Source organism: Nocardia sp. 852002-20019_SCH5090214 (assembly GCF_001665865.1).
Classification (GTDB): Bacteria; Actinomycetota; Actinomycetes; order Mycobacteriales; family Mycobacteriaceae; genus Nocardia; species Nocardia nova.
This window is the reverse complement of record NZ_LZMK01000368.1, coordinates 114,381-343,587: the sequence shown is the minus strand read 5'-3', so window position 1 is coordinate 343,587 and position 229,207 is coordinate 114,381. Positions and strand designations below refer to the sequence as shown.

Here is a 229,207-nt window from a genome sequence, read left to right as displayed (position 1 = left end):
GGGGCGGGGACGACGACACGGATCGGCCGGCGGTGCGCCGCGTACCTCCTTGCGGCGTGCGGCGGCCCTGCTGTCGATCGCCGTGCTGGCCGCCGCGTGCGGCGGTGGCGCCTCACCGCAGGACCCGTATCTCTGGCTCGAAGAACTCGACAGTCCGCGCGTGCAGGCGTGGGTCGGCGAACAGAACCGCCGGACCCTCGACGTGCTCGAACACGATCCGCGCTACGCCGACAATCTCGCGCAGGCGACGGCGCTGGCGAAGACGTCCGACCGGATCCCGATGCCGCGCTTCGAGGACGGCACCGTCGAGAACTTCTGGCAGGACGGTGACCACAAACGCGGCATCTGGCGCGAGACGACAACCGCCGATTACGAAGCGCCGCAACCGGCCTGGACCACCCTGCTCGACCTCGACGAGCTGTCACGAGCCGAAGGGAAGAACTGGGTCTGGCGAGGCGCCGACTGCGATCCGGTCACCCATCGCCGGTGCCTGATCAGTTTGTCCGACGGCGGCGAGGACGCCGTGTCGGTCCGCGAATTCGACCGGGGCACACGGCAGTTCGTGCCGGGCGGATTCGTGGTGCCGCGAGGCAAGGTGGACCTCACGTTCAGCGACGAGAATACGGTGCTCATCGCGCGGGAATGGCAGCCTGGCGAGACGACGGCCTCCGGATACCCGTATGTCGTCCGGCAGTGGCGCCGCGGCCAACCCCTGGACGCCGCGACCGAACTCGCGCGGGGCGAGCGGACCGATCAGCTGTCGACCACGCCGGTAGTGCTGGACAACGGCGCCGGCCGCCGGCTCGATCTCGTCGTACGCGGGCGCACCTTCTTCGAACACGACGTCGAACTGCTCACCGCGACCGGCCCCGCGCCGACCGCGCTCCCGGCGAAGTCGGACCTCGCGGGTTTCGTCGGCAATCACATCCTGGTGTCGCTCCAGCAGGACTGGGCGGTCGGCGCGACGACCTATCCGTCGGGTGCGCTGGTGTCGGTGGATGCCGACCGGCTGATCGCCGATCCGGCCCGGCCGCAGGTGACACCGGTCTATGTCCCCGGTCCGTCGGAGAGTCTGAGTGGTGTGCAGACCACGCGCGACCACGCGGTGGTCACCTCGCTGAACGACGTGCGCGGTCGCGCCACGGTCTACACCCCGCGTCCGGACGGGAGCTGGTCGCCGACTCCGGTGCCGTTGCCCGACAACGCGACCGTCGACACCGTCACCGCCGATCCGACGGGCGATCGCGCCTATCTCTCGGTGACCTCGTTCCTCGTGCCGACCACACTGTGGAGTGTGGACACCGCCGCCGGCACGGCCCGGCAGGTGAAAAGCACACCGCCGCAGTTCGATTCGTCGCGTTACGTGGTCGAGCAGCGCAAAGCCACCTCGGCCGACGGCACCGCCGTGCCGTATTTCGTGGTCCACGCCGCCGCTATGGCGTTCGACGGCTCGAACCCCACCCTGATGTACGCCTACGGTGGTTTCGGCGTGTCGCAGACTCCGTCCTATCAGGGACTGCTCGGCCGGCTCTGGCTCGATCACGGCGGCGTCTTCGTCCTGGCGAACATCCGCGGCGGCGGTGAGTTCGGGCCTGCCTGGCACGAGGCCGCGCGCACGACCGGCCGGCAGCGGGCGTTCGACGATTTCGCGGCCGTCGGCAAGGATCTGGTAGCCCGCGGCGTGACCAGCGCGCGGCGGCTCGGCATCCAGGGCGGCTCGAACGGCGGCCTGCTCATGGGTGTCGAATTCGTCCAGCATCCGGAGATGTGGAACGCCGTCGACATCCAGGTGCCGCTGCTGGACATGATGCGCTACGAGAAGATCGCCGCGGGCGCCTCTTGGGTCGACGAGTACGGCAGCGTCGACGATCCCACTCAGCGGGCGTTTCTCGAATCCATCTCGCCGTACGGGCAATTGCGACGCGGCACGCACTATCCGGAACCGTTCGTCTGGACCACGACCAAGGATGACCGGGTGGGCCCGCAGCACGCCCGCAAATTCGCCGCGCGGCTGGCCGAATTCGGCGATCCGTATCTGTTCTACGAGGCGGGCGAGGGCGGCCACGGTGCGGGCGCCGATCGCGAGGAGCAGGCCCACACCAGCGCGCTCGAGTACACGTATCTGATGCGGCGACTCATGTAGCCGCCGCCCGGACGGTGACCGATCCCACGCTCGATCCGGAAATACCGGGAACACGGCACCCGTTCGCCCCGGATATGACCTTCTCTGTGCCCGTCACCGTCCGCGGTTACGAACTCGACGTCAACGGCCATCTCAACCAGGCCGTGTACCACCAGTACGCCGAGCACGCCCGCTGGGAGGTGCTGCGCGCGGCCGGTCTGGTCCCGGACAAGATGCGGCTGTCCGGACTCGGTCCGGTGGTTCTGGAATCCACCGTCAAGTATCGGCGGGAGCTGCATCTGGGCGACGAGATCACCGTGACCTGCGAATGCCGCTGGGGAGAGGGCAAAGCGTTCTGGATGGACCAGCAGATCCGCAAGTTGGACGGGACCGTCTCCGCGGAATTCTCCGTCGTGCTCGGGCTGATGGATCTGGACGCGCGCAAACTCGTGTCGAACCCGGGTAAACGCTTCCTCGAGCTTGCCGAATCCCCCGACGTGCTCGGCCTGTGACCCGTTGACAGCTCAACCGAATAGCTTTCGGCGATAGTGTTTTCCGCGCCCGGGCCAGGGCACCGAGTTTGCACCGGAAATCTTTCGTTGCGAACCGGCCCGGCACCGCGGCGGGCTATGATCCAGATCACGCTCGACTTCCGGGGCAAATTGCGAGCAGATCGGAGTCCAGCCCATGAACGATGCCCGCCGCCAGGTACCCGAACGCACCCGGCCGCGCCCGCTACCCCGTCACCCGGCGCCACCGCTGTCCGGTCGCCTGGTCGCCGAATCTCGCGACACCATCAGCGTCCGCGTCGCCGAGGGAATCTGGACTCTCCACCGCGACGACGTCCTCCAGCTGCGCGACGGATCCCCGGACGCCGGCACCGGCGCCGCGGAACGCCCCGTGCTCGTGTGGATACGGCCCGGCGCCACAGCCGATTTCACGCAGCAGCGCCGCATTCAGCTCACCGAACGCCCGCTGACGCTACCGCCTCGTCCCAGCCCCGCCGTCGGTGACGATCTGCTGGCCCGGCTGACCGACCAGTGGGCCCGGCGGCTCGACGTCACGCCCGCCCCGGGCGCCGCCGGTGCGACGGTGAGCTACAGCCAGACTCGCAGCGGCGGTGGCAGCGACGACGGCACCGCCTGCGACAGCCTGGACTGAGGGGCCGTTCGATGAGTGCCCGCTCGCCGGGTGCCGTGCTGATCGTCGCGGAGACCGGCGATCTACACGCCGACGCGATGGCCTCGATGCTGCGGAATATGTACCGGCTCATACCGATTCGCCTGGATATGCGCGATTTTCCGCGCGAATGCGGCAGTTTCCGGCTCGACCGGGCCGGCGCCGCTCGCTCGATGTCGCATATCGCCGGTCTCGACGACGTGACTGCCGTCTGGTGGCGTCGCCCCCGTCCGTGCCAGGTGCCCGGTGGTTTCCTGGACGGCGACGACGATTTCCGCCAGGCCGAATGCGACGGGTTCCTGCAGGGCCTGCTCTGGTCGATACCGGCGGTCTGGGTCAACGATCCCGGCGCCGACCGCACCGCCACCCGCAAGATCGTGCAACTCGACACCGCCCGGCGCAGCGGTTTCGCGATCCCGGAAACGCTGATCACCAACGATCCCGACGAGGCCCGCAGTTTCGTCGATTCCCGCGGCGGGTCGGTGATCTACAAGCGGACCGGAACCGGCCGCTCCGAATTCTCCGAAACCCGCATCGTGAGCAGCGAGGATCTCGGCCGGTTCGACACCATCCGCTCGGCGCCGACCACCTTCCAGGACTATGTCGAAGCCGAATGCGATCTGCGGGTGGTGTGGATCGACGGCGTCGAATGGGCAGTGCGGATCGACTCGCAATCCGGTGTGGGATGGGTGGATTCGCGCCTGGACACCTCGGTGGCCTTCACGCCCGAGCGGCTGCCGGCCTCGGTGAGCAAGTCGCTGACCACGCTGATGGGTGCGCTCGGACTGGTCTTCGGCGTGCTCGACATCAGACTCGGACTCGACGGCGAGTACTACTTCCTCGAGGTGAATCCGCAGGGGCAGTTCGCGTATCTGGAGATCAAGACGGGGCTGCCGATCTTCGCCAGTCTCGCCCAGTTCCTCGTCCACGGTGAGGCGATGGTCTCCGGCTGAGCCGATGTCATGGCCGGTCCAGCTCGGCCAGCAGCAGCCGCGCGATCCGGTCCAGTTCGGCGCGGTCGCGCACCGACAACCCGGACAGCAGGCGGGTCTCGTTTTCGGTGTGCGCCGTCACGACCTCGTCGACGCGGGCGCGGCCGGCCTCGGTCAGCGCGACCCGGACCGCGCGGCGGTCGGCGGGATCGGCGATACGACGCACCAGTCCGGCCGATTCCAGGCGGTCCAGGCGGCCCGTCATACCGGCGCGCGACAACATCAGGGTGTCGGCCAGGACCGACGGGGTGAGTTCGAACGGTGCACCCGAACGGCGAAGTGCCGCAAGCACATCGAACTCACCGCGTTGCAGCCCGTGCGCGGTGAACACCGCGTCGATCGCGCGCTCGGCGAGGACGTACAGGCGGCCGAGGCGGCCGAGCACCGCCATCGCTGCGAGATCCAGGTCGGGGCGTTCCCGCTCCCACTGCGCCACGATCGCATCCACCGCATCGGTCTGTCGTCCAGCCATGGACACATACTATTCGACGGGATATAGTTCGGTAGCGAACTATCCGATAGCGAACTACTTGGGAGATCCGATGACCACCGCACCCCGCATTCCCGCCGCCGTCGTCCAGCCCGCCGAGGCCGAGGTGCGCGCGACCGACGCCGTGACCATGCGGCTGCTGCTGGATTCCGACCGCACCGGCGGCAGCGTCAGCACGCTCGAGGTCACGATGGCCCCCGGCGCCGACGGGGCGACTCCGCACTACCACACGCTGTCCGACGAGCTGTTCTACGTCGCCGAGGGCGAATTGCAGGTGCTCGCGGGCGAGCAGATCACGACGGTCGCCGCGGGTGGCGCGATCACGGTGCCGCGGTTCATGCCGCACGCCTTCGGCGCCGCCCCGGGTTCACCGGCGCGGATCCTCATCGCGCTGACCCCGGCCGTGCAGCGCTTCGGCTACTTCCGGCTGCTCGAGCGGGTGGCCTCCGGCGAGGCCACCCTCGCCGAACTCGCCGCCACCCAGGACGAATACGACAACCACTTCGTCGACGCGCCGCAGTGGTGGTCCGAACGCAACGCCCACCGCGCGTGAACTCCGGCGGAGCGGCAGAAGACGCCGACGACCGCGGAAGCCGATCGGCCGCTTCGGGCGAGTGGGCGGGTCAGGCCTTGCTGACCGCTTTGCGCCGGTTGGCACCACCACGGCTGCGGAGTTGCACATGCGACTCCACGAGCACGTTGTGTATGAATCCGTACGAGCGGCCGGTCTCCCGCGCCAGCGAACGAATGCTGGCGCCCGCCTCGTATTGCTTCTTGAGCTGGGTCTGCAGCCGGTCGCGCGACTTGCCCGTGACGCGCGTGCCCTTACCCAACATCGACTTCCCCTGTGCGGGCCTGTCACTCATGGCTTCCTCCGGTCGCCGTGCAGCCTCACTCCAGGCTAGACACTCGATCCGCAGTGATCAACGCCTCACTGTGATGAAACTCACCGATTGCGAGGATCTTTCGGCGTGTCTCGGCGCGTCGCAGGAAGCATTCGCCACGCTCAGGCCAGCTGAATCAGCTCCAGGTAGTCCTGCGACCAGTGGTCCTCGGTGCCGTCGGGCAGCATGATCACCCGTTCCGGGTTCAGGGCCTCGGCCGCACCCGGGTCGTGGGTGACCAGAACGACGGCGCCCGCGTAGCTGCGCAGCGCGTCGAGGACCTGTTCGCGCGAGACCGGATCGAGGTTGTTGGTGGGCTCGTCGAGCAGCAGCACGTTGGCCGCCGAGGACACCAGGCCGGCCAGCGCGAGCCGGGTCTTCTCACCGCCGGACAGGGTGCCGGCGGGCTGGTCCAGCTGCGGACCGGTGAACATGAACGCGCCCAGCAGCCCGCGCAGGTCCTGCTCCCCCGCATCCGGTGCGGCGTGGCGAATGTTCTCCCAGACGGTGGCGTTGTCGTCGAGGGTGTCGTGCTCCTGCGCGAAATAGCCGATGCGCAGGCCGCGTCCCGGATCGATCTGCCCGGCGGTCAGCGGCTCGACCCCGGCGAGCAGACGCAGCATGGTCGTTTTGCCCGCGCCGTTGAGGCCGAGGATCACGACCCGGCTGCCCTTGTCGATGGCCAGGTTCACGCCGGTGAAGATCTCCAGCGACCCGTAGAGCTTGGTGAGGTTGGTGGCCATCAGCGGCGTCTTGCCGCAGGGAGCGGGTTCGGGGAACTTGATGCGGGCCACCTTGTCGGCCACGCGCACGTCGTCGAGTTCGGACAGCATGCGCTCGGCGCGCTTGACCATCTGGTGTGCCGCAGCGGCTTTCGTCGCTTTGGCACCGAGTTTGGCCGCCTGCTGCTTGAGCGCGGAGGCCTTCTTCTCCGCGTTGGCGCGCTCGCGGACGCGGCGCTGTTCGTCGGTGGCGCGGGCGTCGAGATACTTCTTCCAGCCCATGTTGTAGATGTCGGCCTCACCACGCACGGCGTCGAGGAACCACACCTTGTTCACCACGTCGGCGAGCAGGTCGACGTCGTGGGAGATGACGATCAGGCCACCGTCGTGGTTCTGCAGGAAGCCCCGCAGCCAGGTGATGGAGTCGGCGTCGAGGTGGTTGGTGGGCTCGTCGAGCAGCAGCGTCGTATCGGATTTGCCGCCGGAGCCGTCGGAGGCGGAGAACAGGATGCGCGCCAGCTCGATGCGACGGCGCTGACCGCCCGACAGCGTGCGCAGGGCCTGGCCCAGCACCCGATCCGGCAGACCGAGGCTGTGGCAGATCCGGGCGGCCTCGCTCTCGGCGACGTAGCCGCCCAGCGCCGAGAATCGTTCCTCGAGCCGGCCGTACTTGCGCACCGCCTTCTCGCGTTCGGCGTCGTCGACAACCTCGGCCATCAGTGCCTGCTGCTTCTCCATATCGCGGATCAGCTTGTCGAGTCCCCGCGCCGAGAGCACGCGGTCGCGCGCCAGCACATCGAGATTTCCCTCACGCGGATCCTGCGGCAGATAGCCGATTTCGCCCGAGCGAATCACCTTGCCGGCGTAGGGTTCTCCCTCACCGGCCAGGATGCGCAGGGTGGTGGTCTTGCCCGCGCCGTTGCGGCCGACGAGACCGATCCGATCACCGGCCTGCACCCGCAGCGCCGACCCCGGCGCGGTGAGCAGGGTGCGGATTCCGGCCCGGACCTCCAGGTCGGTCGCGGTGATCACAACAGTCTCCTAGCACGGTAAGGGGGCAAACGGTTCGATTGTGCATCCCTCGGACACACCAGAACCACCCATTTTACCGGCCCTCGACGGTCACTCGGCCACCACCCGCAGCGTGCGCAAGCTCGGATCGGCCGGATCCGGCACATTCATCCCGTTTTCCACTCCGGACCCCAGCTAGTCCACGACCGCGGCGTCGACCAGTTCCCCGGGCACGATCACCGGGATACCCGATAGCCGCCGCGCGAGAGCCGGTCGTCGAGACCGGGCGCGGCGAGGATGTCGGCCGCCAGCACGCCGCCGAGGACCTCGCGCACGCGCGGATCGGCGCCCGCGCCCTGCCGATGGCCGGGCGGAGTGAAGCCGTAGCGGCCGAGTTGGCGGTATTCGGCCCAAGCGTCCGGCACGGGGGCCCGTGAGTGATCCATCCGATTCGCCTCTCCTCGGTGCCGATAGTGATTGCGTCTCGCTCAGCGCAGGGCCGGGAGTACTTCCTTCTCGTATGCGGTGAAGAAGCCCTCCAGATCCGGCCCGATCTGGCCGACGTAGATCTCGTCCGCGCCCGCGTCCACACAGGTGCGCAACTGGTCGATGTGGCGTTGCGGGTCCGGCCCGGCGGCGAAGTGCTGCCGCGACGCCTCGCGGTCGAGCAACGACATCGCGTCCTCGAAATCGGCGGGGCGCGGCAGGGTCTGGCCCAGCTGACCGGGCAGCAGTTCGTTGGCCCACAGCCGGTGGGCGGCGTCGACGCCGGCCTCCTCGTCGGCCGCCCAGCTCACCTTGGTGCCCATCTGCACCGGTTTGGCGCCACCTCCGCTGTCGCGGAACAGGTCGACCAGCTCGGCGTCGGGCATGCTCGTGCAGTAGCCGTCGCCGATGCGCGCCGCCAATTCCGTTGCCTGCGGGCCGAATCCGGATACATAGATCGGCACGGGCTGTTCGGGCAACGTGTAGATCCGCGCCTCCTGCACCGTGTAGCGCTCGCCGCGATAGGTCACCACGTCACCGCGGTGCAGGCGGCGGATCAGGTCCACGGCTTCGGCCAGCATCCGCAGCCGCTCCCCCGGCGGCGGCCACGGATCGCCGAAGATGTGTTCGTTGAGCGCTTCGCCGCTGCCGACGCCGAGCACGAAACGGCCGTCGAGCTGCACGGCCGCAGTGGCCGCTGCCTGGGCGATGATCGCGGGATGGATGCGCACCGTCGGACAGGTCACGGCCGTGGTGATCGGGAGCGATGTGGCCTGCGACAGCGCGCCGATGGTGCCCCAGACGAACGGGCTGTGGCCCTGGGCGTCGTTCCACGGATGGAAGTGATCGGAAATCCACAGCCGCTCGAAACCCGCCTGTTCCGCGCGCTGGGCCTGCTCGACGAGTTCTTTCGGTCCGAACTGTTCGCTGGCGAGAAAATATCCGATGGCTGCCATGTCCGGCGGTTACCCAGCAGCCGCGCCGGTATTCGGCCGCCCGGACGCACCCCGTCACCGCCGGCCGGCGCCGTCGACCGAAAATTTTCCGGCCGAGTCCGCGAGCCGCATACCGTGCCCGGCGCCCCGGCCGGTCGCGAGTACACCGTCGCGGACCTCGGGCACGCCGTCGGCAAGCAGTGGCTCCAGCCGGGCGTGGTCGATGAACCATTCCACGTGACGCAGATGGGCGAACGAGGACACGATCGGGGCGTGCAGCGAGGGCGCGCAGTGGGCGGAGATGTCCAGGCCGTGCGCGGCGGCGAGAGCGGCGCATTCCAGGAAGCCGCTGTAGCCGCCGCAGCGGGTCACATCGAGTTGCAGGCAGTCCACCGAGCCGATCAGCGCGGCCGCGTCGTAGTGGCGGTAGACGTATTCGCCGGCGGTCACATCGCAGCGCAGCGCCGCCCGCAGCAACGCCAGCCCGGGCGGATCGTCGCTGGTGACGGGCTCTTCGAACCAGATCACGCCGTGCCGGTCGAGGTCGGCGCCGACCCGGCGGGCCAGAGCGGCGGAGTAGGCGCCGTTCGCGTCGACCATCAGGCGGGCGCGGTCGCCGAGGAGACCGTTCGCGAAAGACACCCGCTCGAGGTCCCGCTCGGTCCGCTCGCCACGATCCTCCCCGATCTTGATCTTGACGCACCGGCAACCCGCCGACAGCCAGCCGTCGATCTGCTCGCCCAGCTCGTCGTCGGTGAGGGTGGTGAATCCGCCCGAGCCGTAGACCGGTGTCGCCGGGCGCACCGCGCCGAACAGCCGGCTCAGCGGCACGTCGAGCAGGCGCGCCTTCAGGTCCCACAGAGCGATGTCGACGGCGCTGAGCGCATGTGCGACGACGGCAGCGGTGCCCAGATTGCGGCAGGCGCGCTGCATCCGGATCCGGCAGTCGCCGATATCGAGCGGCGAACGCCCGGCCAGGACCGGGGCGAGCACCTCGCGCACGATCGCCGCGGTGGCGCCGCCGCTGTAGGTCCACCCCAGCCCGGTCTGGCCGCCCGCGTCGATCTCGACGGTCACCGCGGTGGTCGCCTCCCATTCGAGGGTGCCGTCGGCTTCCGGCTCCGGCGTCGGAAACCGGTAGACCCCGACCCGGACCGACTCGTCGATGGTCGCCGCACTCATCCCTGGCCCTTCGCCGCCAGCGCCGCCGCCAGCAGTTCGACCGCGTGGCGCGGATCGGCGTCCGGTTGCAGCTGCCGGATCTGGGTCCGGCAGCTGAATCCGTCGGCGAGCACCACGGTGCCCGGATCACGCTCGCGCACCGCCGGCATCAGCTTGTCCTCGGCGCAGGCCACCGAGACGTCGTAGTGGCCGCGTTCGAAGCCGAAATTGCCTGCCAGACCGCAACATCCGGCATCGAGGACCTGCACGTCGGCGCCGGTCGAGGAGAGCAGTTCGCGATCGGTGTCGTAGTGCATGATCGCGTGGTGGTGGCAGTGCGGCTGCACCATGGCCGCGGTGTCGACGTGCGGCGGGTTCCAGTCCGGCGCCCGCTCGGCCAGCAGTTCGGCGAGCGTGTAGGTCTGTTTCGACAGCCGCTCGGCGTCCTGGTCGCCGTAGAGCAGTTCGGGCAGATCGGCCCGGAACACGGCCGCGCAGCTGGGTTCGAGGACGACGATCGGCGTGCTGTCGCGCAACTGCGGCGCCAGCACCCGCAACGTGCGGCGCAGTACGCGTTTGGCGGTGGGCAGCTGGCCGGTGGAAATCCAGGTCAGACCGCAGCAGACGGTGCGCTCGGGCACGATCACGGAGAAGCCCGCGGCCTCCAGCACAGTCACCGCGGCTTCGGCGATTCCGGGTTCGAAATTATTGGTGAAGGTATCTGGCCACAGCAGCACCGTGCCGCGCTCGCCGGTGGTGGAGCTCGTGTGGTTGCGGAAGGTGCGAGTGAACCGGCTGCGCGCGAAGCGGGGCATTTCCCGTTCCTGCGCGATGCCGCCCGCGGCCGAGACCAGGCGCCGCAGACCCGGGGTGTGGGTCACGGCGTTGGCGAGCGGAGCCATCGAGGTGCCGAGCCGGGCCCACAGCGGAATCCAGCCCATCGAATAGTGGGCCATCGGCCGGACCCGGTGTTCGTAGTGGTGGGACAGGAATTCGGCCTTGTAGGTGGCCATATCGACATCGACCGGGCAATCGCTGCGACACCCCTTGCACGCCAGGCACAGATCGAGCGCGTCGCGGACCTCGGTGGATCGCCAGCCGTCGGTGATCGCCTCGCCCTGCAGCATTTCGAACAGCAGCCGGGCCCGCCCGCGAGTGGAATGCTCCTCCTCCCGCGTCGCGCGGTAGCTGGGGCACATGACCCCGCTGCTCTCGCCGCGGCATTTGCCGACACCCACGCAGCGTCCGGCCGCCTCGCTGAAGCGGTGATCGTCGTCGGGAAAGGCGAAGTGCGTCACCGGTTCCCACGGCCGGTAGTCGCTACCCTGGCGCAGATCCGAATCCAGTCGATGCGGCTGGACGATCTTGCCGGGGTTCATCCGGTTGCGCGGATCGAACAGCGCCTTCACCTCACCGAAGGCGCGAACCACCTTGTCGCCGAACATGATCGGCAACAGTTCGGCGCGCGACTGGCCGTCGCCGTGCTCGCCGGACAGCGACCCGCCGTAGCTGCTCACCAGGCGTGCGGCCCGTTCGACGAAGCGCCGGTAGTGCGCGATCCCGTCGGCGGTGCGCAGGTCGAACGGGATGCGGGTGTGCACACAGCCGTGACCGAAATGCCCGTAGAGCGAACTGGATTCGTAGTCGAATTCCTCGAGCAGCGCGTCGAAGTCGCGCAGATAGTCGCCGAGCCGCTCGGGCGGGACCGCGGCGTCCTCCCATCCCTCGTGCGTTTCCGGGCCGTCGGGCGGATAGGCGGTGGCGCCGAGTCCGGCCTCGCGGGCGGCCCACACCTCGGCCTCGCGGTCGGGATCGTCCAGGATGGTGGAGCTCGCGCCGGTGGCGCGTTCGAGATCGGCGATCATCTTCTTCGCCCGCGCGTCGGCCTGCTTCTGGTCGTCGCCGTCGAATTGCACCATCAGCCAAGCCTTCCCGTCGGGCAACTGGGAGATGGCCTTCGCCGCCAGATGTTGGCTGTGCTCCAGTTGGACCAGGCGATGGTCGAGGCCCTCGAGGGCGGCGGGGTCGTGCGGCAGGATGCGGAAGACCGCGTCGGCGGCGTGATAGACGTCGGGGAAGCCGAGCACGACCATCGCCTTGGCGGCCGGCACCCGGACCAGCTCGATCTCCGCGCGCAGCACGGTCACCAGTGTGCTTTCGCTGCCGACGAGGAACTTCGCGATATCGAATCCTCGCTCCGGCAGCAGCGCGTCCAGGTTGTATCCGGAGACCCTGCGGGGAATGTCCGGATACGCGGCGCGGATGTCGTCGGCGTAGCGGTCCCGGATCTCCCGCAGCCGGCGGACCAGCTCGTCGGCCTCCGGATTCGCGCCCGGGATCGGGTCCTCGGCACCCACCCAGGCCCGCAATCCGTCGTAGGTGAGGATCTCGAGCCGGCGCACGGAGTCGACCATTTTTCCGTAGGCCTGTGCCGTGGCACCGCACGAGTTGTTGCCGATCATTCCGCCGATCGTGCAACTGACGTGAGTCGACGGCTTGGGGCCGACCATCAGCCCGGACGACTTCAACTGCTGATTGAGCGGATCGAGCGCGATCCCCGGTTCCACCACGGCGGTGCGCGTTTCAGGGTCGACGCCGAGCAGCCGATGGCAGTATTTGGTCCAGTCGATCACGACCGCGGTATTGCAGCTCTGCCCGGCGAGGCTCGTGCCACCGCCACGGGAGAGCAAGGGGACGTCGTGGTCGCGACAGATTCCGACCGCGATCGCGGCGGCCTCCGGTGTGTGCGGAACAACCACGCCCAGTGGCAGAGCGCGATAGTTCGAGGCGTCGGTGGAATAGGTGGCGCGACTACCCGAATCGAAACGGACCTCCCCGTCGACCGCCTCCTTCAGGGCGGTTTCGAGTGCCTGCAGCGGCCATCGGTCTCGATTCGAGCCGCGGTGCGGGCGGGCCGCGCGATCCGAAATCGTCATTCGTGCACCCCTGTCATGGTCGGCCGGATGTGGTGCGGCCGCACCTCGCCGCGGGCGGCCGGACATCGCGCGGGTACCCGGTCGACCGCAGGTCACACCCGCCGAATCGGACACGATGGCAGGCGATCCCGGCCCGAATAACGGCGCACGGCGCGGGTACGCCGCAGATGCGACGCCCCTGCAGCAGCCTTCGGCGGGGCGCCGGACAACCGCGCGAGGAGAGGAGACCGAGTGAGCGCGCAGTCACCCGTCGTAGTCGTCACCGGAGCCAGTGCCGGAATCGGGCGCGCCGCCGCGCGGCGCTTCGCCGCCGACGGTGCCCGCGTGGCGCTGCTGGCCCGCGGGCGCGCCGGACTGGACGCCGCGGCGAAGGACGTGGAACGAGCCGGTGGTACGGCATTGCCGATCCCTACCGACGTCGCCGACTACGACGCCGTCGAGGCGGCCGCCGACCGCGTAGAAGAGCAGTGGGGTCCGATCGACGTGTGGGTGAATTCGGCGTTCACCTCGGTCTTCGCCCCCTTCACCGAGATCGAGCCGAAGGAGTATCGCCGCGTCACCGAGGTCACCTATCTCGGCTCGGTGCACGGGGTGATGGTGGCGCTGGCCCGGATGCGCCCGCGTAATCGCGGCACCATCGTGCAGGTCGGGTCGGCTCTCGGCGAGCGGGCGATCCCGCTGCAATCGGCCTATTGCGGCGCCAAGCACGCGGTCAACGGATTTCTCGAGGCGGTGCGGGTGGAGCTGATGCACGAGCACAGCGGCGTACACGTGACGATCGTGCAGGCGCCGGCGGTCAACACACCCCAATTCTCCTGGGTGCGTTCGCGTTTGCCGAAGAAGCCGCAGCCGGTGCCGCCGATCTACCAGCCCGAGGTGGTGGCCGACACCATCGCCTTCGCGGCCGAGCATCCGGAACGCAAACAATATTGGGTGGGCGCGAGCACGGTCGGCACAGTCGTCGCGCAGCGGCTCGCGCCGGCGGTGCTGGACCGTTATCTGGCGCGCACCGGCTACGACTCGCAGCAGACCGACGCCGACGAGACCGACCGGCCGGACAATCTGTGGCGCCCGCTCGACGACGAACACGGCCACGACTTCGGCGCACACGGTGACTTCGACGGCCGGGCCCACCGGCACAGCCCGCAGGCGTGGATGTCGCGCTGTGTCGAATCGGTGGCCGGTTCCGTCGCCCGGATGACCCGGCACTGACCGCGATCGGGCCGGTCGGCCGCGGTTGAGTTCGACTACCGCGGGTACCCGCCCGGCGACCAGGGCACGCAGGGCAATTCCCGTGGGATCGACCCGGACAGGACAGGAGAGGATATGGCGCAACAGGTTGGTGACTATGTCGTGGCCCGGCTCAACGAGTGGGGCGTGAAACAAGTTTTCGCCTATCCCGGTGACGGCATCAACGGCTTGGTCGCCGCCTTCGGCCGCACCGAGGACCGGCCGACGTTCGTGCAGGCCCGGCACGAGGAGATGGCGGCGTTCCAGGCCACCGGATACGCCAAGTTCAGCGGGCACGTCGGTGTCTGCATGGCCACGTCCGGTCCGGGCGCGGTCCATCTGCTCAACGGCCTCTACGACGCGAAGCTGGACCATGTGCCGGTGGTGGCGATCATCGGGCAGACCGCGCGCAGCGCGATGGGCGGCAGCTACCAGCAGGAGATCGACCTGCAGAGCCTGTACAAGGACGTGGCCTCCGAATATCTGGTCGAGGTGAACGTCGCCGAACAGCTGCCCAACGCGCTCGACCGCGCGTTCCGCACGGCGTGGACCCGGCGCGCGCCCACCGCGGTGATCATTCCGGCAGATCTGCAGGAGGAAAGCTACGAACCGCCGCAGCACGAATTCAAGCAGGTGCCGTCGAGCCCGCCCGCCGAGATGCATTCGGTGGTCGTGCCCGCGCGCGCGGAGATCGAGCGCGCCGCGGAGGTGATCAGCGCCGGTTCCAAGGTGGCGATCCTGGTCGGCCAGGGTGCCCGCTCGGCCGCGCGCGAGGTGACCGAACTCGCCGAGATCACCGGCGCCGGGGTCGCCAAGGCGCTGCTCGGCAAGGATGTGCTGCCCGACGACCTGCCCTTCGTCACCGGTCCGATCGGGTTGCTCGGCACCCGCCCCAGCTACGAGCTGATGCGCGACTGCGACACCCTGGTGATCGTCGGTTCCAACTTCCCCTACAGCCAGTTCCTGCCCCCGCTGGATCAGGCCCGGGCGGTGCAGATCGATATCGACGGCACCATGATCGGCATGCGGTATCCGACGGAGGTCAATCTGGTCGGTGACGCGAAAGCCACTCTGGCCGAGCTGATTCCGCTGCTGAAGCCGGTCGGTGACCGGTCCTGGCGCGAGACCGTGGAGTCGAATGTGGCGCGGTGGTGGGAAACCGTCGAACGGCAGTCGACGCTGGCCGCGAAACCGGTCAACCCGATGCGAGTGGTCTGGGAACTGTCGCAACAGATTCCGGACAACACCATCGTCACGGCCGATTCCGGATCGTCGACCAACTGGTACGCGCGGTGCCTGAAGTTCCGCGGCAGCATGCGGGGGTCGCTGTCGGGAACGCTGGCCACCATGGGCCCCGGCGTGCCGTACGCGATCGGCGCCAAATTCGCCCATCCGGACCGGCCGGTGATCGCACTCGTCGGTGACGGCGCGATGCAGATGAACGGGCTGGCCGAGCTGATCACCATCGCGCGCTACGCCGAACGCTGGGACGACAAGCGACTGGTGGTGTGCGTCTTCCACAACAACGACCTCAACCAGGTGACCTGGGAACTGCGGTCCATGGGCGGTTCACCGAAATTCGAGGATTCCCAATCGCTTCCGGACATTTCGTACGCCGACGCGGCGCGCTGTTTCGGACTCGCGGCGATCGAGGTCGACGATCCGGAGCAGCTGGCCGGGGCCTGGGAACGCGCCCTGTCCGCCGACCGGCCGACGCTGCTGGACGTGCGCTGTGATCCCGAGGTGCCGCCGATCCCGCCGCACGCCACCTGGGATCAGATGAAGGCGACTGCCGAAGCGGTGCTGCGTGGCGATCCGAACGCCTGGCATCTGGTCGCGCAGGGCATGAAGACGAAGGCACAGGAGTTCCTGCCGGGCGGTCGCTCGGACGACGACCGATGAGTTCGGCCGCGCGCGGGCCTACTCGCGCGCGGCATCCCAATCGGTCAGCGAATGCCTGGCTTGCCGTAGCGCGCACCGGAACCGCTCGCGGTCGGCGCCCGGTGCCACGCTGTCGAACAGGCCGGCCGCCACCGCCGCCACGACCGCGATGATCAGCAGAGTTGTCATAGTGGTCAGTCTGCGACGACCGGCCACGAAGCGACAGAGCCAATACCACATCACTGGCCCGGAAGCCGGGCGTCGGCCACGTAGCCGATGCCCGGCTTCCGCTGCGCAACCGGCACGCCGGTAGGTATCATCGGCCCCCGTACCTCAGATTATGGTTCGGCCCAACGCTTTTGGCTTCACGACGGTGGCGGCTGCCGCCGTCGTCGTCCACCACGACCGTTTGGAGTTGTCTTCTGTGACCACGCCGCATTCGCTGGAATCGTCGTCGAACAGGTGCCCCGTGGCACACAATTCACCGATCGCCCCGGACGGACCGCGTGTTCCCATCTACACCGAGGAATTCGCCGCCGACCCGCGCGGCGGATACGACCGCATGCGCGGCCACCACCGCTCCTTCGCTCCGATCGAGCTCGCCCCCGGCGTGCCGGCGACACTGGTGATCGGCTATCAGGCCGCCCTCGGCATTCTCAACGATCCCGAGCATTTCCCGGCCGACCCGCGTACCTGGCAGCGCACCGTACCGGCCGACAGCCCGATTCTGCCGATGCTCGAGTGGCGCCCGAATGCGTTGCGCAACACGGGTCCCGAGCATGCGCGTTTTCGCGCCGCCAACGTCGCGGCCATCGATGGGGTGGATCTGCACACGGTGCACACGGTCGTCGAGCAGATCGCGATGCCGCTGATCAATTCCTTCAGCGCCGAGGGCCACGCCGATCTGCTGACCCAGTACATCCATCCGCTGGTGTCGGCCAACCTGAACACGATGCTGGGCATCGAACCGGATATCGCCGAGCGGGTCGCGGCCGGGATGGCCGCCATCTTCGACGCGACCGGCGACGCGGCCGCGGGCAACCGGATGCTGGCCGCCGCACTGCAGGAACATACCGATCGCAAGCGCGCCTACCCGGGCGACGACATCACCTCGCGGCTGATCGCGCACGACAGCGGTCTCGACGACGAGGAGGTCATCAACCAGCTGGTCAGCCTGTTCGGCGCCGGGATCGAACCGCAGGTGCATCTGGTCGCCAACGCCCTGCTGCTGATGATGACCGACGAACGGTTCTCCGGAAGCCTGCTCGGTGGCGCCCTGACCACCCGCGACGCGCTGGACTGGGTGTTGTTCAACAATCCCCCGCTGGTGAACTACTGCGCGAGCTATCCGCGGCAGCCGATGCTCGTCGAGGACGTGTGGCTGCCCGCGCATCAGCCGGTGCTGATCGGCATCGCGGCCTGCAACAACGATCCGCAGGTGCGCGAGGGCGACCGCAACGGGAACCGCTCCCATCTGTCGTGGGGCGCCGGGCCGCACGCCTGCCCGGCCCGGCAGATCGGCTATCTGGTCGCCCAGGACGCCGTCGACCAGCTCCTGGACGCGCTGCCGGATATCGAGCTGGCCGTGCCGGTGAACGAACTCCGCTGGCGCCCAGGGCCTTTCCACCGCGCCCTGACCGCCCTCCCGGTCACCTTCCCGCCCTCGCCGCCATTGCGCGGCGCGCTCGGCTAGCGGTGCCACGACGGCGGACCGCCGATCCGCTGCCGGGCGCACAAGCCGCGCGCGAGCTACCGTCGTGGCATGCACACCCTCGTGATGACCGGCGCGACACGTGGAATCGGCCGGATCGCCGCCCGGGAGATCCTGCGCCTCGCACCCGATACCCGCCTGCTGGTGCTGGCGCGCGGCGCGTCCGGCCCACAGGTGTGCGCGGAATTGTCCGGTGCGGGATACGCGGCCTCGCATGTGGAGGCCGACCTCGCGTCGCTGGCCGGGATCCGTTCGGCGGCGCGGCGAATCCACGACATGCTCGATCGCGGCGAGGTGCCGCCGCTGGCCGGATTCGTCGGCAATGCCGGCATCCAGTACACCGACGCGACCATCGCGACCGAGGACGGACTCGAGGCCACCTTCGCCGTCAACGTCGTGGCCAACCACCTGCTGCTGCGCCTGCTCGGCGACCGCTTCGTCGTGCCGTCGCGGATCGTGATCACCGTCAGCGACACCCATTTCGGCGATCTGCGGCACAACTTGGGCATGGTGCCCGGCCCGGTGTGGCACTCCCCCGATGTGCTGGCCCACCCCGGCGCCTTCGCCGATCCGTCGAGTACGGCAGCGGGCCGCACCGCGTACTCGACGAGCAAACTCGCCATGATCTATCTGGTGCACGAGTACGCACGCCGACTTCCTGCCGGAGTCGAGATCCTTTCCTACAACCCGGGTTTCGTCCCCGGCACGGAATTGACCCGCAACGCCGGCCGCCTGGAGCGCTTCGCCGCCCGCCGCCTCGCCCGCGCGCTCACCTGGACCCCGCTGGCGAGCACGCCGAAGACCGCCGGCCGGCGCCTCGCCGCGGTGGTCACCGGATCCGTCCCGGCCGAGTCCGGCAGTTACATCGATCGCCACCGGGTCACGGAGTCCTCACCCGAGTCCTACGATCCGGCTCGCGAACGCGAGGTGTGGGAGTGCGCCGAACGTCTCACCGCTGCGCATCCGGACTGAGCCGCGTCCCCTTCCGCTAGCGTGATGCCACCGAACGGAAGGATCGCCGGTGAAAGTGCATCTGCAGGTGGAGGGTTCGCCACTGCGCGCCCGCGAGAGCGCCCGGGCGATCGCCGCGCTCGGCGCCGACGGCATCTTCTCCTTCGAGGGCCCGCACGACGTCTTCGTGCCGCTGGTTCTCGCCGCCACGGAGACCGATCTGCGGCTGATGACCAATGTCGCCATCGCCGGCCCGCGCAGTCCGCTGCACCTGGCGCACACCGCCTACGATCTGCAGGCGCTCAGCGGCGGGCGGTTCCGGCTGGGCCTGGGGTCGCAGATCCGGGTGCACATCGAGAAGCGCTACGGCAGCCGGTGGGAACGCCCGGCCCGGCGAACGGGTGAATCGGTGGCGGCGGTGAAGGCCATCCTCGCGGCGTGGGAAGGTCACGCGCCCTTGGATTTCCGGGGCGAGTTCTTCACCCACACGCTGATGCCGCCGACGTTCGATCCCGGCCCCAATCCGTTCGGCCCGCCGCCGGTGCTGATGGGCGCGCTGGGACCGGTGATGACCCGCACCGCCGCCGAGGCGGCCGACGGGCTGCTGGTCATGCCGTTCAACAGTGCCACTCATTTCACCCGGCGCACGGTACCGGCGCTGCGGCGCGGGCTGGCCGAATCCGGGCGCACGCTCGACGACTTCGAGGTGGTCGCCCAGGCCATGGTCGCGCTCGGCCGCACCGCGCCCGAACTGGCCGCCGCCGTCGACGCGGTCGCGCGGCTCATCGCCTTCTACGCGTCCACTCCGGCCTACCGCCCGGTCCTCGACGCCGAGGGCTGGGGTGAGCTGCAACCCGAACTCAACGCCCTGTCCAAACAGGGCCGCTACGCCGAGATGCGGGCACTGATCACCGAGCCCATGGTCCGGACCCTCGCGCTGGTCGGCTCTCCCGCCGACTGTGCGGCCCAGGCTCACGCCCGCTTCGGCGAGTACGCCCGCGACATCTGCTGTTACTTCCCGGGTTACGACCCCGCGACCGACGACGTGGCCGAATTCGTGGGCCGGTTGCAGTCCGCGGGATAACGGTCAGAAATCTACTTCTCATTTAGTGGAAACTAGATTCTCACATGTCTATTATGTGATTCACCGCACTCAGGCCGCAGCGAGCCGACGCACGGGTGGCGGTGAAGGAGAAGAACTACCCATGGCAACCGCGACCACCAGCGTCGAAAGCCCCGATGACAACGACACCGGACGCCTGGAAAACGCCTCCACGCTCCGTGTCGTCCTCATCATCGTGGCGATCGTCGCGAGCACCGAGATCGTCCCGTTCCATTTCACGTTCATCAGTCTCAGCGCCCGCTTCATCGGTGAATCCTTCCCGGAGCAGAACGCCGGCCAGCTCACCTGGCTGACCACGCTGTACTCACTGATCGGCGGCGTAGCGGTACCGGTCTTCGGCAAATTGTCCGATCTGGTCGGCAAGAAGAAGATCATCCTGTTCTGCCTGTTGCTGTCGATCATCGGCTGCCTCATCGACGCCCTGACCTCGAACTGGGTGCTGATGCTGCTCGGCCGCGGACTGCAGGGACTGGCCTTCCCGGCGATCTTCGTGTCCTACGGTCTGATCCGCGATCTCGCGCCGCGCCGCCACCTGAACATGGCGATCGCGCTCGCGGGCGGCGGCACCGGCGTGGGCGCGATCCTGGGCCCGCTGATCGGCGGCATCCTCACCGACCACTACAGCTGGCGTTCACTGTTCTGGTTCTGCGTGATCTGGACCGTGGTGACGATCCTGCCGCTGGCACTGTTCGTGCCCGAGACCAAGCTGCGCGCCAAGGTCAAGATCGACCTGCTCGGCGCGGTGCTGCTCGGCGCCGGCATCGCCGGTGTGCTCATCTATCTCAGCAACGGCGCCACCTGGGGCTGGGGCGAGCTGTCGGCGCTGGCCTGGCTCTTCGGCGGCGTGGTCCTGCTGGTGGCCTTCTACGTCTGGGAGCTGATCACCCCGGAACCGATCATGGATCCGAAGTTGTTGCGCGCCCCGCGGTTCGCCGGCATCCTCGCCGCGGCGTTCTTGTCCGTGGGTGTCATGCAGGGCCTGTCGTATGCGATGGGCTATCTCGCGGAGACACCCGGCGGAGCCGACGGTGAGGCGATCAAGAAGCAGATCGTCGACGGCGCGGCCGCCGAGGCCGCCAAGCAGGCCTCCGAACAGATGCATATCAACGTTCCCACATCGGCTGTCACGCAATACTTCTCGGTGGAGGGCACGCTTCCCGGTTTCGGTCTGACGCTGTTGCAGTTCACCGTGCAGGCCATGCTGGGCCTGGCGCTGGTGTACGTGCTCGTCGCCCCGCTGTGCGGCTGGATGTCGACCCGGATCGGATTGCTCAAGCCCTATCTCGCCTCGACCATCGCGTTCGTGATCGGATGTCTGCTGTTCGCCCGCTTCCACGACAGCGTGTGGCAGATGGCGCTGATCGCGCTGATCATCGGTGTCGGTGCGGGAGCATATCTGGGCACCCTGCCCAATATGGTGGTGGAGGCGGTGCCACAGGAACAGCAGGGCATCAGCGCCGGAATGTACGGAGCCTTCAACAGTTTCGGCACTGCGGCCGCCACCGCCGCCGTCGCGGCGGTCATGTCGGCCAACCCGCTGATTCTGCACATCAACGCCCCCGGACACGTCGAGGAACGTAAACTGAACACCGGTCCGCTGGCGCAGCTTCCGGACGGTGCCGCCTATACGAACATCTTCTACGTGTTCGCCGCCGCGTCCGCCGTGGCCTTCGTCCTGGCACTGGTGTTGCTGCGCTACTACAACCGGCCGAGTACCGGAGGTACCGCCCACTGAATCGACACCCGTTCTCGCCGCAGCCATTCCGCATCGGGCCACAGGAGGGCACGTGACCGGCAGACTCACCGACCGGGTCGCATTCATCACCGGGGCCGCCCGTGGGCAGGGCCGCGCGCACGCGGTGCGGATGGCGCGCGAGGGCGCCGACATCATCGCCGTCGACATCGCGGGACCGCTACCGCCCTGCGTCCCTTACGATTCCGCGACCGGCGCGGATCTGGCCGAGACGGTCCGCCTCGTGGAGGCGACCGGCCGGCGGATCCGTGCCGCGGCGGTCGACACCCGCGACCTCGACGGTATGCGCAAGGCCGTCGACGAGGGGGTGAGTGAATTCGGCCGGCTCGACGTGGTGGTGGCCAACGCCGGGATCGCGGTCCCGGAACCGTGGGATGCGATCACCCCGCAGTCCTTCCGCGACGTCATCGACATCAATGTGACGGGCACGTGGAATACCGTGGCCGTCGCGGCGCCGCACATCGTCGAGGGTGGGCGCGGCGGGTCGATCGTGTTGATCAGTTCGGCGGCGGGGATCAAGATGCAGCCGTTCATGGTGCACTACACCGCCGGCAAACACGCGGTCACCGGGATGGCCCGCGCGCTGGCGGCCGAACTCGGCCCGCACGCCATCCGCGTGAACAGCGTGCATCCGGGGCCGGTGAATTCGGCGATGGGCACCGGCGAGATGGTGACCCGGCTGGGCGCCGCCATGGAAACCAATCCGCAACTGGCCCACATGATGACGCCCTTTCTGCCGACATGGGTACTCGAACCCGAGGACGTCGCCGATACCGTCTGCTGGCTGGCCTCCGACGAATCCCGGTATCTCACCGCGGCGGCGATCCCGGTGGACCAGGGCAGCACGCAGTACTGAAGTGGTTGGGAGAGAACAGATGAGCGACTTCGACAGCACCGTACCGACCCCGCGGCTCGCCGCGGCGCTGTGCACCGCGGCGCACCTGCTCGGCGACGAGGTGCGCGCCGTCCTGCTGCACAGCCCGCGCCCGGTCTTCCTGTTCTATCTGGCCCAGACGTTCGACCAGTTGGCGGACGATCTGTCCTCGGGCCGCCCGCCCGGTCCGGCGACCCCGGCCCAGCAGCTGTGCCTGCATCTGATGCTGGCCCACGCCGAAGCGCAGGTGCCGGCCCACGATCTGGCCCGGGCCCGGCATCGGCTGTTGCGCCACGACACCGGCGACATCCTGGCCGAGGTGCGCGCGGTCGCCGGAAAGTCCGGTGGCAGCTACGATTTCATCGCGCTGGGCGACGTCCTGGCCGCCGGCGGGATGGGTGCCTTCTTCGCACCGTTCGAATCGTCCGACCTGGCCGCCTGACAACCGGCGTCCCCGATGTCCGCCGATCGACCGGGCGCGTCCCGGCGCAGCTTCCACGAGCTCGATATCTCCGATTCCACGTTCTGGCGCAACAACTTCCGCACCCGTGACCGGACCTTCGCGACGTTGCGATCGGAACCGGGCCTGAGCTGGCATCCGCCCGTCCAGTCGATCTTCCCGCACGAGGAGCGCGGCTACTGGGCCGTCACCCGCCATGCCGATATCCAGCAGATCAGCCGCCATCCGGAGATCTTCTGTTCCCGGATGGGCATCAGCATGGATCCGATGCCGGCCGAGATGCAACGCGCCATCTCGTTCTTCCTGACGATGGATCCACCCGAACACACGCGATACCGCAAACTGATCAGCTCGGCGTTCACCCCGAAACAGGTGCGCCGCATCGAATCTCAGATCCGCGCCAACGCGGCCGTCGTGGTCGACGAACTCCTCGCCGACCTGCGGGCCGACGGCACCGTCGACTTCGCCGCAACCTACGCCAAGAGGCTGCCGATGCGCACCATCTCCGACATGATCGGACTGGACCCGGCAGACCGGGAACCGGTGGCCTTCGCCGTCGAAAGCCTGTTCAGCACGACCGACGAGGAATACGCGAGCCTGGCCGAACGCGCCCCGCACCTGATGAGGCAGCTGGCGGTGCTCACCGGGGCGGGCATCGATCTCGCGCGGCGCCGGCGCGAGCGGCCGCGGGAGGATCTGATGTCCGGGATCGTCGCCGCCGAGGTCGACGGGCACCGCCTCAGCGACGAGGAGATCGGCGCGTTCACGGTGCTGCTCGGCTCTGCCGGGAACGACACCACCAAACAGGCGAGTTCGCATGCCCTCGCCGCGCTGGCCGCACATCCCACGCAGCGGGCCTGGTTACTGGCGGATTTCGATGAGCGCATCGACGGCGCGATCGAGGAATTCGTGCGCTGGGCGACGCCGGTGATGCATTTCGCGCGCCACGCGACCGTCGATACCGAGGTTGCCGGGACACCGGTCGCGGCAGGTGAGAAGCTGGTGTTGTTCTACTGTTCCGCCAATCGCGATGCCGCCGTTTTCGACCACCCGCACGCATTCGACCTCTCCCGCTCCCCCAATCCGCATGTGGGGTTCGGCGGTCCCGGCCCGCACTTCTGCCTGGGCAGGCAACTCGCGAAAATGGAACTGCGGCATCTGTTCCGGGAACTGCTGACCCGGCTGCCGGATTTCGACGTCGGCGAACCGGACTACGTGCACAGCGATTTCGTGCACGGCATCAAGCGCCTGCCGCTCAGCCTGCGCTGACCAGACGCACCTCAGTCGCCGGATTCGCGGCTGAGCCCGCGCATCAGCAGGCGCCAAGCGTGCCGCGCGGTGGCCCGGCGCGCCGGAAGTTCGGTTTTGATCAGCACGGCCGCCAGCATGGCCAGAGCCGTCACGACGTCTTCGGCGGTGAGTTCCGGTCGTAGCGAACCGCGCGAATCGGCATCGGCCAATTTGGCGCCGATCAGGTCGACGAGCCGGCGCGACACCTCGAACAGCCGGGGATCGTCGAAGCCGGTGGGGTCGATGGTGGCGATGAAGCCGGCCGAGACCGCGATCTGGTCGACGATGAAATCCAGCAGATCCACCGCCGTGGTCCCCGGCCGATCGGCCACCTCCTCGATCTCGACGATGTTGTCGTCGAACACCGCCAGGATCATCGATTCGCGGGTCGGGAAATGCCGGTACAGCACGCCCGGGCCCACTCCCGCTGCGCGGGCGATCGAGTTCATCGGAGCGTCGAAACCGTTCTCGGCGAACACCTCCCGCGCCGCGCGAACCAATGCCCGTCGGTTCGCCGCAGCTGCCTTCGGCCCTCGATTGGCCCGGGGTGACGCGGTCATCTGTCCGACGTTACCGCACGCGTGCCGCGACCCGGCATCGCGGACCGACGCCGACGCCGGAGCCCGGTGTCGTTCGGCGCGTACGGATTTCGCGATCGCGGAGTCTCGCGACCTCAACTGAAACAAGTTGCAGTTGACGAGACCGGCCGGGTCGTACAGACTGCGCTAGCAACCGGAGACAATTGTCCGGTTGGATTCGGTCGCACCGGTCCGGCACGCACCCCGCTTTCGCGTCCGGAGCGAACCTCGCGACCGATATTACGTACCTGTAGGTCTTGATGGAGAGTGCATGCCCCCGATGAAGCGACGCTCCTTTCTGCTCGGCGCCACCACCGCCGGTCTGACTCTGGCCACCGCGGCCACCGCGAGCGCCCAGCCCTGGATGACCACCGGGAGACGGCGCACGTCCGTCCCACTGACCAGGGAAGATCATCGCGTCGTCATCATCGGTTCCGGATTCGGCGGCGGCGTCAGCGCGCTGCGGCTGGCCGAGGCCGGCGTCGACGTCCTGGTCCTCGAACGCGGGATGCGCTGGCGCACCGGCCCCGATGCCGACACCTTCCCGCATCCGTCGCGCCCGGACAAGCGCATGCTCTGGTACCGGTCCGCGCCGCAGGTGCTGGGCGTGCCGGTGGCGGTCGAGCCGTACACCGGCCTGCTGGAGGCCGTCGTCGGGGAGAACATGACCGCGGTCTGCGCCGCGGGCGTCGGCGGCGGCTCCCTGGTGTACCAGGGCATGACTTTGCAGCCCACCGAGGCGACCTTCGCCGCGGTCTTCCCCGCCGAACTCGACTACGCGCTGATGGCGCGTGAGCACTATCCGCGGGTGGCGCGGATGCTGGGCGCCGATGTCGCGCCCGACGAATTGATCGACAGCCCCACCTATCTGCCCTCCCGGGCGTTCGCGCGCAACGTCGGCGCAGCCGGCTACGAGCTGTCGAAGATCCCCATGCCGATCGATTGGAGCTTCGCGCTGCGCGAGGTGCGCGGCGAGATGAAACCGTCCTACATCAACGGCGACTGCGCGCTCGGGGTGAACAACGGCGGCAAACACTCCGTCGATGTCACCTATCTGGCGCGCGCCGAGGCCACGGGCCGCGCCACCGTGCGAACCCAGCACGAGGTCACCGATGTGGCGAGAACGCCCGGCGGCCGCTGGCAGATCAGCGTCGACCGGATCGATACCACCGGACGGGTCGTCGAACAACTCGTCCTCACTGCGCAGGCGCTGATCATGGCCGCGGGCAGTATCAACACCACCAAGCTGCTGCTGCGGGCCGCCGCGAAGGGACAGATCCCGGATCTGCCCGACGGCCTCGGGGGCCAGTGGGGCAACAACGGCGACCGGATCTTCACCTGGACCAGCGCGACCGACGATTTCGGCACCGCCCAGGGCGGGCCGGTGGTCTACGGCAGCAAGGAGTGGGACGACCCGGCCGTCGCCAACACCGTGATCCAGGCGTCGATTCCGCCGACCGGCGTCGACGCGCATTCGACCATGCTGGTCGGATTCGGAATCACCGACGGCCGTGGACATCTCGCCTACGACGCGGCCACCGACGACGCGAAACTGTACTGGCCCGCCGATGCCGACGCCGCACTGCAGCAGCGCATCGCCGCTCGAGTCCATGCCATCGCCGGACCCGGCAGTACGGTGCTCGACACCAATGCCGCGGCCCCGAGCACCTGGCATCCGCTGGGCGGCGCGCCGATGGGCACAGTGTGCGATCTGGAGGGCCGGGTCCACGGCACGCGCGGTCTCTACGTCCTCGACGGCGCATTGATTCCCGGCAGTACCGCGGCCTGCAATCCGTCGATGACCATCGCCGCGGTCGCCGAACGCGCCCTCGACCGGATCGTCGCCACCGATATCGGCACCGTCATCTGAGGCGCGGCACGCGCGCCTCGCCGCTGCGCCGCGCGGCCTCGGCTTCGATCCAGTCGCCGATCATGTGCGCCGTCATATCGATGGCCTCGCGGCGTTGCCGCTCGTCGAATTCGATGGCCGAGGCCCGCAGCACCGCGGAGAAGCCGGTATTGATGATGACGAAGGTCATCACGTCGTATTCGTGATCGTCCCCGGGGCCGAGTACCTGGATCAGCAGCACCTTGATCAGCAGCCGCAGCCGCGGCTCGAACTCCGGGATGCCGCTGCTGTAGAACTGCACCCCGGCGACGAGTGCCCGGACCAGGAGCGCATTGGCCACCAGTTCCTCGGCGATCGAGTTCAGCAGGCGGGCGGTCAGCTCGTGCATGGTGGCGTCCGAGCGGTCGAAAATGCTGTCGGTGGCGCGCTTTTCGATGTTCTCGAGCAGCCGCGCGAGCAGTTCCTCGACGATGACGGTGCGGTCGGAGAAGTAGCGGTACACCGTGCCGATACTCATCCCCGCCTCGGCGGCGATCCGGTTGGTCGAGGTGTTGGCGATCCCACGCTCACCGAACAGCCGGGCGGCGGTGTCGAGGATCTGCTCCCGGGTCGCCTTGGCGCGCTCCTGGGTGGGCCAGCGACGCTGCCCGGCGGCCTTCGACGCCATCACACACTCCTACCTGGTCTTCGCCCGAGGACCGATCGTCGATCCTAGCCCGGCGGACGGTCCCGCCGAGACCCGGGAAAGTTCCCAAATTATTTTCTCCGGCCGGGAAAAAGCGGCTACGCTCGATATCGCGGCGCGATCGCCCAGCGTTGTGCGACGCGTCGTGCCGACCGTCGCTTCCCGAGGAACAGCGAGACCCCATGGCAGAGACCGATGATGCCGTGGCCGCCCCCGCCCGTGCTCGCGGACGCCCGCCCCGGCTGAACCGTCATCTCATCCTCGCCGCCGCGCGCGATCTGGAGCCGGAGAATCTGACCATGCAGGCGGTGGCCGACACCCTGGGCGTGCATCGCAAATCGCTCAACTATCACGTCAGCGACCGCCAGGGCCTGCTCGAACTGGTCGCGTTCGACGCGTTCGACACCGGTTTCCGCCGGGTCGACCTGCCCGAGCGAGCGGACTGGCGTGAGCTGCTGCGATCGTTCGGCTACGCGGTGGTCGATGCTCTGGTGCAGGTGGGGGCGCTCATCGCCTACGTCCGGTTCGACGGGAAGGCGGGGCTGTCGGCACTGCAACTGGTCGAACGGATCATGGCCGCGTTGGTCGGCGCCGGACTCGATGCGAACGAAGCCGGGCGTACGCTGAAACTTGTTGCCGCGATGGCCTATTCGGCCGCACGCGAGGCGCTCGACGCCACCGGCGGGCCGGCCGATCCGCAAGCGGCCGCGGTGCGGCGCACGCTGGGAAGCGAGTCCGGATTCCCGCTCCTGCGCGCCGTCGCGACCGCGCGCGAGAGCGACGGCCGCGCCGGTGAGCAGTTCGAATTCGTTCTCGCGCTGATCATCGAGGGACTGGAACGGCGGCTGGAGCTTCGGCACGGCGCCGCTGCGGTGGCGCCGACGGGTGGTCCCGGCCGGTGACTTCACGCCGCCGTGGCTCAGTGTTCCTTGGCGCGCCGGTCCACGGCCTCGGCGAGATAGTCGCCCAGCTCCTCGCGCAGCACACGATCCAGCGACCGTGCCAGGGTGTTGTTCACCGCGGTGACGGCGAGACCGCGTAAATGGTTGAGCATCTTCGCGGTTTCGGCGATTTCGTCGTCGGTGTCGGGCAGCCAGCCGGGGCCGTGGGCATCGACGATCTGTTGCTTGGCGACCGACATCATGTCGTGGGCGATCTCGTCGAGGCGGCCGCTGACGGCTGCCTGCAGATCGGCCAGCCGACCCAGCCGGAACCCGTAGCCGTGCAGTTCGGCGAAATTCTCCAGCAGCTGCGGATCGGTGAATTCGATTGTCTCCGTGCCGATCCGGGCCAGCCCGAGTTCGGCGAGACGTTCCAGGATCTCCGGATCGGCCGCCTCCTCGCCGAGGAAGGTGTCGATCAATTCGCGTGGTACCCGCAGCGTCTCGTCCTGCTGCCCCCACGCGGCGGTGACCGCGTGCTGCAGCCCCAGGATCTCGGTGAGGTCCTTACCCGTTTCCCAGCCGGTGATGAAATCGGCGATATGGGCGGTGGTGAACCCCCGCTGCAACAGCACGTCGATGATCTTCAGCCGCTCCAGGTGGGAGTCGTCGTAGATCAGCGCGCGCCCGATCCGGCGCACCGGCGGCGGCAGCAGGCCGCGTTCCTGGTAGGCGCGCACATTGCGGCTGGTTGTGCCTGCGGCGCGGGCGAGTTCATCGATGCGGTACTCCGCCATCCCGTTCTCGCCCACCCTTTCCTCGTGCCGGACGCCGACCCGCGTCGCACCCGCCTCCGGCCCGTGTGAGCAGCTCGGGCGCGACGCATCGTGTCGACATTAGCCCAACGAGGTCACCGCCCGATCGGCGACAGGCGCGCGGGCGCCGCCCCGCCCGGGGATCAGCACATAGTCGTGCGGATCGAGGGTGGCGAGCTGACCGGTGAACTGGCTGCCGAAGCCCGGGAACATGGTCGCGTTGAAGCCGTCCTCGGTCAGATACCAGCTGCGGCACCCGGAATTCCAGGTGGTCGCCCGCAGCCGGCGCTGCAGCCGATAGTTGTAGCGGTCCTGGCGGTCGCGGCGCACCTCGAGCGAATGCAGATTCCGCTCGAGCAGCATGCCGATCGCCGCGGCGAGATAGTCGATCTGCGCCTCCATATACACCAGCGCCGAATTGTGCCCGGGGCCGGAATTGGGCCCGAAGGTGAAGAACAGGTTCGGGTAACCCGCGACGGTCACACTCTTGTACGCGTATGCGCCCCTGCGCCATTCGTCGTCCAGGACCCGCCCGCCGCGGCCGGTGATCGGGATCGGCGCGCCCGCCTTCGACACCTCGAAACCGGTGGCGAACACGATGCAGTCGAACCGGTGCTCGATCCCCTCGGCGGTGCGGATGCCCGCCGGCGACATCCTCGCGATCGGCCAGGTGACCAGGGTGCAGTTGTCGCGCTGCAGCGCCGGGTAGTAGTCGCTGCTCATCAGCAGCCGCTTGCATCCGGCCCGGAAATCGGGAGTCAGTTGCCGCCGCAACCACGGATCGCGGACCTGACTGTGCAGATGGGCCAGTGCCACCGATTCCACGATCCTGGTCAGCGGGGTATTCCACACCACGCCCAGCGCCACCGATTCGTGCCCCCAGAACCAGGCCTGCCGGGCGAGCTGCTGGGTGAGTGGCAGGTGCCGGTACAGCTGCCGGGTCAGGCCGGTGGTGTGCCGGTTGATCCGCGGCAGAACCCAGCCGGGCGTGCGCTGGAAGACCTTCACCGACCCGGCCCGCTCGACCAGTTCCGGGACGATCTGCACCGCGCTGGCGCCGGTGCCGACCACGGCCACCTTCTTACCGGTGAAGTCGTAGTCGTGATCCCAGCGGGCGGAGTGGATCATATGGCCCTCGTAGCTGTCGCGACCCGGGATGTCCGGCAGGCTCGCATTGGCCAGCGGCCCGGACGCGAGCACCACCGAACGGGCCCGCACCGGTGTGCGACCGACGTCGAAGGCGATCTCCCATTCTCCCGCCGCCTCGTCGTATGACAATCCGGATACGTTGTGCCCGAAGCGAATCGATGCGCCGAGCGCGAACTTCTCGACCATCGCATCGATGTAGCCGAGGATTTCCGCACTACCGGAATAGGTCTGCGACCACTCCGGATTCGGCGCGAAACTGTAGGAGTACAGCCGCGACGGAATATCGCAGGCCGCCCCCGGATAGGTGTTGTCGCGCCAGGTACCGCCGACCCGCCGGTCCCGTTCGAAGATCGCGATATTCGTGATTCCGCGCTGCCGCAACCGGATCGCCGCCCCGATCCCGGCGAATCCGGCTCCGACGATCGCGACGTCCAGCACGGTGTTCCCGCTCATCACGCGACCGGCTCGTAGGTCAGTTCCTTCGACCAGGTCGGCTGCGCGGGCAGCACCCGGTCGGGGATGCGGGCGGTCACCTTCACCAGTGTGTCGGCCAGCAGGTGGTAGGGGTGGTCGCGGTTGATCACCCAGTCGCTGTGCATCTTGACGATCCGGTACATCGGCACCCGGTTCACCACGGGTGTACGCTCCCCGACTGCCTTGAACCGGCGCATCGCGGTATACAGCTTGTCCTCGTCGACGCCCATCGCGACGATGTTGTCGCGCATCTTGTTCAGCAGCGGCACATAGCTGAGCACGCCGATCATCAGCGACGGCTTCACCCAGCCTCCGACCAGATCGATCGCGAGCTTGCGGGCGGTGGAGTGCCCGAGCAGTTCCATCACCGCGTAATCGGTGGCCAGATGCCGGGATTCGTCGGAGTTGATCTTGCGGAACACCTCCTGGGCGATCGGATCGGCGATCTCGTCGGTGACGAATTTGATCAGCGCGCCGTCGAGTGCCACCTCCAGCATCGGAATCACCGTGCCCAGAAACGACAGCGACATGCCGTCGGCGTATCTGTCGAGGAAGTCGATGACCAGCTTGACGTTGATATTCGGTTCGGGGATCTCGTCGCCGTCGAGCATCCCCCAGCGGCGCATCAGGGCCAGTTCGGCATTGGCGTGGCGCTGTTCCTCGGCGTGGAAGTACCGGTAGATCTCCCGCAGTGTCTGCGTCGGGGCCTTCTTCGCCATCGCCGCGAATCCGCGCGCGCCGACGTTCTCGATCCACATCAGATCCGCCATGAACGGCGTCAGTTTCGCGTGCAGTTCGGGATCGATCAGTTCCGCGCCCGGTGCGTCCCACTCGATATCGGCCAGCGCCCACTGCCGGGACTTGATCTTGGCCAGCATATCGTCGAAGTCGAAGGACATGTCAGACTCCTGTCTTCTCGCTGTCGGCCGATGCCGGGGCCGAATCCGCTTGCGGCAGATATCGGTTCAGCACGCCGAGGGCCCGGGTGTAGGTGGCCGGGAATTGTCGTTTGAGATGCCAGACGACCACCGCGTCCAGCTGCGGCAGCACATGCAGGCGGCCGCGCTCGTGGGCATCGAGGGTGATGCGCGCGACGTGGTCGGGCGAGAAGCCGGTCCAGCGCATCAGTTCGGTGGCCAGGCGGGCCGATCCGGCGGTGATGCGCCCGTCGCGGGCGACGTTGGTGCGCACGAAGGTCGGGCACAGTACCGTCACGGTGACGCCGGTGCCCGACAGTTCGGCGGCGAGGGTTTCCGACAGCGACACCACGCCCGCCTTGGAGACGTTGTACGGGGCCATCGCGGGTGCGGCGGCGAATCCGGCCGCCGAGGCCACATTGATGATGCCGCCGTGGCCGGCCCGGCGCAGCCGCGGTACGAACAGTTCGCATCCGTGCACCACACCCCACAGGTTGATGCCCAGCGCCCACTGCCAGTCCTCGAATCCGATGTTGCCCACCGGCTTTCCGCCGATACCGACACCGGCGTTGTTGATCACCAGGGTCGGCGGGCCGTGGAAGATCGCGTCGCTGTGCTGCGCCAGCGATTCCATCTCCGCGCGCTGGGCCACGTCACAGCGATACGCGTGCGCGCGGCGGCCGTGGATCCGGTCGATGAGCGCGACCGTCTCCTCCGCCCGGCCGAGGTCGATATCGGCACAGATCACCTCTCCCCCGCGCCGGGCCAGCTCGAGGGCGAAGGCGCGCCCGATCCCGCTGCCGGCTCCGGTGACGACGGCCTTCGCGTCGTAGGTGCTACGGTCGCCGCCGATCACCGACCGCAGCGCCGCATTCGCCCCCGCCATCGCATCCACGATCCACATCACTATCCCGCCTCTCGGGCACTCGATACCGGTTGCGCCGCACGGGATCGCGCGAGAACCCCGGTGATGAAGGCGGCCGCGCGGCGCAATGCCGCCGCGGCCTCCGGTACGGCCAGCGGCAGCGCCTGGAAGACGTGGATCTGGCCCGGCCACACCTCCAGTTCGCACGGCACGCCGGCGGCATGGGCGAGGTCGCGGAGGTGGTGCGCGTCGTCGGCGAGCATCTCCGCGCCGCTCACCTGAACGAACAACGGGGGCAACGCGATTCCCGCGGGGATGCGCAGCCGCAGCCGCGGCGAATCCTCGGGTTCGTCGCCGGTGTACAACCGCACCGCGTTGCGACCGGTGCGCGCGGAGGCCATGGCCTCGGCGGCCCGGAGTTCGCAGCCGCGGGCCAGTTCGAAGGACAGATCGATCAGCGGTGAGAACAGCACCGCGCCGGCCGGCTGCGCCACTCCGGTGCGGGCATTGTCGAGCAGCAGGTCCACGCACAGATGCCCGCCGGCCGAGTCACCGCCGATCACGAGGTCCCCGGCCCGGTAGCCGTGGGCCAGCAGCCAGCGGTAGCCCTCGGCCACATCGTCGGCCGCGGCCGGGAAGGGGTGCTCGGGCGCGAGCCGGTACTCGACGACGAAGACCGGGAGTCCGGTGGCGCGGGACAGTCGCGACGCCAGACCGCGATGGGTGCGCGCCGAGCAGATGACATAGCCGCTGCCGTGCACGTAGTACAGGGCGCGATCGCCGTGACCGACTCCGGCCGCGCACACCCACTCCCCGCGCAGCGAACCCGAACGCACCTGTGTCACACGGGTTCCCGGCAGCACCGGCCCGCAGATCGCCATGATCGACGCGACCAGCCCACGGGCCGCGGCGATGCCGAGCGGATTCGCCGGTAGCAGGCAGTTGATCGGCCGTACCCCGTACCGTCCCGCGGTCAGCGCCAGCCGCGAACGCAGCGACGGTGACGACGGAACCGGTGCGGTGGCCGACGGTGAGGTCTCCGTCGACCTTCTCGTCTCCATATACCGAGCATCAGCTACCTATGTGCCATTTGTCAATGGCAGATAGCAATGTCGGTCACGCCCGGGCTGGGCCACCTCCGTGACCAGGGCGCCGAGCATGTCCCGCACGAGTTCGGCATGTTCGCGTAGATCCGGAGAGGCCTCGTTCGCGGCGAGTTCGACGATGGTGTTCAGTTCACCGAAGGCCACCACCAGGCGGCGCAACGCGGCGCGCTGCTGGGCGGCCGAGAGGCCGTTGATACTCACATCCGAGGGATCGCCACGCCGAATGTTTCGTTACGGCGCCGAACGATCGAGCAGTGCGCCGGCCGGACCGAGGCTCAGCATGCCGGTGCCCGCTCCGAGCAGTTCGCCGCGCGCCGGGGACAGGGCGCGATGCACCTGACGCGCGGTACTCCGGTCCGCACATCGGTCGGCGGCGATTCCCAGTAGCGCCCAACGCAATTCGGCCAAGTGGTCCGGCGGCGGCGCCGGCGCCGCGCGCAGCAGCTCGTGGGCGCGCTCGGGTTCGAGCAGCGCGGCGGCGTAGGGAGTGTTCGGCCCGAAGTCGGCCGCGGCGAACTCGGCCGGGTCCCGGCCTGCCCGCAGCGCGAGGCACAGGCCGGTCAGCGGCGCGAGACCCGCTGCGACACCGGGCATGCCGCAGCCCGGCAGGGTGGCGAGCGCGCGTTCGTAGGCGTCTGCCACTTCCGGTTCCGGCCGATCGGTCAGGACGGTGCGCAGCGCGCGGTACCAGGTGGTGAACACCCCGACGAGGTCGCGCTCGTAGCGCACCGCCAGCCGGTCGGCCGCGGCGGCATGCTCGTCGGCGACGGCCACCTCGCCCAGCGCGCACGCGGCCTGCATCGCAACGAGATGACCCAGGATCAGGTAGGTCGACAGGTCGTGCCGGCGCGACACCGTGATCAGCTCCTGAGCGAGCCGCGCACGCATCGGCCACCGGCCCGGCGTGTGGAAGGACTGCAGGAATCGGGCGTCGAGAGCGAGCACGAGCACGGCCGGATCCCTTAGGTCGCGGGCGATACGTTCGGCCGCTCGCGCGGCGTCGGCGCCGGACGTGCCACGGCGGCCGCGGGTTTCGATCGCGAACAGCGCGAGCAGCCGGGCGCGCAGCGCGGGCGCGGCGTCGTCGTCGTCCAAGCGTTCGAGGGTGGTGCGGGCGGCCTCGGCCACGCGCGCCGACCGGGCCGGATCGTCGAGCACCGACCAGACCCCCGGTACCTCCATGCGGGTCAGCGCGGTGGCCGTGAGTTCGGGATCGTCACTCGCGAACAGGTCGTCGATCGCGTGCGCCCGGCGATCCTGGGCGGTCATCAGACCGGTCGCGTCGGTCAGGGCCAGGCCGCGCAGCAGATCGGCGGAGGAGATGATGCGGCTGCGCGGACCGGTGGCGCGGTAGGCGGCGACAGTGTCACGCCACAATCGGTGCTCACCGAATTCCGGTTCTCCGGTGAGGATTTCGCGTTCGAGGGCGATCAGTTCGGCGCTGGGATCCAATCCGGCTTCCGTGCCCAGCCGGGTTCGGGCCCGCCGCAGCGCCGCCAACGCGTCGGCCCGCCGCCCGGCCTGCCACAGTCCTCGCGCCTGCAGCAGCCAGGCCCGCTCCCGCACGGGATGCTCGTGCAGATAGGTTTCGAGTTCGGCGACGGCCTGTTCCGGCCGTCCCTGGCGGATTCGCGCCTCCGCGAGCATTTCCACTGCCGCAGAACGTAATTCATCGAGCTTCGCGATGTCTCCGGCCGCCCACCGGTAGTCGCCGTAGGCGTCTCCGCGCCAGAGCGCCAGCGCCGTCTCCAGCGTCTCGATCCGCTGCGGCCCAGCCTGATTCGCGGCCGCGCGGACCAGATCGTCGAAATACCAGGCGTCGACGTGATCGCGAGGCAGCGCCACGCGGTATCCGGCGCCCTCGGTGACGATCACGCGGGAAGGGGTGCGCGGCGCGCGGCCGGGTTCCAGGGCACGGCGCAGGGCGGCGACGAAGGTGCGCACGGCGGCGACCGCGCCCGGCGGCGGGTCCTCCCACAGGTCTGCCACCAAGGCCGGCACCGGCACCACCCGACCGCCGGCGGCGATCAGGCGGGCCAGCACCTCGGCATGCCGGGGGCCGTGCAGCGGCAGCGGCGTCCCGTCGGCGGCGGCGACCCGCACCGGGCCCAGGACACCGGCCGTCGGTGCCGCGTCGGAGCCGGTGAGCTGCGCACTCATCGGTTGCTCATTGCCGCCGCCGAGCATGGACATCGCACCGAACAAGCCTAGAGAAGGGATCGTCACCGCATGTCCGCACCCACCGTCCCCGGTTTCGACTACGACCGCGTTCCGGTCGCCGAGGATGTCGCGTTGTCCATCGCGCACGCCGGCTCCGGTACTCCGATCGTGCTGTTGCACGGCTTCCCGCAGACGCATCTGATGTGGCGTCACGTCGCACCGGCGCTGGCCCGCGACCACACCGTGCTGTGCCCGGACCTGCGCGGCTACGGCGACAGCGATAAACCGATCGCCGCCGATTCCGGCACTTATGCCAAACGCACGATGGCCTCCGATGTGATCGCGCTGGCCGACCACTTCGGATTCGATCGGTTCGCGCTGGCCGGACACGACCGCGGCGCCCTGGTGGCGATTCGCGCCGGACTCGACCGTCCCGATCGGATCTCCCATCTCGCGGTGCTGGATGTGCTGCCGACATCGGATATGTGGGAGGTCCTGCACGGCCACACCGCCGCGGTCGCCTTCCACCTCTATCTGATGGCCCAGCCGCCCGGGCTGCCCGAGCGCATGATCCGCGCGAGCGCCGACGACTTCTTCGGCCATTTCCTCGACGCCTGGTGCCTGCGCCCCGACGCGATTCCCGACGACGTCCGCCGGGAGTACCTACGCGCGTGCGCTGGCGCGGTGGATTCGATCGTCGCCGACTACCGCGCCTCGGCCACAGTCGATCTCGACCACGACCGGGCCGACCGCGCCGCCGGACACCGACTCACCATGCCGGTCACCGTGATTCAGCAGGATTGGGGCGCCGAACTCGGCTACGACGCGGCCGCGGTATGGCGCGAATGGGCCACCGACCTCGACCACCGCACCCTCGCGCTGGGACATTTCATGGCCGAGGAGGCGCCGGACGAGGTGGTCGATGTGATCACCGATCTCCTGCGGCGCTGAGCGACACGCCGGGCATATCCCGGCCGAGGAAGGCCGGCAGTTGCCGACGACGGAACCGCCGGCCTTTCTCGGCGCGGGCGAGCTGCCGTCGCCGAGAACTGAAACCCCTGCACCACAGCGGGTTTCACCGCCACCTGACCTGTTCCCCCGCGTAGCGATGCGCACGTGCCATAGAGGGCACGTACAGTGCGCGGTATCGGACGAGCGCAGGCGAGGGGGCCGTAGAGGTGAGCAGCGACAGCCGGGCCGACGAGATACGCAGCGGCGGTGAACCGAACGCGCACAGCGGCGCGACCGCGATTGCGCCCACCGACGCCGATGTCGATACCGCTCTGGATTTCGAGACGCACACCGGTGCGGTGACGATGGCCGACGAACGCATCGGCGTCAACGACGCGGTCGCGGCCATCCTCACCCGCTGGATCGGATCGATGCCCGCGCTGTATCTGGTGCTCATCGGGTTCAGCGCCTGGATGGCGCTGGCGACCTGGGGGCCGCTGCGCCCGGTGGACCCGTATCCGTTCCCGTTCCTGCTGTTCGTCGACAATGTCGCACAGCTGATCCTGTGCCTGGTGATCCTGGTGGGCCAGCGGGTGCTCAGCGCCGCCGCCGACCGCCGGTCGGTGCAGACCTACGAGAACACCGAGGCGATCTTCGCCCAGGTCGCGGATCTGCAGGCACATCTGGACCACCACGACCGCGCGCTCAGCCGGGGCCTGAGCCTGCTCGAGTCGACACCGCATCCGTGGATCGAACGGCATCGGGTGCAGCCGCCGCCGCAGGCCGCCGACCAGGCGGTCAGCACCAACGACCGGATCGCGGTGTGGCTGACCGAGCGACTGGGCAGCGTGTGGGGCTTCTATCTCGCGCTCGGCTCGCAGATTCTGTGGGTTGTGCTGGCGCAGGCGGGAATTCAGCGGGTGGACCCGTACCCGTTCGCCTTCATGGCGTTTCTGTCCACGCTCGCGCAACTGGTGTTCATGATCGTGATCATGGTGGGCCAGGACGTGCTCGGGCGCACCGGTGACCGCCGTTCCGAGCAGACTTTCCTCGACGCGCAGGCGGTCCTGCACGAATGCCGGCGGATGAAGGCCCGGCTCACCGCACAGGACCGTGTCATCGACAGTCTCACCGGATACGTCACCGACCGGGTCAGCGAACAACTCGGGCGGGCGCTGCACGAAACCAGCGAACGGGTCGACCACCAGGCCCGCGCCCACACCGTCATGACCACCGGTGAGGCGCCGGCCGACGCCGCCGCCCTGCGCCACTGGAACGAACTCAGCGACCAGGACCGCCGCACCTACCGGCTGCAGGCCCGCGGTATCGGCGAAGATCTGGCCGCGATCGGCTGCTTCATGGTGCCCGCCTTCGATCCGGCCTTCGCGGTCACCTTCGACGACGACGAGATCGGGCTGCTCGCGCGGCTGGACTACGAACGCCGGATCGCGGATCGGCGCGCTCTGCTCGGCGGAGCCGCCCATCCCGATCCCGACGACGCCGAACCGCTGCCGTGGCCGGAGCTGCCCCGGTCCGCGCGGATCCGCTACCTGCAGGCGGCCCGGCGCATCCCGGTCATGGTCTCGGGTGCCGGCTTCCAGGTGTTGCGCAGCACCCCGCCCCGGGTCCGCGACGCCGCCCGCGCCCACCTGACGTAAGGTCGCGATCCATGAGCGAGGATCTGTTGGGTAAGGGTGCGCTGGTCAGCGGCGCGAGCCGCGGTATCGGGTACGCGGTGGCGGCGGAGCTGCTGCGGCGTGGGGCGAACGTGCTGATCACCGCCCGCAAACCGGAACCGCTGGCCGAGGCGGCCGACCGGCTGCGCGCGCTCGGCCATCCGGGAAAAGTCGTTGCGCTGGCGGGCAATTCGGGTGACGAGGCGGCGCGCGCCGAGCAGGTGGACACCGCCGTCGCCGAATTCGGATCCCTGGACATCCTGATCAACAACACCGGCATCAACCCCGTCTACGGGTCGTTGATGGAGGCCGATCTCGGCGCGGTGCGCAAGATCTTCGACGTCAATGTGGTCGCGGCGCTGGGCTATGTGCAGCAGGCCTATCGGGCCTGGATGGGCGAGCACGGCGGCGCGGTGGTGAACCTCGCGAGTGTGGCCGGCATCCGCTCGACGGGTGTGATCGCCGCCTACGGCGCGTCCAAGGCGGCCCTCATCCGGCTCACCGAGGAACTGGCCTGGCAGCTGGGTCCGTCGATCCGGGTGAACGCCGTCGCGCCGGGCGTGGTCAAGACGAAATTCGCCGATGCCCTCGTCACCGACAACGAGGAGGCGGTGGCCGCGACCTATCCGCTGCGGCGCCTGGGCACGCCCGAGGATGTGGCCGCGCTGGTCGGATTCCTCGTCTCCGATCAGGCGGCATGGATCACCGGCGAGGTGGTGCGGGTCGACGGCGGCCTGCTCGCGACCGGCGGCATCTGAACCGGGCGACCGCACACCCCGTCAGCGGAAGGCGAGGGCGCCGAGGATGTCGTCGTGCCGGTACTTCAGGTACTTCTTCACGGTGCCCTCGTCCACCGAGCTGGTCGCGGTGGCGAAGGTGACGACGAGGAACTGCTTCTCGGCGTCGTCCTTCCACTTGCCGGTCGTGAAGTTCGAGATGTAGGTGCCGGGCCGCAGTTTCAGGTCGTCGTCGGTATACGCGCCGGGTGCGGCCGCGGCGGTGTCACTGCTCGACATCCCCATGATGAACTGGGTCAGCATCAGCGAACCGCCCTCGGCCTTGTACACCATCTCCGCGGCGTACCGGCAGCCCAGCGACGTGAGCTTGCCCCCGACCTCGATATCGGCGCAGCTGGGATGGTCGCGGCCCTCGACCCAGTCGGCGTGCAGTTCCACATCGCCGGCCTTGAAGTTCCAGTCGTGCCCGTATTCCTGATAGCTCAGGTGGCCGGACGTGTCGGGACTCGCACTGGTGGTAGGGGCCGCGGTGGTCGTCCGGGCGTCGGTGGTGGCGGGGACGAGCGCGGGCGTGCTGGTTCCGCCGGCCCGGTCGTCGCCGCCGGAGTCGCGAGTCGCGACCACCACGATGCCGCCGGCGATCACCAGCAGCGCGATCACGCCGAAGACGATGCCGACGACGAGCCCGTTGTTGTTCTTCGGCGGTGGCGGAGTCGGATAGCCGCCGGGAGCGGGCTGCCCCCAATGAGGCGCGGGCATCTGCTGATCCCACGCCGGCGTCTCCCACCCGCTCGGTGCCGCGTCCCAGCCCGAGCCGGGCTGGTTCGGGTCGCGCCCCCACCCCGAGTCGTGGGGTTGTTGCGGGCCGTAGCCGTACGGCCCGGATCCGGGGGGATACGTCATCTGCTGCCACCTTCCGCGTCCCGGGGCAGCGCCCTCCGCGGTTGTGGTCCCCCCGGGCATCGTGGGTCGACCCTACCGGACCCGACACACCCGCTGTGATGCGACGGCCGGTCACACCGCGTCCGTCCGATCTGCTGCAATGGCGGCATGAGTGCCGATCTCATCGTCTGCGGGCTCGGCCCGTCCGGGCGGGCGCTGGCGCATCGCGCGGCCGTCCGCGGACTCGCCGTGACCGCGATCGATCCGCATCCGTGGCGCCGGTGGCCCGCGACCTACGGCACGTGGGCCGACGAATTGCCGGACTGGCTACCGGCCCGGGTCGTGGCCGCGACGATCGAGCGGCCGCTCGCCCGGGGTATCCGCGAGGTCGAAATCGCCCGTACCTATCAGGTTTTCGATACCGCGGCGCTGCAGGACGCGCTGGACCTCTCCGGCGTGCGCGTGATCGCCGACCGGGTCCTGGACATCGAGCGGCCCGACCGCGTGCGGCTGGCCTCGGGCCGGACACCGACCGCGCAGCGCGTGGTCGACGCCCGCGGCCTGGCCCGCGACGTGCGACGAGCCGAGCAGACCGCCTACGGCGTTGTGCTGCACCGTGATCGCGAACCGGCCGTCTTCATGGACTGGTCCCGGGACAACGGCACCGAGGCCGATGAACCGGCGTCGTTCCTGTACACGATCCCGCTGGGCGGCGGCCGGATGCTGTTCGAGGAGACCTGCCTGGCCGGACGGCCGGCGATCGGCCAAGGCGAGCTGCGGCGCCGTCTGGAACACCGATTGCGCTGCCGAGGAATCGAATTCGGCGCGGACGCACCGATCGAACGGGTGCGCTTCCCGGTCGAGGGCGGCCGGGCCCGCGACGGCGTCTTCGGGGCGGCGGGTGGACTGCTGCATCCTGCGACCGGATACAGCGTCGGCGCCGCACTCGCCGCCGCCGACACCGTGGCCGCCGGGCAGAGCCTGTGGCCGGTCCCGGCACGCCTGGTGTACGCCCTGCGCCGGGCCGGCCTGCGGGCGCTGCTCGCGCTGCCGCCCGAGGAACTCCCGGTCTTCTTCGACGCCTTCTTCGCCTTGCCCCCGGACCTGCAACGCGCCTACCTGTCCGGGCGCACCGATCTGCGCGGCACCGCCGCCGCCATGACCGCGCTGTTCCGGGAACTTCCGTGGCCGCTGCGCCGGATCCTGGCCGCGGCCGCCGCGCCGGGTGCCGGTCGCGGCCGCGCGGGCGGGCCCGCTGTTCAGCCGTGATCGAAGACCAGCGCGGTGGTGTTGTCGGTGGCACCCGCCGTGATCGCCGCCTCGACCAGGGCGTCCGCGGCGGTCGACGCGGAATCGGCGTCGGCGAGGATCTGCTTGATCTCGGTCATCGGCAAGGTCTTGTGCACCCCGTCCGTGCTCAGCAGCCAGCGCCCGGCGCCGGTGCCGGTGATGCCGTGGCCCACCGCCTCCGGCTGCACGGTCCGCGCCGAGGTCGTCACCATATGGTGCATCCGGGGCGCGACGGTGATGCCGCGCGCGTTCATCATCTCGGCAACGGTGTGATCGCTGGTGATCTGATGCAGCACCCGCCCGTTCCAGTGATAGGCCCGGCAGTCGCCGACCCAGGCGATATCACAGGGGCCGTCGATACGGTCCGGTGTCGGGCACACGGCCACGACCACCACGCTGTCGGCGGAGGGCTCGGGGAATTCGCGCAGCAATTGTTGTCGGGCGGCAAGGATTCCGGCGGCCGCACTGCCACCGACAGCCACCCGCGCCGCGACCTGCGCCACGGTGCGCGCCGCCCGCGCGGCCAGCAGATGATCGCCGATGCCGTCGGCGACGGCGAAGGCGCTGCGCCCGACCGCGGAGTCGATATAACCCGACACCGCGTCGGCATTCAGCGACCGGCCGCCACGCCGGCTGACCGAATGCGCTGTGATTCCCGTGAGCCGCATCAACTCACGCCGTGTGATTGCCGTCGTCACCGCTGTGTGCACGGCCGACCTCCTCGACTGCCCCTGCCGACTGCGGTTCCGCTCGTTCGCGCCGACGATCGCCTGGACCGCGACCGGCTCCGAAACTGCCCTGAACAGAACTCGCCTGCTCAGACTATGTCAGCTGGGACCGTGCTCAACCTGTGAAAAGGGGCACGAGTTCATTACAGGCCGCCGTCCAGCGCGCATTCTGGGCGTCCATCGGCCACGTTCGGCACCCGAAATGCCCGGACCGCCCGTTCTCGGACGCTCGGACGTGCGTGTCCGTGACCGGTGCGACGCCGCCCCTTCGCCCGGCCGTGACCTGCGGTGTGCGGTGGGTCGCGGTCATCTCGGCTCGGCCGGGCCCGCCACCGTCGCGGTCAGCGCGCGGATCTCGCGCACCAGGTGATCCAGCGGGGTGCCGGTCGGAAACACCGCCGCCGCGCCCGCCTCGAGGAGTTTCGGCACATCGGCCTGCGGGATGGTGCCGCCGACCACGACCGCGATATCCGCGGCGTCGGCGGCGCGCAATCCCTCCACCACCTTGGTGGTGAGTCCGAGGTGCGCGCCCGAGAGAATGCTCAGCCCCACCACCGCCACATCCTCGGCCACCGCGATGGACACGATCTCCTCGACGCGGCGGCGGATGCCGGTGTAGACGACCTCGAAACCGGCGTCGCGCAGTGTGCGCGCGACGATCTTCGCACCACGATCGTGGCCGTCGAGGCCCGGTTTGGCGACCAGTACGCGCGCGGGCATCAGAACACCACCGGCTGCCGGAATTCGCCCCACACCGATTTCAGCGCGGCGGTCATCTCCCCCACCGTGCAGTAGGCGTTGGCGCAGTCGATGAGCCGATGCATCAGATTCTCGTCTCCCTCGGCGGCGCGCGACAGCGCCGACAGCGTGGTGGCGACCGCGCCGGAATCCCGGTCCGCCTTGACCTTGGCCAGTCGCTTCAATTGCAGATCCCTTCCCGCGGCATCCAATTCGTAGGTGCCGATCTCGGGTGCGGGTTCGTCGGAGGTGAATCGGTTGACCCCGACGATCGGGCGCGCGCCGGATTCGATGTCCTGGTGGGCGCGGTAGGCCTCGTCGGCGATCAGGCCCTGCAGATAGCCGTCCTCGATGCAGCGGACCATGCCGCCGTGCGTGTCGAGATCGGCCATGATCTCGACGATCCGCTCCTCGGTCGCATCGGTGAGCGCCTCGACGAAATAGGACCCGCCCAGTGGATCGGCCACCCGCGTGACACCGGTCTCGTAGGCCAGGATCTGCTGGGTGCGCAGCGCCAGTGTCGCCGACTCCTCGCTGGGCAGCGCGAACGGTTCGTCCCAGGCGGCGGTGAACATCGACTGCACCCCGCCCAGGACCGAGGCCATCGCCTCGTAGGCCACGCGCACCAGATTGTTCTGCGCCTGGGGCGCGTAGAGCGAGGCGCCGCCGGAGACGCAGCCGAACCGGAACATCGACGCGCGATCGGTCGTCGCGCCGTAGCGCTCCCGCACCAGCGTGGCCCACCGCCGCCGTCCGGCACGGTATTTCGCGATCTCCTCGAAGAAGTCGCCGTGGGTGTAGAAGAAGAACGAGATCTGCGGCGCGAAGTCGTCGATACTCATGCGGCCGCGTTCGACGACGGTATCGCAATAGGTGACTCCGTCGGCGAGGGTGAACGCCATCTCCTGCACCGCGGTCGCGCCCGCGTCGCGAAAGTGCGCGCCCGCCACCGAGATCGCGTTGAACCGCGGCACCTCGGCGGCACAGAATTCGATCGTGTCGGCGATCAACCGCAGGGAGGGCTGCGCCGGCCAGATCCAGGTGCCCCGCGACGCGTACTCCTTGAGGATGTCGTTCTGGATGGTGCCGGTGAGTTTTTCGCGGGCGACGCCCTGGCGTTCGGCGGCGGCAACGTAGAACGCCAGCAGGATCGCGGCGGTGCCGTTGATGGTGAAGCTCGTGCTGATCTTGTCCAGCGGAATCGAGTCGAACAGGATCTCGGCGTCGGCGAGGGTGTCCACCGCCACGCCGACCCGGCCGATCTCCTCGCTCACCTCGGGATCGTCGGAGTCGTAACCACATTGGGTCGGCAGGTCCAGCGCGACCGAGAGTCCGGTGCCGCCCTGATCGAGCAGATAGCGGTAGCGGCGATTGGATTCCTCGGCGGTGCCGAACCCCGAGTACTGCCGGAAGGTCCACAGCCGCCCGCGGTAGCCGGTGCCGAAATTGCCTCGGGTGAAGGGATATTCGCCCGGCGGGGGGGGTTCGGCGACACGATCGCCCGGGCCGTAGACCGGGGCGAGCGGGATGCCGGAGGAGGTCTGGACGTCGTCGTTCATCCTTGAATACGTTACTTGCAAAAAAAGAGAATGCCAATACCATCAAAGGCGAACGACTGACTTCGAGGAGCGTCATGCCCGCATATCCGTTGGCCGGCCGCACCATGGTCGTCTCCGGCGCAAGCCGCGGGATCGGCCTCGCCATCGCCGTCGCCGCGGCCGCCCGGGGCGCGAATATCGTGCTGCTGGCCAAGACCGCGCAACCGCATCCGAAACTGCCGGGCACCGTGCACACCGCCGTGGCCGAGATCGAGGCCGCGGGCGGGAAGGCCGTCGCGGTGGTGGGCGATGTGCGGCGCGAGGAGGATGTGCGGCGCGCGGCGCAGACCGCGGTCGACCGCTTCGGCGGCATCGATATCTGCGTCAACAACGCCAGTGCGATCGCGGTGGAGCCGACCGACTCACTTCCGGCCAAACGCTTCGACCTGATGCAGGAGATCAACGTGCGCGGCACCTTCCTGCTCACCCAGGCCTGCCTGCCGGCGCTGCGCGAGGCGCCCGAGGCCCATGTGCTGACCATCTCGCCGCCACTGAACCTCAGCCCTCGCTGGCTGGGCGCGCATCCCGCCTACACCCAGTCCAAATACGCGATGACGCTGTTGTCGCTCGGCTGGGCCACCGAATTCGCCGAGGCGGCGATCGGGGTGAACTGCCTGTGGCCGCAGACCTACATCGCGACCTCGGCGGTGGCGAATATGGCCGACGGGTCCGACCTGCTCGCCTCGGCGCGCGATCCGCGCATCATGGGCGATGCCGCCGCCGAAATCCTTTCCCGGCCCGCGAAATACACCACCGGCAACTGCTACATCGACGCCGAGGTGCTCATCGAATCCGGAGTCCGCGACCTGTCGGGCTACGGCGGCGGCGAGCGGCCGATCCCGGACCTGTTCCTGGACTGACCGCACGACATACGCGAATCCCTTGCCGCACAACTCAACCCGTGACCCGGAGGTACTGATGCAGCCGCCCGTCGATATCGCGGTCCGCCAGATACTGGACTACTTCGGCACCTGCCCGCGCTGTGGCTACGCCGCGGAGGCGGTGCGCACCGTTCGCACCTTCGCCGACCATCGCCGCGAGATCGAGATCACCGCCAGCTGCGGCCTGCCCTGCGGCTGGTACGGCGCGGCGCCGCTGACCACCATGACCGGTGCGCACGCGGGGGCCCGGTCGTGACCGGCACGATCGAACCGACCGCCGCCACGGACGTCGCGCACATCGGCCACTGGATCGACGGCGGCCTCCGGCCCGGCGTCGCCGCGCGCACCGCCCCGGTGACCGATCCCGCCACCGGACGGGTCACGGGCGCGGTCGCCGTGGCCGGGCCCGAGGAGGTTCGCGCCGCCGTCGAGTCCGCGGCGGCCGCCTTCCCGGGCTGGCGCGACACCTCGCTGACCCGGCGCACCTCGATCGTGTTCCGCTTCCGCGAACTGCTCAACGCCCGCAAATCCGAACTGGCCGGACTGATCACCGCCGAACACGGCAAGGTGTTCTCCGATGCCCTCGGTGAGGTCTCGCGCGGTCAGGAAGTGGTCGAATTCGCCTGCGGAATACCGCATCTGGTGGAGGGCGGGTTCACGCAGAACGTCTCCACCGGCGTGGACGCGTACTCGGTGCGAGCCCCGCTCGGTCCGGTCGCGATCATCTCGCCGTTCAACTTCCCGGCCATGGTGCCGATGTGGTTCTTCCCGCTGGCGGTCGCCACCGGCAATACCGTCGTGCTCAAACCCAGTGAGAAGGATCCGTCCGCAGCGCTGTGGCTGGCGAAGCTGTGGGAGGAGGCGGGACTGCCGCCCGGCGTCTTCAACGTCGTGCAGGGCGACAAGGAGGCCGTGGACGCGCTGTTGACCGAACCGGCGATCAAGGCCGTCTCCTTCGTGGGCTCCACTCCGATCGCCGAGTACGTCTACGCCACCGCCACCGCGACCGGCAAGCGGGTCCAGGCCCTCGGCGGCGCCAAGAACCATGCGGTGATCCTTCCCGACGCCGATCTGGACCTGGCCGCGGACGCGCTGGTCAATGCCGGATACGGGTCGGCCGGAGAACGCTGCATGGCCATCTCGGTGGCCGTCGCGGTCGGCGATATCGCCGACGAGCTGGTAGCCCGGGTGGCCGAGCGCACTCGTGGCCTGCGCCTCGGCGACGGGCACGGTGAGGCCGATATGGGACCGCTGGTCACCCGCGCGCACCGCGACAAGGTGGCCACCGCCGTCGATACCGCCGAGGCCGAGGGCGCCCGCATCGTCGTCGACGGCCGCGGCGCGATCGGCACCGCCGACGCCGATATCGATGTGTCCCAGGGCTTCTGGCTCGGACCGACGCTGCTCGACCACGTGACCCCGGAGATGGCCGCCTATCGCGAGGAGATCTTCGGCCCGGTCCTCGCGGTGGTGCGAGTCGACGGATACGAGCGGGCCCTCGAGCTGATCAACGGCAACCCCTACGGCAACGGCACCGCGATCTTCACCAACGACGGCGGCGCGGCCCGGCGCTTCCAGTACGAGGTCGAGGTGGGGATGGTCGGCATCAACGTCCCCATTCCGGTTCCCATGGCCTACTACAGTTTCGGCGGCTGGAAGAACTCGCTGTTCGGTGACACGCACGCGCACGGCATACAAGGTGTGCACTTCTTCACCCGCACCAAGGCCGTGACCAGCCGGTGGCTCGATCCGAGCCACGGCGGGCTGAATCTGGGCTTCCCGCGCAACGACTGACCACCCGGACGGCACGCGCTCCGGGCCGCGTCGTACGGGTCGCGAAGATCGGTCACACTGAGCAGATGCCACGATCACAGTCCACCGCGCCGGTTCCCGCTCGCGCCGACAGCGTGCGGCGGACCGAGATCCTGCGCGCGGCCGCGGAACTGTTCGCCTCCGCGGGGTACGCCGGGACGAATGTGAAGGACGTCGCCGACGCCTGCGGCATCCTGCCCGGCAGTCTCTACCACCACTTCGAATCGAAGGAAGCGATCGCGGTCGAACTGCTCGAGCGTTACCACGCGGCGCTGGATGCAGTGGCCCGGTCGGCGCCGCCGCCGTCGGCGATCACCGGCGCCGACCGGGCCTTCGACGTCGTGAACGGCTACGCCACCGCCCTCGCCGCCTGCGCGCTGGAACACCGCGCGGCACTGCAGTTGTCGATCTACGAACCGCACACCGGCGCCGGCACCGCGCTCGTCGCGCTCGCCGCCGACCCACCCTCCGCACCGACGACAGCCATGCGCGCCCTGCTCGACGCCGCGGCCGATCACGGCTACCTCACCGCGGCCGTGGACCGTTCCGTGCTGGCCGAACAGCTGTGCCAGACCATGTTGCACATCGGCCTGTCGGTCCTGCATCGCGAGAATTCCGCCGACCGCGTCGCCACGGTGGTGTGCCGCCTGCTGCTCGACGGCCTGCCCGCCGTGCCGACCTCCCCCGCCGCGCTCGATCGCTCCGCGGCCCTGCGCGCCGCGCGCGAGAGCATCGCCACCTGGGCGAATCCCGACGACACCGGCGACGACGACCGCACCGCCCGGCTGCGCGCGGTGGCACGCGCGGAGTTCGCCCGCCGCGGTTACGAGGCGACCACCATGCGCGATATCGCCACCGCCGCCGGAATGGGCGCGGGCAGCGTGTACCGGACCGTGGAATCGAAACAGGCGCTGCTGGATTCGATCATGGGGTCCTTCCACGACGAGATTTCGCGCGCCTACGCAGCGGTGGTCGGCACCGACAGCTCCGCCGTCGCCAAACTCGACGCGCTGACCTGGATCAATCTCAACGCCCTGTGGCGTTTCGACCTCGAGTTCGCGATCCAGCGCGCGTGGTTCCGGTCCACTCCCCCCGACACCAGCGACGTGATCGAGGTCCTGCGCCGTCGCGCACGTCAGATCGCGACCATCGTCGACCAGGGCCGAGCCGACGGCGAGATCACCATCGAGGGCATCACCAAGAGCCGGCTGTCGGCGTGTGTGCGCGACCTGATCTGGATGCCCCCGCCGGTGGTCGCGCGCGTGGGAATCGATGCGGCACACGCACATTCCCGCGCGACTCTGCTGTGCGGCGCCACTCGCACCGCCCCCGCCGCCTGACCGCCGGACGGCGGCCCTTGTGCGCCGGGCGGGTTTCGACGTACAGTTGCGGAACAAATATTTGGTTCGCGCATTCGCTCCGGCGAACGCGCACCGGTCCGTCCGCCGCACAGCCTTTCGGGCACTCTCCCCGACCGCCGGGCCGACGGCAGTCCGCGAACGCATTCGAATTCCCGCAACGGAGCCCGCATGACCGACCATCCCGAGCCGGACCGTTCCGCCTCGCCGAGACCGAATCCCGCAGCTGCGCGGCATTTCCCGCAGGAGGGCCGATGATCACTCTCCCCGACGGCAGCACCAGCCCGCTGATCGATGCGAGCGTGCACATCTTCTTCCAGGGCAACCCCGAACTGCGCACCTGGCTGCGCGAGCCGTACAGCGCTCGCGGCTATCCGGATGTCGAGATGGACTGGTACGGCGCGCCCGGCGGTGAATACGCCCCGGGCACCGTCCTGTCCGAGGGCGGATATCCCGGCTCCGAGCCCGATGCCGTGGGGCAGGTGCTCTTCGGCGAGCGCGGAACCGACATCGCCGTCCTGCATCCGATGACCCGCGGCATCATGCCCGACCGCCATCTGGGGACCGCGATCGCGAGCGCGCACAACGAGATGATGATCTCGCGCTGGCTGGACTCCGGCACCTACGCCGACCGCTACCGAGGCACGCTGCGGGTGAATCCGGAGGACATCTCCGGCGCGGTCCGCGAGATCGAACGCTGGGGCTCCCATCCGCGCGTCGTGCAGATCGGCATTCCGTTGCAGTCGCGCGAACTCTACGGAAAGCCGCAGTTCTGGCCTCTGTGGGAGGCCGCGGCGGCCGCGCGGCTGCCGGTCGCGGTGCATATCGAATCCGGTTCGGGCGTGGCCTATCCGCCCACCCCGTCCGGACATCCGCGCACCTACGAGCAGTACCTCGGCTTCATGGCGCTGAATTATCTGTACCACCAGATGAACATGATCGCCGAGGGCGTGTTCGAACGCTTTCCCGATCTGCGCTTCGTGTGGGCCGACGGCGCGGCCGACCTGCTCACCCCGATGATGTGGCGGATGGACACCTTCGGCCGTCCGCACCTCGAGCAAACGCCGTGGGCGCCGCGCATGCCCAGCGACTATCTCCCCGGCTCGATCTACTTCGTCCAGGGCCGGCTCGACGGGCCCGGCGATGTCGAATTCGCCGGAGACTGGCTGGAATTCACCGGCAAGGACCACATGGTGATGTTCGGCTCGAGCTATCCGCACTGGCAACTCGACGATCCGGCGCGGCTGCCGTCGGCGCTCACTTCCGCCCAGCGCGAGAAGCTGCTGTGGCGCAATGCCGCCGGACTGTACGGCATCGACATTCCCGCCGCGGCGACGACGCGGTAACCGGTATCGGAATCGAAAGGGATACCCATGACGCAGGCGAATACCGAGGTACGCGAACGGATTCCGAGCACCGATCGGGTCGCGGTCCGGGTGGTCGACTCCGACGTCCACCCGGTGCCCCGGCCGGGACGGCTCGCCGAACTCTACCCGGAGCCGTTCCGCAGCAAGTATTTCCTCAACCGCCACGTCGGCAGCACCATCTTCTACGACGCCCCCGACTTCGCCTACGCCTACGCGATGCGGGTGGACGCCTTCACACCCGACGGCGGTTTCCCGGGTAGCGATCCCGACACGCTGTTCCGGCAGCTCATCATGGGCGCCGGCTCCGATATCGCCATCCTCGAGCCGGGCCTGCACCAGGCCCGGCTGCCGGAGGCGACCTCGGCGGCCGCGGCGGCGGTCAACACCTGGCTGGATCAGGACTGGCTCGACGGTCACAACAACTGGCATCAGCGCTATCGCGGTTCCATCAGCGCCGCGGCCGAGGACCCGGCCGGCGCGGTCCGCGAAATCGAGAAATGGGCCGGACATCCGTATATGGCGCAGATCCTCATTCGCGCCGAACCGCGGCCGGCGTGGGGCGATCCGATGTACGACCCGGTGTGGGCGGCCGCGGTCAAGCACGACCTGCCGGTGGCCTGCCACCTCTCCCGCGGGAATTTCGAGATGCTGCCGATGCCGCCGGTGGGATATCCCAGCTACAACCACGATTTCATGGTCACCTACTCGCTACTGGCGATGAATCAGGTGATGAGCCTGATCTTCGACGGCGTCTTCGACCGCTTCCCGGCGTTGCGGATCATCCTGGTCGAGCATGCGTTCACCTGGATCCTGCCGCTGATGTGGCGGATGGACGCGATCTACGAGGCGCGCAAAGCATGGGTCGAGATCAAGCGCAAGCCGTCGGAGTACGTCAAGGAGCACATCAAGTTCACCACCCAGCCCCTGGACTATCCCGAGGACAAGACGGAATTGACCCGGGCGCTGGAATGGATGGAGGCGGACAGGATTCTGTTGTTCTCCTCGGACTATCCGCACTGGACCTTCGACGATCCGCGCTGGCTGGTCAAACATCTGCCCGAGCACACCCGCGAGCCGGTGATGTTCGGCAACGGGCTGAAAACCTACGCCAACCTGCCCGATACCGTGCCGGTATTGCCCGGGCAAGTGCGGGTGTTCTGAGATGAGCGACGATCTCGCGGCCACCCCGCGGCTGCCGCAGGGGCGTGAGCACGCCGTCGCCACCGTCGACGAAATTCCGCCCGGGACACATAAACTCGTGCCGATCGGCCGCCACGGGGTCGGCGTCTACAACGTCGACGGCACCTTCTACGCCATCGCCAATTACTGTCCGCACGAGGGCGGCCCGCTGTGTTCGGGCCGCACCCGGGGACTGACCGCGGTCGACGAATCGGTTCCCGGTGACGCGGTCAGCGTGCGCGGCGGCGAATACATCTACTGCCCGTGGCACCAGTGGGGATTCGAATTGGCCACCGGCACCACCGCGGTGAAACCGGAATGGAGTATCCGCACCTATCCCGTGCGGGTGGTCGGCAACGACGTTCTGGTCACGGCCTGATGGGTCAGCGCCCGGAGGCGGCAACGAAGTGTCACCACGTAGGGCGCCCCATCAGGCGACGAATAGCGCAGCTCGATCCGACACAGACGAGGAGGTCTGTCCATGCCGATCGCCGAAATCCGCGGTGGTGAGGTCTATTACGAAATTCTGGGAGAGTCCGGTCCGCTGATCGTGCTCACTCCCGGTGGCCGGTTCAGCATCGAAATTCCGGGGTTGCGGCCGCTGGCCGAGGCCCTGGTCGCCGGTGGCCACCGGGTCCTGCTGTGGGACCGGCCCAACTGCGGCCGCAGTGAGGTCGCGTTCTGGGGTCCCACGGAATCGCATATGCGCGCCGAGGTGCTGCACGATCTGCTCGTGCATCTGGACACGGGTCCGGTGATCATCGCCGGCGGCTCCGGCGGTGCGCGGGATTCCATTCTGACGGCGATGCTGTATCCGGAGATCGCGACGAAGCTGATCGTGTGGAATATCGTCGGCGGCAACTACGGCTTGATCGCGCTCGGTTCGCATTACATCATTCCCAACATCACCGCGGCGAAGATCAAGGGCATCGAGGGCCTGATCGAACTGCCGGAATGGCAGGAACGCATCCAGGACAATCCGAAGAACAAGGACCGGCTGCTGGCTCTCGACGCCGAGGAATTCCAGGCGCAGATGTTGCGCTGGCTCGACGCCTATGTTCCGAAACCAGGTCAGACGATTCCCGGGGTGACCGATTACGAGTTCTCGAAGCTGAGGATTCCCACGCTCATCATCCGGGGAGGTGAGCACGATATCGACCACCCCAAGCGGACGTCGATGGAAGTGCACTGCCTGATCGAGGGTTCGGTCCTGATCGATCCGCCGTGGCCCGAGGACGCCTGGCAGCAGGGTCAGAAGGCGCGCGCCCGGGGCGAGGGGAACATCTTCGACACCTGGGTGCTGGCCGCGCCGGCGATCCTGGACTTCGTGCGGCAGTAGCGGTGGAAATCGGCGAATCGCGGTGGGCCGGTGAGCCTCTCGCAGGCGGCTCACCGCCGTGCTCACCTGGTGACGATGACCACCTCCGAGTTGGTCGCCGCCTCGAGCGCGGTCTGGATCCGGCTCTCCGGGATGCGCTCCAGATCGGTGCGCGCCAGGCGGACGGTGAGGGTGTCGAAGCCGGCCGCGTCGCAGCTGCGATCGATCTCTCCGGTGATGCCGAATCCGGCGAGGACACCGTGGGCGTCGTCGTCGGTCCCCCGGCTGACGAAGGTGACCGCCCCGGGCCGGACGGCGGAGCCGAAGATATCGGCACACATTCCCACCGCGTGTTCGCGCACGGCGGCCGTGTCGTCACCGTCGATCAGCACCTGGATTTCGCGGCGGCGTGCGGGAAGCCGATCGATATCGGGTGCGGTCACCGATATTCCGGATTTCGCAGCGCGAGAGATGAGCGCGGATATCTTCTTCCCGAATTCCGCGGGCGGCAGTTCCCCGGCGGGATCCACATCGACACGAATTACTGCGGTACGCATGCCGCCGATTGTAGGCACAGCCATTTCCGCGCCGACAGTTTTCGGCGGCGGACGATATTCCGAAGGACGGATCGATGGATGCGATCGCGAATCCGATAGTCAGCGCACCACCGGGGACCGCGCCGCGAATCACCGGCGGCGAGGGCACCGAGTCGGCGGCGGCGTACCGGGCGAGCGGCGGGTACGCGCCGATCGAGGATCCGGCGCGGCTGCTCGCCGAGGTCGTCGAGTCGGGCCTGCGCGGGCGCGGCGGCGCGGGCTTCCCGCTGGGCACGAAACTGCTGTCGGTACAGCGGCATTGCGATGCCGGAGTGCGGCCGGTGGTCGTCGCCAACGGAGAGGAGGGCGAACCGGCCTCGGGGAAGGACCGCTGGTTGCTGCGCCGGCGCCCCCATCTGGTGCTGGACGGATTACGAGCCGCCGCGACGATTCTCGCCGCCGATCGCGCGGTGCTGTACGTCTCCGACGACCGGGCCGCCGAATCGGTCGCCGGCGCGCTTGCCGAGACCGATCCCGCCGAGCTCGCGGTGCCGATGGAGATCGTCACCGTCGCCGCCGGATATGTGGCCGGGGAGGAGACGGCGGCGGTCCGTGCGATCGACGGCGGGCCCGCCACACCCACCGACAAGCCGCCCCGTCCGTATGCGGCCGGCGTCGGTGGACGCCCCACACTGGTCAGCAACGTGGAAACTCTCGCCCAGCTGGCATGGATTCACCGCTTCGGCGCGGCGGCCTTCCGTGCCGTGGGCACCGCGGACTCGCCGGGGACCTTCCTGGCCACCGTGACCGGGGGCGGGCGCGAACCGGCGATCTACGAACTGCCGCACGGGTTTTCGTTCCGCGCCCTGCTCGAGTTGCACGGCGTCGCCGCGGACCGCGTGCACGGCGCGCTGCTCGGCGGCTATTTCAACGGCCTCACCAACAGCCGCATCCTCGACGCCCGGCTCGATCACGAGACGTTGCGGGCGCTGGGGACGGGACTGGGCTGCGGCGCCGTCGCACTGCTCACGCCCGACGACTGCCCGGTCGCGGTGGCGGCGGCGGTGCTGGACTATTTCGACCGCGAGAACGCCGGTCAGTGCGGCTCGTGTTTCAACGGCACCGCGGCGATGAGCGCGGTCGCCTCCGCACTGCGCGACGGGGTCGCCGAGGCCGCCGATCTGGATCGGCTGCGCCGCTGGGCGACCGTGCTGCGCGGCCGCGGCGCCTGCGGCACCCTCGACGCGGCGACGAATGCGGCCCGGACCCTGCTCGACGAATTCCCGGATGCGGTGGCGCGCCACCGCGGCGGCGGCTGCGCGATCTGCGCGGCCACGCCGTTCGCCGCCGTCCGCCCCTTCGATGTGGAAGCGGTGACCTCGCTGTGAAGATCCGACTCGATCGCACCGTCTGCGACGGCTTCGGCACCTGCGCCAAACACGCGCCGAAGTACTTTTCGCTCGACGACTGGGGCTACGCGTCGCTGGAAGGTGACGGTGTCGTCGCACCCGCCGATCGCGACGGCGTGCACCGGGCACTGCTGGACTGCCCGGTGCACGCCATCACCGAAATCGACAGCGCGACCGAATAATTCGCGCCGTCAGCGCCAGGGCAGGCAGCCGGCGCTGCGCAGCCGCGAGGCCAATCCGCCGTCGATGCCCACCGGGCCACCGAATCCGCCGGCGCTCAGCGTGGGAACCAGCTGCGCGCCGAGTCCGGCGCCGATCGAACATCCGAGGAGATTGATATCCACGGTGATGATCTCCTTGGGCGGGTTGAGCCCCGAATCGTCATCGGCCGCAGCGACGCCGGCCCCCGCGACCGCGGCGACGGTCAACGCCGTGGCGGCGAGACCGGTGGTGATGATGCGCACGTATCCTCCTTCTGCGCCGATGTGGCGCAGGTCGTTTTCCGACGGCAAACAACAACGACGGCCTGCCGGAACCAGGCCGGCGAGGCCGAAACATAGTGTTGACCGCCGCCGAATCCGGCAAACCACACCCGACGGATACAGCGGGCCGGCTCGGCGAGGAACCGGTCCTAGGCCCGCGCGGTCGCGCCGCGGGCCGAACCGCGGTTCAGCACCCGATCCGCGGCTTCCCAGTGCGCATCCGAAACCCACAGCCGGGCAAAGGCTTCCACCGCCTCGGGCGGGGTGGCGCCGGAGACCACGCGCTTGATCGGCGCCGAGGCCGGATGGGCCAGCGCGGTCGCCAGTGACCGCCACTCCCGCTCGAAATCCGCCCGCGGCACCACCCGATCGACCAGGCCGTACTGCTGCGCCTCCGCGGCGGACAGTAGGGACCCGGTGACGGCCAGCAGCAGTGCGCGGCTGCGCCCGACCAGCTTCGCGAGCCGTTCGGCTCCGCCCCAGGCGGGCATGATCGCGAGCGCCACCTGGTTGAACCCGATGGTGATGTCGTCGGCGGCGATCCGGATATCGGCGGCCACCGCGAATTCCGCACCGCCGCCGAGGGCGTGACCGTTGAGCGCCGCGACCACCGGAGCCGGGAACGCGGCCAGCCGATCGCAGATGCCGCGCATCCGCCAGGCCATCTGCGCGGCACCCTCCTCGGTGCGAATCGCGGCCAGTTGCTTGAGATCTCCGCCGGAGACGAACGCGCGCTCGCCCGCACCGCGCACGACCAGCACCTGGGCGCCGGCCGCGGCGTCGATCGCGGCATCGAGCTGATCCATCGTCTCGGGCGCGATGGCGTTGCGCGCCTGCGGACGGTTGATGGTCAGTACCGCGATCCCGCCGTCCACCTCGAGGTCGACCATCACACGTTCTCCGTTCTGGATATGTTGCTTCTCCGAATCTGAGAATATCATCTCCGTATTCGGGTCCGGTCCCGCCGGCCTTCCCATTCGTCGGGCATTGGAGCTCAGCCATGCGAAAGATCCCGCAGCAGTTGATCGATCGGTACGAGTCGCGCGGATGGTGGACGCGCGAAACCATGGGCGAGATGCTGACGCGGGGCCTGGCCGGGGAACCCGAGGTCCCGTTCCGGGTTCATTCCCAGCTGCGTCCCTGGTCGGGCACGGTGCGCGAGGTCGAGCACCTCGCCCGCCGGCTCGCCGCCGGATTGCGCCGCCGCGGTGTGGGCCCCGGCGATGTGGTCGCCTTCCAGCTACCCAACTGGATGGAGGCCGCGGCCACCTTCTGGGCCGCCTCCTTCCTCGGGGCCACGATGGTGCCGATCGTGCACTTCTACGGCCGCAAGGAAATCGGTTACATCCTCGACGCGGTGCGTCCGAAGGTGTTCGTCACCGCGGAACGCTTCGGCGCCATGGAATTTCAGCCCGATCTGTGCGCGCAGGTGCCGATCGTCGGCGTGGTGGGCCGCGACTTCGACTCCCTGCTCGACGAAGAGCCGATGCCCGGAATCGTCACGGTCGCACCGGACTCCCCCGCGCTGATCGCCTTCACCTCGGGCACCACCCGCGACCCGAAGGGCGTGGTCCACAGCCATCGCACCCTCGGGTTCGAAACGCGCCAGCTCAGTGCGCATTACCCGCCCGATCTGGGCGCCCAGCTCACGGCCGCACCGGTCGGCCATTTCATCGGCATGGTCAACGCCCTGCTCATCCCGGTGCTCGACGGGACGGAGATCAACCTCGTGGATGTGTGGGATCCCGGCCGGGTGCTGGCCCTGATGTCGGAATTCGGCGCCACCGTGGCGGGCGGGGTGCCCTATTACCTCACCAGCCTGCTCGACCATCCGTCGTTCACCGACGCGCATCTGCGGCAGATGAAATACGCGGGGCTGGGCGGGAGTTCGGTGCCGGCCGCGGTGACCACCCGGCTCACCGAACTCGGCATCATCGCCTACCGCGCCTACGGCAGCACCGAACATCCGTCCATCACCGGCTCCGACTGCACGGATCCTCAGGACAAACGCCTCTACACCGACGGCTGCCCGCTGCCGGGGGTGGAGATCCGGCTCTCCGACGACGGCGAGATCTTCAGTCGCGGACCGGATCTGTGCCTGGGCTACACGGATCCGGAGTTGACCGCGGCCGCCTTCGACGACGAGGGCTGGTACCGCACCGGCGATGTCGGGCGGCTGGACGAGGACGGCTATCTCACCATCACCGACCGCACCACCGATCTGATCATCCGCGGCGGCGAGAACATCAGCGCGGTCGAGGTGGAAGACGTGCTGCACCGCATGCCCGCGGTCGCCGAAGCCGTCGTGGTCGCCGCGCCCGATGCGCGGCTCATCGAACATGCCGCCGCGGTGGTCCGGCTGCGGTCCGGCAGCACCACCCCGACCCTGGCCGACGTGCAGGCGCATCTGGCCGAGGCCGGCCTGGCCAAGCAGAAGTGGCCCGAGGAATTGCACATCGTCGACGACTTCCCCCGCACCCCGAGCGGCAAGGTCCAGAAATACCGCGTGCGCGCCGCCGTGGCCGGGCAGGACGTTGCCACGCGCAAAAACTGAGAATATGATTCTCATAACGAACAAAGGAGACTCTTATGACGAAGATCGAGCTGCCGTACCAGCTCTTCGACGCCGATAACCACCTGTACGAAACCAAAGAGGCCCTCACCCGGTACCTGCCGAAGGAGTTCGAGGGCGCCATCCAGTACGTGGAACTCAACGGCCGCACCAAGATCGCGGTCCTCGGCCAGATCAGCGAGTACATCCCCAATCCCACCTTCGAGGTGGTCGCGCGGCCCGGCGCGATGGAGGAGTACTTCAAGAACGGCAATCCCGAGGGTAAGAGCCGCCGGGAGATCTTCGGTAAGCCGATGCGCTCGATTCCCGCGTTCCACGAGCCCGGCCCGCGCCTCGAGCTCATGAACGAGCTACAGCTCGACCGCACGCTGATGTTCCCGACCCTGGCCAGCCTCATCGAGGAGCGCATGCGCCATCACCCCGATCTCATTCACGCCGTGGTGCATTCGCTCAACCAGTGGCTGCTCGAGGAGTGGGGTTTCAACTACAAGGACCGCATCTTCACGGTGCCGGTGGTGAGCTTGCCGATCGTGGATAAGGCGATCGAGGAGCTCGACTGGTGTGTCGAACACGGCGCCAAGGCGATTCTGGTGCGCCCGGCTCCGGTGCCGGGTCTGCGCGGGCCGCGCTCGTTCGCCCTGCCGGAATTCGACCCGTTCTGGAAGCGCGTGGTCGAGCACGACGTGCTGGTGACGATGCACTCCTCCGACAGCGGCTATTCGCGGTTCAACGCCGAATGGGAGGGCAGCAACCTCGAGATGCTGCCGTTCAAGACCAACACCTTCCGGATGACCACCGAATGGCGCCCGATCCAGGACGCCGTCGCCTCGTGGGTGTGCCACGGCGCGCTGTTCCGCCACCCCGAGCTGAAGGTGGCCGTCATCGAGAACGGTGCCTCCTGGCTGGCCCCGCTGCTCGAGAATCTGCACGATGTGTACAAGAAGGCGCCGGAGGGCTTCGGCTTCCAGGATCCGGTCGAGGCGGTCAAGCGCAGCATCCACGTCAGCCCGTTCTGGGAGGAGGATCTGCAGGCCATCGCCGATCTGATCGGGGTGGAGAACGTGCTGTTCGGCTCGGACTACCCGCACCCGGAGGGCCTGGCCGAACCGGCCCGCTACATCAACGAGATCAAAGATATGCCGCTGGCCAACCAGGAGAAGATCATGGGCGGCAACCTGGCGAGGTTGCTGAAGGTATGAGCGGTGCGGCCCGCGGTATGAGCTGGGAGACCATCCCGCAGATGGTCGCCTCCTCGGCCGATCGCTTCGGTGACGCCGAGGCGGTCGTCGACGGCGATCTGCGGCTGAGCTACACCGAACTCGTCGAGCGGGTGCGCCGGGCCGCGGGCGCCTTCGCGGAGGCCGGGGTGGGCAAGGGCGACCGGGTGGCGATCTGGGCGCCCAATTCCGCGGCCTGGATCGTGGCCGCCTTCGGCCTGCTCACCGCGGGCGGCGTGCTGGTTCCGGTCAACACCCGGTTCCAGGCGGCGGAGGCGGCGGATGTGATCGGCCGCAGCGGAGCGAAACTGCTGCTGGTACAGCAGGGCTTCCTGGGGCGAGAACTGCGCGGGCCCGACGGCGTGCCGGTGATCGACCTCGCCTCCGATTTCCTGTCCAGCGGTTCACCTTTCGAACGCGAGGTGGCCGGGACCGACATCTCCGACATCATCTACACCTCGGGCACCACCGGCCGCCCCAAGGGCGTGATGATGAACCATCGCCAGAATCTGCGGCTGTACACCGAATGGTGTGAGCTGGCGGATCTGCGCGTAGGTGACCGCTACCTGGCGGTGAATCCCTTCTTCCACACCTTCGGCTACAAGGCCGGCGTGCTGGCCTCGTTCATCCGTGGCGCCACCATCCTGCCGGTGCCGGTGTTCGATGTGGACCGCGTCTGCGAACTCGTTGCGCGCGAACGGATCACGATGCTGCCCGGCCCGCCCACGCTGTACCACTCGCTGCTCGGGGCGCGCGGGCGCTACGACCTGTCGTCGCTGCGGTCCGCGGTCACCGGGGCGGCCGACATCCCGGTGGAACTGATCCGCCGGGTGAAGACCGAACTCCCGTTCCGCTCGATCATGACCGGATACGGGCTCACCGAGGCGGGTACCGCGACCGCCTCACGCCCGGGGGACACCTTCGAGCAGATCGCGACGACCGCCGGAACCCCGTGCGACGGTGTGGAAGTCCGCATCGCCGCCGACAGCGAGGTGCTGCTGCGCGGCTACACCGTCATGCAGGGCTATCTCGACGATCCCGCGGCCACCGCGGAGGCGATCGACCCCGAGGGCTGGCTGCACACCGGCGACCTCGGCGCCGTGGACGAGGGCGGCCGCTTGCGCATCATCGGACGGAAGAAGGACATGTTCATCGTCGGCGGCTTCAACGCCTATCCCGCGGAGATCGAAGGCGTGCTGCTGCAGCATCCGGCGGTGGTGCAGGCGGCGGTGATCGGCGTGCCCGACGAGCGCATGGGCCAGGTGGGCAAGGCGTTCGTCGTCGCGGGCGCGCCGCTGACCGAGGCCGAGCTCATCGCCTGGAGCCGCGAGAACATGGCCGGATACAAGGTGCCGCGTGCCGTGGTGTTCCTCGACGAACTACCGCTCAACGCGACCGGAAAGGTGATGAAAGACCAGCTGCGGTAACCCGTTTCACACGCGCCGCCCCCGGACCCGGACGCCCCGGGGAGCCGGCGCGGGCCGCCGCAGCGCCGAGCGCACGGGAATCGGTCCGGCCTGTTCCGGTTCCCGTGCGCGCATCCGGTTGCCCGCGAGCATTCGCGGCCTCACAGAACGGCGGTGACGATGACCACCAGCGCTGCTGACGCAGACCTGCGATTCGCCGACCTGAGCTTGGACCGCGACGGAAGGCCGCAACGGCCGCTCACCGTCGTCGACCTGGACGGACTGCGGCGCTCGAGTCCCGAACAGATCGCCGATATCGCCGGCTCGATCGCCACCGGCGCGGCACTCACCGTCGCCGTCGCCGGTGATCCGGTGCCGGCGCGGTTGCATCCGATTCTCGAGGCGGCGACCGTCTCGGTGAGCGAATTGCCGCTGCGGGACCGGCGCGTGGTCACGGTGACCGATTGCGCCGCCGCGGTGGAGATACTCGCCGCCGCCGTCGATCACGCGCCCCGGGCGGCGCTGGCCTGCGGTCACCTGCTGCGGCAGACTCCCGCGCTGCCCACCCTCCCGGCGCTGGCCGCCGAAGCGGCGGTCTACTCGATGTTGCTGGGCGGCACGGAATTCCGCGATTGGCTCGGGGCTCGGGGGCCGGCCCGGACACCGGACGACGAATCCGGCGACCTGGTCCGGATCGACCGCGCGGGCGGTGAACTCGCCATCGTGCTGGATCGGCCGCGCCGCCGCAACGCGCTCAGCGCCCGCCTGCGCGAGGAACTGCTCGCGGCCGCGCAGGTCGCCGAGGCCGACCCGAGTATCACCTCGGTCCGGCTCGCGGGCGCGGGACCGGCCTTCTGCAGCGGCGGCGACCTCGACGAATTCGGTTGTGCGACAGACCCGGTGGCCGCCTATCTGGTGCGCCTGGACCGGGCGCCGTGGCGGGTGCTCGACCGCCTGTCCGCCCGGTTGCGAATCGACACCCACGGCGCCTGTGTCGGCGCGGGCGCCGAGATCGCCGCGTTCGGCGGCATCGTCACCGCGGCGCCGGGGACCTGGTTCCGCTTCCCGGAGGTCGGTATGGGCCTGGTCCCGGGAGCGGGCGGCACGGTGAGCGTGCCGCGCCGGATCGGGCGCTGGCGGGCCGCCTGGGCGATGCTCACCGGCGCCACCATCGACGTCGACACCGCCCTGCGCTGGGGCCTGGTGGATCGCATCGAGCCCACCGGCGGGCCGTCGTAGCGACGGCCGCGCACACCCTTGCCGAGGAGGCCTGAGATGAACCATCCAGCCGCACTGTCCCCGCCGGCCACGCTCGCCCACCGGGTATCCGAACTGTGGCCGCCGCGTGCGACGGACGCGTCCCCGTTCGGGTGCGAGGTCTGTGGCTGGGCGGCGTCGGGAGCCATGGACCTCACCGGGCCCGCGGGCGGGCCGCCCGACATCTCCCCCGCGCCCGCCTTCGCCCGGCTGGGCGAGGTCCTGAGCCTGCTCGCGCGCACGACCGCCGCGCTGGGACGGGCGGTGACGCTGGCTCCCGGTCCGGTACTCACCGCGCGGGCGGTCGACCACGGTTTCCGGCGCGCGGGCACACGCTCGGCGGGCGGGTCCACCCGCCTGCTGCGCACCGCCGACGGCTGGTGCGCACTGACCCTGTCGCGCCCCGACGATATCGCCGCCGTGCCCGCGATCATCGGCGCCCACCGGACCCGCGACCACTGGAAAGCGTTGGCGCAGTTCGCCGTTGACGTCTCCGCCGCCGACCTCGCCGACCGCGCTCAACTGCTCGGAGTCCCGGCCGCCGCCCTTCCCCCCGGCGGACCGAAGGCCGATCCGGGCACGCCACCGTGGCAGCTGTCCCGGCTCGCGGCGCCGGCACCCTGGCGAGACCTGACCGGGCGGCTGGTGGTGGACCTGTCCTCGATGTGGGCGGGGCCGCTGTGCGCCCATATTCTCGGCCGGGCCGGGGCACGGGTGATCAAGGTGGAGAGTCCGCATCGGCCCGACGGTGCGCGGGCGGATCACCATTTCTTCGACCCCCTGCACGCCGGACACGAATTCCGCACCGTCGACTTCCGCACCGATTCCGGGCGAGACGAATTGGCGGCGCTGCTGGCGGCCGCCGACATCGTGATCGAGGCCTCCCGCCCCCGCGCGCTGGCGCAACTGGGGCTCGGGCCCGACCGGCGCGGGCTGCGTCCCGGCCAGATCTGGGTCGGTCTCACCGGCTACGGCCGATCCGAGCCGATGCGGGTGGCCTTCGGCGACGACGCGGCGGTGGCCGGCGGGCTCGTCGGCACCGGACACGGCATGCCGGTGTTCTGCGCGGATGCGATCGGCGACCCGCTCTCGGGAATCGCTGCGGCACTGGCGGTCTGCGCGGCCGTACGGGCGGGCGGCGGTGTCCTGGCCGACGTCTCGATGCGCTCGGTCACGGCCGCTTTCGCCGCCGCGCCACCGCGCTGCGCGGGCCCGCACCGGGTCTTCACCCATGACGGGCGCTGGCAGGTCCGGTGCGCGCACACCGGACACACGCAGGCAGTCCTGTCCCCGCGCTCCGCACAGACGCACGCCGAGTCCGCATTCCCGGGTGGTGTCGCATGTTGATTCGCAACGCCGCCGTCTTCGGCAGCGCTCACACCGATATCCGCTGCGAACGCGGCACCATCACCGAATGCGGGTGCGGTCTGCGGCCACAGGCCGGCGAGGACGATATCGACGCGCGCGGCGGATGGCTGGTGCCGGGCCTGCACGACCATCACATCCACCTGCGCTCACTCGCCGCGCGCTCCGAGTCGATTCCGGTGGGACCGGACCGGATTCACGGCCCGCACGCACTGGCGGCACGTCTACGGGAGGCCGCACGCCGGACACCCGGACATGCCTGGATCCGCGCCGTGGACTACCACGACGATGTCGCCGGGGCGATCGACCGGTGGGCGCTGGACCGCATGGATGTCGGGCGGCCGGTGCGGGTGCAGCATCGTTCCGGCGCGCTGTGGATCCTCGATTCCCACGCCTGCGCCCTGCTCGAGGTCGACAACTGTCATCTGCCGGGGGTGGAACGTGATCCGCAGGGCCGGGTCACGGGCCGGCTGTGGCGAATGGACACATGGCTCGGCGACCGGCTCGGCTGCCTGGCACCGGACCCGGCCCCCGTCTCGGCGGTGGCCGCGGCACGCGGAATCACCGGATTCACCGATGCCACACCGGATCTCACCCGGCCCGAGGTCGGCACGCTGGCCGCCGGGGTGCTGGACGGGCGCATCGTGCAGCGCGTCTACTGTATGGCCGAACCCGATATCGAGGATCCGCACGTCGAGCGTTTCCGTCTGGGGCCCACCAAAATTCTGCTCGACGACACCGCCCTGCCGGACCTCGACGATTTCGTGGTGCGGCTGCGCCGGTTGCACAGTGCGGGGCGGGCCGCGGCGGTGCACTGCGTCACCCGGGTCCAGCTGATCCTGACCATGGCCGCCCTCGATCTGGCCGGGGTGGTGCCCGGCGACCGCATCGAACACGGTGCCGTCGTTCCCGCCGAGGTGCTGACCTGGTTGCGCCGCAACGATATTCCGGTGATCACCCAACCGCATTTCCTGATCGAGCGCGCCGCCCAGTACGCCCGCGAGGTGCCCGCCGAGGACCGGCCCGATCTGTGGCGGCTCGGTTCGCTGCTCGCCGCGGGCGTCGGGGTGGCGGCCGGGACCGACGCACCCTTCGGCGACCCGGACCCCTGGGCGGTGGTGCGCGCCGCCACCGATCGCGGCCCGGGCAGACCGGCGGAGGCGCTGTCACCGGTCACCGCGTTGTCGCTGTTCTTCGGCACCGCCGCCAGGCCGCATATTCCCCGCACCATCGCCACGGGCCACACCGCCGATCTGACCCTGCTGCGCGTTCCGCCCCCCGAACTCGGCGAGGTGCTCGACTCGTCGCCCGTGGCCGCCACGATCGTCGCCGGGCAGGTCGTCTACCGGGCGGCGTAGCGGCAGGGCGGAATCGGCCGTTTGCCGAGCGGGCGCCGAATCGGGTGTATCGTCGCAGCCAAATAGGAGAGTATAATTCTCCATAACAGAGATTCATCATCTCGCACTGTCGCCCGCCGCGCCGGGCCGCCGCCGTCCGCACCAGCACGAGGAACCTCATGAATATCGATGACATGATCCTGGTCAGCATCGACGACCACGTGGTCGAGCCGGCCGACATGTTCGACCGGCATACGCCGAAGAAGTACGCCGAGTACGTGCCACAATTGCTCACCAACGAGCAGGGCATCGATCAGTGGACCTATCGCGGCCGGCCGGTCGGCGTCACCGGGCTCAACGCGGTCGTCGGCTGGCCCAAGGAGGAGTGGGACAAGAACCCCACCCGCTACGCCGAGATGCGTCCGGGCGTCTACGACATTCACGACCGGGTACGGGATATGAATGCCAACGGCGTGTTCGCCTCGATGTGCTTCCCGACCTTCGCCGGCTTCAGCGCGGGCCACCTGAGTCAGTTCAAGGACGAGATCACCGTGGCGATGATCCAGGCCTACAACAACTGGCACATCGACGAGTGGTGCGCCACCTATCCGGGCCGGTTCATCCCGAATGCCATTCTGCCGCTGTGGGATCCGCAACTGGCGGTGGCGGAGATCCAGCGGGTGGCGGCCAAGGGATTCCACGGCGTGACCATGTCGGAGATTCCGCACGTGGAGGGTCACCCGTCCTATCACGACATCGAGTACTGGGGTCCGGTGTTCGCCGCGCTCGCCGATACCGGCCTGGTGATGAACCTGCACATCGGGCCCGGCTTCGGCGCCCTGCGCATGGCCCCGGACGCGCCGATCGACAATCTGATGGTGCTGGCGCCCAGCGTGTCCCAGATCGCGGTCCAGGATCTGCTGTGGGGCCCCGCGCTGCGCAGCTATCCGGGATTGAAGGTGGCGCTGTCCGAGGGCGGCATCGGCTGGATCCCGTATTTCCTCGACCGCTCGGACCGCCACTACACCAACCAGAAGTGGCTGCGCCGCGACTTCGGCGGAAAGATGCCCTCGGATGTGTTCCGCGAGCACGTCATGGCCTGCTATGTCACCGACAAGACCTCGTTGAAGCTGCGGCACGAGATCGGCATCGACATCATCGCGTGGGAATGCGACTACCCGCATTCGGATTCGCTGTGGCCCGACGCCCCGGAATTCGTCCTGGCCGAACTCGAGGCGGCGGGCGCCGACGACGCCGACATCTCCAAGATCACCTGGCAGAACGCCTGCCGGTTCCTGAACTGGGAACCGTTCGCGCACATCCCGCGCGAGCAGGCGACCGTCGGCGCGCTGCGCGCCCAGGCCGCCGATGTCGATCTGACCGTACGGCCCCGCAAGGAATGGGCCGAACTGTACGCCCAGCGCGCCTGACGGCGCGAAAGCGGTTGCCCCCCACCACTGATCGTTAGGCACACACCATGCAGATGCTGGTCTTTTCCACCCCGCGCGAGGGCATGGACGACGAATACAACACCTGGTACAACGACGTGCACATTCCCGAACTGCTGCAGATCGAGGGCATCCGCTCGTGTTCGCGGTATCGGGCCCCGCAGCTCGAGGGACAGGGCGCCACGCACCGGTATCTGGCGGTCTACGAGATCGACGGCGACGCCGAGGCGGTCTTCAAGCAGTTGCGCGCCAACTCGGCGGAAGGCCGATCCACCCTCAGCCCGGCGATCGACCCGAAGGCCACCCAGATCACCTTCTGGGAACCGCTGTAGAAACTCCGGTCGCCACCCCGGGGTGTCGACCGGCCACCACTCCCATCGGCGACGCGCCGGCCTCTCGACGTCGCCGATGGGTGCCCCGCCTCCCGCGGACTCGATATCCGCACACCTCACCGGGTTCGCGGGAGGCCCTTGCGTAAGGACCGCATTCGTGACTGCCGCCCCCACCGCCGACCAACGGCTGTTCCGGACCACCACCCGCGACTTTCTCGCCGCCACCGTGCCCGTGGACACGGTGCGCCGCCTCGCCGACTCCCCCGACGGCTTCGATCGGGACTGGTGGCGGCGCGGCGCCGAGCTGGGCTGGACCGCACCTCTGGTCCCCGAACGGCTCGGCGGCGGCGCGGTATCGGACACGCCGATGGCCGACCTCGCGCTGCTCGCCGAGGAATTCGGGCGCGCGTGCGCCCCCGGGCCGCTGCTCGCGGTGAATGCCACGCTGACCGGATTGCTCGGCAGCACAGGGGATTTCGACGCGGCGATAGCGGACGTCCTCGCCGGAGCCGCGATCGCGACCTGGGCCCACTACGAACCGGGCACGGGTCCGGCTCCCGCCACCTTCGACACCGTGGCCACGCCGGACGGTGCCGGGTACCGGCTGTCGGGGGTGAAGGATCGCGTCGAATACGGCGCCCAGGCCGATCTGCTGATCGTCGACGCCCGGGGGCCCGAGGGCCCGGTGCAGCTCCTCGTCGCCACGGACACGCCCGGTGTCACCGTCACCCCGGTGTGGACCCTGGATATCGTGCGTCGCACGGCCACAGTCGTTTTCGACGACGTAGCGGTCGCCCCGGACGCCGTGGTGCAGCGCGATCCCGAAGCCGCCGCGGCCGCCGCCGAGGCGCAACTGCTCGTGGCCGCCGCGCTGAGCGCGGCGGAGATGGCCGGAGCCGCCCAGCGAGCCTTCGAGGCCACGGCGCAGTGGATGTTCGACCGCTACACCTTCGGCCGTCCGCTCGCCTCGTATCAGGCGCTCAAACACCGGGCCGCCGACATCGCCACCACCCTGGAGGCATGCCGGGCCACCTCCTGGGCCGCGGCCGCGAGCTTCGGCGACGACACCATCGACACGGCCGAGGCGGTCGGCGTCGCGAAATCCTTCGTCGGCGCCACGGCCGGCGAGATCGTGCAGGAATGCGTGCAGATCCACGGTGGGCTCGGCGTCACCTGGGAACACGATCTGCATCTGTATCTGCGCCGGGTCACGCTCGGACGCGCCCTGTACGGCACCCCGGCCGAACACCGGCGCCGGCTCACCGATCTGCTGGAGACGATCCCCGCATGAGCACCACCGAATCCGCCACCACCACAACCGAATCGGTCGACAGTTTCCGCGACCGCGCCCGTCGCTGGTTGCGGGAGACGCTGCCGCCGGCGCCGCCGGTTCGTTCGGGTGAGCAGAAATCGCCGGAGGTGTGGGCCCGCGCTCGCGAACTGCAGCGCATTCTCTACGACGGCGGCTTCGCCGGGATCTGCTTTCCCGCCGAATACGGCGGCCTGGGCCTGAGCCCGGCCCATCAGCGCGCCTTCACCGAGGAGTCACGCCCGTACGAGATGCCGCTGGCGCTCAATATCCCGACCCTCACCATCTGCGCCGCAACACTTCTCGACATGGGAAGCGAGGAGCAGAAACGCACCCACATCGCCGCCGCGCTGCGCGGTGAGGAGCTGCTGGTGCAATTCCTGTCCGAACCGCGCGGCGGATCCGACCTGGCCGGCCTCACCACCCGCGCCGATCGTGACGGTGACGAGTGGGTGCTGAACGGGTCCAAGATCTGGAGTTCGGGCGCCTATGCCGCCGACTATGCGCTGTGCCTGGCCCGCACCGACTGGCAGGTGCCCAAACACGCCGGGCTGACCATGTTCCTGGTGCCGGTGCACTCCCCCGGACTGACCATCCGCCGGATCACCCAGGTCGACGGGTCCACCGAATTCTGTCAGGAGTTCTTCGACGATGTCCGGATCCCGGCCGATGCCGTGGTCGGCGAGGTCGACGGCGGGTGGGCCGTCGCGAGCCGGTTGCTGCAGCACGAACGCAGCGCGGTCGGTGGCGCCTCCCCGTACGCCAGCGGCGTGGGCCAGCACAGTGGCCGCGATGTGCGCGCCCTCATCGAGATCGCCCGGCGCACGGGACAACTCGCCGACCCGCGCGTGCGCGAGGACATCGGCGAAGCGCATGCGATGAATCTGGTTCACGACCAGCTCATCGCCCATGTCGGCGCCCGCATCGCCGCCGGCGATCTGGCCCCCGCGGCCGGTTCGATCGTGCGCCTGTTCAGCGCCCGCAATTCGTGGCTGCAGTCCGATGCCGCCCTGCGCATCGCCGGCGCCGCCGCCGCGACCGGCGACCCGGGCGACGGACCCGGCCTCGGCCGAGCCGGCCAGGAGTACCTCTACCGGCAGGCCTGGAGCCTCGCCGGGGGCAGCACCGAAATGGCCCGCAACATCATCAGCGAACGCGTCCTGGGCATGCCCCGTGAGGACGCCGCCGACCGGGATGTGCCGTTCGATCAGGTGCGGCGGGGGCGTTAGCCGGTACCGATATTCCTCGGACACCTTGACACCGACCAGGACTGTGATGCAGGCTACTAATCAATCAACTGATTGATTAGTAGCCGCGTCGGGTACCCCCTGATCGTTGCGAATCCGGTTCGCTCTCACCGATGACATCTCGCCGTATCCGCGCTTCGGCTGCGCGAATTCCGAAGGAAGGCCCATGAATTCAGCGAAACCCGGAGACTGGGTCGATACCGCGGCAAGCGCACGAGAGATCGGCAACGACCGGTTCGGCACACGCATCTCGACCGACCGCTATACCGCACCGGCGTTCGCCGAAAAGGAACGAGATGCGATCTGGTCGCGGGTATGGCAGATCGCCGGCCGGGTCGACGACCTTCCGGAAACCGGCGACTGGAAGGAGTATCGGATACTAGACCAGTCCTTCGTCCTCGCCCGCGGTCGCGACGGGACCATCCGCGGATTCGTCAATGCCTGCCGGCACCGCGGCAACCCGCTGTGCAGTGGGTCCGGAAATGCGAAGCGGGGATTTCTGTGCCAGTACCACCTGTGGTCCTACGACCTCGAAGGCAGATTGAAGGGAATTCTGCGTCAGGACGCCTACGGCGACGATATCGAAAAATCCGAGCATTCGTTGTTCACGGTCCCGGTCGAATGCTTCGCCGGATTCATCTTCTTGAACCCTGATCCGCACGCCGCACCCCTCATGGACTTCATCGGACCAGACGTCGCGGAACTGCTCGCGCCGTACCACCTCGACCGGATGCCCACTGTGATGGATGTGCGGGAGGGACTGAACTGCAATTGGAAGGTGGTCATGGATGCCTTCTCCGAGGGCTACCATATCGCCGGCATCCACCCGGAACTGTTGCGCGCCATCGACGTCGACGGAACCAAGGCCCGTTATCGCTTCTTCGACGATCACAGCGTCGCGGTCGCACCGTTCGAGGTCGCGAATGCCGAGCACTTCACTCCCGAACAACAAGTCGAGGGCATCCGAGGTCTTACCGAGACCTTCCCAGGCGTCGCGCGCGTTCTGCCCGCTTTCGACGAATTGGTCGCCGGCTTCCGCGACTCCGGCGGCGACCTCGCATTCCCGGCCGGTGTCACGGCACGCACCCTGCTCCAACAAGCCACCCGTGCCACATTGACCGAACAGGGTCTCGATGTCAGCGGCCTGACGGATGCGCAGATGAGCGACAATCACGGCTGGTTTCTCTTCCCGAACTTCTTCATGACGATCCGTGCGGGCGAATGCCACGTCATCATGTCGTCGCCGCACCCCGACGGCGACCCGCACCGCTGTATCTGGCACGTATGCAGTTACATGTATCTACCGGAAGATTTCCGCGACGCCGTCCGTGCGGCACCCGTCGAGGTCGACGACCCCGGGAGTTACAAGTACTTCCTCGCACTCGAACAGGACTACGAGCAGATGCCACGCCAGCAGCGCGGTCTGCGCAGCAACCGACTCGAATACTTGTCGCTGGTCGGTGAGGAGATTGTGATCGCGCACTTCCATTCGGTACTGGACCGGTATCTCGCGGTCGGCCGGCGAAATGTCGAGGGAGCCGGCAAATGACATCGCACGACATCGCCGCCGTCGCGCGCGAGCACACCGGCCTGTCGCACCTTGTGCTGGAATACGGCGCCACCGTGAAACGGCTCGTCGATGAGGCGAAGGAGCCCGGATTCTCGGCCGCGAGCTGGGCGGCGCTGGCCGATATGGTCGCCGTCGCGGAGTTCGAGCGAATCGGCAACTTCAAAGAGGTCATGAACTGGGACCAGTACATCGAATTTCTCACCGGCTGGGCGAAATCCGCCGAATGGGAGGGCAGCTTCAAACGCATCACCGAACACCGCAATGTGGTATTCCTCGAATTGGAGGAACGCAGCAAGGTCGGAAATTTCTCCAGCGTCGTCAATTCGATGTCGGTCTACGAATTCGACGACGCCGGGCTGATCCGGCATATCGACGTATACCTGCAGATGGCTCTGCCCAGCAACGACATGCTCGGAAGCTACGAAGGCATCGATATCTCGTGAAAGAGCGAATCACAGTGCAGGACAACGCTACAACCGATATCGACGCCGTCGACTTTTTCACCGATGAACAACTGCTGCGCGACCCGTACGACTATTTCGCCTCGCTGCGCGAAGAGTGCCCGCTGCGGCGAGAGAAGCACCACGACGTGGTGATGGTGACCGGCTACGACGAGGCACTCGCCATCTTCGGCGACACCGAGCGGTTCTCCTCCTGCCTGTCGGTGACCGGACCGTTCCCGGGTTTCCCGGTCCCACTGACCGGTGACGACATCTCGGACCTGATCGCCGCGCATCGCGACGAAGTGGCGATGAGCGATCAACTGCCGACGATGGACCCGCCCGATCACACCGCGCACCGGGCGCTGCTGGCACGCATGATCACACCGAAGCGATTGAAGGAGAATGCGGAGTTCATGTGGCGGCTGGCCGACCGTCAGTACGACGAGGCTCTCACCGACGGCCGGGTCGAGTTCAACTCCGCCTTCGCCGAGCCGTTCGCGATGCTCGTCATCGCCGATCTGCTCGGTGTTCCGGAGGCCGACCACGAAGAGTTCCGCGCCGCGTTGCTCGGCAACAGCAGTGTCCTCGGCAGCAGCCGCGGACAAGCCCTCGGGCACACCCCGCTCGACTACCTGTACGACAAATTCTCCGGCTACATCGCCGACCGCCGCGCCCATCCTCGCAGCGACGTCCTGACCGGCGTTGCGTCCGCGACCTTCCCCGACGGCCGTACCCCCGAGGTGATCGACGCGGTCCGGGTGGCGGCGAATCTGTTCGCCGCCGGGCAGGAGACCACGGTCCGATTGCTGGGCACGGCAGTGCAATTCATCGCCGAGGACCCGGAGCTGCAAGGCAGGCTGCGCGCGAATCGCGACCTGCTGCCCAACTTCATCGAGGAGACCTTGCGCTACGAAAGTCCCATCCGCGGCGATTTCCGGCTGGTCAAGGTGCCGGTGACCGTCGGGGGCGTGGACCTGCCGGCGGGCACGATCGTGATGCTCGTCAATGCCGCGCTCAATCGCGACCCGCGCCGGTTCGCCGATCCCGACACCTTCGACCCCGAGCGGCCCAATGCGCGCACCCACGTAGCATTCGGGCGAGGGGTACACACCTGCCCCGGCGCACCATTGGCGCGCGCCGAAGCGCTGGCCGCGTTGAATCGGCTGTTCGATCGCACCCGGGATATCCGCATCGACGAGGACCGGCACGGTCCGGCCGGTGCGCGACGGTACCGGTATCTGCCCACCTTCATCCTGCGTGGCGTCACCCGGCTGCACATCCGCTACAGCCCCGCCGAATGACCGGGGCTACCGTGGGGGTTGGGTGAAGTCGAACAAACTCCCCCGCAACAGCATCTTCGACGCATCGACCGCCGCATGATAATCCTGCGGCGCCGCAGTCGCGGCCTGGTCGTACAGCCCCCGGAAAAGGGCATACACCGCGTCCGCAGCAGAGGCGGGATCCAACCCCTGACTCAGCGCGCCCTCGTGCTCCGCCTGCCGGACGATTCCGCTGATCACCGCACGCAGCGCGGTGAAGATGGTGTCGCTGTCCTCGGGTAGGTGCAGATGTGCGGGGCTCTCCACCCGGATGGCGCGGTCGAACGCCGCCGCGAACGGGTAGTCGCTGATCACCTGGTCGCCCTCGTCGAGCACCGCCATCAACTTGTCCAGCACACCGTCGACCCGGTCGGCGGCCGCGGCCAAGCGCGGCACCGTGGTTTCCGACAGCTCCAGGAACGCCGCTTTCACGAGCTCGGACTTGTTCGGAAAGTAGTGGTACAAGCTACCGCTGGTCATGTCCGCCACCCGCGCGATCTCCCGGATCGTCGCACGGGAATACCCCACCTCGGAGACACACCGCATGGTGGCCGCGATGATCCGCCGGCGCGTCTGCACACCACTGGCTCCGACCGGACGGCCCAGCGACGGCGCGGTACTCAACTCCATGCCCTCCACTCACCGACGGAAACTGTCCGGACAGCTTCCCATCCGGGTAGGCCCGTCTGTTTCCCAGGGTGGCTACGCTGTGCACCCGGCACCGAGGGAAGCGGGATGCGAGGCGGCTTCGGGGCGAACCGGGCTGCCGCGGCATCCTGATGACAAGATCGAGGGATGAGCGTGCAGAACTTCCGGGACCTCGCCGCATTACGCCTGCGCGAGTTCGGCTTCCGAACAACTCCGGATGCGCCCGGAATGCGCCGCGCGACAGTCGTGCTGTGCGTACTCGAACACGACGGGCACCCCTGCGTGATCGTGATCAAACGGGCCTATCGCGGCCGCAACGCCGGTCAGTGGGCGCTGCCCGGCGGGCGGGTCGACGGTGACGAAAGCGCGATCGCGGCGGGGTTACGGGAATTGCACGAGGAAGTCGGCCTGGTCGCCTCGCCCACCCATGTCCTCGGCCGGCTCGACGATTTCCCGGCGGCGTCCGGTTTCGCGATCACTCCCATCGTCGTCGCCCTCGACGATCCCGGTGCCCTCGACCCCAACGCCGACGAGGTGCACGCCGTTCACTTCGTTCGGCTCGACCGCCTCGCCGCCGACGAGGTGCCGCACTGGGTCGACCGGAAGGACGGCTCCCGGCTGCTGCAACTCAGGATCGGCGACTCGATGACCATTCACGCACCGACCGGCGCCATACTGCTGCAATTCCGCGACGTCGTGCTCCTCGGCCGCGAAACCCGGGTGGCGGACCTGCTGCAACCCGACTGGACGCACAACTGACGACGTACGCCCCGTTCACGACACCGTATGCGGCGTGGGTGCACGGTCCAGCCAGGCCGCGAACGCGTCGAAGGTGAAGGGGCGTCCGAGGAAGTCGGCCACCGAATCCGCCGCGTCGCGCGAACCACCCGGTGCCAGGATCCGGTCGCGGTAGCGTTGCGCCACAACGGGATCGAACACGGCGCCGGCGTCGAACGCGGAGAACAGATCCTTCGCGATCACCAGGCTCCACAGATAGGTGTAGTACGCGGAGGTGTAGCCGGCCAGGTGCCCGAACGAGGCTTGGAAATGGGTCTGCGGCACCTCGGCGATTCCGCTGTGCCGCGTCACGGCATCGACGACCACCGGGTCGTGGTCGGCGGGCCTGTCCTGGTGCAGCAGATAGGACACCTCGGTGTAGCCGACCTGTGTGAGGACCGAAACGCCCTTGCCGAATTCTTTCGCCGCCCGCATGCGGTCCACCAGTTCGGCGGGGATGGGCGCCCCGGTCTCGTCGACGGCGAAGGTGGCGAGAACGGTTGCGTCCCACGCCCATTCCTCCAGCATCTGCGACGGGGCCTCGACGAAGTCCCATTCCGTGGCGACCCCGGAGAAGCGCGCCCAGTCCTGGTGGCCGCCCACGACGTGGTGGATCAGGTGCCCGAACTCGTGGAACAGCGTGACGACGTGCTGATGTTCCATCAGTCCGCGCGAGAAGTTGCACACCAGCACGCCCTCGGGCAGGAGTTTTCCGGCGACACCGCCGACGAGGTCGAATTGCGCGGCGTGCTTGTATTTGCCCTCGCGGGGATGCAGGTCCAGATAGATCCGCCCGCGTCGTTCACCGTCGGCGTAGACGTCGTAGACAGTGACGTCCTCGTGCCAGCGCGGGACGTCGACGGGTCGATACTCCAGTCCGAAGAGGCGGCCGGTGACTTCGAGCAGACCGGCTCGCACGCGCGGGAAATCGAAGTAGCGGCGCACCTCCCGGGCGTCGACGTCGTACTGTTCGCGGCGCACGAGTTCGGTGTAGTAGCCGACCTCGGAGCGATCGATGCTCGTGGCGGTGGGCTCGTCCTCGCGGCGCCGGGCCAGCAGTGTCTCGAGATCGCGCCGGCCCGCGGCGTCGGCGGCGCTCGCGATGCGCTCGATGAATTCCGCGATGGCGTGCCCGCTACCGATCATCTTGACGTCGGCGTCGTAATCGGGCCAGCTGTCGAAGCCGAGCAGCCGTGCCTTCTCGGCACGAAGATCCAGGATCTCGTGCAGCACAGCGTCGTTGGCGGGCCAGCCGCGGCTCTCGAACGCCACGGTGAGGGCGCGGCGCGCCTCGGCGTCCCGGGCGTAGGTACGGAACGGCAGATAGTCCGGATAGTCGGTGGTGACCGTGACGAGTCCGTCCGCCCCGGGCGGATGCGCGGTGACGAAATCCGCTGGCAGCCCGTCGAGTCGGCCGGGTGAGACCTGGATCGAGCGGACGTCTTCGCGGATGGTGCGGCCGAATTCCTGTTCCAGTACGGTGAGCCGCTCGGAGATCGCCCGGAGCCGGTCCCGGGTCGGCTCGTCGCGGTCCACACCGCTGCGCCGGAAATCGCGCAGGACATGCTCGCGCATGCGCGCCGACACCTCGTCCAGGCTCGCGGAGTCGGTGGCGGCGACGATGTCGTAGAGATCGCGGTCGAGATCGCGCGCGGTCCGGGCTCGATCGACCTCTTGCACCAATTCCTCGGCCGGTCCGCGCACCCCGGGGTCGGGGTGGACTTCGGCGAACAGGTGCGCGGCCGAATCGGCCCCGCGCAGCGCGATGTCGGCGTCGTTCCACAGTTCGAGCACGCCGGCGGTGTCGGCGGGTGTCGCGGCCTTCAGCTGCGCCACCGTTTCCGCCGCGGTCCGCAGCCGGCCGCGGACGTAATCGCCGAGCCAGTCCGGCCACTCGGCCGAGGGCAGTGCAAGCGGTTCGCTACTCATGCCCCGACTCTAACCGCGGCCGGGATCTCCGGGACCTCGGGAAACCGCCACGTGCCGGCCGTGTGCGGGAACTACCCGAAGTAGGAGGCGTATTCGCCGAACGGGACCTGCCCGGTGGGACTGGCCTTCATGGCGTCGACCACGGGGCCGGGAATGGGCGCCCAGTAGGCGGGCATGGCCGCCGCCGAGGCGGGTTTCAAGATGTAGATCAGGGCGAAGTTCACGATCCACAGCGGCGGCGCCATCGACATGCCGACCACGGTGCTCGTCTTTCCCTCTGTGTTGGTGACCAGCTGAGCCGCACCCGAAATCTGTTGCGCCACAAACCCGTAAGCGGCCTGCACCGTGTAGGCGGACCGGTACAGCGCGACCACACTCCGGGTCGCACCGTTGTCCCGCAACCAGTTACCGACATAGCCGCCGGGCGCGATCAGGGTATTCACCTGCCGTGTCGGCGCGTCCGCGTTGGCCGGGCTCTCCAGCATGCCGCTCGGATTCACATACAACCCGTAACCGGCCAGGGTCGAGGGCGTACGTTGCCCGCCGACATCGGAATAGAGCGGTCGGCCGACCGTATTGGTGAGGATGTCGACGCACGCGTTGATCACATTCGCCGCGTCCCGGTTGCCGCCGACTCCCCCACCGCTGCTCAAATCCTGATACTGCTGATCGGTCAACGCATCGGCGCGGTCGAGCCCGATCTGCGCGGCGATCCGATCCGCCGCCGCCTCGCCGAGCGGCTGGTTCAGCTGATCCGGGCTGCTCATCCGCGTCGGCGCCACCTGCTCGTATCCGGGCGCCCCGGAGAAGGGAACGGAGAACCCGGTGTCGACAGCATTTGCCACTGGTTCGCCTGTGGCCGTCTGGGATACCCCCAGCGAGACGATGCAGAGCCCGATCACTGCCGCCGCTATGCCGATTCCGCGGTAGCCCGCTCCGCGCCGGAGCCTCGGACCCGTCAACCCTCCGCTGCGCATAAGTCAACCTCTCCGACCGTCATCATGCGAGGTGAAACGAGAATTTCCCTAGTCAAACGCTGCGGCCGACACCGTGTCAAGGTCCCGGCGGACGGTTGCCCGGAAGCCGACCGGAGGAATGCACCCGAGTGGCAACGTCGGGGGTGTCAAGGATTCCGCTCGCGGGCGCTGCCGATTTGCGGACACGTCGAGAGGCGACTCTGGCCACCATCATGACAATTCCGGCAACTGCCGCGCCCAGACCCCAACCGGCCAGCACATCCGTCGGCCAGTGCGCCCCCAGGTAGACCATCGCGATACCGATGCAGACGAGGAGCGCGGCGATGACGCCTCCCACCCAGCGCCGGTGCTCCGCCGGCCAGGGCAGGACCGAATAGGCGGTGACCGCGACAGCGGCCGTCATCGCGGCCACGGTCGAGGGCATCGAGAACGCACCGACATGAACGACCGAGACGTCCATCGGTGGGCGCTCCCGGTGGATCATATGCTTCAGAGCCCTGGCTGCCGACTGCGCCGCCACTACCGACGCGGCGATCGTAATCCCCTGCCACCACCAGCGTTTCGCGGCCACGACAACCAAGCCCACGACCCCGGCCGCGGCTATGACCGTATTGCTCATCCCGGCATCCATTGCCACCCGCGCCACCGTTGTCAAAGCCGGTGTCCTATGCAGCGAAAGCCACCGCAGGATAGTCGTGTCCAGACTCACGATGGATATTCTGCGCTGTCGCGCGAACTCGGGAGCACGCTCGATCCGCAGCGCGTGGGCAGACCGGCGGCCGACACTGCGGCCAGGCCTTCTCGCAGGTCCTTCACGAAATACTGGGGAACTTCCAGCGACGGGAAATGTCCGCCGCATTCGGGTGCGTTCCATCGGACGATCCGCCGGTACCGCTCCTGCGCCCAGGGGCGCGGGCATTTTTCGATGTCGCGGGGGTACATGGTGATTGCCGACGGGACGTCGACTCGGAGGTCGGGGTCGAGCGAGTTGTGGCTTTCGTAATAGATGCGGGCTGCCGATGCGCCGGTGCACGTCAGCCAATACAGGGTGACGTCGTCGAGAATGCGATCTTTGGAGATCGTTTCGAACGGGCTGTCGTCGGTGTCGCTCCACTCGGCGAACTTGTCGAGGATCCAGGCGAGGAGTCCGACCGGTGAGTCGAGGAGCGAGTAGCCGATGGTCTGTGGCCGGGTGGCCTGCTGCTTCGCGTATGCGGCGCGGTGGCGCCAGAAATGACGGGTCTCCTCGGCCCACCTGCGTTCGGCCGCGGTCAGCCCGTCCGTTGCCGATCCGGGCGGGGCCTCGGCGAACAGCGAATGGATGCCGAGCACATGTTCCGGGAACCTGCCGCCGAGAACCGTCGTGATGTTGCCTCCCCAGTCGCCGCCGTGGGCCAGGAACCTGCTGTAGCCGAGCCTTTCCATCAGTTCCACCCATGCGGCGGCGATCTTTTCGGTGCCCCACCCGGTGGTGGCCGGTTTGTCGCTGTAACCGAAGCCCGGTAGGGACGGGACCACGACATGGAACGCCGGCGCGGATGCGTCCTTCGGGTCTGCCAAATCGTCTACCACGTCGATGAATTCGGCGATGCTGCCCGGCCAGCCGTGCGTCAGGATCAGAGGAATCGCATCCGGGCGCGCGGATCGCCGGTGCAGAAAGTGGATTCCCAGGCCGTCGATTGCCGTGCGGTACTGGCCGATTCGATCGAGACGCTCCTCGAACGAACGCCAGTTGTATTCGGTGCGCCAGTAATTCACGACCTCGACGAGGTCGGCGAGTGGAACTCCCTGCGCCCATCGGCGGGGGCCGGACGCGCCGAGCGGGACCGTCTCAGCCTCCGGTAGCCGCGCCGCGGCCAATCGAGCGCGCAGATCGTCGAGTTCGGCGTCGGTTGCGTGGGCTTCGAACGGCTCTACGTCAGTGGAATCGGGAGTGGAAACCGGATCGAGGTGGCCGAGCGCGGACATGAGACCTCCTGGTCGTCGCGGAGCCGGCTCCGGACTGCGCGAACCGGCTAAGACGGTTCTAACATGCACTGGCGACAGGCTGCAACCAGCTAAGGTGGTTCCATGCCTGCTGGGTTTCCTGATTTCCGCCTCGGCACCGTGCTGGCGACGAGCTTCACGGGAACTTTGTCGGAGCGTCACGGTGATCCGGTGGAACGCATCCCGACGCCGCAGCGACTCGTCGATTGGCTGGCGGTGAACGAGCTGACCGTGGACTCCTGCACCACCGCCCAGCTCGAGCTGGCCCAGGAACTACGGGAGGCAATTCACGCCGCCGCGACAGCGGCCGCGATTCACGACCCACTCCCCGCACATGCCGTCCGAATCATCAACGACCGCAGCCTTCAGGGCCGGGCCACGGCAATCCTGACACCCGAGGGCACACGGCGATGGCGACTTACCTCGCCGTCCTGCGTCGAAGACGCCCTGGGCGTGATCGCCGCCGACGCGATCAACATCATCGCGGGCGAACGAGACGGAAAACTGGCCTTGTGCGCATCACCGACCTGCCGCGCCGCCTTCTTCGACACCAGCCGGAGCCGCACCCGCAAATGGTGTGACATGAACACCTGCGGAAACCGCCAGAAGAAGGCGCGCTTCAACGCCGCCCACCGCAAGGACACCCGAAGCTGAGGATACGGAAGCTCCTGCGTCGTGGCCGAACCTGAACTGCACGAGCATCGTCACGCAACGTGGTCGCAGAGACGACGATCAGCGATGCGCGCGTTCGTGAACCGTCAACCCCATCGTCGTCGCCAGCCACCGGCGAGACCGTGCGTGGAATTCGCGGGCGAGGCCCGCGCCCGGCGCCCAGCTGTCGAAACCGTGGGGCGCGCCGGGGACGACGTCGAGTTCGACCGGCACGCCCGCCGCGCGCAGACGCTCCGCGTAGGCGACGTCCTCGTCGTGGAACAGGTCGATGGTGCCGACGCCTATCCAGGTCGGCGGGGTGCCGGTGAGGTCGACGCGACGGGCGGCTACGGCGAAATCGGGCACGGTGGCGCTGCCGGGTGGGGCGGCGAGGTAGCTGCCCCAGCCGTAGCGATTGTTGTCGTTGGTCCAGCCGAGATGGCGCAGGGCGTCCAGGTCGCGGCGTGCGGCGGTGTGGTCGTCGAGCATCGGCGCGCTCAACCACAGGGCGGCCGGGCGGGAGCCGCCGTCGGCGAGAAGCCGCTGGCACAGGCAGGCGGCCAGGCCGCCGCCGGCGCTCTGCCCGCCGAGCACCACCCGCGCGGGATCGACACCGAATCGGGCGGCGTTGCGCTGCAACCACATCCATGCGATCCAGCAGTCCTGCAGTGGAGCCGGAAAGGGATGTTCGGGTGCGAGGCGGTAGTCGACGGAGACGATCGTGACGCCGAGGTCGCGAGCGGTGACCGAACAGAAGGCATCGTCCTGGACCGGACTGCCGAGAACGTATCCGCCGCCGTGAATCCACAACACCGCAACCGGCGAAGAAGTGCCCGTGGGGCGATAGACACGCAGCGGTACGCGGCCGGCCGCGAGGTGCTCGATGCGCACGCCCGCTATTCGACGGGCGGGCCGATGCGCGGCGGCCAGGCGCACCAGGCGCAATGTCCAGCGGCGGCCGATCGTCAGCGGCGGCAACCAGCGCGCGGGTCCGCGCAGTTCCGGCGCTACGAGAGACAGGTCCATCGCGATCTCCTTCTCACACCCGAACGAAACTATAGTTCGGACAGGTGTCTCACAGCGGCCGATTGCCAGGGAGCGCAGCGGCATTCACCGCGGGCAGACGATTCGCACGGACGGCGGGCGCAGAAACTGCGATCGCGCGGGCACCACCGCGAGCAGGCTCTTGCGCCGCGCGAGGGCCACCGCGTGCCCGATGGCCCCGAAGGGCAGATGCTGCCAGGTCCAGTTACAGCCGTGCGGCGCCAGCAGCATCGCCGTCTGCGCGAAATCGGCGTGTTCGACCTGTTCGGCATCGATGAACATGCCGACCATGATCGAGCTCACCAGCGCCGGAGCCAGGGTGCCGTCACAGACGACATGCACGGTGCCGTCACGGCCGACATAGTGTGCGGCCCAATCCAATACGGCACGCCGCCGGGCCACGCGCCCGGTGACGAGCGCGACGACCTCGGATTCGCAGCGCGGGGACATCTCAGCCGTGGGGACCCTCCAGAATCGTCACCGCCGACACCGCCGTGGGGCCGCCGAGGTTGTGCGCCAATCCGATTCGCACCCCGTCGACCTGATTCGCGGCATGGCCGCGCAGTTGCTCGAACAGTTCCACGCATTGCGCCACACCGGTGGCCCCCGGCGGGTGGCCCTTGGACTTCAAACCTCCGCTCGGGTTCACCGGCAGCGCACCGCCCACGCTGGTCGCGCCCGTGTCGACCAGTTTGCAGGCCTCGAAGCGGTCGGCGAAGCCGAGATCCTCGTAGCTGATCAATTCGATGCCGGTGAAGAAATCGTGCACCTCCGCGACATCGATATCGGCCGGAGTCAGTCCCGCCATCGCGAAGGCCTGTTTCGCCGCGCGCACCGTCGCCGGGAATGTGGTCATATCCCGTTTGTGCTGGTGCATCACCGAATCCAGGCCCAAACCCACTCCCCTGATCCAGACCGGCCGATCGGTGTAGCGATCCACCACGTCCTCCGCGGCGAGGATCAGCGCGGCGGCGCCGTCGCTCTGCGGCGCGCAGTCGTACACGCCGAACGGGTCCACCACCATCGGCGCGTTGAGGACCTGCTCTAGGGAGATCTCTTGCCGCAGTTGGGCCTTCGGATTCGAGACGCCGTGCCGGTGGTTCTTCACCGCGATCATGCCCAGATGCTCGCGTCCGGCGGGCGATTCGTGCAGGTAGCGAGCGACGTGCAGGGCGAAGCCGGCCGGCGCGATCAGGCCGAGCGGGTAGTCCCACGCCATATCGCGGGTCATCGCCTCCCACTCCCACAACATGTCCTTGGAGGCGGTTTCGCGGAGTTTGTCCGCGCCGATCACCAGCGCCACATCATAGGCACCGGAGGCGATGCCGAACAGGGCGTTGCGCACCGCGTCATTGCCTGTGGCACACGAATTCTCGACGCGGGTGACCGGCAGGTCCGGCACCCCGAGCACGTCGGCGAGAATGCCCGAGGGGAACCCGTCCGGGGTGCCCATCGCCCCGAACCACGCCGCCTGCAGGTCCGATTTCGCGACCCCCTTGTCCACCGACGCCGCACATTCGGCGAAGGCCATCGGCAGCAGATCCTTGATCCCGAGCGCGAAATGTTCGGCGAACGGCGTCATCCCGGCGCCGACCAGTGCCACCCGTCTCATGCCGCCTCCGTAATTCGCGGGAGCGCCCGCACCCCGGTCGGCGCCACGAGCGCTGCGCGATTATGTCTCATGCCGCCTCCGTGTCCGGCTCGAACGCGTACCCGTAGTCCGGCACTCCGGAGCGCACCGCGACCCGGCGCAGGACCATGCGGCCGCGGTCGCCGATGCGGACCGTGCCGGGGTCGGTGCCGGTGACCTTGACCAGTGCCCGCACGTCCACCTCGTCGAGTTCGACGATCACCAGCGAATACGGTGTTCGCAGACCGGGCACCGGCACGTGCACCGTCACCTCGGTGTACACGGTTCCGGTGCGCGGCAGCGGAATCAGCGTGTAGTCCGTGCTGAGCCGGCCGTCGTCACCGAGGCGATAGCGCGGCGGGAAATCCAATTCGTCGCGGCCCGGGTGGCGACCGGCCTCCCAGCGCACCTTGGCCTCGAAGGCCCGCTCGTAGGCGGCCAGCGAGATCGGGATGTCGGCACCGGGTACCGCGACCGCCTCCGGTTCGGCTCGCACCGCGGGCTCGCGCCGGTATACCCGCACCGGCCCCGCGGAGACCGTGACCCCCGACAGACTGGCCTGCTCGACCCCGACGAGCAGCCCCGTCTGTCCCCAGTCGGCCAGTGCCGCGAGGGCGAACAGGCTCGACCCGGCCCCCGTCGTCGGCAATCGTGGTGGGTCACCGACGCACAGGTGGGCCGCCTGCTCGTGGTCGACGCCCGACACGATCACCGGCGTATCCACCCACGCCGCGGCCAGCGAGGCGAGCAGGCCGCGCTCGTGCAGCAGCCGCGGATCACCGTAATCGTGGACATCGCCGGTGGCGTTGCGGGTGCGCACCGGCAGACTGCGCGCCACCCGGGCCGCGGTCCGCACCGCCAGTCCGCGCTCGGCGACCAGCGCCGCGGCCGCACCGGCCGGATCCAGGTCGACGCCGATGATCAGCGTGCGCGGGCGGGCGGAGCTGAGCGCGTCCAGTGTCGCGGGCGCGCCGCCGAGTCGTTCGATCACCTCGAGCTCGGGATCCAAACCCAGTCCGGCCAGCAGCACCGCGGCATTGCTGCTCTCCAGCAACGGCAGATCCCGGCTCACCACGACGACGCGCTCGACATACGCGGTGGCACGCGGGGCGCCCGAGAGGGCGGCCCGCCCGGCCTCCACGGCCAGGGTCACCGCGTCCTCGTCCGCGCCGGGCACACGGCCGCGCGGTCCGCCCCAGCAGGGCAGATAGGTTCCGATCGATGCGACACAGGGCATGTCAGCCTTCCTGCGGGCGAAACTACGTGATGGCGCCGGCGGTCTTGAGCGCGATGATGCGATCCCAGTCCAATCCCAGCTCCAGCAGCACTTCCTCGGTGTGCGCCGCGAATTCCGGCCCGGGCCCGGTATCGGGTGCGGCGAGATCGAATTGCACCGGGTTGGCGACCATTTCGAGGCTGCCGACCTGCACCAGGTAGTCGTTGGCGCGGATCTGCGGATCGGAGCCGACCTGCAGGCTGTCCTGCACCGGCGCCCACGGCCCGGCCATGGTGGCGAGTTTCTCGGTCCATTCGGCGAGGGTGCGCTGCCCGATCGCCTCACGCAGAATCGCCACGCCCGCTTCGGTATTGGCGGCGATCGACTCCGCCGTGGCGAAGCGGGGATCGTCGGCCAGCTCCGGCCGGTCGATGTGGCGCATGACGTCGGCCCAGAACTTGGTGGGCTGCAACATGACCAGCGAGAGAAAGCGGCCGTCGGCGGTCTCGTAGAGGCCCGACAGCGGATTGGTCGGCGCCCCGTGCGAACCGGGTGCGGGCGCGATCAGCGGCTGCCGCAGATGTGCCGACAGCGCGATGGTGTGGCCCATGGACCACAGGCCGCTGCCCAGCAGCGAGACGTCGACCACCGACGGTTCGCCGGTCCGTTCGCGTTTCAGCAGCGCCGCCGCGATACCGCCGGCCAGATTCGTGCCGGAGATGGTGTCGCCGAAGGCCGGACCGGGCGGGGAGATGAGCCCGTCCATCCCCTCCGGGGTGATGGTCGCGGCGACCGACCCACGGCACCAGAACGCGGTCATATCGAAACCGCCTTTGGTCGATTCCTCACCGCGCGGTCCCAGCGCGCTGCCGCGTGCGTAGACGATGTCCGGCTTCACCGCGCGGATGTCGTCGACATCGATGCCGAATTTGGCGCGCGCCTGCGGCAGGAAGCTGGTGAGGAACACATCGGCCGTCTTCGCCAGCTCGTAGATCACCTCGCGCCCCTCGGGGACCGACATGTCCAGTCCGATACTGCGTTTGCCGCGATTGGCGTGCTCGATATTGGGATTCGGATCGCCCTCGACCTTCAAGCGGCCGATCTGGCGCAACCCGCGCTGCGGATCACCGGTGCGGGCGTGTTCCACCTTCACCACATCCGCCCCCCATTCGGCCAGTACCGCACCGGCCGAGGGGACGAACCCGTACATCGCGACCTCGAGGACGCGGATGCCGTCCAGGGGTTTGCCGCCGCTCATCACGCCACCACCGCTGCGAAGGACTTCTGCTCGAGGAATTCCTCGATCCCGGCCACACCCATCTCGCGGCCGATGCCCGACTGCTTGTAGCCGCCGAACGGCACATCGGGATGAAAGTAGTTGCCGCCGTTGATACTCATCGTTCCGGTGCGGATGCGCCGCGCCACCGCCAGCGCCCGGTCCTCGTCGGCGGAGAACACGCCGCCCGACAGCCCGTAGACGGAGTTGTTGGCGATGCGAACCGCATCCTCGTCGTCGTCGAACGGGATCAGGGCCAGTACCGGCCCGAACACCTCTTCCTGGGCGATCTCGCTGTCCGGGTCGACGCCCGCGAGCAGGGTCGGGGCGTAGAAGTAGCCGGGGTCGACCTTCTCCCCGCCGCACACCAGTTTCGCGCCGGCCTCCACCGCGCGCTGCACCAGACCGTGCACCTTGTCGCGCTGGCGTTCCGAAATCAGCGGGCCCATATAGTTTTTCGGATCGCCCGGGTCGCCGTAGCTGACCTTGGACATGAATCCGGCGACCATCTCGGCCACCTCGTCGTGGCGCTCGCGCGGCACCAGCATGCGCGTGGTGATCGCACAGCCCTGCCCGGCGTGGCTGCAGATGCTGAAGGCGCCGAACATCGCGGCGGTGCCGAAATCGGCGTCGTCGAGCACGACCATCGCGGATTTGCCGCCCAGTTCCAGGAAGACGCGTTTGAGCGAATCGCCGGCCGCCGACATGATTTGGCGGCCCACCGCGGTCGATCCGGTGAAGCTGACGACGTCGACATCGCGATGAGTGGTCAGCGTCCTGCCCACCTCGACATCGGATCCGGACAGCACGTTCACCACCCCCGCCGGGATGTCGGTATGCTCCGCGATCACCTCGCCGAGCGCCAGTGTGGCCAGCGGCGTATCGGGGGCGCCCTTGAGCACCACGGTGCAACCGGCGGCCAGCGCCGGCGCCAGTTTCGCCAGCGCCAGCTGATGCGGATAGTTGTAGGCCGCGATCGCCGCGACCACACCGGAGGCCTCGCGCTCCACCCAGCGACGGTGCATTCGGCCGCGGTCCTCCACCTCGCCGAGTTCCTCGGTGCGCGGGTAGGTGCGGGTGAGACCGGCGAAGTATTTCACGATCTCGAACGGTGTCTCGAGCTGATTGGCGTGGGTCATCATCCGGGTCGCGCCGACCTCGGCGATGGTCAGCTCGCGCAGGTCTTCGACGTTGGCGCGCAGTGCCGCGTAGAACTGCTCCAGGCAGTGCGCGCGGAATTCGGTGTTCGTGGACCAGTCGGTGGTGTCGAAGGCCCGGCGCGCGGCCGCGATCGCCGCCTCGGTGTCGGCGATGCTCGCCTCGGGCGCGTACCCGTAGATCTCTCCGGTGGCCGGATTGAGTGAGGCGAAACTGCGCTCCCCCGCGACGAGTTCACCGTCGATCAGCATTCGTCTGGTGACGGCGCGCCCGTCGCCGGCCGTCGCGTTGCCCTGTGGCATCCCGTCTCCTCGTCTATGGAAATTCCATTCTCAACAATGGAGAATAATGTATCCGAGCAGGTTCGGCCCCAGCAATGGCCGAACGCGTCCCACCGATCGCCGCCGTTACCCGGTCACCCTCGGAACGTGCGCGAATCCAGGGAAACCTTGCGGAGAAACGCCGAGCGAGAGTACGGTTCTCACAATTGGAAGGGAGATTCTTGTGGTTGAGACGACAGCGCTGAACCCCACCATCGGAGTGGAGGTCACCGGGGTCGAGGATCTGCACGACGACACGGTGATCAGCCGGTGCCTCGAGGCCCTGAAGTGGCGCGGCGTCCTGGTGGTCCGCGGACTGCATCTCGACGACGAAGCCCAGCTGGCGTTCTGCCGGCGCCTGGGCACGGTGCTCGCTCCCGGTGGCCGCGAAATCTTCACCATCACACTGGATCCCGAGAAGAACCGGGCCGCGAAATATCTCGAGGGCACCTTCTTCTGGCATATCGACGACACCACCAACGACGTGCCGGCCAAGGCCACCGTGCTCACCGCGCGGCATGTGGCGATGGAAGGCGGCGGCACCCAGTTCGCCAGCACCTACGCCGCCTACGAAGGACTGTCCGAGGCCGAACGCAAGCGCTACGACAACCTGCGCGTCGTGCACAGCTTCGAGGCCTCCCAGCGCCTCGTGCACCCCGACCCGACCGCCGAGCAGGTCGCCGACTGGCGCCACCTGCCCACGCACGAAACGTCGCTGGTGTGGCAACGCCGGGACGGCCGCCGCTCACTGGTCATCGGCGCCACCGCCGACCACATCGTGGGCATGGACGCGGCCGAGAGCCGCGCACTGCTCGACGAACTCCTGGAGTGGTCGACTCAGCCGCGCTTCTCCTACACCCACGACTGGTCGGTCGGTGATCTGGTGGTGTGGGACAACACCGGAATCCTGCACCGCGCCCTGCACTACGACGCGAGCTCCGAACGCGAACTGCACCGCACCACGATCGCGGGAGCCGAACCGTGGGCGTGAGAACAGCGGTGGTCACCGGGGGCGGGTCCGGCATCGGACTGGCCGTGGCGAATCGGTTGCGCGCCGACGGCTTTCGCGTGGCCACTCTCGACATCAAACCCGGCGAGTCCGAATTCGACCACACCGCCGATGTCACCGACCGCGCCCAGATCGACGCCGCGCTCACCGCGATCCGGGAACAACTGGGCCCGGTGACGGTGCTGGTGAACTCCGCCGGCGCCGAAGGCTACCGCCGCTTCGCCAACCTGAGCTTCGAGCAGTGGGAACGCACCATCGCGGTGAACCTGCACGGGGTCTTCCACAGCATTCAGGCCGTCCTGCCCGATATGCGCGCCGCGCAGTGGGGCCGGATCGTCAACATCTCCTCCTCCAGCACCCATTCCGGGCAACCCTTCATGTCGCACTACGTCTCGGCGAAGTCGGCGGTCAACGGACTGACGAAATCGCTGGCCCTGGAACTCGGCCCGGAGGGCATCACCGTGAACGCGGTCCCGCCCGGGTTCATCGATACACCGATGCTGCGCAAGACCGAACAGGCCCAGCTGCTCGGCGGATCCATCGAGGACCACATCGCCCGCACCCCGGTCCGCCGGGTCGGCCGGCCCGAGGACATCGCCGCCGCCTGCGCGTTCCTCGTCTCCGAGGAAGCCGGCTACATCACCGGCCAGATCCTGGGCGTCAACGGCGGCCGCAATACCTAACCGGCGCGAAACGCGCTGAGGCACAACACAACCGAAAGGACCACCAGTGGGACGCGTGGAAGGCAAAGTCGCCCTCGTCACCGGTGCCGCACGAGGGCAGGGCCGCAGTCACGCGGTGAAGCTGGCGTCCGAGGGCGCCGACATCATCGCCGTCGACATCTGCAAGGACATCGAGACCATCGGCTATGCGATGGCGCGGCCGGAAGACCTCGAGGAAACCGAACGACTGGTGGAGAAGACCGGCCGCCGGATCGTCGCCGTGCAGGCCGACGTCCGCGATATCGCCGCGCTGCGCGACGCGGTGAAACGCGGCGTCGACGAGCTGGGGCATCTGGATGTCGTGGTGGCCCAGGCCGGCATCGCCGGCATGAAGGGCGAACCGCAGTGGCAGGCCTGGACCGACGTCATCGACACCAACCTGATCGGCGTGATCAACACCGTGCACGCCGCACTGCCGTATCTGGACACCGGCGCCTCGATCATCGCCACCGGCTCGACCGCGGCGTTGATGGATGTGGCCAAGGTCGATCAGCCCGGCAAGGATCCCGGCGGCATCGCCTATATGGTCGCCAAGCGCGGATTGTCGATGTACATGCACGAATTGGCGACGCATATCGCCGCGCGCAATATCCGCGCCAATGTCATCCATCCGACCAACTGCAATACGAACATGTTGCAGAGCGAGCCCATGTACCGCTCGTTCCGGCCCGATCTCGAGAAGCCGACCCTGCAGGACGCGCAGCCCGCGTTCCATGTGCAGCAGGCCATGCCGGTGCCGTGGATCGAGCCGGAGGACACCAGCAACATGGTGCTGTTCCTGGCCTCCGACGAATCCCGCTACGTCACCGGCATGCAGATGCGGGTGGACGCCGGCGGATACCTCAAGTGGTACGACTATCACATCTAAGGGGAGACACCGTGAAGGTTCGCGTCGATCCGGAGCGCTGCCAGGGACACACCCTGTGCGCCATGGTCGCTCCGAAGTCGTTCGTACTCAGTGAAATCGACGGCCACTCCTCGGCGGTCAGCGAGGACGTTCCCCCGGATCAGGAGGAACAGGTCCGCGAGGCCGCCCAGTCGTGCCCGGAACGAGCGATCACCATCACCTGAGAGGAACGCCGTGACCGCCGAAAACATCACCGAGGCCGGACCGGCGGACGACGAGCGGAAACAACCGCAGTACTCGTTCGACCGGTACGCCCCGGAGTATCGCGACAATTTCCTGTCCATCACCCAGGACATGCAGCAGCACTGCCCGATCGCCTGGTCGGACACCTACGGTGGCCACTGGGTCGCCGCCGGCAACCGCGAGGTGTTCGAACTCGCCCGCTGCCCCTACGTGTCCAACGATCACGACACCGCCGGGGAACGCCGTGGCTATCAAGGGATTTCGATTCCGAAACCGCCACGCGCCGCCGCCATCCGGGGCGGGATCCTGGAGATGGACGAGCCCGAGCATCGTGAACTGCGGTCGGCGCTCAACCCGTATCTGTCCCCGGCGGCGGTCAACCGCTGGATTCCGTTCATCGACGAGGTCGTGCGCGCGGCGATCGACGAGAAGATCGAATCCGGCCGCATCGACTTCGTCGACGATCTGGCCAATATCGTTCCCGCCGTTCTCACCTTGGCGATGCTCGGCATTCCGCTGAAGAAGTGGACGGTCTACAACGAACCGGTCCATGCCGCGGTCTACACCCCGCCCGATTCCCCGGATATCGAGCGGATCACCGCGATGCACCGGGAGATGGGCCTGGATCTGCTCAACAACCTGATCGAGATCAAGGAGAATCCGCGGCCGGGCATGATCGACGCGGTGGTGCGGGCGAAGGTCAACGGCGCCCAACTGCCCGACCTCGAGATGCTCGGCATGCTGGCACTGATCATCGGCGGCGGTTTCGACACCACCACGGCGCTCACCGCGCATTCGCTGGAATGGTTGTCGGAGCATCCGGACCAGCGCGAAATCCTCAGCGCGGAACGCGAGACCCTGCTCGATTCGGCGACCGAGGAATTCCTGCGGTACTACACGCCGGCCCCGGGCGACGGCCGCACCATCGCCGAGGACTGCGAGGTGGTCGGCACACGATTCGCCGAGGGCGATCGGCTGTGGTTGTCGTGGGCGATGGCCAACCGCGATCCGTCGATCTTCGAGGACCCCAACGAGATCATCCTCGACCGGCATCGCAACCGGCACTACAGTTTCGGGCTCGGGATCCACCGCTGCATCGGCTCCAATCTGGCCCGCACGGTATTCAAGCGGATGCTGCTCGCGGTGCTGGACCGGATGCCGGACTACCGCTGCGACCCCGACACCACGGTGCACTACGACACCATCGCCGTCATCCAGGGCATGCGGCATCTGCCGGCGACCTTCACCCCGGGCCCGCGGCTGGGCGAGGGGCTCGACGCGACGCTGGAGAAGTTGCAGGCGATCTGCGAGGAGCAACAGCTCGCGGCGCCGGTGACCGCCCGCAAGGAACAGGCCGACATCCACTGAGCCTCGCGCACAGCCGAATTCGCATTTCGCACCGACAAGCAGGAGGCGTGAGGTGACCACCGCGTCCGGGCGGCCGCTACCGCAACTCACCGCGCAGAACGAGTTCTTCTGGACCGCCGGCGCCGACGATCGGCTGCGCATCCAGCAGTGCCGGACCTGCGCCGAGCTGATCCATCCGCCGCAGCCGGTGTGCCGCTATTGCCGGGGCACCGAGATGGGGGTGCGGGAAGTCTCCGGTGTGGCGACGCTCATCGGCTTCACGCACAACGAGCGGTTCGGACTGCCGGGGCTGCCACCGCCGTATGTGGTCGGGCAGGTCGCGCTGGTGGAGGATCCGCGAATTCGCCTGACCACCACCGTCATCGGCTGCGACGCCGCCGACCTGGTGCTCGGTATGCGGATGGAGGTGGTGTTCGAACAGCACGAGGACGTGTGGCTTCCGTTGTTCCGGCCCACGGCCGAACAACCGGAGCCGGCACCGCTGCCGGCCGACGAGATCGACCCCGACCGCTTCGCCGAGCACGTCCGGCCTCGGGTCTCCGCCGCCAAATTCGAGGATCGGGTGGCGCTGACCGGCATCGGAATGTCCGAGATCGGACGGCGGCTGATGGTTCCCCCGCTGGCGCTGACCGTGCAGGCCTGTGAACGCGCGATCGCGGACGCCGGGCTCACGATGGCCGATATCGACGGAATCTCCTCGTACCCGGGCGGCGGGAACGTCGGCGGATTCGGTGAGGGCGGGGTGACCGCCCTCGAGTCGGCGCTGGGGCTGCGGCCGGTCTGGTACAACGGCGGCATCGAAACCTTCGGGCCGGGTGGCTCGGTGATCGCGGCGATGCTGGCCGTCGCGGGTGGACTGGCCCGGCACGTGCTGTGCTTCCGGACGGTGTGGGAGGCCACCTACAACGAACTGATCCGCGCCGGTGCGACGGCACCGCTGGGCGGTGGCCGCACCCCCAGCTGGCAGCTGCCGTTCGGGGCGACCTCCGCGGCGCACACCCTCGCCCAGAACGCGCAGCGGCACTTCCATCGCTACGGCACGACCAAGGAGACGCTGGGCTGGATCGCGCTGAACCAGCGTGCCAATGCCGCGCTGAATCCCACTGCGGTGTACCGGGATCCGCTCACCATGGACGATTACCTGTCGGCACGGCCGGTGACCAGTCCGTTCGGCCTCTACGACTGCGACGTGCCCTGCGACGGCGCGGTGGCGGTGATCGTCTCGGCCGCCGATGCCGCTGCCGATCTGGCCAAACCCCCGGTGTACGTGGAGGCCGTGGGCACTCAGATCCTGGAGCGGGTGGAGTGGGACCAGAGCACCCTCACCCACGAACCGCAGGTGCTCGGGCAGTCGGCGCATCTGTGGTCGCGCACCGATCTGCGGCCCGAGGACGTCGACGTCGCCGAACTCTACGACGGCTTCAGCTTCAACTGCCTGTCCTGGATCGAGGCACTGGGCTTCTGCAAGATCGGCGAGGCGAAGGACTTCCTCGACGGCGGTAAGAACATCGCGCGCGACGGACTTCTGCCGCTCAACACCCACGGCGGGCAGCTCTCGCACGGACGCACCCACGGCATGGGCCTGATCCACGAGGCGGTCGCCCAGCTGCGCGGTGAATGCGGGCCGCGTCAGGTCGCCGGCGCGCGGGTGGCGGTCACGAGCAGCGGTGGGTTGACTCCGAGCGGCGTGCTGCTGCTGCGGAGCGAGCGATGACCGCGGCCGCGGAGCAGCCCGCCCCAGCAGCGAGCCGGCCCATCACGCCGGCAGCGAAGCAGACCGGCACGCCGGAGGCGGACGGCCGGCTGCCGGCAGCGGCGGAGCACCATCATGCACGGACCGCGCGGCATCTCCATGTGGCGGCCGCGACACCCCGCCCGAGAGCACAGCACAGCGCGTCCATACCCATCGCTGCCGCGTCCGACGGACTGCCGCATCTACTCGGTGCACACCGTTCCTCCACGGCACCGGAGCGGGTGGTGACCGAGGCAGGCGGGATCGCGGTGTCGGGACTTCTGATGCGGGCGCGAGAGCCGCGTGCGGTGCTGGTCGCGCTGCACGGCGGCGCTACCACCTCGGTCTACTTCGACTGTCCGGGACACCCCGAGTTGTCGCTGCTGCACACCGCCCGCGACCTCGGCTTCACCGTGCTGGCGCTGGACCGGCCGGGCTACGGTGCGTCGGCACCGCACGCCGATCGGCTGTGGGATCCGCGGCGGCGCGTCGACCTGATGTATTCGGCGGTGGCACAACTGCTTCCCGAGGCGCGCGATGCGGGCATACTGCTGATCGCCCACTCGGCCGGGTGCGAGCTGGCCCTGCGGATGGCCGCCGACGATCGCGGCCGCGACCTGCTGGGCCTCGAAGTAGCCGGTACCGGACGCGAATACAGCGCCGCGGCCGCGACGATGTTGTCCGGGCCGCACGGGCCCGGTGCGCGACCGCGTGGACTCAACGAACTGCTCTGGCAACCGGCCCGGCTGTATCCGCCCGACCTGGTCGGCGGCGCGGCGATCGCCGCGAACGGACCCCGGCTGGAAGCGGCGACCGTCACCGACTGGGCCGATACCGAATTCCCGGCCCTCGCCGGTCGGATCCGCGTGCCGGTGCGCTTCACCCTCGGCGATCACGAACGGGTGTGGCGCAACGACCCGGACGGGATGGCGCATGCCGGCACGGCGTTCACCGCGGCGCCCCGAGTGGTACTCAACCGGCAGCCGGGCAGCGGGCACAACCTGAGCGTGGGCCGTTCCGCGCGCGCCTACCACCTGGGGGTGCTGGCCTTCGCCGAGGAGTGCCTGCTCGCCGCCGGTGACGGGTTCTCCTGCTCTGCAACCCAATTCGACGGGGCCGACGGTACGCGGCCCGGAAGGTGAGGCGAAGATGGATGTCGCCGACGTGGCACTGCTGCTGTTGCGCCTGGTGGTCGGCGCGACCATGATCGCGCACGGCTACAACCATTGGCGCGGCGGTGGTCGCATCGACGGGACCGCCCGCTGGTTCGCCGGGCTCGGGTTGCGCAACGGCATCCTGCAGGCCTGGCTGAGTGTCGTCACCGAAATCGGTGCGGGCGCATTGCTGATCGTGGGCCTGTTCACGCCGCTGGCGTGTGCGGCGATCATCTCGGTGATGCTCGTGGCGGGGCTGCTGGCGCATCGCCCCAACGGATTCTTCGTCTTCAAGGAGGGCTACGAGTACGTGCTGGTGCTCGCGGTCACCGCCTTGGCCACGGCCATGCTGGGCCCCGGATGGCTCTCGCCCGACCACGCCACCGATATCGAGGTCGTGGGCTGGGCGGGCGGTGCGATCGCGGCGGGGGTGGCCGTGGTCGCGACGGCCGGGCTGCTGGCGACCTTCTGGCGTCCGGCACCGGCTCCCGCGCAGCAGCCGGAAACCACGGCGTGACAGCGGCATTCGACGGAAGAGGTACGGATATGCGAGTCGGATTCATCGGATTGGGCAGTCAGGGCGGCCCCATGGCGCGGCGCATCATCGCGGCCGGATATCCGACGACGCTGTGGGCCCGCCGGGCCGCCACCCTCGAGCCGTTCGCGGAGTCCGGCGCGGCGACCGCCGAGACGCCGGCGGCACTGGGCGCCGGCAGCGATCTGGTCTGTGTCTGCGTGGTCGGCGACGACGACGTGCGCGAGGTCCTCACCGGCGAACACGGCGTGCTCGCGGGGATGTCCGCGGGCGGTGTGGTGGCCGTGCACAGCACGGTACATCCCGACACCTGCCGCGAACTTGCGAAAACCGCTGCGGTGCAGAACATCTCGCTGATCGACGCGCCGGTCAGCGGCGGCGGGCCGGCGGCCGAGGCCGGGCGGCTGCTGGTGATGGCCGGTGGTGACGCCGAGGTCGTGCAGCGCTGCCGGCCCGTATTCGACAGCTACGCCGACCCGGTGGTGCATCTCGGCGAGGTCGGCTCCGGACAGGTCACCAAGCTGCTCAACAATCTGCTGTTCACCGCGAACCTCGCGACCGCGATGAGCACCTTCACCCTGGGCGCGGGCCTGGGCGTGGATCCGGCGCGGCTGGGCGAGGTGATCGCGCACGGCACCGCGAACAGTTTCGCGCTCGGGCGCATCGTCGACGCCGGGGTGAGCCTCGATCGGCTGGCCCAGTACGCCGGTGCGCTGCTGCGCAAGGACGTCTCCCTGGTGGCTAGCCTGGCCGATGCGGCGGGGGCCGATCCCGGCGTCGTCCTCACCGCCGCGGACGCCACCCTGGCGCTGATGAATCAGCGGCGGTGACCGGGATGCGGATCGGATTCGTCGGCGCCGGGCGGATGGGCCTGCCGATGGTGCGGCGCCTCGCCGCGGCCGGGCACGAGGTCCGGGTCGCGGTGCGGCGCAGCGAGGTTCGCGACGCGGTGACCGAGGCGGGCGCCCGCGCGGTGGACACCCCCGCCGAGGCCGCCGCCGGGGCTTACGCGGTGCTGATGTGCCTGTTCTCCGACGATCAGGTGCGCGAGGTCTGTCTCGACGGCGAACTGTCCGCAGCCATGCCCCCCGGGTCGATTCTGGCCTTGCACACGACCGGCGATCCGCGCACCGCGCACGCCGTTGCCGCACAGGCGGTGTCGCATGCTGTGCGGGTGGCCGACGCACCGGTCAGCGGCGGACCGCACGATATCGCCGTGGGTACGCTGACGGTCTTCCTCGGCACCGACGACGAGACCGCCGCCGATCTGCGGCCGGTGCTGTCCGCCTACGCCGATCCGATCCTGCACGTCGGCGCGCTCGGCGCGGGCCAGCGGGTGAAGCTGGTCAACAACGCGCTGTTCGCGGCGCAGGCGGGACTGGTCGCCGCGGCGGTGCGACTGGCGGGCCAGTTGGGCGTCACGGAGGCGGCTCTGCTGTCGGCGCTGCCGCATGCCAGTTCCTCCGGACGTGTCGTGACCAGCATCGCCGCGAAGAAGTCCGTCACCGAATTCGGCGACGCGGTGGGCGAATTCCTGCGCAAGGACGTCGCGGTGGTCCGCGCCCTCACCGCCGAACTCGGCGGCAGCCTCGGCGTACTCGACGCCGCCATCTCCGCGGCGCCGTTCGGTCGAGACGACAGCTCCGCCGTCCGGTCCGGTTGATGCCCATCAGGCTCGCAACCCCTGTTCGATCAGCGACCACCCGCGGGCGGCCAGCACCCGGCGTTCCTCCGCCTCCGCCCGCGTCAGCAGTGCGGCCAGCATCGCCAACGCGAGCATGAGGTCTTGACACGTCAGATCGGGGCGAACACGGCCGCACGCCCGGGCGTTGTCGAGATGGTCCCCCAGTAGTGCCGCCACCCGGCTGCTCATCCGCGCCAGCCGCCCGTCGGTCAGCGACGGATCGATCAATTCGACGAACGCGATCGAGGTGACCACCTGGTCCACGATCCGCTCCAGAAGCTGATCCAATTCGGTATCCGCCTGTGCCGCATAGGCTTCCAGTCCCACCACATTGTCCTCGAAGACCGCCAGCGCGAGCGATTCCCGGTCGGCGAAGTGCCGATACAGACTGCCCTGCCCCACTCCCGCGCGGCGCGCGATCAGATTCAGCGGCGCCTCGAAACCCGATTCGGCGAACACCTCGCGGGCCGCGGCGATCAGAGCCGCTCGATTGGCGGCGGCCGCGCCGGGTCCACGATTCACTCGACGCTGCTCGGTCACCGGCCTACACTACCAACCGGACAGTGATGTCCGGTTGAAACGGCGACGTCGACACGTGCCGGCGGCCCCGCAGCGCACCGAGGAGGGAACACCGTTGAGCACCAGCAACTTTCACAATCGGGTGGCCATCGTCACGGGGGCCGGCTCCGGAATCGGGCGGGCCATGGCCATCGCATTCGCCAAATGCGGCGCCATGGTCGTGGCCGCCGATATCAGTTCCGACGGCGCCCAGGGTACCGCCGCGGAGATCGGCGCGGCCGCGATTCCGGTAGTCGTCGACATCTCCGACGAAATCGACGTCGCCCGCGCGACCCGCACCGCGATGGACACCTTCGGCCGCATCGACGTGCTGTGCAACAACGCCGGAATCATGGACAAGATGGCCCTGCCGGCCGACACCCCGGTGACCACCTGGGAACGCACCGTCGCGGTCAATCTCACCGGCACCTTCCTCATGACCCGCGCGGTGCTGCCCCATATGCTCGACCAGGGCATCGGTTCGATCGTCAACACCGCCTCCGAGGCCGGAATCCGTGGCGGCGCGGCGGGAATCGCCTATACCGCCGCCAAACACGGAGTGGTGGGGCTGACCCGCAACGTGGCCTGGATCCATGCCGGGGACGGCATCCGCTGCAATGCGATCCTGCCCGGCCCGACGATGACCGGTGTCGCCGGGCCCACCCCGGAATGGGATCTCGATGGGGTGACCCGGCTGCAGCCGGTGATGTCGCTGATGCGCGGTATCGCCGAACCCGAACAGATGGCCGAGGTCGCCGTGTTCCTCGCCTCCGACGCCGCCTCGTTCATCAACGGCGCGGTGGTGCCGGTGGACGGCGGCTGGTCGGCCGGTTGACCCGGCCGACCAGCGCCTCAGGCCCGTGCCGTGACCGGTTCGGCGACCTCGACGGCGGTGGCGGGCGCTCTCGGGCGCCGCACCGGGATGGCCGAGGCCGGCGCCGCGACCAGCAGCGTCGACGTCACGGCCCATGAGGCATTCGACGGTGTACCCGCGCGAGCTGTGATACCCGTCTCGGTCGCGCACGAGAGGAGGGCGCCGTGGAACGACCCATCGCGGCGGTCGAATTCGAGACCATGCTGCTCAGCCGCTATCAGATGAGCCGGCGCGATCGGTGCGGTCTCGAGCGCAGCGCCTATGTCCTACTGAGCCGGCTGACGATGCAGGGGCCGATGTCGATCGGTCAGCTCAGCGCCGCCTTCGGTCTCGACACCTCCACGCTCAACCGGCAGACGGCGGCATTGGTGCGCGCCGGGCTGGTGGACCGCATCGCCGATCCGGACGGGGGCCCGGCCCGCAAGTTCCGGGTCACCGAGGCGGGTGCCCGCCGGCTGGAGCAGACCGTGGCCGCCACGGTCGCGAGCCTCGACCGCGTGCTGCACACCTGGCCCGCCGCCGACGTCGCCGACTTCGCGACCTATCTGCGCCGGCTCAACACCGATATCGAGCGCCTCGACGGCCGGCCGTGGCCGCGCCCGGACTGATCCGTCATGTGTCGCAGGCCTGCCGGATCCGCCGGACCAGATCGGCCACCTCGTCGGCCGGCATATCGCGGGGCGGTGCGAACGAGAGCCGGGTGAGCAGGCCACCGAAGCGGGCCGCCAGCCGCTCCGGCAGGTCCTGCACCGCGGCCACGACGGCGAAAGCCTCGACCATGTCGTCGGTGATCGACTCCGCCATCCGATCCCAGCGCCCGGCTTTCGACAGCGCGGTCAGTTCGGCATTCACCCCGCCCCAGCCGTGCAGGTCGAACAGCGGACGATAGGCGGGTGTGGAGGCGTAGAAGGCCAGCCGGCGCCGCAGCGTCGCGACACCGCGATCGATCTGCTCACCGGTGCCCGTGACGACGAAAGGCGTTGCGACGAGCTCGAAGTCGTCGCGCATCGCGGCAGCGCCGAGCGCGGGCAGGGTGCGTTCGCGGATCCAGCGGGCGGTGGTGAAGCCGTGACAGATGAAGCCGTCGGCGACCTCGGCCGCGACGCGGGTCATGGCCGGCCCGACACCCGCGAGCAGAATCGGCGGCGCGCCGAAATCGTGTGCGGGCGGGACGAAGTCGCGCGGCATCAGGGTATGCCGAGTGAATTCGCCCTCGAATGCCAGCGGCGCGCCCTCGTGCCAGTGCGCCCAGATGGCCCGTAACGCCAGGACGTATTCGCGCATCCGCGCGGCCGGACGATCGGCCGGCATCGCGAAGCGCCGTTCGATATGCGCGCGCACCTGCGAGCCGAGGCCCAGGCGCAGCCGTCCACCGGAGAAGCGCTGCAGGTCGTCGGCGGCGTAGGCCACGGTCATCGGCGAACGGGCGAGCGCCACGGCGACGGAGGTGCCCAGGCCGATACGGTCGCTGCACTGCGCCGCGACGGCGAGGGACAGGAACGGGTCACCGTTCATCTCACCCGCCCAGACCCCGTCGAAGCCGAGCCCTTCGAGTGCGCGAACTCGCGCCGCGGCGTCGTCCAGCGCGCCGATCGTGGTGTCGATTCGCACGGGGCACCTCCCATTTCACGATGAGAACATTATTCTCATAGATAAAGATGGACGTTCTGATTCGAATGGAGCAGCGCATGGCCGAGCCCTTGGTCGTCGTCGAGCACGCGGGCGGCATCACGACCGTGACGCTGCACCGTCCGGCGGTCCGCAATGCGCTCGACCACGCGCTGATGGACGCGGTGTGGGATGCGGTCGCCGACGCGGGCGCGGATCCCGATGTGGGTGCCGTCGTGGTCACCGGAGCCGATCCGGCCTTCTGCGCGGGTATCGATATCGGCGCCGCCGCCGCGCACACGCCCGGCCGGCCCGCCCGCTCCCCGGGCTCGGGCCCGGGCCGCGGAGCCGACGGCCTGTTCCGATTTTTGCCGGTGATCGACAAACCGGTCATCGGCGCGATCAACGGCGCATGCGTCGCGGGCGGGCTGGAATTGGCCCTGCAGTGCACCTTTCTCATCGCCTCCGAGCGAGCGCGGTTCGCCGACACCCACGCCCGGATGGGCATGATGCCCGGCGGCGGGGTCACGGTCGGACTCACCCGGACGGTCGGCCGGCGCAGGGCCGTCGAACTGTCGCTGACGGGCAATTTCCTCACCGCCGCCGACGCACTCGCCTATGGGCTCGTCAATCATGTTGTGCCCCACGCGCAATTGCTGCCGTTCACGCACTCCCTCGCCGCCGAGATACTGGCCGCTGACCGCGAGGCCGTCATTCGACTACTGCGGCACTACCGCGCCCTGGCCGACGAAGACGAGCTCCGCGCGCAGCTGCTCGAGGGCGTCATGGCCGAAACCTGGTCGCCCGGCACCGCCCGCATGGCCGAATACGGGGCGCGGGTGATCGAGCGAGGACGCGAGCAGCTCAAATGATCCGGCTCTCGTGACCATCCCAATAGTGTTGCCGCAGTAGTCGTTTGTACAGTTTGCCGTTCGGGTCGCGGGGCAGCTCGGCGGCGAAGTCCACGGTGCGCGGGCATTTGTACCCGGCGAGTTCGGCACGGCACAGGGCCATCAGTTCGGCGGCCAGTGCGGGGCCCGCGGAGGCCGAATCCACCGGTTGCACGACCGCTTTCACCGCCTCCCCCATCTCGGGGTCGGGTACGCCGATCACCGCGACGTCGAGGACCGCGGGATGGGCCGCGAGCACATTCTCGGCCTCCTGCGGGTAGATGTTCACACCGCCGGACACGATCATGTGCGACAGCCGGTCGGTCAGATACAGGAAACCGTCCTCGTCGAGGCGGCCGATATCGCCGAGGGTTCGCCATCCGTGCGGTCCTGCCGCGGCGGCCGTGCGCTCGGGATCGTTGTGGTACGCGAAGGGCCGCCCGCCCTCGAAGTACACGACCCCCGTATCACCCACCGGCACCTCCCGCCCGTCCGCGCCCACGATATGACAGGGCTGCGCCGGGCGGCCGACCGAACCCGGATGGGTCAGCCAGTCCCGCGCGCCGATGTAGGTGTTGCCGATATCCTCGGTGCCCGAGTAGTACTCGTTGACGATCGGTCCCAGCCAGTCGATCATCTGCCGCTTGACCGGCACCGGGCACGGCGCCGCGGAATGCACCACATCGACCAGGCTCGACACGTCGTATCGGCGGCGCTCGGCGTCGGGCAGCCGCAACATGCGCACGAACATCGTCGGCACCATCTGGGTGTGCGTGACCCGGTGGCGCTCGATCAGTTCCAGGCAGCGGCGCGGATCGAACCGTTCCATCACGATTACGGTGGCGCCGAGGCGCTGCCACGACATGGCGAAGACCAGCGGCGCGGCGTGATACAGCGGAGCCGGTGACAGGTAGACCGCGTCCTCGCACGCCCCCGCGGCGAGCAGACCGCGCGCGATCTGCACCGGCGGCGCCTGCGGATCCCCGAGTGCGGTGGCCGGCAGCGGTTTACGCACCCCTTTCGGACGCCCGGTGGTGCCGCCGGAGTACAACATCTCCCGGCCCTCACATTCGTCCGGCAGCCGGTCGCCGGATTCGGCGGCGAGCAGGTTGTCGTACCGTTCGAAACCGTCGAGATCGCCTGCGGCACAGATCTTCACCGTGATTCGGCGCAGATCCAGCCCGGTCACCACCTCGGCCTGCGCCGCCGTGGTGACCAGCGCGGTCGCACCGCAGTCGTCGAGGACGTACTGCACCTCGCCCGCGCGCAGATGCCGGTTGATCGCGGTGTAGTAGAGACCGCACCGCTGTGCGGCCCAGGCGATTTCGAGAAACGACCGTGTGTTCTCGGCCAGGATCGCGAGATGGCCGCCGACCGCGAGACCGCGACGGCGCAGGGCCTGCGCACCGGCGCGCGACCGCTGTTCCAGTTGCGCGTAGGTCACCGTCTCCCCGCTCTCGCCCATCACGATCGCGAGCCGATCGGGACAGCGTTCGGCATACCGGCCCGGAGTCATCGGCGCGGCGCCCATCGGCAGTCCTCCCGTTCGAGCAGTGCGGAGAATCTAATTACGCAATCGCGAGAATGATACTCTCGATGTGTGAGCCTGCGTTTCATCTTTCACTATCCGGAGACCGGGGGACCCGACGGCGATGTACTCGACGCCGGACCACTGCGCGAGGTCGCGATCACGGCCGAGCGGTGCGGATTTCACGGCCTGTCACTCAGCGAGCACCCGATTCCCGGGGCACGCTGGCTGGACAACGGCGGGCACCAGACCCTGGATTCACTGGTCGCGCTCGGTTATGTGGCGGCCGCGACCGAACGGCTGCGGCTGCTCACCTATCTGGCGGTCGCGCCCTACCGCAATCCGTTCCTGCTGGCGAAGGCCGCCGCGACGGTCGACAAACTCTCCGGCGGCCGGCTGATCCTGGGCGTGGGCGCGGGCTATCAGAAGAGCGAATTCCACGCGCTGGGAGTCGATTTCGAGGAACGCAACGTCCTGTTGGACGAGGCGCTCGAGGTGCTGCCGCTGCATTGGCGCGGCGAGCCGTTCAGCTATCGCGGCCGGCATTTCGATGCCCGGGAGGTGATCGCCCGGCCGCGGCCGGTGCAGGATCCCATTCCGATCTGGATCGGTGGCAACTCCGCCGCCAGCCGCCGGCGCGCCGCGACCCGCGCCCAGGGCTGGATGCCGATGTCCGGCGGCGCCACGCTCAGCGCCACCGCCCGCACCCCTGCGCTCGAATCACACGCGCAGCTCGCCGCACAGATCACCGAGGTGCGGGCGCGCGCCGAATCCGCCGGGCGCAGTGGCGATCTCGACGTGCTCTACTCCTACCACGACCCGGATCTGCTCGACCCGGCAGCGGCCGATCGCCACCTCGAGGCCTTCGCCGAACTGGAGAAGGCGGGCGTCACCTGGCTCGTGGTGTCCAGCCGCACCGCCGACCACGCGGCGACCACCGACTTCCTCGACGCCTTCGGCGCCACCTACCTGCGATGACCACGGGCTGGTTCGAACAGCGCGCAGGCCTGGCCGGCACGGTCGCCGTGATCACCGGCGGCGCAGGCGGTCTCGGTCACGCGATCGCCACCGATCTGGCCGCCAACGGGGTGCGCCCGGCGATCATCGACATCGATGCCGACGCCGTGGAGCGGATGCGCGCGGCACTGGACACGCAGGGATGCGATGGCGTCGTCGTCCACGGCGACGTTCGCGATCCCGACCGGCTGGCCGCGGTGTTCGACGCGGCCGAGACGCGGTGGGGCCGGCTCGACATCCTGGTCAACGTCGTCGGCGGCACCTTCCGCGCTCCGTTCACCGACACCCGCCCCAACGGCTGGGAGGCGCTGCTGCGCAGCAATCTCACCCACGTGCTGCACGCCTGCGCGCTGGCCGTACCGCGAATCCGGGCGGGCGGTCGCGGCGGCAGCATCGTCAACATCACCACGATCGAGGCACACCGGGCCGCACCGGGTTTCGCCGTGTATTCGGCGGCGAAAGCCGCGGTCGAACAGTTCGCCCGCACGCTCGCGGTCGAACTCGCACCCGACGGCATCCGCGTCAACAATGTGGCGCCGGATTACGTGCCGACCCCGAATCTGCACCGGATGCCGCACGGCGATGCGGCGATGACCGACCCGCTCGGCGTGCGGGTCGCCATACCGCTGGGCCGGCCCGGGGAGGTCGGCGACGTCTCGGGCTGCGTGGTGTTCCTCGCCTCGGCGTTGTCGGCTTATCTGACGGGAACGACCCTGCATCCCGACGGCGGTACCGGCGCCTCGGCGGGCTGGTTCAACTGGCCGGAGACCGGCTGGGCGAACTATGCGCCGATGCGCTATCTGGCCGCCGATGCGGAGAATCAGTAGGCGAGGAAGAGGATTTCGTCGCGCGAGTAGTCGTGGCCGGGGTGGTTCTCGGCCAGATGCTTCTGCGTCTTCTCGACGAGGTCGTCTTCGTCTGTGCCGACGATCTGTTCACCGCAGGGGCAGCCCAGTCTGGTCTTCAACGTCGTTCTCCATCGGTCGGGCTGGACGTGTCGTTCCTCGTCACCTTATGCACATCGTGTGCCGTCCGTCACCCCGGGTCACCCGCCCGCTCGCCCTCCGCAACCGTCCGTCCGGCGCTTACGGCGGTCCTGAGCTCGGCGAATACCTCAGCTATAACGTGTGACAATTCGCGTGTGGAGGAACCGTCGACCCACCGATCGAAGGCGATCCCGAAGACGGTCACCGCGACCCGGGCACAGACGGTCGCGACGGCCTCCGCGACGCCCGCAGCCCGTAGCGCGTCGGCCAGTTCGTCGCCCAGGACGGCCATTTTCCTGAGTTCCCGCTCCTGCAGCGCGGGGTTGGCCGCGATCACCGCCCGCCGCCGCAGTTGCCACGCCGACAGATCGGGAATTTGCGCACCGGCCGCCTGGATCGCGGCGACCGCGGTCGCCATCGGGTCCGCATCCGCGGGCGCGGTGGTCACCGCTTCCGCGATCGCGCTGCTCAGCAGGTCCTGACCGCCGAAGAGCACCTCGCGCTTATCGGCGAAATGCCGGAAGAAGGTGCGTTCGGTGAGGCCCGCCCGCTCCGCGATCTCGGCCACCGTCGTTTCGTCGAACCCACGCTCGGAATACAGCTCGAGGGCCGCTCGGGCGAGGCGGCCGCGCGCATCGGGTTCCCATCGACTCATGATCCGATCCTAGGTGACGACAGTTGCTGACATTCGATCCGCCGGGAGCTTCACCGGAACCGGTGAGCAGCCTCCGGATTCGGTCCTATAACGTGTTCTAATTCGAGTGGGCCGGGAACGGAAGGGCCGAGGCGATGATGGCATTCTTCAGCCGCGACGAACGGGGATTCGTCGCGGGCGACTTCGCGGTGAGCAAATGGTCGCCCGATCACGTGGCCGGGCCCGCGATCTGCGGGTTGCTGGCGCGGGAATTGGAAACCCACTGCCCGGGCGCCGGTTTCGTTCCCGCGCGGCTCACCGCCGACCTGTTCCGCCCGGTGCGGAACGAACCGATCACGGTGCACAGTGCGGTGGTGCGCTCGGGCGCCCGGGTGCGCGTCGCCGACGCGTGGATCACCCAGCAGGACGAGGTGCGGGTGCGAGCGTCGGTGATGTATCTGGCTGTCGCACAGCAACCTCCGGGCCGGATCTGGCAGGCCGAACAGTCCCTGCCGGTGCCCGACCGGCGCCTGGACGCGCCGACCGGCCAGCCACCGCTGTTCAAATGCGGCGACGGCGACTGGTCCGGCGACTTCGCCGCCGCGCAGAACGGGGAGCGCAAATCGGTCTGGCAGAATTTGCCGCCGCTGGTCGAGGGTGAGGCGATCACGCCGTTCCAGCGCGCGGCGTTCCTGGCCGATACCACCAATCTGGTCTGCAACTGGGGCACCGAGGGCGTCGGCTACATCAACAGCGACGTCACCCTCACCCTGACCCGGCTGCCGGAGGGGCGGGAGCTGGGATTGCATGCGCAGGACCATATGTCGGCCGACGGCATCGCGGTCGGCACCGCCACCCTCTACGACCGGGCCGGACGGATCGGCACCTGCGTCGTCACCGCGCTGGCCAACGCCGCCCGCCAAGTGGATATGGCCGAGACCAGAGTCTGAACGCCCCATCCGGTCGCGGCCGTGCGGCTCGCACCACAACGGCCGCTCACCGCACTCGCGCCCCTCAGTGGGCCGGGCGCGCCGCGCGCAGACAGAAGTCGGTGACGCGTTCCACGTCCCCCGCGGTCGGTTCGACTCGCCGCCACAGCAGTTCGGCGAGGCGGCCCACCACCGCGTGCGCGGCGAGCGCGGCATTTATATCCGGGTGCTCGCAACCCACTGCGGCGAACGGCGCCCGCAACAACTCGGCGAGCCGGGAACTGGCCTCCGGCGGTCCGGTCACCAGCCCCTGTGCCAGACCGCCGGCATTCCACATCACCGCCCGGGTGGTCGCGGCGACCTCTCCGGCCCCCTGGGACAGCACGCCGTCCACCCATTCGCGCACCGCCTCCTCGGGGGTGAGCCGCTTGCCCATCCGATGGTCCAGATAGTCCAGCAGCCGGGCGGTTCCGTCTTCGAGGAGGGCGGCGACGAGCGCGTCCTTGGAGGCGAAATGCCGGTAGAAGGCATCGTTGGACAAGCCGGCGACGGCGACGATATCGGCGACCCGCGGCCGCGACTCGGTGCCGCAGCGCCGCATCACCGCCAGCCCGGCATCCAGCAGCCGCCGCACCTCGGCGGTGTAGGCGGCGCCGCGTTCGGCCAGTGCCCGCTGGGCGATCCGGGCCGCGACGTCGTCGCTCACCGCCGCGCGTCCGGCCCGGCCCGCAGCGCCGCCGTCACGCCGCCGTCGACGACCAGGTCGGTGCCGTTGAGGAAGCTCGCCGCGTCGGAGAGCGCGAAGGCCACCACGGCCGCCACCTCTTCGGGACGCCCTTCGCGGCGCAGCGGCGTGCGCTCGACCAACTGTCGCATGGTCGCGTGTTCGGCTGCTTCCTGGCGGCCCTGCGGGGTGTCGATGATGCCGGGCGAGACCGAGCAGATCCGCCCTCCGGCGGGCCCCAGCCGCACTGCCTCCCGCCAGACCAGCCGCTGCACACCGCGTTTGGCCCACCCGTAGGCGATGCCCGGATGCTCCACCGCCGGGCCCACGGTCTCGCGGATCCGGTCGAGGAAATGCTCGTGCAGCGGATCGTCGAGCACGGCGAGGGCGGCGGGATCCGGTGGGTTCGGATCCAGCAGCGGCGCCATCGAGGCGAACACCACCGTCGCCGTGCCCGGACCGACCAGGGGCCGCAACGCGTCCAGCAGGTGGACGGTGCCGATCAGGTCCACGGTGAAGATGCGGCGCCAGTCCGCCATCGTGGGCGAGATCCCCGCCGGATGCGCGACGGCACGCAATTGCCCTCGGCCGCCGACATATTCCGCCAGTTCCGAGACCCGCTCGCGATTGGCGACGTCGACCACGAACGCCTCGGCCCGGGTATGCCCGGACGTCAGCTGCCGCGCGGCCGCGGCCGCACCCGCCTCGTCCCGATCGGCCAGCACCAGCACATCCACCCGTTGCGCCAGCGCGCGGGCACATTCCAGGCCCATCCCGCGTCCCGCGCCGGTCACCAGCCCTACCGCTGTCATCCTCGATCACCTTCGTTCTGTCGTTCGTCGCCCGGCGCCGCCCAGCAGCGGGCCAGGCCGGATTCGGCGGCGCGCGTGAGCAATTCGACGCGGAAGCCGTTCGGGCCGTTCAGGAAGGCGAACAGCGGCGCATCGCCGGGACCCCGCCGCATCGCCTCCACCGTGTATCCGGTTCGCTCCAGTTCCGCGATATCGGCGGCCACGTCGTCGGACCAGTAGCCGACGTGGTGAATGCCGCTGCCGGACACCGGTTCCCACAGGGTGCCCGCCACCGCCCGGATCACCTCCACACGCGGCACGGTCGTCGAGTACACGCAGCGGATATCGACGGCCTGTTCACCGGAGGACGACACCACCGTGAGCGGCCCGCCCGTCTCGATACCCCACTCGTAGCCCAGCACCTGCGACAGCGCCGCGGTCGTGGCCGCCACGTCCGCGGCGACGATGCCGATGTGGAACTGGTCGGCGGCCCTCATCCGTTCCCGCTCGCCGAAATGCCAGTCGCCGTGTTAAGAATGCTATTCTTCTTCATGAGAATCATATTTCCACCGAATGGGAGGAGGCGCAATGGCGTGGGACTTCGAGACCGATCCGCAGTTCCAGCAAAAGCTGGACTGGGCCGATGCGTTCGTCCGCGAGGAGGTCGAACCGCTCGACCTGCTCTGGCCGCACGAGCAGTTCGTGCCGCCGGACCCGGCCCGCCGCGCCGTGCTCGATCCGCTCAAACAGCAGGTGCGCGACCAGGGGCTGTGGGCCACGCATCTGGGCCCCGATCTCGGCGGGCAGGGCTACGGGCAGCTGAAACTGGCGCTGCTGAACGAGATTCTGGGGCGGTCGTCGTGGGCGCCGGTGATCTTCGGATGCCAGGCGCCCGATACCGGCAACGCCGAGATCATCGCGCATTTCGGCACCGAGGAGCAGAAGCGGCGCTACCTGCGGCCGCTGCTCGCGGGTGACCTGTTTTCCAGCTATTCGATGACCGAACCGCAGGCCGGCGCCGACCCGACCCGGTTCACCACCTCCGCCGTGCGCGACGGCGACGACTGGATCATCAACGGCTGGAAGTTCTTCTCCTCGAACGCGGCCACCGCGGCCTTTCTCATCGTCATGGTGGTGACCGACCCGAATGTCAGTGCCTACCAAGGCATGTCGATGTTCCTGGTTCCGACCGACACTCCCGGTGTTCGCATCGAACGCAATGTCGGGCTCTACGGCGAGCCGCTCGACGGCGGCGCGCACGCGCTGATCCACTACGACAATGTGCGCGTGCCGGATTCGGCACTGCTCGGCGGCGCCGGACAGGCGTTCGCGATCGCGCAGACCCGGCTCGGCGGTGGCCGCATCCATCACGCCATGCGCACCATCGGACTGGCCCGCAGCGCGCTGGACATGATGTGCGAGCGGGCACTGAGCCGCGAAACGGCGGGCAGCCGGTTGTCGGACAAACAGTTCGTGCAGGGCTATATCGCCGATTCCTACGCCCAGCTGCAACAGTTCCGGCTGTTCGTGCTCTACACCGCGTGGGAGATCGACAAATACAACGACTACCGCAAGGTGCGCAAGGACATCGCCGCGGTGAAGGTCGTGATGCCGACCGTGCTGCACGACATCGCCTGGCGCGCGATGCAGGTGCACGGTGCGCTCGGGGTCACCAACGAGATGCCGTTCTTCACCATGATCCACGGCGCCGGGGTGATGGGGCTGGCCGACGGGCCCACCGAGGTACACAAGGGCACCGTCGCCAAACAGGTACTGCGCGAGTACCGCCCGAGCGAGGATCTGTGGCCCAGCCAGTGGATTCCGAAGAAGCTCGACGCCGCGCGCGCGAAATTCGCCGACTATCTCGAACACGAAGTAGGTAACCAGTGATCGACACCGCCCGCCTCGCCGAGTGGATGGACGCCCGCGACCTGCCCGGCCGCGGCGAACCGGCGCAGGCCCGGTTCCTCTCCGGCGGCACCCAGAACGAGATCTATCTGATCGATCGCGGCGACCATCGCTGCGTCCTGCGCATCCCGCCCGCCGGCGCACCACCCGAACGCGACGCCGGGATCGAGCGGGAGTGGCGGATCACCGCGGCCCTGGAGGGCACCGACGTGCCGCATACGCCCGCGGTCGCGGTCTGCACCGACCATTCCGTGCTGGGCCGCACCTTCTACCTGATGGGCTATGTGGACGGCTGGTCGCCGATGGACAGCAAACGCTGGCCGGCGCCGTTCGACACCGACCTCGGCGCCCGGGCCGGCCTGGCCTACCGGCTCGCCGAAGGGATCGCCCTGCTGTCGCGAGTCGACTGGCGCGCCAAGGGATTACAGGATCTGGGCCGTCCCGACGGCTTCCACGAACGGCAGGTCCAGCGCTGGACCGACTTCTTCGCCCGCCACCGCGGCCGCGACCTCGACGGGATGGCCGAGGCCACCGCATGGCTGCGCGCGCACCGGCCCCTCGACTACATCCCGGGCCTCATGCACGGTGACTACCAGTTCGCCAACGTCATGTTCGAACACGGCGCGCCCGCCCGGCTGGCGGCGCTGGTCGACTGGGAGATGGGAACGGTCGGCGATCCGAAACTCGATCTCGCCTGGATGGTGCAGAGTTGGCCGGAGGACACCTCCGCACCGGAGGCCGCGGGAGTGAGTTATGTGGATCTGCGCGGTATGCCGTCGCGCGACCAACTGGTCGCGCGCTACGCGGACGTGTCCGGCCGCCAGGTCGACGACCTCGACTACTACCTGATCCTGGCGAAATGGAAGCTGGCGATCGTGCTGGAACGCGGTTTCCAGCGCGCCGGAGACGATGTCAAATTGCAGTCCTTCGGCCCGATCGTGCCGAAGTTGATGCGCGAGGCCGCCGACCTCGCCGAGAGTACGGAGTACCGATGAGCACCACCGAATCCACCGACCAGGTCGTCGTCGAGCGCCGCGACGCGGTGCTGATCGCCCGGATCAACCGCCCGGATGCGCGAAACGCACTCAACGGCATCGTATTACGCGGTCTCGGCGCGGCGGTGCTGACCGCCGAAACCGATCCGGAGATCCGCGCACTGGTGCTCACCGGCACCGGCGACCGCGCGTTCTGTGCCGGGATGGATCTGCGCGAATTCTCCGACGGCTCCGGCACACACGCGGAGTCACCCGAGGAACGCAGCGCTCTCGAGGCCTACGCCCGCATGGCCTCGGGCCGCACGCCGGTTCCGGTCATCGGCGCCGCCAATGCCACCGCGGTGGGCGGTGGCCTGGAACTGCTCATGGGTTGCGATGTGATCGTGGCCTCCGCGGCAGCGAAGTTCGGGCTCCCCGAGGTGAAGCGCGGACTTTTCGCCGCGGGCGGTGGCACCGGTATCGGCACGCGCATTCCCCTGGGCATCGCTCTCGAATTGCTGCTGACCGGACAGCTCATCGATGCCGAGCGCGCCGAGCGGATCGGTCTGGTGAACGCGGTAGCCGCACCGGCGGACGTTCTCGACACGGCGGTTGCCCTCGCGACCACTGTCGCCGCCAACGCACCGCTCGGCTTGGCGGCTTCCAAGGAACTCGCCCGCTTGGCGGTCACCGACGACGCCGCGGCCACCGAACGCCTGAAGCATTGGCAGACCACGGTTTTCGCCAGCGCCGACGCCACGGAGGGCGCCCGCGCATTCCTGGAACGTCGCACACCCCGCTGGCAGGGCAAGTGAGCCGGATGCGGGCGGCGGTGTGCCCGGAGTACGGGCCACCGGAGGTGGTGCGCATCGAGGAGCGGCCGGTTCCCGAACCGGGCACCGGTGAGGCCCGGGTGCGGGTGCGCGCCGCCGCGGTCAACTTTCCCGATGTCCTGCTCGTGGCGAACGAGTATCAGATCAGCGTGCCCCCGCCGTTCGTCCCGGGCAGCGAATTCGCCGGCGAGGTCGTCGCGCTCGGTCCCGGCTGCGGGCCGATCGCGATCGGCGATCGCGTGTGCGGCACCGGCCTGCACGGCGCGTTCGCCGAACAGATCGCGGTCCCGGCCGGCAAGCTGACGCACGTTCCGGAGGGCGTCGATTTCGCCGACGCGGCCGCCTTCGGCGTCACGTATCGCACTGCGTACCACTGCATTCGGTCGGTGGCACGGGTGTCGGCGGGCGCGGAGCTGATCGTGCTCGGCGCCGGGGGTGGCGTCGGGTCGGCGGCGGTCGCGCTCGGTGCCCGGCTCGGGCTGTCGGTGACCGCGGTGGCCTCCTCCCCCGCCAAACTCGAGGTGGCGAGATCTCTGGGGGCCGCGCATCTGATCGACCACCGCGGTGGGAATCTGCGCGACGGGTTACGTGCCGCGCTGCCGGGGGGCGCCGATGCGGTCATCGATCCGGTCGGCGGCGAGCTCAGCGAACCGGCGCTGCGGTCGTTGCGCCGCGGCGGGCGTTTCGTCACCGTCGGCTATGCCGCCGGCACGGTTCCCCGGATTCCGCTGAACCTGGTGCTGGTCAAGGGCATTCATGTGCTCGGCTTCCAGTTCCAGGATATCGATCGGGCCGAATTCGACCGCAACGAGCGCGAACTCGGCCGGCTGCTCGCCGACGGCCTGCGCCCGCATATCGGCGCCCGCTTCGCGCTGTCCGACTCCACCGCGGCCCTCCGGCTGGTCGCCGACGGGCACGCGGTCGGAAAGGTCGTCATCGACATCGACGAGGACGGCGACAGGGCGGGCGGTTAACCCGCCACCGGCACCAGATCCACCGGCGGCGCCCACACCGGTGCTCCGCTGCGGAAGGTCTCCAGCGGAGCCACCGAGGTGGCCGGTATCCCCGCGGCGACGAGGGCCTGGCGCTTGAAAGCCCGTGCGGCGACACTCAATCGGTGCTGCACGGTATCGACCCGGCAGTCGAGTTCATCGGGACAGAACTCGCCGAGCAGCGTGACCTCGGACAGTCCGCGGTCGAGTGTGTCGAGGACGCCGCAGCGAATGCGGTGATCGGTTTCGAACAGTTCGCCGGCCAGCGCCACCGCATGCGGGTGCGGGCCGTGCACGGGCGAGGACAGCGAATCCTCCATATCGAGTACCACGGCGCCGAGAATCTCGAGCGCGCGGGCGTGGGTGGGATCGCCGACGATGACGGTGACCTCCCAGCCCGCCATCCCGCGATCGAACAGCCAGCCGCCGGCGCAGCGCACCACCTCGGTCACCGTCGGCGCCACCACACCCAGCCGGTACCTCAATGGACGTCGCTGCGCGTCAGCTCGCGTTCGAGCGACCGAGCGTACTCCTGGAACACCTTGGTCAGTGGAATCGAGGGATCGAGCAGCCATGACGTTTCCATTCCATTGAGAAAAGCGACTATCTCCACAGCCTTGACGGCAGGGTCCACATCGGCGCTGTAGCGCCCGCAGCGCTGTCCGCGCCGGATACTGTCGGCAACCTGATCGGTCGCCGCACGGTAGCGATCGAGCAGGCGATCGTGCAGCGGCGCATCGGGTTCCAGATTTTCGATCAGCAGTACGGCGTACATGCCGATCAGATCGGGTGCGCGGCGGAAGCGATCGGCGACACCGGCGATCTGCTCGGGCAGTTCGCCTTCCAGATCCGCATGCAGTTCGTCGTCGGTGTCGCGGGCCTCCAGGACCGCGTGCAGCAGTTGATCCTTCGATTCGAAGTGGTGCAGCAGCCCGGCCGGGGTGACTCCGGCCTCCCGGGCGATCTGCGCGAGCGTGGTCGACCGCCACCCGTTGCGGGCGAGCATCCGCTGTGCCACGGCGAGGATGCGCAGCTTGCGCTCCTCCCCCTTGGCGAGCAGCGTGTCGTAGGCCCGAACGTTGGCTGGCCGTCGCTGACCGGACACCGAACTCCTTTGGTCGAAGCAACCTACTGAACACACAGTAGGTCGGTTTGGGCTGTGTGACAAGGGTCTCATTTGTGCCGACTTTTGCCTCAGGTCACATCCGACGCGGCAGGCGCATGACACGACCCGCCCGGCATCGGTCAACGCCCCTTCCACACCGGCGCCCGGCGCGCGGCGAAGGCCGCCGGCCCCTCCTGCGCGTCCTCGCTGTGATAGCAGCGTTCACTGGCCGCCCGGGCCGCCTGCAGGGCCGCCGAACGGCCCATCTCGGTGGCGAGCATAACCGTCTCGCGGGCGGCGCGGACCGAAAGCGGTGCGCCGCTGAGGATTTCGCGAGCCAGATCGATCGCGGTGTCCAGTAGTCGTTCGGGTTCGGCGAGGCGATTGACCAGGCCGATCTCGTAGGCTCGCCGCGCGTCGATGGGGGCGCCGGTCAAGAGCAGTTCCATCATGACGCGCTGCGGGATCATATGGATCAGCGGCGCCGCCCACGGGGAACTGCGGCCGACCTTCACCTCGGTGACCGCGAAACGCGCGGTCGTCGCCGCGACGCACAGATCGCAGGCCTGCGCGATCATCCATCCGCCGGCGAACGCGGCGCCGTTCACTGCGGCGATGGTCGGTTTCGACAACTCGACGGTGTCGTACGGCAGCGGGTACATGTCACGCGGCGGCGCCTGCATACCGGTGGCGACCATCTCCTTCAGATCCCCTCCGGCGCAGAAGGCCTTGTCCCCCGCGCCGGTGAGGATCGCGATCCGCAGCGCCGCGTCGTGTTCGAAACGGTCCCAGGCGGCGAACAGCCCCGCACGAATGTCGGCGTCCAGGCAGTTGCGGGTGGCGGGGCGGTTCAGCGTGATGACGGCGATGCCGTCGGCGCGGGCGTCGAACAGCACCGCCTCGCCGCCGGTCGCATCGGTCGCGGGTGTGCCGGTCATTCAGAATCCTCGCTTCGTGATCTCGGCCGCGGCCCGTTCCAGGTCTTCGCGGAAATCGGGATGGGCGATCGCGGTCAGCCGGCGCGCCCGCTCGGCGAGCGTGCGCCCCGCGAGCTCGGCCGCGCCGAATTCGGTGACGACGATGTCGGTTTCGCTGCGTGCGGTGGTGACCGGACCCGACAGAGTGGCGCTGATCCGGCTCACGGTGCCGCCCTTCGCGGTGGCGGGCAGCGCGATGATGGCGTGCCCACCGCGGGCGCGGGCCGCGCCGCGCACGAAATCGACCTGTCCGCCGGTGCCGCCGAGATATGCGGTTCCGTGCTGTTCGGCGTTGACCTGTCCGGTGAGGTCGACCTCCACCGCGGAATTGATCGACACCAGATCGTCGAGCCGGGCCAGCACCGCGGCATCGTGGGTATAGGTGGCCGGGCACATGCGGATCGACGGGTTGCGATCGGCGAAATCGTAGAGCCGGCGGGTGCCGATGAGCGCACCCGTCACCGAGACGCCGGTGTCGATGGGCTTGCGCGCGTTGGTGATCGCGCCCGCCTCGACCAGATCCACCAGGCCGTCGCCGACCATCCCGGAATGGACGCCGAGATCCACCCGGTCGCTCAGCATCCGGAACAGCGCGTCGGGCACCGCGCCGATGCCGGTCTGCACCACGGCGCCGTCGCCGATGTAGGCGGCCGCATGGCGGGCGATCGCCTCGTCGACGGGCCCGATTCGCGGCGGGGCGACGGTGACCGGTGGTCGCGAGACCTCGACGGCGTAGTCGATCGCGCTGCCGGGAATCGATTCGCCGTAGGTCCACGGCACCTGTTCGTTGATCTCGGCGACCACCACCCGCGCGGCGCGCACCGCCGCGGCGACATGGTCGCTCACCAACCCGAGGCTGTGGTCGCCGTGCCGGTCGGCGGGCGCGACCTGAACGAAGGCGCAATCGCAGCGCAGCGCACCGGATTCGAGCATCGGCCCGATCTGCCCCACATGGCAGGCGATCACCTCCAGCGCATGCGCGGCGGTGAGGCCGCGCAGCGCGCCGATCGCGCCCATACTGCACATTCGCAGGCCCGCGGTGGCGGCCGGGGTGAACGATCCGGAGAAGCTGGTGGCGATGAAGGCGCTCAGCCCGCCGATGCCCGCGGCCTGCCGCAACAGCGCTTCGACCAGCGTCGGCGGTTCGCCGCAGGCCTGCCCGATCACGAGATGATCGCCGGGCCGGAGGAATTCGCTCAGATCCAGATCCGCGGGATCGCGCACGACCGTCATGCGGCGCCCCCGCTTTCACCGGCGCGCGCGAAACCGCTGTCCCGATCGCCGACGAGTTCGGCGGTGTGCGCACCCAGCCGCGGCGCCGGCCCGGCCACGCGACCCGGAGTGCGGGAGAACCACGCGGGCGGCCCGGGGAACCGCACCGGACCGTTCGGCGTGTCGACGGTTTCGAAGAAGCCGACCGCCTCGAGATGCGGATTGTGGAACAGCGCCTCCAGCGAATTCACCGGCGCGGCGGGGATGTCGAGCGCACCGAGCAGCTCCAGCCACTGCTGTGTCGTGCGTTCCCGGAACGTGTCGGCCAGCAGGGCGTAGACCTCGTCGATCCGCGCCGCGCGCTGCGCCAGGGTGGCGAATTCGGATGTGGCCCAGGGCGGGCGCACCGCGTCGACGAACGCGTTCCACTGTTTGTCGTTGTAGACCAGCGCCGCGAGGTATCCGTCGGCGGTGCGGTAGGGCTTGCGGTCGGGCGTCAGCGCGCGGGGATATCCCGGCGGCGCGAGCGCCGGTTCGAACAGCGCGCCCGCGGCGTGCTCCACGAGCATGAACGCCGCCATCGTCTCGAACATGGCGACCTCGACCTCTTGGCCCTCGCCGGTGCGTTCCCGGTGGAACAGCGCCATGACCGTCGCGTACAGGGCGGTCAGGCCGGCCACCTTGTCGGCCATGATGGTGCCGACGTACGCGGTGTTGCCGGTCAGGCGCTGTTGCACGTAGGGCAGTCCGCATTCGGCCTGGACGGTGTCGTCGTAGGCGGTGCGATGCGCGTCCGGGCCGCGGCGGCCGTAGCCGTAGCAGTTGGTGTAGACGATCGCCGGGTTCAGTGCCGCCACCGCGGGATAGTCGAAGCCCAGCGCCGTGATCGCCCGCCCGCGCATCGAATGGATGAAGACATCGCCACCGCGGATCAGGTCGCGCAGCGCCGCCTTGCCGGACTCGGTACGCAGATCCAGCACCACGCTGCGCTTACCGCGGTTGACGTTGACGAACACCCCGCCCATGCCGGGTTCCGGACCGGCGGAGATGTAGCGGGTGTTGTCCCCGGCGGGCGGTTCGACCTTGATCACCTCCGCGCCCATATCGGCCATGATCTGAGTGCAGTACGGGCCCATGACCATGGCGGTCAGGTCGATGACCCGCACTCCCGCCAGCGGACCGGCGGCGGTGTTCGACGGCTGCATGATCGGTGCCTCCTCGTTCGACACTCCCCGCACGACGACCGGCTCCGGACGGGTGCGACGACGGCATCCGGGCACGCGGAATCGAAGCCCACCGGCCGCGGAGTCGCGAACGGGCCTCTGGGGCAACATCTTCAGGCTATCTGATGAATCTTTACAAGGATAGTGATATCAAGGTTCGGTGGGCAGTGACAACAACGGCGTGCGAATTCCCGCATCGGTGGCCACGATCCTCGATCCGGTGCTGGCTACCCGCCCCGACGCCACCGCGATCGAAGCGGCATCGGGCGCGTGGACGTATGCCGAACTCGACGCCGCGGCGGCGCGGGCGGCCGGTGCGCTGTGGCATCTGGGGGTGCGCCCGGGCGATCGGGTCGCGGCGTGTCTGCCCAACGACCTGCCCATCGTGGCGGCGTTTCACGGCGCGCAGCGGATCGGCGCGGTATGGGCGGGAATCGGCGAGGCGTCCGCGGCATCCGAACAGCAACTGCTGTGCGATCTGGTGGAGCCGTCGGTCGTCCTGGCGGGGCCGCGATTCGACGCGCGGGTCGCGCGGGCGGTCGATCCCGACCGGTGGGCCGGGCTGCTCCGCACAACGGATCCGGCGCCGCGGGTCGAGACCGATCCCGACGCGCCGGCCGGCATCGCGTTCACCAGCGGCACCTCCGGCGTTCCCAAGGCGGTCGTGCATTCCCAGCGCGGGATGCTGCTGCCGGGTGCGGTCACGGTGGCCACCCGCAGCTGGGGGCCGGATCTGCGCCGCGGTGACAGTTTCGCGTTGACCATTCTCAACATGATGATCCTGTCCACTCTCACCACCGCGCAGGCGGGCGGGACCGCGGTGATCATGAATCGCCGCGACGCCGAGGGCGTGGCGGAATGGATTGCCGCGCATCGGGTTACGGTGTGGAATGGAGCGCCCGCCCAGCTCTACGACCTGGCCCGGCGCAGCGCCGATCTGAGCTCGCTGCGTGAGGTGTGGAGCGGCGGCAGCGACACCTCCGACGCCGTGCGCGACGCCTTCGCCGAGGCGCACGGTCTGGTTCCGCGGGTCACCTACGGGCTCACCGAGGCGCCGACCGTGGTGTCGATCGACCCGCCCGGATCGGCGTGGCGGCCGGGTACGAGCGGCCGGGTGACACCGCAATTCGACGTCGCCGCCTACGACGACGAGGGCCGCCGCCTGCCCGCCGGTGAACCGGGTGAACTGCGGCTGGCCCCCGCAGCGGCCGGGCCGTGGGCGGGCCGATGGACTCCGATGCTCGGCTACTGGTCCGACGGCCGGGTACGTCCGGGCGAACCGCCGCCGCTGCCGACCGGCGATATCGGAACCGTGGACGAGCGGGGCTGGCTGCGGGTGATCGACCGCAAGAAGCTGGTGATCATCCGGGGCGGCGCGAACGTCTATCCGCTCGAGGTGGAACGCGTCATCACCGGACATCCGGGAGTGGCCGCGGCCGCGGTCTGCGGGATACCCGACGAACGGCTCGGCCAGCGCGTCGCTGCTGTCGTCGAAAGTTCCGGCCCGGCACTGGATTTCGATGCGCTCACGGCCTGGTGCCGGCGCGAACTCGCGAGCTACAAGGTGCCCGAGCGCTGGGTCCGGGTGCCGGCGCTGCCGGTCAATGCGATGGGCAAGATCCAGCGCACCGAACTCGCGGCGCTGGTGACCGCAGGGCTCGGGGAACCGTCATGACCGTCCGGCGCACCTCATGAAACCTGCTGCAGCGAAAGGAAATACGCGGTGACCGGACAGCACAGCTCCGGCGGGGCGGACGTCTTCGACCTGAAGGGCCGGGTCGCGATCGTGACCGGCGCGTCGTCGGGCCTGGGGGCAGCCGTGGCCCGCACCCTCGCCGGACTCGGCGCGCGGGTAGCGGTCGTGGCGCGCCGGCGTGATCGGCTGCGGGAACTGGCCGAGGAGATCGACGGCCTCGCCGTCACCGCCGACCTGTCGGAGCTGGAACGGGTCGGCGCCATCGCCGAGGCCACGGCCGCCGGGCTCGGTCCACCGGAAATACTGGTCAACGCGGCGGGCACCATGTTCACCGAGGAACGCGCGGAAGCCGAACCGCTGCCCGCCATCCGGTCCACCCTGGAGCTGAATCTGGCCGCACCGCTGCTGCTGTCGCAGGCGGTGTTCGAGCATATGCGCGCGGTCGGCCGCGGCAGTATCGTCAACATCTCCTCGATCAGCGGCCGGGTGGGCATCCCCGGCATCCCGCAGGCGTCCTACGCCGCCAGCAAGGCCGGATTGTCCGGCCTGACAGCCGAATTGGCGGTCCAGTGGGCCCGCCACTCCATCAGGGTGAACACGGTGGCCCCGGGCTTCTTCCGCAGCGAGATCACCGCCCCGCTCTACGACAACGAGCGTCCCCGCGAATACCTCCGCCGCAACACTCCCCTGCCCCGCCACGGCACACCGGAGGACGTGGTGGGCGCGGTCGCCTGGCTGGCCGGTGACGCCGCGGGCTACGTGACGGGCCAGACCATCGTCGTCGACGGTGGGTGGACCGCCCGCTGACCCGCAGTCACTCCTCAGGGTGTGAAGCCCGGATCCCGGTAGCGGCGGGCGAGATGCGCCCGATGGTCGGCCGGAGATCCGAACAGCGCGCGGTTGAGGGTGGCGCGTTCCAGGTAGCGGTGGATGCCGCTCTCCCAGGTGTAGCCCATTCCGCCGTGCAGTTGCATGGCCTTTCCGGCGATGTCGACGGCGGCGGCACAGGCGTGGGATTTGGCTCGGGCGATCGGGATCCACGCATCCGCCGCGCCGAGGACGTGTGCGGCCACGGCGTCGTCGACGAGCCGGCCGGCGACGCGCAGGGCGACGAGCATATCGGCGCACGCGTGTTTCACCGCCTGGAACGAGCCGACGGGTCGGCCGAATTGTTCGCGGGTGCGCACATGGGTGACGGTCGCGTCCAGCGCCGCCTCGGCGAGTCCGACGCTGTCGATGGCGGTGGCCAGCGCGGCCCGCTCGAACAGCGCTCGGAGCGGGTCGACATCGGCCCAGCGCCACATTGAATCCGCCTCGATGCGGGCGTCCTCGGCGCGCACCGCACCGATGGTGCGGGTCCCGTCGAGAATCGGCTGCTCGGCGACCGCGATACCGGGTGCGCCGGGTGATACCGCCACCAGAACCGTCGATCCGTCCGGTTCCGCCGCCGGAATCAACAAGGTGGTCGCCGATGCGACGTCGGCAACGAATTCCGTTGTGCCACGGAGAGATATTCCATCGTCGCGGCGCTCGATACGAAACGGCACGAACCCGCCGGACCCGCCCCACGGCGGCGCGGCATCCCCGCCCGCGACCACGATCGGCACGGCCGCGCCGTCGGCCGCCGCGCGCAACAGCCGGTTGCGTGCGGCGCCCGGCGCCGCCGCGGCGAGCGCGGGCAGCGCCAGCACCGCCATCGAGGCGAAGGGGCTGCGGGTGAGGGCGCGGCCCATTTCCCGCAGCACCACCGCCACTTCGGCGAATGTCGCGGCGGCACCGTCGAATTCGGCGGCCACCTCGAGCCCCGGCCACCCCGAGGCCGCGATCGGCGTCCAGTCCTGTGGCTCGCCCGGTGCGGTCGCGCCGAGTACGCGCCGTGCCACCGCGCGCAGGTCGTCGTGCAATTCCGCGAAGCCGGTCACCGGCTCCGACAGCTGCCCGGTCATCGCGGCACCACCGGTTCCCGGGGCAGGCCGAGTCCGCGTTCCCCGATGATGGTGCGCTGGATCTCGCTGGTGCCGCCGGGAATGGTCCACTCCCACGAGCCGAGGAAATCGAGCATCCAGGCCCCCGACTCCCACCCGCTGGATCGCGGTTTGCGCAGCACCGTATGGGCGCTCACGCCGGCCACCTCCGTTCCGAAGTCCGTCATCCGCTGCAGCAGTTCGCTGTAGTACAGCTTCACGATCGAGGCGTCGGCCGGGCCGGGCCGCTCGGCCGCGACCAGATCCGCGCACATTCCCCGCAGGCCGGTCAGTTCGGTTTCCAGCTGCGCCACCCGGTCGGCGACCGCTGGATCGTCCAGCGCACACCCGCCGCCGGGGCGCGGTCGCGCGCACAGTTGGACCAGTCGCCGGAAACCGCCGTGCGCCAGCCGTTCCGCCAGCTCGAGCATCGTCAACCCGCGTTCGGCGCCCAGGGTTCGCTGCGCCACCTGCCAGCCCCCATGCTCGGGACCGATGAGATTCGCCGCCGGAATCTCGACGTCGTCGAGGACGATCTCGCAGAAATGCCACTCCCCGGTGGCCTGCCGGATCGGCCGCACGTCCACCCCGGGCGAGCGCATATCGAGCAGGAAGTACGAAATACCCTGCCGCTGCGCAGCTTTCGGGTCGGTGCGGGCCAGCAGCAGGCACCAGTCCGCGAATGCCGCGCCGCTGGCCCAGAGCTTGCGGCCGTTGACCACGTAGCTGTCGCCGCGGCGGCGGGCGGAGGTGCGCAAGGCCGCCATATCCGATCCGGCGTCCGGTTCGGAGAAGCCCTGACACCAAATCTCCCCGTCCAGAATCGCCGGCAGGTGCCGCTCGCGTTGCGCGGCGGTGCCGGCGGCCAGCAGCGTCGCGGCCGCATGATGGATCGAGACGAACGCCAGTACCAGCCGCGGCGCGTCGTGCGCGGCGAGTTCGGAGTACAGCACCGCCTGCTGTGCGACCGGCATGCCGCCGCCCCACTCGCTCGGCCAGTGCGGCACCGCGAAGCCCGCGGCGCGCAGGCGCTGGAACCACTCCTGCTGAAATTCGACGAATTCCGCGTCGGTGGCGCCGGTCTGGCGCGCCCGCCAGTCGGGCGGGATATTCGCCGCACACCAGTGCCGCACCTCCTCCCGGAATTCGGCCGGCGTATCCATCGGTTACCTCCGGGCCGCCGCGCGCCGCAGCGCCAGCAGCCGTTCACGATGTTCGGGTGAGCACATGGTGACCGATTCGGCGGCGAATCCGGCCTGCATCGCACCGGAGAGCGCTTGCGATAGATACATATTCGCCACGCGCTTGGTGGCTCGCAGCGCCGGCGCCGGTTGCGCGGCGAGCCGCTGTGCCAGCCGCGACGCGTCGTCGAGCAGGTTCTCCGGTTCGGAGACCGAGGTGGCCAGTCCCAGGTCGACGGCGGTCGGGGCGTCGATGCGATCGCCGGTGTAGAGGTAGACGCGCGAGCGCAGCAGCGGGGTGAGCAGCGGCCAGAAGGCCGCGCCCCCGTCACCGGCGACCAGCCCCACGCTCACATGCGGATCGGCCAGATACGCGGTGCGCGACATCAACACCACATCCGACAGGACGGCCACGCTCGCGCCCAGTCCCATGGCTGGACCGTTGACCGCGGCGATCACCGGCAGCGGGAACCGCAACATCTCCTCGATGATCTGCGCACCTTCGCGCAGGCTTTCCTCCCGCGCCACCGGATCGTCGAGGAAGGAGGTGATCCAGTCCAGATCGCCGCCCGCGCTGAAGGCCCGCCCGGCGCCGGTGACGACGACGACCTTCGCCGCGGTGTCGGCCGCCAGCTGTCGCCACACATTGGCCAGTGCCCAGTGCAGCGGTTCGTTCACGGCGTTCAATTCGCCGGGCCGGTTGATGGTCACCGTTCGCACCGGCCCGCTGCCCGTCACGGTCAGCACGTCGGGCAGGTCGTAGTTCGCGATATCGCGGTTCGGAATATCGTCCGTCACAGGCACTTACCGCACTTTCGCATTCGACGCACTGTTGCACTCACTGCCATGTCGCATCGACTGCCTCCTCGCCGTCGAACGGCCCGGGCAGCCCCCGCGTGCCGAGATGGCGGGTCAGTCGATCGCGGGTACCGGAACTCGCCCACGGCAGCCGGCGCAACGGCAGGCTGTAGCGCGACAACCACGACAGCGGCGATTCGTCGCAGAAGCCGACGGCCCCGTGCAGCTGGTGGGCGACCCGGAACACGGTTTCCGCGGCATCGAGCGCGGCCACCCGTGCCGCGAGCGCGTCGCCGAGAGCATCCTCCCCGCCGCACTGGACGCTCCACAAGGCGTATTTCGCGAGGACGTCCACCCCGCTGCGTTCGACCTCGGCGTCGGTGAGCTGAAACTGCACGCCCTGGAATTTCGCGAGCGGCTGTCCGAACTGGGTGCGCATCAGGACGTGGGAACGGGTGAGATCGAGGGCGCGGTCCAGCATGCCCAGCAGCGTCCAGCAGCTCAGTGTCAGCGCGAGGGCCGCATCCGCGCTGCCGGCCGCCCCGACCGAGGTCAGCGCCAAGGGCGTCACGAAGGCGGAGGTGCGTGGCGACGCACCGTCGGACAGCGCCCGCGCCTGGAAGAGCTTGCCCTCCACCGTGACTGCCGACCACCGCAGGTCCAGCTCGGCGACCGCGCCGCGAGGATGCGATTCGGTGATCACCACCAGACCGTCGGCGTCGGCGTCGAGCGGCCGTGCCAGCCGTTCGGCCAGCGGATACGGCAGCGCCCAGTAGCCGGCACTGCGGCACAGCGCCCCGGCGGCCTCCAGATCGTCGCGGTCGCGACGCGGATCCAGCTCCCACGCACCGAGTCCGGCCAGCACGGACGCGACGATCTCCCCGCGACGAGACGGATGGGCCTCGGCGTCCTGGATCAGCCGATCCCCGCCCGCGGCCTCGAAGGCCCGGCTCGCCTCCCGGCCGTAGTCGGCGGCCTCCCGGCTCAGATCGATGTTCACGACGCCCCCAGCAGTGCCCGCGACAACAACAGCCGCTGCATTTCGATACTTCCCGAGGCGATGGTCGCGGCCTGCGAATACCGCCAATGATCGGCGACGGCACGGCGAAACCAGCTCTCGCGCCGCGCATCCGGTGCGGTGTCGAGCTGATCGGCCAATTCGGTGAGGACTTCGGCACTGTCCTGATCGAGCCGCGTGACCGCGATCCGATAGGCGGCGGCGTCACCGGGCGCCACCCGGTCCTCGTGCTGCATGGCGACCACCCGGTAGGCCAGCAACCGCGCGCGGCGGCAGTGCACCAGCATGCGCGCCCAGCGCCCGCGCAATTCGGCCGGCACCTCCGCCCAGCGATCGCCCAGCACCTCCGGCGCCGCACGCAGCAGTCGCTCGCATCGGGCATAGCGGGCGATGCCGACGCGTTCGAAGGCCAGCACCTCCTGCACGACCTTCCAGCCGTCGCCGACCGTGCCGAGCACATCGGCCTCGGTGACCCGCAACTGGTCGAAGAAGACCTCGTTCAGATGATGCGGCCCCATCATGGCCCGGATCGGCCGGACCTGGACCCCCGGCGCGGTCATCGGCACCAGGAAGATGGTCAGCCCCTGCTGTTTGCGTTCACCGGTGGCCGTGCGCGCCAACAGGAAACACCACTGCGCCATGGTGGCGTAGGAGGTCCAGATCTTCTGGCCGCTGATCAGCCAGCCGTCGCCGTCGCGGCGGGCGGTGGTGCGCAGCGAGGCCAGATCCGACCCCGCCTCGGGTTCGCTGAATCCCTGACACCAGATCACCTCGCCGCGCGCTATGGGCGGCAGGTGGGTGCGCTGCTGTTGCGGGGTGCCGTGTCGCATCAGCGCCGGCCCCACCCAGTTGACCCCCATGTACTGGGCGCCGCGCGGCTCGTGATGGGCCCACATCTCCTCGCGGACCACCGTCTGCTCCCACACCGATCCGCCGCGCCCGCCGAATTCCCGGGGCCACGCCGCGCACAGGAGCCCGCGCTCGGCCAGAACTCCGCAGAAATGCTGCGCGACCGCGAGATCTGCCGGGTCGTCGGTGAAGGCGCCCAGGAAATCGGCGGGGACGTGCTGGGACACCAAGCGCCGCAATTCATCTCGCAGCGCGTCGGCGGCCTCCCCCATCGTGAAGTCCATCACCCGACGGTACGTCAATCCTCATAAGGATAGCAATATTTGAATGGTCAGCACCAGCTGGTTAGAATCCGTGCATGGACCAAAGGCAGCCCGCGTGACCACCGCGCGTCGCGGGCGGATTCCGCAGCGCCGCATCGCCGAAACGGTCGCCTCCGAGCTGCGCACCCGCATCCTGTCCGGCGACGACGACTATCGCCTGCCCACCCAGGACCAGCTGGTGAAGGAATTCGGCGTCAGCTATCCCTCGATCCGCGAATCGCTGCGCATCCTCGAGACCGAGGGACTGGTCACCGTGCGGCGCGGCAATGTCGGCGGCGCGGAGGTCCACCGGCCCGACGAATACTCTGCCGCCTATCACCTGGGTCTGGCGCTGCAGGGAGCGCGGGTCACCCTCGGCGATCTGGCCGCCGCCTTGCAGATGCTCGAACCGCTGTGCGCCGCCGAATGCGCTCGCCGCCCCGATCGCGCGGAAGTGGTGGTCCCGGCGCTCGAGGCCAATATCCACGCCTGCGAAGAAGTGGTCGGCGACGGTGTCGCCTTCACCCGCACCGCCCGCGAATTCCACGATCTGGTGGTCGCTTTCACCCCGAACGCGACCGTGCGCTGCGTGGTGTCGAGCCTGGTCACCCTGTGGTCGGCGCAGGAGCAGGCCTGGGCCGAGACGCTCACCCGGCGCGGTGAGTACCCGTCGAAACCGCAGGCCCACGACGCCGCCCGGGTGCACGCCCGCCTGGTCACCGCGATCGCCGACGGCGACGACGCCGAGGCCGAACGCCTGGCCCGCGCCCACCTGCGCGCGACCCAGTCCGTCGTGCTGGAGCGCTACGACTCCGGTGTGGTGAACGCGTCCTCGGACATGGCACGCCAGGCGATCGCCGCGGGGCCCCGCGCCCGGCTGTAAACGCAAGCGAAAGACGCTGCGGCACAGCACATCGCGAATTCAGTCGCGGTAGCGCTGCGCGACCGCCGCGAATTCGTCGAGGGCGCGCAGCGATTCCGATTCCGGCAGGGTCGGCAGTGCCAGGGTCACCCGCTGCACACCGGCCTCGGCATAGGCATCCAGCAATGCGGGATCGGGCGCGACCGGCGTGATCGCGATCGGGATGCCGCTGTCGCCGACGGCGGCCAGTTGGTCCGGCACCTGCGCCGGGTCGGATACGCCGTTGGGCACCCAGCCGATACCGAGGCGCACCGCACGCCGCGCCGCGACCTCCCCGCCACCGACGAAGATCGGCGGATGCGGACGCGGGCTCCGCGCGTGCGCGGGATGGCCGACCACGGCACCGGCACGGCCGCGTGTTCCGGCCCGGTGACGCCGCACCGGCCCGAATTGCCCCTGCGCTCAGCGTGAATGCGAAACAATCGTGCATATCCGACGCGGCTCGGCTGGGCCGCGACCGCCGAGAGGAGCGTGACATGCAACCCGAGGCATCTCCCTACCCGGTCCGCGTGCGCGGCGATCTGGATCCCGCGCTGTCGCGCTGGCAATGGATCGTCAAGTGGATTCTGGCGATCCCGCACTACATCGTGCTGTTCTTCCTGAGTATCGCCTATGCGGTGGTGACGGTCATCGCGTTCTTCGCCATCCTGATCACCGGCCGCTATCCCCGCGGACTGTTCGATTTCACCGTCGGTGTCCTGCGCTGGTCGTGGCGCGTGCGGTTCTACGCGCTCTCGGCGCTCGGCACCGACCGGTACCCGCCGTTCAGTCTGCGGCCGGACGAGAACTATCCGGCCGACCTCGAGGTCGACTATCCCGAGCGGCTGCACCGGGGTCTGGTCCTGATCAAATGGTGGCTGCTGGCGATCCCCCAGTATCTGATCGTCTGGGCGTTCGTCGGCAGCTCACGGTACTGGGGCAGTGACGACGAGGGGACCGCCGTCATCTGGATTCCGCTGCTCGGCATCCTCGTGCTGATCGCGGCGATCGCGCTGCTGTTCACCGGCCGCTATCCGAACGGCCTGTTCGCCTTCGTACTCGGCATGAACCGCTGGACGCTGCGAGTCCGGGCCTACGTGTCGCTGATGCGCGACGAGTACCCGCCGTTCCGGCTGGACCAGGGGCCGCGCGAACCCGAAAACGCCCCGCGCCCAACCGAATCCGGTCATCCGGTCTGATCACTCCCTGGTCGGCGCCGGCCGCAGCGCGACGGCCGGGCGCCGGCCGGTGTGTAGCCCCGCACCCGAGTTGGTCACGCCACCGCCCCGCACGGTCGTCCGCACGCCGAAGCGTGAGACCTGCCGGCCTGTCAAGGGGGCCATCCCGGCCGCGCGAGCAGTCCGCGCACGAGCAGCGCCGCCGAAACCAGGCTGAGACTGCACCCGACATCGGGAACCATCGCCGCCGGCAACGGGCCGACCGCGAAATACACCGCACCCACGGCGGTCCCGTACTCCCCTGAGCCGCATCACCGCAGGTGACGGTCGGTAGCTCGCGCATGCTACGTCAATCCTGTCAATGATAACAACACTTGAATGATCGGAAGTGGAGAACTACGCTCTCCACAAACGAGAAGGTGTCATACATCACTATCGTCTCGCGGCGAGACCGGGTGCCGACACCGAATCGAGTGATTCCTCGTCCCAGAACTTCCCAGAGCACTACGGAGGCTTCGCGGTGACTACACCGGCGCGCTACCTCACCTCGACCGCGGCGAGCGTCGCCGACGGGTGGACCCTCGACCGCATCACCGCACCGAGCAGGTTGTTCGGCGCCAACGGCATTCGCACCGGCGCCGACGGGCGGATCTACGTCGCGCAGGTGGCGGGCAGCCAGATCAGCGCCCTGGACCCGAATTCCGGCGATCTGGAGACGATCAGCGCGATGGGCAGCGATATCGTCGCGCCCGACGACATCGCCTTCGCACCCGACGGTGAGCTCTACATCACCGAGTACTACGACGGCCGCGTCAGCATTCGCGACGGCAAGGGCGAAACCCGGGTGCTGCGTGACGATCTCCCCGGCGCCAACGGCATCACCTTTCACCGGGGCCGGCTGTTCGTCGACGAATGCCGCCCGGGCGGGCGGCTGATGGAAGTGGACCCGGCCGGCGGCGCGCCGCGGGTGCTGCTGGACGGGCTGCCGATGCCGAACGCCCTCGAGGCCGGGCCCGACGGCAAGCTCTACTATCCGCTGCTGGGCAGCAACGAGATCTGGCGCATCGATCCCGACGGCGGCGAACCCGAGCGGGTCGCGGCCGACCTGGGCGGACCGGACGCGGTCAAATTCGACGCCACCGGCTGCATCGTCTCCACCCAGGTCGCCACCGGTGAGGTACTCCGGATCGATCCGCGCAACGGCGAGCGAACCGTCCTCGCGACCGTCGGGCCGGGCTTGGACAATCTGACCTTCGTCGGCGAGCGGCTGTTCGTCTCCAGTTTCACCGGCAAGATCACCGAAATCCTCGCCGGCGGCGCCACCCGCACCGCCCTCGCCGACGGACTGACCTGGCCGCTGGACCTGACCGTCGGCCCGGACGGCACCCTCTACATCGCGGACGGCACCTTCCTGCTCGCCGTCCCACCGGGCGGCGAGTTGTATACCGCCGGAATGCTTTTCAGCCCCGGCTACCCCGGCTATATCCGCGGACTCACCGCGACGGGCGGCAGTGAGCTCATCGTCACCGGCAACGGGTCGGTCTCGCGCTATCGCCCGGCCGCCAACGAGAGCGAGGTGCTCGTCGACGGGCTCGACCAGCTCTACGGTGTGGCGGTCGCACCCGACGGCACCGTCGCGGTCGCCGACCGGGGCACCGGCACCGTGCACGCGGTACGCGATGGGCGCGCCGAACTGCTGGCGAGCGGACTGCACGATCCGATGGGCGTGGCATTCACCGCGTCCGGCATCTGCCTGGTCGCCGAGGCAGGCGCGGGCCGGGTGGCGGCGATCGACGGTTCGACGGTGGATACGGTGGCCGACGGGCTCGGCCGGCCGCACGGGCTGGTGGTTCACGCCGGTGTCGTGTACATCGTGGACGTCGAGGCCAAGGAATTGATCGGCCTGGATCCGACAACCGAAGCGCGCCAGGTGATCGCGCGGAATCTGCCGGTGGGCGCCCCGCCCGGGGTGACACCCAAACCGTTGAAGGGCCTGCTGCCGTTCTCCGGACCGCAGGGACCGTTCAGCGGCATCGCCGCCGGGCCCGACGGCACGCTCTACCTCTCCGGCGATGCCGAGGGCAGCGTCCTGGCGATCCGGCGCGACGGCCGGTGAGAACGATGACGGTCAACGACTTCTTCGGACTCGACGGCCGGGTCGTCATCGTCTCCGGCGCCAGCGGAGGCGGCATCGGCACGGCGGTCACCCGCCGCATCGCCGAGGCGGGGGCCCGGGTGATCGCGGTGGGCCGCTCCCGCGACAAACTCGACGCCGATATCGCACCGCTTGCGGCACAGGGACTTCCGATCGTGCCGGTGGCCGCCGACGCCGCCACCGACGAGGGCATCGCGACGGTGCTCGATCACGCGCGCGCGGCCGAGGGCGACCTGTACGGCCTGGTCAATATCGCCGGTGGCGCAGCACCCGCGACCTGGATGCCGGCCACCCGGGTCACCCGCGAGGACTGGCGGGCGCTGCTCGAATGGAATCTGGAGACGATGTTCTTCTTCAGCCAGGCGGTCGCCGCCGAACTCAGATCGCGGGGGCTGCCGGGATCCATCGTGTCGCTGTCGTCGATCAGCGGGATGAACGCCGCCCCCTTCCACATCGCCTACGGCACCGCGAAGGCCGCACTCGTGGCCGCGACCCGGACCCTGGCCGCCGAACTGGCACTCGACGGAATTCGCGTCAACGCGGTCGCCCCGGGCGTCACCGCGACCCCGGCCTCGGGCACCTACGTGGGCGCCGATCCCGAGCGCGATCGCCGAGCCATCGCCATGGGCCGCCGCGCCCGGCCGGACGAACAGGCCGGGCCGATCCTGTTCCTGCTGTCCGAACTCTCCAGCTACATCACCGGGCAGACCGTGCTGGTCGACGGCGGGCTGAACTTGAAATGGACCCATCTGGGCGCGGACAACACCTCGTTGTTCCTCGAGGACGACGGGTTCCGTGCCGCCATCACACGCTGAGACGCCGTCAGGAGAAGTCATGACCGAAACTGCCGACAGCATCACCGAGACGACCGCGGCGCCACCGCTGTCGACACCCATGACGATCGGCGTCGAGGCCTACATCGGTCCCGAGTACGCCCGCGCCGAGGGCGACAAGCTGTGGGCGAAGGTGTGGCAGCAGGTGTGCCGCGTCGAGGAGCTGCCCCGCGTCGGCGATTTCCTCACCTACGACATCCTCGACGACTCGATCATCGTCGTGCGCACAGCGCCGGATACGTTGCACGCCTATCACAATGTGTGCGCGCACCGCGGCCGCCGCCTGGTCGACACCCCGCCCGGAGCCCATGACGCACACGGGCAGCGCAAACAGTTCGTCTGCGGATTCCACGGCTGGCGCTACGACCTCGAGGGCCGCAACACCTTCGTGCCCGAACGCGGTGACTGGACCTGTGGACTGACCGAACGCAACGACGGTTTGGCGCCGGTGCGCGTCGACACCTGGGGCGGCTGGGTCTGGATCAATCTCGATCCCGACTGCGAATCGCTGCGCGACTATCTGGAACCCGCTGCCTCCCTGTTGGATCCGTTCCACCTGGAGAACATGCGGTACCGCTGGCGGCGGTGGCTGACCTTCGACTGCAATTGGAAGGTCGCCTTCGAGGCGTTCATGGAGACCTACCACGTCCCCTACACCCATCCGGAATTCATGAATTTCGGCAATTTCCTCGGCTGGGGCCGCGCCCAGGGCCGGCACAGCAATATCGGCTACGACGCCCCGAAGGGGATGGAGGAGAACCAGGGCAAGCTGCGGATCGGCGCCGGTCCCGACGCCCGGATCTCGACCGCGCAGCTGCAGAATTTCACCTGGGAGAACGCCAACACAAATACCACCGAGACGATGGTGGAGGTCGCGAATCGCCTCGCCGACGAACTCCCCGCCGATACTCCGCCCGACCAGGTGATGCGCTATTGGCTCGACACCTGCCGCAAAGAAGATGCCGAACGCGGCGTGGTGTGGCCGACCGTGGATCCCGAGATCGTCGCGAAAAGCGGTACCGCCTGGCAGATCTTCCCCAATTTCCAGATCGGGCACGCACTGAACAACATGCTGTGCTACCGATTCCGGCCCTACGGCTACGACCCCGACAAGTGCATCTTCGAGGCCGCGGTCTTCGAATTGTTCCCGCCCGGTGCGGAACCGGAGACCGAGTGGATCTACACCCCGGTCGGCGATCCGGGCTGGCGGACCGTGCTGCCACAGGATTTCGACAATATGGCCGCCGTTCAGCAGGGCATGAAATCCCGCGGCTTCTCCGGTCCGAAACCCAATCCGTACCGCGAGCGCACGATCGTCAACCTGCACCACAACCTCGCGAGGTATATGGGCACCGGCGCGCCGACCGACCTCGAATGACCCGAACTACCACCCCCACAAGGATTTTCCGATGAAACCCTGCGCCCCCACCCGGACCCCCGAGGTCGACAGAGAGGCCCTGCGGCAGAAGTATCTGGCCGAACGCGACAAGCGGCTACGCCCGGAGGGCCAGCAGCAGTACCTCGAGGCCGCCGGCGAATTCGCGGACTTCTACGAATCCGACCCGCACCTGCCGGTCGTTCCGCGCGCCCCGATCGACGCCGATATCGAGGTCGTGATCCTGGGCGGTGGATTCGCCGGACTCATCACCGCCCACCGGTTGCAGCAGGCCGGTGTCACCGACTTCCGGATCGTGGAACTCGGCGGCGATTTCGGCGGTGTCTGGTACTGGAATCGGTATCCGGGCATCCAGGTCGACTCCGATGCCTACTGCTATCTGCCCCTGCTCGAGGAAACCGGATTCATTCCGAAGGAGAAATTCTCCCACGGCGACGAATGCTACGAGCACGCCCAGCGCATCGGTAAACATTTCGGGCTCTACGACAAGGCGATCTTCCATACGCTGGTGCGCGCCTTGGAATGGGACGAGCAGATCGCACGCTGGCGCATCGCCACCAACCGCGGCGACGAGATCCGCGCCCGCTTCCTGATCATGTGCCAGGGGCCCTACAACCGGCCGAAACTGCCCGGCATCCCAGGAATCACCGAGTTCGAGGGCCACACCTTCCACACCGCGCGGTGGGATTACGACTACACCGGCGGTGACCTGCACGGCGGCCTGGATCGCCTCGGCGACAAGAAGATCGCCGTCATCGGCACCGGCGCCAGCGGGGTGCAGGTCATTCCGCATCTGGCGCGCGGTGCGAAACATCTCACGGTCTTCCAGCGCACGCCGTCCTATATCTTCGAGCGCGACAACCACCCGACCGATCCGGAATGGGTGGCCTCGCTGCAGCCTGGCTGGCGCACCGAACGGCAACGCAATTTCCACAATGCCGCGTTCGCCTTCTACTCCCCCGGCGAACCGGATCTGATCTGCGACGGCTGGACCGAGGTCGCCCGCAATCTGGCGGCGAAACTGAACGAGACCGACGGCTGGGCCGCGCTGGCCGATCCGGCGACGTTCCTCGAACTCAAGGAAATCGAGGACTACCGCGCCATGGAACGATTGCGCCGGCGCGTGGAACAGATCGTCACCGATCCCGAGACCGCGGAGAAGTTGAAGCCGTACTACCGCAACATGTGTAAGCGGCCGGTGTTCAACGACGAATACCTGCCGACGTTCAACCGGCCCGATGTGACCCTGGTCGACGTCTCCGACACCAAGGGCGTGGAGCGGATCACGCCCAAGGGCGTCATCGCGCACGGCGTCGAATACGAGGTCGACTGCATCGTCTTCGCCAGCGGCTTCGAAATCACCACCGCGCTGGATCGCCAGTTCGACATCGCGCCGTTCGCCGGCCGCAACGGGAAATCACTGTACGAGCACTGGGGCAAGGGTTTTCGCACGCTGCACGGAATCATGGCGCACGGATTCCCGAACCATTTCGCGACCGGCTTCATTCAGGGCGGGGTCACCGCGGCCACGACGCTGATGTACGAGCAGCAGGCCGACCACATCGCCTACATCATCGCCCAGGCGCAGGCACGCGGCGCGACCCGCGTGGAGCCGACGGCGGAGGCCGAAGCGGCGTGGGTGCAGACGATTCGAGCCAACACCGTCGACAACAGCACCTTCGTCATGGAATGCACCCCCGGCTATTACAACAGCGAGGGCGAGCCCAACGGCCGCTCGTTCCTCGGCGACCCGTTCTGGGGTGGTTTCTATGTCCTCGAGGAATTGCTGCAGGCCTGGCGTGACGCCGGCGATCTGGACGGCCTCACGCTGACCACCTAGACCCGGAAGATGTTGCGCGAGAGGATATATCGTTGTCCGAACTGAGATTCGACGACCGCGTCGCGGTGGTCACCGGCGCCGGACGCGGTCTGGGCCGGGCGTATGCCCTGCTGCTGGCCGAGCGCGGCGCGAAGGTCGTGGTGAACGATTCCGGTGCCAGTATGCGCGGCGACGACGCCGACGCCGGAGTCGCCGCCGAGGTGGTCGCCGAGATCGCCGCCGCGGGCGGCACGGCCGTGGCGTGCACCGCATCGGTCGCCACCCCGAAGGGCGGCCGGGCGATCGTGGACACGGCGCTGGACCGGTTCGGACGCCTCGACATCCTGATCCACAACGCCGGCACCGTGCGCTACGGATCGCTGACCGAGCTGAGTTACGAGGATTTCGAGGCCGTGGTGGATGTGCATCTGCGCGGGGCCTTCCACACCGTGCGCGCGGCCTTTCCGGTCATGAGCGAGGCCGGTTACGGGCGGGTGGTGCTGACCTCCTCGATCGGCGGCATCTACGGCAATCGGGCGGTCGCCAATTACGCCGTGTCCAAGGCGGGCATGATCGGGCTGTCGAATGTGGTCGCCCTCGAGGGCGCCGAGGTGGGCGTGCGCTGCAACATCATCGTGCCCTCGGCGCTCACCCGGATGGCCGCCGGCATCGACACCTCCGCCTATCCGGATATGCGCCCGGAACTGGTGGCTCCCGCGGTCGCGTATCTCGCGCACGAATCATGTTCTCTCACCGGCGAATTGCTCGTCGCGATCGCGGGCCGGGTGGCGCGGGCCTATATCGCCGAGACGCCGGGGGTGTATCAGCCGTCCTGGACCGTCGACGAGGTCGCCGCGCGCATCGACGACATCCGCAACACCGACAACTCGTGGATCCTGCCGCCGCTGAGCGCGCACGCCGACCACATCGGCCGCAGCTTCGCGATGGCGACCGAAGGGAAGCAGCAGTGAAGGTTTACGAACGGATACTCGAACTTTTCGAGGCCGAGGGTATCGACACCATCTTCGGCATTCCGGATCCCAACTTCGTCCATCTGTTCCACCGCGCCGAGGAGCGCGGCTGGAAGGTGGTGGCGCCGCATCACGAGGAATCGGCCGGAATGATGGCCGAGGGCGTCTCGCGGATGACCGGGAAGGCCGCGGTGTGCATCGGCACGCTGGGCCCCGGTATCGCGAATCTGTCCGGTGCCATCATGTGCGCCAAGGTGGAAAATTCACCGATCATCTTCCTGGGCGGGCAGCGGGCCCGGATCACCGAGCAGCGGGTGCGGCGCGGCCGGATCCAGTTCGTGCAGCAGGCCGGTCTGGTCGAGAATTCCGTGAAGTACAGCGCCAGTATCGAATACGCGGATCAGACCGACGAGATCATCCGCGAGGGGCTGCGCAAGGCACTGTCGGGAACGCCGGGCCCGGTGTACATCGAATATCCGTCGCATGTGATCGAGGAGGAACTCGATCTGCCGCCGGCGCTGCCACCGCACCGGTACCGCCTGGTCGGACAGACCGCGGGCCAGGACCGCATCGCCGAAGCGGCCGAGCACATCCGGGCCGCGAAGCAGCCGATTCTGCTGATCGGGCACGGCGTGCACACCGCGCGGGCGGCGGAATCGGTGAAGCAACTGGCCGATCTCATGGCCGCCCCGGTGATCCAGACCTCCGGCGGCACCTCCTACATTCCCGGCCTCGAGGATCGCACCTTCCCCTACGGTTTCTCCCCGTCGGCGGTGGAGGCGGTCGTGCAATCCGATCTGTGCCTGGCCATCGGCACCGAACTCGGCGAACCCGTGCACTACGGTCGCGGCCGGCACTGGCAGGCGGGCGAAGCGGACCGGACATGGATTCTGGTGGAACAGGATCCGGCCGCCATCGGAGTGAACCGTCCCATCGACGTGCCGCTGGTCGGCGACCTGCGCGCAGTGGTTCCGCAGCTGGTCGACGCACTGCGCGACACGCCGCGCACTCCGTCCCCGGAGCTGGCGGACTGGATCGAGCGCGACGCCGCCCGGCTGGCCGAACTGGCCGAATCCGCGCCCAGCGGGATGAGCCCGGTCCATCCCGCGCGCCTGATCGTGGAGGCGACCAAGGCGTTTCCCGCCGACGGCATCATGGCCCGGGACGGCGGCGCCACCACGATTTTCGGCTGGACGTACTCGCAGGCCAAGCCGCACGACGTCATGTGGAATCAGAACTTCGGGCATCTGGGCACCGGGCTGCCGTATGCCATCGGCGCCTCGGTGGCCGACGGCGGCAGACGGCCGGTCATGCTGATCACCGGCGACTCCTCGTTCCAGTTCCAGATCGCCGAACTGGAAACCGCCGCACGCCTGAATCTGCCGCTGGTCTGTGTGGTCGGCGTCGACTACGCCTGGGGTCTGGAGGTCGGCGTCTACAAACGCACCTTCGGGCACGGGTCGCTCGAAACCGGGGTGCACTGGAGCACCGCGGTCCGGCTGGACAAGGTGGCCGAGGGATTCGGCTGCTACGGCGAATACGTCGAACGCGACGACGACATCGCACCGGCCGTCAAACGCGCCTTCGCCAGCGGCAAACCGGGGGTCGTGCACGTCGCCGTCGATCCGAAGGCCAATTCCGAGGAGATGCCGAGCTACGACGAATTCCGCACCTGGTACGCGGAAGGGATGCAGTAGACCCGTGCTCGACAACCCATGCCCCACAGCACATCCGAAGAGAAGGACAGGCGGCTCATGCGTGAATATCTGACGTTCTACATCGGTGGGCAGTGGGTCGAACCGGCGACCGCGCAGACCATCGACGTGATCAACCCGGCGACCGAACGGGTCTGCGGAAAGGTCGCCGCCGGATCGGCCGAGGACGTGGACCGGGCCGTGGCCGCGGCGCGGGGCGCGTTCGAGACCTGGTCGGCGACCACTGTGGCCGACCGCCTCGCCGTGTTGCGGGGGGTCGCGGCCGAATATCAGTGCCGCCGTGACGATCTCGCGGCGGCGCTCACCGAGGAGATGGGCGCACCGGCCGCGCTCGCCGGCGGTTTCCAGGTCGATCTGGGCGCCGGACATCTCGATACCGCGATCGCCGCACTCGCCGAGTACAGCTTCGAGCAGCGCCACGGCGCCTCGCTGGTGGTCAAGGAACCGATCGGGGTGTGCGGACTGATCACGCCGTGGAATTGGCCGCTGAATCAGATTGCGGTCAAAGTGTTTCCGGCGCTGGCCACCGGGTGCACCGTCATCTTGAAACCGTCGGAGCAGTCGCCGTTCACCGGGCAGATCTTCGCCGAGATCCTCGATGCGGCCGGGGTGCCCGCCGGGGTGTTCAATCTGGTGCAGGGCGACGGCCCGGGCGTGGGCGTGCCGCTGTCGGGCCATCCCGGTATCGACATGATCTCGTTCACCGGCTCCACCCGTGCCGGTATCGACATCGCCCGCAACGCCGCGCCCACCGTCAAGCGGGTCACCCAGGAACTCGGCGGCAAGAGCCCGAATATCGTGCTCGACGACGCCGATTTCGCCACGAACGTCGCCAAGGGCGTGGTGACGATGATGAACAATTCCGGCCAGACCTGCAGCGCCGGATCGCGGATGCTGGTCCCGGCCGCCCGCATGAACGAGGCGATCGACGCCGCACGCGAGGCCGCCGCCGGCATCACCGTCGGCGATCCGACCGGGGAGGTCGCCATGGGCCCGGTGGTGTCGGGCGCCCAGTTCGACAAGATCCAGGCATTGATCCGCAAGGGCATCGAGGAGGGCGCCACCCTCGTCACCGGCGGCACCGGCCGGCCGGACGGGCTGGAGGTCGGATTCTATGTCAAGCCAACGGTTTTCGCCGATGTCAGCAACGAAATGACGATCGCCCGCGAGGAGATCTTCGGGCCGGTCCTCACCATTCTCGGCTACGACGGCCTCGACCACGCGATCGAGATCGCCAACGACACCGAATACGGTCTGGCCGGCTTCGTCGCGGGAGCCGACCTCGACCAGGCGCGCGCGGTCGCCCGCCGCATCCGCGCCGGATCGGTCGCCATCAACGACGGCTTCGACTTCGCCTGCCCCTTCGGCGGCTATCGCAAGAGCGGCAACGGACGGGAATGGGGCGCATACGGTTTCGAGGAGTACCTCGAGACGAAGGCGATCCTGGGATACGCCCCGGAGGAGGGGGCGTGAGGGGGTCCGCGCGCCCCGCACCGGGAGTTTCCCGCGCCGGGGCGGCGGTCCGACCGCGCAGCATCGACAGACAGGAGCATCGGATGCCGGCGATCACCACCACCAAACTCAGCGAAACGGTCGGCGTGCGGGTCGACGATGTCGACCTCGACCGGCTGCGCAGCGACGACGACCTGCCGCAGGCGTGCCTGGCCGCGCTCGAGGAACACGGCGTGCTGCTGTTCCCGCGGTTGCACGCCGACGACGAGACGCAGGCCGCGTTCTGCCGCAAACTCGGTGAGCTGGTGCAGTTTCCGCTGTACCCGAATCCGGATGTGATGGAGATCAGCTTCGATCCGGACAACCCCAACGTGGAGTATTTCGCCAGCAACGACTACTGGCATCTGGACGGTTTCATGGACGAGGTGCCGGCGAAGGCATCCATCATGAGCGCTCACGTGGTGACCGAGACGGGCGGTGAAACCGCGTTCGCGAGCACATACGTCGCCTACGACGAATTGTCCGAGGAGGAGAAGCGGCGGTTCGAAGGGTTGCGGGTGTGGCACAGCTTCGAGGCCATTCAGCGGCTGACGTATGCGGACCCGACTCCGGAACAGCGCGAGGAGTGGGCGCGTCGCGGCGGACGGGAACATCCGCTGGTGTGGACGCACGAATCCGGCCGCCGCTCACTGGTTTTCGGCGCCTCGGCGGACCATGTGGTCGGCATGGACCAGGACGAGGGCCGCGCCCTGCTCGACGATCTGCTGGCGCGGGCGACCGCACCGGACCGGGTGCTGTCCCATCGGTGGTCGGTCGGTGACATGGTGATCTGGGACAACACCGGCCTGGTGCATCGGGCCTGCCCGTTCGATCGTTCGCAGCCGCGACGCATGCACCGCTCCACCCTGGTCGGGCAGGAGTCGATCAAATGAGCGGCCGCACAGCGATCGTGACGGGCGGCGCATCCGGAATCGGCGGCGCGATCGCGCGCCGGCTGGCCGCCGACGGCTCGCCGGTGGCGGTGTTCGACGTGGACGGCGCGGCGGCCGATCTCGCGGCGCGGGAGATCGGCGAGGCCGGCGGTAAGGCGATCGGGGTGGCCGTGGACGTATCCGACCGCGCCGCCATCGACACCGGAGTGCAGCGGGTGCGGGCCGAGCTGGGCCGGCCCTCGATTCTGGTCAACAGCGCCGGAATCACCACGTCCGGGCCGTTTCTCGACATCACCGCACAGCAGTGGGCGCGGGTGCTGGCGGTCAACCTCACCGGCACGTTCGACTGCTGCCAGGCCGTGCTGCCCGATATGGTCGAGCAGGGCTGGGGACGCATCGTCAACATCTCCTCGTCGAGTGTGCACAGCGGCGCGGCGGGGATGGCCGCGTATGTGTCCTCGAAGTCCGGGGTGCTGGGATTGACGAAGGTGCTCGCGCTGGAATTCGCGCGAAAAGGCATCACGGTCAACACGATTCCGCCCGGGTTCATCGATACGCCGATGATGCGAGCCACCGCCGAGCGCGGCTTCATCGATGTCGGCAAGCAGATCGACGCGACTCCCGTCGGGCGGATCGGGCTGCCGGAGGATATCGCGGCCGCCTGCGCGTTCCTGGTGAGCGAGGAGGCCGGCTACATCACCGGGCAGGTGATCGGCGTGAACGGCGGACGCAACACCTGAGGCGGGTCGCGGTGGGGCCGGGTCTGCCGTCCGGCCTCATCACCCGGGACCGGCCCCGCCCTCGGCAGGACGTCGGGTTACCGATGCCGCGGCAGATAGGGCTTCAGATCGTCCTCGGGTTCGACGCCGAAGGATCGCAAGGCCATGGCGAGCATATCGTAGGTGCCGACGGTGAAAACGATATCCATGAGTTGATTCGGCTCGAATTCGGCGGCCAGAATCTCCCATGTTGCGGCGCCGACCGCACCGTCGGACAGTAATTCGTCGGTGGCGACGAGCAATGCCCTCTCGGCCGTCGTCCATTCATCGTCCGGTTCCCCCACCGCAACCTTTTCTATTTCCGCTTTCGGCATTCCCGCTATTTCGGCGAGAATCGCATGCTGGGCCCATTCGTAATCGCAATGCCGGACGGCGGCGACGCGCAGGATCAGCAGTTCGCGCTGCCGGTCGTCGAGCGTGGATCCGTACAGCAGATGGCCGTTGAAACTCAGGAATGCCTTGGCCAGCGCGGGATATCGCGCGAGCGTACCGAGCAGGTTGGCACCGGCGGGGTGGGCGTCGGCCGGGGTGTCACCGAGCACGGAGGAACGAAACTCTCCGATGAAGCCGACCAGTTCCGGCGACCACTCCGACTTTTCCGCGGGCGATATGCGAGCCACGACCGACTCCTTCCGACCGGCGCGCATACGACCCGGCCATGAATATTCGGGCCGCACCTGGCCGCCCTGAATCCGCATTCCACCGGCGAATACCGGCTTCGGAAAATGCTATCAAAAACATCATTGTTTCGCGACGGTGTTCCGTGCGGAACATGCCGCCGCCGTCTACAATTCGGTTCCGAATTCCGACCCGATCGCAGTGGGGAGCGAATGTGCTGGGAGACGAGCCCGTCTCGGACGCGTACGCGGCCAACGCCGAGTTCTGGATTCGCATCGTGCGCGAAAACCTCGACCCGTACCGCAGCGGCCTCACCGACCCGGCGCTGCTCGCACTCGTCGGCGAGTGCACCGGCTTGCACATCCTGGACGCCGGATGCGGTGAAGGGTATCTGGCCCGCGAATTGATCACGCGCGGTGCGGGTTTCGTACACGGCGTCGACACCTGCGCGGAATTCGTCGCGGCCGCCGCGAGCCATCCGGCGCACGATCCGTCTCGCACGCGATTCCGGCTTGCCGACGTGGCCGCACTGCCGCTGGCCGACGACAGTGTCGACCTGGTGGTGGTCAACCGCCTTCCGCACGGACTGTCCGAGCCGGGGCGGCGCTTCACCGAATTCGCCCGGGTCCTGCGCCCGTCGGGACGGCTGGTGATGCTGATGATGCATCCCTGCTTCTATGTCGCCCGTGGCGAACGCACCAGCGCCGGAACGGGTTTCACGATCGACGACTATTTCGCCGGACGGACGGTGCGACAGCGATTCGAGGTCGCGGGGACCCGCTCCCCCGCCGCATCGGTTCAAGCGCTGTACTCACTGGAAGCGACGATCGGAATGCTCACCACCGCCGGATTCGCGATCACCGCCGTGCGCGAACCCCGGCCCTCCGATCGGCAGCGGCGCGAAAACCCTTGGTGGGACGAACACTTCACTCGTCCGCTGTTCCTGCTGCTGGAGTGCGCGCTGCTGTAGACGCGGCCGACAGCGCACGGGCTACTGCTCGTCTCGGCGGTGGAGCGTCAGCAGGAGATGATCGAGACGGGTCCGCGTCGGCGCGGGCACCGGGGGCATGCTGTCCAGATCGTCGACGAGGTGCGCGGCCAATTCCTGCAATTTGATGTTGGTTTCCTGGGATCGCCATGCCAGCACCCGGAACGCCTGCTCCGCCGAGATCCGGTAGACGAACATCAGTATTCCCTTGGCCTGTTCGATCGCCGCCCGGCGCTCGATCACGGCGGGCAACTCCTCCTCGAGCAGTAGCCGGCGCTCCCGGTCGACCGATTCGGTGAGGTCGACGTAGTAGCCCTGCGTGCCGATCGCCTGATCCGACGCATCGAGCATCGGCTCCGACACCACCAGCACGTCGCGGACCGTGCCGCCGGTGTCGACGATGCGGTGCCTGCTGGAGAACGGTGCGTGGTCCTCCACCGAGGTGACGATGGTGGCCTCGACCCGGTCTCGGTCGTCGGGATGCTTGTGCTCGAGCAGCAGCTCGGTGGTCGGCTCGACCTGCCCCGGGGCGTAACCGTGCATGCGGGCCACCTCGTCCGACCACTCCCACCGTTGTTCGGCGAACCAGAATCGGAACCGGCCGACGCCTTGCGGATCACCGGCGCCCACCACCCGCTCGACGCCGTCATCCTGCCCGCCGCCAACCATGGTCGCAGCCTACTCCCCCGCCCGGCAGAGCCTCTCACCTGCGCCGATGCCCTGCCGACGGCGCCGACGGGGCGGCCGTGCCGGATCGGATGCGCGGCGGCATCCGATCCGTAGCCCAACCGATACCGGATCCTTTCCGGTTCTCGACCGATGACACCGGAGGGTCCGTAGGATCGGTTCGGTACGCGAACGGCGCGCATCCGCCCGCCCCCCAGCGTTCGATTGTGCACCACGTAGATGCGTTGCGCGCCAACCTGTTTCGAAACTCCGGCGCAGGCCGAGGCGAACGATAGCCGAATGCGAACATCCGTGCGCAGGCACAGCACCGATGAGCTTGCGTGATCGAGGTGCTCGCTCCATGTCGTCGCATACGACGGAAACGGAGTGGCCCGAATGACACATCCCGCACGAACCCACCGGACCGGAGGCGCCCGGTCGCGTAGCGACAGCTACGACAACATCGAACCGTGGTTCGACAAACTCGCCGACCTCGACGCCACCGACCCGCACCGGCGGGCACTGCGCGAACACATCATCGAACTGTGTTTGCCCCTGGCCGAGCACATCGCACGCCGCTACCTCAACCGCGGCGAGGCCTACGACGATCTGCTGCAGACCGCCCGCATGGGCCTGGTACTCGCGGTGGACCGCTTCGACCCGGGACGTGGCGCGCCGTTCCTCGGCTTTGCCGTCCCCACGATCATGGGCGAGGTGCGCAAGCACTTCCGCGACCACACCTGGGCGGCCCGTGTACCCCGCCGCTACAAGGAACTGCGCCACCGGATCGTCAAGGCCGGCGATCCTCTCACTCAGCGCCTGGGCCGGGCGCCCAACGCCCGGGAGCTGGCCGCCGAGCTGGATGTCGACCTCATCGACATCACGCAGGCGCTGGTCGCCGCCAACGTCTACCAGTGCGATTCCCTCGATGCCGCGCGCACCGAACGCGACGACACGCCGTCCACGGCGGCCGCCGCGCTCGGTGTCGACGAGCCCTGCTACGAGCTGCTCGAACAGGCCGCCGCGGTGCGGCCGCTCATCGCCGATCTGCCCCAGCGCGACCGCGACATCCTCGTCCTGCGATTCTTCGAATCGAAAACGCAATCGGAGATCGCCGAGCATTTCGGGGTGTCGCAGATGCACGTGTCACGCCTGCTGACCCGCATTCTGGACACGCTGCGCGACGGGGTGTGGCGCACACCCGAGGACGCGGTCGCGCAGCCGTAGCGCGCGCGAATCGGCCGGTGCCGGCTATCCGCCGCGCTTCTCCGAGGCGACGAACAACAGCCCGCCGATCATCGCCATATTCTTGTGGAACTGCACCTGCTGCGGCTTGCGCGCCGCGGGGTCGTCGAGCGCCCAGAACGCGTGTCCCGCAATGGTTGTCGGCACCATCGAGGCGACCAGCGCCAGCGCCGACAGCCGCGGTAATCTGCCCAGCGCCAGCAATACGCCGGCGGCCACCTGGACGCCCGCGTTGACCTGCACCAGCAGCTTGTCGTCCTCAGGCAGCGGTACGACCGTGCGCACCGCCGCGAGGGTCGGCGCCGCCGCCTCCGGCCGGGCGCCGGGCTCGCGCAACGCGTCCGCGCCGAGTACGGCGTAGGTGGAGCCCATCAGTACGCGCGCCGCCGCACGCATCGGGTCGAAGGGCATATCAACTCCATTCCGGGGAGGGAGCGCTGCCGCGAATCACTGGTGCGCCGCCGCGGCGTGCGGTCGCCGCACGCTGACGGCCGAGGTCACCAGCAACCCGGCTGCCGCCAGACCCAGAACGGTGACGATCGCCCCCATGACGACATTGGTCCAGAGCACGCCTGTGGGGCGCTCACCCACGACCCAGGGGCTGATGATCTGCCAGACGCCGATCGGGATCAGGACCCAGCTCAGCCCGTAGCCGTGCGTCGGCATCGCGGTGATCACCAGGCCGATCACGGCCACGGCGATACCGAGGATCAGATTCTGCATGACCAACTTCGGCGCGACGGAGAAATCGTTGATCACCCACGGCGTGATGGCCGTGAACAGTCCCGCCAGCAGGACCAATCCGTCGATCGTCACAACCGACGCACCACCAGGGCCTCCGTGGCGAGCCTCCCGCCCGGTGGGCCGGTCCACTGCGGTGCTCTGCGGATAGCTGACCATCTCGAGTCTCCTTCCCAACTTCGTTCGGTGCCGTCCGATCGGCCGGCACTGTCGGGCTACCCGGTGTCGCCGCGATGAACCCGGGCGTGGAGGCGAGATCAGGATGTGCGGTCCGGGCGATCCTTTCGGATGGCGGCAGACGCGGCGGCGCGGGAGCGGACGCCGAGTTTGGTGCGCGCGTTCGCGACGTGCCGATGCACGGTGTGCGGACTGAGAGTCAGCCGCTCGCCGATCTGCGCGTCGGTGAGCCCCTCGGCGACCAGGCGCAGAATTTCGCGCTCGCGCTCGGTCACCGCCTCGGGCCCCGGCGGTGCCGGCTCGGCCCGCACCGGATATCCCAGCCCGCGCAGAATCGCGTCGGCGACCGAGGTCGCATCACCGCGCCACGGGAAATGGTCCTCGCCGTACAGTTCCACGAAGCTCGCGCGGGGCACCCGGCGGGCGACGTCGAGGCCGAGCGCGAAAGGCACCGCGCGATCGTCCCTGCGATGCAGCACGGTGGTCGGGACGGTGACGGCCGCCAGGTACTCGGTGGCGTCGAGTTCGTATGTGGCGGCCAAGGATCGGGCGGCCTGTTCCGCCGTCGCGGACAGCCGCTGGAATCGGGCGAACCGTTCGCGTTCGGCGCTGTCGGCGCCGGGCACGAACACATCGGCCAGCAATCGGGAACCCAATCCCCAGTGCGCGGAGATCGCGTCCACCAGCGCCCGGCGCGCACCGTCCGGTGCGATGTCCACGCCGCGGGCGAACGATCCGTAGAGGACGAGCCGATGCACCCGGCGGGGCAGCCGGGCCGCGAGTCCCGCGGCGACCGCCGAGCCCGACGACGCGCCCAGTACGGCCACCCGCTCGAACCCCAGCGCATCGACGATGTCGGCGGTCACGGCGATTTCGCCGTCCGCATCGACCGGCACCCCCGCCTCGGACAGTCCTCGCCCCGGCTGGTCGTACCGTATGACGGTGAACCGGGTCGCCAGCCGGGACACGAAGGCGCGGAACAGCGGATCCTTCCAGTTGAGGATCAGGTGGCTGCACCACCACCCGCCGATCAGCAATGCGGGACCGCTGCCGACCACCGAACAGGCGACCTCGCCGCCGACGGTCCGCACCCGGTGGATCATCTGATCCTCGGCGCGCACCATGCTCCACCCTCTCGCGCGGCGGCCGTCGAGGCCGGCGCATCATCCGGCATCGATTATGGCCCGAAACGGCCATGACGCGAAGGGCCGCCACCGGCCACACTCGTACACCATGACCACAGCAACGTTCGGCGAACGATTCTTCGCCAGCTGGTATCCGGGCTTCATGGCCCGCGTCGATCGGGCCGGACAGGCCGATCTGCGCCGCACCCAGCTCACCCACGCATCCGGTCGCACCCTCGAAATCGGGGCCGGCGACGGCCTGTCCGTCTCGCACTATCCGGACGGCCTGGACGAACTCGTCCTGCTCGAACCGAATCCGGCGCTGCGCGCCCGCTTGGCAGCCCGCGCCGACGCCCTCTCCGCACCCGTCACCGTCGTGGACGGCGACGCGCACAGGCTGGACTTCCCGGCGGCCAGTTTCGACACCGTGACCGCCTCCCTGGTCTTCTGCTCGGTGCGTGACCCGGCCCGGGCGCTGCGCGAGGTCCATCGTGTACTGCGTCCCGGCGGCCGCTTCCTGTTCCATGAACACGTCCGCGGAACCGGCCTGCGCGCCGGCGTCCAGGACCTGCTCACCCCGCTGCAACGACGCCTCGCGGACGGCTGCCACGCCAATCGCGACTTCGAAAGTCTGCTCGCGGCAGCCGATTTCGATATCGAGGTCATCGAACACACCCAGATGCCGACCGTGGTACCGACCATCGTGCCCTTGGTCGTCGGCACCGCGCGCCGGCGGTGAGGGCCCGGCGCCGCCGGTGCGGGCCTAGCCCTCCTCGTCGAATTCGAAGTGCAGGGCCTCGACACAGCGTTCGTATTTGGCGATCAGATCCGCTTCGCTGTCGGCGCCGATGAAGAGATCCGCCAGTTCGTAGCTGTAGCTGTCCTGCGCCGGCATATCCGACAGCCGGGTTCCCTCGCTGGGAACCACTTCGATGGTGACGCCGGGAATGTCGTCCTGGATCCGCTCGATCTCGGCCGCCGTGGGAATTCTGGTCACGATCGCGTCGGAGAAGCGGCGGTGGTAGCACTTGGCGGCGATGTCGTAGCGGCCCTGGCCCTTCGGCAGCCGCGGATCGAGGCCGAGGCCCAGTCGCACCATGCAGTGGTGATTCGGCACGCCGTCCACGGCATAGAACATGTCGGCGTGCGATTGCGAATGGCGGGCGTTGATCTCCAGGACCGAGACCCGTCCCGTCTCCGGCTCGCAGAAGAATTCGATGCTGAAGGTCGAATTGTCCAGGCCCATCTGCGCTATGACGCGCTCGGAGATCTCGGTCATCCGCGCCACGATCTCGGGCGGCAACTGGGACGGATATTGATGCCGCAGGAAGCAGGGCGTATCCGGATAGTTGATCGAATCCAGGGCGCCGTTGACGGTGACCTGCCCGCGATAGACGTATCCCTCGGTCGCGGCCTGCACTCCGGTGAGCGTTTCCTCGGCCAGGCAGGCCTGGCCGCCGATCGCGGCGATCTCCGGCGGAAGTTCGATCCGGTCGAGTACGAATTCGAACGGTTTGCCGACACGGCCGACGCCCTCGCGGATCTGTTCGACCGCCGCCTCGAACTCGCGATCGTCGTGGACGTGGAACGCCAGTTCCGAGGAGAAGGACTTGACGGGCTTGAGCCACACCGGATAGTTCATCCCCTCGGGCAGCCGGGCCTCACCGTCGAGATCGACGATTCCGAACTTCGGGATCTCGTCGATCACCTTGCTCTGCTCGATCCGGCTCCAGTACTTGTGCTCGCATTTGACCACTGCCTCGAGATCGGCGCTGGGCAGTCCGAACTGTTCACACAACATCGGAACCAGGGCGGTCACCGGGAAATCCCAGTAACCGACGACAGCCGCGATATCGCCGTCGAAGCCCTTCAGTGTTTCGTGCGCTTTGTACAACAGGTCCTCGATCGGAATCTCGCCCTCCTGCGTTTCCTCGATTCCGAGCAGTGGGTGGAACCGGAACCGCTGCGCATCCGGAATCTGCTCGAGGGTGCGCAGATTTCCGTCGTCGAGACCGAGTACGAAGATGTCGGCAGTGCTCACGAATTCCTCATTTCGAAATGTTTTCCACGGGCGCGTGCATCGATTCCCCGGCATCCGGCCGGGGCGCCGGGCGTTGCACGATCCGCACCAGCCGGCGCATCGCGTGCCGCGCCTCGGGAACATCCGAGAGATGCCACGCGTGGAACATTCCCGGATATTCGAAGTAGGCGAGTTCGACACCCTCACGCACGCACCGCGCCCGGAAGCGCCGGGCATCGGCCAACAGGATGTCGCGGGTGCCGACGAACAGGTTGAGGCGCCCGGGCGTCGCGGCGGGCGCGTTCAGCGGGCTGATCATGGGATCGCACCGGTCGAGGTCACCCGCGTACAGGCGACCGGCCTCGGCCAGTCCCGCGACGCCGAGGTAGGGGTCGCACGGCTCGAGAGCCCGGGCCATGGGATCGGTCATGGTCACGTCGAGCCACGGTGAGATCATCACGACCTCCTTGGGCGGGACCGCCTCCGTCGCGCCGAGCTCGCGCGCCAGCACCAGCGCCAGCGCGGCGCCGGCGGAATCACCCATGAACACCTTGTTCTCCGAGGCCGTGTGCGCGAAAACCTCGTCGTGCACGGCGCGCACCATGGCCACCGTGTCGTCGCCGTGGTGTGCGGGCGCGAGCGGGTAGAGCGGAACGGTGACGCTGCATCCGGTCCGGTCGACCAGTCGCGCCAGGAACTTCCAGTGGTCGTGCTGGATCTGGTGCACGTAGGCGCCACCGTGCAGGTAGAGGACGTGGCGCGAGGCGCCGCCCTCGAGTGGCCGGATGGTGTAGACCGGCCGACCCTGCATGGTGCGGCGCGTCACCCAGTAATGAATGTGCAATTCGGCCGGCGGGCGGTCGCGGTCGGGCCGCTGGCTCTTGCGGATGCTCTCCCGTAGCGCGTGCGCGTCGGCAAAGGTCTTGTCCGCGTGGGTCATTCGCATGCCGGCGATCAGCATCCGGCTGCGCAGACTCGGTTTCGCGTGGTTCACCGGGGCTACCGGCTCCAGGTCAAACATGGTCACGGGGGATCACCCTCTTCCAGTTCCGCGAGAACATTCGCTGTTCACCCTCGAATCCGTCGAGTTCGGCGTGGACGAGGAATTCGGTCGAGGTACAGGTGACGCGGGTCCGGGTCTCGGTGCGGGCCCGCCAGTCGCCGCGGGCGAAACTCATCGACCACGACGTTTCCGCTGTGGCGGAACAGAATTCGTCCGCCTTCCAGCTGTAGCGTTCGTGGACGCGGCGGTCGACGTCGAGATCGTGCTCGTCGAAGCGGACGAGACCGGCGTCCTTGACGATGTCGAGCGCGGACCGGTATTCGATCAGGTCGCGCGAGACCGTCCATTTCTGCTCGCCAGGGCTGATCTGCGTCGTGCGCATCGGCTCGGCGCCTTCCGGCTCCTCGAACGGGCGCACCGCGACATCGTCGGATTCGGCGACCGGGCGGATCGGCAGCGTCAGCGCGCTGCCTTCGGTGTACACGGTGACCAGGGCCGGTTCCGGCGGCGGCCACGCCAGCGGCCAGTACGACGTCGACAGCGACAACCGGATCCGGTGACCCGGCGGGAAGGCCTGGGCCACGGCGTTGAGCTGGACAGTGACGCGGTAGCGCCGACCCGGTTCCAGCGGCTCCGGTTCGTCGTGCCCGTCGCGGTGGGTCAGGTTGAGCAGGCCGTAGGTGACCCGGGTCGCGCGGCCGTCCGGGGCGACATCCGAGAGTCTGGCCGCGACCATCGCCACCGGTTTGTCGGCCGACACCTCCAGCGTCACGGTCGGCGCGCCCAGGATCTCGCAGCGTTCGGTCAGCGCGTCGGTGTCGAACACCAGCGAGCCGCCGTCCTCTTCGCGCTGGTCGTAGGGCAGATCCGGCGGAGCGCTGTAGGACGCCCACTTCCCGGCGAACTGTCCCACCGACAGCGGCGACTCGACCGCGAGCGCCGCCGGGGCCACCGGCTCGTCCGGGCGCGCGATCCGAGTGCGTGCCAGCGGGTGCGCCACGGCCCGCACGTGCGGTGAGGGCCACGCCGGCTCACCGACCCAGCGGCCAGGCCGCTGTTCGTAGGACGTGGACGGCGGCACGCTCTCCTGCATCCACGTGCGCAGCATCGGCCCGTCCATCACGCCGTTGTCGATATCGCGGAGCCAATGGTCCCACCAGCGCACCACCTCCTGCAGGTAGCCGATCGCGGGGCCGGGTTCGCCGAGATGTGGATATTTGTGCGACCACGGGCCGATGAGGCCCTTGCGCGGAACTTCCAGGTTCTCGAGCAGCCGTGCGACGGCGTTGGAATAGCCGTCGGCCCAGCCGCTGGAGGCCAGCACCGGAATCTGGACGTCGGCGTAGTTCTCGCAGACCGACGCCCGCCGCCAGTAGTCGTCGCGGCGCTGGTGCTCGAGCCAGTTCGCGGCCCAGAGGCTGCAGTTCTCCAGCCGTTCCAGCCACATCTCCCGCCATCGCTCGCCGACCAGCGCGGGATCGGGCGGCAGCGTGCTGTAGGCGAACATCGTCGCCGATTCGGCGATGTTGTCCGACAACAGGGCGCCGCCCATGTAGTGCATGTCGTCGGAATAGCGATCGTCGGTGAACGAGGAGATCACGATCGCCTCGAGCCCCGCGGGTTTGCGGGCCGCCACCTGCAGCGCATTGAAGCCGCCCCAGGAGATGCCCATCATTCCGAGCCGGCCGTTGCACCACGGCTGCGCCGCCATCCAGGCGAGCACCGCTTCGGCGTCGAGATGCTCTCGTTCCAGGTATTCGTCGGCGAGCACTCCCTCCGACTCGCCGGTGCCGCGCAGGTCGACGCGGACACAGCCGTAGCCGTGGCCGGCGAGATACGGGTGGTGAATCGAATCCCGCACCGCGCTCAGATCCCGCTTGCGATACGGGATGTATTCGAGGATGCCGGGCACCGGGGCGTCGTCGGAGGCGACCGGCCGCCACACCTTGGCGGCCAGCCGCACCCCGTCCGGCATCGGAATCCACACCTGTTCGTCCACGGTGATCTGCTGCGGCATGGACGTCACCGTCCGCATCAGCCCTCCTTGATCCACATCGGCGGCCGGTTGCGGGCACCGCGTCTCGCCGCCCGCCACCGCCCCCGTCGATTACGCACTTTCCGGCGGCTACCCGCTCACGGCCGCGCTACACCGGCAGCGCACCCGGTGGTGCGATTCACCACGAAACCACTTCTCGTACAGCATGTTTCGCTGCGAATCGGGCACGCTGACGGCCGCTGCGCGCCGACGGTGTGAGCTGGGCTACATCGCTCGCCGAGTCGTGGCCCGTGGGGCGGATGTGCCCAGTTTGAATCCTGGGGACCGCGGCTATGACTGCGCCATCATGAGCGCACTGTCTTCGCCGTTGCTGTTGCTGATCTTCCTGGCCTGCGCCGCGGCCATCTGGGTGGCCGGCGTGAAACTCTCCGACACCACGGATGTGCTGTCGCAGCGCTGGCACCTCGGTGAGGCGCTCGGCGGGGTCCTGCTACTGGCCGTCGCCACCAATCTGCCCGAGATCGCGATCACCGCCAGTGCGGCGCTCGCGCATCAGCTCGACGTGGCGGTCGGCAATATTCTCGGCGGGATCGCGCTGCAGACCGTCGTCCTCGTCGCGCTCGACGCCGCCGGTGTCCGCCCGCGCGCGCCGCTGACCTATCTGGCCGCCTCGCTGACACTGCTGCTGGAAGGCGCGCTGGTCGTGGCGTTGCTGCTGCTCGTCGTGATGTCCACCCAGATGCCGTCCGACGTCATCGCCTGGCGGATGACGCCGGGAGTCGTGCTCATCGCGGTGCTGTGGGCCATCGGATTGCTGCTGCTGCGCCGGGCGGGACGCAGCCTGCCGTGGCACGAGGCCGGCGATGCGCCCGGCGGCCAGGACCGTCCGGCCGGGCACTCCACGGCCACGAAGGAGGATCACGCCACGCGTCGCGGGGTCGGCACCGGCCGGACGGCGCTGATCTTCGCCGGGGCCGCCGTGGTCACCCTGGCCGCGGGCGTGTGCATCGAGCGCAGCGGTGAGGAACTGTTCGGCCGCTGGGGAATGTCGGGAGTCGTCTTCGGCGCCACGGTGCTGGCCGCGGCCACCTCACTGCCCGAACTGTCGACCGGACTGACCTCCACGCGCATGGGTGATTACAAACTCGCCGTCAGCGACATCTTCGGCGGAAACGCGTTCCTCCCGGTGCTGTTTCTGCTCGCGACGTTGCTCTCGGGGTCGTCGGTGCTTCCTCGAGCCCACAACACCGATATCTACCTCACCGCCCTCGGCGGCGTGCTCACCCTCGTCTACATGACCGGCCTGGTGTTCCGTCCCCGCCGCCAATGGTTGCGGATGGGACCGGATTCGCTGACCGTGCTCGTCGTGTACGTCCTCGGCGTGGTCGGGCTCGCCCTCATCCCGACCTGACCACGATGGCGGTGGCGGGGTGGCGGGATTCCGGAGGTACCTAGGATCGAGGTGATCCACTTGCCGGAGGATGCGAACAGACAAGGGGTGCGGGTGATTTCAGCACGCGAGATGTGGGCGGTGTTCGAGCCGATCCACGCGGTGACCTATTTCGCCCCGGAATGCCGGGCCGAATTCGAGCAGGCGGGTCTGCGCGGCTTCTGGCGCGGTTATTTCGGCGGTCGATCGGCGCCGTTCGGGCCGGTCGGTCCCGGCGTGGTGACGGCGGCCTTCTTCGGCTTCTCCCCCGCCATGGTGGCTCGCGCGCTGCCGGGCGTGTGGGAGCTGGCGACGCCGCAGCGAGTGCTCGCGGCCCGCTCCGCCGGCGCCCGCGCCGCGCTGATCCGGCTCGGCGGAACCGATGAGGAGTACGCCGAGGCGGCCGAACTGGCCCGGCGGGCCGCGGCAGCGGTCGAACTCGAAGGCAAACCCCTCGCCGCCGCCAATGCCGACCTGACCTGGCCCGGCGACCCGCTGTCGGTCCTGTGGCACGCCTGCACGGTGCTGCGCGAGCACCGAGGTGACGGCCATGTCGCCGCGCTGACCACCGCCGGACTGACCGGATGTCAGAGTCTGGCCTGGCGCGCCGCCACCGATTCCGGACGCGACATCCTGCAACCGGCTCGCGGGTGGGACGACGAGCAGTGGGATCGCGCGATCGCGGGCCTGACCGACCGCGGCTGGCTCGACGCGGACGGTCGGCCCACCTCGGCCGGTCGCGCCGAATTCGACGAGATCGAAAGGCGCACCGACGATTTGGCCGCGCGGCCGTGGCGGGAGATCGGGTCCGCGGCGACCGGACGCCTCGCCGAGTTGCTGCGGCCGCTGGCCCGAGCGGCGCACACCGCAATGCCCGATCGCACCCCCATTGGGACGCTGCCCCGCCCCTGAGCTTCCCGATGCCTGCCGCGCCACCGACGAACCGGTGACATTCCCGCGCCGCGGCGGCGCCGGCCCCTCGGCAGCGCGAGGGAGGGCTCCGGCGAGAAAATTGACCAACGTCCCACGCATCGGAGCCTTCGGCACGATTCGGCGGAGCGAGCGAACGCGGATAGTTGCCGTATGAGACCCGATGAGCACGTCGGCGACCCGGTCGGTGAGATCGGTGAGGACCTCCTCGGACTCCGCGCCGAGGTCCGGTGGTCGCCGTAGCGCCAGGGCGTGGGCCGTGCCGAGCCGGCATGCGGTGCTGCCCGCGGGCTTCGCAAGAACCCGGCAGGAGGCATTCGATGGTGTTTCGTGATCGCGTCGAGGCGGGCAGCAAGCTCGCGACGCACCTGATGGCCCTGCGTGATACCGATGTCGTCGTGCTGGGCCTGCCGCGCGGCGGAGTGCCCGTCGCCTTCCAGGTGGCGCGGGCACTGCGCGCGCCGCTGGACGTGCTGGTGATCCGCAAGCTGGGCGTCCCCTATCAGCCCGAACTCGCCTTCGGCGCGATCGGCGAGGACGACACCCGGGTAATCAACACCCTGGTCGTGCGCCGCACCGGGCTGTCCGAGGACGACATCGATGCGGTGGAGAAGCACGAACGCGCGGAACTTGCGCGTCGCGTCGACATGTACCGGCAGGGGCGCGACGGACCGCCGCTGCGTGGCCGGACCGTGGTGCTCGTCGACGACGGCATCGCGACGGGGGCCACCGCCCGCGCCGCCTGCCGCGTGGCCCGTGCCCGCGGCGCCGCCCGCATCGTCCTCGCGACTCCGGTCGCCCCGCGCGAGGCATTGGCGTCGCTGCGGCCGGAAGCAGACGACATCGTCTGCCTGGAAACGCCGCTGCTCTTCGACGCGGTCGGCCAGTGGTACCGGCACTTCGGTCAGACGAGCGACGCCGAAGTCGTCGATCTGCTCGCCCGGGCGGCGGTCGCCGCCCGCGAACGACCCGGTGTGGCCGATTCCGACGATCCGCCGCTGGTCGACGACGAGGTCACCATCACCGTCGGGAAGGCCGAACTGAGCGGCCACCTGACGGTCCCGGAAGCCGCGACGGGCGTCGTCATCTTCGCGCACGGCAGCGGCAGCAGCCGGCACAGTCCGCGCAACCGATTCGTCGCCACCGTCCTGCAGCGGGCCGGACTCGGAACGTTGCTGTTCGATCTGCTCACCCCCGCCGAAGAGCTCGACCGCGCCAATGTCTTCGATATCGGCCTGCTGGCGAATCGGCTGGCGGGTGTCACGCGGTGGCTCACCGGGCTGCACTACGCCGACGACCTTCCGATCGGGTACTTCGGCGCCAGCACCGGGGCCGCCGCCGCGCTGCGGGCGGCCGCCGCGCCGGAACTGGGCATCGCCGCCGTCGTCTCCCGCGGCGGCCGGCCCGACCTCGCCGACCTCTATCTGACCGCCGTGCGAGCGCCGACCCTGTTGATCGTGGGTGGAAACGACCCGACGGTAATCGAATTGAACCGGTTCGCCCAGCGAGCGATGACGTGCGAGACACGCGTCGAGATCGTGCCCGGCGCCACCCATCTGTTCGCCGAGCCCGGCACGCTGGAAGCGGTGGCCGAACTGGCCCGCGACTGGTTTTGCACCCATTTCCGCGAATCCACGGCCCGCGCGCGACCATGACCGGGTGAGCCGCGTCCTCACCCTCGCGTGCGACCCTCGCCCTCCCCGATGGTGCGGACCAGAAAGACCCCGGTGACCACCGCGACGGCGGCCGCCATGGCGAGCCCGCCCACTGCCCCGATCGCGGCGATCTGCGCCGCCGACTGCCCGGGCTGCCACCACGGGGTGGTCACCGCGGTGAACACGCACAACCCGGCGATCCAGCCGATGGCGTTGCCCCAGGGCCACAATGCCGCTCGCGCGCAGTAGTGGCGCAGCACCGTCCACTGAGCGACACCCAGGGAGAACACCACGACCAGGCCCGCGGCCACCACCGCCGGAATCTGCACCCACAGCGGCCACCGTGCGACCTGTTCACCGAAGAGCATCGGCATCATCCCCAGCGTCCACGCCACCACCGCGGCCGCCGCCGTGACCCCGATCCAGGGCGCCGCGCGCCAGTGCGGCAGCGCGGATCGCAGCACGGAGGACTGGAACGCGCCCAGGACCGCCCCCTCCACCGCACCGGCGGTCAGCATCGCGGCGGCCGTGACACCGGCACCGGCATGCGCGGTCGCCGCGGCGGCGGTCGACGGGGCGAGAAAGCCGAGGAATTCCCCGACCGTCACGGCCGCCACCCACCGGCGCCACAGCGCCGCGGGTCGGGAGAGCGGGCGCAGTAGCGGTTGCTCGATCGTCATGGTGGCCGCCTCACTGGTCGAAGTCCGTGATTCGATCCTGTATGGCGGCCCCGTCCGCCCGGCAGATTCGAAAGGCCTTGATGGTCTCCGGTTTCCGGCATTTCCTGCCCCGGCACCCAGCGCATCGACGCACCACGGGCCGCATGGTCCACATTCCGGTGACTTTGGTCCATCACGAATTCCCGGGCCATCGGCGACGCTGGTACCGATGGAGACGAACGATCCCTTCGCCGCACTCGCCGAAACTCATTCGGCGGTGGTCGTGCTGTACGGAGACCGCGCCTACAAGGTCAAGAAGCCGGTGCGGACCGACTTTCTCGACTTCTCCACGCGGGCCGCGCGCGAAGCCGCCTGCATGCGCGAACTCGAACTCAACCGGCGATTCGCCCCCGATGTCTACCTCGGCATCGGGCACCTGTCGGATCCGACGACCGATGCGGACGAACCCGTGCTGGTGATGCGCCGGCTCCCCGACGCCACCCGGTTGTCGCGTCGCCTCGACGACCCGGCCGTCGCGCGCGACATCCTCTCGGTTCTGGTACACGACGTGGCCGCCTGGCACGACCGGGCGTCGACCGGACCGGCGATCGATCGCGCGGCGACGGTCACGGCGGTGCGCGAGCGCTGGATGTCGTTGCTGTCCGGAATGACCCATCCCCCGATCGAACCGGCCGCGGTACGAGAGCTGACCGAACTGGCGATGCGCTACCTCGACGGACGGAAGGCGCTGTTCGACAAGCGCATCGCCACCGGGCGCATCGTCGACGGTCACGGGGATCTGCGCGCCGACGACATCTTCGTCACCGACGACGGCGTGCGGGTCATCGACTGCCTCGACTTCGACGACGAACTCCGCCACGTCGATCGGCTCGACGACATCTGCTTCCTGGCCATGGATCTGGAACGCCTCGGGTATCCGGAGCTCGGCCGGGCCGTCGTCGAGGAGTATCTCGAAACGACCGGCGACCCGGCGCCGGACTCGCTGTACCACCACTACATCGCCTACCGGGCGGCGGTACGCGCGAAGGTCGACTGCGTGCGATTGCGGCAGGGGGAGCACCACGCGGCGGCGAGTGCGGTCCGGCACGTCGAGGTCGCCCTGCGCCACCTCGCCGCCGGTGCGGTGCGCCTGGTCCTGGTCGGCGGCCTGCCGGGCACCGGCAAATCGACGATCGCCCGCCGCCTGGCCGCGGCGACCGGCGCGATCCTGTTGTCCAGCGACCACATTCGCGCCGTGGCGCGCGCCGAGGGTGTGCTGGACGGTGCGGCCGGCGAGTACGACCACGGCGCCTACACGCCCGCCGCCCGCGATCACGTCTACACGGTTATGTGCGCCGAGGCGCAGACTCTGCTCGCCGCCGGCCGCTCGGTCGTTCTGGACGCCAGCTGGATCGACGAGGCGCAACGACGCCGAGCGTCTCGGCTCGCGACCGACACCGCGGCGGATCTCATCGAACTCTGTTGTAGCGCACCGGCTTCCGTCGCCGCCGCACGCGTCGCGGCACGCAGCGGATCCGAATCCGACGCCACACCCGCCGTCGCGGCGGCCATGGCTGCGGATCGCGACCCGTGGCCCGGTGCGGTGGTCCTGGACACCACCGCCTCCGAGGACGAGACCGTCGCAGCCGCGCTGCGCAGCTATCGGCACAGGATCGGACGGGGGGACGCGTGACCGCGGAGCCGGCCGTCGACCTCACCGACGTCACCTACCGCCGTCTCGCCCCCGGCGACTGCGATGCGGTCCGGCATCTGCACGCGACGCTCGATCAGCGCGACGGCTACTACCGGTTCTTCGGCGCACGGCCGAAACATCTCGAACAACTGGCGGCCGCCATATCGCTGAACGACCCGAGGCACTGTGCCTTCGGCGCCTTCTCGGGCGGTCGGCTCATCGGGGTGGCGAACTACGTCGTGCTGCCCGACACCGACTGCGCCGAGGTGGCCATGGTGGTCGCCCATGAGGACCAGCAGTCGGGTATCGGCACTGCCCTGCTCACGCGGCTGGGCGAGGACGCACGACGGCACGGCATCGCCCGGCTCGCGGGCGACATCCTGGCCACGAATTCGAAGATGATGCAGTTGCTGATGGACATCGATTTGCCGATGTCGGCCCATCGCGACGACGAGGTCGTCCACGTCGTTTTGCGCCTCGGCCCGTCGTAGCTCGGCACATCGCGGTCGGGCGCGCCTGCGATCAGCCCATTTCGGCTACCGGCGCCGCGGCCCGCGTCTGCTCCTCGTACAGCTGCTCGATCCGCGAGCGCAGCCCGGGAGCGGTGCCCGAGGTGGTCAGGGCGGCGGTCGCCGCGGCGATACCCAATCGGATCGCGTCGTCGAGCTCGTAACCGCGCGTCAAGCCGACGGTGATGCCGCCGACCATCGCGTCCCCCGCGCCGATCCCGCTGCGCACCGGCACCGGTATCGGCGCGAACCATTGCGATCGCTCGGCCGTGACCGCCAGTACCCCCTCGGCGCCGAGCGACACGACGACGACCTCGGCGACCGAGGCGTGCACGAGTTCGCGGGCCGCGGCGGCCTGTGCCTCGCGATCGGGCAGCGCGCGCCCGACCAGCTGCGCGAGCTCCCGCACGCTCGGCTTGATCAGGAAGACGCCGCGCCGGATCGCCCGCAGCGCGGCCCCGGAGGTGTCGAGAATCATCGGAACACCGTGTGCCGCAGCCACATCGGCGAGAATCTGATAGTAGTCGGACTCGACGCCGGGCGGCAGGCTGCCGCTGGCCACGACATAATCCGCTCCGGGCGCGCAGTGCTCCACCGCCGCCAGGCAGCGGTGCTGTTCGGCCGGTGTCAGCCGCGGCCCCGGGAAGACGAATCGGTACTGCTCCCCCGTGTCGTCGGCGAACACGGCCAGATTTTCCCGGCTCGGCTCGGCGGTGGCCACGGCGTGTGAGGGGATATTCGCCGCGCGCACCAATTGCTCGAGGAAGACACCGGTGTGCCCACCGGCGGGATAGATCGCGGTGACGGGCTCACCGAGGGCCGCGACCGTGCGAGCGACGTTGATGCCGCCGCCGCCCGGGTCGAATCGCGGTGCGCTACAGCGCATCTTGTCGGTCGGAAGGACCCGCTCGGTGCGGGCGGCACTATCGATCGCGGGATTCATCGTGAGCGTGACGATCGGCATACGGTCCATCTCACGGGATCGGCGGACCACCGAGTAGGGCATTCCGGTCGGCCGCGGTGGTGACCGAAGTCCCGTGTCCGGTGCGAGCGCTGCTTCTACAGTCGAGTAGGAGCAAACGTCACCGAACCCGGCCGAGTGCCGGAGGGAGGCATCATGGTCCGCAGCACCGCACGACGGCCGGGCTGATCGACCGTGCTCGGCTCCGTCTCTCCGGATACCGACCGCGCGGCCGAGGTGCCCGCTCAGGTCGAAGCCACCGAACCGCTGGACCTGCTGCTGCGGGATCTACGCAGTTCACGCGGCGGCCTGTCCACCCGCGAGGCGCAACGCCGGCTGATTCACGCCGGGCCCAATACGCTGCGTCGCCGAGGCACCCGGCAATGGCCACGACAGCTGCTGCGCCAGTTCACCCACCCGCTCGCGCTCCTGCTGTGGGCCGCGGCGGCACTGGCGTTCTCCGTCGGCATCGAAGCGGTCGCGATCGCGATCCTGTCGGTGATCGTGCTCAACGCCGTCTTCGCCTTCGTCCAGGAGCGCCACGCCGAACATGCCGTCGAGGCGCTGGCCGCGTTCATCCCTTTGCACGCCACCGTTGTTCGCGACGGGTCGCGCCGGAGCGTGGACACCGCCGACCTGGTGCCCGGCGATGTGCTGATCGTGTCCGAAGGGGACAAGATCTCGGCCGATGCCCGCCTGCTCGACGGCGCCGTCGAGGTGGATATGTCGGCGTTGACCGGGGAGTCGGTGCCGGTCCACCGCAGCGCCGGGCCGGTCGATTCCACCGTGCCGCTGTTGCAGGCCACCGACGTGATCTTCAGCGGCACCGCGTGCACCCAGGGTGAGGCGTCGGCCGTCGTCTTCGCCACCGGGATGCGCACCGAACTGGGCCGGATCGCCTCGCTGTCGGAGCGGGTGCGCACCGAGGAGAGTCCGCTCGAACACCAGGTGCGGCGGGTGGCGTGGCTGATCGCCGCGATCTCGGTACTGCTCGGCGCGGCGTTCATCCCGCTGGCGATCTTCGGGGCCGGGCTGCCGTTCCTCGACGCGGTGATCTTCGCCGTCGGGCTGCTGGTGGGCAACGTGCCCGAGGGGCTGCTGCCGGTGATCACCCTGGCCCTGGCCATCGGGGTGCGCCAGCTGGCGGCGCGCGGCGCGGTGGTCAAACGGCTCTCGGCGGTGGAGACGCTGGGTTCCACGGACGTGATCTGCACCGACAAGACCGGAACCCTCACCGAGAACCGGATGCGGGTGATCACCATCGCCACCGCCTCCGGTGAGATCGACCCCTTCGCCGCCACCGACGTCACGGAACCGGTGCGCCGGGCGGCGCGGGCGATGACGCTCTGCAACAACGCCCATCCGGCACCGACCGGGGAGCTCGCCGGCGACGCGACCGATATCGCCGTCCTCGCCGCGGCGACAGCTCTCGATCCGGCGGGCCCGGACGGACATCGATTGCGGCAGTTCGCCTTCGACTCCGTACGCAAACGCATGTCCACCCTCGACGACGCCCGCGGCGTGCACACCGTCCATGTGAAGGGCGCGCCCGAAACCGTCGTTCCGCTGTGCACGGCCGAACTCGCCCCGGACGGAACCACCCGCCCGCTGACCGAGCGACGGCGAGCCGAAGTTCTCGCCGCCGTCGACGCGCGGGCGCACGACGGATACCGGATGCTCGCCATCGCCGACCGGCCCCTGTCCGCGGGCCGCCCGGATCCGGCGACACCCGCCGCGGCCGAGACCGATCTCACCCTGCTGGCGGTCGTCAGCATCGTCGACCCCCCACGCCGGGAGGTACCGGGCGCCGTAACCCGTTGCCGCACCGCGGGAATCCGGATCATCGTCATCACCGGCGATCACGGGGCGACTGCCGCCGCCGTCGCCCGCCAGGTCGGCATCGTGCACGGCACCCCGGCCATCGTCACGGGCCCCGAACTCGACGCCATGAGCGAAGCCCAGCTCGACGATCTTCTCGCCGGCGCCGACGAGGTGATCTTCGCTCGGTCCTCACCCGAAGCCAAACTGCGCATCGCGGACGCCCTGCGCGCCACCGGGCACGTGGTGGCCATGACCGGCGACGGCGCCAACGACGCACCCGCGCTGCGGCGCGCGGATATCGGAATCGCCATGGGCCGCAGCGGAACCGACGTCGCCCGCGAGGCGTCGACGATGGTCCTCACCGACGACGACTTCGCCACCATCGCCGCGGCGGTCGAGTCCGGACGCCGGGTCTACGACAACATCCGCAAGTTCATCTTCTACATCTTCGCCCACGCCACACCCGAGGTGCTGCCGTTCCTGGTGTTCGCGCTGTCCGGTGGCGCGGTGCCCGTTCCGCTGACGGTGCCGTTGCTGCTGACCTTCGATGTGGGCACCGAAACGCTTCCCGCCCTCGCGCTGGGCCGCGAACGCGCGGAGCCGGGCATCATGCGACGGCCGCCGCGGCCCCGCGGCGAACCGGTGATCCGGCGCCGGATGTTGTTGCGCGCCTGGCTGTTCCTGGGACTGATCTGCGCCGTCCTGGCCCTCGCCGGTTTCTTCGCCGTCCTGATCTCGGCGGGCTGGCATCCCGGCGACCCCACCGGGCCCGGATCCGCACTGCACCACGCCTACCGGCAGGCCGTGACGATGTTGTTCGTCGGCATGGTCGCGGGCCAGATCGGCACCGCCTTCGCGGCCCGCACCGAACGCGCGTCGCTGCGGTCGATCGGGGTGTTCTCGAATCCGATGCTGTTGTGGGGCATAGGTTTCGAGTTGGTGCTGACCGCCGTGGTGGTGTACGTGCCGCCGCTGCAGGACGTCCTGGGCACCGCGGCCCTCGCACCGTGGATGATCGCGTTCGTCGTCCCGTTCCCGTTCATCGTCTGGGGGTGCGACGAGGTGTATCGGTGGGTGTTGCGGCACCGGGTGCCGGAGCCGTCGGCACCCGAGCCGTCGCCGGCGCCCGAGTCGTCGCCGCGCGAGCCCTCGCCGGTGTCCGAGCCGTCCTAGCGTGTGGGGCCGGTTCAGGCGGTGGCGCGGGCGCGGGCCAGCAGCGTCTCGATCTCGTCGGTGACCGCCGCCGGGATCAGCTCGATATCGGGAGTGGTGTCGTAGTCGCCGGTGATCCCGAAGGTGAACTGGCCGGCGTAGCTCAGCATCGCGACCGTGGTGCGCAGCCGCATGGCCACCGGGATTCCGGGCCAGACCTGCTCGACCTCGGCGCCCGCCATGCTCAGCCGGTGGCGCGGTCCGGGGACGTTGGTCGCGAGCGCGCTGATGCCGCGTTGCGGGAAGCGGGTGGCCAGCCGGAACGCCCACGCCGCCACGCCGGCGGGCAGCCGGCCGGCCAGCGTCAGCAGTGACGCCTCCGCCTCCGCCTCGCCCCGCGCGCGATGGCGGACGATGCGTTCGTGCACCGTCTGCAGGCGGTGTACCGGATCGGCGACATCGACCGGCAAGGCGGCGATGACGACCGAGACCCGGTTACCCATCGCGTATTTCGCGTCGGCCGAGCGCATCGACACCGGTATCACGATCCGTACCGAATCCGCCTGCGGTTCTTCGCCGCGCGCGCACAGCAGGCGTCGATACGCTCCGGCGAGCGCGGACACCGCGACGTCGTTGACCGTCGCGTCGAACGCGGCGCCGACCTCGTGCAGCTGCGACAGCGAGGTCCGCGCCACCGCATACCGGCGCCGGCGGCCCAGCGGGCCGTTGAGCGAGGATGTCGGGGTCGGGACCACGGTATCGCGCAGCAGCGGCACCAGCGTGCGGGCCGTGCGGACAGCGAAACGGGAAGCGGTGTAAGGCAATCGGATCACGGTCCCCGCCGTGTCCCGCAGGCTCACAGCGGTGTCCGGCGGCCGCACCGGCAGTTCGGACGGCGTCTCCGGCTCTTCGTCGCAGAGACTTTCGAACACCGTGATGCCGGCGATCCCGTCGACCATGCTGTGGTGTGCCTTGACGATCACCGCCCACCGGTTCTCGGCGAGATTGTCCACCACCACGACCTGCCACAGCGGATGTTCGCGATCGAGGCGGCGGGCGAGCTCCTCGCCCACCAACTCGCGTAACGCTTGCTCGTCCCGGGGGCCGGGCAGCGCCGTCCATCGGACGTGGCGGGACAATCGGAAATCCGGGTCGTCCTCCCAGCTGGGCGCCGTGATGTCCAGCGGTGTGCGCCGCATCCGCTGGCGCAGGCGCTCCTTGCGGCTCAGCGCCCGGGTCACGGTCTCGTCGAACCGCTCTCGGCTGGGCGCCGGCCCAGCGACGATCGCGATCGCGGCGATGGCGATATTGACGTGGCGGTCGCTGTCCTCCAGCTCCATGAAACCCGTGTCCAGCGGTCCGAATTCGTTCATGGTGGTGGCTCGTTCCGAAACATGCCGGCGATCTGCCGAGCTGGTGGGTTCAGTCTCGTGCGCTCCGTCGTGTCACCGGCAGATGCGAAGGTCGCCGCCGCGAGTGACGAAAGGCGGCCCGAGGCGGGCAGTGCTGCTCTGGCGGGGACACCGGTGGTGCGAGCGCGTCACGGCTGCGGATGCACCACCATGACCGGGCACCAGGCGTGCTGCACCAGCGAATGGGAGGTGGAGCCGAGCAGCGCGCCGAGCACCGCGCCCCGGCCGCGGCTCCCGACCACCAGCAGTTGCGCCGATTTCGACGACTCCAGCAGCACCGCACCGGGATCGGCCAGCGACACCCGGCGCGCCACGGCGACATCCGGATACTTCTCCTGCCAGCCCGCCAGCCGTTCGGCCAGCACGGCACGTTCCCGCACCTCGACCTCGCGAGCCGAATACAGGATGTGCGGATCGTCGGCGAACTGCCCGTAGTAGACGTCGTGGCATACGTGCACGGCGACGAGTTCGGCGCGGCGTTCGGCGGCTTCCTCGAAGGCCGCGCCGATGGCTGCCTCGCTGACCGGCCCGCCGTCGATGCCGACCACGACGGGGCCCTCGGTGTGCACGCGGTTCTCCTGCGGATCGGTCCGCACCACCAGCACCGGCCCGGTCGCATGGGCGGCCACCGCCGACACCGTGGCCCCGAAATGGCCGGCCAGCCGGTTCGTGCCGTGGGCCGCGAGCACCACCGCGTAGGCGGATGCGCTGGCGTTCACCAGCGCCCTGGCGGGGTCACCGTCGAGGACCGCGGTCGAAATCCGCAGCCCCGGCAGCACCGCCCGGACTCGCTGCGCCGACCGTTCGACCAACGAGGCGCCGCGCTCGCGAGCCGCGGTCAGCATGGCGGCCGCGGGTGAATCGAGCGAGCCGATGCCGAGCTGCAGCCGGTTCAGGTCCAGCGCGTGCACGATGCGCAATTCCCGCCCGCGCTGCGCGGCCATCCCCGCGGCCCAGTCCACCGCGAGATCGGCGTGCCCGGAACCGTCGACACCCACCACGACCGCGGCCGCGGCGGAATGGCGGATGTCGGAGCTGTGTTCGGGGGTCATGGCGCCCTTCCTTCCGTGCGACGGCCCGCGAGGTGCTCGGCCGTTGTTCTCACGGTAGAGACGACGGCCGATGCCGCGATGCGGCCGAAAGTCCTCATCTCGACCGCGCGGCCCGCATCTCGCACCGCGCCCGATGCGGGACCTTCGTCCAGGGATGGGAGCCGACGGTCCCTGGTGTGTGTTCCGGGCCGGAACCAGGATCGATGCAGGAGGTTCTGCCATGTACGCTCGCGACATTCTCAGCCGTCCCGTGGTCACCGTCCACGCCGAAACCCCACTGCCCCAGGCGATTTCCCAGCTCACCGAGCGCGGCTTCGCCGCCCTTCCGGTCGTCGACGAGGACGGGCACGTCGTCGGCATGCTGTCGGAATCGGACGCGCTCTCGGCGCCTGCCTCGGACGCGACGGTCGGGGCGGCGATGACCACCCCCGCCGAGGTGATCGAGCCCGGAACCGACCTCGCCACCGTCGCCGCGCGCATGCTCACCCGGCGGTTGCGTTCGATGCCGGTGGTCGAGGCGGGGATTCTGGTCGGCATCGTGGCACGCCGGGATCTGCTGCGCACCCTGATGCGCGACGACGCCGCCGTGGAGGCGAAGGTGCGCGCCCTGCTCGACGACTACGCCGGCAGCCGCCGCCAGTGGACGATCCGGGTCGACGGCGGTCACGCCGTGATCACCGGCGGATTCGCGGATGCGGCCGAGGAGCGGACGGTGACGGCGCTGGCGCTCACCGTCGACGAGATCACCCACGCCGAAACGGTTCCCGGCCCCGGCCCCGTCGCGGATGCCACGGGCGCTCCCACGGCACCGCTGTCGGAATGGCTGCATCGCAAGGCCGACGAGACCATCGGGTGACCCACCGGGCTCGCCCGGCGGTCCACCATGCCGAACAGCGCGAAACCCAGCCTCCATCAACGTGATTCGCGGCTCACCCTCGTCCGGGAGCCGCGAATCGGTCGCTGTCCGATACTGCCGATCACCCCCGAATGATCATCCCCGACGAATCACGCCACACCGTTGTGGCCGACTCCTGCCGATGCGGCGACCTCGTCGTCGCCGGTTCCTTCGACACTTCTATTGTGGTCTGCATCACAGCCGAGGAGCAGTATCGGAAGCCATCGCGGGAAGTGGCCAATCGGATCGCTGTCCGGGACGTCCGGCCCGGTGCGGGCCTCACCTTTCGGTGACGAGAGTCCCCGCGCGTCCGGGACTTTCGCCCCTGTCCCGGCATGGCGCGGAACGTGCGCGGCGGCTCTCGCCGGTCACCCGCGGCGGCGGTCCTCGTGCAATCCGATGATGGCGTCGGCGAGCAGCGGCGCGATCGAGCACACCTCGATCTTCCCTGCCGCCGCATCGTGAAAGACGCTGTCGGTCACGACGATGCGGCGGAGTCCGAGTTCGTGCAGACGCGCCGCCGCCCCGTCGCTCAGCGGGCCGTGGGTGGCCGCCACGAGCGTGTCGGCGGCCTGGTACCGCACCAGGTGGGCGGCCGCCTCGATCGTCGCCCCGGTGCAGATCATGTCGTCGACGAGGGCGACGGGGCATCCGCTGACCTCGCCGAGCAGATCGAGTGCGCGCACGCTCGTATCGCTCAGCCGGTGCTTTCGCACCACCGCGACGGATGCGCGCAAGGCGGCGGCGAAGTGTTCGGCGCGCTCACCGGCGCCCAGGTCGGGGGCGACGACCACACCCCGGCCGATCATGGCCGGCTCCAGTTCGCTCGCCAGCAGCGGCACCGCGGTCAGGATTTCGACCGGCACCGGGCAGATCGCCTCCAGTGCGGGCGTGTGCGGGTCGACCACGACCAGCCGGTCGGCGCCCGCGTGGGCGATGGCTTCGGCCGCCACCCTGGCGCCGATCGCCTCCCCCGCCGTACCCCGGTCCTGACGGGCATAACCGAAGTACGGAACCACCGCGGTGATCCGGCCCGCGCCGGCGCGGCGGCAGGCGTCGAGCAGCAGCAGCAACTCGACCATATGCTCGCCGACCGGTGGCGACGTCGGCTGCACGATGTACACATCGTCGCCGGAGACGTCGGCGACGACCACACGCCGTTCGCCGCCGGCCGTCGGCTGCGAATCGCAGCACTCGTGCGAATCACCGCCGATTCGCGCGACCACGGCGTCGGCCAGCGGCGGGTTGGCGCTGCCGCGGATGATGCGCAACGTGCTCATCGCGCCCCGGCACCCGTCTCGGGACTCCCGGCGAGGAAGTCGACGCAGGTGCGGATCGTGGCCAGCCGTGGATAGTCGGCCTCGGCGATCGGCTCCTCGCGCAGATTCGACAACCGTTCGACGAAGGTGAGGAAATCCAGCGAATCCAGTTCCAGGGTGGTGCGCAGCGGCTCGTCCGGTCCGAGTGCGGTGAGTTCGGCGTCGGTGGCGAATCCGCGCAGTGCGGCACGCACCGCGCTGTCGGCCGATTGCCGGGAAACAGTGGTGGACATGGCTTCACAACTCCTCGGGTTGATGCAGCAGGTCGGCGACGGTGTGCAGGAATCGGGCGCCGGTCGCGCCGTCGCTGGCGCGATGATCGGCCGACAAGGTGACGGTCACCTGCGGCCGCACACCGAGCAAACCGTCGACAGCGCACGGCCGGTCGGTGACGGCGCCCAGTCCGACGATCGCGACCTGCGGCACGGCGATCACGCCGAACACCGACTCCACGCCGAGATCGCCCAGGTTGGTGACCGTGATGGTGGCCGCGGTCGCGTCCGAGGAGCGCAGGCGGCCGGATCGGGCGCGCTGCACCACCGATCGCATCGCGGCCATCATCTCCGCGGCGCCCAAGGTGTCGGCGTCGGGAATCGTCGGCACGATGATGCCTCCGCCGCGCAGCGACACCACGACGCCGAGATGCACCGCGGACGCCGGACGGAACTCGTCGTCGATCCAATATCCGTTGAGCTGCGGCACCCGGCGGGCAGCCCCGGCCACGGCGCGAAACAACAAGGCGGCCATCACGATTCGCTCGGCGAGCGGCGCGCCGGCATTTCGCTCCCGCAGCCGGTCGGCCGCCGCCGAGACATCGACGACATCGGACAGGTAGTAGTGCGGCACGGTTCGTTTGGACCGTGCCATCGTCGCGGCGATCGCCGAGCGCATCGCCGCCGCGTCGCGCGAGCCCGGGAGCGGGGTGGCGGTGTCCGCGCGAACCGTCTCGTCCTCCGATGGCTGTGCCGCGGCGGGTGCGGGGACACCCTCGGCCGGGAGGTCGCGGGCGCGCACGGCACCGGCGGGACCGGTTCCGGACAGCCCGGACAGGTCGAGTCCCCGCGCTTCGGCGAGTCGCCGCGCCAGACCGGAGGCGCGTGCGACGTCCGGCTGCGCCCCGGACCGCGCGACAGCGTCCACCGCCTCGGGTGCGGGCGCGGGCCCGGAGGCGGACGCGGGCGCCGCCTCGCGCCCAGGTGCGGGTGCAGGCGCCGCCGCAGACGCGGGCGCGGAATTATGCTGCGCGACAGCGGCTTCGATATCACCGCGCAGGACCCGACCGCCCGGCCCGGAGCCGTGCACAGTCGCCGGATCCAGTCCCGCCTCCTCGGCCAGCCGGTGGATCAGGGGTGTCATCCGAGCGGGTTCCGCGACCACCGACGGTGTCGCGACCGATTCCGCCCGGTCGCGCGATTCCGGCGGTCCGGCCGATTCCGAGGTCGCGACGGACGGCACCGGTTCGCCACGCGCCTCCGGGACGGTCTCCACCTTCCCGTTCCCACTGCTCGAGGCGCCGGCGGTGATCGTCGCCAGCACGGCGCCCACCGGAACGGTCCGTCCCTCGGGCACGCGGATCTCGTCCATGACACCGTCGTCGAAGCATTCGATTTCGATCGCGGCCTTGGTGGTGTCGACCTCCGCGACGATGTCGCCGCGTTTCACCGGGTCGCCGGGGTGCACGAACCAGTGCGTCACGGTGCCCTCGGTCATGTCGGCGCCCAACGACGGCATCCGGAATTCGGTCATGTCATCCCACCGCCTTCCGGATCGCGGCCAGCACCCCGGACGGGTCCGGCAGTGCCGCGTCCTCCAGTTGACGTGCGTACGGGATCGGCACCTCGGCGCCGCATACCCGGCCGATCGGCGCATCGAGGTCGTAGTAGGCGTATTCTGCTGCGCGAGCGGCGATCTCGGCGGCGATGCTCACACTGCGCCAGGCTTCGTCCACGATCACGAGGCGATGGGTGCGGCGTACCGAATCCAGCACCGTCGCCTCGTCCAGCGGACGCAGCGAGCGCAGATCGACGACGTCGACCGCGATACCCTCGGTTGCCGCGAGGTCGGCGGCGGCCAGGGCCACCGGCACCGTCGCGCCGTAGGCGACCAGGGTGACGTCGGTGCCGCCGCGCCGGATCGCCGCCGCGTCGATATCGACGGCACCGGCGTCCTCGGGCAGCTCGGATCCGCTGTTGTACAACGAGATCGGCTCGAAGATCACCACCGGGTCCGGATCCTGCAGCGCGGTCCACAACATGCCTCGTGCGTCGGCGACGGTGGCGGGGCACACCACCCGCAGACCGGGAATGTGGGCGTAGAACGCCTCCAGGCTGTGCGAGTGCTGGGCGGCGAGCTGGCGGCCCGGACCGGTCGCCATCCGGATGACCAGCGGCACGCCGAGCTGTCCGCCGGACATGTGCCGCAGCGTGGCGGCATTGTTCAGTATCTGGTCCAGCGCGAGCAGGCTGAAGTTGACGGTCATGATCTCGACGATGGGCCGCATGCCGGCCAGGGCCGCACCGATCCCTGCGCCGACGAACGCCGATTCGCTCAGCGGCGTATCGCGAATCCGTTCGGGCCCGAATTCGTCGAGCAGTCCGCGGCTCACGCCGAAGCAGCCGCCGTAGGCGCCGACATCCTCGCCCATGAGGAAGACCCGTTCGTCGCGAAGCAGCGCCTCGCGCAACGCATCCCGCATCGCCTCCCGATAGGTGGTCATGGCCGCTCCGCGTAGACGTGCCGGGTCAGTTCGGACACCGGCTCGGCCGGTGCGGCCTCGGCGGCGGCGATGGCGGCGTCGAGTTCCTCGTCGGCCTGTGCCTCGTAGCGCCGCACGTCCTCGTCGGTCAGTTCTCCGGCGTCGCGCAGCCGTTCGGTCAGCAGCCGGAGGGGATCGCGTTCACGCCACCGCGCGATTTCGGCCTTGTCGCGATATCGATCGGCGTCGTAGAGCGAATGCGCCCGGAACCGATAGGTGCGCAGTTCCAGGAAGCAGGGACCGCCTCCGGCCCGGATCGAGGTGACGGCGCGCCGGGTCGCGGCGGCGACAGCGGTGGCGTCCATGCCGTCGACCGGCCAGGCCGCCATGCCGTAGCCCGTCGCGCGCAGCGCGAGGTCGGTCGCGGCGTGTTCGCGGGCCAGCGCGGTGCCCATGGCGTAGCGGTTGTTCTCGCAGGCGAAGAGCACGGGCAGCCGCCACAGCGCGGCCAGGTTCATGCATTCGTGGAATTCGCCCTCGGCCATCGCGCCGTCACCGAACAGGCATACCGTGACCCGATCGCGTCCGGTCATGGCGTCGGCCAGTGCCAGGCCCACCGCGATGGGCAGTCCGCCGCCGACGATCGCGTTCCCGCCGTAGAAGCGCCGCCGCGCGTCGAACAGATGCATCGAGCCGCCCCGGCCGTGGCTACAGCCGGTGGTGCGGCCGAACATCTCGGCCATCAGGTCGGTCATGGGGATGCCGCGGGCCAGCGCGTGACCGTGCTCGCGGTAGGTCGAGACCACCGCGTCGTCGGCGCCGATCTCGCTCAGCAGTCCGGCGGCCACCGCCTCCTCGCCGACGTAGAGGTGCAGGAATCCGCGGATCCGCTCGGCGCTGTAGAGCTGCACACAGCGTTCCTCGAAGCGCCGGATCCGGATCATCTGCCGCAGCAGCGCCTTTCGATCCGTTCCGGCGGCGTCGCCGGGCGTCGCCACGGCCGGCGCCGGGGCGTGGCCGTCGGTCTCGATCGTGCTCATCGCACCGTCTCCAGGGTCGATACGTCGCCCTCGGGCAATCCGAGTTCGTGGGCCTTCAACAGCCGGCGCATCACCTTCCCGGAGCGGGTGTGCGGCAGCGCGTCGACGAAGTCGATACGTTTGGGAGCCACCGCGCCCAGGGCGCGGCGGCCGAACGCGGTGAGTTCGTCGCGCAGGTCGTCACTCGGCTGGAAACCCTTGCGCACCACCACGAATGCCTTGACCAGCTCCCCGGCCACCGGATCGGGGGTTCCGATGACACCGGCCTCGGCGACCGCGGGATGTGACATGAGAACGCTTTCCACCTCGAACGGCCCGACCAGATGTCCGGCGGATTTGATGACGTCGTCGGCGCGCCCGACGAACCAGAAGTAACCGTCGCCGTCGCGCCGGGCCAGATCGCCGGTGAGGTACCAGCCGCCGGCGAACGCGTCCGCGTAGCGAGCGGGGTCGTTCAGGTAGCCGCGGAACATCGACGGCCAGCCCGCCCGCAGTGCCAGCTCACCCACTTCCCCGGTATCGGCGGCGGTCACGTCGCCGTCGGTGATCGCCGCGCGCCCGCTTGCGCCGCGGCGCAGGATCGTGGCCTCCACGCCGGGCAGTGGCCGCCCCATCGAACCGGGACGAACCTGTGCCGCAGCAATATTGGCGATCATGATGGCGCCGGTTTCGGTCTGCCACCAGTTGTCGTGCACCGGGTGCCCGAGCACCCGCTGCCCCCACACCACGACTTCGGGATTGAGCGGCTCGCCGACGCTGGCCACAAAGCGCAGGCACGACAGATCCGTGCTCGGCGGCAGCTCGTCGCCACGGCGCATCAGCATCCGCAGGGCGGTGGGCGCGGTGTACCAGACGGACACCCGCTCCGCGGTGAGGATGTCGTACCAGCGTTGCGGATCGAATTCCGCCTCGTCGCTGATCACCGTGGCGCCGAGGCACAACGGCGCGATCACCCCGTAGGACATGCCGGTCACCCAGCCCGGGTCGGCGGTGCACCAGAACACGTCGCCGCCGCGCAGGTCCAGCGCGGCGCGCGCGGTGGCCCGGTGCGCCACGACGGCGCCGTGCACGTGCACCGCGCCCTTGGGACGGCCGGTGGTTCCGCTCGTGAAATGCAGGAGCGCGGGGTCTTCGAATTGGGTTCGCACGATGGGGAATTCACTGTCGGCGGCGGCCATGGCCGCGGGCAGCGATACCACGCCGGGCAGGTCGGTCTCGCCGTCGACGACGATGACGTGCCGGAGTGCGGGCAGTGTGTCGCGGATCGGCGCGACCTTGCGGCGATAGTGGGCCGCGGTGGTCACCAAGGTGCTCGCCTCGGCCAGGTCCAGCCGCTGACGCACCGGTTCGGGGCCGAAGGCCGAGAACAGCGGGGAGACGACACATCCGGCCTTCCACGCGCCCAGGCACGCGAGATACAACTCCGGAGTGCGTCCCAGCAGCAGGCACACCCGCTCACCCCGATACACCCCGAGGTCGCGCAGCACGTGGGCGAACTTGTTGCTCAGCCGGACCAGGTCCGCGCAGTCGAGCTCGGTCACGCCACCGGTGACCGGCAACCAGCGCAACGACGGGGCCGGCCCGATCGGCGCCTCGAGGTGCCGGTCGACGGCCTCGACGGCGATGTTGACTCCGCCGCCGGGTAGCCCGGCGACTTCGGAGCGGGCCGCGGACCAGGAGAAGTCACGCCGCGCCCGGCCGTAGTCGGGAAGGGTCGCGGCCGCGATCTCGGCCGCCGACTTCTCGATCGGCGCCCATCGCGACGGCGTCGCGGTTTCCGCGTCGTACGGGCTCGCGTCGTTCCGGCTCATCGCGCCTCCGTCTCCCGTGCCGTCCGTCTGCTCGACTTCCAGTCAACGGCGCGGCGCCCGGTCACGGGGAGGGCGGAAAGACCCTAGCGGCGATGACATCCGTCGCGGCGACGCCACCGGGGACAACGCTCAGTCGGGAACGTTGCGCGCGAGTTCGTCCAGCCACGCCGCGGCGGGAGCGTCGCTCGGCGCGCGCCAGTCCCCGCGCGGCGACAGCGATCCGCCGGACCCGACCTTGGGCGCATTCGGCAGGGTCGATCGTTTGAACTGGCTGGTCTGCACGAAGCGGCGCAGAAATTCGGCCAGCCAGTGCTTGATCGTGGCGAGGTCGTATTCGTGACGCTGATCCTCGGGGATCAGGTCCGGCCAGCCGCCGCGGGTGCGGTCACCCCAGGCGTGTTCGGCGAGGTAGGCGATGCGGCTGGGCCGGAATCCGAACCGCAGCAGGTGATAGAGGTGGAAGTCCTGCAACTCGTACGGGCCCACGGTGGCCTCGGAACTCTGCAGCGCCGCGCCGGGAACCAGCTCCGGTGAGATCTCGGTCTCCAGGACCGAGTGCAGCACCGCACTCGCCTCCGGGCCGAGCTCACCGCGGTCGGCGGTCCAGGCGATCAGATATTTGATCAGCGTTTTGGGCACCGAGGCGTTCACGCTGTAGTGCGACATATGGTCGCCGACGCCGAAAGTGCACCAGCCCAAGGCCAATTCGCTCAGGTCCCCGGTCCCGACGACCATGCCGTGATGCATGTTCGCCAGGCGGAACAGATGCGAGGTGCGCTCTCCTGCCTGCACGTTCTCGTAGGTGATGTCGTAGACGGGCGCGCCGTCGGCCGCCGGATGACCCAGATCGCGCAGCATCTGCGTCGCCGACGGCCGGATATCGATCTCGCCGGCGCTCGCCCCGACGGCGCGCATCAGCCGGCGCGCGTTCTCCAGCGTCCGCGTGCTCGTGGCGAAGCCGGGCATGGTGTAGGCGAGCACATTCGACCGCGGCAGGCCCAGCCGGTCCATGGTCTGCGCCGCGACGATGAGCGCGAGAGTGGAATCGAGGCCACCGGACACCCCGATCACGAGGTGCTGGGATCCGGTGGCGGCCAGCCGTGTGGCGAGCCCGGCGACCTGGATGTGATGGACCTCGGCACACCGCGCGTTGCGGCTGCCGGGATCGGCCGGGACGTAGGGAAAGCGCGGGACCTCCCGACGCAGCGGTGGTGCGCCGTCCGGGATCGGCGCCTCGAATTCGAGCCGCCGGAACCGGGTGACCCGCTCGAGGAAATCGTGACCGTTGTCGGTGAAACTGTTGAGCCGCAGCCGATCCGCGGCCAGCCGCTGCAGATCGATATCCGCGGTGACCAGTTGCGGTTCGGCGGCGAAGCGCTCACTTTCGGCCAGCAGGTTGCCGTTCTCGCAGATCAGCGCCTGACCGTCCCACGCCATATCCGTGGTGGACTCGCCCTGCCCGGCCGCGGTGTACAGATAGGCCGCGATATTGCGCGCCGAGGTCGACACACACAGTTCCCTGCGGTAGTCCGCCTTGCCGACGACGATATTGCTCGCCGACAGATTGGTCAGCACCGTGGCGCCGGCCAGTGCCGCGAAGATGTTGGGCGGCAACGGAACCCACGCGTCTTGGCAGATCTCGACCGCCAGCACCAATCCGGGCAGATTCACCGCCTCGAACAGCAGGTCGGCGCCGAAGGGCACCCGCTGCCCGGCCACGGTGGTGTGGTCGTCGACGGCGTCGCGGGCCGCGGAGAACTGCCGCTTCTCGTAGAACTCCTGGAAATTCGGCAGGTAGCTCTTCGGCACGACCCCCAGGACGCGGCCGCGGTCGATGATCAACGCGCAGTTGAACAGTCGCTCCCGCACCCGCAGCGGAGCCCCGACGATCAGCACGCTGTCGATGTCCGCGCTCTCGGCGACCACGCGGTCCACGGCCGCTCGCACCGCGTCGTCGAGCGCCTCTTGGTGGAACAGGTCCTCGGCGGAGTAGCCGGAGAGGCCGAGTTCCGGAAACAGCGTGAGCACCACGGAGTCGGCGGCGGCCCGCCGCGCCAGCAGCAGTGTCTGCTCGGCGTTGTATTCGGGATCGGCGACCCGCATCGAGGGCACGGCGACGCCCACGCGCACGAATCCGTGCCGGTACAGCGATCGGAACGGCAACTCACGCGCCACGGCGGCCTCCTGCAATCCACGGCCGCCGGGCCGGCGTCCGGCGCGGGGGCCGGCTAGGGACCGAGCGTCCGCATTCGACGGGTGTATTCCTCGTCGTCTATCTCACCACGGGCGAAGCGCTCGGCGAGGATCTGTTGCGGGGACGGACCCCGGCCGTCCCGGTCGAGGGCGGCGGTATCGGACCGGCCGGCGTAGCGGAGCAGGGCCACGATCGCCACGACCACCAGCACCCAGAAGATCACCATGCCCGCGAACATCAACCCGTAACCCCAACCGCCCAGGCCGGTGCCGTACCACATCATCATCGCCGTAATTCCTCACTGCATCGACGGATCTGCGTTCTCCTCGGACCCGACCGGATCACATCGGCATCGGCATCGGGCAGATCCCCATCTGGGCCAGCCACATCATCACGGCGTGCATTGCTTGCATCATCGGCGATTGCATATCCATCTCGATCATCTCCTCCGGGCGCGGGTTCACGTCCGCGTCCGCGATCCAGCCTGATCGACGCGACCGGCCGGTGGCAGGGGCGAAAGACCTCACCGACCGGCCGTCGGTCCCCACGCCGGAACGTCGGCGCCGGCCCGGATGTGCTCGGCGTCCTCGAGGGACATTGGTCCCGGGAGGCCGGGAATCTCGCCCCTCCCCCCGGGGCCCGGCACCGGCACAGACTGGCGGTAGGCGCGCCGATCGCCGGTTCGACGCATCGACGCGCCTCGGCGTGTGGCCCGGGCGGTCGCGCGACGACCGAAATGTTCCGCGGGCCGGTGTGATGACACCGGGAGCGAGGTGGCCGGATGTTGCACGAGACAATCCCTTTGGGCCGGGTGGCGGGTATCCGCATCGGCGCGCACTGGTCGGTGCTGGTCACCGTGGCGCTGTTCGTCTGGCTGCTCGGCGTGCAGCTGCGCGGCAGCGGCAGCCCGGCCTTCACCTGGTCGGTTGCGGCGCTCGCCGCGGTGACCCTGTTCGCCTCCCTGACCGCGCACGAACTGGCCCATTCGATCGTCGCCCGGCGCGACGGGGTACGGGTCGAGCGCATCGTGCTGTGGCTGCTGGGCGGGGCATCCGAACTCGGCGACGAACCGCCCGACGCGCGCAGCGATTTCCGGATCGCGATCGCCGGTCCGGCGACGAGTCTGGTGCTCGGCGGACTGTTCGCGGCCGTCGCGGTGGCCGTGGACAGCGGGCGGCCCGACAGCGCCGTCACCGCGGCGCTCGCCTGGTTGGCGGCCACGAATATCGTTCTGGGACTGTTCAATCTGCTGCCCGGCGCGCCGCTCGACGGCGGCCGGGTGGTGCGGGCCGTCGTCTGGTGGCGGACCGGCGACCGGCTGCGCGCCACCACCGTGGCCGCGCGCGGCGGCCGGTTGCTCGGCACCGTGCTCGTCGTGCTGGGCGCCGTCGACATCATCGTGTTCCGCCAGTTCGGCGGGCTGTGGCTGATGCTGCTGGGCTGGTTCCTGCAGACCGCCGCCAACAGCGAACTCGCGGCAGCGGGGCTGCGGCACCGGCTGGGCAACACCACCGTTCGCGAGGTCATGACCGCGAATCCGATGGCGGTGCCGGGCGACTGGACGATCACCCAGCTGCTGGCCTCCAGCGCACCGCAGACCGGGCACAGCATATTTCCGGTCGTCGACGCCGTCGGCCATCCGATCGGTGTCGTCGCCTGGTCGGATCTCACGACGACCGCCGTACCGGCTCGTGACACGACCTTTCTGCGCTCGGTCGCACGTCCGTTACGCACAGCCGCGATCGTCGGACAGGACGATCTGCTCGCCGATGTCGCCACCCGGGTCGTGCTGCGCCCCAAACTCGATGCCATCACGGTGGTCGACCCGGCCGGCCGGCTGACCGGCGTCGTCACCGCCACCGATCTGGCGACCGCCTGCGACCGCTCCGCGCTCGGCCTGCCCGCCGGCAGCGCCGCCACGAGACCGGGACCCGCGCCCGCCTCCCATCCGCCGGTCACTACTACTCACTCCCGGAGGCCACAGCCATGACGGCAGCACCTGTCCTGCGTGATTCCTCGCAGCCGATCTTCCGCGACCGCCGCGAGGCCGGTCGTGTGCTGGCCGGACTGCTCGAGCACTACCGCGACCACTCCGGTGTCGTCGTCCTCGGCCTCGCGCGCGGTGGGGTACCGGTGGCCTGGGAGGTCGCCGCCGCCCTGCACGCGCCACTGGACACGCTCGTCGTCCGCAAACTCGGGGCACCGGGACATCCGGAATTCGCCATCGGCGCCCTCGCACCCGACGGCCGGATCGTCGTCAACGACGATGCGATCCGCGGACTGCACGTGACCGCCGAACAGATCCGATCCGTCGCACGAGAAGAGGCGGCGGAGCTGGCCCGGCGGGAACGCGCCTATCGCGATGACCGGCCACCGGCGCCGATCGCCGGCCGCACGGTGATCCTCGTCGACGACGGTCTGGCGACCGGAGCCACCATGTTCGCGGCGGTGGAAGCGATTCGCGCGGGGGAGCCCGACCGCATCGTGGTCGCGGTGCCGGCCGCCCCCGAATCGACCTGCCGGGAGTTCGACGCGCTGGTGGACGAGATGGTCTGTGCCACCATGCCGTCGCCGTTCCTCGCGGTCGGCGAGTCGTTCTGGGATTTCGCCCAGGTCGGTGACGACGAGGTGCGGCAACTGCTGACGACGCCGACCGTCGACGCGGCGGCCACCGGCACCGATTCGGCCACCCTCACCGATCCCGCCGCCGTGATCGATGCCGCCGCGATCGAGGCTCCCGAAGGCGTGCCGCCGCACCACGTGCTGGACGAGCTCATCGGCGATGCCCGGTTCGTCCTGATCGGCGAGAGCTCGCACGGCACCCACGAGTTCTATGCCGCCCGCGCGGCCATCACGCGCTGGCTCATCTCGGAGAAGGGGTTCACCGCGGTCGCCGCCGAGGCCGACTGGCCCGACGCCCACCTCGTCGATCGCTTCGTCCGCGGCATCGACGACTCCTCCCCCACGCTCGCGCTGCGCGGGTTCGAACGCTTCCCCACCTGGATGTGGCGCAATACCGTGGTCCGCGATTTCGTGGGCTGGTTGCGGCTGCACAACGACTATCAGCGCCGGATCGGTGCGCCGCAGGCCGGGTTCTACGGGCTCGACCTGTACAGCATGCACCGTTCGATGCGGCACGTGATCGACTATCTGCGGCAGGTCGATCCCGCCGCGGCGCAGCGCGCCGAGCACCGCTACGCCTGTTTCGATCGCACCAGCGACCACGACGGGCAGGCCTACGGATTCGGCGCCGCATTCGGTGCGGGCCATTCGTGTCAGGCCGAGGTGGTGCGGCAGCTGGTCGACCTGCAACGCAACGCCGCGGCGCATCGACAGGCCGGCGACGGCGAGGCCTCGTTCGACGCGTTGCGCAACGCGTGGACGGTCCGCAACGCCGAGGCCTACTACCGGGCGATGTTCGGCGATCGGGTGTCGTCGTGGAATCTGCGCGACGAGCATATGGCCGACACCCTCGACGCGCTGGCCGGCCACCTCGGGCGCGACGGCACTCCCGCGCGAGTGGTGGTCTGGGCGCACAATTCCCATATCGGCGACGCCCGCGCGACGGAAATGGGCGCCGAGGGCCAGCTGTCACTGGGACAGCTCGTCCGCGAACGCCACGGAAACGATTGCCGCACCATCGGTTTCACCACCAGCCACGGCACCGTGACCGCGGCGAGTGAATGGGACGGCGACGCCGAGTGCAAGGACGTCCGCCCGGCCCTGCGCAGCAGCGTCGAGGAGCTGCTGCACGACACCGGACGCGACAGCTTCCTGATCCGCACCGATACGGCCGGCGCAGCCACCGAACTGCTGCGCGACCCGCGGCTCGAACGCGCCATCGGCGTGATCTATCAGCCGACCACCGAGCGGCACAGCCACTACTTCCACTCGCGGCCGGCCGACCGCTACGACGCGATCATCCACATCGACCGGACCACCGCCCTGCGGCCGCTGGAACCGTCACACCGATGGACCGCCGCGAGCACACCGGACACCTACCCCAGCGGTCTGTGATCCGGGGCGGTGGGCGGCCGGATCGAGGACCTTCGACCATGTTCCCGGCCGCCGCGACGCGCGAGTCTGGGCATCGAGACACTTTCAGCAGATCGGAGCCGTGATGGGCGACTACGTGGCAAGTCTGAACGATATTCGGCTCAGCGATGATGGCCAAGTGGGCGGGAAGGGGGCGAATCTCGGTGAGATGGTCGCCGCGAAACTCCCGGTGCCGCCGGGATTCGTGATCCTGCGATCGACCTACGAGACCGCCGTCGCCGACGGGCCGCACGGGTCCGAGCTCGACTCGCTGCATGCCGAGGCGCTGCGCAGCGCCGTCGCCACCGACGACGCGGGCCGCGGCGAGCTCGACCGACTGTGTTCGCGCATGCGCGACCTGGTGCACGAGACCCGGATCGACGGGGCTATCGAGGAGGCGATCGTCGGCGCCTACCACCGGCTCGGCGACCGGGTGCGCGTGGCGGTCCGGTCCTCGGCGGTGGGCGAGGACAGCGCCGATTCCTCCTTCGCCGGAATGAACCTCTCGCGCACCAATATTCGCGGCGACGCCGAACTGCTCGAGGCGGTCCGGCAATGCTGGGCCTCCCTGTTCACTCCGCGCGTTCTCACCTACCGCGCCCGCCGCGGCATGGACCGGCGGCCGGAGATGGCGGTGGTCGTGCAGCAGATGGTGACCGTCCGGTGCGCCGGCGTGGCGTTCACCGCCGACCCGACCACCGGCAGGCGCGACCGCGTCGTCATCGACGCCGCGCGCGGACAGGGCGAGGTGGTGGTATCCGGTGCGGTCGAGCCCGACACCTACGTGTTCGCGGCGGACGGCCCGACGCTGACGGAATCCCGCAGGGGTGCGCAAAGTTTCGCGATCTTCGCCGGCGAGGACGGTGACCGCCGCGTCGACATCCCGGACGACGAAGCGCATCGGCCGGTACTGACCACCGACGAGGCCACCGCGGTCGCGCGCCTGGCGCTCGAGGTCCAGCAGCACTACGGCAGTCCGCAGGATGTCGAGTGGGCCTTCGACGACCAGCGGCTGTGGCTGGTGCAGTCGCGGCCGATCACCACCCTGCCCGACGAATTACCCTCGGCGACAACGGAACCGACGCCCGCCGCCGTGCTGCTGCAGGGCCTGCCGGCGGCTCCCGGACGAGCTCGCGGCGCCGTGCGCATCCTGCACTCACCCGCCGAGGGATCGGCATTGCGCAACGGCGAGGTCCTGGTCGCGCCGATGACGAATCCGGACTGGCTGCCGACCATTTCGCGGGCGGCGGCCTTGGTCACCGACAGCGGCGGCATGACCTGTCACGCCGCGATCGTGGCCCGCGAACTGGGCATCCCATGCATCGTCGGCGCGCGGACCGCCACCACATCCCTGCACGACGGTCAGCGCATCGTCGTGGACGCCAAGGCCGGCCGGATTCGGGCGGACAGCCCGGACGAGCAGACCGCCGCGACAGCGGCCGTCGCCGCGCCCGCCGCGGCCACCACCGCGCCCGCCGCGGTTTCGGTGACCGAAACCACCGGAACGAAGATCTATGTCAATCTCGCTCTGCCCGAAATCGCCGAGCGCGTCGCCGATTCCGATGTCGACGGCGTCGGCCTGCTGCGCGCTGAAACCCTCTTGACGCGCGCGCTGGGCGGCCGCCATCCCCGCGCGGTGATCGCCGCCGGCGACGAGAACGAGTTCGTCTCCACCCTGGCCGAATCCCTGCGGCGCATCGCCGTGGCCTTCGCTCCGCGGCCGGTCGTCTACCGCGCGACGGACCTGCGCAGCAACGAATTTCGCACGCTCACCGGCGGCGAAGGTTTCGAGCCGAACGAACGCAACCCGATGATCGGCTACCGCGGCTGCTATCGCTACGTCCACGAACCGGACGTGTTCCGGCTCGAACTGGCGGCGCTGGCACGCGTGCGCGAATACACCCCGAATCTGCATCTGATGATCCCGTTCGTTCGCACCCGCTGGGAGCTGGCCGCGTGCCTGGAGCTGGTGGACGCCTCGCCGCTGGGCCACGACCGGAGCATGCACCGGTGGATCATGGCCGAGGTGCCGTCGGTCGTGCACTGGCTGCCCGAATACGTGCGGCTCGGGATCGACGGGGTATCGATCGGGAGCAACGATCTCACCCAGCTGATCCTCGGTGTGGACCGCGATTCCGAGGAATGCGCCGAACTGTTCGACGAATCGGATCCGGCCGTCCTGCACGCCATCCGGCGCATCGTCACCTCCGCACGCGAACTGGGCATCACGTCGTCGCTGTGCGGGCAGGCCCCGTCCACCCGGCCCGAGTTCGCCGAACATCTCGTCGCGGCGGGGATCACCTCGATTTCGGTCACCCCGGACGCGGTCCGCAACGCCCGCCGCACGGTGGCCGCCGCCGAGCGCCGGCTGCTGCTCGAACGGTGCGTGCACGATGGCGAGGGCCGGCAGCCGTGAGGTCGCCGGCGCGGACCATGGTCGCGGTACCTCGGGACCAACGGCCCCTCCGCCACGCGCGGCGCGAACCTACCGTCGACATATGAACACAGTGCCCACACGCGACGTCGTCGAGACAGCGGTCCGGATGGCCGGCCGTGCGCCGTCGCTGCACAACAGCCAGCCGTGGCGGTGGACGTTCGACGGTGCGCAACTGCGGCTGTTCAGCGTGCACGAGCGCATGTTGCCGACCACCGACAGCACCGGCCGACAGCTCGTGATCAGCTGCGGCATCGTGCTCGACCACCTGCGCGCGGCGATGGCCGCCCAGGGGTGGCGCACGATCGTGGCGACCTTCCCGAACCCCAACGACCGCACCCACCTCGCCGATGTGCGCTTCGAGCCCTCGCCGTACATCACCGACGGTGACCGCGAACGCGTCGACGCCATGGCGCGCCGGTACACCGACCGGCTCCCGTTCGACGAACCGGAGGGCTGGGAGCCGTTCGAGACCGTCCTGCGCACGGTGTTCGACCCCGAGGACGCCATCGTCGACGTCCTGCCCGACGACAGTCGCGCCGAACTGGCCCGGGCCTCGGAGCTGACCGCTTCGGTGCGCCGCTACGACGCCGACTATCACGCCGAATTGCATTGGTGGACAGGGCATGTGGTGGCGGATACCGGCGTCCCCCGCGACGCGCTGGTGAACGAGGAGGAACGCGGGCGCGTCGACGTCGGGCGGAGGTTGCCCACGGTCACCGGCGAACCACGCCGCACCGAGGTGCGCGCCGACCGGTCGAAGATCCTCGTGCTGTCGACCTACGGCGACAGCCCCGCCGAATGGCTGGCCTGCGGGCGGGTGCTGTCCACCGTCCTGCTCGAATGCACCCTCGCCGGCTACGCCACCTGTCCGCTCACCCATCTCACGGAGGTTCCGCGCAGTCGCAGCGTCGTCACGCGGCTGATCGGCCGGAATGCGTTCCCGCAGGTACTGATTCGCGTCGGGCGGGCTCCGGAGAACCAACCGCACCCGGAGCCGACGCCGCGGCTGCCGCTGCACGAGATCCTGCGCGTCACCGACGGCGCGGGCTGACCGGCGCTACCGCGCGCGAGACCGGCGCGCGAGGTAGATCACCGCACCGATCGCCCAGCGCGACGACGATCCGGGTCAGCAGCGCCGACTTCTGCACGCCCCGATAGTTCACCGCCGTCAGCGCGACCACCGACGCGACGGCCACCGCGTGCGCATGATCGGGCCAGGCGTAGGCACCGACCGTGAGCGCCATAGCCGCGCACGAGGCGGTCTTACCGACGACGAAGCCCCAGCCGGCGAGGTAACCCCAGAACTCCCCCAGGCGTTCCCGGCCGTAGACGTAGGTTCCGCCGGAGGCGGGATAGCGCGCGGCCGGCCGCGCCGAGGAGGTGGCGTTGCAGTAAGCGACGACGGCCGCGATCGCCAGGCCGATCAGCAATCCCGATCCGGCCGCGGCGGCGGCCGGGCCGCGCGCGGCGAAGATACCCGCCCCGATCATCGAACCGAGCCCGATCACCACCGCGTCGCCGAGACCGAGCCGACGGCGCAGGTCGGCCCGCGTCTCGAGATTCATGAGCTCGAAGATAACGGACGTCACCGCCGGAGGAGAGTCCTTGGTCCCGGGCGGCCGTCGTCGACAAGGAGCCTTGGGTCACCGAAAGGGAACCGGTGCCGGAGAACGGTCGGCACCGCGGCGCCGGGTGACTAGTCTCGGGTGCACAGGCACGGTCGGCGCACCCCGAGCCCGGAAACGTCGATTCGTCAGCGCGAGCAGTATGGTGGGGAGCCAGGAAGTACCGGTGGACGAGCGATCTGGGGGCCGACTGGAGGCGGCGGTGGCCGCGATCGGCCGCCCGCGCCGCGCCGACGATTGGGGATATCAAGTCTGTGTGGCATGTCGCGACGTGCTGACGGGGGTCGATTCCGTCGCGGTCGCATTGCATTCCGCCGGTGCGGTCGTCGAGGTCATCGGCTACAGCGATTCGGTCGCCGAACAGATCGAGGACGTCGAGATGGTGCTCGGGGAAGGTCCCGGTTTCACGGCGTTCACCACCGGTGACACCGTCCGGGCGCGTGCCGGGACGAGAGATTTCGAGCGGTGGCCGATGTATGCGAACGAGGTGGCGCGGCTCGGGTTGTGCGCGGTCGTCGCGTTACCTCTGCGGGTCGGCGGTATCCGGATCGGCGCCTTGGATCTGTATCGGTGCGAGCCCGGCGACGTGCCGGCTCGCGCCGAGATCGATGCGACGCTGCTCGCCGATCTGATCAGTTACACCCTGCTGGAGGGTCTCGTCGCGCGCGCGCCGGGAGCCGTGCCGATCGCGACCACACATCGTGACGTGAATATGGCGACAGGAGTGGTCGCCGCTCGAATGGGCATTCCTCTGGACGAGGCATTTCTGCGCCTGCGTGCGTTCGCCTTCGCTACGAACAGTCCGCTGCTCGACGTGGCGCGAAGTGTCCTGGAACGACGCGTCGATCTCGACGGAGCGAGCGAATGACCGGTGACTCCCGACCCCCGCAACAGGATCGTAAGCTTACCCCTGTGACCGAGCAGAGCGCCGTGCGGCAACGGTTGGCCCGCCCGCTGGCACGGATCACCGCCGACCTCGTTCGCGACGCCCGGTTCGCGGACACGCTTCCGATGGTCACCCGCCTGTGCTCCGACGTGTTGAACGCGGCCGCCACGGCTGTGGTCGTCCTCGACCCTCGCGGTGTCGTACGGGTGCTCACGGCGCCCGACGAGCACCGAGATCTGGTCCGGCTGCTGGAGAATCACGCCGACGACGGCCCGTGGAGCCGCAGTATGTCGTCCCTGCGGATGGTCGGCGTCGAGAACGTCGGCGACGACGACAGGTGGCCGGCCCTGTCGCAGGATGCGCCGGCCGTCGGATACCGGGCGATCTGCGCGGCGCCCATGATTTTGGGAACCCGGCCGGTCGGCAGTCTGGCGCTGTTCTACCGCGAGCCGACCGAATTCGGCGAGGACCACCGTGCCGTGGTGCAGACGGTGGCCGATCTGACGACGCTGTCGCTGTGCCAGGACAGCGACGAGGCCCGGTCGGACATGCTGGCCGGGCGCGTCCTCGCCGCCTTCGACGAACGCGTCCGGTACGAGCACGCCGTCGGCATGGCGGCCGGACGGCTGGATACCGATACCGACCGGGCCGCCGCTCTGCTCCAGGCACACGCCCGCGAGCACGGGATGGCCCTGACGACGCTGTCGCGCAGCATCACGGACGGGACCTTCGATTGGTCCGCGCTGGACCGGTCGATCTGACGCTTCGGATCCGGCCGGTCCGCGGGCGCCGGGCAGAGGCCGTCAAGCCCGGGCGAGAGCGTCGATGGCGCCGCGGAGTTTCGCGGCGGCCTCGGTCGCGATCGGTTCCAGGTCCGAATCGCCGGTGACCTGCACCATGACCTCGGGATCCATCGCCTCGACGATGACGACGCCCGCATCGTCGGGGTCGCGCCGCACGATCACATTGCAGGGCAACAGCAATCCGATGCGGCGGTCGACGCCGACCGCGCGATGCGCCAGCGGCGGGTTGCACGCTCCGAGGATGCGGTAGTCCTCCATGTCTTCGCCGAGTTTGGCCTTGAGGGTCGCGGCCATATCGATCTCGGTCAGCACTCCGAAACCCTGCTCGGCCAGTGCGGCCCGCGTCCGTTCCACGGCCTCGTCGAACCGGTCGGTGTGCAGCGTGGTGGAAATCGCCAGATTCATGATCGCCCGCTTTCCTTTCGATGGGGGGTGGTGAACCGGGTCAGGTCCGCGAAACGGCGCAACCGGCCGTGGCCGGCAGGCCCAGCCGCCGTAGCAGCAGGGTCGCCGGGCACCAGCCCGCAACGCCGTACAGCAGCAGATTCGCGCCGACGAACCCGGTGAGAACGAGCCACCAGCCCGACCATGCCGCAGCCGCGACCACACTGATCAGCACGATGGTGCCGGCCAGCAGCGGGACGACGCGGGCGATGGACCAGCCTTGGTGGCGAGGTAGGTTCGGCATGCGTTCACTTCCGGATAGGTTGGGCGCCATCGCTTTTCAGGCGAGGGCGAGAAACAGTTTCTCGAGTTCGGCTTCGCTCATCGGTTCGGCGCCGTCGGCGCTCTCGCCGGTGAGGCATTCACGCAGGCCGGTCGCGACGATCTTGAATCCGGCCCGGTCCAGGGCCCGCGACACGGCCGCGAGCTGGGTGACGACGTCCTTGCAGTCGCGTCCCTGCTCGATCATGGCGATCACACCGCCCAGTTGCCCCTGGGCGCGGCGCAACCGGTTGAGTACCTGTGCGATCGTTTCCTCGTTGCCGACCATGGCTGTCCGTCCTCTCGTCGCCTACCCCTCCAGCATACCCCTGGGGGTATGCCGGAGGGTTGTGGCGTCAGTCATGCGCGAAGCTGATCGACGGCAGCATCCGGCGCAACCACCGCGGCGATGCCCAGGCACGATGCCCGGTCAGCCGCAGCAGGACCGGCAGCAGCACCAGTCGCACCGCGACGGCGTCCAGCAACACGGCCACGCCGAGGATGATGCCCATCTCCTTGGGCGGCAGCGGATCGGCGAGCGAGAAGGTGAAGAACACGGCCACCATGACCGCCGCGGCCGCGAAGATCACCCGGCCGGAATGGGCCAGTCCGTCCACCAGGGCGTGACTCGGATCGCCGGAGCGCTCGTAATGCTCCTTCGCCGTCGCCAGCAGGAAGACCGTGTAGTCCATCGCGATGGCGAAGATCATCGCGAAGAAGAACACCGGACCCCAGCCGTCGAGGAATCCCTGCGGGGTGAAACCGAGCAGGCCGGCCCCGTGCCCGTCCTGGAAGATCAGTTTCGCCACTCCGAACGCCGCGGCCGTCGACAGCAGACTCACCACCGTGCCCAGCGCCGCGATCAGCGGAGCCTGCAATGCCACCAGCAGCAGGGCGAAGCCCAGCACCAGGATGATTCCCACGATGATCGGGAAGTAGTGGTTCAGAGCGTGCTGCAGATCCAGATTCTCCGCGGGCGCACCGCCCACCAGCGCTCCGGCCGGCAGCCGGTCTCGCAGGTGATCGAGGATCGTTGTCATCCGCCCGTCGGAGGGGTCGACGTTCGGCATCGCCTGCATCATGGCCAGTCCGCTTCCGTCGCGGGACAGTTGCGGCGGGGTGACCATCGCGATGCCGTCGACCGCCGAGGCGGCGTTCGCCACCGCACCGGATTCCGTTGCGGGCGCGATGATCTGCAACATTCCGGGAGCGCCTTCGCCCATCTGTGCCTGCACCAGTTCGTAGCCCTGACGAACCGGCGCGTCCGAGGGCACGACCTGGATCGACGGCATCGCGACCTTCAATCCGGTCACCGGGATCGCGAGCGCGATCAGGACCAGCAGTGCGGCGATCGCGAACGGCCACGGCCGGTCGTGCAGGATCCGGCCCCAGGCCGCGAACCGCGGTGAGCGGTGATGCTGGCGGCCGATGCGAGGCAGCGACCCGGCATTGATCCGGCCACCCAGCGCGCCCAGCGCGGCCGGCAACAGGGTCAGCGTCGCCAGCAGCACGAACGCCACCGCGAACATGATCCCGACGGCCATCGTCCGCACCGCCGGAGCCGGCACGATCAGCACCGCCGACAGGCTCACCAGCACCGTCAGCCCGGACAGCACCACGGCCTTACCCGCCGTGCTCATGGTCTCGGCCACCGCCGCGCGTGGATCGGAACTCGCCGCGAGCGCGCCGCGGAAGCGGGCGACGATGAACAGGGCGTAGTCGATGCCCAGCGCCAGGGCGAACATCATCGCGAAGTTCATGGCCCACACCGAAATCGGCGTCACGTGGTTGAGCAGCACCAGCCCACCGGCCGAGGCGATCAAGCCGGCCAGAGTGAGCAGCAACGGCAGTCCGGCCGCCACCAGCGAGCCGAAGGCGACCACCATGATGGCGAGGGTCACCGGCCAGGAGAACATCTCGGCCTTCAGCATCGCATCGTGATTGGCCTTGTTGAAGTCGCTCCACAACGCCGACGCGCCGGTGGGATAGACCTCGACTCCGTTGCCCGACAACGCCGTCAGCGCGTCCTTGTGCGCATCGACCGCCTTCACCATGTCATCGGTCGAGGCCGCGGCGCCGGCGATGAGGATTCCCGTATGCCCGTCGGGGCTGATCGACATCCCCGGCTGGGGCGCCACCACCTCGCCGAATCGGGAATCACCGGCGAAGATCGCGGTCATCCGGCCGAGCACCGACTGCACTTCCGGACTCTCGACGGTCCGGGTGTCGGAGTGCACCACGACCTGCACCGCGGCCGACGAATTGCCGCCGAAGTGCTGCTGCGCCAGCTCGCGCACCCGCACCGAATCCGACCCGTTGGCCTGCCAGCCGGCGCCCGCGAGGGAATTGAACACGCTCGGCGCCGCGGCTCCGAGCGCGACCAGCACGAGCAACCAGACCCCGAACACTATCCGGGTGTGGCCGGCCATGGCGGCCCCCAACCGGCCCAGCATCCCGCCGGAGCCACGCGTGGTGGCCGCCGGCGGTGACACGACCTGCGATTCGGTCATCACGCCTCCCTTCGATACCCCAGGGGGTATATTTCGTATAGCGGACAACATACCCCAGGGGGTATACAGGACGCAAAGGTGCGCTTGCCCACAGGCGGGTACACCGGCCATGGATGCGAAAGGAGACGACATGACGGATATCGCCCTGTACGTGGACCCGGTCTGCCCGTTCAGCTGGGTGACCGCCCGCTGGCTGCAAACGGCGGCCGCGGACGCCGGCGCTCGCGTCACCCTGCGGCAGATGAGTCTCGCCGTCCTCAACGAGGGGCACGAGGTGGACGCCGATCACCGCCCGATGCTCGAGCGATCCCGCCGGATCGGGCGGGTCTTCGCCGCCGCGACGCGACTGTACGGCGTCGAGGGATTCACCCGGCTGTATCACGAGTTCGGCACCGTCGCGCACACGCGCCGGGAACCGATCAGCGACGAGACGATGCGAACCATGCTCACCCGCGCCGGGATGGACCCCGCCCTGGCCGACGACGCGGAGGATATGACTCTGGACGAGTCCGTCGCCGACGCGCACCGACACAGCCAGCAGGCGCTCGGAGACCGGAGCGGGAGCCCCATCGTCGTGATCGACGGCCGTGGCTTCTCCGGTCCGGTACTGACGGAGATTCCCGGGCCCCGGGAGGGAAAACAGCTGTTCGACGCACTCGTCATCGTGGCCTCCACGCCCGGCTTCGCCGCGATGCAGAGCCCCTATTCCGGGCCGCCGGACACCACGGAACCCGCCGTCGACGCCTGATGCGTTGCAGCACAACGCCCGGCGGCCGGTGACCTTCGGCCCTGTCCGGCAGCACCGGGAATGCGGTGGTATCGACGCGAAGGAGCGTGACCATGAACTTCGCGAGCACCGCGCCGGGCGCTCGGCGCGGCACCGTCCGCCGCGCCGAATCCGACGTCCAGGGCCCCGGGTACGACCTGCCCACCGTCGACATCCGGCTCGGTGACCGAGTCCCCAGCATGTTCGGTGAGTATGCGCGACGGCGCATCGGCGACGCCGCGCGCTGTGCACCGTCGCCGGTGGCGTCGATCCGGGTCCGCCTGGCCGACCATCGCGAGTCGGCGCTGGCGAATCCGTTCGTGGCACAGGCGGACATCGTCGCGGAGCGAGCGCTGCGAGTGCAGGTGACGGGGGCAACGGCGCGCGACGCGGTGGATCTGCTGCAGACACGGACGCGCGCCCGGCTGCGCATGCCGATCGGCGGTGGCGCGACACAGCGACAGCGGTGTGAACCACCGGCCGCCACACTGCTCTATCTCCGCCCGGTCACGCAGCGGAAGATCGTGCGCACCAAGTGTTTTCATCTGCTCGACCGCACGGCGGCGGAGGCCGCGGCCGATATGGCGCTGATGGATTACGACTTCTGGTTGTTCGCCGAGTCCGGCGCGGAGACCGAAAGCGTGCTCGCGCGCACCACCGGCGGGCACTATCGGTTGATTCGGCTCGACGAGCGCGCGGCGACCGCCGATTCGGCGAATCTGCCGCTCACCGTCGCCGATGCCCCGGCCCCGGTTCTCGACCGGGCGGAGGCTCTGGCCCGGCTGCAGTTGAGCGGTTCGCCGTTCCTCTTCTACCGCGATCGCGAACTCGACCGCGGCTGCGTGTTTTATCACCGCTACGACGGTCACTACGGATTCATCACCTCGCGGCGATGATCCGCGAAGGCCTCTCAGTGGTGGACCTTCGCCCCTACCAGCACCGCCCGCGCGGTGGTGGCATGGACAGACCGGACGCTCAGCCCTCGAGAGGTACCGCATCGTGATTCCGCCCGACCGCACCGACGACGGCGCACCCAACTCCACAGTCGCCCTCGACCGCGCCGAGGCGATGCGGCTGCTGGCCGGAATCGCTTACGGCCGAGTTGTTTTCACGCGCGACGCACTACCGGCCATTCGCCCGGTCAACCATTTCGTCGAAGACGACGGGCGCGTGGTCGTGCGCACCCGGCTCACGTCCCGGCTCACCTCGGCGATCCGGGCCGATCCCGGAGTGGTCGTCGCCTACGAGGCCGACGAGATCGACCCCGGCACCCGCACCGGCTGGTCGGTCGTGGTGACCGGCCTGGCGCGGCCGGTCGCCGATCCGTACCGCGTGGCGCGATACGAGCGGCTGCTGCGACCATGGATAGCGGCGACCATGGATGCGGTCGTCGAGATCGAACCCACCATCGTGACCGGTATCCGTCTCCTCGGCGCACCGGAACCATCCGGTACGCCGGCGCCACCGACCCTCTCGTCGAAAGCCGATACTCATGACCTACCACGATGATCCGTTCGCGCCGGCCCTGAACACCGCCCACACGTGGTTGCGAACCGTCGCCGACCGGCTGGCCACCGAGGACCGCACCTTCGCGCTGCGTGCGCTGCGCGCCTGGCTGCACACCGTGCGTGATCGCCTCGACGTTCCCGTCGCCGCGCATTTCAGCGCCCAGCTGCCCGAATTGCTCCGCGGCATCTTCTACGAGGGCTGGGTGCCCGCCCATGTGCCGGTGCACCACGACGTCACGACCTTCGTCGACGCGTTCGCCCAAGAGGCGGGCGTATCCCCCGACGAGGCGGTGGCGCTGATCGGTGCGGTGACGATCGCGCTGTCCGATGTGTTCTCCCCCGGGCATCTCGACCATGTACTCGCCGTGGTGCCCGAGCCGCTGCGCGCGGTGCTGCTCGGCAGCGAGCTCAACGGGACGGCCGCGACCGTGCCCGGCGAGGCGTAGGTCGACGCTCAGGTCTCGGCAACGGCCTCGCAACGGTCTCAGCAACCAGGAAAGGGACTTTCGTCCATGCTGAGGCACTGATCAGGCGATTATGGTGAGTACATTCATCGCTACTTCGATTGGACGCACTCACCATGATCAAGGTGTTCCTGGTCGACGACCACGAAATCGTCCGTCGCGGGCTGAGTGACCTGCTCGACGGCGACCCGGAGTTGTCGGTCGTCGGCGAGGCGGGATCGGTGTCCCAGGCCCTCGCCCGCATCCCTGCGCTGCGCCCCGATGTCGCGGTGCTCGATGTCCGCCTTCCCGACGGCAACGGCATCGAACTGTGCCGGGAGCTGCTGTCCAAGGTCGACGGGCTGCGCTGCCTGATCCTCACCTCCTTCACCGACGAGCACGCCATGCTCGACGCGATCCTGGCCGGTGCCAGCGGTTATGTGGTCAAGGACATCAAGGGCATGGAACTGGCCCGCGCGGTGAAGGACGTCGGCGCCGGTAAATCGCTGCTGGACAACCGCGCCGCCGCCGCACTGATGGAGCAGCTGCGCCACGGCACCGAGCCCGACGGCCCGCTGGCGACGCTGACCGAGCAGGAACGCAAACTGCTCGATCTGCTCGGCGAGGGCCTCACCAATCGCGAGATCGCCGACCGCATGTTCCTCGCCGAGAAGACCGTCAAGAACTACGTCTCGCGGCTGTTGGCCAAACTGGGTATGCAGCGCCGCACCCAGGCAGCGGTCTACGCCACCAAACTGCATTCGAGGACTCCGGCGGAGTAGCGCGGCGCGCGCCGGTGACCATCGGCCCCACTCGGCGGGATCAACGCCCGTAGTCGGGCCGCCTCACGATTGTGAGACTGGACACCATGACCACGGCAAAGCACTCGACAATCGTCGACAGGCCCGACGACCGGACGGTCGCGGCAGTGGTCGAGCTGGCGCAGCGAGCACCCTCGGTCCACAACACGCAACCCTGGCGCTGGATATTCGACCGCCATCGGCTGCTCCTGTACACCGATCCCGATCGCGTCCTGTCCGGCGCCGACCCGCACGGCCGCGAACAGGTGATCAGCTGCGGCACGGTGCTGCACCACGCTCGCACCGCGTTCGCCGCCCGCGACTGGCATACCGATATCGTGCGGATGCCCGATCCGCAGCGGCCCGGCCTGATGGCGGTCCTGGAATTCCGGCCCTGGGGTGACCCTCCGAACGGAATCCCGCATCGCGCGGCGGCCATCACCCACCGATACACCGACCGGCTGCCGATGGACGCGCCGAGGCACTGGGAGCAAGTGGCGCCCACGCTGTCTGCTCTCGTCACGCCGCACGGGCTCGATTTCGACGAACTCGCCGGCGACGTCCGCGCCCGGGTCGCCGCGATCTCGCGCGCCGCCTCCGCGGCTCGCCGGGACGACTGGATGTATCAGGACGAATTGCTGTGGTGGGCAGGTAATTTCGAGGAAACCGAGGGGATTCCGGGTAGCGGTCTGATCTCCGCCGCCGAACTCGCGCGCGTCGACGTCGCCCGGCCGTTCCCCGCCGCCCCGCATTCGGAGCGCCGGCCCGGTCGCCTCGATCACGCCCGGCTCGTCGCGATCAGCTCTCCGGAGGATTCGCGCGAGTACTGGCTCCGCACCGGCGAGGCGCTGTCCGCGGTACTGCTCGAATGCACCGCAGCGGGGCTGGGCACCTGCCCGGTCACCCACCTCACGGAGGTGCCGGCGGGTCGTCGCGCCTTGGCCGCGCTGCTCCCGCATCACGATTACCCGCAGGTCCTGGTCCGCATCGGCAGCCCGCCGCCGGACGAGCCGACTCCGCCGTCGACCCCGCGCCGCGATATCGACGAGGTGCTGACCTTCACCGGGCGGTGAGGCCACTCCGGCTCGAACCGGCGCCGGCTTCACGCTCCGATCCCGGATGCAGAAACCGATCCATCCGGACGGCGGCGTACCCGAATACCGAGAGGCCGCTCACCACCAGCAGGTCGGTGAAGCTCAGTGCCTCGGTTTCCAGCAGCCGCTGCAGCAGCGGCAGATACACCGCGGCGACTTGCAGCGCGAACGAGACCGCAATCGCCACCGGCAGCAGCGGATTGGCCGTCGACCACGGGCGCGTGCGCGACCCCAGCGCCACGCCGAGCTGAGTGACCCCCAGGGTGAAGAACGCCATCGTCTGCCAGGGCCGGTCGGTGTGGTGCGCCCACACCGCCACCGCGAGGGTGACCACCGTGAGCACGAACGCGATGCGCGGAATCCGCTGCCACAGGCCCGCGCCGAGGATGCTCTGCGCGGGCGGGCGCGGCGAGCGCCGCATGATCGCCGGATCGGCCGGTTCACCGCCCAGCGCGACTCCGGTGAGACCGTGGGTGAGCAGGTTGACCCACAGGATCTGGGCGGCCAGCAACGGCAGCGCGAGTCCGAACAGCGGACCGAACAGCATGACCGCGATTTCCGTCGCCCCACCGGAAAGGCCGTAGATCAGGAAACGCCGGATGTTCGCGTAGACGCGGCGGCCCTCCTCGACGGCGACCACCAGGGTGTCGAGATTGTCGTCGGCCAGCACGAGGTCCGCGGCCTGCCGTGCCACCTCGGTGCCCCGCCGCCCCATCGCCACGCCGATGTCGGCGCGCCGCAGCGCCGGCCCGTCGTTGACCCCGTCCCCGGTCATGGCGACGATCTGGCCGCCGGCCTGCAAGGTGTTGATGATGTCGAGTTTGCGGTCCGGTGTCGCCCGCGCGAAAACCGCGGCGCTTCCCAGTTCGGTGTCGCTCGCGCTCCGGGCGTCGACGACGGCGTCGCCGCCGGCCAGAATGCCCAGGTCGGTGGCCACGGCGGCGGCGGTGCCGGGATGATCGCCGGTGATCAGGATGGGCCGGATCCCGGCGCGGCGACAGGCCGCCACCGTCGCGGCGGCCTCCTCCCGGGGAGGATCCAGAATCGCCACCAGTCCCAGCAGGCGCAGGCCGTCCTCCGGATCCTCGCCGGGGGCTTCCGGACGATCCGCCGCGGCGACTGCCAGCACCCGGTACCCCTGGCCGGCGAAGGCGGCCGCATGTTCCAGCGCCTCGGCGCGCAGCGACATGCCTGCATCGACCAGCCCCTCACGGACAACGGCCTCGGGCGCGCCTTTGCACACGGTGCGGTAGGTCCCGTCCGGTAGCCGGTGCACGGTCGTCATACGCTTGCGGTCGCTGTCGAACGGCAGTTCCGCCACGCGCGGCAGCCGGCTCCGCAACTCCCGTTCGTCGATGCCGGCATCCATTGCGGCACGGAGCAGTGCGGCTTCGGTGGGATCGCCCAGCACCGCCGTCTCGTCCGTCTCGGAGGTGGGTGCGACGAACTGCGCGTCGTTGCACAACACGGTGGCCGCCAGCAGTTCGACGACCGCCGGATCGTCCTCCGACGACCGCTGCGCCACCGTCCAGATATCTCCGACGACCATCCGGCCCTCGGTGAGCGTTCCGGTCTTGTCGGTCGCCAGTACGGTGACCGACCCCAGCGTCTCGACCGCGGGCAGCGTGCGGACCAGAGCACGGTGGGCCGCCATGCGGCGCGCGCCCAGCGCCAGCCCGAGGGTGACCACCGCCGGCAGCGATTCCGGAACCGCCGCCACGGCGAGGCTGATCGCGGTCACCAGCATCAGTTCCAGCGGTTGATGCCGGACCATTCCCAGCGCGAACACCACCACGCAGAGCACGACCGTGACCGCGGCCAGCAGGCGCCCGATGTCGACCAGACGTCGCTGCAGCGGTGTCGGACCGGTCCGGCGGTCCAGCAGTCCGGCGATGCGGCCGGTGGCGCTGGCAGCGCCGATCGCGGTGACCACCGCGGTGCCCCGGCCCTTGACGACCACGGTGCCGGCCGACAGTTCCGCGTCGCCGTCGACCGACTTGTCGACGGGCAGCGATTCACCGGTCAACGCCGACTCGTCCAGCATCAGCGCGGCCGCCTCGACGACCCTCGCATCCGCGGCGACGATATCGCCTTCCGCGAGGACCACGACATCGCCCACGACCACGTCGGCGGCCGGGATCTGCCGCTGCTCGCGATCGCGGATCACCCGCGCGGTGGGCGCGGTCAGTTCTTCCAGCGCCGAGATGGCCTGCTGCGCGCGAATCTCCTGGCCGACGCCGACGGCCGTGTTGACTACGATGACCAGCAGGATGACGGCCATATCGGTCCAGTCCCCGGTCGCCACCGTGAGGACCACGGCGACGAGCAGCACCAGGATCAACGGGTCGCGCAACTGGCGCAGCACTCGCCGCCACCACGGCGGCGGCGGCCGTCGCGGGACGGTGTTGGCGCCGTCGCGGGCCAGCCGTCGCGCCGCTTCGGCCGACGAAAGCCCCTCCGGCAGTGTCCGAGTGGCGCTGGAACGGGTCATCGCGCGACACCTTTCCGACGGGATGTGCCGTAACAGGTCCTCATAATCCGACCGTCTACCTCGGGGTCTGTCGAAGCCAGGGCCTTTCGGCGGCCTTCGAAACGACCTTCGTCGCAGCGGCATCCACCGTCCGACTTGCCGTTATCTGTCGCGGCGCACAGGAGAGCGGTAGGCTTTTCGCAAGCGTAAACGCCGATGTTTCGCGTTACTCGGACAGTGGATTACAGGACGATGACAATGCCCGATGATCAGCGAGCCGGTAGCTACTCGGTGCGCGACACCCTTTCGCAGCTACGGCTGCGCGAGCTGCTCGCCGAAGTGCGCGACCGCGTCGACGAAATCATGGACTCCCGCGACCGGATGGACGGTCTGGTCGAGGCGATGCTGTCGGTGACCGCCGGACTCGACCTGGCCGAGACGTTGCGCACCATCGTCCACGCCGCGATCAACCTGGTCGATGCCCGATACGGGGCGCTGGGCGTCCGCGGCCACGACGAACACCTGCAGCAGTTCATCTACGAGGGCATCGACGAACCGACCCGCAAACTCATCGGCGATCTGCCCGAGGGCCACGGCGTGCTGGGCATGCTCTTCACCCAACCCAAGCCGATCCGGCTCGAGAACCTGGCACACCACCCGTCGTCGGTCGGATTCCCGGCCCATCACCCGCCGATGCGCACGTTCCTCGGGGTTCCGGTGCACATCCGCAACGAGATCTTCGGCAATCTGTATCTCACAGAGAAGGCCGGCGGGCAGCAGTTCACCGAGGACGACGAGCTGATCGTGCAGGCGCTCGCCGCCGCCGCGGGCATCGCCATCGAGAATGCCCGGCTATACGAGGCCGCCCGCAACAGGCAGGCCTGGATCGAGGCCACCCGCGATCTGACCACGGAATTCCTCGCCGCCGACGAGCCCGGCCGGGTGCTGGCACATCTGGTCGATCACGTGCGGGTCCTCACCGGATCGGAGTGGGTGTTGCTCGCCACGGTGACCGACCCGGATGTGCCGGCCGAGGAGATCACCGAGCTGGTCGTCGACCAGGCCGCGGGTGAGGGGGCCGACGCCGGGCATTCCCTCGATGTCACCGGCACCATCGGGACCGCCTTCACGGACCGTAAGCCGCTGCGTTTCGACGATGTGGGCGACCTCGACTTCGCCGCGCTGTTCCCCACCGGCGGCCCGGTACTGCTGGTCCCGCTGCACACCCGCGACGCCCCGCAGGGGATCCTCATCGCGGTCCGCGCGAAGGACACCGCGCCCTACGACGACGAGATGCTGGAATTGACCGCCGCCTTCGCCGACCAGGCGGCGCTGGCCATGCAGCTGGCCGCCACGCAGCAGCGATTGCGCGAGCTCGACGTGCTCACCGACCGCGACCGGATCGCCCGGGATCTGCACGATCACGTCATCCAGCGGTTGTTCGCGATCGGGCTGTCGCTGCAGGGAGCGGTACCCCGCACCCGCGTTCCCGAGGTCAAGGCCCGGCTCACCGAAGCGATCGACGGTCTGCAGGATGTGGTCCAGGAGATCCGCACCTCCATCTTCGATCTGCACGGCGGCACCAGCACGCGCTTGCGTCAGCGCCTCGACGAGGCGATCCGCCAGCAGTGCGGCGACACCCCGATTCGCAACTCGCTGCGGGTGGCCGGACCGCTCTCGGTGGTGAGTTCGCAGCTGGCCGACCACGCGGAAGCCGTTGTGCGCGAAGCGGTCAGCAACACCGTCCGCTACGCCGGCGCCACGACGCTGGAGGTCGTGATCGGTGTCGGGGACGACCTGACGATCACCGTCACCGACGACGGTTGCGGTATCGGCGACAACATCACCCCCAGCGGGCTGACCAATCTCGCCGAGCGCGCGCGTTCACTGGGCGGCACGTTCCGCACCGTGCCCGGCCCGGCGGGCTCGCAGCGGCCGGGTACGCGGCTGGAGTGGTCGGCTCCGTTGAGCTGACCACCCCGCCGACTGCTACCGAACCTGCTGTTACGCGGTCTTTCCGGCCGGTTGGCGGACCACGGTGATGGGGCATTCCACCGATTGCGCCAATGCCGCGCTGGTGGAGCCGAGCAGCATTCCGGTGAATCCGCCGCGGCCGTGGCTGCCGACGACCACCAGCTGCGCGTTCTCCGACGCATCGAGCAGGGAGCGCACCGGCCGATCCAGCACCATTTCGCGACGCACCTTCACTTCCGGATACCGTTCGGAGTATCCGGCCAGCGTTTCGGCCAGCACCGCGTCCTCGGATTCCCGGATCGCGTCCCAGCCGACGATCGCCGGATCGAGGCCGCTGCTGCGGTCGCTCCACGCGTGCAGCACCACCAGCCCCACATTGCGCCGCGACGCCTCCTCGAAGGCGAGTTCGAGCGCCGGCACACTGTTCGCCGTGCCGTCGACGCCGACGAGAACCGGCTTCACCGCCGTGACGGCATCCGTCGCCGAGAGCGAATGCACCACGGTCACCGGGCAATTCGCGTGCCGGATGATCGCGGAGGACACCGACCCCAGCAGGCCGCGCCGGATGGCGCCGAGGCCACGGCTGCCCACCACGATCCCCTGTGCCTGATCGGACTGTGCGATCAGATGGCCGATGATCGCGTCGGTGGTGATCTCGGTGGTGATCACCGGCGTACGGTCCGGTGTCGCGGCGCGGGCGATGCGGGCGGCTTCGACGAGGATCCGTTCGGCGTCCACGCGCAGCCAGCTCATATCGTCCTCGGTGAGGATCGGTGCGGGACCCAGCCCGCCCGCGACCGAGATCGACGTGACCAGATGCAGGCGGCAGTCGCGCAGCGCGGCGTCGGCGGCGGCCCAGGCGGCCGCGTGGTAGCCGACGGCCGAGCCGTCGACCGCGGCGACGATCGGCGAATCGGTGTGCCGCTGCGGTACCGCGTGGTGCTCGGTCATGATGTTCTCCTCGTGGATCGGGTGGTTGTGGATCGGGTGTTCACGGAGTTCCGATGGGGCGGCTGATGTTTCGCCATTCCCGGGCCCAGCCGGCACGATGCCGGATACCGAAGGCCCAGGCCGTCAGCCATACCAGTGCCGCTGTAGCGAAGCAGATTTCGACGAATGTAGCCATTCCCAGCCCGACCCCGCGCATCGCGGCGGTGTCGGCGGGCAGCGGTGCTGCGGTCGGGCGGCCGTCGGGCGCCAGCCACATGGTCAGTTGCTGCCCGGGGTGCGCGGTCGCCGCCACGGGCGTCGTGGCTTCGGCGGAATGCCCGTCGCGGGTCCACCGAACCGTGGCCTCGTATCGATCGGCGGAGACGTCCATCGATGTCGCCGTCGTGCGAACCGGATCGGCGACGATCGTGGCGGCGACCGCCGTCTTCGCCGCGTTCTCGTCGCGAATCTGTACGGCGGCATCGGTGTAGCGGGCGGTGCCCATCGCCGCGCAGACCGGCACCGCGCCGAGAACCACCACCACGGCCAGGATCCGGATGACGGCCTCGATCCGGTCCGACGGCCGCATCAGCCGGTTCGCCGCCCACGGACCCGTGCGCCACGCGCGCAGTGCCAACGACGGATACCGCGTCATGTCGGTCATCTCCTCACAGCCGGGTCACGACGTCGTCGAGCGGTCGTCGTGGTGTCGGTGACAGCGGGGAACTGGTTGCGGCCCAGCCGGTTCGGATGATCATCTGCGGATATCCGCTGTCGTCGAGGAGGTCGGTGCGCAGTTCCGCGCGCACCTCCGGGATTTCGAGCGGTTCGCTCAGTGGGCAGGTTGCCAGCCCGAATGTGGTCGCGGCCAGCAGGATTGCGCTGGTCGCCTCCCCCGCGCGCAGCCGGCTCACCGTGTCGTCGCCGGCGGTGTAGAGCATGAGCATGTGATCGGCGTCGGCGATATCGCGAACCACCGCCTCCGGCAGCCGGGGATCGGCGAACGGCCGGGCCGAGGCGTCGGTCGCGGCGACCGCACTGCGGGCCGGAACACCGTCGGGTGCCGCGTGATGTCCGCTCCAGCGCGCCAATTCGGCGCGGTAGGCGGCGTCGGCGTTGTGTGCGGCGGCGGCACGTTCGAAGGCGTGCAGCAGCCGCACCCGCTCGCCGTCGGCGACCACATCGCGGACCAGCACGCCGTTCGCCGCCGCGGCGGCCGTCAAGGAGCCGATGTGAATGTCGGGCACCTCCCAGGAGGTGTAGTGGCGGCGGTCGCTGTGGCGCAGCGGGATCGCGCGGGAAAGGCCGACCGCTTCGGCCGTCGCGGGGGCGGGCCGGAATTCCACGGCCGCCAGGTGCTCCGGCACCGCCGGGTTCGGCAATCGGTGCACCACCGTCGCCCAGCCCAGCGCCGCGGCCGCGACCCGCAGATGATGCAGTGCCGCACCGCAACTCACGATCAGATCGCGCTGGTCGGGGTCGGTCTGCCGCAGCTGCCGGCTGGTGTCGGCGTACAGCTGGACGGTGTCGTCCCCGATGCGCCACAGCCACGGCTGGCTGTTGTGCACCGACGGTGCGCGCACCGCCAGGTCCACCGCCGTCATCAGAGTGTCGTAGTCCGGATGTCTCGTCATGATCATCGGTCTCCTACCGCGGCGGGCAGATCCAGCACCTGGCCGGTCGTCGCGCCGCCGTCCACCACGAATTCCGATCCGGTGGAGAACGTCGCCTCGGTGACGATGAACCGGACCATGGCGGCGACTTCTTCGGGTTCCCCGAAACGGGCCAACGGTTGCGCGGCCGTGACGGATTCGTCCATACCGGCGGTCATCGCGGTGCGGATCGGGCCGGGATGCACCGAGCAGACCCGGATATTCGACGGTCCCCATTCGAGCGCCGCCGCCTTGGTCAGTCCGCGCAATCCCCATTTGCTGGCGACGTAGGCGCCGATGCCCGCGTACCCCATCAGGCCGGCGGTCGAGGAGATGTTGACCACCACTCCGCCGCCGGCCGCGCGCAGGCGCGGACCGGCCAGGTGCATGCCGAGCCACGAGCCGTACAGGTTCACATCCAGGACGTGGCGGAACATCGTGGGTGGCTCGGTGTCCACGCCGCCGAAATCGACGATGCCGGCGTTGTTCACCAGGACGGCCAGCGGGCCGAACGTGGCTTCGGCGTCGGCGATCACCCGCTGCCAGGCATCCTCGTCGGCGACGTCGAGGCGACGGAAGATCGCGCCGGCGCCCAAGGCCGTCGCTGTGGCGGTGCCGTCGCGTTCGAGGAGATCGGCGATCACCACGCCGAGCCCCTCCTTGGCGAGCTCGGCCGCCACGGCGGCACCGATGCCCCGTGCGCCCCCGGTGACGATCGCACTGCGACCACTGAACGTGCCCATTGTCTGTCGCCCCTTTCACTAGTGCGTTGTCGCACTCAGCATCGCGCCCCGGGCGGTGGGCGGGGCACGGCCGAAAGTCACCGGAACGCCGAGTCTTCGGACAGTCGTGACCGCCGGGCAGTCGTCGCGCCGATCGGATCCGGCGCCGTGAGCGGCGGGCGGTCGCCACATCGGCCGGCTCCGGTGGACCCTCGGGGCGGCAGTGCGGGACCAAAGGCCCTGGCGGCCCTTCCCCGGCGTCGGGAAAGGTCGGGGTATGGCAGGAATCACTCTCGGCGACGGCGTCGGACGCTGGCACATGTTGCTGGCCGCGTCCGCGGGTGCGGTCGCGGCGAGTGTCTTCTCGCTCGCGGTCGCGCTGGGCATCGGCCTGCATCCGAGCGCGCCGCTGGACAGCACTCCGGCCGGGCACGGCGTAGCCGCCGGCGCGGTGGCCTTCGCGCTCGTCGTCGGGATACCGATGGCGGTCACCGCGGGCGGCGCCCTCACCGGTGATCGGCGCGTCGCCACGGTCGCGGTGATCAGCGGCTTACTGCTGATCTGCTGGTTGCTCGCCGAGATGACCGCGCTCCGCACGCTGGACTGGGCGCAGCCGCTGTATCTCGTCCTCGGCATCGTCGTCGCCGGGCTGGGACTGCATATCAAAACCGAGGAGATCGAATCATGACCGGCATATGCGCGCGGCGGATCGATCAGGGTGAAAGGAAATACCGATGAGCTCTCAGTATGCGGACGACGCGCACCACCTCGTCTCCGCGCCGATCGTGGTCGGTGTCGACGGGTCGGCCGGTGCCCGCACCGCGCTGCTGTGGGCGGCCGAGGTCGCCCGCGACCGAGGACGTGACCTGCGCATCGCCTACGGACTCGACCTGCCGAGCGCGAGCCGGGTTTTCAACAACTACGACATTTCCGAGCCGGCGGTGCTGGAACGCCTGCGCGCCCACGGCGCAGCCCTGGTCGCCCGCGAGGCGCTCGCCGTCCGCGACACCCTGCCCGAGGTCCAGGTCAGCACGGAGGTCTCCTCCGAGCATCCGGCGCGAATGCTGTTGCGGCACAGCGCCACCGGTTATCTGGTAGCCCTGGGCGCACAGGGCGCCGGCGGTTTCGGCACCCACATCGGTTCGATTCTGCTGTCGGTCACCAGCCACGCCGAGGGCCCGGTCGTGGTGGTACGCACCGAGTCCGAGCAGCAGTCACGGCCACGCGAGACCGGCCCGGTGGTCGTCGGCGTCGACGGCAGCCCGCTCAGCGAGGGCGCGGTGGCGGCGGCGTTCGAGGAAGCCGCCGAGCGCGGCGCCGAACTGGTCGCCGTGCACGCGTGGAGCGATCTGACCTTCGGCTCGTTCGTCGGCGACCCGTACACCTGGTTCCCGATGTCGGATATCGAGGTCAACGAGGAAGCGATCCTCGCCGAACGACTGGCCGGCTGGCAGGAGAAGTATCCGGACGTCTCGGTGCGCCGGCACATCAGCATGGCCGAGCCCGCTGCCCATCTGCAGCGGTGGAGCGAATCCGCGCAGCTCATCGTGGTCGGCAGCCACGGCCGCGGCAGCTTCCGCGGGCTGCTGCTGGGTTCGGTGTCGAATTCTCTTGTCCAGCATGCGAAATGCCCCGTCATGGTCGTGCGTTCGCCCGAGGAGAAGCAGGCGCATGACAAGGACTGACCATTCGGCGGCCCGTCGCGGTGCCGCGGCCGCGGTCGGCGTCGCATCGTTTCTGGGCGGGCTGGCCACCGGCTACCGGCTCTTCGCCCGCCGGTGGTGTCTGAGCTGGGGCGCGACCGAGGAGGAGGTGCGCCGCCGCATGCCCGGCGACGACCTGCTCCTGCTTCCCGACATGCTCTCGACCCGGGCGATCACGATCGAGGCCGATCCGTCCGCGGTCTGGCCCTGGCTCGTGCAGTTCGGGCCGGGACGCGGCGGAATCTACAGCTACGACTGGATCGACCGGCTCCTGGGTGTCGACGTACACAGCGCCCGGTCGATCCTGCCGCAGTTCCAGGACCTCGCCGTCGGTGACGTCGTCACGGCGAATTCCGACAACACCCCGTCCCGGGTGGCGGTGCTCGAGCCCGAGCGAACGCTCGTCTTCCGCACCGACGACGGGAACTGGATCTGGGAATTCGGGCTGTATCCGTGCCCGGAGGGCACCCGCCTGGTCAGCCGCAATCGGATCGCGACGCCCGGCGCCTCGACCGCGCTGCGACTGTTCGACACGTTCTTCCTCGAACCGGGCAGTCTGGTGATGGAGCAGAAGATGTTGCGCGGCATCAAGGAACGTGCCGAAGCGCACCCCGTCGCCGAACCCGCCCGCATCGGGAGCAAAACACCGTGACCACCACCGGCACACCGACGCCACTGCCGATCGCGCCGGCCTTCCTCGCGGTCGGCCGGTGCATGATCACGACCGTCGGGCTGCTGGCACGCCACCGCATCCACCGCCCGGCCCGCAACGTCGGGACGTGGCTGAGTTTCGGCGACGGAACGTCGGCCTACGTCTACCAGGAAACCGTGATCGATCGAATCCCCTCGCCCGAACCGTGTGTGCTGCTGGTGCGTTTCGAGCTGCGAGGCGTGCGCGGACGCGGGCATGCGTGGTTCCGTCGCGAGAGCATCCTCAATACCGTGCTCTTCGCCGGATTCCCGGGCATGATCAGCAAATTATGGCTGGCGCACGATCAACGCGGCGTGTACCGGGGGCTCTACGAATGGGACGGGGCGGCGTCCGCCGACGCCTACGCCCGCGCGCTGTGGCGGGTGCTCGCCCTGGTCAGTGTCCCGGGCTCGATCGATTATCGAGTGCTGCCCGGCCTGCGTCGCCGCGATCTGCCGGTGGCGGCCACCGGTCACATCGCAGGCGGCGGGGAATGGTGGCGGGTCACCGAATTCCGTTCGACCGCAGCATAATTCGAAGCACGACGCGCCGAACCTCCACCCGGACGGTTCGGCGCTCCCATGCTGTCGGTGTTCGCGCTCTCAGTGTTCGCGCTCTCAGTGTTCGTCGGTCGCCGGCAGCGTGACACTCTCCCCGGTCGCCAGCACGACGGTGCGGCCGCGGCATTCGACCGTGATCGAACGCGCCCCGTCCGTATCGGAGCTGATCTCGATCCGCCGGGCGTCGATGCGCACGGTCAGGCGATGGCCGTGGTAGATGATCGCGAAGGTCAGCGTGCCCAGTTCCGGCGGCCACGACGGGGCGAAGATCAGGCGGTCGTCACGGGTCTCCAGTCCGGTGAAGCAGCGCTGCACCAGATCGATACTGCCCGCCATGGCGCCCAGATGAATGCCCTCGGCCGTGGTGCCGCCCTGAATATCGGCGATATCGGATTCCAGGACGCTGGCGAAGAATTCCATCGCGCGGTCCCGATTCGCCCGGGCCAGCACCCAGGCGTGGACGACGGCACTCAGCGTCGACCCGTGCGAGGTGCGGGCCAGGTAGTAGTCGACAGTGCGCGGGATGTCCGCACCGCCGAAATCGTAACCGAGCCCGGCGAACAACCGCCCCAGCTCGTCGGCGGAGAACAGATAGAACAGCATCAGGACGTCGGCCTGTTTCGCCACCCGATACCGGTCGACATCGTCACCTTCGGCCTCGAGGATGCGGTCGAGCCGGCTCGTATCGCCGTAGCGGCGCCGGTAGTCGTCCCAGTCCAGTTCCGCCAGCCGGTCGTAGCCGGCGAACTGGCTGATCACCCCGTCGTGGAACGGCACGAACATCCGATCGGCGACCTCGGCCCAGCGCTCCGATTCGACGGCCGGCACCGCGAGGCGGTCCAGCAGTTCCGACCGCACGCGCGGCGGGAGCAGTTCGACCGCGTCCAGCGCGCGCCGGATGACCCACACCGCCATGACATTGGTGTAGGCGTTGTCGTCGATCCCCTGATAGGGCCGCCCGGGATAGCCGGAATGAAATTCGTCGGGTCCGATGACGCCGCGGATGTGATACCGGTCGTCGGCGGGATCGTAGGTGGCGCGGTCGGACCAGAATCGGGCGATCTCCACCAGCAGTTCGGCGCCGAACTCGGCGAGGAACGCCCGGTCTCCGGTCGCCTGATAGTAGTGCCACACGTTGTAGGCCACCGCCGGACCGGCATGCTGCGCGCGAGCACTGGCATCCGTATTCCAATGTCCCGAACGAGGATTCAGGTGCAGGCGCTGACTCTCCTCCCGGCCGTCACTGCCGGATTGCCACGGAAAGAGGGCGCCGCGACAGCCCTGGGCGCGGGCCGCGGCACGCGCCTGCGGCAGCCGGCGATAGCGGTACCGCAACAGTTCTCGCGTCAGCGCCGGGTCGCGCAGGCTCACCACCGGCAGGACGAACAGCTCGTCCCAGAACACGTGACCGCGGTAGGCCTCGCCGTGCAGGCCCCGCGCCGGCACTCCGGCATCGAGGTCGGCGGTGTGGCGCGACAGCGTCTGCGCCACCTGCAGGACATGCAGTCGCAGCGCTCGCACCGATTCCTCACTGGCATCCAGATCGATGCGCAGGCGCCGCCACACATGCTCCCAGGCATCGGCGTGCGCGGTGCAGAGCGCGTCGTAGCCCGGCGCCTCGTCGAGCAGGCGCACGGCGGCCTCGTCGGGTGCGGAGATGGCGCGGTCGCGGCCGGTGAACACCGCTGCCGTCTTGTCGACGACGATGTCGCGACCCGATTCGGCGGGCACGACGAAATCGTGGCCGGCCGCGCCGTCGGCGAGTGCGGAGCCGGCCGTCTCCTGCGCCTCCGAGGTCACGGTGGTCCGGGTGGCCACCGCTACGGTGACCAGTGACTGTGTGGTCCGCATCAGCGCGCAGACGGTGTGGGCGTCCGGGGTGTCGATTCGCAGTTCGCTCAGATGCGTTCCGGACAGCTCGCGGTACCGGTCGACTCCGGTGTTGCGAACCGAGGTGTCGATCGACGAGCGGACCGTGAGCGGCCCGCTCCAGTTCTCCGGCGTCAGGGTGGTTCGCATCGCACACGTGTGCGGGGAGTCCATCGACGCGAAACGCTGCTGAACCACCGCGGTGATCCGGCCCGCGGTGTCGCGACAGCGCAGCCGGCGGGTGAGCAGCCCCTGGCGCATATCGAATTGCTGTGTGTAGTCCAGCAATTCGGCACCATCGACATCGAACCATTCCTCGTCGGCGACGCGCCAGGTCAACGGAAGCCAGTTCGGCAGATTTACCAGGCTCTCGTTCTCGACGTGCCGCCCGGCGATATCGTCGCCGAGCCGGTTGTAGATTCCCGCGACATAGGTGCCGGGATAGTGGTGGGCTCCGGCACGCGTCTCCGGTGCGGCCGCGCGGGTGACGAGGTAGCCGTTGCCCACCGCGCACAGCGCTTCGCGCAGCCGCTCGGCATCGGGCTCGTAGCCGTCGTAGGTGAGCAGCCACGACCGTCCCACCGCCCAGTCGCTCTCCCCGGTGAGCAATTCGGCGATCCGCTCCAGGAATTCGCCGGCGCGCGCGGGACTGTCGAGGGCGAACCGCGCCGCGGTGCGCCGGTCGCCGGTATCGTCGTGGCGGACCACGAGCGGCATGCCGGTGACCTGGATCGCGTCGAACGCGTCCTCGTCGGTCAGATCGTCACCGAGGTACACCGGCATCACCGGCCGGCCCACCAGATCCAGGACCCAGTGCAGGGCTCGGCCCTTGTCCCAGTCCACATCCGGACGCAGTTCGGTGACCTTGCGGCCCGCGGTCACGCGCAATCCCTGCCCGCGGGCGATGTCGTGCACGGTGGCCACCACCGTCGCCACGGCATCGGCGGCGACCTTGCGGTGATGGACGGCGACCGCGAATCGCTTCGGCTCGATCAGCACTCCGGGAATCCGGCTCAGCCGCTCGGCGAGTTCGGCCGCCGCCTGCACCAGCGCCCGCTCCGCCTTCGGGCCGCCTTCGTGCACGTGTTCGGTGCCGTCGGGCGCCACCAGTTCGAAGCCGTGGCTACCGGCGTACCAGATTCCCTCGACGCCCACGCGCGTGCGCAGATCCTCGAGTCCGCGACCGCTGATCACGGCGACGGGACACCGCGCGGCCAGTGCGGCCAAAGTGGCGCGCACCCCCTCGATCGGGATCGCCGCGTCGGGATCGGGCACGATCTCCGAGATCGTGCCGTCGAAATCCAGCAGCACCGCGACATGCTCGTCCTCGACGGCGTCGGCGATCGAGGGCCACCACGCCAGCGCGTCCGCGATCTCCGACAGGCGGCGGAAACCACTGCGCACCCGGATCTCGTCGGCGTCGGCGACCACCACATCGGCTCCGGTGCACAGCAGCCGGTCCGGATCCGCGCCGCGTTCGATGCCGATCACCAGTCCGAAGCCGCCGCGCCGCCCGGCGCTCACCCCGGCCTCGGCATCCTCGACGACGACCGTCCGCTCGGGTTCGGCGCCCAGCCGCTGCGTGGCCAGCACCATGGTGGCCGGGTCCGGTTTGCCCGGCAGCGCGAGTTCTTCGGCCACGACACCGTCCACCCGCACGGCGAACAGATCCCCCAGCCCCGCGGCGTCGAGCACCTGGGCCGCGTTGCGGCTGGCCGAGAACACCGCGGTCCGCACCCCGGCGGCGCGCAGGCGGCGCACCAGGGCCACCGTGGTGGCGAACACCGGTACGCCCGATTCGGCGATCCTGGCGAGGAACACCTCGTCCTTGCCGTTTCCGAGTCCGCAGATCGTGGCGTCGGCCGCCGTATCCGACGGCTCGCCTCGCGGCAGTGAGATCGCCCGGGAGGCAAGGAAATCCGCGACGCCGTCGTACCGCGGCTTGCCGTCGACGTAGTCCTGGTAGTCCGAGGCGGTGAACGGGGCGCAGTTCTCGCCGGGCCCGGGCTTGCGGGCGGCGAGGAATCCGTCGAACACCTGCGTCCACGCCGCGGCGTGGACGGAGGCCGTGTCGGTGACCACGCCGTCCATATCGAAGATCACCGCGTCGTAGCGACGCGCGTCGATCACCGGCCCGGCCACCGGTTTGTCAGGGTGCACTCCCCCAGCCTCCGCCCGTGCGCGGGCCCCGGCAAGGTACACAAGTCCTCATCCGCACGGCCACCGGTCCCCGGCCGCCGAGCGGCAGCGGCGGTGACCGCCGTAGCAATCCGGCAGAGTCTTTGGTCCCTGGCGAATCCCGGTGGCTCCGACAACCATCGAGGTATGAATCGTGCCGCCGTGCGAGCGGTCGTCTCGACGGCCACGTCCCCGACCGATGCCGCCCCGTCGATCGGCCCGCTGCCGGCGACATCGGCCGCCACCTCGACGCCGGCGCAGGTGCTGGCCGCGGTGACCACTACCGACACCGGTCTGACGAGCACGGAAGCCGCGCGCCGACGTCACCTGCTCGGCCCCAACGCTGTTCGCACGCATCGTGCCCGGCTGCTCGCCGTGGTCGCGCGGCAGTTGCGTTCGCCGCTCCTGCTGCTGCTCGGGGTCGCGGCGGTGGTGTCGTTCTTCGTCGGTCAACGTTCCGACGCGGTCGTCATCGGGGTCATCCTGCTGGTGTCGGTCGGGCTGGGGGCGGTGAACGAGTTTCGCGCCGAACGCGCCGCCGACGCGCTGCACGAGCGGATCCGCCACGGCGCCACGGTGATTCGCGACGGCCAGCCCGCATCGGTCGACGTGGTCGATCTGGTCCCCGGCGATGTGGTGGAGATGCGGGCCGGGCAGCTGGTCCCGGCGGATGTGCGGCTGCTGTCGGCGACCGGGCTGCAGTGCGACGAATCGGTGCTGACCGGCGAATCGGACAGCGTCGAGAAATCGACCGGCACGGTGCCACCGGAGTCGGGCGTCGCCGAGCTGTCGTGCTGCGCCCTGATGGGCACGGTCGTCGCCGCGGGCCACGGGCGCGGGGTCGTCGTCGCCACCGGAGGCGCGACGGAGTTCGGCCGGATCGCCCTCGGCCTGGGAAAACGACAGCCCGACACCGAATTCCAGATCGGGCTCCGTCAGTTCTCGATGCTACTGGTGTGGGTGGCCGCCGCCCTCACCGCCGGCATCTTCGCGATCAACCTGGCCCTGCACCGCCCGATCCTCGATGCCCTGCTGTTCTCGCTGGCGATCGCCGTCGGCATCTCACCCCAATTGCTGCCCGCCGTGGTATCCACCAGCCTCGCTGCCGGATCACGGCAGCTCGCGCGGTGCAAGGTACTGGTCAAGCGGATGGTCTGCATCGAGGACCTCGGCGATATCGAGGTCCTGTTCACCGACAAGACCGGCACCCTCACCGAAGGGCGCATCGAATATCTGCGCGCGCTGGCGGCCGACGGTTCTCCCGGCGACGAGGCGGTGGTCTACGGTCTGGCCTGCACCGACGCGACCGTCCACGACGGACGCCAGGCCGGCGCCGATGCGCTGGACACGGCACTGTGGAGCGCGTGCGCGGCCGAACACGCTGCCGCAGCGGGTTTCGTCCGCCGCGCGGTCCTGCCCTTCGACCACAACCGCCGCATGGTGTCGGTTCTCGTCGCCGGCCCGGACCGCACCGCCACGATCATCGCCAAGGGCGCCCCGGAGGCCGTGCTCGCGCGCTGCCGCGACGTCCCGCAGGCCGCTCGCACCGCCCTCGACGCCGAGTTCGCGGCCGGTCACCGCATCGTCGCCGTCGCCACTCGGACAGCGGTCCGCGCCGATCGCCTCACCACCGACGACGAGCGCGAGCTGACACTGCGCGGCTTCCTGGTCTTCCTCGATCCTCCGAAAGCGAGTGCGCGCGACGCGTTGCGGCGTCTGGCCGGCCTGGGCATCACCGTGAAGGTGGTCACCGGCGACAATCCCGCGGTCGCGGTCCGGGTGTGCGCCGACCTCGGCCTGGACCCCGGCCGGCCGCTGACCGGCACGGACCTCGATCGTCTCGACGACGACGCGTTGACCGAATTACTGCCCACCACAACAATATTCGCCCGCGTCGACCCCGAACAGAAGGCGCGGATCGTCCGCCTGCAACGACATGCCGGACGCGATGTCGCCTTCCTCGGCGACGGGGTCAACGATGCGCTCGCCCTGCATGTCGCCGACGTCGGCGTCTCCGTCGACTCGGCGACCGATATCGCCAAGGACGCCGCGGATATCGTGCTGCTGGAAAAGGATCTGCAGGTCCTCGCCGACGGCGTCATGGCGGGGCGCCGGATCTTCGCCAACACCATGAAATACGTGCTGATGGGCACGTCCAGCAATTTCGGCAATATGTTCAGCGCGGCCGGCGCCTCGGCGTTCCTGCCGTTCCTGCCGATGCTGCCGGGACAGATCCTGCTCAACAATCTGCTGTACGACACCAGCCAGCTCGCCATCCCGACCGATACGGTCGACCCGGAACAACTCGCCCGCCCGGCACGCTGGGATATCGGCCTGATCCGGCGTTTCATGCTCGTCTTCGGCCCGATCAGTTCGGTGTTCGACTTCGCGACCTTCGCGCTGATGCTCGGTGTGTTCCATGCCGGCGCGGAGCTGTTCCACACCGGCTGGTTCGTCGAATCGCTGTGCACGCAGACGCTGGTGTTGTTCGTGATTCGCACCCGCCGCAGTCCCAGCTACCGCAGCCGGCCGAGTATTCCGCTGCTTCTCGCCGTGCTCGCCGCGGTCGGTGTGGGTGTGGTGCTGCCGTACACGCCGGTGGCGCCCGATCTCGGCCTCACCCCGCTGCCCGCCGCGTTCTTCGCCGCGTTGGCCGCGACGGTGCTGGTCTATCTGGTTCTCGCCGAGGCCGCCAAGCGGTGGTTCTTCCGCACGCCGGCACCGACGCCGGCCCACCCGCCGCGGTCCGGTCGCCGGGTACAGCGGCGAGCGTCGCGCTTCAGCGTCCGGGGGGTGCGCTCGCCGATCGACGCGACGCCGCCTCGGACGCATCGCGCGAACCGGCGTCACCGGATCCGAATGTTGCTGTCGCCCAGCTGATTCGGTGTCGGTGCAGCGCAGCGGCCGAGGGTCTACTCCGGCTCCACGTGCTCGGGCACCACGAGCGTCGGGCAGTGGGCGCGATGCAGGACCGCCGCGCGGGTGGACCGCATCGCGGTTCCGACCAGGCCGGTCCAGCGGTGCCGGCCCACCACCAGCAGTTGCGCGTCACGCGCTCGTTCCAGCAGGACCTGCGCGGGCCCGCCGAACATCACCTCGGTTTCCAGCGGGACGTCCGGATACTTGCGGTGCCATGGATCCAACTGCCGGTTCAGCGCCCGCGTCTCGTCCGCGCGGAACTGCTGAAGTTCTCCGTCCAGGACGAATCCCCCGACCTCGTCGTCGCAGCACCGGACGGCCTCCAGACCGACCCCACGCAGCGCCGCCTCCTCGAACGCGCAGCCGACCGCGGTCCCCTCCTCGTCGACGCCGACCACCACCGGTCGCGCGTCCTCGCCCACGGTGAATAGGCTTTCGCGGTGGACGACCGCGACCGGGCACCGAGCCTGTCGCGTCACCGCCGAACTGACCGAACCCAGCAGCGCGCGCCGGACCGCGCCCCGGCCGTGGCTGCCGACCACGATCATCGGCGTGCTCGCCGAGCGCTCCACGAGCGTGTCGATCACCGGATCCGCGGTCAGTTCGGTCGTGACGTCCACGCCGTCGGCCACATGCCGGGCCATCGCCGCGGCCTCCGACAGCACGCCTTCGCCGTTCCAGTACAACCACTCCCGGCCGCCGACGATCTCCATCGCGCTGAGTCCGGTCCGCGGCGCCGAGGCCGAGGAGAGCAGGATCCGCAAACCCCAGCGGCGCACGCCCGCTTCGGCCGCCGCCCACCGCACCGCCTGCAGCGCCGTACCGGATCCGTCGACCGCCGCGACGATCGTCCGCTCGGTCCCGTTGTCACTGCTCATCGCCGCCTCCTGCTGCCGGACCTGTTCCGATCGTCCGGCCGCGCCGACCGTCGATCTAGGGCCGAAAGTCGCCACCGCAGGCCGACTTCGTCCGCGGTCGTCCGCCTGGGCGAAATCGGCGCGGACGTCCCGCCAGGACAGGTCCTTGGTCCCTCGCGCACGCGCGTGGCCGCGGGCATTGTCGAGACAGACACCGAGAAAGAGGACGCCATGGACTACCGGGTGGACGTGTGCGAAGTGCCGCCACAAGCCCTGTTGCGACTACCTCGCGCGATCCGGGCCGATCGGCCCGGCGAGGACATCACCGCGGGTATGCGCGAATTGTTCGCGACCGTCGCACGATCCGGCCTCACCGCCAGCGGCCCGACCGCGATCACCTACACCGACACCGAACGATCGGCGATCGCGACGAGCGTCGACTTTCGCGTGCCGGTCGAGCCCGCCGCCGAATTGAGTCTGGCCTCGGGTGCGGAAGTGCTCGTCACACCCGGCACGACGGTGGCGCGCGCCTGCCACCACGGCGGCTACCGCGATCTCGGCGCCGCCTACCGCAGCCTGGCCGAATGGGTGGATCGCAACGCCTATCGGGTCACCGGCCCGCCGACCGAGGTCTATCTCGTCGGTCCCGACGAGGTGAGCGACCCGCGTCAACTCGTCACCGAGATCCGGTTGCCCGTGGCCCCCTCGCCGACGATCGTCACCCGGGTGCTCTCCGACTTCGACACCGCCCTGGATCGGACCCGGAACGCGTTGCGGTCCAACGGTTTCACCATCCTCGCCGAGGTGGACCTGAACACGGCGCGTTACGACGGCCGCACCAGGCGCCTGGCCCACCACACCATCCTGGAGATCTGCCGCCGCAATCTGCTCGCGGCCGAACTCGCCGGCGACGACCGGGCCGACATGATCGTGCCGCATCCGGTGGTCGTCCGGGAGCGCTGCGACACCGTCGTCGTCGAGGCCCTCGACCCGACGATCTGGGCCCGCGCACTCGGCGACGAGAACCTCCTGACCCTCGCCGCCGACAGCCGCCGCCACCTGATCACGGCCATCGACGCCCTCGCCGCGACGGCGACCGCGACCGACGGCTAGGCCCGCACACGAGCGGTGAGTGGACGGCCCGCCAACGGCGACGACGCCACCACCGCTACCCCTGGCAGCCGATGCTCATCACGAAAGATGTTGCCGGGCAGGTGATTCGGTCACATCGAGTAGCGGAGGATGGCGGCGGCCGACGCCTCGTCCGGAATATCGGCCTTGCGCACCGCCAGCACCCGTGCGCCCGAAAGCAGTGCGCGGCGGGCGATCTCGTCGAGGATCCCCGGTATCTCGGTCTCGGAGGGGGGACCGAATTCGATCGCGCCGGTATCCGGGGCGACCGTGCCGGGCACGGCGGTGTCGATATCGACCAGCAGCGTCTGCACGATGCCGAAGGTGGCCGCGCGGGCGATGTCGGCGAGGTCGGCGGTGGCCCGGGCCTCGCTCCGGCGCTTGTCGAACAGCTGACGCAGATCGGCGAGTTGCGCCGCGTAGTGGCCGTCGAGGATGTGGCGGGCCTTGTCGGCCAGGTCCTGATCCGACAGGCGTTCCGGGTTGCCGGGAATTCCGTCGTCGAGCAGTTCCGCGTAGGTGGCGACCGAGCGGTAGATCGCGTCGATCGGCTCCGCCGCCGCCAGGATGAGGGGGGTGTCGCGTCCGGAGAGAATGTCACGCAGCGCCCGGTCGACGGCACGCGCGTACTGCCGGGCCAGCACCTTCTTCCTCTCGCTGTCGGTCAACCGCCGCTTGGGCGCGCGATCGTCCATGGGCTCGCCCGCGAAATCGACGGCGCCGGTAGGCATTTCGGGAACCCGGACATCCTCGGCCGGTCGGTCCGGAGTCACCTCGACCAGCCGCGCCGACCCCTCGGCCAGCGCCAGGACGAATGCGGACTGCGGGAATGTGACAGCTCGTAGCAACGGCTTGAGCAGGAACCGGTCGGAGACGGTGACCGCCGCACCCAGACGGTTCGGGATCCGGAAGGTCCACATGCGCTGCGGGGATACGTGCACGACCAGGGTGTGCGACTGGAAGCGCCAGAAATCTACGTCCTCGGCCAGATCGTCGAGCTGTTCGGCGATAGCCGCGCGGCTGTCGACATCGGTGACGAGCTCGACCGCCTCCCGGACCTGATTGCCGAACGCGATCCGGTTCGCCTCCGGATTCGCGGTGGCGGCTTCGGTCGGCAGGTAGATCGACACCGACCAGGGGCCGGTCCATTCGGCGAGGGTTTCGATCTCGCGGCGGGTCGGGATGTCGGTGTGCAGCACTTCGATCCTCCTTCGTTGCCCGAACTGTGCGACGGGTCCACGGGCCGTGCCGGATACCAGCCGTATCGTTAGCCAATTCGTAACCACATCGACGCTACTGGACATCGGCACGGGCCGGTACGCATCCGAGTATCGGATGCCGAAACGTTGCTGCATTCGTTTCGACGACTCACCGGCCGGGTGCGGGCGTGGCGGTCGGCGACAGCGGGGCCGGCCTGCCCGGGGCCGTGGCGGCCGTCGTGGCGGTGGCCGGGGTCGTCGTGGCGGGTGCGGTGGTGGTCGTCGCGGCGCCCGTTCCGTAGAGGTGCTCGATGATGTGCTTGGCGATCTCGGTGGCGGCCGCGCTGCCGTCGGCCGTGGGTTCCAGGTTCGCCCACACCACCACGGTCACCTTGTGCGCCGGATCGGATCCGGCGAAGGTGTTGAAGCCGGGCAGCTCGCCCGTATGTCCGTACAGCGCTCCGAATTTCGCGATGGCGAGACCGTACTGCGGCGCCTCCGGCGGGTTGGCCGGATCGGTCGCCTGCAGGCTGCTCATGCGCCGGCCCTGCATGTCGGCGTCGAGAACCTTGCCGTCGGTGAGCGCCTCGGCCCAGGTCGCCAGGTCCCCGACTGTGGAGATCCCGGCACCCGCGGCCCAGCCCCAGGAGGGATTGTCCGCGGTCCGATCACCGGGCAGCAGCCGGCCCGCCTTGGCCTCGGCCTGCATCTCGGGCGGCAGCGCCGGTGGAGATCCCATGGTCAAGACGTTGGTGCCGTACATGTACCCCTGCGGATGCGGGTCGGGTATGGCCGCCGACGTGCGCGCCGGGAACGAGCTCTGGGTCAGCCCGAGCGGTCCGAACAGCCGATCCCGCATGATCTGTTCGAGCGGTTTGCCGTCCAGCTGCTCGGCGATCAGCCCCAGCAGGATCGTGTTGGTATTCGAGTAGTGATAGCCCTGTCCCGGCGGGAAATACGGCGGGTGCGCGAATGCCATGGCGAGCAGTTCGTCGGGTTGCCACACCCGGCCCGGATCGGCGTCCATGGCCTCGGCGAGTTCCCGGGTCTCGCTGTAGTTGTAGAGGCCGCTGCGCATGTCGAGCAGCTGGGCGATGGTGATGGCCGCGCCGCCGGGCACATCGGTGCGGTACTTCGAGACCGGATCGTCGAGGGCCAGCTTGTGTTCCTGCACCTGTTGCAGGATGACCGTGCCGGTCCAGGTCTTGGTGAGCGATCCGATGCGCACGTGGTCGGCCGCGGTGACCGCCGGGCCGCCGCCGAAGGTGCGGGTGCCGTAGGAGGTGCCGACGTCGCCGGCGGCGGTGCGGACGAACGCCACGACGCCCGGCACCGACGCCGGACGCGCCACCGACTCGACGATGCCGCGCAGCGTGGGCTCGTCGAGGGGATGGACGGCGGGGGCCGGCGAGGTGGTCGCCGCGGCGGACGAGGTGCTCGCGGGCGCCGGTTTCGACGACGATCCGCACCCGCAGGCGACGAACAGAACTGCGACGCCGGCCAACGCCCCGGCGATCAGCCGGGGCCGGAACGGCACGGAAACCACGGGCACTGCACGACCTCCCTCATCGGGAACGGTGGAGCCGGGATTGAAACTCTACTGCGCCAGCGCCTCTCGCGGACGCGGTTGGCGAATGCTCAGCGACATCGCCGCCGCCACCGCGCACAGACCTCCGGCGATGAACCAGGCCGGCTGGTAGCTGCCCTGCACGTCGCGGATGACGCCGGCCCCGGAAGCGGCGATCGCGGCGCCGATCTGATGTGAGGCGAACACCCAGCCGAAGGCGATCGGCCCGTCGGCGCCGAAGTGTTCGCGGCACAGCGCGACCGTCGGCGGCACCGTCGCGATCCAGTCCAGACCGTAGAAGATGACGAACACCCACATGCTCGGCCGCACATCGGGAGCGAACAGGATCGGCAGAATCAGCAACGACAGGCCGCGCAGCGCGTAATACATCGTCAGCAGGTACCGCGAGCCGATGCGGTCGGTGAGCCAGCCCGAGGCGATCGTTCCCGCGACGTCGAAGATGCCGACGGTGGCCAGCAGTCCGGCCGCGGTGGTGGGCGGCATGCCGTGATCGTGTGCGGCACTGACGAAATGGGTGCCGATCAATCCATTGGTGGAGGCGCCACAGATCGCGAAACCCCCTGCCAGCAGCCAGAATACGGGCCGGCGCACGATCGCGGCCAGGACGGTCAGCGCCCGCGCGGCCCCACCGGCCGCCGCGGTGCGCAGGCCCGCGTCGCTGCCGGGGCCGGCGCCGTAGGCGGTACGTCCGATATCGCCGGGGAAGTCACGGATGAACAGCACCACCAGCGGCACCACGGCCAGGGCGGTCGCGGCGACGACCAGCGCCGGGGCCCGCCAGCCGTGGTCGCGGGCCAGCATCGAGACGAGCGGCAGGAACACCAGCTGTCCGGTGGCGCCGGCCGCGGTGAGCACACCGGTGACCAGGCCGCGGTGCCGGACGAACCAGCGTCCGGTGATGGTGGCCACGAACGGCATCGACATCGATCCCACGCCGACGCCGACCAGCAGCCCCCACGTCGCCATCAACTGCCACGGCTGGGTCATGAAGACCGTGAGCCCGCTGCCCGCGGCGACGAGGAGCAACGCGCACGCCACCACCAGCCGAATGCCGAATCGGTCCATCAGCGCGGCCGCGAACGGCGAAATCACCCCGTACAGCAGCATATTCACCGAGACCGCGGCGCCGATGGTGCCGTGCGACCAGCCGAATTCCTCGTGCAGCGGATCCATCAGCACGCTGGGCACCGAGCGGAACGCGGCCGCGCCCAGCAGGGCGACGAAGCCGACGGCGGCGACAATCCACGCGGGATGCGGACGACGCGCGAATCGGGGCGTGGGCTGCTCCGGTGGCCGCGAAGGGATGTGGTCGGTGAGGCGAATTTCGGTCACCGAGCGAGCGTGCCGAATCGCGCGGTCGCCGACGAGTGGCCTGAATGCCATAATGCGTAAAGATTCAGCCATTCCTGCGCCGCGACGAGGAGACGACCGTGCCCGATCCACATCTGGTGGCAGTCCTGGCCCTGGCGCCCATCGTCGGCTTCGATATGACGATTCCGCCGACCGTGCTGGGCGCGGCGACCGACGACGACGGCTCCTCGCTCTACGACGTGCGGATCTGCGGGCTGGACCGGTCCCCGATCCCGTCCACCAACGGCTACGCCGTCACGCCGGCGTACGGCGCCGACCTGCTGGCCCACGCCGACACCGTGATCGTGCCGGGTACGACCATGCCGGGCCCGCGCCGCGACGGCGTCCTGCCGCCCGCGGTGACGGATGCGCTGGCATCGATCCGGTCCGATGCGCGCATCGTCTCGATCTGCACCGGCGCGTTCGTGCTGGGCGCGGCGGGCATCCTCGACGGCCGCCGTGCCACCACCCACTGGAAATACGCGGCGGACTTTCGCACCCTGTTTCCCGCCGTGCGGCTCGACGAGGATCTGCTGTTCGTCGAGGACGGAAATGTCTGCACCGCAGCGGGTCTGGCGGCCGGGGTGGATCTGTGCCTGCATCTGGTGCGCTCCGACCACGGCAGCGCGGCCGCGAACCGGGCCGCCCGCCACTGCGTGGTGCCGCCGTGGCGTGAAGGCGGGCAGTCTCAGTTCATCGAACAGCAGGTCCCCGATCCGGGCGCGGAAAGCACCGCCGCCACCCGGGAATGGGCGCTCGCGCGACTGAGCGACGATCTGGACCTCACCACCCTCGCCGCACACGCCCGGATGAGCGTGCGCACGTTCACCCGCCGCTTCAAGGCCGAGACCGGCACGGCACCCGGCGCCTGGATCCTGCACCAGCGGATGCGCCACGCGCGCCATCTCCTGGAGACCACGGCACTCACCGTCGACGAGGTCGCGCGGGCCGCCGGTATGGGCACCGCCGCCTCGCTGCGCCACCACCTGCGCACTCAGCTCGGCGTCGCGCCGATCGCCTATCGCAGGACCTTCCGGCAGCCGAGGGCGCAGCGAGAGCAGCCGGTCGCGCGGTAAGCACGTCCCCGGCCCGGAGCATGGCCGCGACGCGCGCGCCGACCCATTGACAACCCCCGCTACCCGGGTGCTACCTTAGGCAAGGGTTACCTGTTTAGGCGAGGCTTACCTCTCGAAAAGACCCTGCAATTGTCGTCAGAGCATCCGAGGCCGACCGTGTACATCTGCATCTGCAATGCCGTCTCCGAAGCGGACGTGCACACCTGCGTCGCCGCCGGCGCCTGTTCGACCAGACAAGTCAAGAAGGCCTGTGGCTGGAAGCCGGGTTGCGGCTCGTGCACCGCCCGATTGGCCGAGGCGATAGGCCGGGCGCGCACCGACGCACCGGCAGAGTCGACCGCTGCCTGACACCGACACGCACCCCGCTCATTCCCCTGATCTGTGATCTGTGCCACGATCACACATCATGGAAGGCGACAAGGAAATCATCGCGCTGCTCAACGAGCAGTTGACGGCCGAACTCACGGCGATCAATCAGTACTTCCTGCACGCCAAGATGCAGGAGAACTGGGGCTACCCCAAGCTGGCCAAGCACACGCGCCACGAATCGTTCGATGAGATGAAGCACGCCGAAGTCCTCACCGATCGGATCCTGTTCCTCGAAGGTCTGCCGAACTACCAGAAGCTCAACCCGCTGCGGATCGGCCAGACCGTCCCGGAACAGCTGCGCGCCGACCTCGAGATCGAGATGGAGGCCGTGACCCGGCTGCGCGGCGGTATCGAGCTGATGCGCTCGCGCGGTGACGTCACCTCCGCCCGCATCTTCGAGTCGATCCTCGAGGACGAGGAAAGTCACGTCGACTACCTCGAAACCGAACTCGAACTGCTGAGCACGCTGGGCGAACAGCTCTATCTGCAGCGCTACACCGATACCCCCGAAGGGGACTGACGCCGTCACAGCACCCGGCCGCCGACGCATCGCGGCCGGGTGTTCGTGCGCCGAAAGCGCCTACAACGCCAGTGATTTGGCGATGATCGTCTTCATCACCTCACTGGTTCCGGCGTAGATGCGGGCCACCCGGGCATCGGTGTAGAGCCGCGCGATCGGATATTCCATCATGTAGCCGTAGCCACCGAACAGCTGCAGGCAGCGATCGACCACCCGGGCCTGCATCTCGGTGCAGAACAGCTTCACGCGCGCGGCGTCGGCCCCGGACAGTTCCCCGTCGACCAGGTCGGCCACCGCCCGGTCCAGCATGGTCTGGGCCGCCTCGATCTCGGCGGACATGGCCGCCAGTTCGAACTTCGTATTCTGGAACGAGGCGACCGGCGTGCCGAATGCCTTGCGCTGCTTCACATAGTCGACGGTGGCGGTGAGCGCGGCGCGCGATTGCGCCACCGATCCGACCGCGACCGTCAGCCGCTCCTGAGGCAGATTGTGGCCGAGGTAGCCGAATGCCGCGCCCTCCGCACCGAGCCGGTTCGCCACCGGCACCCGCACCTCGTCGAAGGAGAGCTCGACGGTGTCCTGCACCTTGCAGCCCATCTTCTCCAGCACCCGGCCACGCGAGAAGCCGGGCATGCCGTCCTCCACGACCAGCAGCGTCAGCCCGTGCCGGCGGTTGTCCGGATCGGTCGAGGTCCGGCACACCACGATCACCAGATCGGCCAGCAGCCCACCGGTGATGAACGTCTTGGCTCCGCTGAGAACGTAGTGGTCACCGTCGCGGACGGCGGTGGTCCGCACCCCGGCCAGATCGGATCCGGTGCCGGGTTCGGTCATGGCGATGGCGGTCAGCAGCCGGCCCGACGCCAGGCCGGGAAACCAGCGCTCGCGCTGGGCCGCGTCGGCGTAGTCGAGGAAGTACGGCAGGATCACGTCCAACTGGGTGCGCACGGTCGACAGCGTGACCAGCGCCCGCGCCGCCTCCTCCTGCAGCACCACGTTGTAGCGGTAGTCGCGCAGCCCCGCTCCCCCGTACTCCTCGGGAATCGCGATGCCGAGCAGGCCCGATTCGCCCAGCCGCGTGAAGATTTCACGCGGCATCCGGCCGGCGCGTTCCCAGTCCGGGTAGTTCTCGACCACATGCTTGTCGATGAATTCGCGGGCCAGTGCCCGAAACGATTCATGGTCGGCGGTGAACAGTTCTCGGCGCACGCCGGTCCTCCGATCAGTTCAGCAGTTCGACGACGGTGGCGTTGGCGGTGCCGCCGCCCTCGCACATGGTTTGCAGGCCGTAGCGAATCCCGTTGTCGCGCATGTGATGGATCATGCGGGTCAGCAATACCGCGCCCGAGGCGCCGAGTGGATGGCCGAGCGCGATGGCCCCGCCCAGCTGATTCGTCCGGACGAGGTCGGCGCCGGTTTCGGCCAGCCAGGCCAGCGGCACCGGCGCGAACGCCTCGTTCACTTCGAACACGCCGATCTCGGCGAGCGACAGCCCGCACCGGCGCAGCACCTTCTCCGTCGCCGGGATCGGGCCGGTGAGCATCAGCACCGGATCCGCGCCGGTCACCGCGCCGCCGCGATAGCGGACCAGCGGTGTCAGGCCCAGGTCTCGGGCCTTGTCCGGGGTGGTGATCAGCACCGCGGCCGCGCCGTCGGAGATCTGCGACGAGTTGCCGGCGTGGACCACCCCGTCCGCGCGAAAGGCCGGCTTCAGCCGGGCCAGCGTATCGGCGGAGGTGCCGCGGCGAATGCCCTCGTCGGCGCCGACCGTGGCCGAACCGGCGGGCACGTCGACGATCTGGTCGTCGAAGGCCCCGCGGTCGACGGCCGCGGCCGCCAGTTCGTGCGAGCGCGCGGCGTAGTCGTCGAGGCGGGTACGGGACAAGCCCCACCTCTCGGCGATGAGTTCGGCCGAGATCCCCTGGTCGAAGGAGAAATCGTGATAGCGCGCACGGGCTTTCGGCCCGTACGGCATCCCGGTGGCGCGGGCCGAGCCCAGCGGCACCCGGCTCATCACTTCCACACCGCCGGCGATCACCAGGTCCTGCTGTCCCGAGCCGACCACGGCGGCCGCGAAATCGACTGCCTGCTGGCTGGATCCGCATGCGCGGTTGATCGTGGTGCCGGGAACCGCTTCCGGCCAGCCCGCGGCCAGGACCGCATAGCGGCCGATATTCGACGACTGGTCGCCGACCTGCGAGACGCATCCCCAGATCACGTCGTCGACGAGCGCCGGATCCAGACCGGTGCGCTCGGCCAATGCGGTCAGCACCAGCGCGGACAGGTCCGCGGGGTGGATATCGGCCAAGGCGCCGTTGCGTTTGCCGATCGGGGTGCGGACCGCCGCGGCGATGACTACCTCACGCATCTGTTCGACCTTCGTCGTCGGGCCGATCCGCACGGCGGATCGGCGGTCTGGTGACCGTCCAGCGGCCGGTGAACCGGGGCGGGCGTTTCTCGGCGAAGGCCGCGAACGCCTCCGGTGCGTCGGCGGTGGCGAAATTGATCCCCTGCGCCCGCGCCTCCCCGGCCAGCGCCTCCCGCAGACTGCGGTCGGCGCCCTCGTTGAGCAGGGCCTTGGTCTGGGCCAGCGCCACCGGCGGCCCCGCCGCCAGCCGTGCCGCCAGGTCGTCGACGAAACCGTCGAGTTCGGCGTCCTCGCACAGCCACGTCACGAGGTTCAGTTCGCGCGCCTGTTCGCCGTCGATCGTCTCGCCCAGCAGCGCAAGCCTTTTCGCCTGTTGCAGTCCGGCGATCTTGGGCAGCAGCCAGGTGCCGCCGAGATCCGGGGACAGCCCGCGCGGGGCGAAGATCTGGGAGAACCGGGCCCGCGGGGTCGCCACGACGAAGTCGCAGCCGAGGGCGAGATTCCACCCGGCACCGACGGCCACGCCGCGCACCTTCGCCACGGTCGGCATGGGTAGTTCGTGCAATGCGAGCGCCACCTCGGTCAGCGCCCGCATCCGATAGGTCGGATGGGTGTTGTCGGGCGTGGAAATATCGGCGCCGGAACAGAATTCACCACCCGTGCCGGTGAGAACCACCACGCGCACGTCCAGGTCTGTGGCGGTGGCGCGCAGCACGTCCTGCAGCGCCGCCCACAGTTCGGCGTCGATCGCGTTCTTGCGATGCGGCCGATTCAAGGTCAGCGTCCGCACACCCGCGTGATCGGCGCAGTGCAGGACCGGGTCATGCGAGACCATGACGGTGCTCCCGTTCCGGGCGGCGGCCACGCCCACCGCCACCGGCATGACGCGGGCACGACGATGTGCGCGGCGTCGAACGCGCGGACCCGGCGTTTCGGTCGGCGATCGTGTCAGCGCACATGAGCGGCAGCCACCCCCGCGTCGCGGGAGCCGACCACGCCGGCCGCCCGCCATCGAGCGATCTCGTCTGCGCTGCAGCCGATTTCGGCCAGCACCGCATCGGTGTGCTCCCCCAGGCCCGGCACCGCGCCCATCGGCGGCTGGTAGCCCTCGATCACGGCCGGGGGCAGCAGGGACGGGATCGGCCCGTTCGGGGTGTCGATACCGCGCCAGCGGTCGCGTTCGGACAGTTGCGGGTGGGCCAGGACCTCGCTGGGCCGGTTGTAGCGCGCGTTGCCGATTCCGGCGGCGTCGGCGGACGCTTGGATGTCGGCCAGATCGTGTCGCGCACACCAGCTTCCGATCACCTCGTCGAGCTCGGCGCGATGGGCGACCCGGCCGGGATTGGTGCGGAAGCGGTCGTCGGCGGCGAGATCCGGGCGTTCGAGGATGTCGCGGGCCAGCCGCTGCCATTCCCGGTCGTTCGTCGTGCCCAGCACCACGGTCTGCCCGTCGGCCGTCGGGTAGGCGCCGTACGGCGCCACCGCCGGTGAACTCATGCCGAGCGGCTGCTGGTCGATTCCGCTGTGCCGGGCGTAGGTGAGGTGATAGCCCATCATCTCGGCCATGGTGTCGAACAGGCTCACCGATATCGCCGTGCCCGGGCCCGGCCCGCGCCGCAGCCGCCCGCACAGCGAGGCCACGATCGACAGGGCCGCGTACAGGCCCGTGGTCACATCCGCCACCGGCGGACCGGGTTTGGCGGGCGCGCCGGCCGTGCCGGTCACCGCACACACCCCGGCCTCGGCCTGGACCAGCAGGTCGTAGGCGCGCTTGTGCGACAGCGGCCCGCCCGCGCCGAATCCGTCGATTGTCAGCGAGATCAGATCCGGGTGCCGGCTCTCCACCTCCGCCGGGGACAATCCCAGCCGGTCCAGGGCTCCGGGTGCCAGATTGGCGACCAGCACGTCGGCGCGCTCCAGCAGGCGATGCAGGAGTTTCACGCCCGCAGGCGATTTCAGGTCGAGGGTCACCGATTCCTTGCCGCGGTTGACCCACACGAAATGCGCGGCCTGGCCCTCGACCACGTCGTCGTAGTAGCGGGCGAAGTCACCGCCGTCCGGGTTCTCCACCTTGATCACCCGCGCCCCGAAATCGGCGAGGGTGCGCGTGCACATCGGCGCGGACACCGCCTGTTCCAGCGCCACCACCGTGACCCCGGCGAGCGGGCCCGCCGCCTGCGGATCGATGATCATCACATCACCATGCCGCCGTCCACCGGCAGCACCTGCCCGGTGACGAAGGAGGCGGCGTCGGAGGCCAGGAAGACGAACGCTCCGGCCACCTCGTCCGGTTCGGCCCAGCGCCGCAACGGAATTCGGTTCAGCATCTGCGCGGCGAATTTCTCGTCGGTGCGGATGGTGGTCGTCATCGGCGTGGCCGCCAGCGGGGCCAGCGCGTTCACCAGGATGTTCTTGCGGGCCAGCTCGCGAGCCAGCGATTTGGTGATGCCCACGATCGCGGCCTTGGCGGCCGAATAGTTCACCTGCCCCAGGGTTCCGGTCAACCCGGCCGAGGAGGTGACATTGATGATGCGCCCGGTGCCGTCGGTGGGCAGATACGGCAGCGCCGCCTGCGCGCAGTTGAAGGTGCCCAGCGCGTGGATGTCGTAGAGGCGGCGCATCGAATCCACGGTGGTGGCGCCGAACATCGCGGGCGCCGTGACACCGGCGTTGTTGACCACGATGTGCAGTGTGCCGCCGGCCAGCGCCGCACCCTGCTCGGCCGCGGAATCGGCGGCGCCGCGGTCGGATACGTCCAGCGCGCAACTCGCCGCCCGCCCCCCGGCGCCGACGATCTTGTCGGCGACCGCCGCCGCGGCGGCGGCGTCGATATCGGTGACCAGTACCGCGGCGCCGGCGGTGGCCAGCGCCTGCGCCACCGCCGATCCGATGCCGCCCGCGGCGCCGGTGACCATGGCCGCGCGGCCGGTCAGATCGAAAAGTCCTCGTGCCGGCATCAGTAGCTCCTCGGCAATCCCAATGTGTGCGAACCCAGGTAGTTCAAGATCATTTCCTGGCTGACGGGGGCGATGCGCATGACGCGCGCCTCGCGGAAGTAGCGGGCCACGTGGTACTCCTCGGCATATCCCATCCCGCCGTGGGTCTGCATGGCACGGTCGGCGGCGGTGAAGCCGGCGTCGGCACACAGATATTTGGCCGTATTCGCCTCGCGGCCACAGGGTTTACCGTTGTCGTAGAGCCAGGTCGCCTTGCGCAGCACCAGTTCCGCGGCATCCAGATGGGCCAGCGAATCGGCGAGCGGGAACTGGATGCCCTGATTCATGCCGATCGGCCGGTCGAAGACCACGCGCTCGCCGGCGTATTTGACCGCCCGGTCCAGCGCGACGCGGCCGATGCCGAGCGCCTCGGCGGCGATGAGCATTCGCTCCGGATTCAGCCCGTCGAGCAGATACCGAAAACCTTCGCCCTCCTCGCCCACGCGATCCTCGACCGGAACCCGCAGATCGTCGATGAACACCTCGTTGGAGGAGACGGCGTTGCGACCCATCTTGGCGATCGGGCGGATATCGATGTGGGCGCGGTCGATATCGGTGAGGAACAGGGTCATCCCGTCGGTTTTGCGCCTCACCTCGTCGTAGGCGGTGGTCCGGGTCAGCAGCAGGATCTTCTCCGATTCCAGCGCCTTGGAGATCCACACCTTGCGGCCGTTGACGATGTAGTGGTCGCCGTCGCGGCGGGCGAAGGTCGTGATCCGGCTGGTGTCCAGGCCCGCCCCCGGCTCGGTGACTCCGAAGCAGACGTGCAGGTCTCCGGCCGCCACCCGGGGCAGCGTCCGCCGCTTGAGCTCCTCGGAGCCGTGGCGGACCACCGGCTGCATACCGAAGATCGAGAGATGAATCGCGGTGGCGGCGTTCATTCCGCCGCCCGAGCGGGCGACCTCCTCGGCGAGGATGGTCGCCTCGGTCAGTCCCAGGCCGTGGCCGCCGTACTCCTCGGGGATGGTGATGCCGAGCCAGCCGCCGGCGGCGATCGCCTGGTAGAACTCCGTGGGGAATTCGTGGTCCTGGTCCTTGCGCATCCAGTAGCGGTCGTCGAATTTTCGGCACAGTTCGGCTACCGCCGAGCGGATCAGCTGCTGATCCTCGGTCGGTTCGAATGTCATTCCGGCGGACATGCGTACTCCTGCTCTCCGGTCACCGCACCCCTCAGTCCGAGGCCGGCAGGGCCTTGGCCGCCTTGATCGTCATCGGGGTTCCGTCGCAGCGCAGTTCACCGGAACCCGAACTGGTACACAGCAATTCGACCGAATCGGCCGCGTCGACGTAACGCTTGCCGATCAGTGTCACCGGTTCTCCCGCGGCGGGTGCGGCCGGTGGCGCGCTCGCGGCCGGAACCAGAGGGCTTCCGCCGCAGGTCAATACGGGACTGGCATCGGCGGGCGCGCGCACCACCACCACCTTGGTGCCGCAGACGGTGCTGGCGAGCTGTTCACCGGGACGCAGGGCTGCCATGCTCTCGACTCCTCTTCCTGGACTGTGCGACTAGAAAACTATCTTCTCATATTTGGAGAATCAACCTTCTACTTCTGCGCCGGGATCGACTCCCGCTCGCAGCCCGCCGCTCTAACGAACAGGCCGCGCCGCCGACAGCAGCGACCGTCCGACGCTCCGCACACCTCGCGCGGACCACTTCTGAGCAGGGAGTTTCCCGCACTTCGTGCCGAACATTGACGAGTCGGCCCCTCACGTGAAAATCTATTGATCCATTGAGGAGAATGTCATTCTCCTGAATGAGAGGAGGAGAGGATGCGCCTGCCGCCCCTGCCGGCCGACCAATGGGACGATCGGACCCGCGGTGCCCTGGCCGCTCTGCTGCCACGCGCTCGGCGCAACCCCGACGGCGCCGGACCCGCGATGTCGGCTCTTGCCAGACATCCGGACCTGGCCGAGGCGTATCTCGGCTTCGGCGTCTACCTGCTGTTCCGATCCACCTTGCCGCCACGCGTGCGCGAGATCGCGATCCTGCGCATCGCGCACCGCCGTCAGTGCGCCTACGAGTGGGCCCACCATGTCGCGATGGCCGATTCCACCGGCCTGTCCGACGCCGACATCGACGGGATCCGCGACGGACGGCTCGCCGGCGAGTTCGATCGGCTGCTGCTCGCGGCGGTCGACGAACTCGACGAGAAGTCGCAGCTGTCGGACACCACCTGGGCCGCGTTGAGCGACTACCTCGACGAACGCCAGCGCATGGATCTGGTCTTCACCGTCGGCGGCTACGCCATGGTCGCGATGGCCTTCAACACCTTCGGCATCCAGCCCGATCACGAGAGGTAATCCCTTGCCGCACTTCAGCAAACCAGCCGCCGGAAGCTGGACCGAGAACTATCCCGAACTGGGGACCGGCACCGTCGACTACACCGATTCGATCGACCCGCAGTTCTACGAGGACGAGCGCAACGCCATCTTCCGCAAGAGCTGGCTGTGCGTCGGCCGCGATGTGCTGCTGCCGCGCAAGGGCAGCTACTTCACCAAGGAACTGGCCTGCATCGGCACCTCGCTGATCATCGTCCGCGGCACCGACGACGTGATCCGGGCCTTCCACAACATCTGCCGCCACCGCGGCAACAAACTCGTGTGGGACGACTTCCCGAACGAGGAGACCTCCGGCACCTGCCGGCAGTTCACCTGCAAGTACCACGCCTGGCGCTACAACCTCGACGGTACGTGCACCTTCGTTCAGCAGGAGAAGGAATTCTTCGGCATGGACAAGGCCGACTACGGCCTCGCCGACGTGCGCTGCGAGGTGTGGGAGGGGTTCATCTTCGTCAATGTCGACCCCGACGCCCCGCCGCTGCAGGATTACCTCGGCCCGATGGTGAAGGGGCTGGAGGGATTTCCCTTCCACGAATTCACCGAGGTCTACAGCTACAAGGCCGAGGTGGGCAGCAACTGGAAACTGTTCATCGACGCGTTCGCCGAGTTCTATCACGCGCCGATCCTGCATATGAAGCAGGCGGTGAAGGACGAGGCCGACAAATTGGCCGACGTCGGCTTCGAGGCCCTGCACTACCAGATCGACACCCCCCATTCCATGGTGTCCTCGTGGGGCGGCATGGCCCCGCCGAAAGACCTCGACATGGTCAAGCCGATCGAGCGGGTGCTCCGCTCGGGCCTGTTCGGACCGTGGGACCGGCCCGATATCGAGGGGCTGGATCCCATGCCCCCCGGGATCAATCCGTCCGGCCATCGCGCCTGGGGCGTGGACGAATTCGATGTGTTCCCCAATTTCGCGATCCTGGTGTGGGCGCCGGGCTGGTTCCTCACCTACAACTGGTGGCCGACCTCGGTGCGCACGCACATCTTCGAGGCGAACCTGTATTTCACACCCCCCAAGAACGCCCGCGAACGGCTGCGCCAGGAATTGACCGGCGTGACGTTCAAGGAATACGCGTTGCAGGACGCCAACACCTTGGAGGCCACCCAGACGATGCTGGAAACCAGTGTCGTCAAGGAATTCCCGCTCAACGACCAGGAAGTCCTGCTGCGGCATCTGCATCATGTCGCGCAGCGCAAAGTTCAGGAGTACCGCGATGCCAACGTCTGAGACGAAGAAACTGCCCGGGGAATTCGCCGAACTGGAGAAGTTCTCCGACTGGATCATCGACACCGAGCCCGAACGCTATCGCAAACGGCTCGCCTCCGATATGGCGCAGATGCAAGCGTTCTACGACGCCGCGTTCCCCCGGCTCGAGGAGGCGCTCGACTATCTGGACCAGTTCCCGCTCGACGAAATGCCCGACGACGCACGGTATCTGACACATCTGATGCAGTCGCTGATCATGGTGTCGTTCCCGGTCGAGGTGTGGAAGCAGCCGCGGGTGCCCGATTCGGGTGCGGCCTATCTGAATCTCGTGCGCGAAACGGTGGTGTAAGCCGATGCTGACGCTGAAGGCCGCCGGTGTCCTCGACATCGATTCCGGTGAGATCATCCGCCCCGGCGTGGTCCGGGTGGCAGGCGACCGCATCGTCGGCGTGGGCGGCGAACCCGAGGGCGAGGTCGTCGATCTCGGCGATCTGGTGCTCCTGCCCGGTCTGATGGATATGGAAGTCAACCTGCTCATGGGCGGGCGCGGGGAATCCGGGCTGGCCTCCAGCGTCACCGACGATCCGGCCACCCGGGTGCTGCGGGCGGTGGGTAACGCCCGCCGCACCCTGCGCGCGGGGTTCACCACGGTGCGCAACCTGGGCCTGTTCGTCAAAACCGGTGGCTATCTGCTGGATGTGGCGCTGGGTAGGGCGATCGACAAGGGGTGGGTGGACGGTCCGCGGATCGTGCCGGCCGGGCACGCCATCACCCCCACCGGCGGCCATCTGGATCCGACCATGTTCTCCGCGTTCATGCCCGACGTCCTGCACCTCACCATCGAGGAGGGCATCGCCAACGGCGTGGACGAGGTGCGCAGGGCCGTGCGCTACCAGATCAAGTACGGCGCCCAGCTGATCAAGATCTGCGTTTCCGGTGGCGTCATGTCGCTCACCGGAGCACCTGGCGCACAACACTATTCGGACGAGGAACTGCGCGCGATCGTGGACGAGGCGCATCGGCGCGGACTCAAGGTGGCCGCGCACACGCACGGCGCGGAGGCGGTCCGGCACGCCATCGCCGCCGGAATCGACTGCATCGAACACGGTTTCCTGATCGACGACGAAACCATCGCGCAGATGGTCGCCGCCCGCACCTGGCTGGTGCCGACCACCCGCCTGGCCGACGCCATGGACGTCTCCAAGGCGGATCCTGCGCTGCAGGCCAAGGCCGCGGAGATGTTCCCGAAGGCGCGCCTCTCGGTCAAGGCCGCCTACGACGCCGGGGTGCGCATCGCAGTCGGCACCGACGCGCCCGCCATCCCGCACGGCCGCAACGCCGACGAGCTCGTGGCACTGGTCGAACGCGGACTGGCACCGATCGACGTGTTGCGCGCCGGCACGATCAACGCCGCCGAACTCATCGACGCCGACGACCGCGGCCGGATCGCGCCCGGCCTGCTGGCCGACATCATCGGTGTGCCGGGCAATCCCGTGGACGACATCACCGTGACCCAGGATGTGCGATTCGTGATGAAAGGCGGAAAAGTGTATGTCCAGAAATGACGATCTGCTCGATATCCAGCAGCTGCTGGCGCGCTACGCGGTCACCATCACGAAGGGCGATATCGAGGGGCTGTTGAGCGTTTTCGCCCCCGACGGCACCTACAGTGCCTTCGGCGACACCTATAACCTCGACGTGTTCCCGGAGCTCGTGGCGGCCGCGCCCAAGGGCCTGTTCCTGACCGGCACACCGGTGCTCGAACTCGACGGCGACGACGCCTCCGGCACGCAGACGTTGTGCTTCGTCGAGCACTCCACCCACGACATGCGGATCGGCTACTACAGCGACACCTATGTCCGCACCGACGACGGCTGGCGGATCAAAACCCGCAGAATGACCTTCATCCGGCGCAGCGGCGACCACGATTCCGGTATCCCGCACGCATTCGACCGCCCTGCCGTGTGAGCGGCCCCGGCCCGAAAGTGACGTTCGCACACAGTGATCGAGGGAATCGCAGAGATGGGTACCACGGATATCGCGACGTTTCGGGACGATCTGCGGCGATGGCTGGCGGACCACGATCTCACGCCGGGCCCGGATCGCAGTCTCGACGGCCAGGTGGCCCAGCTGGCCCGGGTGCGGCGCGCCCTCTTCGACGCCGGCTGGATGCGCCACGGCTGGCCCGAACAGGTCGGCGGGCTCGGCGGGCCCGCGGTGCTGCGAGCGGTACTCGGTGAGGAAGTCGCCACCCGCGGCCTGGCCGAACCCGGCATCTACTCGATGGTGGAAGTGCTGGCGCCCACGATGATCTCCTACGCCCGGCCGGAACTGGCCGCCGCGATGGTGCCCGCGCTGCTGTCGGGGCGCGAACAGTGGTGCCAGGGGTTCTCCGAACCGGGTTCCGGTAGCGATTTGGCGTCCCTGAGCACCAAAGCCGTTGCCGACGGCGGCAAGTGGATCATCAGCGGCCAGAAGGTCTGGACCAGCTTGGCCCAGTACTCCGCCCGCTGTGTCCTGCTGACCCGCACCGCGCCGGGCCACGAGGGCATCACCGCGTTCTTCGTCGATATGGACTCCCCCGGGATCACCGTGCGCCCACTGCGGACCATGCACGGCGTCGACGAATTCGCCGAGGTGTATTTCGACGACGTCGTCGTGCCCGGCGATCGCATGCTGGGCAAGCCCGGGGACGGCTGGCGGGTGGCGATGGATCTGCTGCCGCACGAGCGGTCCACCTGCTTCTGGCACCGGATCGCCTACCTGTTCACGCGATTGGACGCGCTGATCGCGGACACGGACCTGCGCGACGACGCCGCCCTGGGCGCTGCCTATCTCGCGCTGCACACCGTGCGCTGCCGCTCGTACGCCACGCAGCGGCGGCTGGCGGACGGACAGCGGCTCGGTCCGGAGACCTCGATCGACAAGGTGCTGCTGGCCACCGCAGAACAGCAGCTGTTCGACACCGCGCGCGACATGCTCCCGGGCGCAGTCGAATTCGACGACGAGGAATGGCGTACCGAATATCTGTATTCTCGGGCGGCCACGATCTACGGCGGGACCGCCGAGATCCAGCGCAATATCATCGCGCGCCGCCTGCTCGATTTGGGGCGGGAATGAGACGCAGGTGTTCATCTGCCGCGCGTTGTTGCCGCGTGCGGACCCAACTCGCTATAAGCCGCGAAGGCCTGTCCCGGTCCTGCCGCCACAGAACAGCGGCCCCGGGCGCACCGCACCGCAACGAGTTTCGAACGGATGACCATGGACGCCGATGAGATCGCACTGCTGACCGACAGCCTGCGCGCCACCATGACCGGCAGCACGGGTGACGCGCTGGATCACGCGCTCCTCGACTTCGGATGGCTCGACCTGCTGATCGAAACTCCGGAAGTGGCGATACCTCTGGTATTCCGGCTGCTCGGTGAGACCGGCGCCCATGCTCCCGTTCTCAACGACGTCATCGCGCACGCCGCCGGCCGCGACCTGCCTGCCCGGGTCGCGCTTCCCTTTACCGGTGGGCGCTGGATCATGTGGGAGCGAACCGGCGTAGCTCCATCCGCTCCGGCTGCGCCCAGCCGGACCGCGGTCGATCCCGAGGCCGATCCGATCGTCGGCGGCACGCCGGGCGGTTCCCGGCCCGATGCGATGGACCCGACAGGCCGGTCGGCCACGGGTGCCGACCGCGACTCCGGCGCCGTGCGCAGTGGTCCTGATTCGATTGCTGCACAACACTTTTCCGCACCGCCGATGCTCGACCCCGAGCTACCGCTGCGCCGAGTTTCCGCCGGCGAGACGCTTCCGCTGGCCGAGGGCCGCCGCGCGCTCTCCTGGTGGCTGGCGGGAACGAGCCGCGCGATGCTGAATCTCGCGCGCCGCCACGCCCTCGACCGGGTCCAGTTCGGCCGCCCACTGGCCGCCCACCAGGCCGTCCGGCACCGCCTGGCCGAAACCCTGGTAGCCATCGAGGGCGCCGAGGCCACCCTCGCCACCGCCGACACCGATCTCGGCGCGCTGCTGGCCAAGGCCGCCGCCGGCCATGCCGCGCGGATCGCCGCCCGCCACTGCCAGCAGGTCCTGGGCGGTATCGGGTTCACCGCCGAACACGACTTTCACCGGCACGTCCGCCGGGCGTTGGTCCTCGACGGATTGCTCGGCAGCGCAGCGGAACTGACGCGCGAAGCGGGCGTCTGGGTGCGCACGCGCGGCACCGCTCCGCGGCTCGCGCAGCTGTGAGTGTCTTCGGCCGGCGCCGTTCGCCAGCGCTTGCGGTGCCCGCGGCCGAACAGATCGTGCAAACCTCGACGAATAATGCGGAGAACCGCGCAATGCCCCGAGGTTTGCACGCCTGGTTCGGCCTGAGCCGACCCGAGGCGGTGGCAGTGTTCATCGGCTGCGGATAGCTTGCAGTGGTGCACGACCACCTCGACGACGATCTCCGGTTCGCCCATGTTCTCGCCGATTCCGCCGACGCGGTGAATATGGACCGGTTCAAGGGCCTCGACCTCGCGGTCCGGGCGAGACCGGATATGGCCACGGTGAGCGACGCCGAGAACGCCGTGGAGAAGCTCGTCCGGGGCCAGCTGCGCCGATCCCGCCCGCGCGATGCGGTCCTGGGCGCGGGTGACGGACTGGAGGGCGGCGGTCCGCGCTGCTGGGTGGTCGACGCCATCACCGGACTCGAGAACTATGTGCGCGGTGTGCCGGTGTGGGCCACGCAGATCTCCCTACTGGAGGTTGCCGAAGGCGGATATCGCCCCATCGTCGGCGTCGTCTCCGCGCCCGCACTCGCCCGCCGCTGGTGGGCCGCGAAGGACCACGGCGCCTTCACCGGGCGCAGCTTGACCTCGGCGTCGCGGCTGCGAGTTTCCGGCGTTTCGAACCTGACCGACGCCTCGTTCGCCTACTCCACCGTCACCGTCTGGGCGGACGACGGCCGCCTGGACAGCTTCCTCACCCTGTCCCGCGACGCGTGGCGCACCCGGGCCTACGGCGAATTCTGGTCGTACATGATGCTCGCCGAGGGCGCGATCGACATCTGCGCCGATCCCCGCCTGTCGCCGGGCGATATGGCCGCCAACGCGATCATCGTCACCGAGGCCGGCGGCACCTTCACCGGCTTCGACGGCAACCCGAACCCGCTCAGCGGGAATGCGGCGGCCTCGAACGGATTGCTGCACAACGAGTTACTGACGTACGTAAGCCGGCGCGACTGACGCCCCTCGGCATCGCCGACCACACAGAATCTCCACAACTGATACCGGTTCTCTCCACACGAGCTCGCTAGGCTCCCCGAGCATGGAACAGAACCCACCGGTGGAGGCCACGACAGCGCGGCGGATCCTGGTCGTGGACGACGAGTCCACGATCGCGGACTCGGTGGCGGCTCGGCTGCGGGCCGAAGGGTTCAGGGTCACCACGGCTCCGGACGGTCCCGCGGCGGTGGCGGCCGCCGAGACGTTCGAGCCGGACCTGGTCGTCCTCGACGTGATGTTGCCCGGCTACGACGGGCTGGAGGTGTGCCGGCGGATCCAGGCCGAGCGCTCGATACCGGTGCTGATGCTCACCGCGCGGACGGACGAAACCGACCAGCTGATCGGACTCGGGGTGGGCGCGGACGACTATCTGACCAAACCGTTCTCGCTGCGGGTGCTCACAGCGCGCGTGCATGCTCTGCTGCGGCGGGTCGAACGCGCCGGTGATCAGCGCGGGGCGGTCACCGTGGTCGGCGATCTGCGCATCGACAGCGATCAGCGCAGGGTCTGGCGCGGCGGGGTAGAAGCCCAGCTCACTCCGCTGGAATTCGATCTGCTGGCCCGTCTCGCCCGGCGTCCCCGCGCGGTGCTCGCCCGGGAGCGGCTCCTCGAAGAGGTCTGGGACTGGGCGGATGCGGCCGGTACCCGGGCCGTCGACAGTCACATCAAGGCGTTGCGACGCAAACTCGGCGCCGACCTGATCCGCACCGTCCACGGCGTCGGCTATGCCCTGGAGACCCGATGAGCGCGCGCGCCGACCTCGACGCCGGCGAGCGTGCCGATCTCCGGGCCGCGAGCCTGGTGACGCAGCTGTCGGATCGGCTACCGCGGCCGCTGGATCGAATCCGATCCATCAAACTCAAACTGGCCGTCCTGATGACCTTCTCGGGTGGGCTCGCCTTCGCCTGGTTCAGTCAACGGATCGGCTGGCTGCCGCCGATGACCACACTGACCGCGATGCTCATCGCCCTGGTGTCGTCCCAATTCCTGGCGCACGGCATCACCACGCCGCTCCGGGAGATGACCGCCGCCGCGCAACGCATGGCACACGGCGACTACACCAGCCGGGTGCGCGCGTCCTCCCGCGACGAGGTGGGACAACTGGCCGACGCGTTCAATCGGATGGCGACCGACCTCGCCGCCGCCGACCGGCAGCGCCGCGAACTGATCGCCAATGTCTCGCACGAGTTGCGCACCCCGATCACCGCCTTGCACGCGGTCCTGGAGAACCTCGTGGACGGCGTATCCGAGCCCGATCCGAAAACACTGGAAACCGCACTGGCACAGACCGAACGGCTCGGGCGCCTCGTCTCCGAGCTTCTCGATCTGTCCAGCATCGAGGCCGGAGCGATCCCGCTCGACCGCGAACAATTCGATATCGCACCGACTTTCGCGACGGTGACCGCCGAGGCGGAGGTCATGACCGCGGCGCTGGGCCGCGGTATCCACTTCCGCAGCACGATCGATCCCGCCACCGCCACCGTGTACGCCGACCGCGCCCGCCTGCACCAGGTGTTGCTGAACCTGCTGGACAACGCCGCCCGGCACGGCCCCGCCGGCGGCGAAGTCCGCCTGCTCGCCCACATCGCGGGCGAGCACCTGGTCATCGATGTCGAGGACGACGGGCCCGGCATTCCTCCCGCGCAACGCGAGCGCATCTTCGACCGCTTCACCCGCGGCGGCAGCACCGACGGCGGCGGCACCGGACTCGGTCTCGCCATCGCCCGCTGGGTGGTCGACCTGCACCACGGCTCCATCGCGGTCGCCGAACCCGGCTCACGGATCCGCGTGATACTCCCGGCCACCGCGCCGCACCACCACTGA

The 229,207-nt window shown here is 69.2% G+C and carries 214 protein-coding genes and 2 pseudogenes (1 of these 216 running past the window's edge); 120 read left to right on the top strand and 96 right to left on the bottom strand.

Annotation, left to right across the window (positions count from 1 at the left end; genetic code table 11):
* The 4 genes from A5780_RS30055 to A5780_RS30040 form a co-directional block, all read left to right on the top strand.
* Positions 1-2,143, top strand: partial view of a prolyl oligopeptidase family protein gene (locus tag A5780_RS30055; RefSeq protein ID WP_231983146.1) — the 3' portion only. It extends 8 nt beyond the left edge of the window; only the last 2,143 of its 2,151 coding nucleotides appear in the window; its start codon lies beyond the left edge, outside the window; the stop codon is at positions 2,141-2,143.
* 86 nt (positions 2,144-2,229) lie between these two features.
* On the top strand, positions 2,230-2,634 hold the full coding sequence (locus tag A5780_RS30050) for a thioesterase family protein (protein WP_227462786.1): 405 nt from the start codon (positions 2,230-2,232) through the stop codon (positions 2,632-2,634).
* Between the two features lie 175 nt (positions 2,635-2,809).
* The gene (locus tag A5780_RS30045; RefSeq protein WP_227462785.1) at positions 2,810-3,283 is read left to right on the top strand and encodes a hypothetical protein; all 474 of its coding nucleotides are present in this window, start codon (positions 2,810-2,812) and stop codon (positions 3,281-3,283) included.
* Between the two features lie 11 nt (positions 3,284-3,294).
* Positions 3,295-4,254, top strand: coding sequence for a hypothetical protein (locus A5780_RS30040; RefSeq protein ID WP_063013990.1), 960 nt, complete (start codon positions 3,295-3,297; stop codon positions 4,252-4,254).
* A 7-nt stretch (positions 4,255-4,261) separates the two neighbouring features.
* Here A5780_RS30040 and A5780_RS30035 read toward each other — a convergent pair whose 3' ends face one another.
* Entirely contained in the window at positions 4,262-4,765 is a 504-nt protein-coding gene (locus tag A5780_RS30035; RefSeq protein WP_174553958.1) for a MarR family winged helix-turn-helix transcriptional regulator, read from the bottom strand.
* Positions 4,766-4,835: 70 nt separating this feature from the next.
* Between A5780_RS30035 and A5780_RS30030 the strand changes: the two genes are divergently transcribed.
* Positions 4,836-5,336: a cupin domain-containing protein gene (locus A5780_RS30030; RefSeq protein WP_064910614.1), complete on the top strand. Its 501-nt coding sequence runs from the start codon at positions 4,836-4,838 to the stop codon at positions 5,334-5,336.
* 70 nt (positions 5,337-5,406) lie between these two features.
* On the opposite strand, the gene A5780_RS30025 is transcribed toward A5780_RS30030, so the two are convergent.
* The 6 genes from A5780_RS30025 to A5780_RS30000 all read right to left on the bottom strand — a co-directional run bounded on the left by A5780_RS30025 (position 5,407) and on the right by A5780_RS30000 (position 12,918).
* Positions 5,407-5,649 carry a helix-turn-helix domain-containing protein gene (locus A5780_RS30025; RefSeq protein ID WP_051042699.1) on the bottom strand — a complete coding sequence of 81 codons (243 nt, stop codon included), beginning with the start codon at positions 5,647-5,649 and terminating at the stop codon, positions 5,407-5,409.
* 140 nt (positions 5,650-5,789) lie between these two features.
* Entirely contained in the window at positions 5,790-7,421 is a 1,632-nt protein-coding gene (locus A5780_RS30020) for an ABC-F family ATP-binding cassette domain-containing protein (protein WP_063028031.1), read from the bottom strand.
* A gap of 215 nt (positions 7,422-7,636) precedes the next feature.
* Complete coding sequence (locus tag A5780_RS30015) at positions 7,637-7,846, bottom strand: hypothetical protein (RefSeq protein ID WP_197521916.1); 210 nt, start codon at positions 7,844-7,846, stop codon at positions 7,637-7,639.
* 42 nt (positions 7,847-7,888) lie between these two features.
* The gene (locus A5780_RS30010; protein WP_064910535.1) at positions 7,889-8,842 is read right to left on the bottom strand and encodes a TIGR03557 family F420-dependent LLM class oxidoreductase; all 954 of its coding nucleotides are present in this window, start codon (positions 8,840-8,842) and stop codon (positions 7,889-7,891) included.
* 54 nt (positions 8,843-8,896) lie between these two features.
* Positions 8,897-10,003 carry an enolase C-terminal domain-like protein gene (locus A5780_RS30005; protein ID WP_064910534.1) on the bottom strand — a complete coding sequence of 369 codons (1,107 nt, stop codon included), beginning with the start codon at positions 10,001-10,003 and terminating at the stop codon, positions 8,897-8,899.
* On the bottom strand, positions 10,000-12,918 hold the full coding sequence (locus A5780_RS30000; RefSeq protein ID WP_064910532.1) for an FAD-binding and (Fe-S)-binding domain-containing protein: 2,919 nt from the start codon (positions 12,916-12,918) through the stop codon (positions 10,000-10,002). Before A5780_RS30000 ends, A5780_RS30005 begins: the two co-directional genes overlap by 4 nt.
* Positions 12,919-13,149: 231 nt before the next feature.
* On the opposite strand from A5780_RS30000, the gene A5780_RS29995 reads away from it, so the two are divergent.
* Complete coding sequence (locus A5780_RS29995) at positions 13,150-14,130, top strand: SDR family oxidoreductase (protein ID WP_063013974.1); 981 nt, start codon at positions 13,150-13,152, stop codon at positions 14,128-14,130.
* Between the two features lie 114 nt (positions 14,131-14,244).
* Positions 14,245-16,050: a thiamine pyrophosphate-requiring protein gene (locus A5780_RS29990; protein ID WP_063013972.1), complete on the top strand. Its 1,806-nt coding sequence runs from the start codon at positions 14,245-14,247 to the stop codon at positions 16,048-16,050.
* Between the two features lie 18 nt (positions 16,051-16,068).
* Here the strand turns inward: A5780_RS29990 and A5780_RS40400 are convergent, their stop codons facing one another.
* Positions 16,069-16,218 carry a hypothetical protein gene (locus A5780_RS40400; protein WP_156511336.1) on the bottom strand — a complete coding sequence of 50 codons (150 nt, stop codon included), beginning with the start codon at positions 16,216-16,218 and terminating at the stop codon, positions 16,069-16,071.
* Positions 16,219-16,498: 280 nt separating this feature from the next.
* Between A5780_RS40400 and A5780_RS29985 the strand changes: the two genes are divergently transcribed.
* The 7 genes from A5780_RS29985 (at position 16,499) to A5780_RS29955 (ending at position 24,170) form a co-directional block, all read left to right on the top strand.
* The gene (locus A5780_RS29985; protein WP_082976800.1) at positions 16,499-17,722 is read left to right on the top strand and encodes a cytochrome P450; all 1,224 of its coding nucleotides are present in this window, start codon (positions 16,499-16,501) and stop codon (positions 17,720-17,722) included.
* 69 nt (positions 17,723-17,791) lie between these two features.
* Complete coding sequence (locus A5780_RS29980; protein WP_063013970.1) at positions 17,792-18,712, top strand: SDR family NAD(P)-dependent oxidoreductase; 921 nt, start codon at positions 17,792-17,794, stop codon at positions 18,710-18,712.
* Positions 18,713-18,761: 49 nt separating this feature from the next.
* Positions 18,762-19,775 (top strand): TIGR03617 family F420-dependent LLM class oxidoreductase, encoded by a 1,014-nt coding sequence (locus A5780_RS29975; RefSeq protein WP_064910530.1) that lies wholly within the window; start codon positions 18,762-18,764, stop codon positions 19,773-19,775.
* A gap of 121 nt (positions 19,776-19,896) precedes the next feature.
* Positions 19,897-21,549 carry an MFS transporter gene (locus tag A5780_RS29970; protein WP_063013966.1) on the top strand — a complete coding sequence of 551 codons (1,653 nt, stop codon included), beginning with the start codon at positions 19,897-19,899 and terminating at the stop codon, positions 21,547-21,549.
* 52 nt (positions 21,550-21,601) lie between these two features.
* Positions 21,602-22,423 (top strand): mycofactocin-coupled SDR family oxidoreductase, encoded by an 822-nt coding sequence (locus A5780_RS29965; protein ID WP_063013964.1) that lies wholly within the window; start codon positions 21,602-21,604, stop codon positions 22,421-22,423.
* Between the two features lie 19 nt (positions 22,424-22,442).
* Positions 22,443-22,883: a hypothetical protein gene (locus A5780_RS29960; protein WP_030514557.1), complete on the top strand. Its 441-nt coding sequence runs from the start codon at positions 22,443-22,445 to the stop codon at positions 22,881-22,883.
* Between the two features lie 15 nt (positions 22,884-22,898).
* The gene (locus tag A5780_RS29955) at positions 22,899-24,170 is read left to right on the top strand and encodes a cytochrome P450 (RefSeq protein WP_064910528.1); all 1,272 of its coding nucleotides are present in this window, start codon (positions 22,899-22,901) and stop codon (positions 24,168-24,170) included.
* Between the two features lie 11 nt (positions 24,171-24,181).
* Here A5780_RS29955 and A5780_RS29950 read toward each other — a convergent pair whose 3' ends face one another.
* Positions 24,182-24,751: a TetR/AcrR family transcriptional regulator gene (locus tag A5780_RS29950; RefSeq protein ID WP_063013962.1), complete on the bottom strand. Its 570-nt coding sequence runs from the start codon at positions 24,749-24,751 to the stop codon at positions 24,182-24,184.
* 289 nt (positions 24,752-25,040) lie between these two features.
* On the opposite strand from A5780_RS29950, the gene A5780_RS29945 reads away from it, so the two are divergent.
* Positions 25,041-26,639, top strand: a complete 1,599-nt coding sequence (locus tag A5780_RS29945) for a GMC oxidoreductase (RefSeq protein WP_064910526.1) — start codon at positions 25,041-25,043, stop codon at positions 26,637-26,639.
* Here the strand turns inward: A5780_RS29945 and A5780_RS29940 are convergent.
* Positions 26,632-27,285, bottom strand: coding sequence for a TetR/AcrR family transcriptional regulator (locus A5780_RS29940; protein WP_064910524.1), 654 nt, complete (start codon positions 27,283-27,285; stop codon positions 26,632-26,634). The two genes, A5780_RS29945 and A5780_RS29940, sit on opposite strands and share 8 nt — an antisense overlap.
* A gap of 200 nt (positions 27,286-27,485) precedes the next feature.
* Here A5780_RS29940 and A5780_RS29935 point away from each other — a divergent pair, with 200 nt between their 5' ends.
* Complete coding sequence (locus tag A5780_RS29935) at positions 27,486-28,205, top strand: TetR/AcrR family transcriptional regulator C-terminal domain-containing protein (protein WP_064910522.1); 720 nt, start codon at positions 27,486-27,488, stop codon at positions 28,203-28,205.
* Positions 28,206-28,222: 17 nt separating this feature from the next.
* Here A5780_RS29935 and A5780_RS29930 read toward each other — a convergent pair whose 3' ends face one another.
* From A5780_RS29930 to A5780_RS29900, 7 genes are all read right to left on the bottom strand, one after another.
* Positions 28,223-28,996 (bottom strand): MerR family transcriptional regulator, encoded by a 774-nt coding sequence (locus A5780_RS29930; protein ID WP_308248141.1) that lies wholly within the window; start codon positions 28,994-28,996, stop codon positions 28,223-28,225.
* Positions 28,997-29,080: 84 nt separating this feature from the next.
* Positions 29,081-30,601: an NAD(P)/FAD-dependent oxidoreductase gene (locus A5780_RS29925; RefSeq protein ID WP_064910520.1), complete on the bottom strand. Its 1,521-nt coding sequence runs from the start codon at positions 30,599-30,601 to the stop codon at positions 29,081-29,083.
* A complete protein-coding gene (locus A5780_RS29920; RefSeq protein ID WP_063013947.1) occupies positions 30,601-31,521 on the bottom strand; it encodes a hypothetical protein in 921 nt (306 codons plus the stop codon). The genes A5780_RS29925 and A5780_RS29920 overlap by 1 nt, the downstream gene beginning before the upstream one ends.
* Before the next feature lies 1 nt (position 31,522).
* The gene (locus tag A5780_RS29915; RefSeq protein WP_063014009.1) at positions 31,523-32,425 is read right to left on the bottom strand and encodes an SDR family oxidoreductase; all 903 of its coding nucleotides are present in this window, start codon (positions 32,423-32,425) and stop codon (positions 31,523-31,525) included.
* A 20-nt stretch (positions 32,426-32,445) separates the two neighbouring features.
* The gene (locus A5780_RS29910; RefSeq protein WP_064910517.1) at positions 32,446-33,465 is read right to left on the bottom strand and encodes an alpha/beta hydrolase; all 1,020 of its coding nucleotides are present in this window, start codon (positions 33,463-33,465) and stop codon (positions 32,446-32,448) included.
* Positions 33,466-33,483: 18 nt separating this feature from the next.
* Positions 33,484-33,711 carry a hypothetical protein gene (locus A5780_RS29905; protein ID WP_064904776.1) on the bottom strand — a complete coding sequence of 76 codons (228 nt, stop codon included), beginning with the start codon at positions 33,709-33,711 and terminating at the stop codon, positions 33,484-33,486.
* Between the two features lie 30 nt (positions 33,712-33,741).
* Entirely contained in the window at positions 33,742-35,670 is a 1,929-nt protein-coding gene (locus tag A5780_RS29900) for a BTAD domain-containing putative transcriptional regulator (protein ID WP_063910764.1), read from the bottom strand.
* A 69-nt stretch (positions 35,671-35,739) separates the two neighbouring features.
* On the opposite strand from A5780_RS29900, the gene A5780_RS29895 reads away from it, so the two are divergent.
* From A5780_RS29895 to A5780_RS29885, 3 genes are all read left to right on the top strand, one after another.
* Entirely contained in the window at positions 35,740-36,621 is an 882-nt protein-coding gene (locus A5780_RS29895) for an alpha/beta fold hydrolase (RefSeq protein WP_064910515.1), read from the top strand.
* Positions 36,622-36,848: 227 nt separating this feature from the next.
* Complete coding sequence (locus A5780_RS29890) at positions 36,849-38,279, top strand: DUF1003 domain-containing protein (RefSeq protein ID WP_064910513.1); 1,431 nt, start codon at positions 36,849-36,851, stop codon at positions 38,277-38,279.
* 11 nt (positions 38,280-38,290) lie between these two features.
* Positions 38,291-39,055, top strand: a complete 765-nt coding sequence (locus A5780_RS29885; protein WP_030514570.1) for an SDR family oxidoreductase — start codon at positions 38,291-38,293, stop codon at positions 39,053-39,055.
* A 21-nt stretch (positions 39,056-39,076) separates the two neighbouring features.
* Here A5780_RS29885 and A5780_RS29880 read toward each other — a convergent pair whose 3' ends face one another.
* The gene (locus A5780_RS29880; RefSeq protein WP_155525618.1) at positions 39,077-39,937 is read right to left on the bottom strand and encodes a hypothetical protein; all 861 of its coding nucleotides are present in this window, start codon (positions 39,935-39,937) and stop codon (positions 39,077-39,079) included.
* 147 nt (positions 39,938-40,084) lie between these two features.
* Between A5780_RS29880 and A5780_RS29875 the strand changes: the two genes are divergently transcribed.
* On the top strand, positions 40,085-41,185 hold the full coding sequence (locus A5780_RS29875) for a lycopene cyclase family protein (protein WP_064904780.1): 1,101 nt from the start codon (positions 40,085-40,087) through the stop codon (positions 41,183-41,185).
* On the opposite strand, the gene A5780_RS29870 is transcribed toward A5780_RS29875, so the two are convergent.
* From A5780_RS29870 to A5780_RS29860, 3 genes are all read right to left on the bottom strand, one after another.
* Positions 41,176-41,916 carry a PP2C family serine/threonine-protein phosphatase gene (locus tag A5780_RS29870; RefSeq protein ID WP_063013931.1) on the bottom strand — a complete coding sequence of 247 codons (741 nt, stop codon included), beginning with the start codon at positions 41,914-41,916 and terminating at the stop codon, positions 41,176-41,178. The genes A5780_RS29875 and A5780_RS29870 overlap by 10 nt on opposite strands.
* Positions 41,917-42,240: 324 nt before the next feature.
* Entirely contained in the window at positions 42,241-42,654 is a 414-nt protein-coding gene (locus A5780_RS29865) for a cobalamin-dependent protein (RefSeq protein ID WP_030514574.1), read from the bottom strand.
* The gene (locus A5780_RS29860; protein WP_064904781.1) at positions 42,654-44,231 is read right to left on the bottom strand and encodes a methylmalonyl-CoA mutase family protein; all 1,578 of its coding nucleotides are present in this window, start codon (positions 44,229-44,231) and stop codon (positions 42,654-42,656) included. The genes A5780_RS29865 and A5780_RS29860 overlap by 1 nt, the downstream gene beginning before the upstream one ends.
* A 74-nt stretch (positions 44,232-44,305) precedes the next feature.
* Between A5780_RS29860 and A5780_RS29855 the strand changes: the two genes are divergently transcribed.
* The 8 genes from A5780_RS29855 to A5780_RS29820 all read left to right on the top strand — a co-directional run bounded on the left by A5780_RS29855 (position 44,306) and on the right by A5780_RS29820 (position 52,206).
* Positions 44,306-45,130 (top strand): NAD(P)-dependent oxidoreductase, encoded by an 825-nt coding sequence (locus A5780_RS29855; RefSeq protein ID WP_063013927.1) that lies wholly within the window; start codon positions 44,306-44,308, stop codon positions 45,128-45,130.
* Between the two features lie 58 nt (positions 45,131-45,188).
* Positions 45,189-45,407: a hypothetical protein gene (locus tag A5780_RS29850; protein WP_063013925.1), complete on the top strand. Its 219-nt coding sequence runs from the start codon at positions 45,189-45,191 to the stop codon at positions 45,405-45,407.
* Between the two features lie 41 nt (positions 45,408-45,448).
* Entirely contained in the window at positions 45,449-46,945 is a 1,497-nt protein-coding gene (locus A5780_RS29845; RefSeq protein ID WP_156769710.1) for a CoA-acylating methylmalonate-semialdehyde dehydrogenase, read from the top strand.
* 65 nt (positions 46,946-47,010) lie between these two features.
* Complete coding sequence (locus tag A5780_RS29840; RefSeq protein WP_064910511.1) at positions 47,011-48,303, top strand: TetR/AcrR family transcriptional regulator; 1,293 nt, start codon at positions 47,011-47,013, stop codon at positions 48,301-48,303.
* A 272-nt stretch (positions 48,304-48,575) separates the two neighbouring features.
* Entirely contained in the window at positions 48,576-49,667 is a 1,092-nt protein-coding gene (locus A5780_RS29835; RefSeq protein ID WP_064910509.1) for an amidohydrolase family protein, read from the top strand.
* A gap of 27 nt (positions 49,668-49,694) precedes the next feature.
* Positions 49,695-50,849 (top strand): amidohydrolase family protein, encoded by a 1,155-nt coding sequence (locus tag A5780_RS29830; RefSeq protein ID WP_063013919.1) that lies wholly within the window; start codon positions 49,695-49,697, stop codon positions 50,847-50,849.
* 1 nt (position 50,850) lies between these two features.
* Positions 50,851-51,246, top strand: a complete 396-nt coding sequence (locus A5780_RS29825; RefSeq protein ID WP_030514582.1) for a Rieske 2Fe-2S domain-containing protein — start codon at positions 50,851-50,853, stop codon at positions 51,244-51,246.
* A 102-nt stretch (positions 51,247-51,348) separates the two neighbouring features.
* On the top strand, positions 51,349-52,206 hold the full coding sequence (locus A5780_RS29820) for an alpha/beta fold hydrolase (protein ID WP_064904790.1): 858 nt from the start codon (positions 51,349-51,351) through the stop codon (positions 52,204-52,206).
* Positions 52,207-52,268: 62 nt separating this feature from the next.
* On the opposite strand, the gene A5780_RS29815 is transcribed toward A5780_RS29820, so the two are convergent.
* The gene (locus A5780_RS29815) at positions 52,269-52,742 is read right to left on the bottom strand and encodes a hypothetical protein (protein WP_063013911.1); all 474 of its coding nucleotides are present in this window, start codon (positions 52,740-52,742) and stop codon (positions 52,269-52,271) included.
* A gap of 74 nt (positions 52,743-52,816) precedes the next feature.
* Here A5780_RS29815 and A5780_RS29810 point away from each other — a divergent pair, with 74 nt between their 5' ends.
* Complete coding sequence (locus A5780_RS29810) at positions 52,817-54,109, top strand: NADH-ubiquinone oxidoreductase-F iron-sulfur binding region domain-containing protein (protein ID WP_063013909.1); 1,293 nt, start codon at positions 52,817-52,819, stop codon at positions 54,107-54,109.
* Positions 54,106-54,306: pseudogene (locus A5780_RS29805) on the top strand (ferredoxin); the annotation flags it as partial. The gene A5780_RS29810 and the pseudogene A5780_RS29805, both read left to right, overlap by 4 nt.
* 15 nt (positions 54,307-54,321) lie before the next feature.
* Here the strand turns inward: A5780_RS29805 and A5780_RS29800 are convergent.
* Positions 54,322-54,594 carry a hypothetical protein gene (locus A5780_RS29800; RefSeq protein WP_063013907.1) on the bottom strand — a complete coding sequence of 91 codons (273 nt, stop codon included), beginning with the start codon at positions 54,592-54,594 and terminating at the stop codon, positions 54,322-54,324.
* 167 nt (positions 54,595-54,761) lie between these two features.
* On the bottom strand, positions 54,762-55,502 hold the full coding sequence (locus A5780_RS29795) for an enoyl-CoA hydratase/isomerase family protein (protein ID WP_064910611.1): 741 nt from the start codon (positions 55,500-55,502) through the stop codon (positions 54,762-54,764).
* 110 nt (positions 55,503-55,612) lie between these two features.
* Here A5780_RS29795 and A5780_RS29790 point away from each other — a divergent pair, with 110 nt between their 5' ends.
* From A5780_RS29790 to A5780_RS29730, 13 genes are all read left to right on the top strand, one after another.
* Entirely contained in the window at positions 55,613-57,166 is a 1,554-nt protein-coding gene (locus A5780_RS29790) for an AMP-binding protein (protein WP_064910507.1), read from the top strand.
* A gap of 35 nt (positions 57,167-57,201) precedes the next feature.
* Entirely contained in the window at positions 57,202-58,383 is a 1,182-nt protein-coding gene (locus tag A5780_RS29785) for an amidohydrolase family protein (protein WP_063013903.1), read from the top strand.
* The gene (locus A5780_RS29780) at positions 58,380-59,828 is read left to right on the top strand and encodes a FadD3 family acyl-CoA ligase (RefSeq protein WP_231983145.1); all 1,449 of its coding nucleotides are present in this window, start codon (positions 58,380-58,382) and stop codon (positions 59,826-59,828) included. The genes A5780_RS29785 and A5780_RS29780 overlap by 4 nt, the downstream gene beginning before the upstream one ends.
* A gap of 159 nt (positions 59,829-59,987) precedes the next feature.
* The gene (locus tag A5780_RS29775) at positions 59,988-61,046 is read left to right on the top strand and encodes an enoyl-CoA hydratase/isomerase family protein (protein WP_064910505.1); all 1,059 of its coding nucleotides are present in this window, start codon (positions 59,988-59,990) and stop codon (positions 61,044-61,046) included.
* A gap of 36 nt (positions 61,047-61,082) precedes the next feature.
* The gene (locus tag A5780_RS29770; RefSeq protein WP_082976799.1) at positions 61,083-62,411 is read left to right on the top strand and encodes a CoA transferase; all 1,329 of its coding nucleotides are present in this window, start codon (positions 61,083-61,085) and stop codon (positions 62,409-62,411) included.
* A complete protein-coding gene (locus A5780_RS29765; protein ID WP_064910500.1) occupies positions 62,405-63,787 on the top strand; it encodes an amidohydrolase family protein in 1,383 nt (460 codons plus the stop codon). Before A5780_RS29770 ends, A5780_RS29765 begins: the two co-directional genes overlap by 7 nt.
* Positions 63,788-63,945: 158 nt before the next feature.
* A complete protein-coding gene (locus A5780_RS29760) occupies positions 63,946-65,196 on the top strand; it encodes an amidohydrolase family protein (RefSeq protein ID WP_063031931.1) in 1,251 nt (416 codons plus the stop codon).
* Positions 65,197-65,243: 47 nt separating this feature from the next.
* A complete protein-coding gene (locus tag A5780_RS29755) occupies positions 65,244-65,546 on the top strand; it encodes a DUF4286 family protein (RefSeq protein WP_051756868.1) in 303 nt (100 codons plus the stop codon).
* A 157-nt stretch (positions 65,547-65,703) separates the two neighbouring features.
* The gene (locus tag A5780_RS29750) at positions 65,704-66,837 is read left to right on the top strand and encodes an acyl-CoA dehydrogenase family protein (protein ID WP_064910498.1); all 1,134 of its coding nucleotides are present in this window, start codon (positions 65,704-65,706) and stop codon (positions 66,835-66,837) included.
* Entirely contained in the window at positions 66,834-68,084 is a 1,251-nt protein-coding gene (locus A5780_RS29745; RefSeq protein ID WP_064910496.1) for an acyl-CoA dehydrogenase family protein, read from the top strand. The genes A5780_RS29750 and A5780_RS29745 overlap by 4 nt, the downstream gene beginning before the upstream one ends.
* Positions 68,085-68,268: 184 nt before the next feature.
* The gene (locus A5780_RS29740) at positions 68,269-69,651 is read left to right on the top strand and encodes an SRPBCC family protein (protein WP_064910494.1); all 1,383 of its coding nucleotides are present in this window, start codon (positions 68,269-68,271) and stop codon (positions 69,649-69,651) included.
* Positions 69,648-70,115, top strand: coding sequence for a hypothetical protein (locus A5780_RS29735; protein ID WP_064904810.1), 468 nt, complete (start codon positions 69,648-69,650; stop codon positions 70,113-70,115). Before A5780_RS29740 ends, A5780_RS29735 begins: the two co-directional genes overlap by 4 nt.
* Entirely contained in the window at positions 70,112-71,416 is a 1,305-nt protein-coding gene (locus A5780_RS29730) for a cytochrome P450 (RefSeq protein ID WP_231983144.1), read from the top strand. The genes A5780_RS29735 and A5780_RS29730 overlap by 4 nt, the downstream gene beginning before the upstream one ends.
* A gap of 6 nt (positions 71,417-71,422) precedes the next feature.
* Here the strand turns inward: A5780_RS29730 and A5780_RS29725 are convergent, their stop codons facing one another.
* On the bottom strand, positions 71,423-72,064 hold the full coding sequence (locus tag A5780_RS29725; RefSeq protein ID WP_063013888.1) for a TetR/AcrR family transcriptional regulator: 642 nt from the start codon (positions 72,062-72,064) through the stop codon (positions 71,423-71,425).
* Positions 72,065-72,229: 165 nt separating this feature from the next.
* Between A5780_RS29725 and A5780_RS29720 the strand changes: the two genes are divergently transcribed.
* The gene (locus A5780_RS29720) at positions 72,230-72,841 is read left to right on the top strand and encodes a CoA pyrophosphatase (RefSeq protein WP_064910491.1); all 612 of its coding nucleotides are present in this window, start codon (positions 72,230-72,232) and stop codon (positions 72,839-72,841) included.
* Positions 72,842-72,856: 15 nt separating this feature from the next.
* Here the strand turns inward: A5780_RS29720 and A5780_RS29715 are convergent, their stop codons facing one another.
* From A5780_RS29715 to A5780_RS29700, 4 genes are all read right to left on the bottom strand, one after another.
* The gene (locus tag A5780_RS29715) at positions 72,857-74,788 is read right to left on the bottom strand and encodes a M3 family metallopeptidase (RefSeq protein WP_064910489.1); all 1,932 of its coding nucleotides are present in this window, start codon (positions 74,786-74,788) and stop codon (positions 72,857-72,859) included.
* A 71-nt stretch (positions 74,789-74,859) separates the two neighbouring features.
* A complete protein-coding gene (locus tag A5780_RS29710) occupies positions 74,860-75,765 on the bottom strand; it encodes a hypothetical protein (protein WP_064910487.1) in 906 nt (301 codons plus the stop codon).
* A gap of 76 nt (positions 75,766-75,841) precedes the next feature.
* Positions 75,842-76,474, bottom strand: coding sequence for a phosphatase PAP2 family protein (locus A5780_RS29705; RefSeq protein ID WP_169812410.1), 633 nt, complete (start codon positions 76,472-76,474; stop codon positions 75,842-75,844).
* Positions 76,471-77,733 (bottom strand): epoxide hydrolase family protein, encoded by a 1,263-nt coding sequence (locus A5780_RS29700; protein ID WP_082856994.1) that lies wholly within the window; start codon positions 77,731-77,733, stop codon positions 76,471-76,473. The genes A5780_RS29705 and A5780_RS29700 overlap by 4 nt, the downstream gene beginning before the upstream one ends.
* A 102-nt stretch (positions 77,734-77,835) precedes the next feature.
* On the opposite strand from A5780_RS29700, the gene A5780_RS29695 reads away from it, so the two are divergent.
* Entirely contained in the window at positions 77,836-78,405 is a 570-nt protein-coding gene (locus A5780_RS29695) for an ABATE domain-containing protein (RefSeq protein ID WP_063013880.1), read from the top strand.
* Positions 78,406-78,483: 78 nt separating this feature from the next.
* Here A5780_RS29695 and A5780_RS29690 read toward each other — a convergent pair whose 3' ends face one another.
* From A5780_RS29690 to A5780_RS29665, 6 genes are all read right to left on the bottom strand, one after another.
* The gene (locus A5780_RS29690; RefSeq protein ID WP_064910485.1) at positions 78,484-79,428 is read right to left on the bottom strand and encodes an alpha/beta hydrolase; all 945 of its coding nucleotides are present in this window, start codon (positions 79,426-79,428) and stop codon (positions 78,484-78,486) included.
* A gap of 84 nt (positions 79,429-79,512) precedes the next feature.
* Entirely contained in the window at positions 79,513-79,896 is a 384-nt protein-coding gene (locus tag A5780_RS29685; protein ID WP_064910483.1) for a hypothetical protein, read from the bottom strand.
* 1 nt (position 79,897) lies between these two features.
* A complete protein-coding gene (locus A5780_RS29680; RefSeq protein ID WP_064910481.1) occupies positions 79,898-81,058 on the bottom strand; it encodes a thiolase in 1,161 nt (386 codons plus the stop codon).
* A 67-nt stretch (positions 81,059-81,125) separates the two neighbouring features.
* Entirely contained in the window at positions 81,126-82,313 is a 1,188-nt protein-coding gene (locus A5780_RS29675; RefSeq protein ID WP_063013872.1) for an OB-fold domain-containing protein, read from the bottom strand.
* Between the two features lie 22 nt (positions 82,314-82,335).
* On the bottom strand, positions 82,336-83,550 hold the full coding sequence (locus A5780_RS29670; protein WP_063013870.1) for a CaiB/BaiF CoA-transferase family protein: 1,215 nt from the start codon (positions 83,548-83,550) through the stop codon (positions 82,336-82,338).
* The gene (locus A5780_RS29665; RefSeq protein ID WP_064910480.1) at positions 83,550-85,028 is read right to left on the bottom strand and encodes an aldehyde dehydrogenase family protein; all 1,479 of its coding nucleotides are present in this window, start codon (positions 85,026-85,028) and stop codon (positions 83,550-83,552) included. The genes A5780_RS29670 and A5780_RS29665 overlap by 1 nt, the downstream gene beginning before the upstream one ends.
* A 202-nt stretch (positions 85,029-85,230) precedes the next feature.
* On the opposite strand from A5780_RS29665, the gene A5780_RS29660 reads away from it, so the two are divergent.
* The 10 genes from A5780_RS29660 (at position 85,231) to A5780_RS29615 (ending at position 94,319) form a co-directional block, all read left to right on the top strand.
* The gene (locus tag A5780_RS29660; protein ID WP_063013866.1) at positions 85,231-86,037 is read left to right on the top strand and encodes a TauD/TfdA family dioxygenase; all 807 of its coding nucleotides are present in this window, start codon (positions 85,231-85,233) and stop codon (positions 86,035-86,037) included.
* The gene (locus A5780_RS29655) at positions 86,034-86,738 is read left to right on the top strand and encodes an SDR family NAD(P)-dependent oxidoreductase (RefSeq protein ID WP_063013996.1); all 705 of its coding nucleotides are present in this window, start codon (positions 86,034-86,036) and stop codon (positions 86,736-86,738) included. The genes A5780_RS29660 and A5780_RS29655 overlap by 4 nt, the downstream gene beginning before the upstream one ends.
* Positions 86,739-86,784: 46 nt before the next feature.
* Complete coding sequence (locus A5780_RS29650) at positions 86,785-87,645, top strand: mycofactocin-coupled SDR family oxidoreductase (RefSeq protein WP_030517539.1); 861 nt, start codon at positions 86,785-86,787, stop codon at positions 87,643-87,645.
* Between the two features lie 11 nt (positions 87,646-87,656).
* Complete coding sequence (locus A5780_RS29645) at positions 87,657-87,848, top strand: ferredoxin (protein ID WP_030517538.1); 192 nt, start codon at positions 87,657-87,659, stop codon at positions 87,846-87,848.
* 10 nt (positions 87,849-87,858) lie between these two features.
* Positions 87,859-89,235: a cytochrome P450 gene (locus tag A5780_RS29640; protein ID WP_063013864.1), complete on the top strand. Its 1,377-nt coding sequence runs from the start codon at positions 87,859-87,861 to the stop codon at positions 89,233-89,235.
* Between the two features lie 52 nt (positions 89,236-89,287).
* The gene (locus tag A5780_RS29635) at positions 89,288-90,949 is read left to right on the top strand and encodes a zinc ribbon domain-containing protein (RefSeq protein WP_064904825.1); all 1,662 of its coding nucleotides are present in this window, start codon (positions 89,288-89,290) and stop codon (positions 90,947-90,949) included.
* A gap of 263 nt (positions 90,950-91,212) precedes the next feature.
* Positions 91,213-92,109: an alpha/beta hydrolase gene (locus A5780_RS29630; RefSeq protein ID WP_197521913.1), complete on the top strand. Its 897-nt coding sequence runs from the start codon at positions 91,213-91,215 to the stop codon at positions 92,107-92,109.
* A 7-nt stretch (positions 92,110-92,116) separates the two neighbouring features.
* Complete coding sequence (locus A5780_RS29625; RefSeq protein WP_064910478.1) at positions 92,117-92,638, top strand: DoxX family protein; 522 nt, start codon at positions 92,117-92,119, stop codon at positions 92,636-92,638.
* A gap of 29 nt (positions 92,639-92,667) precedes the next feature.
* Positions 92,668-93,486, top strand: a complete 819-nt coding sequence (locus A5780_RS29620; RefSeq protein WP_064910476.1) for an NAD(P)-dependent oxidoreductase — start codon at positions 92,668-92,670, stop codon at positions 93,484-93,486.
* A 5-nt stretch (positions 93,487-93,491) separates the two neighbouring features.
* Positions 93,492-94,319, top strand: a complete 828-nt coding sequence (locus tag A5780_RS29615; protein ID WP_064910474.1) for an NAD(P)-dependent oxidoreductase — start codon at positions 93,492-93,494, stop codon at positions 94,317-94,319.
* A 6-nt stretch (positions 94,320-94,325) separates the two neighbouring features.
* On the opposite strand, the gene A5780_RS29610 is transcribed toward A5780_RS29615, so the two are convergent.
* Entirely contained in the window at positions 94,326-94,880 is a 555-nt protein-coding gene (locus A5780_RS29610; protein WP_082976798.1) for a TetR/AcrR family transcriptional regulator, read from the bottom strand.
* Between the two features lie 94 nt (positions 94,881-94,974).
* Here A5780_RS29610 and A5780_RS29605 point away from each other — a divergent pair, with 94 nt between their 5' ends.
* On the top strand, positions 94,975-95,733 hold the full coding sequence (locus A5780_RS29605) for an SDR family NAD(P)-dependent oxidoreductase (RefSeq protein WP_082941103.1): 759 nt from the start codon (positions 94,975-94,977) through the stop codon (positions 95,731-95,733).
* Positions 95,734-95,936: 203 nt separating this feature from the next.
* On the top strand, positions 95,937-96,380 hold the full coding sequence (locus tag A5780_RS29600) for a MarR family winged helix-turn-helix transcriptional regulator (RefSeq protein ID WP_231983143.1): 444 nt from the start codon (positions 95,937-95,939) through the stop codon (positions 96,378-96,380).
* A gap of 4 nt (positions 96,381-96,384) precedes the next feature.
* On the opposite strand, the gene A5780_RS29595 is transcribed toward A5780_RS29600, so the two are convergent.
* A complete protein-coding gene (locus A5780_RS29595) occupies positions 96,385-97,383 on the bottom strand; it encodes a TIGR03617 family F420-dependent LLM class oxidoreductase (protein WP_064910470.1) in 999 nt (332 codons plus the stop codon).
* A gap of 77 nt (positions 97,384-97,460) precedes the next feature.
* Between A5780_RS29595 and A5780_RS29590 the strand changes: the two genes are divergently transcribed.
* The gene (locus A5780_RS29590) at positions 97,461-98,252 is read left to right on the top strand and encodes an enoyl-CoA hydratase (protein ID WP_064910604.1); all 792 of its coding nucleotides are present in this window, start codon (positions 97,461-97,463) and stop codon (positions 98,250-98,252) included.
* On the opposite strand, the gene A5780_RS29585 is transcribed toward A5780_RS29590, so the two are convergent.
* Positions 98,245-99,786 carry an acyl-CoA synthetase gene (locus A5780_RS29585; RefSeq protein ID WP_064910603.1) on the bottom strand — a complete coding sequence of 514 codons (1,542 nt, stop codon included), beginning with the start codon at positions 99,784-99,786 and terminating at the stop codon, positions 98,245-98,247. The genes A5780_RS29590 and A5780_RS29585 overlap by 8 nt on opposite strands.
* Before the next feature lie 84 nt (positions 99,787-99,870).
* Between A5780_RS29585 and A5780_RS29580 the strand changes: the two genes are divergently transcribed.
* Positions 99,871-100,776 (top strand): LLM class F420-dependent oxidoreductase, encoded by a 906-nt coding sequence (locus tag A5780_RS29580; RefSeq protein WP_197521912.1) that lies wholly within the window; start codon positions 99,871-99,873, stop codon positions 100,774-100,776.
* Entirely contained in the window at positions 100,773-101,642 is an 870-nt protein-coding gene (locus tag A5780_RS29575; protein WP_064904839.1) for an SDR family NAD(P)-dependent oxidoreductase, read from the top strand. The genes A5780_RS29580 and A5780_RS29575 overlap by 4 nt, the downstream gene beginning before the upstream one ends.
* Here A5780_RS29575 and A5780_RS29570 read toward each other — a convergent pair.
* Entirely contained in the window at positions 101,636-101,782 is a 147-nt protein-coding gene (locus tag A5780_RS29570; protein WP_063820473.1) for a DUF1059 domain-containing protein, read from the bottom strand. The genes A5780_RS29575 and A5780_RS29570 overlap by 7 nt on opposite strands.
* 68 nt (positions 101,783-101,850) lie before the next feature.
* Entirely contained in the window at positions 101,851-102,456 is a 606-nt protein-coding gene (locus A5780_RS29565; protein WP_064910468.1) for a TetR family transcriptional regulator, read from the bottom strand.
* Between the two features lie 134 nt (positions 102,457-102,590).
* Between A5780_RS29565 and A5780_RS29560 the strand changes: the two genes are divergently transcribed.
* A complete protein-coding gene (locus A5780_RS29560; protein ID WP_063019439.1) occupies positions 102,591-103,385 on the top strand; it encodes an acyl-CoA thioesterase domain-containing protein in 795 nt (264 codons plus the stop codon).
* Positions 103,386-103,449: 64 nt separating this feature from the next.
* On the opposite strand, the gene A5780_RS29555 is transcribed toward A5780_RS29560, so the two are convergent.
* From A5780_RS29555 to A5780_RS29545, 3 genes are read right to left on the bottom strand one after another with little or no spacing between them, the layout of a single operon-like run.
* Positions 103,450-104,070, bottom strand: coding sequence for a TetR/AcrR family transcriptional regulator (locus tag A5780_RS29555; RefSeq protein ID WP_064910466.1), 621 nt, complete (start codon positions 104,068-104,070; stop codon positions 103,450-103,452).
* Positions 104,067-104,900 carry an SDR family oxidoreductase gene (locus A5780_RS29550; RefSeq protein ID WP_064910463.1) on the bottom strand — a complete coding sequence of 278 codons (834 nt, stop codon included), beginning with the start codon at positions 104,898-104,900 and terminating at the stop codon, positions 104,067-104,069. Before A5780_RS29550 ends, A5780_RS29555 begins: the two co-directional genes overlap by 4 nt.
* Positions 104,897-105,376, bottom strand: coding sequence for a VOC family protein (locus tag A5780_RS29545; RefSeq protein WP_064910461.1), 480 nt, complete (start codon positions 105,374-105,376; stop codon positions 104,897-104,899). The genes A5780_RS29550 and A5780_RS29545 overlap by 4 nt, the downstream gene beginning before the upstream one ends.
* Before the next feature lie 91 nt (positions 105,377-105,467).
* Between A5780_RS29545 and A5780_RS29540 the strand changes: the two genes are divergently transcribed.
* Genes A5780_RS29540 through A5780_RS29525 form a run of 4 tightly spaced genes read left to right on the top strand, consistent with a single transcriptional unit; the run spans position 105,468 to position 109,568 of the window.
* Positions 105,468-106,769 carry an acyl-CoA dehydrogenase family protein gene (locus tag A5780_RS29540; RefSeq protein ID WP_063019610.1) on the top strand — a complete coding sequence of 434 codons (1,302 nt, stop codon included), beginning with the start codon at positions 105,468-105,470 and terminating at the stop codon, positions 106,767-106,769.
* On the top strand, positions 106,766-107,782 hold the full coding sequence (locus A5780_RS29535; RefSeq protein WP_231983142.1) for a phosphotransferase family protein: 1,017 nt from the start codon (positions 106,766-106,768) through the stop codon (positions 107,780-107,782). Before A5780_RS29540 ends, A5780_RS29535 begins: the two co-directional genes overlap by 4 nt.
* Positions 107,779-108,576 (top strand): enoyl-CoA hydratase-related protein, encoded by a 798-nt coding sequence (locus A5780_RS29530; protein WP_064904850.1) that lies wholly within the window; start codon positions 107,779-107,781, stop codon positions 108,574-108,576. The genes A5780_RS29535 and A5780_RS29530 overlap by 4 nt, the downstream gene beginning before the upstream one ends.
* A gap of 5 nt (positions 108,577-108,581) precedes the next feature.
* Complete coding sequence (locus A5780_RS29525; RefSeq protein WP_064910459.1) at positions 108,582-109,568, top strand: NADPH:quinone oxidoreductase family protein; 987 nt, start codon at positions 108,582-108,584, stop codon at positions 109,566-109,568.
* Here A5780_RS29525 and A5780_RS29520 read toward each other — a convergent pair.
* The 5 genes from A5780_RS29520 to A5780_RS29500 form a co-directional block, all read right to left on the bottom strand.
* Complete coding sequence (locus A5780_RS29520) at positions 109,565-110,053, bottom strand: hypothetical protein (protein WP_369829557.1); 489 nt, start codon at positions 110,051-110,053, stop codon at positions 109,565-109,567. The two genes, A5780_RS29525 and A5780_RS29520, sit on opposite strands and share 4 nt — an antisense overlap.
* Before the next feature lie 14 nt (positions 110,054-110,067).
* Positions 110,068-110,691, bottom strand: a complete 624-nt coding sequence (locus A5780_RS29515) for a TetR/AcrR family transcriptional regulator (protein WP_030517513.1) — start codon at positions 110,689-110,691, stop codon at positions 110,068-110,070.
* A gap of 140 nt (positions 110,692-110,831) precedes the next feature.
* Positions 110,832-111,629 carry an enoyl-CoA hydratase/isomerase family protein gene (locus A5780_RS29510; RefSeq protein ID WP_064904855.1) on the bottom strand — a complete coding sequence of 266 codons (798 nt, stop codon included), beginning with the start codon at positions 111,627-111,629 and terminating at the stop codon, positions 110,832-110,834.
* Complete coding sequence (locus A5780_RS29505; protein ID WP_064910455.1) at positions 111,630-112,901, bottom strand: acetyl-CoA hydrolase/transferase family protein; 1,272 nt, start codon at positions 112,899-112,901, stop codon at positions 111,630-111,632. It lies immediately after the preceding gene.
* Positions 112,898-114,085, bottom strand: coding sequence for a CaiB/BaiF CoA-transferase family protein (locus A5780_RS29500; protein WP_174555051.1), 1,188 nt, complete (start codon positions 114,083-114,085; stop codon positions 112,898-112,900). Before A5780_RS29500 ends, A5780_RS29505 begins: the two co-directional genes overlap by 4 nt.
* 178 nt (positions 114,086-114,263) lie before the next feature.
* Between A5780_RS29500 and A5780_RS29495 the strand changes: the two genes are divergently transcribed.
* Together A5780_RS29495 and A5780_RS29490 are read left to right on the top strand one after the other, a co-directional pair.
* Entirely contained in the window at positions 114,264-115,778 is a 1,515-nt protein-coding gene (locus A5780_RS29495; protein ID WP_064910454.1) for a class I adenylate-forming enzyme family protein, read from the top strand.
* Between the two features lie 48 nt (positions 115,779-115,826).
* On the top strand, positions 115,827-116,606 hold the full coding sequence (locus A5780_RS29490; RefSeq protein ID WP_064910452.1) for an SDR family NAD(P)-dependent oxidoreductase: 780 nt from the start codon (positions 115,827-115,829) through the stop codon (positions 116,604-116,606).
* 14 nt (positions 116,607-116,620) lie between these two features.
* On the opposite strand, the gene A5780_RS29485 is transcribed toward A5780_RS29490, so the two are convergent.
* From A5780_RS29485 to A5780_RS29465, 5 genes are read right to left on the bottom strand one after another with little or no spacing between them, the layout of a single operon-like run.
* Entirely contained in the window at positions 116,621-117,745 is a 1,125-nt protein-coding gene (locus tag A5780_RS29485; protein ID WP_064904863.1) for an acyl-CoA dehydrogenase family protein, read from the bottom strand.
* Positions 117,742-118,926: an acyl-CoA dehydrogenase family protein gene (locus A5780_RS29480; RefSeq protein ID WP_064910450.1), complete on the bottom strand. Its 1,185-nt coding sequence runs from the start codon at positions 118,924-118,926 to the stop codon at positions 117,742-117,744. Before A5780_RS29480 ends, A5780_RS29485 begins: the two co-directional genes overlap by 4 nt.
* Before the next feature lie 3 nt (positions 118,927-118,929).
* The gene (locus tag A5780_RS29475; RefSeq protein ID WP_231983141.1) at positions 118,930-119,748 is read right to left on the bottom strand and encodes an enoyl-CoA hydratase/isomerase family protein; all 819 of its coding nucleotides are present in this window, start codon (positions 119,746-119,748) and stop codon (positions 118,930-118,932) included.
* 34 nt (positions 119,749-119,782) lie between these two features.
* The gene (locus A5780_RS29470) at positions 119,783-120,742 is read right to left on the bottom strand and encodes an acyl-CoA dehydrogenase family protein (RefSeq protein WP_064910448.1); all 960 of its coding nucleotides are present in this window, start codon (positions 120,740-120,742) and stop codon (positions 119,783-119,785) included.
* Positions 120,739-121,893, bottom strand: coding sequence for an acyl-CoA dehydrogenase family protein (locus tag A5780_RS29465; protein ID WP_063018438.1), 1,155 nt, complete (start codon positions 121,891-121,893; stop codon positions 120,739-120,741). The genes A5780_RS29470 and A5780_RS29465 overlap by 4 nt, the downstream gene beginning before the upstream one ends.
* Before the next feature lie 94 nt (positions 121,894-121,987).
* On the opposite strand from A5780_RS29465, the gene A5780_RS29460 reads away from it, so the two are divergent.
* Positions 121,988-122,794: a FadR/GntR family transcriptional regulator gene (locus A5780_RS29460; protein WP_063018440.1), complete on the top strand. Its 807-nt coding sequence runs from the start codon at positions 121,988-121,990 to the stop codon at positions 122,792-122,794.
* Between the two features lie 39 nt (positions 122,795-122,833).
* Here the strand turns inward: A5780_RS29460 and A5780_RS29455 are convergent, their stop codons facing one another.
* On the bottom strand, positions 122,834-123,214 hold the full coding sequence (locus tag A5780_RS29455; RefSeq protein ID WP_063018442.1) for a hypothetical protein: 381 nt from the start codon (positions 123,212-123,214) through the stop codon (positions 122,834-122,836).
* 95 nt (positions 123,215-123,309) lie between these two features.
* On the opposite strand from A5780_RS29455, the gene A5780_RS29450 reads away from it, so the two are divergent.
* The 10 genes from A5780_RS29450 (at position 123,310) to A5780_RS29405 (ending at position 136,003) form a co-directional block, all read left to right on the top strand.
* Positions 123,310-124,011, top strand: coding sequence for a DUF4389 domain-containing protein (locus A5780_RS29450; protein ID WP_063018444.1), 702 nt, complete (start codon positions 123,310-123,312; stop codon positions 124,009-124,011).
* 499 nt (positions 124,012-124,510) lie between these two features.
* The gene (locus tag A5780_RS29445) at positions 124,511-126,106 is read left to right on the top strand and encodes an SMP-30/gluconolactonase/LRE family protein (RefSeq protein WP_064910598.1); all 1,596 of its coding nucleotides are present in this window, start codon (positions 124,511-124,513) and stop codon (positions 126,104-126,106) included.
* Positions 126,107-126,111: 5 nt separating this feature from the next.
* Complete coding sequence (locus A5780_RS29440; RefSeq protein WP_063018446.1) at positions 126,112-126,960, top strand: SDR family NAD(P)-dependent oxidoreductase; 849 nt, start codon at positions 126,112-126,114, stop codon at positions 126,958-126,960.
* A 19-nt stretch (positions 126,961-126,979) separates the two neighbouring features.
* Positions 126,980-128,356 carry an SRPBCC family protein gene (locus A5780_RS29435; RefSeq protein ID WP_064910446.1) on the top strand — a complete coding sequence of 459 codons (1,377 nt, stop codon included), beginning with the start codon at positions 126,980-126,982 and terminating at the stop codon, positions 128,354-128,356.
* A gap of 31 nt (positions 128,357-128,387) precedes the next feature.
* The gene (locus A5780_RS29430) at positions 128,388-130,214 is read left to right on the top strand and encodes an NAD(P)/FAD-dependent oxidoreductase (protein WP_064910444.1); all 1,827 of its coding nucleotides are present in this window, start codon (positions 128,388-128,390) and stop codon (positions 130,212-130,214) included.
* A gap of 32 nt (positions 130,215-130,246) precedes the next feature.
* Positions 130,247-131,164: an SDR family NAD(P)-dependent oxidoreductase gene (locus A5780_RS29425; protein WP_064904402.1), complete on the top strand. Its 918-nt coding sequence runs from the start codon at positions 130,247-130,249 to the stop codon at positions 131,162-131,164.
* Complete coding sequence (locus tag A5780_RS29420) at positions 131,161-132,861, top strand: thiamine pyrophosphate-binding protein (protein WP_063018462.1); 1,701 nt, start codon at positions 131,161-131,163, stop codon at positions 132,859-132,861. The genes A5780_RS29425 and A5780_RS29420 overlap by 4 nt, the downstream gene beginning before the upstream one ends.
* 57 nt (positions 132,862-132,918) lie before the next feature.
* On the top strand, positions 132,919-134,352 hold the full coding sequence (locus tag A5780_RS29415; RefSeq protein ID WP_064910442.1) for an aldehyde dehydrogenase family protein: 1,434 nt from the start codon (positions 132,919-132,921) through the stop codon (positions 134,350-134,352).
* Between the two features lie 83 nt (positions 134,353-134,435).
* A complete protein-coding gene (locus A5780_RS29410) occupies positions 134,436-135,263 on the top strand; it encodes a TauD/TfdA family dioxygenase (protein ID WP_064904395.1) in 828 nt (275 codons plus the stop codon).
* On the top strand, positions 135,260-136,003 hold the full coding sequence (locus tag A5780_RS29405; RefSeq protein ID WP_063018468.1) for an SDR family NAD(P)-dependent oxidoreductase: 744 nt from the start codon (positions 135,260-135,262) through the stop codon (positions 136,001-136,003). Before A5780_RS29410 ends, A5780_RS29405 begins: the two co-directional genes overlap by 4 nt.
* Before the next feature lie 77 nt (positions 136,004-136,080).
* Here A5780_RS29405 and A5780_RS29400 read toward each other — a convergent pair whose 3' ends face one another.
* Positions 136,081-136,662, bottom strand: a complete 582-nt coding sequence (locus tag A5780_RS29400; RefSeq protein ID WP_064910596.1) for a carboxymuconolactone decarboxylase family protein — start codon at positions 136,660-136,662, stop codon at positions 136,081-136,083.
* A 212-nt stretch (positions 136,663-136,874) separates the two neighbouring features.
* On the opposite strand from A5780_RS29400, the gene A5780_RS29395 reads away from it, so the two are divergent.
* Positions 136,875-137,630 (top strand): class I SAM-dependent methyltransferase, encoded by a 756-nt coding sequence (locus A5780_RS29395; protein WP_169812473.1) that lies wholly within the window; start codon positions 136,875-136,877, stop codon positions 137,628-137,630.
* 21 nt (positions 137,631-137,651) lie between these two features.
* On the opposite strand, the gene A5780_RS29390 is transcribed toward A5780_RS29395, so the two are convergent.
* Entirely contained in the window at positions 137,652-138,317 is a 666-nt protein-coding gene (locus tag A5780_RS29390; RefSeq protein ID WP_063018472.1) for a PAS and ANTAR domain-containing protein, read from the bottom strand.
* Positions 138,318-138,710: 393 nt separating this feature from the next.
* Between A5780_RS29390 and A5780_RS29385 the strand changes: the two genes are divergently transcribed.
* Positions 138,711-139,541 (top strand): RNA polymerase sigma factor SigF, encoded by an 831-nt coding sequence (locus A5780_RS29385; RefSeq protein ID WP_063018474.1) that lies wholly within the window; start codon positions 138,711-138,713, stop codon positions 139,539-139,541.
* A 24-nt stretch (positions 139,542-139,565) separates the two neighbouring features.
* Here the strand turns inward: A5780_RS29385 and A5780_RS29380 are convergent, their stop codons facing one another.
* From A5780_RS29380 to A5780_RS29370, 3 genes are all read right to left on the bottom strand, one after another.
* Positions 139,566-139,970, bottom strand: a complete 405-nt coding sequence (locus A5780_RS29380) for a DoxX family protein (protein ID WP_051756854.1) — start codon at positions 139,968-139,970, stop codon at positions 139,566-139,568.
* A 36-nt stretch (positions 139,971-140,006) separates the two neighbouring features.
* A complete protein-coding gene (locus tag A5780_RS29375; protein WP_063018476.1) occupies positions 140,007-140,459 on the bottom strand; it encodes an SPW repeat protein in 453 nt (150 codons plus the stop codon).
* A gap of 98 nt (positions 140,460-140,557) precedes the next feature.
* Positions 140,558-141,601 carry an alpha/beta fold hydrolase gene (locus tag A5780_RS29370; protein WP_064910440.1) on the bottom strand — a complete coding sequence of 348 codons (1,044 nt, stop codon included), beginning with the start codon at positions 141,599-141,601 and terminating at the stop codon, positions 140,558-140,560.
* A 109-nt stretch (positions 141,602-141,710) separates the two neighbouring features.
* Between A5780_RS29370 and A5780_RS29365 the strand changes: the two genes are divergently transcribed.
* The gene (locus A5780_RS29365) at positions 141,711-142,340 is read left to right on the top strand and encodes a class I SAM-dependent methyltransferase (RefSeq protein WP_064910594.1); all 630 of its coding nucleotides are present in this window, start codon (positions 141,711-141,713) and stop codon (positions 142,338-142,340) included.
* Positions 142,341-142,364: 24 nt separating this feature from the next.
* On the opposite strand, the gene A5780_RS29360 is transcribed toward A5780_RS29365, so the two are convergent.
* From A5780_RS29360 to A5780_RS29350, 3 genes are read right to left on the bottom strand one after another with little or no spacing between them, the layout of a single operon-like run.
* Complete coding sequence (locus A5780_RS29360; RefSeq protein ID WP_219823410.1) at positions 142,365-143,642, bottom strand: acetyl-CoA carboxylase biotin carboxylase subunit family protein; 1,278 nt, start codon at positions 143,640-143,642, stop codon at positions 142,365-142,367.
* A 7-nt stretch (positions 143,643-143,649) separates the two neighbouring features.
* Positions 143,650-144,642, bottom strand: a complete 993-nt coding sequence (locus A5780_RS29355; RefSeq protein ID WP_064910591.1) for an alpha/beta hydrolase fold domain-containing protein — start codon at positions 144,640-144,642, stop codon at positions 143,650-143,652.
* Entirely contained in the window at positions 144,635-146,659 is a 2,025-nt protein-coding gene (locus A5780_RS29350) for a CocE/NonD family hydrolase (RefSeq protein ID WP_063018784.1), read from the bottom strand. Before A5780_RS29350 ends, A5780_RS29355 begins: the two co-directional genes overlap by 8 nt.
* A gap of 307 nt (positions 146,660-146,966) precedes the next feature.
* On the opposite strand from A5780_RS29350, the gene A5780_RS29345 reads away from it, so the two are divergent.
* From A5780_RS29345 to A5780_RS29335, 3 genes are all read left to right on the top strand, one after another.
* Positions 146,967-148,031: a sodium:calcium antiporter gene (locus tag A5780_RS29345; protein WP_063018777.1), complete on the top strand. Its 1,065-nt coding sequence runs from the start codon at positions 146,967-146,969 to the stop codon at positions 148,029-148,031.
* Between the two features lie 93 nt (positions 148,032-148,124).
* Positions 148,125-148,961, top strand: coding sequence for a hypothetical protein (locus A5780_RS29340; protein WP_231983140.1), 837 nt, complete (start codon positions 148,125-148,127; stop codon positions 148,959-148,961).
* Positions 148,962-149,299: 338 nt separating this feature from the next.
* Entirely contained in the window at positions 149,300-150,634 is a 1,335-nt protein-coding gene (locus tag A5780_RS29335) for a phosphoribosyltransferase family protein (protein WP_064910436.1), read from the top strand.
* Positions 150,635-150,651: 17 nt separating this feature from the next.
* Here the strand turns inward: A5780_RS29335 and A5780_RS29330 are convergent, their stop codons facing one another.
* The gene (locus A5780_RS29330) at positions 150,652-151,314 is read right to left on the bottom strand and encodes a hypothetical protein (protein WP_064910434.1); all 663 of its coding nucleotides are present in this window, start codon (positions 151,312-151,314) and stop codon (positions 150,652-150,654) included.
* A gap of 208 nt (positions 151,315-151,522) precedes the next feature.
* Here A5780_RS29330 and A5780_RS29325 point away from each other — a divergent pair, with 208 nt between their 5' ends.
* Together A5780_RS29325 and A5780_RS29320 are read left to right on the top strand one after the other, a co-directional pair.
* Positions 151,523-152,986: an AAA family ATPase gene (locus tag A5780_RS29325; RefSeq protein ID WP_064910432.1), complete on the top strand. Its 1,464-nt coding sequence runs from the start codon at positions 151,523-151,525 to the stop codon at positions 152,984-152,986.
* Entirely contained in the window at positions 152,983-153,477 is a 495-nt protein-coding gene (locus A5780_RS29320) for a GNAT family N-acetyltransferase (RefSeq protein WP_063018767.1), read from the top strand. The genes A5780_RS29325 and A5780_RS29320 overlap by 4 nt, the downstream gene beginning before the upstream one ends.
* Before the next feature lie 31 nt (positions 153,478-153,508).
* Here the strand turns inward: A5780_RS29320 and A5780_RS29315 are convergent, their stop codons facing one another.
* On the bottom strand, positions 153,509-154,459 hold the full coding sequence (locus A5780_RS29315) for a 1-phosphofructokinase family hexose kinase (protein WP_064910590.1): 951 nt from the start codon (positions 154,457-154,459) through the stop codon (positions 153,509-153,511).
* 192 nt (positions 154,460-154,651) lie between these two features.
* Here A5780_RS29315 and A5780_RS29310 point away from each other — a divergent pair, with 192 nt between their 5' ends.
* Positions 154,652-157,450: a cation-transporting P-type ATPase gene (locus A5780_RS29310; protein ID WP_082976796.1), complete on the top strand. Its 2,799-nt coding sequence runs from the start codon at positions 154,652-154,654 to the stop codon at positions 157,448-157,450.
* Positions 157,451-157,464: 14 nt separating this feature from the next.
* Here the strand turns inward: A5780_RS29310 and A5780_RS29305 are convergent, their stop codons facing one another.
* A complete protein-coding gene (locus A5780_RS29305) occupies positions 157,465-158,802 on the bottom strand; it encodes a wax ester/triacylglycerol synthase family O-acyltransferase (RefSeq protein WP_063018765.1) in 1,338 nt (445 codons plus the stop codon).
* Positions 158,803-158,969: 167 nt separating this feature from the next.
* Positions 158,970-159,893 carry a universal stress protein gene (locus A5780_RS29300; RefSeq protein ID WP_064910430.1) on the bottom strand — a complete coding sequence of 308 codons (924 nt, stop codon included), beginning with the start codon at positions 159,891-159,893 and terminating at the stop codon, positions 158,970-158,972.
* A gap of 220 nt (positions 159,894-160,113) precedes the next feature.
* Between A5780_RS29300 and A5780_RS29295 the strand changes: the two genes are divergently transcribed.
* The gene (locus A5780_RS29295; protein WP_063910933.1) at positions 160,114-160,749 is read left to right on the top strand and encodes an HPP family protein; all 636 of its coding nucleotides are present in this window, start codon (positions 160,114-160,116) and stop codon (positions 160,747-160,749) included.
* 407 nt (positions 160,750-161,156) lie between these two features.
* Here the strand turns inward: A5780_RS29295 and A5780_RS29285 are convergent, their stop codons facing one another.
* The 8 genes from A5780_RS29285 to A5780_RS29250 all read right to left on the bottom strand — a co-directional run bounded on the left by A5780_RS29285 (position 161,157) and on the right by A5780_RS29250 (position 170,133).
* Complete coding sequence (locus A5780_RS29285; protein WP_082976795.1) at positions 161,157-162,068, bottom strand: ribose-phosphate pyrophosphokinase; 912 nt, start codon at positions 162,066-162,068, stop codon at positions 161,157-161,159.
* Positions 162,065-162,340 carry a hypothetical protein gene (locus tag A5780_RS29280; RefSeq protein WP_063018757.1) on the bottom strand — a complete coding sequence of 92 codons (276 nt, stop codon included), beginning with the start codon at positions 162,338-162,340 and terminating at the stop codon, positions 162,065-162,067. Before A5780_RS29280 ends, A5780_RS29285 begins: the two co-directional genes overlap by 4 nt.
* A 4-nt stretch (positions 162,341-162,344) precedes the next feature.
* A complete protein-coding gene (locus tag A5780_RS29275) occupies positions 162,345-163,853 on the bottom strand; it encodes a 2-oxo acid dehydrogenase subunit E2 (RefSeq protein ID WP_064910426.1) in 1,509 nt (502 codons plus the stop codon).
* A 1-nt stretch (position 163,854) separates the two neighbouring features.
* Positions 163,855-164,823 (bottom strand): alpha-ketoacid dehydrogenase subunit beta, encoded by a 969-nt coding sequence (locus A5780_RS29270; RefSeq protein WP_063018423.1) that lies wholly within the window; start codon positions 164,821-164,823, stop codon positions 163,855-163,857.
* Positions 164,820-165,842 (bottom strand): pyruvate dehydrogenase (acetyl-transferring) E1 component subunit alpha, encoded by a 1,023-nt coding sequence (gene pdhA, locus A5780_RS29265; RefSeq protein ID WP_197516533.1) that lies wholly within the window; start codon positions 165,840-165,842, stop codon positions 164,820-164,822. Before pdhA ends, A5780_RS29270 begins: the two co-directional genes overlap by 4 nt.
* A complete protein-coding gene (gene acsA / locus A5780_RS29260; protein WP_064910424.1) occupies positions 165,839-167,653 on the bottom strand; it encodes an acetate--CoA ligase in 1,815 nt (604 codons plus the stop codon). The genes pdhA and acsA overlap by 4 nt, the downstream gene beginning before the upstream one ends.
* Before the next feature lie 129 nt (positions 167,654-167,782).
* Positions 167,783-169,828 carry an NAD(+) synthase gene (locus tag A5780_RS29255; RefSeq protein ID WP_064905436.1) on the bottom strand — a complete coding sequence of 682 codons (2,046 nt, stop codon included), beginning with the start codon at positions 169,826-169,828 and terminating at the stop codon, positions 167,783-167,785.
* Between the two features lie 53 nt (positions 169,829-169,881).
* A complete protein-coding gene (locus tag A5780_RS29250) occupies positions 169,882-170,133 on the bottom strand; it encodes an SHOCT domain-containing protein (RefSeq protein ID WP_064905332.1) in 252 nt (83 codons plus the stop codon).
* A gap of 495 nt (positions 170,134-170,628) precedes the next feature.
* On the opposite strand from A5780_RS29250, the gene A5780_RS29245 reads away from it, so the two are divergent.
* From A5780_RS29245 to A5780_RS29230, 4 genes are all read left to right on the top strand, one after another.
* Positions 170,629-171,837 carry a site-2 protease family protein gene (locus tag A5780_RS29245; protein ID WP_082940414.1) on the top strand — a complete coding sequence of 403 codons (1,209 nt, stop codon included), beginning with the start codon at positions 170,629-170,631 and terminating at the stop codon, positions 171,835-171,837.
* Positions 171,834-173,864 (top strand): erythromycin esterase family protein, encoded by a 2,031-nt coding sequence (locus tag A5780_RS29240; RefSeq protein ID WP_104405836.1) that lies wholly within the window; start codon positions 171,834-171,836, stop codon positions 173,862-173,864. Before A5780_RS29245 ends, A5780_RS29240 begins: the two co-directional genes overlap by 4 nt.
* A gap of 103 nt (positions 173,865-173,967) precedes the next feature.
* Complete coding sequence (gene ppsA / locus A5780_RS29235) at positions 173,968-176,298, top strand: phosphoenolpyruvate synthase (RefSeq protein WP_064910422.1); 2,331 nt, start codon at positions 173,968-173,970, stop codon at positions 176,296-176,298.
* Positions 176,299-176,380: 82 nt separating this feature from the next.
* Positions 176,381-177,370 carry a hypothetical protein gene (locus A5780_RS29230; RefSeq protein ID WP_064910421.1) on the top strand — a complete coding sequence of 330 codons (990 nt, stop codon included), beginning with the start codon at positions 176,381-176,383 and terminating at the stop codon, positions 177,368-177,370.
* Positions 177,371-177,425: 55 nt separating this feature from the next.
* On the opposite strand, the pseudogene A5780_RS29225 reads toward A5780_RS29230, so the two are convergent.
* Positions 177,426-177,884, bottom strand: a pseudogene (locus tag A5780_RS29225) (APC family permease); the annotation flags it as partial.
* Between the two features lie 226 nt (positions 177,885-178,110).
* Between A5780_RS29225 and A5780_RS29220 the strand changes: the two are divergent.
* Together A5780_RS29220 and A5780_RS29215 are read left to right on the top strand one after the other, a co-directional pair.
* The gene (locus tag A5780_RS29220; RefSeq protein WP_181063915.1) at positions 178,111-178,812 is read left to right on the top strand and encodes a GAF and ANTAR domain-containing protein; all 702 of its coding nucleotides are present in this window, start codon (positions 178,111-178,113) and stop codon (positions 178,810-178,812) included.
* Between the two features lie 44 nt (positions 178,813-178,856).
* On the top strand, positions 178,857-179,591 hold the full coding sequence (locus A5780_RS29215; RefSeq protein WP_064905342.1) for a GAF domain-containing protein: 735 nt from the start codon (positions 178,857-178,859) through the stop codon (positions 179,589-179,591).
* A gap of 42 nt (positions 179,592-179,633) precedes the next feature.
* On the opposite strand, the gene A5780_RS29210 is transcribed toward A5780_RS29215, so the two are convergent.
* The 4 genes from A5780_RS29210 to A5780_RS29195 form a co-directional block, all read right to left on the bottom strand.
* Positions 179,634-180,038, bottom strand: coding sequence for a DUF302 domain-containing protein (locus A5780_RS29210; protein ID WP_064910420.1), 405 nt, complete (start codon positions 180,036-180,038; stop codon positions 179,634-179,636).
* A 40-nt stretch (positions 180,039-180,078) separates the two neighbouring features.
* The gene (locus tag A5780_RS29205) at positions 180,079-180,321 is read right to left on the bottom strand and encodes a DUF2892 domain-containing protein (RefSeq protein WP_030516395.1); all 243 of its coding nucleotides are present in this window, start codon (positions 180,319-180,321) and stop codon (positions 180,079-180,081) included.
* Positions 180,322-180,357: 36 nt separating this feature from the next.
* Positions 180,358-180,627, bottom strand: coding sequence for a metal-sensitive transcriptional regulator (locus A5780_RS29200; RefSeq protein WP_030516394.1), 270 nt, complete (start codon positions 180,625-180,627; stop codon positions 180,358-180,360).
* Between the two features lie 67 nt (positions 180,628-180,694).
* Complete coding sequence (locus A5780_RS29195) at positions 180,695-182,848, bottom strand: MMPL family transporter (RefSeq protein ID WP_064910418.1); 2,154 nt, start codon at positions 182,846-182,848, stop codon at positions 180,695-180,697.
* A gap of 130 nt (positions 182,849-182,978) precedes the next feature.
* Between A5780_RS29195 and A5780_RS29190 the strand changes: the two genes are divergently transcribed.
* The 6 genes from A5780_RS29190 to A5780_RS29165 all read left to right on the top strand — a co-directional run bounded on the left by A5780_RS29190 (position 182,979) and on the right by A5780_RS29165 (position 187,438).
* Positions 182,979-183,596, top strand: coding sequence for a DsbA family protein (locus A5780_RS29190; RefSeq protein WP_064905441.1), 618 nt, complete (start codon positions 182,979-182,981; stop codon positions 183,594-183,596).
* 92 nt (positions 183,597-183,688) lie between these two features.
* The gene (locus tag A5780_RS29185; protein WP_082976794.1) at positions 183,689-184,510 is read left to right on the top strand and encodes a sigma 54 modulation/S30EA ribosomal C-terminal domain-containing protein; all 822 of its coding nucleotides are present in this window, start codon (positions 183,689-183,691) and stop codon (positions 184,508-184,510) included.
* Between the two features lie 103 nt (positions 184,511-184,613).
* Positions 184,614-185,123 (top strand): pyridoxamine 5'-phosphate oxidase family protein, encoded by a 510-nt coding sequence (locus tag A5780_RS29180; protein ID WP_064905349.1) that lies wholly within the window; start codon positions 184,614-184,616, stop codon positions 185,121-185,123.
* Positions 185,107-185,568 (top strand): DUF2267 domain-containing protein, encoded by a 462-nt coding sequence (locus A5780_RS29175; RefSeq protein ID WP_064905351.1) that lies wholly within the window; start codon positions 185,107-185,109, stop codon positions 185,566-185,568. The genes A5780_RS29180 and A5780_RS29175 overlap by 17 nt, the downstream gene beginning before the upstream one ends.
* Before the next feature lie 134 nt (positions 185,569-185,702).
* The gene (locus tag A5780_RS29170) at positions 185,703-186,347 is read left to right on the top strand and encodes a response regulator transcription factor (RefSeq protein WP_030516389.1); all 645 of its coding nucleotides are present in this window, start codon (positions 185,703-185,705) and stop codon (positions 186,345-186,347) included.
* Between the two features lie 86 nt (positions 186,348-186,433).
* Positions 186,434-187,438, top strand: a complete 1,005-nt coding sequence (locus A5780_RS29165; RefSeq protein ID WP_064905353.1) for a nitroreductase family protein — start codon at positions 186,434-186,436, stop codon at positions 187,436-187,438.
* On the opposite strand, the gene A5780_RS29160 is transcribed toward A5780_RS29165, so the two are convergent.
* The gene (locus A5780_RS29160) at positions 187,425-189,950 is read right to left on the bottom strand and encodes a cation-transporting P-type ATPase (protein ID WP_064910416.1); all 2,526 of its coding nucleotides are present in this window, start codon (positions 189,948-189,950) and stop codon (positions 187,425-187,427) included. The genes A5780_RS29165 and A5780_RS29160 overlap by 14 nt on opposite strands.
* Positions 189,951-190,181: 231 nt before the next feature.
* Between A5780_RS29160 and A5780_RS29155 the strand changes: the two genes are divergently transcribed.
* Positions 190,182-191,903: a GAF domain-containing sensor histidine kinase gene (locus A5780_RS29155; protein ID WP_369817550.1), complete on the top strand. Its 1,722-nt coding sequence runs from the start codon at positions 190,182-190,184 to the stop codon at positions 191,901-191,903.
* A gap of 30 nt (positions 191,904-191,933) precedes the next feature.
* Here A5780_RS29155 and A5780_RS29150 read toward each other — a convergent pair whose 3' ends face one another.
* Genes A5780_RS29150 through A5780_RS29135 form a run of 4 tightly spaced genes read right to left on the bottom strand, consistent with a single transcriptional unit; the run spans position 191,934 to position 195,228 of the window.
* Complete coding sequence (locus A5780_RS29150; protein ID WP_064910414.1) at positions 191,934-192,854, bottom strand: universal stress protein; 921 nt, start codon at positions 192,852-192,854, stop codon at positions 191,934-191,936.
* Positions 192,855-192,894: 40 nt separating this feature from the next.
* On the bottom strand, positions 192,895-193,497 hold the full coding sequence (locus tag A5780_RS29145; protein ID WP_064905361.1) for a hypothetical protein: 603 nt from the start codon (positions 193,495-193,497) through the stop codon (positions 192,895-192,897).
* Positions 193,498-193,501: 4 nt separating this feature from the next.
* A complete protein-coding gene (locus tag A5780_RS29140; RefSeq protein WP_064905363.1) occupies positions 193,502-194,467 on the bottom strand; it encodes a nitroreductase family protein in 966 nt (321 codons plus the stop codon).
* A gap of 2 nt (positions 194,468-194,469) precedes the next feature.
* Positions 194,470-195,228: an SDR family NAD(P)-dependent oxidoreductase gene (locus tag A5780_RS29135; RefSeq protein ID WP_064905365.1), complete on the bottom strand. Its 759-nt coding sequence runs from the start codon at positions 195,226-195,228 to the stop codon at positions 194,470-194,472.
* Positions 195,229-195,484: 256 nt separating this feature from the next.
* Here A5780_RS29135 and A5780_RS29130 point away from each other — a divergent pair, with 256 nt between their 5' ends.
* From A5780_RS29130 to A5780_RS29115, 4 genes are read left to right on the top strand one after another with little or no spacing between them, the layout of a single operon-like run.
* Positions 195,485-195,895 carry a hypothetical protein gene (locus A5780_RS29130; protein WP_064910412.1) on the top strand — a complete coding sequence of 137 codons (411 nt, stop codon included), beginning with the start codon at positions 195,485-195,487 and terminating at the stop codon, positions 195,893-195,895.
* 46 nt (positions 195,896-195,941) lie between these two features.
* Positions 195,942-196,892, top strand: a complete 951-nt coding sequence (locus A5780_RS29125; RefSeq protein ID WP_030516380.1) for a universal stress protein — start codon at positions 195,942-195,944, stop codon at positions 196,890-196,892.
* Positions 196,879-197,562, top strand: coding sequence for a hypothetical protein (locus A5780_RS29120; protein ID WP_064905367.1), 684 nt, complete (start codon positions 196,879-196,881; stop codon positions 197,560-197,562). The genes A5780_RS29125 and A5780_RS29120 overlap by 14 nt, the downstream gene beginning before the upstream one ends.
* Positions 197,559-198,134, top strand: a complete 576-nt coding sequence (locus A5780_RS29115) for a hypothetical protein (RefSeq protein ID WP_197516532.1) — start codon at positions 197,559-197,561, stop codon at positions 198,132-198,134. The genes A5780_RS29120 and A5780_RS29115 overlap by 4 nt, the downstream gene beginning before the upstream one ends.
* Positions 198,135-198,218: 84 nt before the next feature.
* On the opposite strand, the gene otsB is transcribed toward A5780_RS29115, so the two are convergent.
* Entirely contained in the window at positions 198,219-202,190 is a 3,972-nt protein-coding gene (gene otsB / locus A5780_RS29110) for a trehalose-phosphatase (protein ID WP_227462648.1), read from the bottom strand.
* Positions 202,191-202,355: 165 nt separating this feature from the next.
* Between otsB and mgtA the strand changes: the two genes are divergently transcribed.
* Positions 202,356-205,088 carry a magnesium-translocating P-type ATPase gene (mgtA, locus tag A5780_RS29105; protein ID WP_082976793.1) on the top strand — a complete coding sequence of 911 codons (2,733 nt, stop codon included), beginning with the start codon at positions 202,356-202,358 and terminating at the stop codon, positions 205,086-205,088.
* Between the two features lie 32 nt (positions 205,089-205,120).
* On the opposite strand, the gene A5780_RS29100 is transcribed toward mgtA, so the two are convergent.
* Positions 205,121-206,005, bottom strand: a complete 885-nt coding sequence (locus A5780_RS29100; RefSeq protein WP_064905369.1) for a universal stress protein — start codon at positions 206,003-206,005, stop codon at positions 205,121-205,123.
* A 210-nt stretch (positions 206,006-206,215) separates the two neighbouring features.
* Between A5780_RS29100 and A5780_RS29095 the strand changes: the two genes are divergently transcribed.
* Complete coding sequence (locus A5780_RS29095; protein WP_064905371.1) at positions 206,216-207,097, top strand: GyrI-like domain-containing protein; 882 nt, start codon at positions 206,216-206,218, stop codon at positions 207,095-207,097.
* Positions 207,098-207,207: 110 nt separating this feature from the next.
* On the opposite strand, the gene A5780_RS29090 is transcribed toward A5780_RS29095, so the two are convergent.
* The 3 genes from A5780_RS29090 to A5780_RS29080 all read right to left on the bottom strand — a co-directional run bounded on the left by A5780_RS29090 (position 207,208) and on the right by A5780_RS29080 (position 211,225).
* Positions 207,208-208,314: a hypothetical protein gene (locus A5780_RS29090; RefSeq protein ID WP_063018409.1), complete on the bottom strand. Its 1,107-nt coding sequence runs from the start codon at positions 208,312-208,314 to the stop codon at positions 207,208-207,210.
* A 169-nt stretch (positions 208,315-208,483) separates the two neighbouring features.
* A complete protein-coding gene (locus A5780_RS29085) occupies positions 208,484-209,866 on the bottom strand; it encodes a serine hydrolase (protein ID WP_064905373.1) in 1,383 nt (460 codons plus the stop codon).
* 45 nt (positions 209,867-209,911) lie between these two features.
* A complete protein-coding gene (locus A5780_RS29080) occupies positions 209,912-211,225 on the bottom strand; it encodes an MFS transporter (RefSeq protein ID WP_369829560.1) in 1,314 nt (437 codons plus the stop codon).
* 107 nt (positions 211,226-211,332) lie between these two features.
* On the opposite strand from A5780_RS29080, the gene A5780_RS29075 reads away from it, so the two are divergent.
* The 3 genes from A5780_RS29075 (at position 211,333) to bfr (ending at position 213,217) form a co-directional block, all read left to right on the top strand.
* Positions 211,333-212,328, top strand: coding sequence for a GlxA family transcriptional regulator (locus A5780_RS29075; protein ID WP_064905375.1), 996 nt, complete (start codon positions 211,333-211,335; stop codon positions 212,326-212,328).
* A gap of 156 nt (positions 212,329-212,484) precedes the next feature.
* Entirely contained in the window at positions 212,485-212,676 is a 192-nt protein-coding gene (locus A5780_RS39530; RefSeq protein ID WP_063011840.1) for a bacterioferritin-associated ferredoxin, read from the top strand.
* Between the two features lie 58 nt (positions 212,677-212,734).
* A complete protein-coding gene (bfr, locus tag A5780_RS29065; protein ID WP_030516368.1) occupies positions 212,735-213,217 on the top strand; it encodes a bacterioferritin in 483 nt (160 codons plus the stop codon).
* A gap of 60 nt (positions 213,218-213,277) precedes the next feature.
* On the opposite strand, the gene A5780_RS29060 is transcribed toward bfr, so the two are convergent.
* From A5780_RS29060 to A5780_RS29030, 7 genes are all read right to left on the bottom strand, one after another.
* Complete coding sequence (locus A5780_RS29060) at positions 213,278-214,426, bottom strand: acyl-CoA dehydrogenase family protein (RefSeq protein ID WP_063011838.1); 1,149 nt, start codon at positions 214,424-214,426, stop codon at positions 213,278-213,280.
* A gap of 13 nt (positions 214,427-214,439) precedes the next feature.
* Positions 214,440-215,585: a thiolase family protein gene (locus A5780_RS29055; protein WP_064910582.1), complete on the bottom strand. Its 1,146-nt coding sequence runs from the start codon at positions 215,583-215,585 to the stop codon at positions 214,440-214,442.
* The gene (locus tag A5780_RS29050; protein WP_064910580.1) at positions 215,578-216,420 is read right to left on the bottom strand and encodes an enoyl-CoA hydratase/isomerase family protein; all 843 of its coding nucleotides are present in this window, start codon (positions 216,418-216,420) and stop codon (positions 215,578-215,580) included. Before A5780_RS29050 ends, A5780_RS29055 begins: the two co-directional genes overlap by 8 nt.
* 113 nt (positions 216,421-216,533) lie before the next feature.
* Positions 216,534-217,778 carry a CaiB/BaiF CoA-transferase family protein gene (locus A5780_RS29045; RefSeq protein ID WP_063011836.1) on the bottom strand — a complete coding sequence of 415 codons (1,245 nt, stop codon included), beginning with the start codon at positions 217,776-217,778 and terminating at the stop codon, positions 216,534-216,536.
* The gene (locus A5780_RS29040; RefSeq protein WP_064905384.1) at positions 217,778-218,542 is read right to left on the bottom strand and encodes an SDR family NAD(P)-dependent oxidoreductase; all 765 of its coding nucleotides are present in this window, start codon (positions 218,540-218,542) and stop codon (positions 217,778-217,780) included. The genes A5780_RS29045 and A5780_RS29040 overlap by 1 nt, the downstream gene beginning before the upstream one ends.
* Positions 218,542-219,720, bottom strand: a complete 1,179-nt coding sequence (locus A5780_RS29035; RefSeq protein WP_064905386.1) for an acyl-CoA dehydrogenase family protein — start codon at positions 219,718-219,720, stop codon at positions 218,542-218,544. The genes A5780_RS29040 and A5780_RS29035 overlap by 1 nt, the downstream gene beginning before the upstream one ends.
* Positions 219,721-219,751: 31 nt before the next feature.
* Positions 219,752-220,057 carry a hypothetical protein gene (locus A5780_RS29030; protein WP_030516361.1) on the bottom strand — a complete coding sequence of 102 codons (306 nt, stop codon included), beginning with the start codon at positions 220,055-220,057 and terminating at the stop codon, positions 219,752-219,754.
* A 294-nt stretch (positions 220,058-220,351) separates the two neighbouring features.
* Here A5780_RS29030 and A5780_RS29025 point away from each other — a divergent pair, with 294 nt between their 5' ends.
* From A5780_RS29025 to A5780_RS28980, 10 genes are all read left to right on the top strand, one after another.
* On the top strand, positions 220,352-220,882 hold the full coding sequence (locus A5780_RS29025) for a carboxymuconolactone decarboxylase family protein (protein ID WP_063011773.1): 531 nt from the start codon (positions 220,352-220,354) through the stop codon (positions 220,880-220,882).
* A 4-nt stretch (positions 220,883-220,886) separates the two neighbouring features.
* Complete coding sequence (locus tag A5780_RS29020) at positions 220,887-222,152, top strand: aromatic ring-hydroxylating dioxygenase subunit alpha (protein WP_030516359.1); 1,266 nt, start codon at positions 220,887-220,889, stop codon at positions 222,150-222,152.
* Complete coding sequence (locus A5780_RS29015; RefSeq protein WP_063011771.1) at positions 222,139-222,480, top strand: hypothetical protein; 342 nt, start codon at positions 222,139-222,141, stop codon at positions 222,478-222,480. The genes A5780_RS29020 and A5780_RS29015 overlap by 14 nt, the downstream gene beginning before the upstream one ends.
* Positions 222,481-222,484: 4 nt before the next feature.
* Positions 222,485-223,696, top strand: coding sequence for an amidohydrolase family protein (locus A5780_RS29010; protein WP_063011770.1), 1,212 nt, complete (start codon positions 222,485-222,487; stop codon positions 223,694-223,696).
* The gene (locus tag A5780_RS29005; RefSeq protein WP_063011768.1) at positions 223,683-224,099 is read left to right on the top strand and encodes a nuclear transport factor 2 family protein; all 417 of its coding nucleotides are present in this window, start codon (positions 223,683-223,685) and stop codon (positions 224,097-224,099) included. The genes A5780_RS29010 and A5780_RS29005 overlap by 14 nt, the downstream gene beginning before the upstream one ends.
* A 54-nt stretch (positions 224,100-224,153) precedes the next feature.
* On the top strand, positions 224,154-225,251 hold the full coding sequence (locus tag A5780_RS29000) for an acyl-CoA dehydrogenase family protein (RefSeq protein WP_064910578.1): 1,098 nt from the start codon (positions 224,154-224,156) through the stop codon (positions 225,249-225,251).
* Between the two features lie 135 nt (positions 225,252-225,386).
* Positions 225,387-226,364: an acyl-CoA dehydrogenase family protein gene (locus tag A5780_RS28995; protein ID WP_231983138.1), complete on the top strand. Its 978-nt coding sequence runs from the start codon at positions 225,387-225,389 to the stop codon at positions 226,362-226,364.
* Between the two features lie 176 nt (positions 226,365-226,540).
* Positions 226,541-227,344: an inositol monophosphatase family protein gene (locus A5780_RS28990; RefSeq protein WP_064905455.1), complete on the top strand. Its 804-nt coding sequence runs from the start codon at positions 226,541-226,543 to the stop codon at positions 227,342-227,344.
* Between the two features lie 82 nt (positions 227,345-227,426).
* Positions 227,427-228,128: a response regulator transcription factor gene (locus tag A5780_RS28985; protein ID WP_063011766.1), complete on the top strand. Its 702-nt coding sequence runs from the start codon at positions 227,427-227,429 to the stop codon at positions 228,126-228,128.
* Positions 228,129-228,184: 56 nt separating this feature from the next.
* The gene (locus A5780_RS28980) at positions 228,185-229,207 is read left to right on the top strand and encodes an ATP-binding protein (RefSeq protein ID WP_197521917.1); all 1,023 of its coding nucleotides are present in this window, start codon (positions 228,185-228,187) and stop codon (positions 229,205-229,207) included.

What these genes read in the sequence shown, in the direction of transcription:
- A5780_RS29665 (WP_064910480.1), bottom strand. Translation starts at nt 85,028, where the DNA reads ATGCCACAGGGCAACGCGACGGCCGGCGACGGGCGCGCCGTCACCAGA.
- A5780_RS29910 (WP_064910517.1), bottom strand. Translation starts at nt 33,465, where the DNA reads ATGGAGACGAGAAGGTCGACGGAGACCTCACCGTCGGCCACCGCACCG.
- A5780_RS29120 (WP_064905367.1), top strand. Translation starts at nt 196,879, where the DNA reads ATGACAAGGACTGACCATTCGGCGGCCCGTCGCGGTGCCGCGGCCGCG.
- A5780_RS29200 (WP_030516394.1), bottom strand. Translation starts at nt 180,627, where the DNA reads ATGGTCGGCAACGAGGAAACGATCGCACAGGTACTCAACCGGTTGCGC.
- A5780_RS29875 (WP_064904780.1), top strand. Translation starts at nt 40,085, where the DNA reads ATGAGTGCCGATCTCATCGTCTGCGGGCTCGGCCCGTCCGGGCGGGCG.
- A5780_RS29585 (WP_064910603.1), bottom strand. Translation starts at nt 99,786, where the DNA reads ATGACTCCGGGCCGGTATGCCGAACGCTGTCCCGATCGGCTCGCGATC.
- A5780_RS30040 (WP_063013990.1), top strand. Translation starts at nt 3,295, where the DNA reads ATGAGTGCCCGCTCGCCGGGTGCCGTGCTGATCGTCGCGGAGACCGGC.
- A5780_RS29625 (WP_064910478.1), top strand. Translation starts at nt 92,117, where the DNA reads ATGGATGTCGCCGACGTGGCACTGCTGCTGTTGCGCCTGGTGGTCGGC.
- A5780_RS29675 (WP_063013872.1), bottom strand. Translation starts at nt 82,313, where the DNA reads ATGCCCTGTGTCGCATCGATCGGAACCTATCTGCCCTGCTGGGGCGGA.
- A5780_RS29715 (WP_064910489.1), bottom strand. Translation starts at nt 74,788, where the DNA reads ATGAGTAGCGAACCGCTTGCACTGCCCTCGGCCGAGTGGCCGGACTGG.
- A5780_RS29935 (WP_064910522.1), top strand. Translation starts at nt 27,486, where the DNA reads ATGGCAGAGACCGATGATGCCGTGGCCGCCCCCGCCCGTGCTCGCGGA.
- A5780_RS29375 (WP_063018476.1), bottom strand. Translation starts at nt 140,459, where the DNA reads ATGGTCAGCTATCCGCAGAGCACCGCAGTGGACCGGCCCACCGGGCGG.
- A5780_RS29895 (WP_064910515.1), top strand. Translation starts at nt 35,740, where the DNA reads ATGTCCGCACCCACCGTCCCCGGTTTCGACTACGACCGCGTTCCGGTC.
- A5780_RS29095 (WP_064905371.1), top strand. Translation starts at nt 206,216, where the DNA reads ATGGACTACCGGGTGGACGTGTGCGAAGTGCCGCCACAAGCCCTGTTG.
- A5780_RS29355 (WP_064910591.1), bottom strand. Translation starts at nt 144,642, where the DNA reads ATGTTTGACCTGGAGCCGGTAGCCCCGGTGAACCACGCGAAACCGAGT.
- A5780_RS29510 (WP_064904855.1), bottom strand. Translation starts at nt 111,629, where the DNA reads ATGACCGGCACACCCGCGACCGATGCGACCGGCGGCGAGGCGGTGCTG.
- A5780_RS29165 (WP_064905353.1), top strand. Translation starts at nt 186,434, where the DNA reads ATGACCACGGCAAAGCACTCGACAATCGTCGACAGGCCCGACGACCGG.
- A5780_RS30045 (WP_227462785.1), top strand. Translation starts at nt 2,810, where the DNA reads ATGAACGATGCCCGCCGCCAGGTACCCGAACGCACCCGGCCGCGCCCG.
- A5780_RS29140 (WP_064905363.1), bottom strand. Translation starts at nt 194,467, where the DNA reads ATGACGAGACATCCGGACTACGACACTCTGATGACGGCGGTGGACCTG.
- A5780_RS29615 (WP_064910474.1), top strand. Translation starts at nt 93,492, where the DNA reads ATGCGGATCGGATTCGTCGGCGCCGGGCGGATGGGCCTGCCGATGGTG.
- A5780_RS29275 (WP_064910426.1), bottom strand. Translation starts at nt 163,853, where the DNA reads ATGACCGAATTCCGGATGCCGTCGTTGGGCGCCGACATGACCGAGGGC.
- A5780_RS29880 (WP_155525618.1), bottom strand. Translation starts at nt 39,937, where the DNA reads ATGACGTATCCCCCCGGATCCGGGCCGTACGGCTACGGCCCGCAACAA.
- A5780_RS29950 (WP_063013962.1), bottom strand. Translation starts at nt 24,751, where the DNA reads ATGACCGCGTCACCCCGGGCCAATCGAGGGCCGAAGGCAGCTGCGGCG.
- A5780_RS29315 (WP_064910590.1), bottom strand. Translation starts at nt 154,459, where the DNA reads ATGCCGATCGTCACGCTCACGATGAATCCCGCGATCGATAGTGCCGCC.
- A5780_RS29365 (WP_064910594.1), top strand. Translation starts at nt 141,711, where the DNA reads ATGACCACAGCAACGTTCGGCGAACGATTCTTCGCCAGCTGGTATCCG.
- A5780_RS30035 (WP_174553958.1), bottom strand. Translation starts at nt 4,765, where the DNA reads ATGGCTGGACGACAGACCGATGCGGTGGATGCGATCGTGGCGCAGTGG.
- A5780_RS29145 (WP_064905361.1), bottom strand. Translation starts at nt 193,497, where the DNA reads ATGACCGACATGACGCGGTATCCGTCGTTGGCACTGCGCGCGTGGCGC.
- A5780_RS29190 (WP_064905441.1), top strand. Translation starts at nt 182,979, where the DNA reads ATGACGGATATCGCCCTGTACGTGGACCCGGTCTGCCCGTTCAGCTGG.
- A5780_RS29540 (WP_063019610.1), top strand. Translation starts at nt 105,468, where the DNA reads ATGGCGTGGGACTTCGAGACCGATCCGCAGTTCCAGCAAAAGCTGGAC.
- A5780_RS29530 (WP_064904850.1), top strand. Translation starts at nt 107,779, where the DNA reads ATGAGCACCACCGAATCCACCGACCAGGTCGTCGTCGAGCGCCGCGAC.
- A5780_RS29545 (WP_064910461.1), bottom strand. Translation starts at nt 105,376, where the DNA reads ATGAGGGCCGCCGACCAGTTCCACATCGGCATCGTCGCCGCGGACGTG.
- A5780_RS29125 (WP_030516380.1), top strand. Translation starts at nt 195,942, where the DNA reads ATGAGCTCTCAGTATGCGGACGACGCGCACCACCTCGTCTCCGCGCCG.
- A5780_RS30010 (WP_064910535.1), bottom strand. Translation starts at nt 8,842, where the DNA reads ATGGCAGCCATCGGATATTTTCTCGCCAGCGAACAGTTCGGACCGAAA.
- A5780_RS29720 (WP_064910491.1), top strand. Translation starts at nt 72,230, where the DNA reads ATGAGCGTGCAGAACTTCCGGGACCTCGCCGCATTACGCCTGCGCGAG.
- A5780_RS29170 (WP_030516389.1), top strand. Translation starts at nt 185,703, where the DNA reads ATGATCAAGGTGTTCCTGGTCGACGACCACGAAATCGTCCGTCGCGGG.
- A5780_RS29280 (WP_063018757.1), bottom strand. Translation starts at nt 162,340, where the DNA reads ATGTCCACCACTGTTTCCCGGCAATCGGCCGACAGCGCGGTGCGTGCC.
- A5780_RS29155 (WP_369817550.1), top strand. Translation starts at nt 190,182, where the DNA reads ATGACAATGCCCGATGATCAGCGAGCCGGTAGCTACTCGGTGCGCGAC.
- A5780_RS29810 (WP_063013909.1), top strand. Translation starts at nt 52,817, where the DNA reads ATGGATGCGATCGCGAATCCGATAGTCAGCGCACCACCGGGGACCGCG.
- A5780_RS29130 (WP_064910412.1), top strand. Translation starts at nt 195,485, where the DNA reads ATGGCAGGAATCACTCTCGGCGACGGCGTCGGACGCTGGCACATGTTG.
- A5780_RS29025 (WP_063011773.1), top strand. Translation starts at nt 220,352, where the DNA reads ATGCGCCTGCCGCCCCTGCCGGCCGACCAATGGGACGATCGGACCCGC.
- A5780_RS29765 (WP_064910500.1), top strand. Translation starts at nt 62,405, where the DNA reads ATGTTGATTCGCAACGCCGCCGTCTTCGGCAGCGCTCACACCGATATC.
- A5780_RS29795 (WP_064910611.1), bottom strand. Translation starts at nt 55,502, where the DNA reads ATGGTCGACCTCGAGGTGGACGGCGGGATCGCGGTACTGACCATCAAC.
- A5780_RS29815 (WP_063013911.1), bottom strand. Translation starts at nt 52,742, where the DNA reads ATGCGTACCGCAGTAATTCGTGTCGATGTGGATCCCGCCGGGGAACTG.
- A5780_RS29755 (WP_051756868.1), top strand. Translation starts at nt 65,244, where the DNA reads ATGCAGATGCTGGTCTTTTCCACCCCGCGCGAGGGCATGGACGACGAA.
- A5780_RS29210 (WP_064910420.1), bottom strand. Translation starts at nt 180,038, where the DNA reads ATGAATCTGGCGATTTCCACCACGCTGCACACCGACCGGTTCGACGAG.
- A5780_RS30005 (WP_064910534.1), bottom strand. Translation starts at nt 10,003, where the DNA reads ATGAGTGCGGCGACCATCGACGAGTCGGTCCGGGTCGGGGTCTACCGG.
- A5780_RS29485 (WP_064904863.1), bottom strand. Translation starts at nt 117,745, where the DNA reads ATGACCGGGCAGCTGTCGGAGCCGGTGACCGGCTTCGCGGAATTGCAC.
- A5780_RS29430 (WP_064910444.1), top strand. Translation starts at nt 128,388, where the DNA reads ATGAAACCCTGCGCCCCCACCCGGACCCCCGAGGTCGACAGAGAGGCC.
- A5780_RS29450 (WP_063018444.1), top strand. Translation starts at nt 123,310, where the DNA reads ATGCAACCCGAGGCATCTCCCTACCCGGTCCGCGTGCGCGGCGATCTG.
- A5780_RS29970 (WP_063013966.1), top strand. Translation starts at nt 19,897, where the DNA reads ATGGCAACCGCGACCACCAGCGTCGAAAGCCCCGATGACAACGACACC.
- A5780_RS29505 (WP_064910455.1), bottom strand. Translation starts at nt 112,901, where the DNA reads ATGACGGTCGTGCGCGATCCCGCGGATCTGGATCTGAGCGAATTCCTC.
- A5780_RS29135 (WP_064905365.1), bottom strand. Translation starts at nt 195,228, where the DNA reads ATGGGCACGTTCAGTGGTCGCAGTGCGATCGTCACCGGGGGCGCACGG.
- A5780_RS29100 (WP_064905369.1), bottom strand. Translation starts at nt 206,005, where the DNA reads ATGAGCAGTGACAACGGGACCGAGCGGACGATCGTCGCGGCGGTCGAC.
- A5780_RS29710 (WP_064910487.1), bottom strand. Translation starts at nt 75,765, where the DNA reads ATGCGCAGCGGAGGGTTGACGGGTCCGAGGCTCCGGCGCGGAGCGGGC.
- A5780_RS28995 (WP_231983138.1), top strand. Translation starts at nt 225,387, where the DNA reads ATGACCATGGACGCCGATGAGATCGCACTGCTGACCGACAGCCTGCGC.
- A5780_RS29670 (WP_063013870.1), bottom strand. Translation starts at nt 83,550, where the DNA reads ATGAGCGGCGGCAAACCCCTGGACGGCATCCGCGTCCTCGAGGTCGCG.
- A5780_RS29785 (WP_063013903.1), top strand. Translation starts at nt 57,202, where the DNA reads ATGACGAAGATCGAGCTGCCGTACCAGCTCTTCGACGCCGATAACCAC.
- A5780_RS29825 (WP_030514582.1), top strand. Translation starts at nt 50,851, where the DNA reads ATGAGCGACGATCTCGCGGCCACCCCGCGGCTGCCGCAGGGGCGTGAG.
- A5780_RS29840 (WP_064910511.1), top strand. Translation starts at nt 47,011, where the DNA reads ATGCCACGATCACAGTCCACCGCGCCGGTTCCCGCTCGCGCCGACAGC.
- A5780_RS29690 (WP_064910485.1), bottom strand. Translation starts at nt 79,428, where the DNA reads ATGGACCTGTCTCTCGTAGCGCCGGAACTGCGCGGACCCGCGCGCTGG.
- pdhA (WP_197516533.1), bottom strand. Translation starts at nt 165,842, where the DNA reads ATGAGCACGATCGAGACCGACGGCCACGCCCCGGCGCCGGCCGTGGCG.
- A5780_RS30030 (WP_064910614.1), top strand. Translation starts at nt 4,836, where the DNA reads ATGACCACCGCACCCCGCATTCCCGCCGCCGTCGTCCAGCCCGCCGAG.
- A5780_RS29465 (WP_063018438.1), bottom strand. Translation starts at nt 121,893, where the DNA reads ATGGACTTCACGATGGGGGAGGCCGCCGACGCGCTGCGAGATGAATTG.
- A5780_RS29230 (WP_064910421.1), top strand. Translation starts at nt 176,381, where the DNA reads ATGAACACAGTGCCCACACGCGACGTCGTCGAGACAGCGGTCCGGATG.
- A5780_RS29185 (WP_082976794.1), top strand. Translation starts at nt 183,689, where the DNA reads ATGAACTTCGCGAGCACCGCGCCGGGCGCTCGGCGCGGCACCGTCCGC.
- A5780_RS29410 (WP_064904395.1), top strand. Translation starts at nt 134,436, where the DNA reads ATGCCGGCGATCACCACCACCAAACTCAGCGAAACGGTCGGCGTGCGG.
- A5780_RS29055 (WP_064910582.1), bottom strand. Translation starts at nt 215,585, where the DNA reads ATGCGTGAGGTAGTCATCGCCGCGGCGGTCCGCACCCCGATCGGCAAA.
- A5780_RS29175 (WP_064905351.1), top strand. Translation starts at nt 185,107, where the DNA reads ATGACCTACCACGATGATCCGTTCGCGCCGGCCCTGAACACCGCCCAC.
- A5780_RS29405 (WP_063018468.1), top strand. Translation starts at nt 135,260, where the DNA reads ATGAGCGGCCGCACAGCGATCGTGACGGGCGGCGCATCCGGAATCGGC.
- A5780_RS29770 (WP_082976799.1), top strand. Translation starts at nt 61,083, where the DNA reads ATGAACCATCCAGCCGCACTGTCCCCGCCGGCCACGCTCGCCCACCGG.
- A5780_RS30015 (WP_197521916.1), bottom strand. Translation starts at nt 7,846, where the DNA reads ATGGATCACTCACGGGCCCCCGTGCCGGACGCTTGGGCCGAATACCGC.
- A5780_RS29380 (WP_051756854.1), bottom strand. Translation starts at nt 139,970, where the DNA reads ATGCCCTTCGACCCGATGCGTGCGGCGGCGCGCGTACTGATGGGCTCC.
- A5780_RS29740 (WP_064910494.1), top strand. Translation starts at nt 68,269, where the DNA reads ATGAATTCAGCGAAACCCGGAGACTGGGTCGATACCGCGGCAAGCGCA.
- A5780_RS29945 (WP_064910526.1), top strand. Translation starts at nt 25,041, where the DNA reads ATGCCCCCGATGAAGCGACGCTCCTTTCTGCTCGGCGCCACCACCGCC.
- A5780_RS29160 (WP_064910416.1), bottom strand. Translation starts at nt 189,950, where the DNA reads ATGACCCGTTCCAGCGCCACTCGGACACTGCCGGAGGGGCTTTCGTCG.
- A5780_RS29865 (WP_030514574.1), bottom strand. Translation starts at nt 42,654, where the DNA reads ATGCCCGCGCGCGTACTGGTCGCCAAACCGGGCCTCGACGGCCACGAT.
- A5780_RS29295 (WP_063910933.1), top strand. Translation starts at nt 160,114, where the DNA reads ATGTACGCTCGCGACATTCTCAGCCGTCCCGTGGTCACCGTCCACGCC.
- A5780_RS29245 (WP_082940414.1), top strand. Translation starts at nt 170,629, where the DNA reads ATGTTGCACGAGACAATCCCTTTGGGCCGGGTGGCGGGTATCCGCATC.
- A5780_RS29575 (WP_064904839.1), top strand. Translation starts at nt 100,773, where the DNA reads ATGACCACGGGCTGGTTCGAACAGCGCGCAGGCCTGGCCGGCACGGTC.
- A5780_RS29005 (WP_063011768.1), top strand. Translation starts at nt 223,683, where the DNA reads ATGTCCAGAAATGACGATCTGCTCGATATCCAGCAGCTGCTGGCGCGC.
- A5780_RS29695 (WP_063013880.1), top strand. Translation starts at nt 77,836, where the DNA reads ATGCCTGCTGGGTTTCCTGATTTCCGCCTCGGCACCGTGCTGGCGACG.
- A5780_RS29725 (WP_063013888.1), bottom strand. Translation starts at nt 72,064, where the DNA reads ATGGAGTTGAGTACCGCGCCGTCGCTGGGCCGTCCGGTCGGAGCCAGT.
- acsA (WP_064910424.1), bottom strand. Translation starts at nt 167,653, where the DNA reads ATGAGCCGGAACGACGCGAGCCCGTACGACGCGGAAACCGCGACGCCG.
- A5780_RS29050 (WP_064910580.1), bottom strand. Translation starts at nt 216,420, where the DNA reads ATGGTCTCGCATGACCCGGTCCTGCACTGCGCCGATCACGCGGGTGTG.
- A5780_RS29370 (WP_064910440.1), bottom strand. Translation starts at nt 141,601, where the DNA reads ATGGTGCGCGCCGAGGATCAGATGATCCACCGGGTGCGGACCGTCGGC.
- A5780_RS29415 (WP_064910442.1), top strand. Translation starts at nt 132,919, where the DNA reads ATGCGTGAATATCTGACGTTCTACATCGGTGGGCAGTGGGTCGAACCG.
- A5780_RS29820 (WP_064904790.1), top strand. Translation starts at nt 51,349, where the DNA reads ATGCCGATCGCCGAAATCCGCGGTGGTGAGGTCTATTACGAAATTCTG.
- A5780_RS29830 (WP_063013919.1), top strand. Translation starts at nt 49,695, where the DNA reads ATGACGCAGGCGAATACCGAGGTACGCGAACGGATTCCGAGCACCGAT.
- A5780_RS29560 (WP_063019439.1), top strand. Translation starts at nt 102,591, where the DNA reads ATGATGGCATTCTTCAGCCGCGACGAACGGGGATTCGTCGCGGGCGAC.
- A5780_RS29285 (WP_082976795.1), bottom strand. Translation starts at nt 162,068, where the DNA reads ATGAGCACGTTGCGCATCATCCGCGGCAGCGCCAACCCGCCGCTGGCC.
- A5780_RS29250 (WP_064905332.1), bottom strand. Translation starts at nt 170,133, where the DNA reads ATGATGATGTGGTACGGCACCGGCCTGGGCGGTTGGGGTTACGGGTTG.
- A5780_RS29435 (WP_064910446.1), top strand. Translation starts at nt 126,980, where the DNA reads ATGACCGAAACTGCCGACAGCATCACCGAGACGACCGCGGCGCCACCG.
- A5780_RS29000 (WP_064910578.1), top strand. Translation starts at nt 224,154, where the DNA reads ATGGGTACCACGGATATCGCGACGTTTCGGGACGATCTGCGGCGATGG.
- A5780_RS29550 (WP_064910463.1), bottom strand. Translation starts at nt 104,900, where the DNA reads ATGACAGCGGTAGGGCTGGTGACCGGCGCGGGACGCGGGATGGGCCTG.
- A5780_RS29760 (WP_063031931.1), top strand. Translation starts at nt 63,946, where the DNA reads ATGAATATCGATGACATGATCCTGGTCAGCATCGACGACCACGTGGTC.
- A5780_RS29775 (WP_064910505.1), top strand. Translation starts at nt 59,988, where the DNA reads ATGACCACCAGCGCTGCTGACGCAGACCTGCGATTCGCCGACCTGAGC.
- A5780_RS29345 (WP_063018777.1), top strand. Translation starts at nt 146,967, where the DNA reads ATGAGCGCACTGTCTTCGCCGTTGCTGTTGCTGATCTTCCTGGCCTGC.
- A5780_RS29955 (WP_064910528.1), top strand. Translation starts at nt 22,899, where the DNA reads ATGTCCGCCGATCGACCGGGCGCGTCCCGGCGCAGCTTCCACGAGCTC.
- A5780_RS29035 (WP_064905386.1), bottom strand. Translation starts at nt 219,720, where the DNA reads ATGTCCGCCGGAATGACATTCGAACCGACCGAGGATCAGCAGCTGATC.
- A5780_RS29850 (WP_063013925.1), top strand. Translation starts at nt 45,189, where the DNA reads ATGCAGCCGCCCGTCGATATCGCGGTCCGCCAGATACTGGACTACTTC.
- A5780_RS29940 (WP_064910524.1), bottom strand. Translation starts at nt 27,285, where the DNA reads ATGGCGTCGAAGGCCGCCGGGCAGCGTCGCTGGCCCACCCAGGAGCGC.
- A5780_RS29335 (WP_064910436.1), top strand. Translation starts at nt 149,300, where the DNA reads ATGGTGTTTCGTGATCGCGTCGAGGCGGGCAGCAAGCTCGCGACGCAC.
- A5780_RS29390 (WP_063018472.1), bottom strand. Translation starts at nt 138,317, where the DNA reads ATGGTTGGCGGCGGGCAGGATGACGGCGTCGAGCGGGTGGTGGGCGCC.
- A5780_RS29440 (WP_063018446.1), top strand. Translation starts at nt 126,112, where the DNA reads ATGACGGTCAACGACTTCTTCGGACTCGACGGCCGGGTCGTCATCGTC.
- A5780_RS29270 (WP_063018423.1), bottom strand. Translation starts at nt 164,823, where the DNA reads ATGACCACCTATCGGGAGGCGATGCGGGATGCGTTGCGCGAGGCGCTG.
- A5780_RS29925 (WP_064910520.1), bottom strand. Translation starts at nt 30,601, where the DNA reads ATGAGCGGGAACACCGTGCTGGACGTCGCGATCGTCGGAGCCGGATTC.
- A5780_RS29305 (WP_063018765.1), bottom strand. Translation starts at nt 158,802, where the DNA reads ATGAACGAATTCGGACCGCTGGACACGGGTTTCATGGAGCTGGAGGAC.
- A5780_RS29330 (WP_064910434.1), bottom strand. Translation starts at nt 151,314, where the DNA reads ATGACGATCGAGCAACCGCTACTGCGCCCGCTCTCCCGACCCGCGGCG.
- A5780_RS29735 (WP_064904810.1), top strand. Translation starts at nt 69,648, where the DNA reads ATGACATCGCACGACATCGCCGCCGTCGCGCGCGAGCACACCGGCCTG.
- A5780_RS29480 (WP_064910450.1), bottom strand. Translation starts at nt 118,926, where the DNA reads ATGGATACGCCGGCCGAATTCCGGGAGGAGGTGCGGCACTGGTGTGCG.
- A5780_RS29745 (WP_064910496.1), top strand. Translation starts at nt 66,834, where the DNA reads ATGAGCACCACCGAATCCGCCACCACCACAACCGAATCGGTCGACAGT.
- A5780_RS29860 (WP_064904781.1), bottom strand. Translation starts at nt 44,231, where the DNA reads ATGAACGACGACGTCCAGACCTCCTCCGGCATCCCGCTCGCCCCGGTC.
- A5780_RS29500 (WP_174555051.1), bottom strand. Translation starts at nt 114,085, where the DNA reads ATGCAGCCGTCGAACACCGCCGCCGGTCCGCTGGCGGGAGTGCGGGTC.
- A5780_RS29700 (WP_082856994.1), bottom strand. Translation starts at nt 77,733, where the DNA reads ATGTCCGCGCTCGGCCACCTCGATCCGGTTTCCACTCCCGATTCCACT.
- mgtA (WP_082976793.1), top strand. Translation starts at nt 202,356, where the DNA reads ATGAATCGTGCCGCCGTGCGAGCGGTCGTCTCGACGGCCACGTCCCCG.
- A5780_RS29350 (WP_063018784.1), bottom strand. Translation starts at nt 146,659, where the DNA reads ATGCGGACGGTGACGTCCATGCCGCAGCAGATCACCGTGGACGAACAG.
- A5780_RS29915 (WP_063014009.1), bottom strand. Translation starts at nt 32,425, where the DNA reads ATGGCGGGGGCGAATGCGGCGCTGCGGTCGGTGATCGGCGGCGACCGT.
- A5780_RS28985 (WP_063011766.1), top strand. Translation starts at nt 227,427, where the DNA reads ATGGAACAGAACCCACCGGTGGAGGCCACGACAGCGCGGCGGATCCTG.
- A5780_RS29590 (WP_064910604.1), top strand. Translation starts at nt 97,461, where the DNA reads ATGGCCGAGCCCTTGGTCGTCGTCGAGCACGCGGGCGGCATCACGACC.
- A5780_RS29040 (WP_064905384.1), bottom strand. Translation starts at nt 218,542, where the DNA reads ATGCCGGCACGAGGACTTTTCGATCTGACCGGCCGCGCGGCCATGGTC.
- A5780_RS29620 (WP_064910476.1), top strand. Translation starts at nt 92,668, where the DNA reads ATGCGAGTCGGATTCATCGGATTGGGCAGTCAGGGCGGCCCCATGGCG.
- A5780_RS29960 (WP_030514557.1), top strand. Translation starts at nt 22,443, where the DNA reads ATGAGCGACTTCGACAGCACCGTACCGACCCCGCGGCTCGCCGCGGCG.
- A5780_RS29980 (WP_063013970.1), top strand. Translation starts at nt 17,792, where the DNA reads ATGCACACCCTCGTGATGACCGGCGCGACACGTGGAATCGGCCGGATC.
- A5780_RS29780 (WP_231983145.1), top strand. Translation starts at nt 58,380, where the DNA reads ATGAGCGGTGCGGCCCGCGGTATGAGCTGGGAGACCATCCCGCAGATG.
- A5780_RS29900 (WP_063910764.1), bottom strand. Translation starts at nt 35,670, where the DNA reads ATGAGTGCGCAGCTCACCGGCTCCGACGCGGCACCGACGGCCGGTGTC.
- A5780_RS29030 (WP_030516361.1), bottom strand. Translation starts at nt 220,057, where the DNA reads ATGGCAGCCCTGCGTCCCGGTGAACAGCTCGCCAGCACCGTCTGCGGC.
- bfr (WP_030516368.1), top strand. Translation starts at nt 212,735, where the DNA reads ATGGAAGGCGACAAGGAAATCATCGCGCTGCTCAACGAGCAGTTGACG.
- A5780_RS29885 (WP_030514570.1), top strand. Translation starts at nt 38,291, where the DNA reads ATGAGCGAGGATCTGTTGGGTAAGGGTGCGCTGGTCAGCGGCGCGAGC.
- A5780_RS29565 (WP_064910468.1), bottom strand. Translation starts at nt 102,456, where the DNA reads ATGAGTCGATGGGAACCCGATGCGCGCGGCCGCCTCGCCCGAGCGGCC.
- ppsA (WP_064910422.1), top strand. Translation starts at nt 173,968, where the DNA reads ATGGGCGACTACGTGGCAAGTCTGAACGATATTCGGCTCAGCGATGAT.
- A5780_RS29990 (WP_063013972.1), top strand. Translation starts at nt 14,245, where the DNA reads ATGGCGCAACAGGTTGGTGACTATGTCGTGGCCCGGCTCAACGAGTGG.
- A5780_RS29010 (WP_063011770.1), top strand. Translation starts at nt 222,485, where the DNA reads ATGCTGACGCTGAAGGCCGCCGGTGTCCTCGACATCGATTCCGGTGAG.
- A5780_RS29385 (WP_063018474.1), top strand. Translation starts at nt 138,711, where the DNA reads ATGACACATCCCGCACGAACCCACCGGACCGGAGGCGCCCGGTCGCGT.
- A5780_RS29790 (WP_064910507.1), top strand. Translation starts at nt 55,613, where the DNA reads ATGCGAAAGATCCCGCAGCAGTTGATCGATCGGTACGAGTCGCGCGGA.
- A5780_RS29045 (WP_063011836.1), bottom strand. Translation starts at nt 217,778, where the DNA reads ATGATCATCGATCCGCAGGCGGCGGGCCCGCTCGCCGGGGTCACGGTG.
- A5780_RS29205 (WP_030516395.1), bottom strand. Translation starts at nt 180,321, where the DNA reads ATGCCGAACCTACCTCGCCACCAAGGCTGGTCCATCGCCCGCGTCGTC.
- A5780_RS40400 (WP_156511336.1), bottom strand. Translation starts at nt 16,218, where the DNA reads ATGACAACTCTGCTGATCATCGCGGTCGTGGCGGCGGTGGCGGCCGGC.
- A5780_RS29920 (WP_063013947.1), bottom strand. Translation starts at nt 31,521, where the DNA reads ATGTCCTTCGACTTCGACGATATGCTGGCCAAGATCAAGTCCCGGCAG.
- A5780_RS29835 (WP_064910509.1), top strand. Translation starts at nt 48,576, where the DNA reads ATGATCACTCTCCCCGACGGCAGCACCAGCCCGCTGATCGATGCGAGC.
- A5780_RS29525 (WP_064910459.1), top strand. Translation starts at nt 108,582, where the DNA reads ATGCGGGCGGCGGTGTGCCCGGAGTACGGGCCACCGGAGGTGGTGCGC.
- A5780_RS29015 (WP_063011771.1), top strand. Translation starts at nt 222,139, where the DNA reads ATGCCAACGTCTGAGACGAAGAAACTGCCCGGGGAATTCGCCGAACTG.
- A5780_RS29150 (WP_064910414.1), bottom strand. Translation starts at nt 192,854, where the DNA reads ATGACCGAGCACCACGCGGTACCGCAGCGGCACACCGATTCGCCGATC.
- A5780_RS29680 (WP_064910481.1), bottom strand. Translation starts at nt 81,058, where the DNA reads ATGAGACGGGTGGCACTGGTCGGCGCCGGGATGACGCCGTTCGCCGAA.
- A5780_RS30025 (WP_051042699.1), bottom strand. Translation starts at nt 5,649, where the DNA reads ATGAGTGACAGGCCCGCACAGGGGAAGTCGATGTTGGGTAAGGGCACG.
- A5780_RS29325 (WP_064910432.1), top strand. Translation starts at nt 151,523, where the DNA reads ATGGAGACGAACGATCCCTTCGCCGCACTCGCCGAAACTCATTCGGCG.
- A5780_RS29685 (WP_064910483.1), bottom strand. Translation starts at nt 79,896, where the DNA reads ATGTCCCCGCGCTGCGAATCCGAGGTCGTCGCGCTCGTCACCGGGCGC.
- A5780_RS29300 (WP_064910430.1), bottom strand. Translation starts at nt 159,893, where the DNA reads ATGACCCCCGAACACAGCTCCGACATCCGCCATTCCGCCGCGGCCGCG.
- A5780_RS29195 (WP_064910418.1), bottom strand. Translation starts at nt 182,848, where the DNA reads ATGACCGAATCGCAGGTCGTGTCACCGCCGGCGGCCACCACGCGTGGC.
- A5780_RS29240 (WP_104405836.1), top strand. Translation starts at nt 171,834, where the DNA reads ATGACGGCAGCACCTGTCCTGCGTGATTCCTCGCAGCCGATCTTCCGC.
- A5780_RS29855 (WP_063013927.1), top strand. Translation starts at nt 44,306, where the DNA reads ATGCCCGCATATCCGTTGGCCGGCCGCACCATGGTCGTCTCCGGCGCA.
- A5780_RS30000 (WP_064910532.1), bottom strand. Translation starts at nt 12,918, where the DNA reads ATGACGATTTCGGATCGCGCGGCCCGCCCGCACCGCGGCTCGAATCGA.